We start from the raw sequence: 230,000 nt of genomic DNA on the forward strand, positions 1-230,000 counted from the left end.
GCCGTAATCACTGAAGGCCCAGACTGTTCCTGCCACAACACCCGCCGCGGCCGGACTGGCCAAGCCAATGAAGTAGCGCTTATCAGCCTTGCCGACTTGAGTGTTGAAACGGGCCAGACGTAGTGCAGCACCGGCGACATAGATGAAGGCGACCATCCAGCCGACCTTACCCATGTCACCCAATGCCCAGCCAAACGCCAACAAGGCTGGCGCGACACCAAAGGCAACCATATCGGCGAGCGAGTCGTACTCGGCACCGAAGGCGCTCTGAGTATTGGTCATGCGTGCGACACGACCATCAAGACCGTCGAGTACCATCGCGACGAAAATGGCGATAGCGGCAAAGGCAAAATACTTGCTCGCCCCTGCCTGATCGCCAGCACTCAACGCGCTCTGAGCGCTCATCGAACTGATGATGGAATAGAAGCCAGCAAAAAGGTTCGCTGTAGTGAACAGATTAGGCAACAGATAGATACCACGATGCCGGACCTTACGCCCTTCGGCATCATGCCCTTCTTCAATGTGCTCATCGATCGGTAGCAGGCTTTCGGCGTCAGAGGCCTGGCTTGGCTCTTCGGGACGTTCGCTCATGGACAATACCTTGCAACGGGGTGGAGAGTTTCGACAGATGCTTGCGACGAGGGTTCGTCATCAAACGATGCAGCTTTATACCAGAAGCGGGCAGTCATAACGAAAAAACGCGGCCGAAGCCGCGTTTTCCTACAACAGAAACCAGAGCGCTGAAATCAGTTCTTGGTTTTGTCGACGATCTTGTTCGCTGCAATCCACGGCATCATGGAACGCAGTTTTTCACCGATGATTTCGATGCCGTGATTAGCGTTGTTACGACGCTTGGCAGTCATCGAAGGGTAGCCAGTAGCACCTTCGCTGATGAACATTTTGGCGTATTCGCCGTCCTGAATGCGTTTCAGGGCGTTGCGCATGGCCTGACGCGATTCGGCGTTGATAACTTCCGGACCGGTCACGTATTCGCCGTACTCAGCGTTGTTCGAGATCGAATAGTTCATGTTGGCGATACCGCCTTCGTACATGAGGTCAACGATCAGCTTCAGTTCGTGCAAGCATTCGAAGTAGGCCATTTCTGGCGCGTAGCCAGCTTCAACCAGGGTTTCGAAACCAGCTTTGACCAGTTCAACGGTACCGCCGCACAGTACGGCTTGTTCGCCAAACAGGTCGGTTTCGGTTTCGTCTTTGAAGGTCGTTTCGATGATACCGGTACGGCCACCGCCAACGCCCGAGGCGTAGGACAGGGCAACGTTTTTGGCGTTGCCGGATGCGTCCTGGTAGATCGCGATCAGGTCAGGGATACCAGCGCCTTTGACAAACTCGGAGCGCACGGTGTGACCCGGTGCTTTTGGCGCGATCATGATCACGTCGAGGTCAGCACGTGGCACGACCTGATTGTAGTGGATCGCGAAGCCGTGGGAGAAGGCCAGGGTTGCGCCCTTCTTCAGGTTCGGCTCAACTTCATCGCGGTACAACTGGGACTGGAATTCATCCGGGGTCAGGATCATGACCAGATCAGCAGCAGCCACAGCGGAAGCAACGTCAGTCACCTTCAAGCCATGAGCTTCAGCCTTGGCGACAGTAGCCGAACCCTTGCGCAGACCAACAGTGACATCTACGCCGGAGTCTTTCAGGTTGCACGCTTGAGCGTGGCCTTGGGAACCGTAACCGATGATGGCCACTTTTTTGCCCTGGATGATCGAAAGGTCGCAGTCTTTGTCGTAATAAACTTTCATGAAATTCCCCTGTTATCTTGGCCGTTCAGGCCATTTTCTAAATGAGTTAAATGCTCAGCACTTTGTCGCCACGGGCAATGCCCGTCACGCCACTGCGTACTGTTTCCAGGATCGCCGAAGTGCCGATGGCCTGAATGAAGCTGTCCAGCTTATCGCTCGTTCCGGTCAGTTGCACGGTGTACACGCTACTGGAGACGTCGACGATCTGCCCACGAAAAATATCCGTGGTGCGCTTGATCTCGGCGCGCTGGGCACCGGTAGCCTTGACCTTGACCAGCATCAGCTCGCGTTCGATGTGCGCGCTTTCAGACAGATCGACCAACTTGACCACTTCAATCAATTTGTTGAGGTTTTTGGTGATCTGCTCGATCACCTCATCGTGTCCCACGGTGGTCAGCGTCAGACGCGACAGGGTCGGGTCTTCGGTGGGTGCCACCGTCAGGCTTTCGATGTTGTAGTTGCGTTGTGAAAACAGGCCCACAACACGAGACAACGCACCGGGTTCGTTTTCCAGCAAAAGAGAAATGATGTGCCGCATGATTAAGTCCGCTCCGTCTTGCTCAGCCACATATCGCGCATGGAGCCGTCTTTGATCTGCATCGGGTAAACGTGCTCGCTGGTATCAACCTTGATATCAAGGAACACCAGGCGGTCCTTCATGGCGAAGGCTTCTTCCATCATCGGCTTCAAATCTTTCAACTCAGTGATGCGCATACCGACATGCCCATAGGCTTCAGCCAGTTTTACGAAATCCGGCAAAGACTCCATGTAGGAATGTGAGTGACGAGCGCCGTAGTTCATGTCCTGCCACTGACGCACCATACCCAGCGCGCCGTTGTTCAGGTTGACGATCTTCACCGGCAAGTCGTACTGCAAGCAGGTCGACAGCTCCTGAATATTCATCTGAATACTACCTTCACCCGTCACGCAAGCGACATCCGCATCCGGAAAGTTCAGCTTGACGCCCATGGCCGCCGGGAAACCGAAGCCCATGGTGCCCAGACCGCCGGAGTTGATCCAGCGGTTAGGCTTGTTGAAGCGATAGTATTGCGCCGCGAACATTTGGTGCTGGCCCACGTCGGAGGTCACATAGGCATCGCCACGGGTGACTTCGCTGAGCGTCTCGATCACGGTCTGCGGCTTGATGATGCTGCCGTCACCCTTGCTGTAAGGGAACATGTCGCGATCAGCGCGCCACTCATCAACCTGCTTCCACCAACTGGCGACCGATTCCTTGTCAGGGGTTTCGCCGATTTCCTTGAGGGTGGCGACCATTTCGGTCAACACGCTCTCTACCGGGCCGACGATAGGAACGTCAGCCTTGATCGTTTTGGAAATCGAAGCCGGATCGATATCGATGTGGATGATCTTGGCATTCGGGCAAAATTTCGCCGGGCCGTTGATCACGCGATCATCGAACCGTGCGCCGACCGCAAGGATCACGTCAGCGTGGTGCATGGCCAGGTTGGCGGTATAGCTGCCGTGCATGCCCAGCATGCCGAGAAACTGTCGGTCGTTGCCGGGGTAAGCGCCAAGCCCCATCAAGGTATTGGTAACCGGTACGTTCAACAGCTGCGCCAGTTCGGTCAATGGCGCAGAGCCATGGCCCAGAATGACACCGCCGCCAGCGTAGATGATCGGCCGCTTGGCCGCCAACAGCATTTCCACTGCCTTGCGAATCTGCCCCGAGTGCCCACGGACAGCCGGACTGTACGAGCGCAGCTTGGCTTTTTTCGGAAAGATGTATTCGAACTTCTCAGCCGGGTTGGTCATATCTTTCGGGATATCGACCACCACCGGACCAGGACGACCGGATTGCGCCAGGTAGAACGCTTTCTTCAGCACCTCAGGAATTTCCGCAGCGCTTTTGATCATGAAGCTGTGCTTCACGATCGGCCGGGAGATACCGATCATATCGGTCTCCTGGAACGCGTCGGTGCCGACCATGTTGCTCGGGACCTGGCCAGACAGGATCACCATCGGGATCGAGTCCATGTAGGCGGTCGCGATGCCCGTGATGGCGTTGGTCGCACCTGGGCCTGAAGTCACCAGTACCACACCGGCTTTGCCGGTGGCACGGGCGTAGCCGTCAGCCATGTGGGTTGCTGCTTGCTCATGACGAACCAGGATGTGAGTCACAGCTGGTTCTTTGAACAGCGCGTCGTAAATATGCAGGAGGGCACCGCCTGGGTACCCATAAATATGCTTAACGCCTTCGTCACGCAAAAAGCGGACGACCATTTCAGCGCCAGATAAAAGCTCCACGTTGTTCACCTCAAAAACGCCAGAATACCGCCCACCAAAAAGGGACGGGTCTTAATAGGTTTACTGCTAGCAGAGCATGAGCGACGGTGGTCGCCGACTACGTCAGCACTGACTGAGCAAGTATTGGGAGGTCCCCAAAGTGTTTGCGGGGCGTTCCCACCCAGCGCGAGGTAACGCGTTGCGGGTGTTACAGGTCGACGCGGATGTGCGCCTCATGATCTACCGAGATGGCCTGCTTCTGGCAGTCCCTCTACAGCGAACGTTGGATTGTTGTGATTAGACCTCTTCAAGTCAAGTCATCCGTGCGTTTTCTTCTGACCAACAGCATGAAAAATCACTGAATGACGGCTACCGCGGTGCAGTTATGGTAGGTTGCGAGGTGCACAGTCACTGAAGGAAGCACTATGTACTACAGGATCGTAGCGGCCGTTCTTTTGTTTACATTGAGCGCCGCCAGCCAGGCCGGCCAGATCTACAAATGGGTCGATGCTCAAGGCCAGACTCATTTTGATGCGCAGCCACCCGCAGGTCAGACGACGCAACAGATTGATGTCCAGAAGGCTCCGCCAGCGCCTCCCCCACCCTCCCCGTCGACAGGCAGCGTGCAGGGCGACCAGAAAGCAATTGAAAGCAAAGTCAAAAAGCAGATTGCGGTGCAGGAAGCCAAGCGGGCGAAGTATTGCGAAGACGTAAGGACCAATCTCGTCCAGCTTCAGAACAATCCGCGCCTGCGTGAGGAGGTAAAGGGAGAGGTGAGGCGTTTGACCGAGGAGGAGCGCCAGACCCGAATGGCCGAAAATGAAAAGGCCATCAAGGACAACTGTCAGTAAACGCTCCGAGCGTTAACTGACCTCGGCGATCACTTGGTCGAACCGGGCCAGCAATTGCTGAAGAACACGAGCCTCACGCTGACGGCTCGCGTAGACCATCTCGGCCATGTCCAGAATACCCGACGCATTGGGCAGTGGCAGATCCTGCTCAAGGATGACTTTCATCCGCGGCAAAAAAATCCACTGCAACCACTGCTGGAACTCCAGCGTATCCACGCAAAAAGGCTCGCGACTGGCCAGCGCCTGCGCACTGGGTGGCGACTCACTCCACCAGCCCAGCACACGCAATTCGCGCTCGATCAGCAGCAATTGCTCGGCGACCTGAGGGAAGCGCCCATCCATCAGGAGCCGACCTTGGCTTTCTGGCGTGCCAGCGCTGCGCCTGCCGGATCACCCTGCTTTTCACGCGATTGGGCAATCAAACCCCACAGGCTTGCCTGCAGGCTAGGTCGCCCATTGGCATACGTCAGGCCACGGCGAGCAAGTTGTTCTGCTTGTGCCGCATCCCCTTGCGCCAGACGCACTTGCGCCAGACGATAAAGGACTTGCGGCTCACGAGGTGCGACACGCTGGGCGCGCTCCAGACTCGACGAGGCGCCATTGAGGTCGCCGCTGGACTGTTGCTGCTGAGCGGTAGTGAGCAACGACAGGACCGGGCCATCCAGCTGCTCGTCCGCAGACAAGCCGCCACCACTCGGGATACCGCTCGGTGCAGGCGCCGGCGCATAGTAACTACCGGTGTTGCTCGGAGCCTGATTCATCGGCGCAGAGTTCATTGGCGCCTGATTCATCGGCGCCGGGTTGATGGGCGATGTATCGATCGGGCTGGTGTTGATCGGCGCGGTATTGATCGGCGCTGCATACGTCATCGGCGCTGAGCCACCACCGCTAGGCACCATCACCATTACGCCGGAATCTTGCGGCATGGCTTGCGGTTTCTGCGTCTGAGCGGCGCCGGGCCGATAGGCGCGATTGGCCGAGACCCGCTCACTGTTAGAGACCTTGCTACCGGAATCCTCGACCGGAATTGAGCCACGTTGCACGCTGGCACACCCATTAAGCAAAGCTAAAGCCGTTACCGCAGGAATCCACCACTTATTCACATCACATCCTCTTTGCTTAATTCAACCAGCCCTTGACCCAATCCATCACCGAATCAGGCGAGGCCGGGCTACCACTGCCACAGGCTGGGCCGGGTGCTGGTTCACTGCCGCGAATATACGGCATCTGGACCGCATTCGGGCAGGTCGAATCGGAGCCTTGACCTGTGCTGGAATTGATCCAGGCCTGTACCACGTTCTCCGGCAGCGGCGTATCCAATGAAAGTGGATCGGCCTTGCGCATGAAGCTTGTCCATATCTGCAACGCGCCGGTCGCGCCGGTGAACGGGGTTTTGCCGTTATCGTCCCGGCCCACCCAGACAACCGCCAGCAAATCCTGACTGAAACCGGCGAACCAACTGTCACGCGAATCATTACTGGTGCCGGTTTTGCCCGCCAGGTTCAGTGAGCTTGGCAGTTGGCTATACACCGACTTACCCGTGCCTTCGCGCATGACGCGCTGCATCGCATTCTGTACCAGGTAAATCGAGCCTGGATCAAAGCGCTGCTGAATCTGGAACGGATAGCGCTTGAGCGGTTCGCCCTCGGCGGTCAATACGCTACGAATACCGCGCATCGGCGTATTGAAGCCACCATTGGCAATGGTTTGGTACATGGTTGCTACTTCCATCGGGCTGAGCCCGCCCGCGCCCAGCAACATCGACGGATACGCAGGCCATTCACGGGTCACACCCAACTTGGCCAAGGTCTTGAACACATTCGGCACACCCAGTTCGAGCCCCAGTTTGGCCGTGGACAAGTTGTAGGAATGCGCCAACCCCTGGTACAGGAAAATGTTGCCGTGAGCTTTACGGTCGTAGTTCTGAGGTTTCCATATCTGACCATCTGCACCTTTGACCGAGAACGGTTCGTCAGCCACCCAACTGGTCAGGGTGTACTGGCTTGGACGCTCAAGGGCCGTGAGGTAGATGGCTGGCTTGACCAGCGACCCAATCGGGCGCACGGCATCGATCGCCCGGTTGAACCCGGCATACCCGGCCTGACGGCTACCGACCAACGCCTGGACTTCGCCGGTTTCCGGATTGGTCACGACCATCGCCGCTTCCACATCCTCGGAACCCTTGCGACCCGCCAGCTTCTTGAACGTCTCATTGACCGCAGCTTCTGACTTCATCTGCAGGATCGGATCAAAGCTGGTGAAAATACGCAGGCCTTCTTCGGTCAAATCTTCGTCGCGGTAGTCTTCACGCAACTGCCGTTTGACCAGATCCAGGAAACCGGGGAACGAGCTGTCTGCCAGGCTGCCCACCTTGGACACGCCCAATGGCATCTTCTTGGCCGCAGCAACAACTTCCGGCGTCGCCACGCCTTGCTGCTCCAGAAGATCGAGCACCAGATTGCGGCGCTCCATTGCGCGGTCGGGATAGCGACGCGGATTGTAATAGGACGGGCCTTTGACCATGCCGACCAGCAGCGCTACTTGATGCAGTTTCAGTTCGGACAGCGGCTGACTGAAGAAATACTGGCTGGCAAGGCCGAAGCCGTGGACCGCACGCTGTCCGTCCTGCCCAAGGAAGACCTCATTGAGATACGCCTCGAGAATTTCCTGCTTGCTGTAATGCACCTCCAGCAGCATCGCCATCATGGCTTCGTTCAGCTTCCGGTTGAGGCTGCGTTCGTTGGTCAGGTAGAAGTTCTTGACCAACTGCTGCGTCAGCGTGCTCCCGCCCTGGCGCATCTGCCCGGCAGACGCATTGACCCAGAACGCCCGGGCGATCGACTTGGGCGACACACCAAAGTGGTGATAGAAATCCCGGTCTTCGACGGTGATCAGGGTATCGAGCAAATAAGGCGGCGCTTGATCAAGCTTGATCAGGATGCGGTCTTCAAGGTTCTTCGGGTAAAGCCCACCGATCAATAACGGCTCAAGACGGGCGACCGACAGTTTCGAACCATTAGGCGCCGACAACCCGGCCACATAGTCGCCCGAGAACCGCACGCTGACTTGCTGCGCGGTGTCAGTGCCTTCATAGAACTGAAAACCACGAGTATTGAGATCGACTGTGCTGCCACTCACCGCCGCCGCGCCGGGACCATTGGCGATGCTTTCACGGCGATAACCCAAGGCGTCGAGCTCAGTCAAGAAATCTACCTGAGAAAGCTTTTGTCCGACGAACAGCTCCAACGGACGGGCATAAACCTTGGCCGGAATCGTCCAGCGCTTGCCAGAAAACTTCTCCTGGACCACGGCGTCGAGATAGACCGCAAAGCCGGCCAGCACAACAAGACCGACAAGCCCGAGCTTCAGGGCCCAGCCAAACCAGGTGCGAAGACCGCCAGAAGCGGGTTTTTTTGGGGTGCGGGAAGTGCGGGTACGAGTCATGGCGGCGGATTATACGCACTTTATCGAGGATCCGCAGACGCGCTTCTAGCGGTTTGCAGCGCGGCCATGAGTCGCCATAATGGCGGCCTCGAATTTCAAACCCTTGAAGGATCGCCTGTGAGCCAGTCCCTGATTGCCGCCCTGCAAAACCCGGCCCTCTATCCGCATCCGGTAGAAGGTTTCCAGGTCATTGAGACGCATATCTCGTGGGTGCTGCTCACCGGCCCCTACGCGTACAAAATCAAGAAGCCGGTCAACTTCGGCTTCCTCGATTTCACCACCCTGCCAGCCCGCGAGCACTTTTGTCGCGAAGAGCTGCGCCTGAACCAACGCCTGACTAACGATTTGTACCTGGACGTTCTGCCGATTACCGGCAGCGTTGAAGCGCCGCAATGGGGCGGCGATGGCGAGGTGATTGAATACGCGCTCAAAATGCGCCAGTTCCCGCAAAGCCAGTTGCTCAGCACGCTGCAGGCTAATAGTGAATTGACCACCTCGCACATCGACGAGATGGCCAAACTGATTGCCGAGTTCCACATCAACGCCCCGCACGTTCCGCTGGAGCATGCGCAGGGCACGCCTGAAAGCGTGATGGCGCCGGTCCTGCAAAACTTCGAACAAATCCGCCCTTTGATCAGTGACAAAGCTGACTTGCAGCAGTTGGATGCGTTGCAGGCTTGGGCACAAAGCAGCTTCGAACGACTTAAAGACCTTTTCGCTCAACGCAAGGCTGCAGGCTTCATTCGCGAATGCCATGGTGATATTCACTTGGGCAATGCCACGCTGATCGACGGCAAGGTGGTCATTTTCGACTGCATCGAATTCAACGAGCCCTTCCGGTTTACTGATGTCTATGCCGACATCGCGTTCCTGGCCATGGACTTGGAAGACCGCGGCCTGAAATCCCTGTCACGGCGCTTCATTAGCCAGTACCTGGAGCTGACCGGCGACTATCAGGGCCTGGAGCTGCTGAATTTCTACAAAGCCTATCGTGCGCTGGTTCGGGCCAAGGTTGCGCTGTTCAGCCTGCCGGATCACGCCGATCCTGTGCAACGCGCCAACACCCTGCGTCAATACCGTAACTATGCCAACCTGGCAGAAAGCTACAGCGCCATCCCGTCACGTTTCCTGGTGATTACCCACGGCGTTTCCGCCGTCGGCAAAAGCCACGTGGCGATGCGTCTGGTGGAAGCATTAGGCGCGATTCGCTTGCGCTCTGACGTCGAACGCAAACGTCTTTTCGGCAAACACAGCGAGAATGACGGCCTTTATAGTGCAGACGCCAGCGTCGCCACCTACACCCATCTGCACCAACTGGCCGACAGCGTGTTGCGCTCAGGCTTTCCTGTAGTGATCGACGCAACCTACCTCAAGCGCGAGCAACGCGACGCCGCTGCAAAAGCCGCCGAAGCCTCGGGGGCGCCGTTCCTGATCCTTGATTGCAACGCGCCACACGCGGTGATCGCGGGTTGGCTGGCGCAACGCCAGACGCAAAATGTTGATCCGTCCGACGCTACCATGGAAGTGATCGAAGCTCAGCAAGCCCATCGTGAAGCCTTGGGTGCTGATGAGATTCTGCGTAGCAAACGCGTCGAGACCAATAACAGCGCTGATCTGGACGGTCTGATTGCCCATATCCGTCAACAGTTGCCGGGCCTGTAAGCGATTCTTTAAGCCGTGATGCAGTTAACGCTTCACGGCTTAAAAATAGTGGCACTATACTGGCGCCATAATTCCAACAGGAGATGCCCAATGAGCCAGCCAAAGCTGCTCGACTCCCCGCTCTATGCTCTTCTGCACCACGACGACATCACCGCTTTCAATGAGCAGAAGCCAAAGACAGGCACCACAGATCTTGCCGGTGGTGATTTCCGTGGTCTGGACCTTCGCAGGCTGGACGCCACCGGCGTCGATTTCACGGATGCCTATTTCCGCTCCGCAGACCTGCGCGGCGTAGATCTGCGCCACTGCGCAATGGAAGGTGCCAGCCTTGGCCATGCACAGATCTCCGGGGCTTTTTTCCCGGTAGAACTGACGGCGGATGAGATTCTGATGTCCGTCAACTTCGGCACTCGGTTGCGCTACAAAAGCAAATGATCGCCCTATAATTCGGTCCGCACGTTCTATCGTGCGGACCGGATCGCGCTACACATCTCCCCTGCGCATCTCCGCGACGCCCCCCTTACCCACCTGGCTTGAGTCCCTCTCGAGCAACACCTGCATGGCCGCACTTTAGCCTGCGAAATCAATAGCCCAGCGTTTTTTCAACTGCCCGCTACACTCCTTTCAGATTTGCTGACACAGCAAACCCAGCGCAGTGCTCAACCATCGCAAGGAGGCATGATGAACGATGAGCTGCAACACTTGAAAAACCTCGGGAAAACGTCTGCCCAATGGCTCCATGCAGCGGGTATTCACAACGCTTCCGATTTGCGTCGGCTAGGCGCGGTGAATGCTTACAATGCGGTACGCACTCGAGGTTTTCGGGCATCGAAAGTGCTGCTCTATGCCATTGAAGGAGCATTGCTGGACATGCATTGGAATGACATTCCGATCGAACGCAAACAAGCGCTGAACGAGCAGTTGGATGCGCTTTCGTTGCACCACAGATAGTAAAAGTCCGCCCATTGAAATTAGTTTTTAACCGAACATTGACATGCAAATGATAATCGTTATTATTGCAACATCTGGTCGCGAGACTGGTCGATGATCTGAAAGACCAGTGGTTCGGGCTCTCGGATTGTCTCCTCATCAGGCTAATCACGGTTATTGACCCGGCTTTTTGCCGGGTCTTTTTTTGCCTATAAAAAAGACCCGACACCGAGTTCTTCTAGTGCCCCGGTGCCAGCACCCCTAGCCGGGTCAATACGTCATCAAGCAAACTCGAAGCGCCTAGCCGCACACGATTGACATTGACCCAATGCGGGCCGAAGCGGGCACGCGCCAGATCGAGATACACCCGCGCATCCTCGAACGTACGAATCCCTCCCGCTGCTTTGATTCCGGCCTGCCCACCCACTTCGGCGATCACCTCCAATATGATCCGCCCGGCCTGTGGCGTCGCATTGACGATGACTTTGCCGGAACTGGTCTCAATGAAGTCAGCGCCCGCAGCGATCACGTCCACACAGGCCTTGCGGATAATCTGCGGGTCTTTCAATTCACCGGTTTCCAGAATGACCTTGAGTAGCGCCCGCTCGCCACAGGCCGCTTTACACGCAGCGACCAAGTCCATCGCCACTTGCTGATCGCCGGTAAGCAAGGTGCGATAGGGGTACATCAGGTCGATTTCATCGGCACCGGAGGCCAGGGCCGCCCTGGTTTCGGAAACAGCTGATTGAATGTTAGGACTGCCATATGGAAAGTTGGCGACGGCAGTGACGCGCACAGCGTCCGCGTGCAAGTCATTCAAGGTACGCCGCGCCAGTTGCACAAAGCGCGGATAGACACACACCGCAGCGACCGCCCCCACTGGCGTGAGCGCTCGCTGGCAGAGGGCGATGATGCGCTCTTCAGTGTCATCGGCGTTGAGCGTGGTCAGATCAAGCAATCCGATCATTTGACGAGCCAGCTGCTCATCTTGAGAAATCATTTCTTTCATCCTGTTCTGCCCCTTGTACAACAGCCGAGACAATAAACGAGGCCAACGCTCCAATCTTGATCAAACGTCGAACAGGGACAGGGACTACAGAACTAAGGGAAGAGTCCGAATGAAAACATGCCTATGCATGCCAAGACCGCGTCGCTCAAGGCTTTTTAATCTGATCCCGCCACTGCGCGCAGTAATCCTGCGCAGGCAAAGCAGGGGTGTACCAGACGTAATCGGCAGCACCTGGCGCCACCTGCGCCCCGGTTTGTGCCAGAAGCAGCACAACGGTGCCTTTACTGACGCCCAGATCCAGAAGATGCAGGGGTACACCGATGTCCTTGCGCACATGGTAAGTGCCCGCAAACAGCAGCGCGGGCAGAGGTGCGGCAAGCAGCCTCTGAGCCATGCGCCTGTCTCGCTGTTGCTGGACCGCGAGCATCGCAGGCATGTGCTCTTCCGGCAGCAAACCACAATGAGATTCGCGAATCTGATTCAGCAATTGCTCGCGCACCGCCGGGGCGGTCGACTGTACGCCGGCCAGTGTCGGCACTTGCGTGTAGATCGCCATGATTTCGTCTGCGTCCAGGTTCGCCGCCAGCAACGGATAAGGCTGCCCCAAGGCAAAGCGTACGACCGGCCCGTAGAGCGCCCAGTCCCAACTCTTTTGCCACGCCAGAGTGACGGGCAGATCAGCAGGGGCCTTCGAATTTTTGAAGTCTGCGTGGACCGCATCAACCTTCGCTTGCTGGTCAGGGTTGAGCATCTCCAGCAGCAGGCTGCCTTGCGTACGCCGGTCAGTCAGAGCTTGCAAGAGCCATAGCTGCAAAGCATGGTGATCGGGGTTGTCGTGTTGCTCACCGACAAGGACGCGCGATGCCTGCGCCAAACGGTCAGCCAGTTGCTGCGGTGTCAGTTCCCGACCGCTGTTTAAATCACGAATCATGCCTGGGTCCACACGATCAAGAGGGTTTTGCCAAGCCGGTATATTCCGCAAGGGAGCTGTCGCTTGGCAAGCGTTTAGCGCAGCCAATACCACGACAAACACCACAATCGAGCGCAAACGAAGCATCAAGTCTGCCTTTTATCGGGCGATGATCAGGGGGTGCCCACGCTCAGGATGGCATTGCACCAATACCTCCAGACCGAAGACCGCTTTGAGCGGCTCAGGCTGGAGAACGACGGCAGGACTGCCCAGCGAATGAGCGTGACCACTCTCCAACAACAGTAGACGGTCACAGTAGCGCGCCGCCAGATTCAAGTCGTGCAGGATAACCATCACCGCCGTCCCACGGTCGGCAAATTCGCGGACTGCTTGTAAGGTGGTGTGTTGATGCAGAGGGTCGAGCATTGATGTTGGCTCATCCAGCAATAACGTCTGGCCACTTTCACCCGGCCACAACTGTGCCAGCACCCGTGCCAGATGAACGCGTTGGCGTTCGCCACCCGACAAGGCCATGTAACTGCGCCCCTGTAGGTGTGCCGCATCCGCAGCCATCAAGGCCGCGTGAATGACGTCGGCATCGCGCGCCCTGCCACTGTCATGGGGCAAACGACCCATTGCCACCACCTCTTCCACCCGAAAAGAGAAACTCAACGTCGAGCTTTGCGGCAATACAGCCAAACGCCGTGCCCGCGCCGACCCGTCCCAGTCGGCCAAGGGTTTTTGATCCAGCCAGACCTGACCCTGCGCGGGCTTCAGCTCACCACACAACGCCCCCAGCAAAGTACTTTTACCCGCACCGTTGGGGCCCAGCACGCCCAGCACCTCCCCCGGACGAAGGTCCAGGGTGATGTCCGTCAATACCGTTTTCGTGCCGCGTCGAATGTGCAGGTTTTCGGTGCATAACATCAGGTGCATCCTCGCAGCAACATCAGGTACGTCCACGTACCAGTAGGTACAAAAAGAACGGCGCACCCAAAAACGCGGTCACGATACCAATCGGCAGTTCAGCTGGCGCCAACACCAAACGCGCCAAGAGATCGGCGAACAACAACAGACTGGCCCCCGCCAACGCCGAAGCAGGCAACAGCACTCGATGATCAGGCCCCGTTAACAAGCGCACCAGATGCGGCACGATCAGTCCGATAAAACCAATCATGCCAGCCGCCGCCACCGCAGCACCCACACCCAACGCGGTACAAAAAATAAGTTCACGCTTGAGCTTTTCGACGTCGACCCCCAAATGCCGGGCTTCAGACTCCCCCAGCAACAAGGCATTCAGCGCCTTGGCGCGACGCGGCAGCCAACTGATGATCAGCACGCAGACCAACAGCAAAGGCCACAATCGGACGTAGCTGGCGCCGTTGAGGCTGCCAAGGTTCCAGAATGTCAGTGTGCGCAAGGTGGCGTCATCGGCCAGGTAGGTAAACAGGCCGATGGTCGAGCCGGCCAATGCGGTCAGTGCGACACCCGCCAATAGCATGACCGCGACACTGGTCTGCCCATCACGTCGGCCCAATCGGTAGACCATCGCGGTGACACCCAGTCCGCCGACAAACGCACATAGCGACAACACATAGGGCGCGAACACTTCCGGCAACCCTCCAAAAACCGAACCGCAGACAATCGCAATCGCAGCCCCCAAGGCCGCACCGCTGGAAACACCGACCAGCCCGGGATCGGCCAACGGGTTTCGAAAAAGGCCTTGCATGGCAACGCCGGTCAACGCCAGCACCGCCCCGACGGCCAGTCCCAGAAGCGTGCGCGGTAAACGGATCTGGCCGAGGATCAGCTCTGCCTGCTCCAGGCCTGCGCCTGACACCGGCAAGCCAAGCAGACGCAAACCTGCTCGCAGGGTGTCGGTCAGCGGCAAACTGACAGGGCCCAGTGCCAGGGATAACCAAAACGCAATAAAGCACACCACGCCCAAGCCGATGAACAGCACACGTGGTTGCACTAAAACTTTCATGGCGGTGACAACTCTGCCGTCGGGCCGTTAGCAACCGAAGACATTTGGTTAACGAAAAATCCGGCACAGAGACTGATGAGGCTGGCACGCAGGGGCATAACGAGGTTCCTTTGAGTTTTTACTGCGACCCGTTTTCAAGAGGCAGCATCAAACCACCAGAGCTGCGACACTATCGAGTCTTGGCTGAACTTACTGGCGATCGGAGCCAACCATGAAATATCTCTGCGCCGCAGAGTACCTGACTGAATCCCAAAGTCGCGGCTTTGACCTCAACGGTCTCAAACTGCTGGCGATACGCCGGGAGGGGCACGTCTTCGTTTACCACAATCGATGCCCGCATCGCGGTGTACCGCTGGAGTGGCAACCCGATCAATTTCTCGATGCCAGCGCGAGCCTGATCCAGTGTGCGACCCATGGCGCACTGTTTTTGATTGAAAACGGAGAATGTGTGGCCGGGCCTTGCGCAGGGCAATCGTTAAGCGCGATAGCCTGCCGCGAGGACCCGGACGGGATCTGGGTCAGCCTGCCCTAGGATCTGTTGACGTTTGGTAACGACCGCCACCAAACGTCAACAGACCCTAGCCACGCTCACTGCCCTAAATGCACCTCAAGCCGCCGGTCAATCCAGACCTCTTCAGGGGTCAGTTGCACACCATAGGCCAGCACTTCAACACCTGCCGCAATAGCGTCACGCAGGGCAGCAGCATAAGCCGGATCAACCTCTTCGGCCGGGCGTACCGCGTCGATCCCGGTCAAGTTGACGCAATACAACAGCACCGCACGCCCGCCCTCCCGAGCCAGGCTCGCCAGCTCCCGAAGGTGACGCGCACCGCGCTGGGTCACCGCATCTGGAAAGGCCGCAATCCGCGAGTTGTCAAAACCCAGGGTCACGCTTTTGACCTCGACAAAAGCCGGCCCGCTCGGGTAGTCCAGGCGAAAATCCACCCGACTGTTTTCCTGACCGTAAGCCACTTCGCGCTTGAGTGCGGTATAGCCGTTCAGCTCCGCGATCACGCCAGCGCGCAAAGCCTCCTCCACCAGGTGATTCGCCCGCCCGGTATTGACGCAGGCGAAGCGCCCTTGCGGGGTTTCACTGATCTCCCACGTACCCGGCAACTTGCGTTTGGGATCGTTTGAGCGACTGAACCAGACACGCCCGCCCGGCGCCATGCAGTTGAACATCGAACCGGTGTTGGGGCAGTGAATGGTCAGCTTTTCACCGTTTGCCGTTTCAATGTCGGCGAGAAAACGCTTGTAGCGAATCACTAGACGACCTTGCTCAAGCTCGGGAGAAAAGCGCATCAGCCCTGCCACGTCCGCAAACCACGGGCGATCCGCTCAACCGCTTCCTGCAAACGCGGCAGGCTCTGGGTGTAGGCAAACCGTACGTGATGACCCGCCTGAAAACGGCCGAAGTCCAGCCCTGGGGTGATCGCGACATGCTCGGTTTCAAGAAAGTGCCGACAGAACGCAAACGCATCGCCGCCAAAGGCGCTGATGTCCGCGTAAAGGTAAAAAGCGCCTTCTGGCTCGACGGCGATGCCAAAACCCATTTCGCGCAAGGCCGGTAACAGGAAGTCACGCCGACGCCCGAACTCGGTACGCCGCTCTTCGAGAATCGCCAGGGTCTGCGGCTCGAAACAGGCCAGCGCGGCATACTGGGCCATGCTGGGCGCACTGATGTAGAGGTTTTGTGCGAGTTTTTCCAGGTCCGCCACAGCATCTTCGGGCGCGACCAGCCAGCCCAGACGCCAGCCGGTCATGCCGAAATATTTGGAGAAACTATTGAGAACGAATGCGTCATCATCGACTTCAAGCACACTGGCCGCATCGCAGCCGTAAGTCAGACCGTGGTAGATCTCATCCACCACCAAATGGCCGTTGCGCGCTTTCAATGCTGCTGACAACGCAGCCAGTTCATCGCGCTGGAGCAAGGTGCCGGTCGGGTTGGCTGGCGATGCGACCAGTGCACCGACACTGTCCTGATCCCAGTACTGTGCCACCAGCCCCGGCGTCAGTTGATAACGAACGTCCGGTCCCACCGGCACCAACTGAGCAGCCCCCTCAACCAGCCGGAGGAAATGCCGGTTGCAGGGATAACCTGGATCGGCCAACAGCCAGTGCTTGCCGGGGTCGACCAGCAGACTGCTGGCAAGCAGCAAGGCACCCGAACCACCGGGCGTCACGAGAATTCGGTGTGGATCGACAGTTACCTGGTAGCGTTGGGCGTAGAAGCCGGCAATGGCTTCACGCAACTCTGGCAAGCCACGGGCTGCGGTGTAGCGGGTTTTGCCCGCAGCCAACGCCGCCTGACCGGCTGCAATGATTGGCTCGGCGGTGGTGAAATCCGGCTCGCCGATCTCCAGATGAATGACATCGTGGCCCGCCGCCTGTAGTTCATTCGCCCGCGCCAACAACGCCATGACATGAAAAGGTTCGATGGCGCGACTGCGCGCACTGTAGGGCTGAGCCATGAGTCTTCCTTTATGAGGAGAGTCGAAATATCAATCGCATGATTCTACCCAAGCGCCCGCCCAAGAGTCCGTTTAATGATGCGTTTTACTAATGAACGGTCCCGCATTCAGATAAAAAATAAAACCGAACAGGCGCTCTTGCGGGGGCTAAAATTAGTTTTTCGAACGCTTTTTTATGCACCATGTCCAACCATCAGGGCCTTTAAAGGCGAACGACAACAATACCCTCGACAACAGGGAGTGGCGCGGTCCGATTCGATCTGGTAAGTTCGCCCGCTTGCAGCCGCAGGGCCGGCAGGTGTCGGTGATGGATCATTCCTGCGCAATGGATTAGAAGAGTAAGAGGCGGTCCATTCATGCCCACCCAAGAAAAGCAGCAGAGCAGTCAGCTAATACGCGACTTCGAACCTTACGTAATAAGTAAGGACGAGGAGTATATGGGCGAGCCCATGCGCCAGCACTTCACCAGCATCCTCAAGAAATGGAAGGTGCAGTTGATGCAAGAGGTCGATCGGACCGTGGTCCACATGAAGGACGAAGCGGCCAATTTCCCCGATCCCTCAGATCGCGCCAGCCAGGAAGAAGAGTTCAGCCTGGAACTGCGTGCTCGTGATCGCGAGCGCAAGCTAATCAAAAAAATCGACAAGACGTTGCAACTGATCGAGGACAAAGAATACGGTTGGTGTGAATCCTGCGGCGTAGAGATCGGTATCCGCCGACTCGAAGCCCGCCCTACTGCCGACCTTTGCATCGATTGCAAAACCTTGGCAGAAATCAAGGAAAAACAGGTCGGTAAATGACCTGAAAAAGGGGCGCTCAGGCGCCCCTTCTTGTTTCTGGACCTTTTGAATTCCAGTAACATCACGCTCATGAAATCCCCCTCCTATATCGGGCGCTTTGCGCCAACCCCTAGCGGTTACCTGCATTTTGGTTCCTTGGTCGCGGCCTTGGCCTCGTACCTTGACGCGCGTGCGGCAGGCGGCCAATGGCTGATGCGCATGGAAGACCTCGACCCGCCGCGCGAAGTCGCCGGTGCGCAGTTGGCTATTCTGCAAACTCTCGAGCGCTATGGCTTCGAGTGGGATGGCGAGGTCCTCTATCAAAGCCAGCGCCATGAGGCTTATGCCCAGGTGGTTAATCGCTGGTTGAGCCAGGGCCTGGCTTACGCCTGCACGTGCTCGCGCAAGCAGTTGGAAGACTTCCACGGTGTTTATCCAGGCTTGTGCCGCAATGCAGGGCATGACCCTGACCACGCGGCGGTACGCATCCGCGTGCCGGAGCTGGAGTATCGATTTACCGACCGTGTGCAGGGCGAGTTTGCTCAGCATCTGGGGCGAGACGTCGGCGATTTCGTCATTCGTCGGCGTGATGGCCTCTACGCCTATCAATTGGCGGTAGTGATCGACGACGCCTGGCAAGGGGTCACCGATATCGTGCGGGGTGCCGATCTGCTCGACTCCACGCCCCGCCAGCTCTACCTGCAGGAACTGCTCGGCCTGCCTCAACCCCGCTATCTGCATGTACCGCTGATTACCCAACCCGACGGCAACAAGCTGGGTAAGTCGTATCGCTCACCGCCGTTGCCGAGCGATCAAGCCAACCCGCTCCTGCTGCGAGCCCTGCGTGCGCTGGGCCAACCCGTCAGCAACGAGCTTGAATATGCCAGCCTGAGAGAGTTACTTGATTGGGGAATTCGCCACTGGGACGCGGCACTTATCCCGCGCACCCACAGCCTTGAAGAGGCTCGATTAAGCTGAGCTAGAGCGGCAAGTGCACCCCGGCGTGAGCGGTTAGCAAAACGCCACTTGCAGCTTGGCTGCCATCCAGTACCATCGCCCGTCCGTGACGGCGTGTTCACAGAGAGGCCAGCATGTATATCTATCGATTGGTCCTGCTCCTGGTGGTGGGGATATACCTTTTTTCCCCGGCCATCATGGATTGGTGGATTGACCCGACAGGCGCGTGGTATCGCCCGTATTTACTCTGGCTGATTCTGATCGTCGTGACCTTTATCCTGCAGAGTCAACGTGATGCCGATGAGCTTTAGCCTGACCCAGATGATCCTGATCAGTGCCACCTATTTGCTGGTGCTGTTCGGCGTCGCCTGGGTCAGTGAACGCGGCCTGATTCCGCGCTGGATCATTCGTCACCCCCTGACCTACACCCTGTCGCTTGGGGTGTATGCCAGCGCCTGGGCCTTTTATGGCACGGTCGGTCTGGCCTATCAGTATGGCTACGGCTTTCTTTCCAGCTACCTTGGCGTGTCCGGGGCCTTTCTGCTGGCGCCCGTATTGCTGTACCCGATCCTCAAGATCACCCGCACGTACCAGTTATCATCACTGGCCGACTTGTTTGCCTTTCGCTTTCGCAGCACCTGGGCCGGCGCGCTGACCACCATCTTCATGTTGATCGGCGTCCTGCCGTTACTGGCCTTGCAGATCCAGGCCGTGGCCGACTCCATCGGTATCCTGACCCGCGAACCTGTGCAGAACCGCGTTGCCCTGGCGTTCTGCGCACTGATCACGCTGTTCACTATTTTCTTCGGTTCACGGCACATCGCGACCCGGGAAAAGCATGAAGGGCTGGTGTTCGCCATCGCCTTCGAATCGGTGATCAAGCTGATCGCCGTCGGCGGCATTGGTCTGTATGCGTTGTACGGTGTGTTCGACGGCCCGCAGCAGCTTGAACAGTGGTTGCTGCAAAACCAGGCCGCCCTCGCCGCCCTGCACACACCGTTGCAAGAAGGCCCTTGGCGCACGTTGCTGCTGGTGTTCTTCGCCTCAGCGATTGTCATGCCGCACATGTACCACATGACCTTCACCGAAAACCTCAATCCGCGCTCACTGGTCAGCGCCAGTTGGGGTTTGCCGCTGTTTCTGCTGTTGATGAGCCTGGCCGTGCCGCTGATTCTCTGGGCGGGCCTTAAACTCGGCGCGACCACCAGCCCTGAATATTTCACCTTGGGTATCGGTATTGCCGCCAACAACAGAGCGCTGGCGCTGCTGGCGTATGTCGGTGGGTTATCGGCGGCAAGCGGACTGATCATCGTCACCACCCTGGCGCTGTCCGGGATGGCCCTCAATCACTTGGTGTTGCCGCTGTATCAGCCACCTGCTGAAGGCAACATCTACCGCTGGCTGAAGTGGACCCGTCGAGCACTGATCGTCGCGATCATCATGGCGGGCTACGGGTTTTACCTGTTGCTGGGTGCACAGCAGGACTTGGCGAATCTGGGCATTGTGGCCTTCGTCGCCACGTTGCAGTTTTTACCGGGCGTGCTGTCGGTCCTGTATTGGCCAACGGCCAACCGTCGCGGCTTTATCGCTGGGTTGCTGGCTGGGATCCTCGTGTGGTTGGTCACCATGTTGTTGCCGTTGATCGGCAATTTGCAGGGATTTTACATCCCACTGTTGAACATGATTTACGTGCTCGACGACACCAGCTGGCACATGGCAGCCATCGCCTCCCTGGCGGCCAACGTTCTGATATTCACCCTGATTTCGCTGTTCAGTAATGCCAGCCCGGAAGAAGCCAGCGCTGCTGAAGCGTGCGCCGTCGACAACGTGCGGCGCCCACAACGGCGCGAGCTGCACGCAGCCTCACCCCAGGAGTTCGCCACCCAGCTGGCCAAACCCCTCGGCGCCAAGGCCGCACAAAAAGAAGTCGAACAGGCACTGCGCGATCTTTACCTGCCCTTTGATGAGCGTCGGCCTTATGCCCTGCGCCGCTTACGCGACCGGATCGAGGCCAACCTGTCCGGGCTGATGGGCCCCAGCGTCGCTCAGGACATGGTTGAAACTTTCCTGCCGTATAAGTCCGGCAGCGAAAACTACGTGACCGAAGACATTCACTTTATCGAAAGTCGACTCGAGGACTACCACTCACGGCTGACTGGCCTTGCCGCCGAACTCGATGCCTTGCGCCGCTATCATCGCCAGACCCTGCAAGAGCTGCCAATGGGCGTCTGCTCACTGGCCAAGGATCAAGAGATCCTGATGTGGAACAAGGCCATGGAAGAGTTGACCGGCATCGCGGCCCTGCGTGTGGTGGGATCGCGACTGGAAACCATCGCCAACCCATGGAAAGAGTTGCTGCAGGGCTTTATCGACCTGCCCGACGAACACCTGCACAAACAACGCTTGGGCCTCGACGGCCAGACCCGCTGGCTGAACCTGCACAAAGCCGCGATTGATGAACCGCTCGCCCCCGGGAACAGCGGCCTGGTATTGCTGGTTGAAGATTTGACCGACACCCAGATGCTCGAAGACAAACTGGTCCACTCCGAACGACTGGCCAGCATCGGTCGGCTGGCGGCCGGTGTTGCCCACGAAATCGGCAATCCGATCACCGGTATTGCCTGCCTGGCGCAGAACCTGCGCGAAGAGCGCGAGGACGACAGCGAACTGACCGAAATCAGCAGCCAGATTCTCGAGCAGACCAAACGTGTTTCACGCATCGTACAGTCGCTGATGAGCTTCGCCCACGCTGGCGGTCATCAACATTCCGACGAACCGGTGTGCCTGGCCGAAGTGGCGCAAGATGCCATTGGTCTGCTCGCGCTGAACCGGCGCAACTACGAGGTGCAGTTCTTCAACCTGTGCAACCCCGAACACTGGGTCGATGGCGATCCGCAACGGTTGGCGCAAGTGTTGATCAACCTGCTCACCAATGCCCGGGACGCAACCCCTTCAGGCGGCGCGGTACGGGTTAAAAGCGAAGTATCGGAACACACTGTCGATCTGATCGTAGAAGATGAAGGCAGTGGAATTCCCAAGGCGATCATGGACCGATTGTTCGAACCATTCTTCACCACCAAGGATCCGGGAGAAGGCACCGGACTGGGCCTCGCACTGGTCTATTCCATCGTTGAAGAGCATTATGGACAGATCACCATCGACAGCCCGGCCGACCCCGAGCACCAACGCGGTACCCGTATTCGGGTGACACTACCGCGCCATGTCGAAGCGACGTCCGCTGTGAACTGAGACCGTCGAGAGTATCAAATCAATGCCGCACATTCTGATCGTCGAAGACGAAACAATTATCCGCTCGGCCCTGCGACGCCTACTGGAACGCAACCAGTACCAGGTCAGCGAAGCCGGTTCAGTGCAGGAAGCCCAGGAACGTTTCAACATCCCCTCGTTTGACCTCATCGTCAGTGATCTGCGCCTGCCTGGCGCACCCGGTACCGAGCTGATCAAACTGGGCCAGGGTAAACCTGTCCTGATCATGACCAGCTATGCCAGCCTGCGCTCTGCCGTGGACTCGATGAAAATGGGCGCGGTGGACTACATCGCCAAACCCTTTGACCACGACGAAATGCTCCAGGCCGTCGCGCGTATTCTGCGTGACAGGCAAAGCATCCAAAGCCTGCAGGCCGAGCGCAGCGCCGCGGCTTCAAAACCTGCTGGTGCCGGCGGCTCCGATAAAGGCGCGGTCGATAACAGCAACGGTGAAATCGGCATTATTGGCTCGTGTGCTCCGATGCAGGATCTTTACGTCAAGATCCGCAAAGTCGCGCCGACCGACTCCAACGTGCTGATTCAGGGCGAATCAGGCACCGGCAAAGAGCTGGTGGCCCGCGCCCTGCACAACCTGTCCAAACGCGCCAAGGCACCGATGATTTCGGTGAACTGTGCCGCGATCCCGGAATCGCTGATCGAGTCCGAGCTGTTCGGCCACGAGAAAGGTGCATTCACCGGCGCCAGTGCAGGCCGTGCAGGCCTGGTAGAAGCCGCTGACGGCGGCACCCTGTTCCTCGATGAGATCGGCGAGTTGCCACTTGAGGCCCAGGCACGCCTGCTACGCGTGCTCCAGGAAGGCGAGATTCGTCGCGTCGGCTCGGTGCAATCGCAAAAGGTCGATGTGCGCTTGATTGCCGCCACCCACCGTGACCTCAAGAGCCTGGCCAAGATCGGCCAGTTCCGTGAAGACCTGTATTACCGTCTGCACGTTATCGCCCTGAAATTGCCAGCCCTGCGCGAGCGTGGCGCCGACGTCAATGACATCGCCCATGCGTTTCTCGCCCGCCAAAGCGCGAAAGTCGGGCGCACGGACCTGAAATTCGCCCCGGATGCCGAGCAGGCCATTCGTCACTACACCTGGCCCGGTAACGTTCGCGAGCTTGAAAACGCCGTCGAGCGCGCCGTGATTCTGTGCGAAAGCCCGGAAATCTCTGCGGAGCTGCTGGGCATCGATATCGAGCTGAGCGATCTGGATGATGACGACTTCATGGGCCTGGCGCCGCAGCAGAGCTCATCCAGTTCTACCAGCCACGATCCGACCGAAGACCTGTCACTGGAAGACTACTTCCAGCACTTCGTTCTCGAGCATCAGGACCACATGACCGAAACCGAATTGGCCCGCAAACTCGGGGTCAGCCGTAAATGCCTGTGGGAACGGCGTCAGCGTCTGGGTATCCCGCGTCGCAAAACCGGTGTTGCCAACGAGAGCTGAGGAAAAAGGACCTAAAGGCTCTAGCACGCGGTGCTCCTGCCTTTAAATAACTGTTACCTGCTTCATATCGCGTAACAAGAGCCGGGTCTTATGGTAACGAAGACCCGGCTTTTTTGTGCCTCAAAAAAACCGCCACTCCCCGCCAGCCCCCGATTTCAAAGGGATTTAAAAAGTTGGCACAGGTCCTGCTATATGTCTTGTACAAGAACAATAACAAGCCATGCGACAGACAATAAAAATAAGACGAATCGACTCACGCACAATAAAAACAACACGGCGGAGGCGCAGCTAACTGATTCTTTTGGAGAGGTGTTGTATTTGGGGCTTGCCCCGCAACCAGGCCGAGAACAATAAAAACTACCCTTAGGTAGAGCCTGAACTGGTTGGATCGAACGATCATTGCAACGCAGCGACCAAAGCAATCCGTTTGCTCTTGACTCCCGATTGGGAGGTTTCACAAGCGAAAACCTTGTGGATTGGGCACTTAATAAAAACAAAAAGCCCGACTTAATAATAAAAATAAAGCGCAAACACTTTGGGGGAGCTTCGGCTCCCCCAGTAGCTTCTGTAACACCCCTCGTGATCTCCCGCTAACGGCTCCTGACACAGCCCTCTGTGCGCAGCTTCCTACACCATCCCCCGACTAAATGCTAGAATCCCCGCCCATCATGCGGTCATTCCTGTTTTTTGGCCGAATATCCCTTCAAACAGTGCATCCCATGCTGAAGAAGCTATTCCAGTCATTCCGTTCTCCCGTGCGTCGACCGCAACATATACGCAGCACGCCTGAAGTGCTCACCAGCAGCCAGCATTCGCTGCAACGCGGCCAATTCAGCCGTTATGCCGTCAGTATTGTCGAACGCCTGCAGAACGCCGGTTATCAGGCCTATCTGGTCGGCGGCTGCGTGCGCGACCTGATGCTGCATATAACCCCCAAGGATTTCGACGTCGCCACCAGCGCCACGCCGGAACAAGTGCGCGCCGAGTTCCGTAACGCGCGCGTCATTGGCCGTCGCTTCAAGTTGGTTCACGTCCATTTCGGTCGGGAAATCATCGAAGTCGCCACCTTTCGCGCCAACCATCCGCAAGATGATGAAGAAGAGGACAGCAATCAGTCTTCTCGCAACGAAAGCGGACGCATCCTGCGCGACAACGTTTACGGCACCCTTGAAGAAGACGCCCAACGCCGCGACTTCACCATCAACGCGCTGTATTACGATCCGGTCAGCGAGCGCGTCCTCGACTACGCCAATGGCGTGCACGACATTCGCAATCGCTTGATCCGCCTGATTGGCGATCCACAGCAACGCTATAAAGAAGATCCGGTGCGGATGCTGCGGGCCGTGCGTTTCGCCGCCAAGCTGGATTTCGGCATTGAAAAACACAGCGCCACGCCGATCCAGCAGTTAGCACCCATGCTGCGAGACATTCCTTCCGCGCGCCTGTTCGAAGAAGTGCTGAAGTTGTTCCTGTCCGGCTATGCTGAATCCACCTTCGAAATGCTGGTCGACCTCGAACTGTTCGAGCCGCTGTTCCCGGCCAGCGCCAACGCCCTGGAACTCAACCCTACGTACACCCACACGCTGATCAGCGAAGCATTGGCCAATACCGACCTGCGTATTTCGCAGAACAAACCGGTTACCCCCGCCTTCCTGTTTGCCGCACTGCTCTGGCCTGCCCTGCCGGCCAAAGTGATTCGTTTGCAGGACCGTGGGATGCCACCGATTCCGGCCATGCAGGAAGCCGCCCACGAACTGATCGCCGAACAGTGCCAGCGCATTGCTATTCCCAAGCGTTTCACCATGCCGATCCGCGAGATCTGGGACATGCAGGAACGTTTGCCTCGTCGTTCCGGCAAACGCGCCGATCTGTTGCTCGATAACCCGCGCTTCCGTGCGGGCTACGACTTCTTGCTGCTACGCGAAACCGCCGGTGAAGAGACCGACGGTCTAGGCGACTGGTGGACTGACTATCAGGAAGGTAACGACAGCGAACGACGCAACATGATTCGTGACCTGGGCAACAAGCCTGATGGTACCGGTGCCGCACCGCGCAAACGCCGTCGCAGCAGTGGCAGCAAACGCAAGCGCAATGCCACCGACGGACCGACCACGTCAGGTGACTGATAGAGGGGGCGATTGATCATGGAGCGTGTCTATATTGGCTTGGGCAGCAATCTGGCTGATCCGGCCGAACAACTGCGCAACGCCCTCAAAGCCTTGGCGCAATTGGCGCACTCCAGGCTGGTGGGCGTGTCTTCGTTTTATGCGAGTAATTCGTTGCTGCCCGGTCAGCCACGTTTTACCAATGCGGTCGCCGCACTGGACAGCGAACTTGAACCCTTGGCGTTGCTCGATGCATTGCAGGCCATCGAACTCGATCAAGGCCGCGAACGGCATGAGCGTTGGGGCCCACGTACGCTGGACCTGGATATTCTGATCTACGGCGAACGCCTGATCGATGAGGTGCGCTTAAAGGTGCCGCACTATCACCTGCATGCCCGGCCCTTTGTTCTGTATCCCTTGGCCGAACTTGCGCCTCAACTATTACTGGCCGACGGCCGCCCCCTTGATCAGTTACTGGCAGACTGCCCATTCGTCGGGCTTGAGCGCCTACCCGCAAGCGTATAATCCATACGACCTATCTGGGGATTATGGGTAACAGCTACACAAAAACGGTAACACCTGTAATTGACTTCACGCCCCCTCCTCACGAAGATAGGCGTCCCGCTGTTCCCTACCGGGCACAAGGGCGCAAATCAGGCCACGGATAAACACCGCCAAAGACGGTGTGCCTGTTTTTTCAGATGATCTCACGCGTTGCTCGCAGTAGTTTTCACAGCGCCTGAACGAGGACTTTTTCATGCCAGACATATCCCTGACGACCCTGCAAAGCCTCAAGCAGAAAGGTGAGAAGATCACCATGCTGACCTGCTATGACGCGACGTTTGCTCACGCAGCCAGCCAGGCCGGTGTCGAAGTTCTGCTGGTCGGTGACTCTCTGGGCATGGTGTTGCAGGGCCATGACAGCACTCTACCCGTTACCAATGCCGAGATGGCTTACCACGTTGCCTGCGTCAAGCGCGGCAATCAGGGGGCATTGATTCTCGCTGACCTTCCGTTCATGGCCTACGCCACCCTTGAGCAGACGTTCACCAACAGCGCGCAGTTGATGCAAGCCGGTGCGCACATGATCAAGGTCGAAGGTGCCGCCTGGCTCGCCGAATCGATTCGGTTGCTGGCCGAACGCGGGATCCCGGTCTGCGCGCATATGGGCCTGACACCGCAATCGGTGAACATCCTCGGGGGCTATAAAGTACAGGGCCGTCTGGAGGCCCAGGCCCGTCAGATGCGCGCCGACGCCATTACGCTGGAGCAAGCTGGGGTCGCCATGATCCTGCTCGAATGCGTGCCGAGTGAACTGGCCCAGGAAATCACCCATGCGGTAAAAGTCCCGGTGATCGGAATCGGTGCTGGCAGTGCGACCGACGGTCAAGTACTGGTGCTGCATGACATGCTCGGCCTGTCCATCACCGGCCGCGTGCCCAAGTTCGTGAAAAACTTCATGACTGGCCAGCCGGATATCCAGTCAGCGTTGCAGGCTTATGTCGCTGCGGTTAAAGATGTGAGCTTCCCGGCAACTGAACACGGATTCTCGGCATGAACACAGTAAAAACCGTACGTGAGTTGCGTGCCGCCGTCGCTCGGGCGCGCGGTGAAGGCAAACGGATCGGTCTGGTCCCCACCATGGGCAACCTGCACAGCGGCCACGCGGCATTAGTCGTCAAGGCCGCCCAGCGTGCCGATTTTGTGGTGGCGAGCATCTTCGTCAACCCGCTGCAGTTCGGCCCGACCGAGGATCTGGCGACCTACCCAAGAACGTTGCCCGCCGATCAGGAGAAGCTGCTGCAGGCCGGCTGCCATCTGCTTTTCGCGCCGTCGGTCGAAGAAATGTACCCGCATGGTATGGAAGGCCAGACCCTGGTCAGTGTTCCGCACCTGTCTGACGTGCTGTGCGGCGCCAGTCGCCCCGGTCATTTCGAAGGCGTGGCCACCGTGGTCAGCAAGCTGTTCAACATGGTCCAGCCTGACCTTGCGGTTTTTGGCCAGAAGGACTTCCAGCAACTGGCGGTGATTCGCGCGGTGGTTCGTGACCTGAACATGCCGATCCAGATCATCGGCGAACCGACCGTACGCGCGGCCGATGGCTTGGCGCTGTCGTCGCGCAACAGCTATCTCAGCGACGAACAACGTGTTGCGGCACCGACGCTGTATCGGGTGATCAGTCAGATCGCCGAGGCTATTCATAACGGCGAACGCGATTTCAGTCGCTTGCTCGCCGCCGGTTCGGATCAACTCAAGGCAGTGGGGTTTCGCCCCGACTATCTGGAAATTCGTGACGCGACCACCCTTCGCCCAGCCACACCGGAAGATCACGACCTGGTGATTCTGGCAGCGGCTTATATGGGCTCAACACGCTTGATCGACAATCTGCATCTGACCAAGGAATAAAAATGCACGCAATCATGCTCAAGGCCAAACTGCACCGAGCCCAGGTCACCCACGCCGTACTCGACTACGAAGGCTCTTGCGCCATCGACGGTGAATGGCTGGACCTGTCAGGGATTCGCGAGTACGAGCAAATCCAGATTTACAACGTCGACAATGGCGAACGCTTCACCACCTACGCCATTCGTGGCGAAGAAGGGTCGCGGATGATTTCGGTGAACGGCGCTGCAGCCCATAAGGCGAAGGTCGGTGACCGTGTGATCATCTGCGCCTATGCCCATTACAGCGAAGCGGAACTGCTCAATTTCAAACCGCGCATGCTGTACATGGCCGCGGGCAATGAACTTAGTCACACCAGCAATGCCATACCCGTACAGGTAGCCTGAGCGAGCCCTGGACACGCAACAATACCGACCCACTGGAAAGCCGGCCATTGACGTGTGAAATAGTACCGAACGAAGGCAAAGCAACGCGCAGACAGGCGAGCAGACTGACGTTAGTGTTCAGTTATCCGTCTACGCTCAACGACTGGGCATTGAATTCTTCACACTCACCGTCCGGGCTTTTTTAGTGCCCGAAAGGCAGTTCAAGTACAAGGAAACCCGCAGCGATGGCGTACTACCGCACTCCTCTCGACGTGACGACCCTGCCCGCTTGGCAGGCGCTGAATCAACACCGCGAAGCCATGCAAGACTTCAGCATGCGCGAGGCGTTCAATGCAGATCCGCAACGTTTTACTGAATTCACACTCAGCAGTTGCGGGCTATTTCTCGACTACTCGAAAAACCTGATCACCCACGAAACCCGCGACCTGTTGGTGGGCCTTGCTAACGAAGCAGGCTTGCAGGACGCGATCAAGGCGTTGTTCGCCGGCGAGCTGGTCAACGCATCCGAAGGCCGTCCAGCCCTGCACACGGCGCTGCGCCGCCCGGTAGGCGACAAGCTGTCGGTGAATGGCGTCAACGTGATGCCTGAAGTGCACAAGGTGCTCAATCAGATCACCGAGCTGGTTGGACGTATTCACGACGGCTTATGGCGCGGCTACACCGAAAAGCCCATCACCGACGTGGTCAACATCGGCATCGGTGGCTCCTTCCTCGGCCCAGAACTGGTGTCCGAAGCACTGCTTTCCTACGCGCAGAAAGGCGTGCGCTGCCACTATCTGGCGAATATCGACGGCAGTGAGTTCCATGAGCTGTCGATGAAGATTCGCGCCGAGACCACGCTCTTCATCGTCTCGTCAAAATCGTTCAATACCCTGGAAACCCTGAAGAACGCCCAGGCTGCACGCGCTTGGTACCTGGCGCAAGGCGGTTCCGAAGCCGAGCTGTACCGTCACTTCATCGCTGTTTCCAGCAACAACGCCGCTGCGGTAGCGTTTGGGATCCGCGAAGAAAACATCTTCCCAATGTGGGACTGGGTCGGCGGTCGTTATTCGCTGTGGTCGGCCATCGGTCTGCCGATTGCCTTGGCCATCGGCATGTCCAACTTCAAAGAGCTGCTGTCCGGTGCCTACACCATGGACCAGCACTTCCAGAGCGCCCCGTTCGAACAGAACATGCCCGTGCTGCTGGCCCTGCTCGGGGTCTGGTATGGCAACTTCTGGGGCGCACGAAGCCACGCGATCCTGCCGTACGACCACTACCTGCGCAACATCACCAAGCACTTGCAGCAACTGGACATGGAGTCCAACGGCAAGAGCGTACGCCAGGACGGCTCACCGGTGTCCACCGACACCGGCCCAGTCATCTGGGGCGGCGTAGGTTGCAACGGCCAGCACGCCTATCACCAGTTGCTGCACCAGGGCACCCAGCTGATTCCGGCTGACTTCATCGTACCGATCGTCAGCTTCAACCCGGTGGCCGACCACCACCAATGGCTGTACGCCAACTGCCTGTCGCAAAGCCAGGCGCTGATGCTCGGCAAGACCCGCGCCGAAGCCGAAGCCGAGTTGCGTGACAAAGGCATGGCCGAAGAAGACGTCCAGAAACTCGCGCCGCACAAAGTGATTCCGGGCAACCGCCCGAGCAACACCCTGGTCGTAGAGCGCATCAGCCCACGCCGCCTTGGCGCGCTGGTGGCGATGTACGAGCACAAGGTCTTCGTCCAGAGCGTCATCTGGGGCATCAACGCTTTCGACCAATGGGGCGTGGAGCTGGGCAAGGAACTGGGCAAAGGCGTCTACAACCGCCTGACCGGCAGCATTGAAGAGCCGGCAGACGACGCGTCGACCCAAGGCTTGATCAATTACTTCCGTGGTCGTCACCGCGGCTGATCCATCCTTCGCCGCACCTCAAGACCCGCCCCCTCGCAAGAGGTGGCGGGTTTTTAATGCCCCTCCCCATACTCCACATACCGCGCCATCAGGTTGGGGCGGCGGAAGGTGTCGATCTGATCGATCTGTCCACGTATGTGGTAGAGCGCCCCTTCAAACGTTTCGTCATCCATGTCGATCCACAGTCGCGGATTGCGGCCGACTTCACGGTCGTATTGGGCGGTGACGGGGTCGAGGTGGCGGAATTCTTCGTAGCGCGGCAAGTCGGGCAACGGGCGGCTGGTGTCCATGTAGTTCTGCAAAAAATCCCACAGGGCACAGCACAACTCGCCAGCGCCCGGCGGAACCAGCGCGCCAAAGTTGATGACGATGTCACGATAGCGGTGGGCGATGTACAACACGTTCATCGGCAAGCCCTGACGGTCCGGGGTCGTGGCGATATAGGCATCGAACTCATAGAACGGCGCGGTCAGTTCACCAATGGTGCCGTTCTTTTTGTATTTGCCGTTGTTGTCGTAATCGAACAGCGTGACGAGGCCGGTGCGACGGTTTATTTCCCAGATCGGGCCTCGGGAGGGTTTGACCCAAAGTTTAGGGAAATAGCGGATGACTAATGAGGCGAGTGCCCAGCAAGTAAGTGGGATGCCAAAAAACCAGGAAAAAACATCCTCAAAGAATTCAATCGCTACACCAAGCCATGGATCATTACCCGTAAATATCATAGCTAGCAGTGCAAACAGTCCAGGGAGAAGACCGAGCAAAAAAAACCATTTCCCAAAAAGATGTAAATAGCCCCAGAAGTGTGAGCGCTTCGACCATAAGGCAAACCTGAAGCGCTCATAGTCATGCTGATCATGAAAGTCCACATGCTCGTAGGGTGCTGGAACATACGTCCCTAGTGCTTGCTTCTCTTCTCGTTCTTTGTTCATTTCCTCCTGAAACCGCAGGCTGTTGGGTTTTCGCCGAAGCAGAAAGTCATCGGGCGCGACTTCCTGCGTATTGCCCCAAGGCAGACGCATCTTGGCAAAGCGTCTGAGCCACGAACGCTCTACCGAAGGCGGTTGCTTGGGAATACTGTCGGAGCGATAAGCCGTGACCGCGTAATAAGATGAGCTCATGGTAGTCATTCCTGGCTCGGCACTTTATGCGTGGTTTCATCGGCCCAGAACAGTTGTTTAGCTTCCTCGAAGTTCGCTTTGGCGTAGGTCATGTCCTTGGAATTCAATCAACATACTCCACGTATCGCGCCATCAGGTTGGGGCGCCGGAAGGTGTCGATCTGATCGATCTGGCCACGCATGTGGTAGAGCGCCCCTTCAAACGTTTCGTCATCCATGTCGATCCACAACCGTGGATTGCGGCCGACTTCGCGGTCGTATTGGGCGGTGACGGGGTCGAGGTGACGGAATTCTTCGTAGCGCGGCAAGTCCGGCAGCGGGCGACTGGTGTCCATGTAGTTCTGCAGGAAATCCCACATGGCACAGCACAACTCGCCAGCGCCTGGCGGAACCAGCGCGCCGAAATTGATGACGATGTCGCGATAGCGGTGGGCGATGTACAGCACATTCATCGGCAAGCCCTGACGGTCCGGGGTTGTGGCGATATAGGCGTCGAACTCATAGAACGGCGCGGTCAGTTCACCGATGGTGCCGTTCTTTTTGTACTCGCCGTTATTGTCGTAATCGAACAGGGTGACGAGGCCGGTACGACGGTTTATTTCCCAGATCGGGCCTCGGGAGGGTTTGACCCAGAGGTGGGGGAAGTAGCGGATGACTAGTGAGGCGAGTGCCCAAACAAATAACGGACCACCTATAAACCAGGAATAAAAACCTGAGAGGCTTTCTTTGGCTAAGTCACCCCAAAACTCTCCTAGCGACAACCCTACGCCGCAGAATGTAAACACGGACAACGGCAGACTAAATAGGAAGAACCACTTCCCAAACAAATGTAAATACATCCAAAACCTTGATCGTTTCGACCACAACGAAAACCTGAAATGCTCGTGATCTTCCCGATCATGGAAGTCAACATGTTCATAGGGTGCTGGCACATAAGTACCTAAGGCCAACTGCTCTTTCTTTTCCTGTTGACCTTTCTCTACACGACGCAGATTTTTTGGTGCCGCCTCTCTCAAAAAATCATCCGGTACAATTTCCTGCGTCATGCCCCACGGCAACCGCATCTTGGCAAAGCGCCGAATCCACGAGCGCTCTGCCGACGGCGGTTGTTTGGGAATACGGTCGGAACGATAGGCCGTGGCCGCGTAATAAGACGAGTTCACGGCCGTCATTCGCCGCTCCGCGCTTTATGGGTGGTTTCATCGGCCCAGAACAGTTGTTCAACTTTCTCGAAGCTCGCTTTGGCGTAGGTCATGTCCTTGGAATTCAATCAACATACTCCACGTATCGCGCCATCAGGTTCGGGCGGCGGAAGGTGTCGATCTGATCGATCTGTCCACGTATGTGGTAGAGAGCCCCTTCAAACGTTTCGTCATCCATGTCGATCCACAGTCGCGGATTGCGGCCGACTTCACGGTCGTATTGGGCGGTGACGGGGTCGAGGTGGCGGAACTCTTCGTAGCGTGGTAAGTCGGGCAGTGGGCGGCTGGTGTCCATGTAGTTCTGCAAGAAATCCCACAGGGCACAGCACAACTCGCCAGCGCCTGGCGGAACCAGCGCGCCGAAGTTAATGACGATGTCGCGATAGCGGTGGGCGATGTACAACACGTTCATCGGCAAGCCCTGACGATCCGGGGTTGTGGCGATATAGGCGTCGAACTCATAGAACGGCGCGGTCAGTTCACCGATGGTGCCGTTCTTTTTGTATTCACCGTTATTGTCGTAATCGAACAGCGTGACGAGGCCGGTACGACGGTTGATTTCCCAGATTGGGCCTCGGGAGGGTTTGACCCAGAGGTGAGGGAAGTAGCGGATTACTAGTGAGGCGAGTGCCCAGCAACAGGCGGGAAGCAAAACAAAAAAACATAAGAATGGAAGGAACTCTATTGAGGTGTGCTCCCAGCTTTTCCCCGTATCGATAGTGATTATGCCAACGTAAGCAAATAGGATTAAAGGGATCATAAACCAAGTAAAGAATTTTCCGCCTCCATGTATGTATATCCAGAAGTGCGAACGTCTAGACCACAAAGCAAATCTGAAGTGCTCGTGGTCTTCTCGGTGATGAAAATCCACGTGCTCATAAGGGGCTGGAACGTAAGTGCCCAGTACCCGTTTCTCTTCCCTCTCCTTTAATAAAAGCTCTTGGCGACGAAGGGTGCCTGGTTTTCTTCCGGTCATGAGGTTGTCAGGGGCAACCTCATGCGTCATGCCCCAAGGCAGCCGCATCCTTGCAAAACGTAGGATCCACGAACGTTCTGCCGAAGGTCGTTGGCTGGGAATCTGATCAGAGCGGTAGGCTGTAGGCGCGTAATAAGATGAGTTCATGGCCGTCATTCGCCGCTCCGCGCTTTATGGGTGGTTTCATCGGCCCAGAACAGTTGCTCGACTTTCTCAAAGTTCGGTTTAGCGTGAGCCGGGCCATAGGACGTTGGATCTTTGGGCATTGGTGCAGGGAACACCCAGCTTAAAGTGCCATCGGTCACTATCAGTTGGGCGCGGACCTTCCATACTGCGTGTACCGACACGGAATCGTTCGAGTGCGAGGCTTCGATGCGCGTATTCAGGGGTGTCTCGACGAATATCTCCAAGGCATCGGGCAGCCGCCGGTAGGCATTGGGCTTCGCCTCGGGGAATAGCTGGGTTTCCTCATGGGTCTGCCCATTCAAGCGGTCATGGAGTCTGCGCACTTTCAGCATCGCGCACGAGACCGTGAGGCTGAGGTGGCCAAGCCTGTTCAGCAGGCCGGGCAAGTTGCTCTCGATGCGGATGCGGGTATCCGCTCTGCGTACCTCAACGGGCACCGGATTCCATTCTTGGTGGTAGGCGGGAAGTGTATATTCCGGATTGCGCTCAACGGTGATCCGGATATCGGCGAACAGACTGACCAGGTAGTAGAAGGCTTGATCTGGGTCTTGCAGATGTGAAATTCGGCCATTGTCAGGCCCGAACGGACCCGCGCGGAGCCAGTCTTCGATGGGCGAAGCACTCAGCCAGTAAACCAGCCCTAGGCCAACGCTGATCGCTATCAACGTGATCCAGCCCATTGGGCCCAAGCCAAGGAAGGTGGCGCCACCGACCATCAAGGTGCTGGCGATGCCGGTCAGGCCACCCACAGCCATTAGCAGATGCCCCCACATGGCATCGTCGCCCCATTGATAGGCATGCCAGGCGTCATAGAGGTTGAGGCCGACAAAAATCGATCCTGCGCCGATCTGAGCGAGCAAGCGCCCCGTAAACTCCTTCAAGAAGTGCTTACTCAATGGGCCAAGAACTCGCTCTGCTGAGGTTTCGGAAATAGTGAATAGCGTCTTGCGAGCTGCGGTTAGAACAGATTGGCTACCTACTAGCTTTACAGTTAAAGCTTCCATCGCAATTGTTAGATCAGCTCCAGCGCCTAATAGACCTAATCCAACTCGGACGCCTCCCTTCTCTCTATAGGCCAGTTCTCGACTGTTCCACTCACTCCTCAAATTCCACAACTCCAACATCCCCACCGCCGCCGCAAACGGCGTCGAGTTCAGCGCCCGATACATCCACTCGCTCTGCAATGCATTCCGGTTCTTCACTGCATCCTGTATGGCCGTTCCCTTGGTGCTGACTTGCTCGGCCATATTCAGTTGCCACGCCGCATTGACGCGTTGGTTCACGCCGCTGATCAGTCGCGCCATCCGATGATCGCGGGGCATGGCGATGACGACGGTATTGGCGCGTAGGTCGCCCCCGGTGCGGTAGTGGTCCTGGCCAACGTTCGACAACCCGGAGGGACCTCGATAGTCGAGGTGAGGCCGTCGCAGGCGTTCTGGCATCTCCGGCAGGTCGGTCAGGCCGAATACGTAGTAATTCTTGTTTCTCGCCTCTTGGTGGCGAATGAAATGTGCATCACCAAAGGCCCCTGGCAGCATGCTGCGCAGTTGCGCCAAGGCCCGTTGGCGTTGGCGCATGTTCAGCGCCGGGGCTGCGCGTTCGGTGCCAGGGACCGGGATGTGATGGGTTGCGTGCAGCGCTTGTTCCGCCACATCCACTGAACCTTGCAGGTTTTCGTGGAAGCTGATCAAGGTCGCGGCAACGACTTTCAAGGTGCCGGTCAGGGTGTTGTTGAGGCTACCGCTTTCCAGCAAACCCGCCAGTAAATGGGCGTCGAGCGTATTGAGTTGCTTGGCATCGACGGCGTCGCTGTTGATGGCCCTGAGCAGTTCGTTCGGCCGAAACAGACCATTGCCGCCATTGATGTCTGCGACCGTGGGCTGAACATACGGCGCTTCCATATCTTGCTGTGCCAGGTCAGGCCACAGCATCCGATGCAGCACATGCTTTTCATCGTTAGCAATCCGGCTGATCAGCTGTTGCCCGGCACTGGTCTTGGTTTTGTACAGGCTGATGCCAGTCACCGCGTCCGTGACATCGCCGTTGACCGCAAAGGGGTCCATTTGCGTGGGGGTCATCGCGAGGCTGGCGAACAGCCGACTGACGAAGTGCATGGCGGCGACGTAGTCGAAGCCGTCGAGGCTCAGGTGATCGGCCAAGGTATGTTCGGTTTCCGATTGCTGGAGTGCATCGCTCAGCAGCGCCTGACTCATGTCCAGTTGGCGCCAGAGTTGCGCTCGTTCGCCGGTGGCGGTGAAGCGGTTGATGTCGATCCGGCCCTGCTCCTTGAGCCTCTCCATACGCTGGTGCAGCGGATTTTTCTGTCCACCCACTGTCTCCGGCACGATCAGTTGTTGCACCAGCAGCGCACTGGCGTGGTGGGCGTAATGGCTGGCGCGCTGGGCGCACAGGTTCAGCAGGTGCTGCTGGTCGTGAACACGCGTCTGTAGGTGGCGCAGGCGATAGTGCGGGTCGTGTAGCAGCACGCCGTACAGCTCGCGTTTTCGTGCACTTAACAGCGCGTCGGCCACCGCCGGCTGCGCTTGCCAGAGCTCATCGGCGAGCTGGGTTTCGGGATTGCACACCTGTTCCAGCCAATGGGCCCAGGCGCCAGTTTCCACGGAGGTCGGTCGATAGGCGACTTCGCCCTTTTCACAGCGGACCACATGCTGGCGCGCTGCGCTCAAGGCAATGACCGGGAACTGCCCGCTCAGGTCGCACAGGTAGCGGCCCGGCTGGTCCAGCAGCCATTCGTAACCGGGTTGGCGGGCGCGTTGCGGGGCGACCAGGCTGACCGGAAACGCGTGTTGCTTGAGGTTGAGCAAGGCGACATGAGCCGCGCCGGCCGCTGACTGGTTAGCCTCGTCAAAAGCATCGAATGCGCTGAAGGCTTCAAGCATCGCCGCGCCATCCGGTTTGTCGCGGAAGACACGCTTGACCTTGTCTTGCGAGCTGCGCAAGTCCGGACTTTGGCAGCGTTGTGCGCGCAATCCTGAGTCCTGTTCAAAACGTCGCAAACGCGGCCCGCTGAGCTGCACTTCGCTGAAACAGAGCTGCGGCGACACCTGTTGATCGTTCCAGTTGGACGGCAGCCAGATGTCTTCCAGCGCGTGTCCGGTGGCCAGTCGAGGGCCGGGGTCGATCTCGTCGCCCATCCGGTAACGGTTCAGGTCGATGTCGTGGTAGGTGGTCTGCTCACCGTCAACCCGCACTTCCAGCTCGCGCCACAGCCGGTCGCCGAGGAACACGTAAATGAACCCGGCGCGACACAACACTGGCGTGCCGTGATCGTGGGCACTGTTGGCGCCGGGTAACGCGACGAAGGGCACCACCGACACGATCTGGTTCCACTGCGCGTCGAACTGGCGCAGGGTGATCGCGACCTCGGGCAAGAGCAGGCGAATGGGGCTGCCTTCGACCGTGTCGATTTCCAGCCACAGGCGGTGGGTGTAGTGATTTTTCCAGCTCCAGACGTGCAGGGCGCTGTCAACAAAGTAGGGCTTTTTTAGCGTTTCGGGCTGGTCTTCTGCGGTCAGGGTGTCCAGGCGTTTTCCGGCTTGGTCATAAAACGCCAAACGCTGACTGGGCGGATGGTTGTTGCCGGTGACCTGTACGATCAATTTATTGATTTCGCAGCACGGGCCGCGGCTGAGTTTGCTCTGGGCCATGTCAGGACTCCTGTCCGTTCGCAATGTACTGCTCAAGGGCCAGGCTTTGCTCTGCGCTAAGCACCAAGAGGTGGTTGGAGATGGTGGGAAGCCAGGTGGTGGCGTGAGGGTTGTCCAGTCGTTGCCATCCGCTTTCACTCGACGCATGCCAGTTCAAACGGCTGATCGGGCCGAGCCAGAGGTTGAGGTTTTCATCGGTGCAGGCGGGGAAAAAGCACTCGGCAACGGCCGGACTCCAATAATGCAGCATGCCTTTTCGGGTCTGTTTGAAGCGAATAATCAGCAGATGCCGCAGGTGTTCACGTACCGCTTCGGCGCTGTGTTCACTCTCGATCACCAATCCCGGCCAGTGGGTGGGTGCGTCCTTGATCGCCTGCAGCAGGGCCCCCTCGCCGTCGTCTTTCACCAACAACGGGCTGAACTGCGAATAGATCATCAATTCAGTTGAATCAAACAGGCGCACAAAATCCGGACGACCCATCTGCCGGAAAAGAGCAGGCAGCACATGGTCGGTGTGTTCCAAGAGCATCCAGGTGGTCATGAGCGTGCTCCCGGATTCATAGCTTCGCGGCAACCGCAGTCCTCAAGCGGACAGTCCATGGGTGTACCGCCTTCTGGCATTTGGCACATCTCGACAATGGGCTCACCGCCAAGGAACTGCTGTTGGAACGTGGGGCTGGGTGGCAACACGTCAGCCTCAAGTGCTTGAGTACTCCCCGGCGCCAACGGCATCGCTGGCGTGCCCGGCATTGGCGCGCCGCCCACCAGAATGGGCACGCTGCTGAAAATGCCGGCCGGGTTAAGGACGATATGTTGGCCTCCGGCGCTCAGCGTCAGGCCTAGACCGGCGTGGATAACGATGTCGTCACCGGTGATGTGTACGTGTTGCCCGGCCTCCATCACCAGCGCCTGACCCACGTGCGTATGGCTGTTGCCTGCCACCTGCAGATGATCGCCCGCTAGCAGTTGAACCTTGCGCTCGCCGGTGGTGGTGCGGTGTTCTTCATTTTTGAGTACCGAGGTGCTGTTGCCCTTGATGGTCTCCAGGCGCTGACCGCCAATTTCAGTCCGGCTGTCGTTCTGGATCAGTTGCTCCATGTCGCGCTGGGCGCGCAGGTAGACCCGTTCCGAACCGCTCTTGTCGTCAAAATGGACTTCGTTGAAGCCCGTGCTCGCACTGGAACACCGGCTGCGAAAGACGCTTTTGGTCTTGTTTTCTGGCAGTCCATGCGCAACGGGGTTCAGATTATTGGGCAGGCAGCCGACGATAACCGGCCTGTCGGCATCCCCTTCCAGGTAGGAAACCAGCACCTCCATGCCCACCCGGGGAATGGTCACGGCGCCATACCCGTCGCCCGCCCAGCTGGACGCGACCCGCACCCAGCAACTGGTTCTTTCGTCGTCCTGTTCGCTGCGGTCCCAGTGGAGTTTGACTTTCACCCGACCGAATTTGTCGCAGTAGATTTCTTCATTCACCGGGCCGGTGACCCTGGCGGTCTGGATGCTGTGGATTCGCGGTTTCGGGTGTTCCAGCGCCGGACGGAACTGGACGGCTTCCGGCAGGGCGGTGAAGGTGTTGCGATACCCCTGAACGATGCGCCCCTCTTCGACCGGGCGGCTGTCGGCCAGCTCCTCAAGCACCTGCGGCTGTCTTGCTTCATGCTGCACAAAAATCAGCACCCAATGGGTTTCGGGGGCGTAATCCTGAACCAGGTGCAAGCGCGATCCGCTGCGCAAGAGTGGTGCATCACTCTCACCCTCCGCCAGGCGAAACCCGGTTTGATGGCGCTCAAGCGTACGCCGGGATAACGCGTCACCACGCCGCCTCTCTTCGAAATTCCCGGGGTAGACGTAATCCTCCAGGTAGGGACCGTATTTGGGGACTTCGCCGCTCTCCCATTGCGCCTGTGTTCGCATGGGGTTTTGCAGGCTCTGCAGCGGGATATGGGCCTGTTTGAAGTCATGGTCGCGCAGGGCGACATGATTGGTTTGCGCGGTCAGACGTACGCCGAAGGCCTTGACCGCCGGACCTTCTGCCACCAGGCCGCTCACCGGCTTGAGCGGCAACACCAGCGGGGACTTTTGCGGAAATCGGGTTTCATCGTCGGCAAAAATCAGGCGATGACTGTCAGGCGTATGCTCAAACCGGTAGAAAATCCCCTCTTCCTCGCATAACCGGCTGAGAAAGTGCAGGTCCGACTCGTCGTACTGAACGCAATAGTCACGCGGCGCCATAACCGCCGTGATGCGGTCGAACGATGCATCGGTGCCATTGAGCATGTGGTGCCCTTTCAGCACCTCAAGAATAATCGCCGGCACGGTCATTTGCTGGAACGAACGGCGATGACTGGAATGCTGCAAAAAGGCCAGATAAGGTGCCAGCACCAGATGGTAATGGGTGAATCCCTTGCTTGTTTCGCCTTGGCGGATCGAATAAATATGACCGTGCAGCCCCTGCCCTTGCGCCCCGAAGTTCAGGTAGGCGGCTTTATGCAGCAAGCCGTCCAGCGCGTGGGATGAGCGCCGACTCACCAGTTCGATGTTGATTTCATAGGGTCGACTCAGCGCCTCGGTCCCGTGAAAACTCAGTACCTGCAAGTCAGTTTGCGGCTTCCCGTTGATGTCCAGAGAGAACGTCGGGGTAAGGGCGGTATAAGACATGCGCGGATCTTCGTGTTGAAAGGGGCAGGCAGTTTCGTTGACGATGTGCGTTCACACAGCCAGCCAGCACCTCTAGGCCTTGTAGGACGGTTCTTGTGATGGGGTGGGCTTGTGCTCACGGACTCAGGGCGCTGTCATCTACCAAAATATACCCGCTGGCGTGCGCACACTTGAACCAATCAGCACCAAAGCGCACCCTGATGACTTGGTGCGTTAACAAGAATAAGGATCAACCCCATGTTCGATATCAGCGTTTTCCCTAAAGCCGACGCCGTGCGTAAGGCTGCGCAATTGAGCCAAGCTGACTATCAGCGCATGTATCAGCAATCAGTCGAGCAACCTGACACCTTCTGGGCCGAGCAGGCCGAAGCTTTTCTTGACTGGTCCAAGCCTTGGCAGCAGGTGCACCACGCAAACCTGAAAACGGGCGAGGCAAGCTGGTTCAAGGGCGGCGAATTGAATGTCAGCTACAACTGCATCGATCGCCATCTGAAAGAGCGTGGCGATCAGATCGCTATCATCTGGGAAGGCGACAACCCGGGTGAGTCCGCCGAGATCACCTATAACAAGCTGCATCACAACGTCGCCCGTCTGGCGAATGTGCTCAAAAGTCGCGGCGTAAAGAAAGGTGATCGCGTCTGCATCTATATGCCGATGATCCCCGAGGCCACCTACGCAATGCTGGCCTGCACCCGAATCGGTGCCGTGCATTCGGTGGTGTTCGGCGGGTTCTCGCCGGATGCACTGCGTGATCGCATTCTCGATGCCGACTGCCGCACCGTGATCACTGCCGATGAAGGTGTGCGTGGGGGCAAATATGTCGCGCTCAAGAAAAATGTCGACAAGGCACTGCTGAGCTGCCCGAACGTCAACACCGTGCTCGTGGTAGAGCGCTCTCAGGGCGACGTGGAATGGGTCGAAGGTCGCGACATTTGGTACCACGACGCCATACGTGGCATCAGCGCTGACTGCCCGCCCGAGCCGATGGATGCGGAAGACCCGCTGTTCATCCTCTACACCTCAGGCAGCACCGGCAAGCCCAAAGGCGTGCTGCACACCACGGGCGGTTATCTGCTGCAAGCCGCGATGACCTTCAAGCATGTGTTCGACTACCAGGACCGAGAGATCTTTTGGTGCACCGCCGATGTCGGCTGGGTCACCGGTCACAGCTATATCGTCTATGGCCCGCTGGCCAACGGCGCAACCACGCTGATCTTCGAAGGCGTGCCGAACTACCCGGACGCTTCGCGCTTCTGGCAGGTGATCGACAAGCATCAAGTCAATATCTTCTATACCGCACCCACCGCCCTGCGCGCCCTGATGCGTGAAGGACCAGGGCCGCTGCAAAGCACATCGCGCGAGAGCCTGCGCGTGCTCGGCAGCGTCGGCGAGCCGATCAACCCTGAAGCGTGGGAATGGTATTTCCATCAGGTCGGTAAGGAGCGTTGCCCCATTGTCGATACCTGGTGGCAGACCGAAACCGGCGGCATCATGCTCACCCCTCTGATCAGTGCCAGCCACCTCAAACCGGGCTGCGCGACGCGTCCATTTTTCGGGGTACAGCCGGTATTACTGGACGAGCAAGGCAAGGAAATAACCGGTGCCGGCAGCGGTGTTCTGGCGATCAAGGCCAGTTGGCCGGGACAGATTCGTAGCATATATGGCGATCAGCAGCGTATGGTCGAGACCTATTTCAAACCCTATCCCGGTTACTACTTCACCGGCGACGGCGCTCGCCGCGACGAGGATGGCGACTACTGGATCACCGGCCGCGTGGACGACGTGCTCAACGTTTCTGGACACCGGATCGGTACCGCAGAAGTTGAAAGCGCGCTGGTGCTGCACGACAGCATTGCCGAAGCCGCAGTAGTCGGTTATCCCCACGACGTGAAAGGCATGGGGATTTACGCATTTGTCACGCCCATGAATGGCGTCGTGCCGGATGAGGCGTTGAAAAAAGAACTGCTGGCCCATGTCACCAAGGAAATCGGCAGCTTCGCCAAACCTGAATTGATTCAATGGGCCCCTGCCCTGCCGAAAACCCGTTCAGGCAAGATCATGCGCCGTATTTTGCGCAAGATTGCCTGCAATGAACTGGACAGTCTGGGTGATACGTCGACCCTGGCTGACCCTAGTGTGGTCGAAGGCCTGATCGATAAACGCCTGAACCGTTGAACGCGACGGGCGCAGCCTGCCTGCGCCCGACTCGCCTGTTGAGAGCCCATGGAATTCATTCGTAGCCGTATCGAAACCCAGGTCATGAGCCTGACAGGATTATCGCTGGGCCAATTGGACCTGGAGAACCCTAAAGGTGATCCAGGCCTGTTCGGTCCGGAGGCCATCTGCTGGCAGGTGCACGCCGACTTCAGCAGCATGTTGATCGGCGGCATCAGTGCATTGATGCTGCAAGCCCTGCACCCGCTGGCGCTGGCCGGGGTCTGGGACCATTCGACCTTTCGTCAGGACATGCTTGGCCGCCTCCGCCGGACCGGGCAGTTTATTTCCGGGACAACGTTCGGTTCGACCCGAGACGCGAACTGGCTGATAGACAAGGTGCGCACCATCCACTTGCAAGTAACCGGCACCGCACCCGACGGACGCCCTTATGCCGCCAGTGATCCGGATCTGTTGACGTGGGTGCATGTGGCCGAAGTCAGCAGTTTCCTGGCCGCTCATTTGCGTTATCGCAACCCTGAGTTGTCGGGTCCAGCGCAAGATGCGTACTACGCAGAAGTTGCCACCATCGCCGAACGGCTCGGTGCACGTGATGTACCGCGCTCAAGGCAAGCGATTGACGACTATCTCGAACGGATGCGCCCACAGCTGGTCTGTGACGAACGCAGCCGTGAAGTACTGCGCTTATTACTCAATGCACCTGCACCAAGCCGGTTGGCCAAACCGTTCGGTGCACTGATGATGCAAGCCGGCATCGACCTGTTACCTCTCTGGGCCAGCGGCCTGTTCGAGGCCCATCAGGGTCCACTGCAGCGCGCATTGATCCGCGTCAGCATCAAACGCAGCGCACCCTTGTTACGCTGGGCAGTGCGCAACGGCTCAGTCCAACGCGCCCATCGTCGTATGGGACTGTCCTACTGATCTACCCGTTGTAGCACCCGCAGCCGTCAGGTTGTCGTTGAAACCTGAGCAGCCATGTGTGACAACGTATGTCCTTTTTGTCATAACCACCGCCACAGCGAACAGGGCCAGCTAAATCAGGCCCAACGCAGAACCCAATAATAGTGAGGACCATTGCCATGCAAGACGTCGTTATCGTTGCCGCTACCCGTACCGCTGTTGGTGCGTTCCAGGGTGCCCTGGCAAATATTTCCGCAGTCGACCTTGGCGCTGCCGTCATTCGCCAACTGCTCGCTCAAACCGGGCTGGATGTCGCTGAAGTCGATGAAGTGATCATGGGCCACGTATTGACCGCAGGTGCAGGGCAGAACCCTGCACGTCAAGCCGCGATCAAGGCTGGCCTGCCTTTCGCCGTCCCGGCAATGACCGTGGGCAAGGTCTGTGGCTCGGGTTTGAAGGCCCTGCATTTGGCCACCCAAGCGATTCGTTGCGGCGACGCTGAAGTGATCATCGCGGGCGGCCAGGAAAACATGAGCCTGTCCAATTACGTCGTGCCCGGTGCACGTACCGGTCTGCGCATGGGCAACAGCACACTGGTCGACACGATGATCAGCGATGGTTTGTGGGATGCGTTCAACGACTACCACATGGGCATCACTGCCGAAAATCTGGTGGAAAAGTACGGCATCACCCGCGAAGCACAAGATGCGTTCGCCGCAGCATCGCAACAAAAAGCCGTGGCCGCCATCGAAGCCGGGCGTTTTGTCGACGAAATCACGCCGATTCTGATCCCGCAGCGCAAAGGTGATCCGCTGTCGTTCGCCACAGACGAACAACCGCGCGCAGGGACCACCGCCGAGTCTTTGGGCAAACTCAAGCCAGCGTTCAAAAAAGACGGTTCCGTCACCGCCGGCAACTCATCGTCGCTCAATGACGGCGCTGCCGCCGTGATCCTGATGAGCGCCGCCAAAGCTGAAAAGCTCGGGCTGCCGGTTCTCGCTCGCATCGCCGCCTATGCCAACGCAGGTGTCGACCCGGCAATTATGGGCATCGGCCCGGTAAGCGCCACGCGTCGCTGCCTGGCCAAGGCCGGCTGGTCGCTGGAGCAGCTTGACCTGATCGAAGCCAACGAAGCGTTTGCCGCGCAAGCTCTGTCAGTCGGCAAGGAGCTGGGCTGGGACATGAACAAGGTCAACGTCAACGGCGGCGCCATTGCCCTTGGCCACCCGATTGGTGCATCAGGCTGCCGCATTCTGGTAACCCTGCTGCACGAGATGATCAAACGCGATGCCAAAAAAGGTCTGGCGACCTTGTGCATCGGTGGTGGTCAGGGTGTGGCATTGGCCATTTCACGCTGATTTTGCGGCGCCTGAGCTGACGCCTTCGCTCCCATTAAACTGCTTTTTAATCTTTTAAAAACAATGAGTTACCGCTTGGTCTTGGGTGTATATCCGGCATTTGGGTGTGCTGGAATTACGGTTTCGCTCTTACAGCGAGGAACCTTTTACAAACGCCGGAATGCCGGACCACAAAAAGGTACCCTAAAACGCTTGCCCCGCCATACGGATCCTCGCTTAGGCTCGGATTCCCCTCGCTCCGGCGTTGCTCCGGGGGTCGCCGCAAGGGGCCATCCATGGCCCCGTGCGGCTAACTCGGCGTCCTTGCCTCGTTACCCCCTGCGCAACGCCTGCCCTCGGCCTTCTGGAAACGGGGCCTTGCCGTAATTCGATACTCAATTCACACAAAATCCTAACGGCAGATCAAAATCTCTGTAGGAGTGAACTTGTTCGCGAAGGCGGCTTATCTGACACGCCGCCACCAATCACGACACACAAATCGCAACCCAGTTTGCTGCTCGACAGCGCGGCGTCGAAGACGGGGCGGAATCTCCTACAGTAAATTTGCATACTACTGTAGGAGCCAACTTGTTGGCGAAGGGCTTGACGCCTTATGTCTGGCACACCGCGCTTTCTCTTAACTGTTAAACTGCCGCGCCCATTTCCAACCCAAGGCGCTGTGCATGTCCTCCTTGAATCAGGCGCTAAGCCTCGCCCTCGATAACCGTGAACCACTGCTTGCCGAGTTGCATCAACACGGCACGGATTGCTATCGGCTGTTCCATGGCAGCCAGGAAGGTGCCAGCGGCCTGACTATCGACCGTTACGGCCCGCAATTGCTGGTGCAGAGTTTCCATCACGCGCTGGAACGCGAGGAACTCCTGGCGCTGCACGCAGCCGTCAATGCCCGTCTGGGACTCGATACCCTGCTGGTCTACAACGACCGCTCCCAAGGCAACTCGCGAATAGACCGCAACGACGCCGTGTACAAAGCCGACGACGCTGCACTGGTGGACCTGATCAGTCACGAATGGGGGCTGAACTACCGCGTGCGCGGGCGTCACGCCGGGCAAGACCCGCTGTTGTTTCTCGACTTGCGCAACACCCGTGGCTGGATAAAACAACACAGCGCCGGCAAGACCGTGCTGAACCTGTTTGCGTATACCTGTGGCGTTGGCCTGAGTGCTGCGGCGGGCGGAGCGCGGGAAGTGTGCAATCTGGACTTTGCCGAAGGCAATCTGGCGGTGGGCCGGGAAAACGGCGTCCTCAACCCTCAATTAAAACCCATGAAGTTTGTGCAATCAGATTACTTCCCGGCGATCCGCCAACTGGCTGGCTTGCCCATCGCCCCACGTCGCGGGAATAAATTGCCGGAGTATGTGCGGCTCGAACAACGGCAATATGATCTGGTGTTCCTTGATCCGCCTGCCTGGGCGAAAAGTGCGTTTGGCACTGTCGATTTACTGCGCGACTACCAGAGTCTGCTCAAACCCGCCGTGTTGGCCACCGCCACCGATGGCGTGTTGATCTGTTGCAATAATCTGGCAAAGGTCAGCATGGAGGACTGGCGCGAACAGGTGCTACGCTGCGCCAGCAAGGCCGGGCGCCCGGTACGCGACTGCCAGGTGCTGACACCGGGCAGCGACTTCCCGTCCCAGGATCAGCAACCGCCGCTCAAAACGCTGATACTGCAGCTCTGACGCCCGACGCTGGAAAGGAAATTTCCGACACGCTGAGGCTACTTCTTCGGAACCAGATTCGCGTGCCATACTCCAAGGACCTCCGACAGAGAGACGACGCCTCACATGCCCAAAGGATTGAAACGCGCTATTTGCGCCTTGCTGACCGTCATCGCACTTTATAGCTTGCTGGGGTTCTTGATTCTGCCCGGCATCGCATTGCGGATCGTCAATCAACAACTGGCCACCTACGCCACGGTCCCAGCAACGCTTGGGCGCCTGGAAATAAACCCCTACTCACTGGAAATCACCCTGTGGGGCCTGAACATCGGTACGCCGGGCCAGGAACAGGTCGGTTTCGAGCGGCTATACGCCAACCTGCAGATCGACAGCCTGTGGACCGGCGCTCTGCATCTGACGGCTGTGGAGTTAGACAAACCCAAATCCGAGCTTCTATTCAGCAAGGACGGCACGCTGAACCTGTCGCAGCTGTTTAAGCTGCCGGCCAGCGAGCCTGCCAAGGACGTGCCACCCAGCAAGCCCTTCCCGGTGCGTGTCGACAACATCAAATTGGCTGACGGTTATGTCCACTTCCAGGATCTACGCCCCAGCGAGCCGATCGAGTTTCTTTACGACACGCTGAATCTGGAACTGAAAAACCTCAGCACCCTGCCTAAAGACAATGCTGACATGACCCTTGTTGCAGCGGGCCCTGAAGGCGGGCAAATAGACTGGGTCGGGAAAATCAGCCTGGTGCCCATCACGTCCGAAGGCAAACTCAAAGTCACTGACGGCAAGATGAAAGTCTGGTGGCCCTACGTGCGTGATGCGCTGCCGCTGGAGCTGAAAGACGGTGTACTGAATTTCAGCACTGATTACACACTCAGCCTGGCCAACGCAACCGAACTGCAACTGACCAACACCGCCTTGAGCGTCGCCCCCTTCGCGATCAATGCCCCGGATGGCCGGCCATTGGTACGCCTCGAACGACTGGACGTCACCGAGACGTCGATCGACCTGGCCAAACAGCTCGTGACCGTCGGCAAGATTCGCAGCAATAAACTGGAAACCTGGGCTGCGCGTGAAGCGGATGGTCAGCTTGACTGGCAAAAGCTCTTCGCCAGCCAACCCAAAAAACCGACTCCCGCCACGGCCATCAAGGCACCGGCGACCGCCGCAGGTAACGCTCCCGAAGTAGCCCAACAGCCCATTGCCCCAAGCAAACCCTGGCAGGTGCTGCTGCGCGATGTGCAACTGCGCAATTATCAGATTCACCTGGCTGATCGGGTACCCAAGGAGCCCGTGGCGCTGGAAATAGGCCCGCTGAACCTGGATCTGCAGAATTTCGACAGCCTCAATAAATCGCCTTTCAACCTCAAACTCGATACCGGACTGGGCAAACAAGGGCATATCACGGCCGCAGGTGACGTCAATCTGAGTCCGGTCAGCGCCAAGTTGCAGGTCACCACCAAAGATATCGATCTGCGTGTCGCGCAGTCTTATATCAGCCCGTTTATCCGCCTTGAACTGCGCAGCGGCATGCTTGGCAGCGAACTGACTGTCAATCTGAAGAGCACCGAGCCACTGGCTTTCAGCGTCATTGGCAAAGCGCAGATCGATCAATTGCACACCCTCGACACCCTCAAACAGCGCGATTTTCTCAAGTGGCAACAGGTGGTGCTTGAAGGGCTTGATTATGAGCACGGCAACAGCCTGACGATTGCCAGGGTCAATCTTCAGCAACCGTATGCACGCTTCATAATCAACGATGACCACACCACCAACATTGACGACCTGTTGATTCCACAGCCTGCTGATAGCAGCAAACCAGCGAATAAACCCGTGGCAGGCAAAGCCTCTGCAAGCGGCGAAAAACCGATGGGGATTCGCATCGGTGAAGTCGATATCAACGACGGCTCCGCCAACTTCGCCGACCTCAGTCTTACGCCCAACTTTGCCACAGCCATTCAACAGCTCAACGGCAAAATCGGCACGCTGGACAACCGTCAGCCGAAGCCAGCGACGGTCAATATCAATGGCAAGGTTGATCGCTATGCGCCGGTGACTATCAAAGGCAGCCTCAACCCCTTCGACCCCTTGGCCAGTCTCGACATCGCGACCAGTTTCAAACGCGTAGAACTCACCACATTGACGCCGTACTCCGGGAAATTCGCCGGCTACCGCATTCGCAAAGGGCGCCTGAATCTCGACCTGCATTACATGATCACCAAAGGCCAGCTCAAGGCCGAAAACAAAATGGTGGTCGAACAGCTGGAACTGGGTGAGAAAGTCGACAGCCCCAGTGCGGTCGATCTGCCCATTCGCCTGGCCATTGCCTTGCTGAAGGACTCCGATGGCAAGATATCCATCGAACTGCCAATTTCCGGCGACTTGAACAACCCCCAATTCAGTGTGATGCCCATCATTTGGCAGACGTTGCGTAATTTGGTAGTGCGCGCGGCTGAGGCACCCTTCAAGTTCATCGGCGGGTTGATCAGCGGCGGCGGCGCTCAAGACCTCGGCACCGTAGCGTTCGCCCCCGGCTCGAGTGATTTGAGCGGCGACGCCCAATCCGCCCTGAACAAGCTCTCTTCCGCGCTCAAGGAACGTCCGGCGTTGCGCCTGGAGATCGAAGGGACCAGCGCTGTAAGCAGCGACGGCCCGCTGATTGCGGCACAACGTCTGGAGCGCGAATACCAGAGCAATTACTACAAGATTCTTCAGCGTCGCGGTGACAAAGTTCCGGCTCAAGCCTCCCTGCTGCAAGTGCCGGAAAACGAAAAAGCACCGATGCTCGAAGGTATTTATCGCACGCTCTTGAAGCAACAACCGCCCGCTGAATGGGCAAGTCTGGGCAAGGAAGAACGCGCCGCAAAAATGCGCGCAGACGTGATCAAGTCCTGGAGCACCAATGCCGCATTGCTGCGTCAGCTAGGTCAGGCGCGGGCCGGCAGTATCAAGGATTACCTGGTAGACAAAGGTAAACTGGCTGATGATCGGGTGTACTTCATTGATGCCAACCTCGGTGATGCTGAAGCGGATGGTCGTGTCATCACCCCACTGCATCTGGACAGCGATTAATCTATGCGAAGCGGTTTGAGGCTTCTATTGTTGGCCTGCCTGACGAGTCTGTCAGGACTGGCGCAGGCTGATACGCTGCGTTGCGGCAGTCAATTGGTCAGCGTGGGTGATCGGGCGTTTGAGGTGCAGCAGAAATGCGGCGAACCGATTGCTCAAAATCTTATTGGCTATAAACGCAGCGCCAATAGACGCGAAGAGGTTCAGATTGATGAATGGATCTACGGACCTAATAACGGCATGTATCAATACCTGCGCTTCGAAGGCGGCCGGTTACTGCGCATAGACAGCAAGCGCGGCAATTGACTGCTGTGCCGGGGCCTATCCTTCTCCAATGAGCCTGCGCCCACACTAAAACAGGCCCCGACGCGAACGCCGGGGCCTGTAATGACCACATCCTTAGGGTCTTTCGCATGAACCTTCAACGAGTCAGCTGATACGTTCCATCGCTATCAACCGGTTCCTTATCGACAGTCATCACGAGAGCGTCAGACGTTACTCGGATTTCAGGCCATCGGCCGAAACTGCTTTAACGCCTTTGATTTTCTTGGTGATGTCGACAGCCAGTTTTTTCTGCGCGTCGGTCACAGTAACGGTCGATGACAGGGAAACCACGCCTTTGTTGGTCTCTACCTTGATATCAGTGCCGGGAATCCCTTTTTCGGTGACCAGATCAGACTTAACTTTGGTGGTGATCCAGGTGTCCGAAGTAGCGCCTTCGGCTTTGGTCATTTCGCCCGCAGCAACAACCATCGGTGCTTGAGTGGTTTGTTCAGCGACTGCCGCGTTGGCCATGCTGAACGTCAGTGCAGTGGCAGCAGCAGCGGCAATAGCGAACTTATTCATATTCATACGAGTCACTCCTGTTTTTCTCAAAATCTGCGCCAGTATCACTGGCAGCAGGGTTACAGGGAGTATCGCAAGCGCTATGCCAATCTTTGTCGCTTTATTATGTTCTTATAAAACAGCAGGTTACGAATTATAAAAATAATGGCATTCGTGCAGATTGCACGTTCTCCCCTCTGCCCGACATGCAAGATGCATGTTTTGCTCAGCTGAATTCTTGGCTGAATCCATAAGCCCTTAAATGCGCACATAAAATCACTCTTCTCTTTCACAGGCTGTGTGAAAACGTAGCGAGCGAAGGCAAGACAAGGCAAAAACAGGCGAGGAAGCGGACTGGGCTCGCACTCGAGTCTACGGGTTGTAAATGAGCATTCCGATCGGACTCGCGCACGAGCCTGTTTTTAACGCAGTATTGTGTGCGTAGCGCCGAAGTCGCCCAGCCTGCAGTAGTTTTCACACAGCCTGTTCAGTCGCCTGACATGCCTCGGCAATGGGTACAAGCACGGAGACGCACAAGCCGGATTGCGTCAACTCATCAGAGAACCCCAACCGAATTTCTGCACCCATCCGGTCCGCGATGGCCTTGACGATGGAAAGCCCCAAACCTGATCCCACCTGATCGCTTCCAAGGGTGCGATAAAAAGGGTCGAATACACGGTCTCGTTCCACGATTGCAATGCCCGGCCCTGAATCTTTGATTTGCAGCCTTGCGCGGTGATCTTCGATGTCCACCGATAGATCGACCCTACCGCCTTCCGGTGTATAGCGAATGGCGTTATCGACCAGATTTTTAAGCACGGTGATCAGATCAAGCTCGTGGACCAGAATCCGTACATCCTGATCACCTTCCACTCCAATATCGATATGCCTGGCTTCAGCCAGAGGAAGCAAGTCTTCCAGAACGCAACGATAGAGGCCCTTCACAGACATTAGCGACCTTGGCGGGTCGAGAGCGGCTTGAGCTTTGGCCAATGTCAGGAGTTGATCCAATAGGTTCCGGCTTCGCTCGATCCCGCGACGCAACACCACCAACCGCTCTCGCGCCGATTCGGGCATAGCTGCATCAGCCATTCGTTCTGCTTGCAGCGATAATGCTGTCAGTGGAGACCGAAGCTCATGTGCCGCATCGGCGACAAACCGACGCTGAGTTTCCATCGATTGCGCAACGCGGTTGAGCAATCGATTGATTGCCACTACAAATGGGCGAACCTCAACCGGGAGGTGGCTTTCCTTCAAGGGATGCAGTTCCTGCTCGGCACGCTGGTCGATTTCAGAAGACAACGCGGCAATCGGGCGGAAAATTTTGCGTACCAGGTCTGCGACGACCAAGAGCAGGATGGGAACCAGAATCAGCAACGGCATCACCGTACGCAGAGCACTGTCGCGTGCGATTTCGTCCCGCACACTGGTCTCTTGGGCCAGGGCTATCCGATCTCCGCTGGCCGTTGTTATGACCAGCACCCGGAACCGCTCCCCACTGACCTCAAGCGTATGCAAGCCGTCCGACAGTGTGATCGGGAGAGGCAAAGGTGCATCAGCACTCCTCCCCCGAGCCTTGGCGCCGTCTCCAAGGTATTGGACGATGACGCGGAACTCTGCATCGCTGTCTTTTACGCGACTGTCGTCACCGTCAGGCGCTATTGGGAGGTGTTGCCGGTCATACACGGTCGCAACCTGGCGCAAGACATCATCTTGCAGTTCGTGGGCTTCATCGAACGCGGACACGAAAGAAAATAGGCCCGCCGCAATCGCGACGATCAGAATGGCCATTGAAAGCGAGAACGACAGTCTGAGCTGAATCGACTCGCTCAACCGCTTTTTGAAACCATCCATCCAACCCCCCTGACGTTTTTAATAATGTCGCTCCCCAGTTTGCGACGTAACGCATGGATCAGAAACTCGACGGCGTTGCTTTCGACCTCCTCGCCCCACCCATAAATACGGTCTTCAAGATCGCTGCGAGAGAGAATGGCACCCGGCCGCACCAACAAGGCTTGCAACAAGGCAAACTCACGATTGGAAAGCTGAACAGGGGGATTGTTATTGACGACGGACTCCCTTGTTGCCGGATCAAGCGACAACGTGCCATTGCTGAGCAAGGGAATAGCACTCCCGCCTTTGCGTCGCAGTACAGCACGCATGCGGGCAAGCAACTCTGCCATATCGAATGGCTTGAGGACGTAATCATCGGCGCCCCCGTCCAAGCCTCGCAGCCGATCATCCAGGCTGTCCCGGGCGGTGATAATGAGCAGTGGGACCGGGTTATCGCTGGCACGAATACGGGTCAGCACTTGCAGCCCGTCCTTACCAGGAAGGCCAAGATCGAGCAGTACCACGTCGTAGTGCTGGCAGCCAAGCGTCGCAAGAGCGGCGTGCCCATCCTTTACCCAGTCAGCCGCATAGGATGCATCCTTCAACGCCGCGTGGATCGCTTCCCCGATCATGGAATCGTCTTCGACCAGCAACACCCGCATGCCCACCTCCAAGTCAATGTGCTGTCCTGACCACTCTTTGTTCGATCAGCAAACACATTGATCCCATAGTAGCGGCCACGATCAACATCAACAAATCGCCGAATACACTGTCGATTATGTCCCTTGAAGGGAATCAAACGTCTTCAGCAAATCTGTCATCGTGCTTTTGCACTCGATTTGACTTGGGGTGTTAGACCGCAACGCATCCAGAGAGTGGTCAATGCCTTTGTCCAGCAAGTGCCAATCGTTCGCTGCACGAGGTTTCAAGCCCGCCTCTGCCGAATCCCAAGCGAGCTCCAAGTCCTTGATACGCGTTTTAGCGGTGGGCAGATCGCCCTTGTCCACGAGGGTGACGACGTCTGCCGCAATGCTGCGAAACGCTGACAAATCACCCAACTTTGAGGCTGGTTTAGCCTGGGTTGCAGAGCTGGTCTGAGCCGCCGCTGGCGCAGCACCTGCTGTGGCCGTAGCGCCAGGCTTGGAGCATCCCGTCACAAGGGTCAATAGGGCGATGACCGATACAGCCGCGAGGGGCCGGATAAGCGAATGAAAGTAGCGCATAATTTTTCCTTGGTAAGTGTGTGAATAAGGGGATTATTCCGCGACCTGCAAGCTTCTGCGGTTACCGATGCTGATTTGTGCCACCGCCACAAGAATCACAATCACGGTCAAGAAAAGGGCGCTCGTCCACATGGCCCCCATGCCGAGGCCGCCATAGGTCTTGGCCTGGGTCAGCAGGTCGCCGAGCGAAGCGCCGAAGGGGCGCGTCAGGATGTAGCCAATCCAGAACGTCAACACAGCATTGCCGCCCGTACGCCAGGCAAAATAGCTCAGAGCAATCAAAGCGCCGAATATCACGGCGCCCAACGTAAATCCAAGGCCCAGCGCTTCAGTAGCAAGGTCACCTGCCGCCGTACCCAAGGCGAAGGTGCAGAGAATGGCCGCCCAGTAAAAGAGCTCCCTGCGGAGCGTAACGATCTCGTGGATGGACAGCGATCGCTCCACCTGGTACCAGACCGCAAAAATCACTGCCAACGCCACCGCAAATACCGATGTACTGGCGTAGAGGCTCACGTCTAGGCCATCTGTCAGTAAATCTGTAATCTGCGTACCCACCACGCTGACCAGCACCACCGTGAGCCAATACGTCCACGGCGTATAACGTCGTGTACGCAGCTGCAGAAACAATGCAATGGCCAATAGCGCACCCATGACCCCACGCGTCATACCTTGGCCCCATCCGGCATCAACGGCCAGATAGTCAGCCCCGGTTTCACCGACCGTGGTTGACATGATCTTGATGACCCAGAAAGAAAGCGTTACTTCGGGTACTTTGTTGAGCCAGCTTGATAGGGAAGGCGTAGTCCGGGTATTCATTTGGATGAGTTCCTGCCGCTTCGAATAAGTCGTGAGCGAGTCTGACTGGCCAGACTTAGGCCAACCATAGGCCCCTGATGACTCACCCTCCGCGCAAAAAAAAGCCGCTCTCCGATGAGGGAGAGCGGCTTTTGAGTGAAACAGGTTTTCAACCTGCTTCAGCACCAGGCATAGGGCAGATTACACGCCTGATGCTTTTGCAGCGGCAACGTCTTTGATCGACAGCTTGATACGGCCGCGGTTGTCCACGTCCAGTACCAGAACTTCAACTTCCTGACCTTCTTGCAATACGTCAGTCACTTTCTCGACGCGAGCATCGCTCAACATGGAGATGTGAACCAGACCGTCTTTGCCAGGCAGGATGTTGACGAATGCGCCGAAGTCGACGATGCGCTCAACCTTACCGATGTAGATTTTGCCAATCTCGGCTTCAGCGGTGATACCCAGAACGCGCTGACGTGCTGCTTCAGCCGCTTCCTTGGTTTCGCCAAAGATCTTGATGGTGCCGTCGTCTTCGATGTCGATCGAAGCCTTGGTCTCTTCACAGATCGCACGGATCGTCGCGCCGCCTTTACCGATGACATCACGGATTTTGTCGGTGTCGATTTTCATCGCGATCATGGTCGGAGCGTTTTCCGACAGTTCGGTACGCGATTGACCAATGATCTTGTTCATCTGACCGAGGATGTTCAGGCGCGCTTCCAGGGCTTGGCCCAGAGCGATCTCCATGATTTCTTCGGTGATGCCTTTGATCTTGATGTCCATCTGCAGCGCGGTAACACCTTTGGCGGTACCGGCTACTTTGAAGTCCATGTCGCCCAAGTGATCTTCGTCACCCAGGATGTCGGTCAGGATGGCGAACTTTTCGCCTTCTTTAACCAGACCCATGGCAATACCGGCCACTGGCGCCTTCATCGGCACACCAGCGTCCATCAACGCCAGGGAAGCACCACAGACCGAAGCCATGGAGCTGGAACCGTTGGACTCAGTGATTTCCGATACGACACGGATGGTGTACGGGAACACGTCAGCAGCAGGCAGCATTGCTTGTATGCTGCGACGAGCCAGACGGCCGTGACCGATTTCGCGACGACCAGCACCGCCCATACGACCACACTCGCCCACCGAGAACGGAGGGAAGTTGTAGTGCAGCATGAACGGGTCTTTGCGCTCGCCTTCAAGGGTGTCGAGCAACTGTGCATCACGTGCGGTACCCAGAGTGGCAACAACCAGCGCCTGGGTTTCGCCACGGGTGAACAGTGCCGAACCGTGAGTCTTCGGCAGAACGCCGACTTCGATGTTCAGCGGGCGTACGGTGCGGGTATCACGACCATCGATACGCGGCTTGCCGTTGACGATGTTCTCGCGCACGGTGCGGTATTCGATTTCGCCGAAAGCAGCTTTGACTTCGCTGGAAGTCGGTTGGCCTTCTTCGCCGGAAAGCTTGGCAACGATCTGGTCACGCAATTCACCCAGACGGGCATAACGCTCGTGCTTGACGGTGATGGTGTAAGCCTGAGAAATCGCGTCGCCGAACTCAGCGCGAATCGCGCCCAGCAGTGCGGTGTTTTCTGGTTGTGCTTTCCAGTCCCAAGTCGGCTTGGCAGCTTCGGCAGCCAGTTCTTTGATGGCCTGGATAACAACCTGGAATTCGTCGTGGGCGAACAGTACAGCGCCCAGCATCTGGTCTTCGGTCAGCTCTTTAGCTTCCGATTCAACCATCAATACCGCTTCCGAGGTACCGGCTACAACCATGTCCAGGCTCGAAGCCTTGAGTTGTTCGTAGTTAGGGTTCAGCAGGTAGCCGGTGCTTTCGTGGAAAGCAACGCGCGCAGCGCCGATAGGGCCGTCGAAAGGAATACCTGAGATCGCCAGTGCAGCCGAGGTGCCGATCATGGCAGCGACGTCTGGATCAGTCTTTTTGCTGGTGGAGAGAACGGTGCAGACAACCTGCACTTCGTTCATGAAGCCTTCTGGAAACAACGGACGGATCGGACGGTCGATCAGACGCGAAGTCAGGGTTTCTTTCTCGGAAGGACGGCCTTCACGCTTGAAGAAACCGCCGGGGATTTTACCCGCAGCGTAGGTCTTTTCCTGATAGTGAACGGAAAGGGGGAAAAAGCCTTTTCCGGCGTCAGCGTGCTTGGCGCCGACCACAGTCACTAACACGCTAACGTCGTCGTCAACGGTGACCAATACTGCGCCGGAAGCTTGACGGGCGATACGGCCTGTCTCGAGGGTGACGGTCGATTGACCGAACTGGAATTTCTTGATGACCGGGTTCACGGTTTCCTACCTTCTTTGTGGCTCTTGGGGAACTGGTTTCTTGCGAATTCTTGGGCAGTGACAGGGTTCGGACCCATCGACCGTCCAGATAAAACTTGAGGCTGGAAGCCTGCCACGGCTCATCAGGTAAACCCGATGAGCCGTGACAAACAACCAACCTCTAGCAACGTCGTTATTAGCGACGCAGACCCAGACGACCGATCAGGGCGCTGTAACGGCTAACGTCCTTACCTTTAAGGTAATCCAGCAGCTTGCGACGCTGGTTTACCATACGGATCAGACCACGACGTGAGTGGTGATCTTTACCGTTGGCCTTGAAGTGGCCTTGCAGTTTGTTGATGTTGACGGTCAGCAGTGCAACTTGCACTTCTGGCGAACCAGTATCACCAACAGCTTGCTGGTAGTCGGCTACGATCTGAGCTTTTTCTTCTACGCTGAGTGCCATGTGGGCAATCCTTTATTCGAGAAACCGCTCCAAAGAGACAGCTTCAATGGGCCGAGGACAAATCCTCGTATTTTTAAATGAGATGTGACCGTGCCCATTGACAGCCACCCTCGTCCGGTCATTCTGACCGAATCAATCGACGCGGCGCGATCCGCCCGTCTTCACTCACTTCACCGATACCGATGAAGCGACCTTCATGATCTTGCACACGAACCATGCCGAATTGCGGCGCGTCCGGTGCTCTGACTGGCTGACCATGCAACCAGTAGAACGCACTGTGTTCCGAGAAATGCAACAGCGGCCAATGCAACAAACCACTGTCCGAGGGCATCAGGAAGCGATCAACCGCCTCGTTTCCGCCATCGGCGTGTACTTGCTCCAACTCTTCCAGCGTCACCGTCTGAGCAAGGCTGAAAGGTCCGGCCTGCGTACGACGCAACTCTGCAACGTAAGCACCACACCCAAGCTTTTCACCAATATCCTCCACAAGGGTACGAATATAGGTGCCTTTGGTGCAGTCCACCGCCAGGCGCGCTGTATCGGCTTCGCATTCCAGCAATTCCAGGCGCGTAATAGTAACAGAACGCGGTTCGCGCTCCACCACTTCCCCCGCTCGGGCCAGCTTGTACAACGGCTGGCCATCACGCTTGAGCGCTGAGTACATTGGGGGTATCTGACTGATTTCACCACGAAAAAACGGTAAAACCGCTTCGATATCAGCACGACCAACGGTCACTGGACGGGTTTGTAAAACGTCACCTTCAGCGTCTGCTGTAGTGGTGGTTTTGCCCAATTGCATCTTGGTTTCGTACGCTTTGTCCGAATCAAGCAGGTATTGGGAAAACTTTGTCGCTTCGCCGAAACACAACGGCAATACGCCCGTCGCGAGCGGATCGAGGCTGCCGGTATGCCCGGCCTTTTCTGCATTGAGCAACCAGCGCACTTTCTGCAGGGCAGCGTTGGACGTGAAGCCCAGCGGCTTGTCGAGCAGAATGATCCCGCTGACGTTACGGCGTATACGTTTGACCTGAGCCACCCGCGTTACTCCTTGTTGTTGCTTTCTGGCTTGCTGCTTTCTGCCAGGGAGCTTTCCTGGGTAGCGTCTTCTGCCTGAACATCTTCTGGGTGATGCCCGTCTTCAGCCACGGCACGTTCGATCAATGCCGAAAGATGAGCGCCACGCACGACGCTTTCGTCGTAGTGGAAGTGCAACTGTGGAACGCTGCGCAGTTTCATTTCGCGGGCCAGCTGCATACGCAGAAAACCTGCCGCAGAGTTGAGCACCTTGATGGTCTGCGCAATTTCTTCAGCGCTGTCCTGCCCCATCACGGTCATGAAAATCTTCGCATGCCCGACATCACGGCTGACATCGACAGCAGTGATGGTGACCAGGCCGACGCGAGGGTCTTTGATTTCGCGGCGGATCAGCTGTGCCAGCTCGCGCTGCATCTGATCGCCAATACGTTGGGTACGGCTATATTCTTTTGCCATGTCTACTACCTGTCACTGACCCGGGGCGAAACCCGCACGGTCTGAAAGCGGCAAACGCCCGGCCTGACAAAATGCCGGACCGGGCGTTGCGTTTAGAGTCCATGACGGATCGCGGTGCACTTGCATGCGACGACCCGTCATGACTCTTACAACTCGCGACTTAGAGGCTGCGAGCCACTTGGACTTTCTCGAACACTTCGATCTTGTCACCGGCTTTGACGTCGTTGTAGCTCTTGACGCCGATACCGCATTCCATGCCGGCACGCACTTCGGACATGTCGTCCTTGAAGCGGCGCAGGGACTCGAGTTCGCCTTCGAAAATAACGATGTCTTCGCGCAGTACACGGATCGGACGGTTGCGGTGAACCACACCTTCCAGAACCATACAGCCAGCGATCGCACCAAACTTCGGCGAACGGAATACGTCACGCACTTCAGCGATACCCAGGATGTTCTCCCGAACGTCACTGCCAAGCATGCCGGTAAGGGCTTTCTTGACGTCTTCGATGATGTCGTAGATCACGTTGTAGTAACGCATATCCAGACCTTCCTGCTCGACAATCCTGCGAGCGCCAGCATCGGCACGCACGTTGAAACCGAACAGTACAGCGTTGGAAGCCAGTGCCAGGTTAGCGTCGCTTTCGGTGATACCACCGACACCGCCGCCGACTACGCGCACTTGCACTTCGTCGTTACCCAGGCCGCCAAGGGCGCCCTGCAGAGCTTCCAACGAACCACGAACGTCAGATTTGAGGACGATATTAAGCGTCTTCTTCTCTTCCTGGCCCATGTTCTCGAAGATGTTTTCCAGCTTGCCAGCATGAGCGCGAGCCAGTTTGACTTCGCGGAACTTGCCTTGACGGAACAGAGCGACTTCGCGCGCTTTCTTCTCGTCAGTCAGTACGCTCAGCTCGTCGCCAGCGTTCGGTGTGCCGTCAAGACCCAGGATTTCGACCGGAATCGAAGGCCCTGCTTCTTTAACCGGCTTGCCGTTCTCGTCGAGCATGGCGCGGATACGGCCGAAGTTCGAGCCGACCAATACCATGTCACCTTGACGCAGCGTACCGTCTTGAACCAGAACGGTTGCAACCGGACCACGACCTTTGTCGAGACGCGATTCAACCACGACACCACGACCAGGAGCGGACGGGGTCGCTTTCAGTTCCAGGACTTCGGCTTGCAGCAGAACAGCTTCGAGCAGTTCGTCAACGCCGGTACCCACTTTCGCAGAGACTAGAACGAACGGCGTCTCGCCGCCCCACTCTTCGGAAGTAACACCGTGGACAGACAATTCGCTTCTGATGCGATCGAGATCAGCACCTGGCTTGTCGATTTTGTTCACTGCTACGACCAGCGGAACACCGGCGGCCTTGGCATGTTGAACAGCTTCAACAGTCTGCGGCATAACGCCGTCGTCCGCAGCAACAACCAGAATCACGATGTCGGTCGCCTTGGCACCACGAGCACGCATTGCGGTAAACGCAGCGTGGCCCGGGGTGTCGAGGAAGGTGACCATGCCACGATCAGTTTCAACGTGGTACGCACCGATGTGCTGGGTGATGCCGCCGGCTTCGCCAGCTGCAACCTTGGCACGACGGATGTAGTCGAGCAGCGAGGTTTTACCGTGGTCAACGTGGCCCATTACGGTCACAACCGGTGCACGGGAGAACGTCTCACCTTCGAACTTCAGCGATTCGGCCAGAGAATCTTCCAGGGCGTTGTCGCTGACCAGCTTGACCTTGTGGCCCAACTCTTCGGCGATCAACTGGGCAGTTTCCTGATCCAGTACCTGGTTGATGGTCACCGGAGTGCCCATCTTGAACATGAACTTGATCACTTCAGCCGCTTTGACCGACATCTGCGCCGACAACTCGCCAACGGTGATGGTCTCGCCGATAGCAACGTCGCGAACTACAGGCCCGGTAGGGCTCTGGAAACCGTGAGCATTGCGTTTTTTCAGCTTGGCCTTGCCGCGACCACCACGACGGAAGCTGTCGCTTTCTTCGTCGGTAGTACGAGGTGCAACACGTGGCGCTGGCGCTTTCTCTTTAACAGAAGCGCGGTGCGGAGCGTTCTTGCGATCGCCATCACCACCGCCGCCGCTACGACGGCTGTTGTCATCGCTGCGCGGTTTGTCCGGACGACGCTGTTCGTCTTTCTTGCGTGCATCGGCAGCAGGTGCAGCAGCCACAACCGGTGCATGACGCACAGGTTCGGCAACAGCAACAGCAGCAGGAGCGGCAACAGTTTCAGTGCCGTTCGATTGCGCAGGAGCAGGCTGGCTACGCGCTTGTTCTTCAGCGCGACGCTTGGATTCCTCTTCAGCCTTTTGACGTGCAGCATTTTCTACGGCGCGACGTTCGTCCACTTCGCGCTTGCGCTCGGCTTCGATTTCTTCCGGGCTGCGCTGTACGAAAACTTTCTTCTTGCGCACTTCAACGCTGATGCTTTTGCTGCCAGCAACGCGAAGTGTGCTTGTGGTTTTGCGCTGCAAAGTGATCTTGCGCGGCTCTTCCACTTTGGCCTTGTGACCGCTTTTCAAATGCGTCAACAGGGCTTGTTTCTCTATATCGGTCACAACTTGCTCGGCGGCGGTGTGCGGCAAACCTGCCTCACGCATCTGCTGTAACAGGCGCTCTACCGGTGTGTCGACCACTGTGGCCAGTTCTTTCACCGTGACTTGCGTCATGCACTTCTCTCCTCAGGCCGCGCCTACTTACTCGAACCAATGGGCTCGGGCGGCCATGATCAACTTGCCGGCACGAATATCGTCAATGCCGTCGATGTCGAGCAGGTCGTCAATAGACTGCTCGGCCAGGTCTTCGCGGGTAATTACGCCGCGCACCGCCAGTTCCATCGCCAAATCCTTGTCCATACCCTCAAGCGAGAGTAGGTCTTCGGCCGGATGGGCGTCTGCCAGCTTTTCCTCAGTAGCGATGGCTTTAGTCAACAATCGATCCTTGGCCCGAGCGCGAAGCTCGTTGACGGTATCTTCGTCAAAGCCATCGATGTTGAGCATTTCTTCCAACGGTACGTAGGCAATCTCTTCCAGGCTGGTGAAGCCTTCATCAACCAGTACCTGTGCCAGATCTTCGTCGACTTCCAACTCGTCGATGAAGTTGCGCAGGATGTCACCGGTTTCTGCTTGCTGCTTAGCCTGGATGTCCGATTCGGTCATCACGTTCAGGGTCCAACCAGTCAACTGACTGGCCAGACGCACGTTCTGACCGCCGCGACCAATGGCCTGAGCCAGATTATCTGCGCCAACGGCGATGTCCATTGCATGGGCATCTTCATCGACGATAATTGCCGCCACTTCAGCCGGCGACATTGCATTGATCACGAACTGCGCCGGGTTATCGTCCCACAGCACGATATCCACACGCTCGCCGCCCAACTCGCCGGAAACAGCTTGAACGCGCGAACCACGCATGCCGATGCAAGCACCTTGCGGATCGATTCGTTTGTCCTTGGAGCGAACAGCGATTTTTGCACGCGAACCCGGGTCACGCGCGGCTGCCATCACCTCAATGAGACCTTCAGAGATTTCCGGAACTTCAATCCGGAACAGCTCGATCAGCATCTCTGGCGCAGTACGCGACAGAATCAGCTGAGGACCACGGTTCTCAGTGCGAATTTCTTTTAGCAGCGCACGAACGCGGACACCCACGCGGAAAGTTTCCCGCGAAATAATGTCTTCACGTGCCAGCAACGCTTCAGCATTGTTACCCAGGTCAACGATGACGTTGTCCCGTGTAACCTTTTTAACGGTACCGGAAATGATTTCGCCCAGACGTTCACGATAAGCATCAACGACCTGAGCACGCTCAGCTTCGCGGACTTTTTGAACGATGACTTGCTTGGCAGTCTGTGCCGCGATCCGACCGAATTCGATAGAGTCGATTTTAATTTCGACAACATCACCGGCTACGGCACCAGGTTGTTTTTCCTGGGCCTGATCGACAGCCAATTCGTGTGCTGGATCGTCCAGATCTTCGTCTTCGACCACTGTCCAGCGACGGAAAGTCTCGTAGTTACCGGTCTGGCGATTGATCTCCACACGCAGCTCAACTTCATCTTCGAAACGCTTTTTGGTAGCAGTAGCCAGAGCCAGCTCCAGCGCTTCGAAAATCACACCTGCCGGTACGCCCTTTTCATTGGACACCGACTCAACAACCAGCAGTACTTCTTTGCTCATCGTACGCCTCGCCTTTCGCAAGCCATTGGATCCGCGGGATCCGCGTCTCAGTCAAACTTGGGGATAATGTTGGCTTTGTCGATCAAGTCGATCGGCAACAAGTATTCGTGGTCCTCGACCTGCACCACGATGTCTTGCTCCTCCACCCCGCGGAGAAGGCCCTGAAAGTTGCGACGACCATCGAAGGGCGAGCGCAGCTTTATCTTCACTTGTGCGCCGGCGTGCAAAGCAAACTGCTCAAGCGTGAACAGTGGGCGCTCCATGCCAGGAGAAGAGACTTCAAGGGTGTATTCAACGGCGATCGGATCTTCGACGTCCAGAACACCGCTGATCTGACGGCTGACTATGGCGCAGTCATCCACCAAAACGCCGCCTTCTTTATCGATATAAATACGCAACAGTGAATGGCGACCTTGAGCCGAAAACTCAATACCCCAGCATTCATAGCCAAGGGCCACGACCACCGGGGCCACCAAGGCCTGCAACTGTTCTAGCTTGCTCGACACCTGAACCCCCTCGTGCATGCAATGCAAATAAAAAATGGGCGAAACGCCCATCCCTGAAAACGCCGTTGAATAGCGGCGCTATGACTGTCCAGCTAACAAAAAGCCCCTAAAAAGGGGCTCCGCTAAAACTGGTTGCGGGGGCTGGATTTGAACCAACGACCTTCGGGTTATGAGCCCGACGAGCTACCAGACTGCTCCACCCCGCGACAAAGCTGGGGCGGAAGTATACGGCCGATCCCTTTCAGGGTCAATCGAACCTCCGCCGACAAGAAAGCCCGCAACAGCGGGCTTTCTTGATAATTGGTACCGAGAAGGGGACTCGAACCCCTACACCCTATGGGCACAACCACCTCAAGGTTGCGTGTCTACCAATTCCACCACCTCGGCAATACAACTCTTTAGCGGCTCAACATCAACCGCCCGATCCGGTGTTACTTTTGCTGTGGCGCTTGAGGTACGTCAGCAGGGTTAACCACTGGCTTTTGCGCTTCGAGCACCGGCACATCTTCTGTAACCGGTTTTTTCTGTGGCACTTCCAATACCGCTGGATCTGGCAAACCTACTTGAGTCAGCTGGTGAGCTTTCTCTTTAGCAAAGTAACCTAACCCCAAGCTGGTTATGAAGAAACCAGCGGCGAGTATAGCAGTAAACTTACTAAGAAAGGTAGAGGAACCTTGGCTTCCGAATACAGTATTTGAAGCACCTGCTCCGAAAGACGCACCAGCGTCCGCACCCTTACCCTGTTGCAGCAATACCAGAGCGACAACGCCCAGAGCACCCAACAGATGAAAAACGACTACGACTGTTTCCAGCATTTTTTCAGTTTCCCGCGGCGCGACAAATCGCACCGAACTCATCTGCATTCAGGGAAGCTCCACCAATGAGCCCCCCATCGATATCCGGCATGCCGAACAGTTCAGCCGCATTGGCCGCCTTCACGCTGCCGCCATAAAGAAGCCGCACACCTTGTGCGACCTCAGCATTCTCTGCCGCCAACTGCGCACGAATGGCTGCGTGCACTTCCTGCGCCTGTTGGGGCGATGCAGTCAGCCCGGTGCCAATGGCCCAGACAGGCTCGTAAGCGATGACTGCATTTACAAAAGCACCGACTCCCAGCTCTTCGATGATACTGCCAAGCTGACGCGCTACAACTTCAAACGTCTTGCCCGCCTCGCGCTGCTCCAGGGTCTCCCCTACGCACAACACAGGCGTCAAACCACACGCCTGTGCTGCCGCGAACTTGCGATTAAGGCAATCGTCACGCTCACCCATGATCTGGCGACGCTCAGAGTGCCCTACCAGCACCAGGGTACAGCCAGCATCAGCCAGCTGACTCGGCGCTATTTCACCGGTCAACGCGCCCTGCATCGGCTCTACCGCAGAATTCTGCGCACCTACTGCAATCGACTTGCCGTTGAGGCCGTCAATCACTTGATTGATGTACAAACATGGCGGAAACACCGCTACATCAACACCGCTTGGCAGGGCCTGATTACAAAGGCCCTTGATCAGCTCAGCGACGCTGGCGCGGGTACCGTGCATCTTCCAGTTACCAGCTACCATCAGGCGACGCATGCTGTACCTCGTCGGTCAAAGTGGGCGCAGATGTTACCCAACCGCATCAATACTGGCAAGCCGAAATCAGGCGCAAACTTCACTAACCAGTTTTGCCAGCTCATTGGCGTAACCGTGAACCAATGCTTCATCATCGCCTTCGACCATTACACGAACCAGCGGTTCGGTACCCGACTTGCGCAACAGCACGCGACCACGACCACCCATAGCGATGGTAACGCGCTCGCACGCCTCTTTAACGGCCGGATGCTCAACTGGATCGACACCGCCCGCAAAGCGCACATTGACGAGCACCTGAGGGCACTTGCGTAGCGCTTGACGCGCCAATGCCAGGCTTTCGTCGCGACGACGCAGCGCCAGCAAGACCTGCAGTGCTGCGATGATCGCGTCGCCGGTCGTGGTGTGCTGGAAGCAGACGATATGACCGGAGTTCTCACCGCCGATCTGCCAGTTGCGCTCGAGCAGCTCTGCGATTACATGACGATCGCCAACATTGGCCCGGACGAACGGAATGCTCAAGTCAGCCAATGCCAACTCAAGCCCGAGATTACTCATCAGCGTTCCAACAACACCACCTTGCAGCTTGCCTCGTTCGTGCAAGTCACGCGCAATGATAAATAACAGCTCATCGCCGTCGACGATCGCACCGGTATGATCGACCATCAGCACCCGGTCGCCATCACCGTCGAAAGCGATACCCAGATCAGCTTGTTCTGCCAACACCGCAGCCTGCAAGTTGCCCATATGGGTCGAACCACAGTCGTCGTTGATATTCAGGCCGTTAGGCTGAGCCGACAGCACAGTCACCTGGGCCCCCAGCTCACGAAAAACATTGGGAGCCACTTTGTACGTAGCGCCATGAGCGCAGTCGATGACCAGCTTCAGGCCCGCAAAATCGGTACTGGTCGGAACGCTGCTTTTACAGAATTCGATATAGCGCCCGGCAGCATCATTGATACGCGAAACCTTGCCCAGCTTATCGGACTCAACCACCGTCATCGGCGCATCGAGCAGCTCTTCGATCATCTTTTCTACGTCGTCAGGCAGCTTGGTGCCCTGACCAGAGAAGAATTTGATGCCGTTGTCATGATGGGGATTGTGCGACGCACTGATCACGATACCGGCTTCGGCATGGAAAGTACGCGTCAAATAGGCGATCGCCGGGGTAGGCATCGGACCCAGGAGCATGACATCAGCGCCAGCAGCAGAGAGACCCGCTTCCAGCGCGGACTCAAACATGTAGCCAGAAATGCGCGTGTCTTTACCGACCAGAACCCGGCAAGCACCCAGACGGCGAAAAGCCATCCCGGCCGCCCAGCCAAGCTTGAGCATGAAATCCGGAGTGATCGGAAACTGGCCAACCCGGCCACGTATACCGTCGGTACCGAAATATTTTCTAGTCATAGATGCTCCATCATTCTTATTCAGCCGATTCGACCGCGGCGATCATTCGCACCACATCGACAGTTTCGGCAACATCATGCACACGTAGAATTCGTGCACCCTTGATCATGGCCATGGCCGCCAACGCCAGACCACCAGAAAGCCTCTCGGCGACCGGACGCGCAAGCACCTGGCCAATCATGCTCTTGCGCGAAACACCCACCAACAGGGGCCTGCCGAGCACATGCAAGGCTTGCATATGCTTGAACAGACTCAGGTTGTGCTGAAGGTTTTTAGCGAAGCCAAATCCAGGGTCCAGAATAATCCGCTCGCGAGGTATACCGAACGCCGCGCATTGCTCCATACGCTCGAGCAAAAAAGCACTGACCTCACTCACAATATCCTGATACTGCGGATCATCCTGCATATCGCCCGGCTCGCCGCGCATATGCATCAGACACACCGGCAGCCCCGTCGCTGCGGCTGCGTCCAGGGCACCTTCACGACGCAACGAGCGCACATCATTGATCAAGCCCGCCCCTAGGCGCGCCGTCTCACGAATGACCGCCGGGGTGGAGGTATCGACCGAAATGATGACGTCCAGCTCGCGATTTAGCGCCTCGACAATGGGGCCTATACGCTCAAGCTCTTCGGCAGGTGAAACTGCTCGCGCACCAGGCCGAGTGGATTCGCCACCGACATCGATCAACGTCGCTCCCGCAGCAGCCATCGCTTCGGCGTGACGCAATGCTGCGTCACGCTGGCTGAAACGGCCGCCATCAGAAAAGGAGTCTGGCGTGATATTCAGAATACCCATGACGTGCGTATGGGCCAAATCGAGAACCCGGCTGCCGCAAGGCAACCGGATTGGGTACAGCGCAGAAGTCATGTCAGACCTTAGAGTTCAGCTGCCGGGCCGCCGATAGGGGTTTCTGGACGCGGGTCCAGAGGTGCGGCCGGAGTACCGGAACCACCTTCCCAATCACGCGGTTCGCGAGGAGCGCGACCGGCCATGATGTCATCGATCTGTTCAGCATCGATGGTTTCATATTTCATCAGCGCATCAGCCATAGCATCAAGCTTGTCACGGTTATCCGTCAGGATCTGCTTGGCGCTGCCATAGCACTGATCAATGATGCTACGAACTTCCGAGTCGATAAGCCTTGCCGTTTCGGCAGACACACTAGAGTGCTGACTACCACCGCGACCGAGGTACATTTCACCCTCATCTTCGGCATACATCAACGGACCGAGTTTTTCCGACAGGCCCCACTTGGTCACCATGTTCCGGGCAATTTGACTTGCGCGCATGATGTCATTGGAAGCTCCAGTGGTGACGCCGTCGAAGCCCAGAGTCATCTCTTCAGCGATCCGCCCGCCATACAACGAGCAGATCTGACTGATCAGCGCGCGCTTGGACAAGCTGTAGCGATCTTCTTCTGGCAAGAACATGGTCACACCCAGCGCACGACCACGCGGGATGATCGACACCTTGTAAACCGGATCATGCTCAGGCACTACGCGACCCACGATAGCGTGACCCGCTTCGTGATAAGCCGTGTTCCGCTTCTCTTTCTCGGACATGACCATGGATTTGCGCTCGGCGCCCATCATGATCTTGTCTTTGGCCAGTTCGAACTCTTTCATCTCAACGATACGTTTACCCGTACGCGCAGCGAACAGGGAAGCCTCGTTGACCAGGTTAGCCAGGTCAGCGCCGGAGAAGCCCGGCGTACCACGAGCAATCACACCCGGATTGACGTCTTCACCCATAGGCACTTTGCGCATATGGACTTTCAGGATTTGCTCGCGACCACGAATATCCGGCAGACCGACCACAACCTGTCGGTCGAAACGGCCCGGACGCAGCAGCGCAGGGTCGAGCACATCCGGACGGTTGGTAGCTGCAATGACAATGATGCCGTCATTCACTTCAAAACCATCCATCTCCACCAGCAACTGGTTGAGAGTCTGCTCACGTTCATCGTGACCACCCCCCATACCGGCACCACGGTGGCGACCGACAGCATCGATTTCGTCGATGAAAATGATGCACGGTGCGTGTTTCTTGGCCTGTTCGAACATGTCCCGGACGCGACTTGCACCTACACCCACGAACATTTCGACGAAGTCGGAACCGGAAATGGTGAAGAACGGCACCTTGGCTTCACCCGCGATGGCCTTGGCCAGCAGGGTTTTACCCGTACCAGGCGGGCCAACCATCAGCACACCGCGTGGTATCCGGCCGCCCAGACGCTGGAACTTGCCCGGATCACGGAGAAACTCAACGAGTTCGCCGACTTCTTCTTTGGCTTCGTCGCAACCGGCGACGTCACCCAGCGTGGTCTTGACCTGATCCTCGGACAGCAGCCGCGCTTTGCTCTTGCCAAAGCTCATCGGCCCGCCTTTACCGCCGGCACCACCCTGCATCTGCCGCATGAAGAACATGAAGACAGCGATGATCACCAGGATCGGGAAGCTCGCAACCAGTAGCTGAGTCCAGATGCTCTGCTGCTCAGGCTGCTTACCTTCAATCACTACATGATTGTCGACCAGATCACCGATCAGGCCATTGTCCTGAATCGCTGGACGAATGGTCTTGAAGGAGTCGCCATCGGCACGCTTGCCGGTGATGACATAACCATCGACTGCAACCTTCTCGACCTTGCCATCCTTAACCTGCTGGATGAACTCGGAATAGTTGAGGGTTTGCGGCTCGTTTGGGCTGGAGAAGTTGTTCATCACTGTCACCAGGACAGCGGCGATGATCAACCACAGGATCAAATTCTTTGCCATATCGTTCAATTAGCTACCCTCTGAAGCAAGCTCCACGCAGGAGCGTGCCTCGCATGATATTCACCGGCCTAACTTACTACATTACCTACAGGTGTGGCAGGCGCCGTCTGTAACCCTTTGTGAAACTTTGACTACATAATGTTCGTTTATGCTTCGTTGGCAAGGCTATTTAAAAAAACCTATCGCCCCGCATCAAAGCCGCTCAATGCTTTCAGCACCCTTGATGCCGCGAAACCCTCGACCCAGCAAATACTGCTCGCGGGACCGATCGCGTGAAGCCGCCGGCTTGCGCATCTGGACCTTGTCAAACACCTGGCGAACCGACTTATGGAACGCGTCGAAACCATCGCCCTGGAAAACCTTGACCAGAAAATCACCACCTGGACGCAATACACGACCCGCCAAATCAAGCGACAGCTCGCAAAGAAACATAGCGCGAGGCATGTCAACAGCAGCCAGTCCACTCATATTGGGGGCCATATCGGAAATCACAAGGTCTACTTGTGTATTACCGACAGCCTCGAGGATTTGTGCCAGCACAGCGTCTTCGGTGAAATCGCCCTGAATGAAGGTCACATCAGGGATGCTGTCCATCTCAAGAATGTCGGAGGCGATCAAACGACCCTGACCACCAATCAGACGACTGGTGACCTGCGACCACCCTCCTGGCGCAGCGCCAAGGTCGATAACGGTCATGCCGGGACGGATCAAGCGGTCCTTTTCCTGAATCTCCAGCAGCTTGTAGCTGGCACGCGAACGATACCCGTCTTTTTGCGCCATTTTGACGTAAGGGTCATCGAAGTGTTCTTTCAACCAGTTATGGCTTGTTTTGGAACGGGCCACAGGGCACCTCAAAAATAAACGAGTCGTGATTAACTGGGCGGTGCCGGACTCGCTCGGGTAAACTGGCCGCCGCTTTTTACAAGATCAGACGCAGGGGTCAGATTATGCCGCTCACTCAGGAGCAGAAGAAACAGTACAAATCCATTGGCCATCATCTGAAAGCAGTATTGATCGTGGCTGACAAAGGTTTGACTGAAGGTGTGTTAGCCGAACTTGAACGCGCATTGGGCGATCACGAGCTGATTAAAATCAAGCTCAACATCCTCGAACGCGAAAGCCGCCTGGAGGCCGTTGCAGAGTTGTGCAAGGCCGGCAAAGCGGATTTGGTGCAAGTCATCGGTAAAATGGCGTTGATTTATCGCAAGAACGCCAAGGTAAACAAGCTGTTGTCCAACGTCCACCGTTCACACGTATAACAAAGTGGTCAGGGGTGCGCATCGCGCACCCTGCCATTTCCACCCGGCACAGGCTGAATAACCAGCAGTAGCCCGGACAACGCCAGCATCAGGTAACTCAACAACCGCCAGCGCACCGCATCCGGCAGCCATTGGTGCAGCAAGCAATAGCTCGCTGAAGCCAGCATCGCAATCAACAGCAATTGCCCGCGCACATCAAGCCAAAGACTCGACAGTCGCTCGGCCTGTATCAGCACTGCTGCCTGCAAAACTACGCAGAACGCTGCAAATCCCACCAGCAACGCCCCCGAAAGATTGGCAACCTCATCGATCAGCAACGGCGCAAGCCGTGTTTGCTCAAGCACCGTCAACATCGCCAGGTGCAGCAATACCAAGCCACCTACCCAAAGCGTCTGGGCAACCTGCCAGATAATTGCGCCCGCACGAAACGGGCGACGCTGATTAGATATGGCGGACTTCGACAATCTCGTACTCGATCACGCCACTTGGCGTTCTGACTGTCACCACCTCCCCCTCTTCCTTGGCAATCAAGGCACGAGCGATGGGTGAGCCGACCGAAAGCTTGCCCTGTTTGATATCAGCTTCGTCTTCACCAACGATCTGATACTTCACGCGCTCATCGGTTTCGACGTTAGCGATCTCGACAGTCGTGCCGAAGATCACTTTGCCGGTGTGCACAATCGTCGTGACGTCGATGACCACTGCGTTCTGCAGTCGGCCTTCGATATCACGAACCCGCGCTTCCACCATGCCCTGCTGCTCGCGAGCTGCGTGGTATTCGGCGTTTTCCTTAAGGTCACCCAGCTCACGTGCCGTGCCGATATCCTGGCTGAGCTTGGGGCGAATCACCTTCGTCAGGTGGGTCAGTTCTTCTTCCAGGGCGCGAGCGCCCCGAACGGTCATAGGATATTTAGTCATACCTTCAATCCTGCATGTAGATCCTGCAAGCGCCGCACGGTCTTCTCTGGACCGAACTTCAGTGCTTCACAGATGGCTTCACCCGCAGCGATGGTAGTCGTGCAGTAGATTTTGTGCTGCAAGGCATTACGACGAATGGAGTAGGAGTCAGCGATCGACTGACGGCCTTCCGTTGTGTTGATGATAAGCGTGACTTCGTCATTCTTAATCATGTCGACAACGTGCGGACGACCTTCTGTCACCTTGTTAACCCGGCGCACTTTCAGACCCGCAGCCTCAATCAACTTGGCAGTACCTGCCGTCGCGACGATTTCAAAGCCCAAGTTGATCAGGTCTCGCGCAACACCCGCTACCAGCGGCTTGTCGTCATCACGAACGCTGATGAATGCAGTACCACCGGTCGGGAGCAGCTCGCTGGCACCCATTTGAGCCTTGGCGAAGGCTTCACCGAACGTATCACCAACACCCATGACTTCGCCGGTGGACTTCATTTCTGGGCCGAGAATCGGATCAACACCCGGGAACTTGGCAAACGGGAATACCGCTTCTTTGACGCTGTAGAAGTTTGGAATGATTTCTTTGGTGAACCCTATTTCCTTCAGGGTTTTACCGGCCATGACGCGCGCAGCGATCATTGCCAGGGAAACACCGATGCACTTGGACACGAACGGCACGGTACGCGAAGCACGCGGGTTGACTTCAATAACGTAGATGTCATCGCCTTGCAGCGCCAACTGCACGTTCATCAAGCCAATGACGCCCAGCTCCAGAGCCATTTTCTTGACCTGCTCGCGCATCTCGTCCTGGATATGTGCAGGCAGCGAGTACGGTGGCAGCGAGCATGCGGAGTCACCAGAGTGAACGCCCGCCTGCTCGATGTGCTGCATGATCGCGCCGATTACCACATCAGTGCCGTCACAGACCGCATCGACATCCATCTCGATGGCACAGTTGAGGAAGTGGTCCAGCAGCACCGGGCTGTCGTTGGACACTTTCACCGCATCACGCAAGTAGCGCTTGAGTTCTTCTTCTTCGTAAACGATTTCCATCGCCCGACCGCCCAATACGTAGGACGGACGCACCACCAGCGGGTAACCAATCTTGCCCGCAGCGCGAATGGCTTCGTCTTCGCTGCGCACAGTGGCGTTAGGCGGCTGACGCAAATTCAGGCGCTCGACCATTTGCTGGAAGCGCTCACGGTCTTCGGCACGGTCGATTGAATCAGGGCTGGTACCAATGATCGGCACGCCAGCTTCCTCAAGGGCACGCGCCAGTTTCAGCGGCGTTTGGCCGCCGTACTGAACGATCACGCCTTTAGGCTTCTCGACCCGACAGATTTCCAGCACGTCTTCCAGGGTTACTGGCTCAAAGTACAGGCGATCCGAGGTATCGAAATCGGTGGATACGGTTTCCGGGTTGCAGTTGACCATGATGGTCTCGTACCCGTCTTCGCGCAGGGCCAGTGCCGCATGCACGCAGCAGTAGTCAAACTCGATGCCTTGGCCGATGCGATTCGGACCGCCGCCCAGAATCATGATCTTGTCGCGAGTCGACGGATTGGCCTCGCACTCTTCCTCGTAGGTCGAGTACAGATAAGCGGTATCCGTGGCGAACTCGGCCGCGCAGGTGTCAACGCGCTTGTAGACCGGGAAGATCTCAAGCTTGTGACGATGGCGACGCAGATTTTTCTCGGTGACACCCAGCAGTTTGGCCAGACGCCCATCAGAGAAGCCTTTGCGCTTGAGACGGAACATCAGGTCACGGTCGATGGTCGCCAGACCCAGCGTCTTGATCTTCTCTTCTTCCTTGACCAGATCTTCGATCTGCACCAGGAACCAAGGGTCGATCATGTTCATGCTGAAAATTTCTTCAACCGTCATGCCCGCACGGAAGGCGTCTGCCACGTACCAGATACGCTCAGCGCCCGGCACAGTCAGCTCACGCTTGAGCACGGCCATGCTTTCCGGGTTGCTCAGGTCAAGCTTGGGGTCCAGACCGCAGACACCCACTTCCAGGCCGCGCAGGGCTTTCTGCAGGGATTCCTGGAAGGTACGGCCGATGGCCATGACCTCACCGACCGACTTCATCTGAGTGGTCAGGCGTGCATCGGCCTTGGGGAATTTTTCAAAGGCGAAGCGTGGCAGTTTGGTGACCACGTAATCGATCGAAGGCTCGAACGACGCAGGGGTCTTGCCGCCAGTGATTTCGTTCTGCAGCTCGTCAAGGGTGTAACCGATCGCCAACTTGGCCGCGACCCGTGCAATCGGGAAGCCAGTCGCCTTCGAGGCCAACGCCGAAGAGCGGGAAACACGAGGGTTCATCTCGATCACGACCATACGGCCAGTGTCCGGGCAGATACCGAACTGCACGTTCGAGCCGCCGGTCTCCACGCCGATCTCACGCAGCACCGCCAGCGAGGCGTTACGCATGATCTGGTATTCCTTGTCGGTCAGCGTCTGCGCTGGCGCAACAGTGATCGAGTCGCCAGTGTGGACACCCATCGGGTCAAAGTTTTCAATGGAGCAGACGATGATGCAGTTGTCCTTTTTGTCGCGGACCACCTCCATCTCGTACTCTTTCCAACCGATCAGCGATTCGTCGATCAGCAGCTCTTTGGTCGGCGACAGGTCCAGACCACGGTTGCAGATTTCTTCGAACTCTTCGCGGTTGTAAGCAATACCGCCACCTGTGCCGCCCATGGTGAAGGACGGACGGATGATGCACGGGAAGCCCAGTTTTTCCAGGACGACGTACGCTTCGTCCATGGTGTGGGCGATACCCGAGCGCGGGCAATCCAGGCCAATCGACTTCATTGCCTTGTCGAAGCGCGAGCGGTCTTCAGCCTTGTCGATGGTGTCGGCATTGGCGCCGATCATTTCGACGCCGAACTTTTCCAGAATGCCTTCGCGTTCCAGGTCCAGCGCGCAGTTCAGCGCAGTCTGACCGCCCATGGTCGGCAGCAGTGCGTCCGGGCGTTCCTTCTCGATGATCTTGGCAACAGTCTGCCATTTGATCGGCTCGATGTAGGTCGCATCGGCCATTGACGGGTCGGTCATGATGGTGGCTGGGTTGGAGTTCACCAGGATGACGCGGTAACCCTCCTCGCGCAGGGCTTTGCAGGCCTGGGCGCCGGAGTAGTCGAATTCACAGGCCTGGCCAATCACGATGGGGCCGGCGCCGAGAATCAGGATGCTTTTTATATCTGTACGTTTTGGCATGGGTTGTCACTCAAATCCGTAGGTCAGTCGGCAAGCCGTCTTGAATATTTCTCTGAGGGGGTTGGGCGGACTGCCTGGACAGTTTGTCGTCCGGCCCCTGCTCAACCCCCTGCTCGCTACATTCTCAAGGCAACTGGTCAGCGTCGCTTGGCCATGGCTTCGATAAAGCGATCGAACAGTGGCGCCACATCGGTGGGGCCTGGGCTCGCTTCAGGGTGGCCCTGGAAGCTGAACGCGTTTTTGTCGGTACGTTCAAGGCCCTGCAAGGTGCCGTCGAACAGCGACTTGTGGGTCGCCCGCATATTGCTCGGCAGTGTGGTCTCGTCCACCGCAAAACCGTGGTTTTGACTGGTGATCATCACGACACCGGTGTCCAGATCCTGAACCGGGTGGTTGGCACCGTGGTGGCCGTGACCCATTTTCATGGTCTTGGCGCCCGAAGCAAGTGCCAGCAATTGGTGACCGAGGCAGATACCGAAGATCGGAATCTCGGTTTCCAGCACGTCCTGAATCGCCTTGATCGCGTAGTCGCATGGCTCTGGATCGCCAGGGCCGTTGGACAGGAACACACCGTCCGGTTTGAGCGCCAGCGCCTCGCTGGCAGGCGTTTGCGCCGGGACTACCGTTACACGGCAACCGCGATCTACCAGCATGCGCAGGATGTTCAGCTTGATGCCGTAGTCGTAGGCTACAACATGGTATTTCAGGTCGGCGACGGCAATGTCCAGGTGACTGTCAGTCGCCAGGTTCCAGACACCGGAGCGCCACTCGTAGCGTTCCGTGGCGCTGACGACTTTCGCCAGATCCATGCCCTTGAGGCCAGGGAAGCCGCGCGCAGCAGCAATCGCCGCTTCTTCTGAAATGTTGTCACCGGCCATGATGCAGCCGTTTTGAGCGCCTTTCTCACGCAGAATGCGGGTCAGGCGGCGGGTGTCGATTCCTGCGATTGCAACGACATTGTTGGCTTTCAAGTAGTCCGACAGCGACATCTTGTTGCGCCAGTTGCTCGCTACCAGCGGCAAGTCGCGGATGACCAACCCTGCCGACCACACGCGATTGGACTCGGCGTCTTCTGGCGTAGTACCGGTATTACCGATATGCGGGTAAGTCAGGGTGACGATCTGTTGGGCATAGGAAGGATCGGTAAGGATTTCCTGATAGCCGGTCATTGCGGTGTTAAACACCACCTCACCAACGGTTTGACCGTCGGCTCCAATGGCTTCGCCGCGAAAAATGCTGCCATCAGCAAGGGCGAGTATGGCTGGCTTAGTCAAGAAGACCTCCCGTAAATAAAGCCTGAAAGGGCGTTCGCAGGTTGCAAAAAAGCGGAATGACGTAGAACGTCACCCCGCTTTCTCTTCGAATTATCTGCGCGCTTTTAGTGGACACACTAAAGCTGTAGCTTACAGAAAAAGCCTTTTTTGGTCTACCGCCAATGAGCCTTAAAGACAGGGGAATGCGACAGAATGTCGCCCAGAGGCTCAAAACAGAGTCAAAGCCCAGTCATTATTGAGCTTCAACCCTGCTTAAGCGGTCAACGCAAGTCGAGCACGTCCTGCATATCGTACAAGTCCGGAGCCCGACCCTCGAGCCATAACGCCGCCCGAACAGCACCCTTGGCAAAGGTCATGCGGCTGGAGGCCTTGTGCGTGATTTCAACTCGCTCGCCATCTGCAGCGAACAACACCGTGTGATCGCCCACGATATCGCCAGCGCGAATCGTCGCAAAACCAATGCTTTGACGATCACGTGCGCCAGTCTGCCCCTCACGGCCATAGACCGCCACCTTTTCAAGGTCACGACCCAGCGCCTGAGCAACCACTTCACCCATACGCAACGCAGTGCCCGAAGGTGCATCCACCTTGTGTCGATGGTGGGCTTCGATAATTTCGATATCGACATCATCGCCCAACACGCGAGCGGCGGTATCTAGCAATTTCAGGCAAAGATTGACGCCCACACTGAAGTTGGCAGCAAACACGATCGGGATGTCTTTACCCGCTTGCGCCAGGCGCTGCTTCTCTTCCGCACTGAAGCCCGTGGTACCGATGACCATGGCCTTGCCTGCCTTGCGACAAAAAGCCAGGTTCTTCATCGTCACCGATGGGTGAGTGAAGTCGATCAGTACGTCGAACTCGTCAACCACTTTGGCCAGATCGCCCGACAGCGGCACACCAATACGCCCCAACGCCGCGAGCTCACCCGCATCAGCACCGACCAACGAGCTGTCCGGACGGTCGACTGCGGCGGTCAAACCCGCACCCTGCGTTTGCTGGATCGCCTCGATCAGGGTTTTGCCCATGCGCCCAGCGGCGCCCACTACTGCAATACGTCGCATGCCTTGCTCCTGACTATAAAGCGCTTACAAATCGCCGAAGAAGCGTTTCACACCTTCAAACCAGCCACTGGCCTTGGGCGAGTGCGAACTGTCACCTTCAAGCGAAGCACGGAACTCTTCGAGCAATTCACGCTGACGACGCCCCAGATTAACCGGGGTTTCAACAGCAACGCGGCACATCAAGTCGCCTGCGCCACCACCGCGCACCGGCGCCACGCCCTTGCCACGCAGACGGAATTGCTTACCGGTCTGAGTGCCTTCAGGGATTTTCAGTTTGACCCGACCATCCAGGGTTGGCACTTCCAACTCACCACCGAGCGCAGCGTCAGCAAAGCTGATCGGCACTTCGCAGTACAGGTGCTTGCCATCGCGCTGGAAAATCGCGTGCTCGCGAACGTTGATCACCACATACAGATCACCGGTCGGCCCGCCTTGCGCGCCCGCCTCACCTTCGCCGGAAAGACGAATACGATCACCGGTATCAACGCCAGGCGGTACTTTCACCGACAGGGTCTTGAACTCTTCGACCCGGCCTTCGCCACGGCACGAATCGCACGGATCGGAAATGATCTTGCCTTGGCCATGGCAGCGCGGGCAGGTTTGCTGCACCGAGAAGAAACCTTGCTGCATGCGCACTTGACCAATGCCGCCGCACGTCGGGCAGGTGACAGGCGCCGAGCCTTTCTTCGCACCAGACCCATCGCAGGGCTTGCAATTGACCAGCGTCGGCACACGGATACTGACGGTCGTGCCGCGCACAGCCTCTTCGAGATTCAGCTCCAGGGTGTAACGCAAGTCGCTGCCGCGCTGGGCACCACCGCGAGCACCGCCACGACCGCCACCGAAGAAATCACTGAACACATCGCCGAAAATATCGGAGAAGTTCGAGCCGCCGAAACCTGCACCGCCGCCGCCCATGCTTGGGTCAACGCCGGCATGACCGTACTGATCGTAGGCCGCACGCTTGCTGGCATCGGAAAGCACTTCATAGGCCTCATTGGCCTCTTTGAACATGTCTTCGGACGATTTGTCGTCGGGGTTGCGGTCCGGGTGATGCTTCATCGCAAGTCGGCGATAAGCCTTCTTCAGATCCGCTTCACTGGAGTCACGCTCCACACCCAATATCACGTAATAGTCACGCTTAGCCATAAGTCTTCTGCACTCTTGAGGACGTCCGACAAAACCCTCCTGGGTCTTGCCAAACTCGTTGAGCCCAATACAGGCCCGGACCCAACTCACGTCGATTCAACGATTCCGGTCTTGGTTCTACGGCCAGTTCACTGACCGAAGGCTTTTCACCTTAGAAGCAACAGCAAAACAAGCCAAATGCAGGAGCATGTCGACTTTGCCGCATGGCTCGCGGGCCGAAGCCCCCAAGCTTGAAAATTCGTCTATTCCAGACACGCCAACGCGGGAGCAAGCTCCCGCGCGGCGACATCCTACCAGCCACCGCTTGAATGCAGTCAACCGGCTTGCAAGTGAGCCTGCGCTTACTTGTGCTTGTGGTCTTTTACTTCTTCAAACTCTGCATCAACAACGTCGTCAGCCTTTTGGGCCTCTTCAGCAGGCTTGCCAGCCGCTTCCGGCTTTTCAGCTTCAGCGTACATTTTCTGAGCGATTGGCGCGGAAACCTTGGACAGTTCCTCGACCTTGGCATCGATGACCGCTTTGTCGTCGCCTTTGATGGCCGCTTCCAGAGCCGTCAGCGCAGCTTCAACGGCAGTTTTTTCTTCCGCAGTCACTTTTTCGCCAGCATCGCTGATCATTTTGCGTGTCGAGTGAACCAGTGCATCACCCTGGTTACGGGCAGAGGCCAGCTCTTCGAACTTGCGATCTTCTTCAGCGTTGACTTCAGCATCACGCACCATCTGCTGAATTTCTTCTTCAGACAGACCGGAGTTGGCCTTGATCACGATCGACTGCTTCTTGCCAGTCGCCTTGTCTTGGGCACCTACGTGGAGAATGCCGTTGGCATCGATGTCGAAGGTCACTTCGATTTGTGGCACACCGCGTGGAGCAGGTGGAATCTCGGCCAGGTCGAACTTGCCCAGCGACTTGTTCTGAGTCGCTTGCTTACGCTCGCCTTGCAGCACGTGAATGGTTACAGCGCCCTGGTTGTCATCGGCAGTCGAGAACACTTGCGATTTCTTGGTAGGAATCGTGGTGTTTTTCTCGATCAGCGCAGTCATCACGCCACCCATGGTTTCGATACCCAGGGTCAGCGGACTAACATCAAGCAGCAACACGTCTTTCACGTCGCCAGCCAATACCGCGCCCTGGATAGCAGCACCCATGGCAACAGCTTCGTCCGGGTTCACGTCTTTACGCGCTTCTTTACCGAAGAACTCAGTAACCAGCTTCTGTACCAGCGGCATACGAGTCTGACCGCCGACCAGAATCACGTCGTCGATTTTGCCAACGTCGATACCCGAATCCTTGAGCGCAATGCGGCAAGGTTCGATGGTGCGTTGAACCAGGTCTTCAACCAACGATTCCAGCTTGGCGCGAGAGATCTTCACGTTCAAGTGTTTAGGGCCGGTTGCGTCTGCAGTGATGTACGGCAGGTTGACATCAGTCTGCAGGCTGGAGGACAGCTCGATCTTAGCTTTTTCAGAAGCTTCTTTCAGGCGCTGCATCGCCAGCGGGTCACCCTTAAGGTTCATGCCGCTTTCTTTCTTGAATTCGTCAACGAGGTAGTCGATCAGACGGATATCGAAGTCTTCACCACCCAGGAACGTATCGCCGTTGGTAGCCAGTACTTCGAACTGGTGCTCGCCATCGACCTCAGCGATTTCGATAACCGAAACGTCGAACGTACCGCCGCCCAAGTCGTAGACGATGACGGTGTGATCGCCCTTCGCTTTGTCCATACCGTAAGCCAGAGCGGCTGCGGTTGGTTCGTTAATGATGCGCTTGACGTCCAGACCCGCGATGCGACCGGCATCTTTGGTGGCTTGACGCTGGCTATCGTTGAAATAGGCTGGAACGGTGATCACCGCTTCAGTCACTGTTTCGCCAAGATAGTCTTCAGCGGTCTTCTTCATTTTCTTCAGGATTTCAGCCGAAATCTGAGGAGGAGACATTTTCTGACCGTTGACTTCAACCCATGCATCGCCGTTATCAGCCTTGACGATCTTGTAAGGGACCATCTGGATGTCTTTCTGCACGACTTCTTCATCGAAGCGACGACCGATCAAACGCTTTACCGCATACAGGGTGTTGTGCGGATTGGTCACTGCCTGACGCTTGGCCGATTGGCCAACCAGAATTTCGCCGTCGTTGGCGTACGCGATGATCGAAGGCGTGGTACGAGTACCTTCGGCGTTTTCAATAACTTTTACTTTGCCGTTTTCGAGAATGGAGACGCAGGAGTTGGTGGTCCCCAGGTCGATACCGATGATTCTACCCATGTTAACTTTCTCCGGAAATTTTAAATTTGGATGCCGCAATTGCGTTTACACATTGCGGTAGCACTTAAACGCATGACTTCTAAATGGGGGCCTGATGGCTGATTTCAAGCCTGCTCATCAATCGATGGCCTAACAGGCGAAACAGCCTTGCTAACCACCACCATCGCCGGGCGCAACAGGCGACCGTGGAGCTGATAACCCTTCTGGAACACCTTGAGCACGCTGTTCGGCTCAACCTCGGCGCTCTCTTGCATGGCCATCGCCTGATGGTGCTCGGCGTTGAAGGGTTCGCCGTGCGGATCAATCGCTTCCAACTGATAACGCTTGAGGGTGTCCTGGAACATTTTCAGTGTCAGCTCAATCCCTTCGCGCATCGGGCGGATACTTTCGTCGTCCGGGTTGGACAACTCCAGGCCGCGTTCAAGGCTGTCGATGATCGGCAACAGATCGCCCGCGAATTTTTCCAGAGCGAATTTGTGAGCTTTTTCTACGTCCTGCTCGGCACGGCGGCGGACATTCTGCAGATCCGCAGCAACTCGCAGGGACTGATCCTGCGCGGCAGCCAATTGCTCTTCAAGCACTTGCACACGCGCTATCACGTCATCAACCGAAGCCGCACCAGCGGCCTGATCCTGAGTCTGCGTATCCAGGTTCTGTTCGTCAGCCATAGATTTCTCCTTTCAATAACGTCCGCGAGCTCAACTCGCGCTTCTGTCCCGCTATATGGGGTCTTAATTTTCAGCTTCAAGGGCAGACAGGAGCACAACAGCACCTCGCCCTAACAATAATCGACCTCGCATTTAGCCCAATGCGCACGGGAACAAATCACGCAGCGGACTAAAAAAGGCGATCATTCAACCAAATCGAGCTAAAGCCGGGCATTGTCAGCAGAAAGCAAAACACTGTATAAATAACCAGACAAATTGCTTGGGAGCCGCCTCTATGCTGGTGCACCTGTCCGTACATAACTACGCCATCGTTGAACATCTCGATCTCGAGCTGGACCGAGGCATGAGCGTGATCACTGGCGAAACCGGTGCCGGCAAATCGATCATGCTTGACGCTCTCGGCCTGACGCTAGGTGATCGCGCCGACAGCGGCGTGGTGCGCCCCGGTGCGGACAAGGCCGATATTCTTGCCACGTTCGACCTGTCCGACATCCCTGAAGCCCGTGCCTGGCTCGAAGAGCGTGACCTGGACAATGACGGGCCGTGCATTCTACGCCGGGTCATTACCGCAGAGGGCCGCTCGCGCTCCTATATCAATGGCTCGCCCTGCCCCCAAGGTGACTTGAAAGCGCTTGGCGAGTTTCTGATCGACATCCACAGCCAGCATGAACATCAGTCACTCCTCAAGACGGACACCCATCGCCGCTTGCTTGACGAGTACGCGGGCGCCACCGACCTCGCCCGTCAGGTGCAGCTGGCGGCACAACGCTGGCGCCAGACACGACAAGAGCTGGAGCGGCTCGCCAACTCGGGCGATGAGCAGCGCTCGCGCCATCAGTTGCTCAGCTATCAGCTCGAAGAACTGGAAAGCCTCAGCCTCGGCGAAAACGAACTGGACCAGCTGGAGCAAGAACACAAAACCCTGACCAACGCCGAAAGCCTGCTGAGCATCTGCCGTCAGGTCGTCGAGCAATGCAGCGAGAACGACTCGGGCAATGTCCTGAACGCACTGACGGCCAGTCTCAATCGCTTGTCCGGCGTACACAGTTCACCCACCGCCATGAGCGAAGCCGCCAGCCTGCTGTCCAGCGCGCAGATTCAAGTTGAAGAGGCGGTCGGCGAACTGAATCGTTTTCTGGATCACTTCGATGCCGACCCCGCACGTCTGCAGCAACTTGAAGAGCGCCTCGATGCAATCTACACGCTGGCCCGCAAACACCGGATTCAGCCTACCGAAGTCGCCGCGCTCCAGCAAAAGCTGCTGGATGAAATCGAGACGTTGAATGCCAATGATGAATCCATCGAACGCCTTCAGAACGAATTGTCTTCCTATGCTCGACATTATCAGGACAAAGCTCGCGAGCTGAGTGACCTGCGTCAACGCTCAGCCTCTGGCCTGGCTAGTGCAGTGGAACAGGAAATTCAACGACTGGGCATGCCCGGTGGGCGGTTCAGCATCGAATTGCGGCCCAACACGAGTAAAGAACTGCTGCCCAACGGTCTGGAGCAGGTGGAATTACTGGTGAGCGCTAACCCTGGGCAACCGCTCAAGGCGCTGGCCAAGGTCGCTTCCGGGGGTGAGCTGTCGCGGATCAGCCTAGCGATTCAGGTTATCACTGCGCAAACCTCACGCGTGCCAACGCTGGTGTTCGACGAAGTCGATGTCGGCATTGGCGGACCAACGGCAGAAATTGTCGGTCAGCTGCTGCGACGTTTAGGCGAGCGTGGACAAGTCATGACCGTCACACATTTGCCGCAGGTCGCCGCGCAAGGCCATCAGCATCTGTTCGTACACAAAGTACGTGACAGCGATGTCACTCGCACCGCCGTGTCCAAGCTCAGCAAGACCGAACGCGTCGAGGAGGTAGCACGCATGCTTGGCGGCATTGACCTTACCAAGGAGTCATTGGCCCATGCGAAAAAAATGGTTCTCACGGCCAAAGCCTGATCACCCAATCAAAAACTGTAGAACGGGGGGGACGCCTGGTTCTTGCCCGCGATAGCGGTATACCTGACGGCCGAGCTTGCTGCCGCCCCCTTCACAAAAATCAGACAGCAGAACGCACGAAGGCGACCCTAAGGTCGCCTTCGACATGACTGTCGGAAGGTTTACACCCTCTTCTTGCGCACGTAGAGCACCAAGTTGTGGTCCACCAACTCGTAACCGTGCTTCTCGACAATCGCCTTCTGAAGCTTCTCGATTTCTTCTTCGAAGAACTCGATCACTTCACCGGACTCCACGTTGACCATATGGTCGTGGTGACCGCCGTCGGCCAGCTCGAATACTGCATGACCGCCGTCGAAATTGTGGCGAACCACCAGCCCGGCAGCTTCAAACTGAGTCAGCACACGGTACACCGTGGCCAGGCCCACATCTTCGCTGGCTTCCATAAGTGCTTTGTAAACATCCTCCGCACTCATGTGACGCCGCTCGGCAGAATCGAGCATCTGTAGAATTTTGACCCGTGGCAGGGTCACTTTTAGTCCGACTTTACGTAGTTCGCTATTTTCAACCATGGTCAGCTTTCTCGCGGATGCTGCTTCGCAGCTTCTCTTAATGCGGGTATGATCGGGGTTTACGTTGTCCCAGCCAAGATAGTGGAAGTCGCCCACCGATGCAAAACACCAAGCACCTGCTAACCAGTTTCACCTTTGTGGGACTGCTCGCACTCGCCGGTTGTTCATTCCCCGGGGTTTACAAAATCGACATCCAGCAGGGCAATGTCGTCACGCAGGATATGATAAACCAGTTACGCCCCGGAATGACCCGTCGGCAAGTACGGTTTATCATGGGTAATCCCCTGCTGACCGATACGTTTCATGCCGATCGCTGGGATTACCTGTATAGCCTGCAACCTGGGGGTGGTGAACGCCAACAAGAACGCATGACCATTGTCTTCAATGGCAATGATCAACTCGTCAGCCTTTCCGGTGATTTCAGGCCCGGCGTGAGTCGTGACGAGGCCATTCTCGGCAAGGACAGCGGTACTTCCGTTGCGCCTGCTCAGGGTGAACAGCCCAAAGCCGAAGAGCCTCCTAAACCGGGCTCGTTGCTCCAGCAGATTCAAAATGACGTGGACAAGAGCAAGTCTGCTCCTGTGCCAACCCAGGTACCTCTGGAAACGTCACCGCAATAGGTTGAAAGCAGCAGTCAGCACCCTCAAAAAAGCCCGGCAATCCGGGCTTTTTTGCGTCTCTTGATTCAAGAATAGATCAGCTGATTCCAGAATAGATCAGTGCGAGTCGTTTTTCGTCTTAGCCTGAACAGCCTTGGCTGCACGTAATCTGCGAACCTCTTTTGGATCAGCCAGCAGCGGACGATAAATTTCTATCCGATCACCCGCTATAAGTACTCGGGTTTCGGCATCGCTCAGCACTTTTCCGAAAATGCCTACGGGGCAATGCGCCAGATCCAAGTCAGGAAAATACTGGCCGATCCCGGACACCCACAGCGCATTGCGCACCGTTGAACCCGATGCCACATCGACTTTGAGCAGCACCTGGCGATCTACAGCGGCATACGCCACTTCGATTTCAATCTGCGCCTCAACCATGCAGCTGTTTTGCCCGCTGACAAAAAGCATCGACCAATGTGTTGGCCGCCTGATTGAACAACGGCCCCAATGTTGCGCGCACGATAGGTCCAGCATAATCGAACGACAAGTCCAGGCTGATCTTGCAGGCCTTTTCACCCAACGGTTTGAACACCCAGACACCGTGCAACTGGCTGAACGGCCCTTCTTCCAGATTCATCTCGATCGACTGCCCTGGCACCAGCGTGTTTCGCGTCACGAAATGCTGCCTGAGACCGCCTTTGGCTATTTCGACGCGAGCGCGCATATGATCATCGCCGACATCCAACACCACAGCAGAGGAACACCACGGCAAAAACTCCGAGTAGCGCGCCACATCATTTACCAGGTCATAAAGTGCCTGCGCCGGATAAGGCAACAGGGCAGAACGTTGAATATGCGTAGTCATGTCAGCGTCATTTCCAAAGCTGAGCGGCAAACACAACAAGAATGCCGAACGGCGCCACATAGCGCATCAAAAAGAACGTCAAAGAGAAAAGCACCGGGCTGCGCATTGATAACTCATCACGCACCGCCTCACGGCCCATCACCCAACCTGCAAAAATCACAAAACAGAGCCCACCCAGCGGCAACATGATCCGCGAGGTGAAGAAGTCGATGACCCCAAAGAAACTCAGGCCACCCACCGCACCCCATTGATAGAGGTGAAATACACCCGCATCACTCACGAAAAACTTGGCCTGCTGCCAGATATTGAACGAGAACACCGTCCCCAAACCCACGAACCAGCAGATAAACGCCAGCCAGAATGTCACCCAGCCGCGGCGGATTTTAGTCCGTTCGATCAGATAAGCCACCATCGGTTCAAGCAAAGAAATAGCCGAACTCCAGGCCGCAACCGCCACCAGCACGAAGAAGACTACGCCCATCAACTGGCCGAACGCCACGTTGCCGAAAGCAAATGGCAAGGTCACGAACATCAGGCCCGGACCTTCGCTGGGGTTCAGGCCCGCAGCAAACACAATTGGAAACAACGCCAGCCCCGCCAGCAGCGAAACAAACGTATCGAGCAGCGCCACACCGACGATGGTGCCAGAGATCGAGGAATTTTTCGGCATATAAGCGCCGTAGATCATGATCGACCCCACCCCCACACTCAGCGAGAAAAAGGCATGCCCCATGGCAGGTAGCAAGCCATCGAGCAGCCTGGATGCGTCGAAGTCGAACATGAAGTGCACGCCCTGCATGAAGTGTCCGGTAGTCAGGCTATAGCCCAACAGGATCACCATCAGGATAAAGAGCAGCGGCATCATGATCCGCAGACTGCGCTCCAACCCCGCGACCACTCCCTTGGCAATCACCCCTGCCGAAAGCAGCATGAACACCGTGTGCCATAAGGTCAGCCGCCAGGGGTCAGCGATGACCTTGCCGAAGTAAGCCCCCACTTGATCGGACGCGACACCCTGAAAATCGCCACGCCCCATGCCAATGATGTAATCCAGCGACCAGCCACCCACCACGCTATAGAAAGAAAGGATCAGCAACGCCGTGATCATCCCGGCGAACGCCCCCCAGGACCACAGCGCGGAATGCCCGGCCTCGAGCGCCAACACCTTCAAGGCGTTGGCCGGACTTTGCCTGGCACGCCTGCCAATCAGCGTTTCGGCCAGCATCACCGGCACACCGATCAAGGCTATGCAGGCCAGAAACACCAACACGAAAGCGCCGCCGCCATACACGCCGACCATGTAGGGAAACTTCCATATACTGCCAAGACCTACCGCAGAACCGGTTGCTGCAAGAATAAACACCCAGCGACTCGCCCAGCCGCCGTGGACAGAAACCTTGTCCGTCGACATCGTTAACACGCTCAACCGATCAAAAAAGAGGGCGCATTGTCCGGGATTCAATCAAGGTGCTCAAGCACGCAGCTTCACCGTAGCCGACAGCGCGCTGACTCCCTATAATGCGTCCCCTATGGCTAAGCTCAAGAAACACCCCACAGGGACCATCGCGCAAAATAAAAAGGCGCGTCACGATTACTTCGTCGAACATAAGTTCGAGGCCGGTCTGGTCCTGGCTGGCTGGGAAGTAAAGAGTATGCGTGCTAGCAAGGTGCAGCTGGTTGACAGTTATGTGCTGCTCAAAAATGGCGAGGCGTGGCTGATGGGCTGCCATATCACGCCACTGGCTGCCGCCAGCACACACGTCATCGCTGACCCGACACGTACCCGTAAACTGCTGCTCAACCAGCGCGAGCTCGAAAAGATCAACACCGCGGTTCAGCAAAAAGGCTATGCCTGCGTGGCCCTTGCCATTTACTGGAAGGCGCACTTGATCAAGTGCGAAATCGCGCTGGGCAAAGGCAAGAAGGAATACGACAAGCGCCACACCGAGCGTGAACGCGACTCTGATCGCGAGCTGCAACGTGCAGTTCGTAGCAAGGGCAAGGACGATTAAGCCTGACGCACCGCGTTATCCCATTCGCGAATGAATTCGCTCCCACACAGGCTGTGTGAAAACGTAGCGAGCGAAGGCAAGACAAGGCAAAAACAGGCGAGGAAGTGGACTGGGCTCGCACCCGAGTCTACGTATTGTAAATGAGCATTCCGATCGGACTCGCGCACGAGCCTGTTTTTAACGCAGTATTGTGTGCGTAGCGCCGAAGTCGCCCAGCCTGCAGTAGTTTTCACACAGTCTGCACAGATTGAACTGACCCAAAAAAATCGGACACCCATCCGACTTTGGGGTGCAGTTCAGATCTCATACCCTGTGGGAGCGAATTCATTCGCGAAGGCGTCAGTTCAGACAGCAAAATTGTCCGGACCCACCATTAGATCCCATTACGCCTCTCCGCCCGCGCCGTGCGCTGCACTTGTTGCCGCACCTCTTCCAACACCTCCTGCACATACAGCAGATGGCGGCTGGCAACCTCGCGTGCGTCCTCCGCACGACCTTCGACAATCGCCAGATACAACTCACGGTGCTGACTGATCAGCATGTCGCGGGTCTCTGTGCGCTGTTTGTACATGCCGCCGATATTGGTCACGACATTGCGCTTGAGCAAATCGAACAAGCCACGGATGGTGTGCAACAGCACCGCGTTATGGCTGGCTTCGGCAATGGCCAGATGGAAGTTCGCATCGGCGGCACCCTCCTCGGCCCGGCTTACTTCGCCGACCCGCGAATAACAGTCCTGCAATAAATCGAAGGCCGCCCGCAGTCGCTCACGGTCGACGTCCGTCGCGCGCAAGGCTGCGTAATAGGCGCACGACGCTTCGAGCGTATGGCGAAATTCAAGTAGATCGCGCTGGGCATCTGGGTTGCTTTCCAGCAAATGCAGCAACGGATCGCTGAAGGTCGACCCCAGACTCTCGACCACATAATTACCGCCGCCCTGGCGGCTGACCAACAAGCCTTTTGCCGTGAGCTTCTGAATCGCCTCACGCAAGGATGGGCGCGAGACACCAAACTGCTCTGCCAACGCACGCTCAGCAGGAAGCCGCTCTCCAGACTTCAACGTGCCTTCGAGAATCATCCCTTCCAGTTGCTCGACAATATCGTCAGACAAACGGCGCTGTCGCACCTGATCAAACCCCATAACTCACTCCACCTCTCCGATCATCTGCCGGAAGCGCCTATTCTCGCCGATTGCCACAGCGCCGACACCCTTCAGATTCGGCTGAAAATGCCTCATCAGTGTGATTTCTTTCATAAATCGACGAAAGTATTAGAAGGGCAAATTGACACATCAATAGCTAGCTTTTAACCTAGCGCCCAGACATTGTAAATTGGTATTACCAATTATCCAATGCCGGCATTCAGTGGCCACCATCCACGACGCCGCAAGACCTCTCGTCATAACGAAAGGCTTGAGCTGGTGAGCTGTGCGACTTGTTCGCCAGCATCGATTCGACGATCACGACCTTGCGTGTTGACCGTCGACAACGAGCTGCGATCTTGCGATACGGAACATCGGGCCTGACCAACAATAATTAGGGGCCACCCCATATGCAAACCTGGCAACAGTTCTACACCCCACTCGGCAGCCTTGGCTTTTCCGCTATCGCCGCAGTTATCCCCATCGTGTTTTTCTTCATGGCCTTGGCCGTGTTCCGGCTCAAGGGCCATGTCGCAGGCACCATCACACTGCTGTTATCGGTACTGATAGCGATCTTCGCCTTCAAAATGCCTGCCGATATGGCAGTCGCAGCCGCCATCTACGGATTTGCCTATGGCGTCTGGCCGATTGCCTGGATCATCATCGCTGCGGTATTCCTCTACAAACTGACGGTTAAAAGTGGTCAGTTCGAGATCATCCGCAGCTCGGTCCTGACCATCACCGACGACCAACGCCTGCAAGTGTTGCTGATCGCCTTCTGCTTTGGCGCCTTCCTTGAAGGTGCGGCAGGTTTTGGTGCGCCAGTGGCGATTACTGCCGCGTTGTTGGTAGGGCTGGGCTTCAACCCGATCTATGCCGCTGGGTTGTGCCTGATTGCCAACACCGCTCCGGTTGCTTTCGGCGCGCTGGGTATTCCGATCATCGTGGCGGGCCAGGTGTCGGGGATCGACGCGTTCAAGATCGGCGCCATGGCTGGCCGTCAACTGCCGCTGCTGTCGCTGTTCGTGCCATTCTGGCTGGTGTTCATGATGGACGGCATGCGCGGCGTCAAGGAAACCTGGCCAGCCGCTCTGGTCGCGGGCCTTACCTTCGCCACCAGTCAGTTCCTCACTTCAAACTTCATCGGCCCGGAACTGCCTGACATCACCTCAGCATTAATCAGCCTGATTTCCCTGACACTGTTCCTCAAAGTCTGGCAGCCAAAACGCAGCGCGGGCGCACAAATGGCCGGTGCCACGCCAAACGGCACAGTCGTCGCCAGCGCGGGCGGCTTCGGTCAGCCTCGTACCTCGGTGAAATCTGAGTACACCCTGGGGCAGATTTTCAAAGCTTGGTCTCCCTTCCTGATCCTGACCCTCATCGTTACCGTCTGGACGCTTAAGCCGTTCAAGGCGTTGTTCGCCGCCGGTGGTGCGATGCAGGCCTGGACCATGAACGTTGCGATCCCGCACCTGGACCAACTGGTATTCAAGGTTGCGCCAATCGTCGCCGCCCCGACCGCGATGCCAGCCGTGTTCAAACTTGACCTGATCGCTGCATCCGGCTCAGCGATTCTTATCTCCGCACTGCTGTCGATGCTGGTGTTGCGAATCGGCGTCAAAACCGGTCTGACCACTTTCAAAGAGACCTTGTTTGAACTGCGCTGGGCCGTCGTGTCGATTGGCATGGTGCTGGCGTTCGCCTTCGTGATGAACTTCTCCGGCATGTCCACCACCCTGGCATTGGTACTGGCATCCACGGGCGCTGCGTTTCCGTTCTTCTCGCCGTTCCTTGGCTGGCTGGGCGTGTTCCTGACAGGCTCCGATACCTCATCCAACGCGCTGTTCGGCTCATTGCAAGCAACGACCGCGAACCAGGTTGGCGTCAGCAATGTATTGATGGTGGCCGCGAACTCAACTGGCGGCGTGACCGGCAAGATGATTTCACCGCAGTCGATTGCCGTTGCCTGCGCCGCCACCGGCCTGGTGGGTAAAGAATCCGACCTGTTCCGCTTCACCCTCAAACACAGTCTGTTCTTTGCCACCATCGTCGGCTGCATCACTCTGGCCCAGGCCTATTGGTTCACCGGCATGCTGGTTCACTAACAGCATCCATACCCGCAACGACCTGGCGCCGGGCTAATCCCCGGCGTCAACCATTCACAACCGGGTCTGCAAAGCGGCTGAAAGTTTCAGCGATGCATCTTTCAACCGCTTTGCTGGACGGATAACCGGGACCACCCGGAGAAACGCCTGATGAGCGAGCTCTATTACAACGCCGTGCCAAATGCGACCCGTGTCGCACCGCCCCGCGCCGAACCACGGCAATACCCTGACGCAAAACCCGAGCGGGTCTATTTGTTCGGTACCTGCGTGGTCGACCTGTTTTTCCCCGAGGCCGGCATGGATGCGATTCACCTGCTCGAGCGCGAAGGCATTCGGGTCGAATTCCCCCAAGGGCAAAGCTGCTGCGGGCAACCGGCCTATACCTCGGGCTACACCGATCAGGCGCGTGAAGTGGCTCGGGCGCAACTGGCCTTGTTCGCCGGAGATTACCCCGTCGTCGTACCTTCCGGCTCTTGCGCCGGCATGCTGCGCGAACACTACCCCGACCTGTTCAAGGACGAGCCGGAAACGTTAAAGCAGGTTCACGCCCTCGCCGCCCGCACCTATGAACTGGCAGAGTTTCTGCTGTTCGTGTGCAAGGTCCAGCTACAAGACAGTGGCGCCCCGATCAAGGTGGCGCTGCACACCTCCTGTTCGGCACGACGGGAAATGAACACCCACTTGCACGTACGGGAGCTGTTGTCCCAAATGAGCAACGTCGAGCGGGTAGACCACAGCCACGAAAGCGAATGCTGCGGCTTTGGCGGGACGTTCAGTGTGCGCATGCCGGATATTTCCGGGGCCATGGTGGCGGACAAGACACGCGCATTAAAAGAGTCCGGCGCGCATCAAGTAGTGACCGCCGACTGCGGCTGCTTGATGAACATCAACGGTTCGCTGGAGAAACAACGGGAATCGCTACGCGGCCAACACCTGGCAAGTTTCCTGTGGCAACGCACCGGAGGTGAGCAATGAGCACGCAAACCCTGATCCCCACCGTTGAGGTACACGAAGATTTCCGCGCCCGAGCCCACAAAGCCTTGGGCGACAGCCAACTGCGCAACAACTTCCGCACCGCCATGGACTCGCTGATGACCAAGCGCGCAGCCGCGTTCAGCGATGCTGACGAGCGTGAACGCCTTCGCACCCTAGGCAATGCGATTCGTGCCCGTGCTTTATCCAAGCTGCCCGACTTGCTTGAGCAGCTTGAAACCAACCTGACCCGCAATGGCGTGAAGGTGCATTGGGCGGAAACGGTAGAAGAAGCCAATGCCATCGTCCTCTCGATCGTCGAGGCCCACGAAGCCCGGCAAGTGATCAAGGGCAAGTCGATGGTCAGCGAAGAAATGGAGATGAACGATTTCCTCGCGGCCCGTGGCGTTGAATGCCTGGAAGCAGACATGGGCGAATACATCGTCCAGCTCGACCATGAGAAGCCGTCGCACATCATCATGCCGGCGATTCACAAAAATGCCGGTCAGGTGGGCACCTTGTTCCACGAGAAGCTGGGCGTGGAGTACACCAAAGACGTCGACCAACTGATCCAGATCGGTCGCAGAGTGCTGCGCCAAAAATTCTTCGAAGCAGACATCGGTGTCTCCGGCGTCAACTTCGCCGTGGCTGAAACCGGCACCCTGTTACTGGTCGAAAACGAAGGCAACGGCCGCATGTGCACGACGGTTCCGCCGGTGCATATTGCCGTGACAGGTATCGAAAAAGTCGTCGAAAACCTGCGCGATACCATCCCCCTGTTGTCGCTGCTGACGCGTTCGGCGCTGGGTATACCGATCACCACCTACGTCAACATGATCTCCGGCCCGCGCAAGGCCGATGAACTGGATGGCCCGCAAGAAGTGCATCTGGTGTTGCTTGATAACGGTCGCAGCCAAGCGTTCGCCGACAGCGAACTGCGTCAGACACTGAACTGCATCCGCTGCGGCGCTTGTATGAACCACTGCCCGGTCTATACCCGCATCGGCGGCCATGCTTATGGCGAGGTGTATCCGGGTCCTATCGGCAAAATCATCACCCCGCACATGGTCGGTCTGAACAAAGTCCCCGACCACCCTAGCGCGTCGTCGTTGTGCGGCGCCTGCGGTGAAGTCTGCCCGGTGAAGATTCCGATCCCGGCCCTGTTGCGTCGCCTGCGCGAAGAAAACGTCAAATCGCCGGATGCGCCGAATAAAGTCATGCGCGGCCAAGGCAGTAAATACTCACGCACGGAACGCTTTGTCTGGAATGCCTGGTCCCGGCTTAACAGCTCGCCAGCGCTGTACCGTGTGTTCGGCTTTTTCGCGACCCGCCTGCGCAACTTGATGCCTGGCAACATCGGCCCATGGACGCAGAATCACAGCGCACCGAAACCGGCCGCCCGCTCCCTGCATGAGCTGGCCCGTGAACATCTGGCCAAGCGGTCGACAGAGAAGCAGTCGATAGAGACGCAACCGGGAGCCAAGCGATGAGCGCCAAACAAAACATCCTCAACAAGCTGCGCCACAGCCTGACCGGTGCCACGCCGATTGCCGACAACTTCGACGAAGACTTGGTGACCACCCCCTGGAGTTACGCCCCCGAACAACGGCTCGCGCAACTGCGCAAACTGATGGAAGCCGTGCACACCGAAATCCATCTCAGCACCGAACAGGGCTGGCCAGCACTGCTCGCACAACTGGTGCACGACCGCCAATTGCCCAGCCTGTTGATCGCGCCGAGCACACCCCATGGCCGACGCGTCAGCGAACATTGGACCGTGCACCCAGAACTGCCCCCCCTCAAGGCTTATGATCGTCCGATAGAAGCGTGGAAAACCGAGCTGTTCGACGATACCCCCGCCAGCTTCACCACCACCCTGGGCGCCATTGCCGCCACGGGCAGCCTGATTCTGTGGCCGACCCGGGAAGAGCCGCGCCTGATGAGTCTGGTGCCGCCCGTGCATTTCGCCCTGCTCAAGGCCAGTGAAATTTACGACAACCTTTATCAGGTCCAGCAACAACAGAACTGGGCGGCCAGCATGCCGACCAACGCACTGCTGGTGTCCGGCCCATCAAAAACCGCTGACATTGAACAGATCCTGGCCTACGGCGCTCACGGCCCGAAAGATCTGGTGGTACTGATTCTGGAGGATGCATGAGTCTGCCCGCTGTATTTCTGCGCGAAGCCGAGCGCCTGATCCCCAAGAACAGACGCTTCGACGACCCGCTTTCGACCTTGGCTTTTGGCACTGACGCCAGCTTCTATCGGCTAATCCCGAAACTGGTAATCCGCGTCGAATCCGAAGATGAAGTGGTGGCGCTGCTTAAGCTGGCTCAAGCTGAACACGTACCCGTGACGTTTCGTGCCGCGGGCACCAGTTTGTCCGGCCAAGCCATCAGCGATTCAGTGCTGATCGTGCTCGGCGACAATTGGAACGGCCGTGAGATCCGGGGTCAGGGCATGCAGATCCGCCTGCAACCGGGCGTCATTGGCGCTCAAGCCAACGCCTGGCTGGCACCGTTCGGGCGCAAGATCGGCCCGGACCCGGCATCGATCAATGCCTGCAAGATCGGCGGTATCGTCGCCAATAATGCCAGCGGCATGTGCTGCGGCACCGCGCAGAACACCTATCACACCCTCGCCGGGATTCGTCTGGTATTGGCCGACGGCAGCCGCCTGGACACTGAGGACTCCGCCAGCGTCGCCGCGTTTCGCGACAGCCACGCCGACCTGCTGGAGCAACTGGCCCGACTTGGCCGCGAGACACGTGCCAACAGCACGCTGGCCGCAAAGATTCGCCACAAATACCGCCTGAAAAACACCACCGGCCTCTCGCTCAATGCCCTGGTGGATTTCGATGAGCCACTGGATATTCTCAGCCACTTGCTAGTCGGCTCCGAAGGCACCCTCGGCTTTATCAGCGCGGTCACTTACGACACCGTCATCGACCATCCGTACAAAGCATCGGCGCTGATCGTGTTTCCCGATGTGGAAACCTGCTGCACCGCCGTCACCGTGCTGAAAAGCCAACCGGTGGCCGCTGTCGAACTGCTGGATCGACGCAGTATGCGTTCGGTGCAGAACAAACCCGGCATGCCAGCCTTCGTTCGTGAACTGTCGGAAAATGCCTGCGCGCTGCTGATCGAATCCCGCGCGGCCTCCCAGGCATTACTGCATGAGCAGCTCACGCAGATCATGGCCTCGCTGACACCCTTCCCGGTGGAAAAGCAGGTCGACTTTACCGAAGACCCGGTGGAAAACGCCCGTCTCTGGGCGATTCGCAAAGACACCTTCCCAGCCGTCGGCGCCGTGCGTAAAACCGGTACCACGGTGATCATCGAGGACGTTACGTTCCCGGTCGAACAACTGGCGATTGGCGTGCGTCGACTGATCGCGCTGTTCGACAAACATCACTACGACGAAGCGATCCTGTTCGGCCACGCGCTGGAAGGTAATCTGCACTTTGTGTTCACCCAGGGCTTCGACAGCCCTTCAGAAGTGGCTCGTTACCAAGCGTTTATGGACGACGTCACGCAACTGGTTGCCGTGGAGTTCGGTGGGTCGTTAAAAGCCGAACACGGCACCGGACGCAACATGGCGCCCTTCGTCGAGCTGGAATGGGGCAGCGATGCCTACCAACTGATGTGGCAACTCAAAAGGCTGCTTGATCCCAACGGCATCCTCAACCCGGACGTGGTGCTCAGCACCGATCCGCAGATCCATTTGAAGCACCTCAAGCCGCTGCCCGCCGCCGACGAGATCGTCGACAAATGCATCGAGTGCGGTTTTTGCGAACCGGTCTGTCCATCCAAAGGGCTGACGCTGAGCCCACGGCAACGCATCGTGATCTGGCGCGATATCCAGGCAAAAAAACGCTCGGGCATCGACACCACAGAGATGGAGCGCGACTACCACTACCAAGGCATCGACACCTGTGCAGCGACAGGGCTGTGCGCGCAACGCTGTCCGGTCGGGATCAATACCGGCGAACTGGTCAAGAAGCTGCGCAGCCGCGAAGCGACCCACGGCAAAACTGCGGATTGGCTGGCTCATAATTTCAAGACCGCGCTGCAAGGTGCGCGCTTCACCCTGCACGTGGCCAACGGTGCCCGGATGCTGTTGGGCGCGCCACGCCTGGCAAAAATCTCCGCCGCACTGAGCAAAGCATCGGCAGGTCGCGTGCCACAGTGGACCGCCGCCATGCCGCAGCCGGAGCGGGCCATTCGTTTCAGCCCACCGATCAACGATCAGCGCCCGCGCGTGGTGTACTTGGCCGCGTGCGTGTCACGCGTCATGGGCCCCGCTGCGAGCGACCGCGAACAGATGTCGCTGCTGGACAAAACCCGAGGGCTGTTGGAGAAGGCTGGGTATCAGGTGATCTTCCCCGACAATCAGGACAGCCTGTGCTGCGGGCAACCCTTTGCCTCAAAAGGCTACAACGAGCAGGCTGAGCACAAACGCGAGGAGCTGCTCGCGGCCTTGATCAAGGCCAGTCGTGGCGGTCTCGACCCCATCTACTGCGACACCAGCCCCTGCACGCTGCGCCTGGTACAAGACCTGAAAGATACGCGCCTGGACCTGTACGACCCGGTGCGCTTCATCCGCACTCATCTGTTGGACAAGCTGCACTTCACACCCCAACAGGAAGCCATCGCGGTACACGTCACCTGCAGCACCCAGCACTTGGGCGAAAGTCAGGCGCTAATCGAACTGGCGCGCCTGTGCAGCCAGAATGTGGTGATACCCGAAGGCATTCATTGCTGCGGTTTTGCCGGCGACAAAGGCTTCACCACACCGGAACTGAACGCGCATTCATTGCGCACCTTGAAAGACGCCGTGCAGTACTGCAACGAAGGCATTTCCACCAGCCGAACCTGTGAGATCGGCCTGTCGCAACACGGCGGTATTGATTACCACGGATTGGTTTATCTGGTGGATCGAGTCACTCAAGCCAAGTCTGCGTAAACCCACCCTGACCGGGCCCACACGCCGCGTCAGGGCGCCAGACGTCGCCAGAGGGGCTTTTTTTGACGAGGCTCAAGAAAAAATAGAACCCCTGCCTTACGCCAGAGTCAATCTCTTTAAGCCCTTAAAAATGAACCGGGCTTACCACAGACCTCGGGCGCCCGGCCTCATCGACCGTCCATACCGAGTCCACAGGCTAAGGAGATACACATGAAGCGTATTGCACTCACTGGATTGTTCCTCACCGCCGCACTGTTGGCTTCCCCGGTATTTGCCGCTGATGATCTGTGCGACGCCAATCTGCAGCAGATCAAAGATGATCTGGCCACGGGCGCTGCCGACATGGGCGAAGACACCATGATGAATCTCAAGGAAACGCAAAAGGAAGCCATGGCCGCAAAAGCTGCGGGCGACACTAAAAAATGCATCGAATTGACAACCAAAGCACTCGAAGAGGCCGATAAGACCGAATCCGGTGGTCAGTAAACGCATTGCCAAGGCCAGCCTCAGGGCTGGCCTGTTTCACCTTGGCATCAGACAGAAAGTCGACGGCCTCTCTGCAATCAGGTAGACTGGGCGCTTGACTGCTAGAGCAGTTGTAATTGGGGCCGATTAGGATTCGACGCCGGTCGCGAAACTCTAGGGGCATGCCGAGTTGGTAACAGAACTCGTAAATCCACTGTTGCAACTTCTTATAGTTGCCAATGACGAAACCTACGGGGAATACGCTCTCGCTGCGTAAGCAGCCTTAGCCCTTCCCTCCTGGTCGCTTCGGCGCCAGCAATCACTAGGGGATGTCTGTAAACCCGAAGTGATTGTCATATAGAACAGAATCGCCGTGCAGTATGTTGTGGACGAATCGGCTAAAAATTACACAGCTCGCCCAATGCACCCTGCCCGTCGGGCCGCTGAGGGTTAACTTAATAGACACGGCTAAGCATGTAGTCCCGAAAGTAGAGTACTGGCGGACGGGGGTTCAAATCCCCCCGGCTCCACCACTTCAACATCTAAAGACGTCCACGGACGTCTTTTTTTGTGCCTGAAATCCAGTGAATACAGGGATTTCAGCGCTTATGGGGGCTTTGCAGGGTTTCTGAGTTCCAGGCGCTTTGGTATCCCAGGTGGTATCCCGGACTGTCAAATGCTATTTTCAGGATACCAAAACGGTGCTGGAGGTAGCCCCCATGCCTACTAACGCAACCCGCCTCTCCGATCGCCAGCTCAAGGCAGTCAAGGCAACTGGTAAAGACTTCGTCCTCAGCGACGGCGATGGCTTACAGCTTCGAGTACGCGCGAGCGGCTCAATGATGTGGAATTTCAATTACCGCGAGCCGTTGACCAGAAGCCGTATCAACATGGCACTTGGTCCATACCCCGATCTCTCGCTAGCCAACGCCCGGAAGAAAGCCGCAGAGGCGCGTGAGTTGCTCGCTTTGGGCACTGATCCCAAAACCCAGCGTGATGAGGTAAGGCAAGCCAAACTTGCTGAGACTGAACACACTTTCGAGAAGGTGGCCACTGCCTGGTTCGAGCTGAAGAAAGACTCCGTAACCAAAGCCTACGCCGAAGACATTTGGAGATCGCTGACGCTCCATGTTTTCCCAAGCATGAAAGCAACGCCGCTCTCTCAAATCACTGCTCCGATGGTTATCAAGATCCTTCGCCCAATCGAGGCCAAAGGGAGCCTCGAAACCGTGAAACGATTGAGCCAACGACTCAACGAGATCATGACCTACGGGGTCAACTGCGGGCTGATATTTGCGAACCCCCTCAATGGAATTCGGGCGGTGTTCAAGAAACCCAAGAAAGAGAACATGGCTGCGCTACCACCTGAGGAGCTTCCCGAGCTCATGATGGAAATCGCGAACGCCAGCATCAAGCGCACGACCCGCTGCCTGATCGAATGGCAGTTGCACACGATGACCCGCCCTGCCGAAGCAGCCACAACACGATGGGCAGATATCGACTTCGACAAGCGCATTTGGACCATTCCGCCAGAGCGCATGAAAAAGCGTCGGCCGCACACAATCCCCCTTACCGATCAGGCACTTTCGTTACTGGAGACGCTCAAGCAACTCAGCGGTAACAGAGAGTACGTGTTCCCCTCAGATAGAAACCCCCGCACCCATGCCAATAGCCAGACCGCCAACATGGCGTTGAAGCGCATGGGCTTTCAGGACCGCCTAGTCAGCCACGGCTTGCGCTCGATGGCGAGCACCATCCTGAATGAGCATGGCTGGGATCCGGAGCTGATCGAGGTCGCGCTGGCGCATGTCGACAAGGACGAAGTTCGTAGCGCCTACAACCGGACGGATTACATCGAACGCCGGCGTCCGATGATGGCTTGGTGGAGTGAACATATCCAGAAGGCGGCCACCGGCAGCCTGTCAGCATCTGCCATCAATCAAACCAGGGACCACAACGTCGTGCCGATACGTGGGCGCTCACCGGACGCCGCCGGTAACCGAGAATAACTCCCCAGATGGAGTGATGGTTGATTTGGCGACAGCGGCGACACCGGCGACAACCCGCGTAATACCTGGCCTGCAGCATGGCGACAGAGATGGCGACTGTCGCCGTTGCAAGCCTTGCTCTTGGGGCCTTTTCGACTAAGTCCATGCGGGCGGGAAGGCTCCGCATTCCCACTCGCATGGGCTCTGCGCAATTGCATCTCACTTGACCACCTAATTGCATTGCCACTGACCAGTCGTTTGCAGTTGATGGGTGTCAACGGGTGCCACTCAGCGCGAGTGTGTCAGCCAAGCACTGAAAGGACTGCAACCGACCGATTCTGTTGAAAAAGTCGGTTCTGCAAGACTGCCCGAATACTAACCGCTGAAAACGCCTTTTTTGCGCGCTGCTACGCGAAATGTGCACCCGGAATCCACTGCTCAAAGTAAAGACTTCAATCTCAAGCGCGTACGTTTCTGTCGTGGAAGACACGGCCGACTTTTTCAACAGAATCGACCCAAGGCGGTCGCTCGCGAAAGACGGCTATCGGCTGAAGCGGCCAGTCAGGTGGTTCCGATACAGAATCACCATACACTACGGTTTCTTTTATGCTCCTGGGCTGATTGACCTTGAGACTTTGACTGACAGTATATTGTAGCTATTGCCCCCATCACATCGTGATGCTCATCAGGCCGAACATCGCTTCCAACTCCAACCCCCACTTGCAACTAGGCTAGTGCGCTGAGAGTGCCCTATATATAGCCCTGTCATATTTCTCGCATCTGTAATTTTAAGCTGTAAAGAGCCGAAGTATGCATGCTGGTCGCTTTTGTCGTACCACTCCCCCGTGATATATGTGCTCTTTATAGTGGCAAAGATGCAGTATGTTCTACCTTTGGCGTCAAACTCCGCATAAAGATATCTCCCGAACTGCTTGACGCTGGTATAGCTGTGTCTATCGGCAACATTTTTGAAGCTTGGGCTTTCTGGCGCCTCCCAAGTTTGCTCCCATTTGCCTGAGATTATGGGAGGACGCTCCCGAAAAAAACCTCTAACTGGAAGCCAGTGAAGATACTTTACGAAGTAATGCGAAAGTCTGAAATCAAGAAGTGTTTTAACAATCAGAACCGCACACGGAGTGGCGACTCCAGTTGCAATAACGTTGAGATCGATTTCCATTTTATGACTCTAGCCCCAGCAGTTCGCCGGATATTTTTGTCGATATCTCGGACAGGTCATTTACTAGCTTTCTGGCAATCTTATTCTTCATGAGCGACCTTGCATGTTTTAACAGATCCGCCCTCACCTCCTCGCTAAGGGTGAAGTCCATGTGGGAAAGCTCAATTATTTTCATAATAACCGAAGAGTACTCATAGCTTTTCCCAGGAATGAGCGATTTGATCTCACCAAGAGTGTCAACCCCATCAATCTCACAGAGGGCATAAGTAATGATTATTTTCTCTAAGTTGTCTGATGAGCCTGAGCGCTTCTCTCGGAGACGACCTGTCTGCCTAGAGTTTATTAAGTCGGAAGCCATCATTGAGACAGCAAAATTAGGGAAGGCTGCAACGAGGAAGTTAAGGAAGGCATCTATTCTTTCTGTCGTTTTTCTTCTGTGCTCTTGCGGGAGCTCTTGATATTTAGAGTGCTCAACTAGCTTTTCGAGTACTAGCGGGCGCAGCTTCTCTTGAAATTTCCTAGTGTTTAGTGCGATAGTTTTCTGATAGAAGTCGAGTGCATTAGAGAAATGCTGGTCAGCTATCGAGCGATCAGTCACGTGCTCCGCTGCTCGAAATACACGAGCATAGAGCGAAAGCGAAGACTGAAATAGTGTTGCTCCATGTAGGTCATCCCAGCTCGCGTGGGACTCGCCGTTCTGAGGGCATTCTCTTAAAGGGCTAGCACTATCCATTCTTTCATCAATTTCATGCTCCTTAGGCGGCTCATGATTAAGAGCCTTATCAATAGACTCCTCTTTCAACTCATCGAGGATATCTGATTGAGCCGCTTCCTGAAGCTCTTCAGCTGCCGTCTTTAGATTGGTAATTTTTTCCGACTCAACACATATCGCCCAAGCATCACTGGTGAGCATATGACAAAATTCAAGAAGATCAGTATCCTCTTTAGAAATGGCAGACATGTATTCAATTACTTTATTGAAGCGCAAGAAATTTATTGACATGTGTAGTTCAGGATACGATGGCTTCTTATTGCTAAGGTATCTCGCATACACATAATCAAAGAAGCATGCCTGACTAAATCGGTACTTCTCGTCAGAAAGCTCTATCACGCCACTGGCTAAGACGGGGTTTAAGTAGGCCGTAATGGGGAAGTCCTGGGCAATATCTCTATTAAACTTAACTATTATTGCGTCCACCTCAGAAACCTTGAGGGCAAACATTTTTTTCTTGGCCATTTCATCAGCAATACTGCCGAGGAGCCGCAGCAAGTCCTTGTATTGAGGCGCTCGCTCTCTTGTAATGCAATGCTTGTGCATTATGACTTCAATGAAGTTTTCAACAAGATCCGCCTCATGCAAGTAAGTCGAAAAGTGACCTTGTTTTCTTTCATATATAGAAAGAAGCATGGAATACACAAAAATATTATTTGGCATCCCTGCATTATCTACGGCTTTCAGAATCTCTTTTGCGACAGAATTTTGCTTGGTAGAACTAGACAACCACTTCCCAACCAAGCCTTTGAGATGGCTGCGCTTCATTCCGCCAATATTGACTTCCACAAATTTCCTGCAAACCTTCGTGCGCAGCTTTGTTGCAAGTTCTTGTGCTGTAGCGTGCTTGCACGATATGATAAATCTTGGTTGTTTGTGCTCGGCAAGGAATGAAATCAGCTCATCAATACAGCGTTGAGAAAGCCCATCCACTCCATCGAAAATCAGAAGTGCATTCTCTGTTATGACTTTATTTCCCAGCGTATCAATATATAGCTTAGAGCTCGGTAGAGATTCGTATATCTCAGTCAGAGTCGCTTTGATGCGATGCTTTGATGGGAGCTGCTTACCCTTGCAATCAAAATAAAAAGCAATTTCATCTAGTTGCGTTCGCGCTTGACTCTTGAGTTTGTCCATGAGCAAACTTTTTAATAAGGTACTCTTCCCAGAATTCTCGCCGCCCACCAGGAGGAAGTTATCTCGCGATCTCGCCAACTCTTCAAAGCCAATATATTTTTCCTCGCCGTCCTCTTCGATCTCATAACCCTCGACCTTAATGGCAGGGCAAATAAATATATCGGAAAGGCGCTTTCGCTCAGCTTCAGCCACACCGGTGTTGCACATCAAGTCAAAGTCGAAGCGATCTAAAGCCTTTCCACAGTCCTCAGCAAATGCCTCCCTATTGAATCCTCCTGTGGGGGTCGCCTCATAATCCATCTGCCCCTTCGGGCATCTATCTAACCATGGCGAAAACTTCTTGTCACCTTCGTCGTATTTGCGAAATGAGATTCTGCCCGACTTCAGATTATCAGTATGGGTTGCACTTACTATTGAATACCCACTTTTTTCTTTTCCTGACAGGTCAAATCTACCAGCCTGCATTTTCATTACGAAGTCCTCAGAGAACGAAGACTCTCGCAAAACATTAAACTCATGCATATGGCCATAAAACACAGTGGAAATTTTATTGCTTGTTATTTTTGCAGAAAGCAGCCTTCGCTCCTCGGGATGAAGCCATTCCAGGGGATGATGCATGATAATTATTTTTTCTTTGAATTCACGAATACTCTTTAGGGCGGCGTCTATCTGGTGCTCACCAATGAAAAGATTCTCTCGGTCTTGCTCGCCAATTGCAGACCAGCCTGTATTCAGGCAGGCGATGCCAACATTGCCATGTTTGTAGCTTTGATAGAGCTCATTTATTTCAACGATATTCTGGGAGCCCTTGTAGAACTGCCTTATGAAATTCAACCAGTTAGTGCAGGGGTGCCGCTGATTAGAAAGCAGTTCCTCTTGGAGCTCTTTTATTTCATCAGAATTATAATCTTTACGCAGACTGCTTATAGCCTTCTTATTCGAGAAGCTGAATTCGCTCCGGCCTGTATCGTGATTGCCTGCAACCAAGAATATATCTTCATTTTTTAATTTGAGGGCATCTCGAATAGGCTCAATAAGCTCCGTCCTGCACAACTCAAACTCTTCTTGCTTCCCCGCGTAGGTTAGGTCTCCGGAAACTATTAGTGCATCTGCATTTTCGATAGACCCCATGTCCTCCAAAAAAACATCTTTCAATCGCTCTAGAAACTGTCGAGACTGCCCTTTTAGTGGAGTGGTGCTAGCGTGAATATCTGAAACGTGCAGTATTTTTTTCATATTCCGTCATGATTTGATGGTGGCCAGATGCCTACATTATCCATTTTACTTTGAGTCAGTGCCAGAGGTGCCTATACGCTTAGGCACAACCCATTTCTTTATTTGGGGCAGAATCCTTTCGCAGATTTCACTGGGAGCCTTTGGCATGAGTAAATCGGGGCGCAGCTTGAGGTCAGACGCTTGCTTTGGCGTTGCTGCTGGTGCCAAGGTCGAGCGCGCCAAGCAGGGCTGAGGGCCTCAACCAGTATCGAATCGAGAGCAAGTCCAGTTGGATGAGCCCAGAGGTAGAAGACCTGAGCTTATTGGTCGGCCATCAGGATCAGGTGCCCAGTTGCTGGAGAACAGAACCCTACTGGCTAGAAGCGAGTTCTGTCCAATCGCCGCATACTGTATTGGCGACCAATTGCTTTGCTCCCAAGCCCACCCGGAATTCGTGCATAGCTTTGCATATGCACTGCTTGAATTGCGGCAGCCCCTGCTGAGGCAGTGGACAGCTGACTGTTCGGCCACCAGAGGCACTCCGTGGCTGAGTGAGTGATTCGTTTCGTTGCTCATAACCGCTTAGAGAAAATGAAATGCCCCGATTTTTTCTGAAGCGATAGCCCTCAATATCTAGGGTTTTCTGACTGCTTTTGGCCGTTCTCTGCCGGTCGTCACTACGGCGGGTGCTGGTCAAGTCGAATGCAAACGGTTGATCAGCACGAATGCAATTGACTGGTCAGTGACAATGCAAATGGTCAAGTCCATGCAATTACGCAGGCTCGCATTAAAAACCGACGAACGACTACCCGACTATGGAAAACCACCGGCCGCCAAGGTCTTCCAGCGCTACTGATTGGCGCAAGAGTCGCCCCCAAAATACTATTGACCGCGAGCAGAACGAGCGCTAAATCAGAACTGTACCAGCGCTGTCCTCGACAGCACCCAGGTAGCCAGAACCTTTGAGGCTACGCCACATCGTGGTGGTTCTCCCCAAGTGCGATTAGCGTCCGGCGGCTCGCACGATCACAGCGATGTGATGGATGCCTACTTCTCAACTTTGCCCACTGCGGCAACTCAGGCCTTCTCCTGGCTGCTCTGCAGCAACTTATCCGCTTGGTCATTTCATGCGCCAACCTGTTGCCCGTCTCTTTGACCCCTAAAGAGACGGGCGCATATCACACTGCTGCAGCCCTGCTCGCACGGGCCTTTGCGGCTTTCCCCCTCGTGACAATCGGCGTGACAAACACCGAATGCTCACTCATCACAGCGATGCCGATGATGGTGCCGCAGCCCAAGGAATGGACTGCCCCTGACTGACAGTCAGGCATGCCCCGGTCATCGCATCACTGCCTTCACCCAACTCAGGATCTCGCGGCATTGGTCTCGTCAGCCAGTGCAGCCTCCACCCGCCCACTTCTTCGGAAGTGCTCAGGAGGCCAGATCATGAGATGCCCAAGCTCCCGGTAGTAAGGAGCCGTCAGTCCCGCGTAAGTGGACAAACCTCGCAGGCCGCAGGGGCCTTGATCCCTGATAACACTCAACAACCGTGGCGGGATGAGAGAGGACGAAGTCGATAATCTCGGGAGAATTGCGATGCAACTGTGCGAAGCGTTCGAGCCACCAAAACCATTGCTGGAATACCAGCAGGCGCCACTGCCCTACCCGGTCGAAGCACTCGGGGAACTGTTGGGCCCTGCGGTCGAACGACTGGCCGAGGTGATCGGCGTGCCTTGCGCCATGGCGGCGCAATCGGTGCTGGCCACTGCAGCCCTGGTGAGCCAGGGTCATGCCAACGTCCAACTCGACGGCCGAACCTATCCGCTGTCCCTCTACCTACTGACGGTGGCGTCCTCGGGTGATCGCAAAAGCGCGGTGGACCACCTGGCACTGAAGGCCGCGCGCGACTGGGAACGACAGCAGTGGACTCTGTATGCGGAAAAGCTCAAAGCCTATCGCGCCGCTACCAGCATCATGGCCAAACCCAAAACCTCAACGGAGCGTGCAGAGGCGAAAGGCGGTGAGCTGTCCGAGCCCGTACCGCCGAGACTGATCATTGCCGAGCCCACCATTGAGGCCCTGGTCAAAAGTCTGTGCAATGGCTTGCCCAGCATGGGCTTGTTCAATGATGAAGGTGGCCAGTTCTTGGGCAGCAGCACCATGAGCAAAGAGAATCTGCTCAAGGCGATCACCACCTTGTCGACACTGTGGGATGGCAGCCCGATCGACCGGGCGCGCTCCATGACAGGGGAAAGTCTGCGGGCCTATGACCGCCGCCTCAGCCTGCATCTGATGCTGCAGCCCTACCTAGCCAACCAGCTGTTCAAAGACCCGGTGATCAATGGCCAAGGCATCCTCGGCCGATGCCTGATCAGTTGGCCCGAGCGCCTGGCCGGCCAGCGACTTTACAAGGCGATCGACCTAACCCGAGATGCCAAAGTCCAGCGCTACCAACAGCGGATCACCGCCCTGCTGCAAAAGCCCTGGTCGCTTCACAAGGATGGCTCACTCAATCCTGTCACGCTGGAGCTGACTCCCCGCGCCCGTCGTACCTGGATCGATATTCACGACACCATCGAGTGCCAGTCTGGCGAGTTCGGCGAGCTGGCCGGCGTCCAGCCTGTCGCGGGCAAGGCCGCGGCGAATGTACTGCGCATCGCGGGCGTGCTGGCCATGGTTGAAGAGGCCAGTGTGTTGGACGAAGCACACATCCAGCGCGCCTCCACGTTGATGGATTACTACCTGGCCGAGATTCAGCGCCTGACCGAACAGGAGCCGGTCAATAGCCGACGCGAAGAAGCGGATCGGCTGCTGCGCTGGTTGGTGCAGAAAGGCTGGACCCACTTCACCGTCCGCGACGTCAATCGCAACGGTCCTCGTTTTGCCCGCAAGAGCGCTGACCATACCGCCTCTTTATTGGTCGCGCTGATCACTCATCGCTGGCTGAGCAGCCGCGACGGAAAAACCTTCGAGGTCCGCCATGTTTCGCCTCAATGACGCGGTGCGTCGCTACCAGGCGCAACAACAACCACAACCCGAATCGCGGCGTGTCGCCGCTGCTGTCGCCACCCTGTCGCCACGCGCCAGGCCAGAAGCGACGCGGGTTGTCGCCGCTGTCGCCACACCACCACTGGAGCCTACCCACCTAGCCCGGCTGATCGAGCAACTGCGTGAGGAAGGGGCACTGTTGCAACACCACGAGAACGCCCTCCTGATCCGCCCGACACACTGGCAGCAGGTGGACAGGCTCAGCCCCCACTGGAAAGCCCTGCTGCTCTTTCTGCAAACAAGCGAAAACGGTGAAAATAATGGCTCTGGTCGGTCGGCGTGATGGTCGCAACTTTGGCTACGGCCGCCAGCTGAGCTATGCCGGCCCACAAGCGCTAAAGGATCTATTTGCCGGCGGCCACTTCGCCACGGTCAAAGCGCATAGCGATCGCTGGCAAGCGTTCGTGCGTTGGTGTCGATCAGAGGATGGCCCCGGTTACAACGATGCGCGTCAGATCGATCGACGGACGCTGCAAGACTACGTCGCGTATCTGCGCCAGCAGATCCAGCAAGGTGAACTCTGCATCGCTACCGCGCAGAACCGCCTGAGCAGCGTCAACCGCACCCTCGCTGCGCTGCGCGGTGATCAGGACGTGAGGATCGCAAGTCCGAGCCAGGCGTTGGGACAGCAGCGCTCGGGCGTACGCACCCGCGCACCGGATGGCCAAGACCGTCAACAGGTGCAGCGAGTGCTTGAGGCGCTGGGCGAACAACAACACCAACGGGTGGCCGCGATTGTTCTGTTGACCCGGGCAACCGGCATGCGCCTGCGCGAAGCAATCCTGGCTGACCTGCCACGCTTGCACCGCGAAGCCGAACACTTAGGTCGCATCAACATCCAGGACGGTACCAAAGGCGGCCGCTCAGGGGCTTCAGCGCCGCGGTGGGTTGTGGCCAATGAAGCTGTGAAAGCGGCCCTGCAGTTGGCTCGTCGTGCGTCGCCGCCCCGCAGTCGTAACTTGCTGGCCCGAGACGAAAGCTACGCCGTGTTCCTGCAACAGACCGTGCTCCCCGCCCGCGAAACGCTACATGAACACGGGCTGAAGGGTTTTCATGAACTACGCGCGGCCTACGCCTGTGAGCGTTACGAGCTGCTCACTGGCCACGCGGCACCAGTCAACGGTGGCCACTGCTATCGCATTGACCGCGACCTTGATCAGCAGGCGCGCCAACAGATCAGCCTTGAACTCGGACATAACCGGATCGATGTAGTGTCGGCCTACCTTGGAGGGCGAGCGTGACCAAGTCCTTCGATATGGCGCTGTTCCTGAGCGGCGTACTGACTGGCTCGAAGGCCACCCAGCAACGACACCTACGGCAAGCCCGAATCATGCAAGCGGCCATTCAACAGCGATGGCAGCGAGACAATCCCTGGACCTGGCAGCGCAAGCATGTGCGGTGGTTTCTCACTCAGCACCTGAAAGACCATTCCGGCGCCACCCGGTATTACTATCGACTCACCGCTCTGCTGATCTGGAAGCGATTAGGGAACGGCCGGCAATTGCTGATGGATCGCTCGAGTCGTGGATAAACCGCCCTCCAGGCACACTTGTCCGCCGTCATTTATCTCAGCGCGGATATCCTCTTGCTGATGAACCTGCTCGAAGCACACGCGGCAACGGCAAAAAGCGGCCAAAAGAAGCCATTGCGAGTCGCCTGTTTATGTTTGTGGTGAGAGTCTTGAACTAGAAAGAGGCCTATGGAAATGTATCCGCTGAAAGTCCGAACCAATGCTGCGCCTGACGCCAGAGCCCTTAGTGCCATCCTATGAGGCTATTCGACTTCCGTAATGTCATAATCTCATTGTTCGGCGTTGTCCGAGTACGAAAGGGTTTCATTGTATTTAACTGGTAGGTTGGAAGAACATGGACATCACATACAAATTGCCACATCCGGTGAGGATCACCTGCTCTAAATATACTGAGATGCTCACGCAGGCGAGGGACCAGGTGTACGACGAGGTCTTCGCCGGGTTGGATATTGAAACTTGTTCGATAGACTACTTGACACAGACAATGATGAGGCTCCGGCCTGATATATTTTCTTTGTATCGATCCGAAAACTTAACTGATCATATGGCGGGAATCGCCCTAAGTACAACGCTTTACTCTTACAAATTCAGGCGTCAGGATGGCAACATCTTGACGACATCAAATTTTCTCGACGAAATATTGGAACAGACAGAGATTGGCGATGACGTTCCAGTAGATTACCTCCGCCCTCCGTTTAAAACTTGTTACATCGAGTTTACAGAGAGTCGAAACTCTTCACTCAAGGTATATAACGAAACTACACACGAGCACATACTAGAAGGTGTTTATATAACTGAAACTCAGATTAATCCGGGCTCAGTAGAGATGAAGCGTTATAACGACAGCCCAATGGTGGATGTGAACAAGCCGTTGAGGATTCTGGATTTGATGTTTACCGGCTCCCCACTAGGTAAAGCACATGTGGAAGATGACGCACTGCGAGTGCAAGGATTTTACATACAGGATGGGCTGCGAACAATAAAGCAGGAGCTCAGTCGAGTCGAGGAAAAGTACGGCCATGATGATGACTTTACAGGCGACATGAGATATTTATCTGAAACATTAAATCACATGGCCAAGGTTCTGTTGTTCATTAATTGCAAGCAATACCGCGACACTGCTTTCAATGAACGAAAGGAACTTAGAAAAAAAATAACCTCATTGAAAGGCCTAGGAAAAATTCGCAAGTTTGAAGATAAGCTTCGGAAGACATATGACAGAGTTGTAATTAGTCCAGTGGATAATGTGATCTATGAAGCTGATGCGGGATTTGATCACGCAAGAAATGTAAAAGAAAAACGTACACATTGGAGGAAGGGGCATTTTCGAATGCAGCCCTATGGACCTGGAGCTAGCAAGAGAAAGATTTTATTTATAGAGCCGACAGTCGTTGGCGGAGTCTTTGCGAAGAAAAAAAACTATGACGTGAAAGAGAAAACTGCGTCGCCTTGAGGTTCGTAGACGCTTCAGTGACCGTAAACAGAGAGCAATCGGGAGATGACTACCCACTGTTTGATAAGCACCATTGAACAGCGATTTCTGGCCGATTGCTGCCGTTGTTCAATGGCTGCAAAGGGTCGCTTTCTGCCTCTCGCAACGGGCAGAAATCGGCCAAAAGGGGCCACTCGAGAACATAAAGCCGCCTCATTTCTGGTTACTGGCAGTCAGGGGCGTGATGGGCGGAGCCGGATTGTGTGAACGCCCCAAGCGCCGAGCTAGCCGAGACAGGCCTGACACATCCCGCTCGACCTCTCGTAACCTCTGCCTATCTACCGGATCAAGAGATCTGTCAGCAGGTGCAGATGCTCCTCATCATCCCACGACACTGCTATCGAACCTGAGCGCGACAGTTCAATCTGAACTGGCGTTGAGTCGTACGTGTAGACGATTTTGATCTTGTCGATCGGTGCCGCGCGGCCACCCGTGATCTCCAACAACTTCGTCATCGCGTTCCCCGTCGATGCAATATCGACTCGGTAGCTGCTTTCGATATCGAAGGTCACCGCTCCCGAAACGATCCGCTTGGCCATGACTCTCGTGAAGCGCTTATCGGACTTGAGCTGCTGATAGACCGAAGAAATGTCCGGCTTCACGATCTCCAGCGCGAAATTCGTCCGGGTTGCCGCTCGGATGAGCTCCACGAAGGGCTTCAAATCCTTCGGCGGCGAACCCATGCAGACCGAATAGCGATCCGGCCCAAGCGTTTCGAACACCATGTCGAAGCTGATGAACGTCGAGTAACTCGATTCGACGGTTTCGCCCAGAGGGTTCGTGAACGACTGGGTGATATCCCGCTGCTCGTGGTACCGAAAGGTGGCCTTGCCATCCAGGATCTCAATAACCTCGACACCGACCCGGTTCTGGTCGTTGAACGGCTGCTGTCGAAGCCCATGCACAAGGGTCTGAAAGTCAACGCGAGCAGTCAGAACCCAGAGTTTCAGCCGCTTTGACTTCATGCCATCAAACTCCTTTCGATCTCATCCAAGGTCTTCTGCGCCGCCTCCTCCAAGCGGACTTTGAGCTTCTGCTCAAACACCGGCTCGGCACGCACCAGGTTCTTGGCGTATTTCCCGTTGTTGTAGTTGTAGACACCCTTGACGATGTAGGAGAAATCGCAGTACTTGGCCTGGTTACCAAACTGAGCTTCAAAGAGGACGACCTCAGATCCAAAGAGCTTCTCACGAGCTTTCCATCGGATCTTCCACAGATAGAACCCGTGGCCTTCAAGCTCAAGCAGCTGCTTCGACTCCAAGACACCCTTACCCTTCAGGGACGCCTTGTCGATGCGGATGATCTTGTGAACACTGGCTTCTGGCTGCGGCCTAGCCAGTTCGGCTTCAGGGTCGCCATCCTCCCCCTCCTCGCCCTCATCTTCTGATTCAACCTCAATCGAATCCTCAATCACCAGCGCATCATCACTGAGATCCAGGTCATCATCTTCTCGATCTTTAGGGTTGAACGTGGAGACGTCGACCACATCGACCACCTCCATGTCCTTGAGATTGCGGATCAAGTTGCGAAGGAAGTTCGTCCTGATGCCCGCATCAGGGATCGCCTCCAGAGAGATGGTTCGGGTACCGACGTCCTGTTCGGTCAGGATCTCGATCTGGGAATACAGCTGATCGGTGATGTCCTTGAACTTGTCGTTCATGGGGCCAGTGATCTTCCACCCCTTGCCCTGCTTCTCAAGGATCACCTCCGCCGTCTTCTCAACCACCTGGCGGAACTCAGCCTGACTCAGATCGAGCTTCTGGTATTTGACGGTGAGCTTGAGCTGATCACCGTGGACGGCCACCTCAGCCTGCTCGTGCTGGTCATCCACCAGCCATTCCTTGACGGAGGTGAGAGCGTCGGTCAGCTGGTCTTTAGTAACCGCTGTCGTAACGACCACGTTGGTGGTTTTCTCACGACTGTCCCGGCCACCCACCAGGAGCGACAGATTCCGATAGTCGTAGTAGTCATGGAACAGGGCACTGAATCGATTGGCCAAGAATTTTTTGTCCGATTCATTGGAGATCACGATCCCTCTGGAGAGGAAGACCTTCCTGAGCTCAGCGCTCGTCAGGCTTCGCTGCGTGAGCGCATCGTAGATCGCTTTGTCGGATGCAAAGTACAAACTACCCATTCTCATGTCAGTCTCGCTCCCATCCGATCGCTTCGGGCTTATAGTTCGGAATCGCGTGATTCACGATTTCCAGTTCGATCGCCTGCAGTTTCCGCTTGCGGTTTTCGTCTTCGCCCCACTCGGTCACATAGCTGTTGATGGCAGCATTGAAATTGCTGAGGATGCTGCTGTGATGGTGGCGATTGGCAACCCTGATTCGGATTTTCAAGTCCTTGTTGGCGTTGAGGATCTGGAACCTGGACAGCGCGTCAAAGAGGTACCTGAACTCGATCTCGGTGCTGCCATCGCGGCGATAATAGATCAGATAGCCTTCGCTATACGTTTCAGTCACGTCTTTGGCTTTCTCGCAGTACGACATCACCTCTTTGTGATGAATGATCATATACGGCGAGGCGATCAGCTCTGCGGTTGCCGCACGATCCCAGTACTCACCACTGGCCTTGTGCAAGACGAGGTCAGGGTAATAGAAGGTGTAATTTTCCTTCGGGAATTTCCCTTCTGCTCTGAGGGTGTTTACATCGAGCTGCAGCGTCTTCAGGTAATTGATCAATGAAGGTTCGACGATATGAACCTGCTGAGAATCTTTGATGTGCAGATTCTCACCTTTGTAATCCTTGAAGTGATCGTAGAAATTCTTGTCGTACTCGTCATCGTGGTTATAGACGAACAGCATCCCACGAATTTCATACTTCTCACGCTTGGCCAAATGGTAGCGAGTCTGCCATTCCGGCGAAGCACGGGCACAGTCGATGGTTTTGCCCAGGGACTTCAAGGCCTTCTTGATCGAGTCCAGAGTGATGGAGCCAACCGCATAGCTTTTCAAATCGGTATGAAGGTAGATGGCTTTGTTCAGGTAAGGGTCTGCGTACTTGAACACCACGTCAGTCGGGTGCGTGTGCTCAGACTTCTTCAAGGGCGCGTGTGTTTCCTTCTTCACACAGGCGAAGTTGAGGTTGGCAGGCCCCTCTTTCTTCCAGCGGAAGAAGTTGAAGATGTCGCTGGAAACGAGCTCCGCAAGCCTCGCAATTTTTTCGGTTTCGCCGCCTGACATGGTCGTTCCTGTCACGAAATGAATGCGCAGGAACGGTACCGGCAAGGAGATATTGGCCCTAGCCGTGGGGGTGCGTCCTGCTGTGAATATGGCCTCATGCCAGCACAAAGTACCGTAAAACATCGTGCCCGGCCACCAGCTCATGGGAGATTACCCGCGCGTCACGTGTTGCAGTGGAGCGGAGCCCTGGAAGGGGCATCCAACCCAAGTAGAACGCAAACCTTTGAACCCAGTGAAATCAAGGTTGCGGATCTGGGATTCCATTCGCTCAGCAGGCCAAGCGCCCATTTTACTTTGACAAAATGGACACGAATGAAAAGCTATAAGGACCTGATTTAAATAGCTTTTACACTATCCATCTTGCCCCAAAAATGGGGTGTGAACATACCGAACATGCCCGATGCCAGCACCATCGAGCACATCGAAGTGCTGTGCAGCCCGGCGGCCATGCTCTACGGCCGCAGCGACCCCAGCGGCATCTTCAACAAGCCGCCACAGGCGCAGCGGCGCATAGTGCTCAGCAGCCAGATCAGCAACCAGGGGCTGCGCCGCGGCACCCTGGATGCCAACGGCACGCTGGATGAGCAGGCAGCCTTTACTTAGCACCTTAACCAGATCACCGAAGGCAGCTTCCGCGATCACGTTGTTAGCGAGCGCTACAACGTCGAGTTGGTGCTGCGCTGGCAGCTCAAAAACGCCACCGTGATCAACCTGGAAGGGACTACCTGTAAACCGCCACCCGCTCCAACGCGGCCTCACCCGCTATGCCGACCAGCAGGGACGACTGTCCGCTCCTGGCCGATTTCTGCCTGTCGCAACCGGCAGCTATGGGTAGTTCACTGCCAATCATGGTTACGAAACGTGCTGGTCAGATCGAATGCAAACGGGTGGTCAACTGGAGTGCAGTATTCCAATTGGTATTCCAACCAAAAATCAAATTAGATATTAATGTTATAAATCAACAACTTACTAAACGGATTCAACTTACCCCGGCCCACCAAACGAAGCACTGAAAGGCCCGCCCAGCGCGGGTCTTTCTGCATCTGGCATTTGAGTGTTGCTGGTGCTGACCATCAGGCCTGACAAGAAGGTCGTCAGCCGAGAACTGACCCAATGACGAGGGCTGTATTCGACAGGCCAGTTCCCATCGAAACCACCGCCACCACTACACCAGCACAATGCGTTTCAGCTTGGCATTCAGTGCGGCGAACCCCGCTTCGGTGCTGGCTTTGTGGTTGGTGATGAGCAGGTCGATGCGTTCTGGTGGGCAGAAGGCGACGCGGCTCCCGACACCTATCTTGCTGTAGTCGGCCAGGATGAACACGCGTTCGGCATGGTCGACCATGGCACGCGCCACTTCGGCTTCACGGTGGTCGTAGTTGCTGGCGCCGCGCTGGGCGTCGATGCCAACCGGCGACAATAGTGCGAGGTCGGCCCGATAGCGGCCAATTTCCGCCACCGTGGTGCTGCCGACCGTTGCCGGAGCACGGTCGCCGAGCGAGCCACCCAATACGATCACCTCGTTTTGCTGGCCGCCCAATGCGACAGGTTTACGCAGTTGCAGCGCCACGTCGAACGAGTTGGTGATCACGGTGAGTCCGCCCAGCTTGGCCAACTCTTCGGCGAGGATAACCGTGGTGGTGCCCGCATCGACAAACACAGTCTGCCCGTGCGACAGCAGGCTGACCGCAGCGCGCGCGAGGTCGCGCTTGAACTTGACGTTGCTGTTCGCTCGCTCGGCGATGGGCGCTTCGTCCTCGACGCGGATGGCGCCGCCGTGTATCCGCTTCAACTCCCCCAGTGCTTCCAGAGCGACCAGATCGCGCCGCACGGTCTCGCGTGAAACATTCAGCTCCGTGACGATGCTGTCGGTGGTGACGCGCTGCAAGGTCGATAGCAGTGCGCGGATCCGCTGGTAACGCTCTTCTTGCCACATACCTGGTGTCCCGCTGTTTGAGTCGCTGTCCGAGCACGCATTGTGGAGGGGCGTCGGTCGCTGTCAAGTTTGGCGCGGCCCAATGATCATTGGGCTGACGCGGTCTGGGCGTCATATTTGTGTAATTTTGTGGTGTTATTGTTTTTTTGTGTATTTGGAGCTAGCCTCGTGGCCGGACGTGTTCTTCACCTCGTCCTTATTTCAAAACACGCTTTCGCCAACGCCTCGGTTGTAACCTCTCGTCTAGAAGTAGGAGCTATGCCATGCAGCGTCGCCAGTTTCTGAACACCCTTGTCGCCGTTTCCGTCGTAAGTCCGTTGTTGTCATCCCGCATCGCGCAAGCCGCCACGCCCCCTGCCACGCCGAGCGAGCTGGACCCGGCGCGCTGGTCACCGCTCAACGTCAATCGCCTGCAGGCAGTGATCGACCAACACGGCGTCAAGAGCGCGTCCTACCGCCCAGAACAGCGCCCGTACGCGGTGTTCGACTGGGACAACACCTGCATCATGAACGACTGTGAAGAAGCGCTACTGGTCTACCAGATCAATCATCTGCAGTACAAGCTGACACCCGATGAGTTCGCCGCCGTGTTGCGCCAGGACGTGCCGAACGGCGCGTTCATGAAGGACTACGCCACAGTGGACGGCAAACCGGTCAAGATGGAAGACATCGCCAGCGACGTGGAAGCTGACTACCGCTGGCTGCACGCTAACTACAAGGGACTTGCCGGCGACAAGAGCCTGGAGGAGATCCAGGCAAGCGAGCAGTACAAGGATTTTCTCGCCAAGCTCTACTTCATGTACGACGCGATCTGCGACAGCTACCCGGTGGATATCGGCTACAAGTGGATTCTGTACTTCTACAAGAACATGACCACGGCCGAGTTGCAGGCGATGGCCGAGGCCTCCAATAACTACGCCATCGGCGACGCGCTGCGCAAGGTCAAGTACGAGAGTTCACGTACCTTGCCGGGCAAGGCAGGGGTGGTGGCGGACACCCACTTCCATGGCATCCGCATCCATGAGGAGATCCGCGGCCTGATGCACTCGCTGCGCGCCAACGGCATTGACGTGTATATCAGCACCGCCTCGATCGACGACGTGGTGCGCGTGTTCGCCGGCCATCCCAATTACGGCTACGGCGTGCCGCCTGAGAACGTGATCGGCCTGCGCTTGGAGATGGAGGACGGCAAGTACACCAGTCGCTATCTGCCGGGTTGGCACTTCAACTACGGGCCGGGCAAGACCGTCGGCATCAATAACGTGCTGGTTAAACAAAAGGGCTACGGCCCAGTGCTGGTGGCCGGCGACAGCGACGGTGATGCCTGGATGCTGCGCGACTTCAACGACACGGCGGTGGGGGTGATCGTCAACCGCATGAAGAAGGGGGAGATCGGCGCCGACAGCCAGCAGGCCGCCGACCAGCTGGGCAAGCCGAACGCCCGCTTTATCTTGCAGGGGCGCGATGAGCAGACCGGCCTGATGATTCCGGACGAAAAATCGCTCAAGTACGGCAAAAGCGAGCGCAAGCTGCTGGCTTGATGGCAATGGCTCGCGGGTGGTCGACGGCCATCCGCGAGCTGCGCTGCAGCGACAGGACTAGGGGCTTACGGTTTAGCCACCCCAAGCACAGATGTGGACGGAGCCCATTGGGGCGCTGTCGTGGCGGCGCTCGCAGAATCCGTCATGCGATAGGCAAGCACTTCTCCCTCTACGATGATGGCGACTTCATCACCCGGCCGTGGACACAGATGGCCTGGTAAACGCGCGGTCAGCACGGTAGACAAGGCCGCATCACCGGTGAGGCTCAGACGTACGCAGGCGTCGTGGCCGTAATAGTCCACCTTCAATACCCGCCCTCTGGCCTTGGCTACACCGATGCCTGCTCCGTCATGAACGGGGACAAGCCTTATCTGCTCTGGCCGCAGCAACACTTGTACCGCCCCATCGGGCATCCCGGCCATCAGCCGCAACTGCCCCAAGGCACAGACCACATTGACGCCATCGGCGACGCCCGGCAACAGCACGGCATCGCCAACGAAGCGGGCAAGCTCAGGGCTCACCGGCATGCGGTACAACTGCTCAGGGCTCGCCACTTGTACCAGTTGGCCATCCCATAACACGGCCACCTGATGCCCCATCGACAACGCCTCGGACTGATCATGAGTGACGAGCAAAGCGGTGGCGCAACATAAGGCCACGGTCGTCCCAATAACCGTTGAAAGCCCTGCAAAACCCCACCGGCCAGTTCATGCTTTTCCAGCAGGCGTCCCTATAAGCATTCCCCTAGGAAAACACCGACCTACATGCACCTGAAGCGTTTGCTTTGCGCGACCTGCTTGCCGTGGGAATCCACCAGGCTGGCCCTGCCGGACAGGCCTTCGCTCGACGTGCTTATCTGGTAATTCTCACCCGCCTGAAAGTTGCTGTAGTCAAGCTCGCCAAGGCAGCTGTGCTCGAGCGCGCTGCCATTCGCCCCGTCAACCATCGTCATCTGCAGATGATGAGCGCCAGGCTTGACCTCGAAATAGCGACCATCACTGACCCGCTGGCCATCGATCCGATCCGCCAGCACATCGGTGTTCGATTGTTGTTGCAGACTGATCCAGGCTTCGCTCGGATCGGACTTGGGGATCGGACCCGCACACGCGGACAACAGGCAGACCAGACCAAGACTCGGAATCAGTAACAGGGGTTTAAGCGTCATTAAAGAAAACCTCGCAAGTGAAAGCAGATGTGGTCAGCAGGCGTGAGAGCATCCCACTGGCTGAGGTTCAGAGTGGCGAGATGTCCGGGGGCAGACAAATGAATCCAGGTGAAAGAATTTTCACGGGATCGGTAAAAAATTCTTCATGTCCATGAAGGCAGATTGTTAGTTTGCAAAGGCAGGACTGCCGAGGATTACAACTTAACTCGACTCATTGACGATTCCGCGCATGGCCAGGTACGCCGGGGAGACATTCAGCCGATGCAAAATTGTTCTGCCTTAGTGCCTTATTTTCGTTTCTGCGACATCCTTTTCACGAATTTCTCACAGCGTTTGGCGCAAATTGAGCTAGCCAAAGGATTGGCCCCATCGACACAGAGCCCGCCCACTTGCGGGCTTTTTGTTGTCCGTCACAAATACTCCGCCAGCATCAGGCGCGTGACTTGTCGAGCCACTCCAACGAAGTGCGCCAGATGCAGATACCCAAAAAATAGGCTGACATCGCGAGCCATAGCCCCATGACCCAACGGTCGGTGTAGGGGTGGTTGACGATCAACGATAGGCTGCACAGCAGCCAAACGGACGTGACTGCAATATTGATCGGCATGAATCGACGGACGCGAAAGGGGTGAAGAAACTTCATCCGGGTCAGCGTCAAGAGTGCCAACCCGATAATCGTGGTCAGCGTTAGCCAAGGCGTTGGGGAGATGATGTAAAGGCACAGGGCAACGACGTTCCACGCGGCGGGAAAGCCCTGAAAGTAGTTGTCCTTGCTCTTCATACTCACGTTACAGAAGCAAAAGAGTGACGAGACCAGAATGACCACTGCGCTCATCAGCAGCGTGTAGTCCGGCAGCGGGACATAGCGATAGATAAACAGGGCCGGGATAAACACATACGTCAGGTAGTCGATGACCAGATCCAGGACGGACCCGTCGAAACTCGGCAGCACGGATTGAACATTGACCTTGCGTGCCAGCGCACCGTCCAGTCCATCCACAATCAGGGCGACGCCCAGCCATAGCAGGCAGGCTTTGGGCTGATCCTCAAACAGTGCGATGATCGCCAGAAAGGCAATAACCACACCGGTAGCAGTAAAACCATGGGCGCCCCATGCTTTTAGCCTGGCGATGCGTTGAATCGATATCACGGGGAACGTTCTCCAGGAAGTGAAGCAGACCGGTTACCACCCTCTATGGGGTTACCGGCAAACCTAGCTAGGTTGCAACTATCGACCGGGTATACGCGGATAAGGTTCACCACCAAAAAATCTTTGGGTCTGCCGCTCACTCTCGGCAAGTGGGTGTTTTCACCCCGTCCCGAAATTAAAACAGGAGCCCCTGCGTTATAATCGCTCCGCTCAGGTCGAATTGATCAGAGTTTATATTGCACCTCGGCGACCCGCGCAAATCGACAGTGCCCGCCGAGCCCTCATGCTCAAGGAGATATCCATGAAGCGTTTTGTATTTGCTGGATTGTTCCTTACCGCTGCAATGTTGGCGTCCCCGGCGTTTGCGAGTGACGAAAGCAGCCTGTGCCAGATGAACCTGCAAAAAGTCAGAGACGCTCTGGTGAGCCATCCTGAAATGAATGAGCAAGTGAAGGGCGATGTCGAGACCACTGCCCATCGAGCCGAAGCCGCCCTCGCCAGGGGCAACAATGACGGTGCGAAAGAGTGCATTTCTCTCACTGAGCAGGCGATGCAAAAAATCCAGAGTAATTAAAGGCGAACGATAAGTCGTGGCGGAGGCTAACCATAGGGTTGGCTTTGTGATCAGCATCTGCATCAGTGCAGATCGCAGACTTGTCGGTTTACTGGCTTCAAACCGATGTAAAAGGGGGATATGTGCATGCAACGTGTCGCTTAAAATCGATCACTTACGGGTAACCGCTGTCATGGCAGAGCCTTCACCTTTTTACTCGCCAACACCCATTTCAGTATCAATCAGCACCACCGCTAGCGATGCAGCAAGCATGGCAAAATCTTTCGCCCCGCGACTTTTCGGCGCGTAATACCTGATGGGCCGACCCGCAGCAAAGGCTTCCGCCAGACGGATGTCGGTGCGTACGCCAGCCAGCACACGGTGCGGCCCAAACTGACGCGTCATATCGCCGGTCACTGCGCGGTGCTGACGGATGTGCTCGGCGGCCATAGTGGGCAAAAAGCCCAGAAGTTTCAGTTTCCGGTTCGGCCCCGACATCAGTTTGAACAGCACACGCACGAGTTGACGTACGCCTTCGAAGGACAGGGGATGCGGCACATAGGGCACGAGCACTCGGTCGGCCGCCATCAGGCCATTGATAAGCAGTGTGTCCAACGAGGGCGGGGTATCTATGATGATAATGTCAAAGTTATCGCTCACGCCTTCCATGGCGAGCGCAACGCTAAGCCGGTCGTCGTTGCGTGCGCCACTGCCATGATCGAAAAGAGTATCGGCCGGCGCAAGCCAGAGATTTTCGAGCACAGTCGGCTGAATGGCTTGGCTTAGACTCGCATTCGGGTCGGTGAAAATTCGATGCACGTTTCTATCGGATGGCTTGATCCCCAATCCGAAAGCACAATGCCCTTGGGAGTCCAGATCGATGAGCAGGACACGCCGTCCGAGCGCAGCAAACTCGGAGGCGAGATTGACCGCCACCGTGGTCTTGCCGGCACCGCCCTTACGGTTAGCAATAGCGAGAGTAACTGCCTTGCGCACGCGCATCAAAACAGCTCGATCGCTGGCAGGCCCTGATCGCTGATGGCCTTGCCGCCAACTACAGAGTGATGGGTGACGTCTTGGCTCGCCATCACGTAGTGATTGCGATGATTGGCCAGCCTGTCTTTAAAGGTGACCTCGATCATGCCATCCCAGGTTGGGTCGATCAGCTTGCTCGTCAGCCCCTGCAGGTGTTCGTTCATTTCGAGCAGTGCGCTTTGCACTTGCTCCAGTCTTTGTCGCATCACGTCCTGGAATTGGATGTGCCCTAGCACCTGCGACAACCTCTCTACCATCTCATGATGTCCAGATTCCACGCCGTGCATAACCCCCATAAGCAACTGACTACTACTGCTGAACTCCTGTTGCATGGAGGCCAGGTCGTCGATAAGCTGGCGTAGGTCGCTGGTAGAGCGCTGGTGTTCTGGAGACGAATCGGCCATTTCCACTGCAACTTTTTCAGCCGCAGCGTTAATCTTGATTGCGATGTGGGCGGCAATGGCAGCGGTCTCATCGGACATTTTCCGCACTTCTGTAGCCACCACGGCGAAACCCCGTCCGGACTCGCCAGCGTGTGCTGCCTCGATCGCTGCGTTCAACGCCAAGAGATTGGTATGTTTGGCAATGGTGGCGATCACCCCCACCAACGGCTTTAGCGCGACGATCTCGACCGCCAGACTTTGACTGCGGTCGAAGTTATCCTGAAGCTCATTCACCCGACTTTGCAACTGCGCCTCAAGCACGGCGATGATCTCGGCCTGCCGCTCAGTCGCATTGCTCAAGGCTATGCCGCTGTTGATGGACTGGTTGATGCGCTCCATCTGCTGGCTGGACTGAGCATGCATAGCGCCGACCTGCCCAATCACTGCCATTACCCCTTGCTCGACGTCTTCCTGCACCCCACTAATCTGCTGACACATGTTGTCAACATAGGGCGTGGCGTCCTTTACATCGCTTTGCACCACGTGCAAAACCTCATCATTTCGCGGGACGATGATCTCGGCATTCTTAAGGCTGGGGCGACCCAACGCCCTTCTTGCGACAACGGTGATGAGTTGGGACAGCATAATGACGAACAGCAGCACCACGGCGATCAACGACCGGTAGGGACTGACTTCCGGCCCGGTGATAAAAGGCAAGATCAGCCAGAATAAGCCGGAACTCAGAAATGGGATCAGCAACATGGCAACAACCACCTGTCTATATCGCTTTTTTTCGCGTTGTACTTTTCTTTATCGGTAAATGTCTTAAGACAGAACATCATGGTTTTCTCTGTTAGCAGGGATTTACGTGCCAATTTGCACTCAGCAAACAGGCTTAACTGCCCGGCAGCACTTGCTTGATAACCTTGACGAGGTCGGGACCAGAGACGGGTTTCACCAGCCAACCAGTGGCGCCCAATTTTTTGCCTTCATCGCGCTTGGCTGCATTGCTTTCCGTGGTGAGCGTCAAAATCGGCGTGAAGCGAAAACCTGGAAGAACCCTGACGTTCTTGATCAGTTCCATCCCGCCCATGTTGGGCATGTTGATGTCAGTGATGATTAGGTCGGGCTTCACTCCCCCCTTCAGCTTATTGAGTGCCTGCACACCATCGCCAGCGGTTTCCACCTTGAAGCCGTTCATCTCAAGGGTGGCTTTGACACTCATCAGCATGGTGACCGAGTCGTCGACGAGAAATATGATTTTTGCCATGAGGGTTCTCCTTTAATCTAATTTCAAAACAGTTTCGAGCCACGCACGCAGACTCGTGTCGTTCGGCCAGACGGCGATGCGGCTTTTGGCAGCAATCAGTACTTGCAGGTTGGCGGGATGCAGATGAGTGCAGAGGCCAAGATCCACCTTGGCGGCGGCGGCCTTTTTCAGCAGCCATTCGAGCAAACCTTCCGCTTCATCGACACTTGCTATGTCACGGAACAGGGCCAGGTTTTTTTTGTATTCAATGGGCACTAAACGATCTCCTTTACATTGAGCACCATGAGCACTGAGCCGTCCCCCATGAGGGCCGACCCCGAATAGGCGGTTAGGCCTGAAAGCATGCCGCTCAAGGGTTTCTGAATAACGTCTACGGTTTCGTGAAAGTCATCCACTATCAGCCCCACCACCTCGCCGCCAACTCTAGCCACCAGCACGGCCATTTCATCGTAGGCATTGGCTTGGGGTGCCGCGGGAAGCCCGAGTAAAACGTTGAGGGCTTTCAGCGGAACGATGCTCCCTCGCAACACAACGGTCTTGCTGTGTTTGATGGTGCGGATGGCACTGCAGGGTATGCGCACGGTTTCCACTACATGGTCCATGGGCACGCCAAAAATCTGCTTGTCGGATTCGACGATAATGACCTGGGTCACTGCCATGGAAAGCGGCAGCGATATGCGAATGCGGGTACCCCTACCCACTTCACTTTCCAGCTGGATGGTGCCGTTGACCTTCTCCACGGCGGTGCGCACCACGTCCATGCCCACCCCTCGACCGGAGAGATCGGACACGACGTCGGCAGTGGAAAAGCCTGCGGCAAAAACCAGGTTGACCGCATCCCGGTCGCTGATGTGTTCTAGAGTGGCTTCGTCGATGACACCCTTTTCATAAGCTTTTCGCTTGATGACAGCGGGAGCGATACCTTTGCCGTCGTCGATGATTTCGATCAGCACCTGATCGCCTTCCTGCAGGGCGCGAATCGTGAGCTTGCCCGAAGCAGGCTTACCCGCTGCTCGCCGCTCAGCTGGAGTTTCAAAACCGTGATCGAGACTGTTCCGGACAATGTGGATGAGTGGATCAGAAAGAGACTCGATGATGTTCTTGTCTGCTTCCGTGTCCTCGCCTTCGAGCACCAGTTGTACTTCTTTGCCGAGTTTGCGCGAAAGGTCACGCACCAGACGTGGAAAGCGCTGAAACACGAAAGAGACCGGCATCATGCGTACCTGCATGATGGCATCCTGCATCTCCTCGGCAATACGGTTGATTACCGCGTACTGCGCTTTGATCTCTCGAGCAAGTTCGCGCACGCCGTACTGCTCTTCCGCCCGCAAGGCAAGGTAGGGCAACGCATTCTTGGACACCACCATTTCGCCGATCAGGTTCATCAAGTGGTCGATCTTGGCCTGGTCAACCTTGAGGCTCGTGGGACTGGCGATGGTGTCTTCGGGACGGCGACCGAATTTCCCCCCTTCGTCCATCGTTTCGAGGCGGCCTACGGATGAGGGCGCAACGGACGCAGCAGTATTGGCAACGGCCACATCGCCAGGCGAGCCTTTGGCTGGCGGCTGCAAAACATCGCAAGCGTCCAGCCATGCCAGCAACGAGGCACTGCTGCCCGTGACCAAGGCTTGCTGCACAGCGGTTTCGATCTCGCGTTGTGCAGTCGAATCACCGATGGCCTTGCAGCAATTTACCAACACCCCCGCAGCAGCCTTGAGACGTCCCGGTAGCCAGGCAGGATGATCGTCGAGCATCAGAATCTGACGCTGGGCGCCGAAGATGGCTTGAAGTGCAGTCGCATCATTTTCAGGCTGCAACTTTAGGGAAGGCGTCGACTGTAGAGACTTGTTAACACACGCATCCGTCGGCGCGGGGACGGTGACCACTGACAATGCCATCGCGGCGGCCCAATCCGGGGGCGTCAAGGTCCGCAGCGACTCGATGAGACTGTGCAGGGTCGAGTGATTTTTCGGCGCGCTGTTTAACAGAACAAGTAGCCAGCGTAAGGCCGACGAACACCATAAGTCCGGGTTACGCAGGTCCAGCATGATTTCTGCTGCCTGCTTGAGCGCCGTGAGATCGCGTGTCTCCAGATGACGCTGTGCGTCGACGACGAAATCCTCATAGTCCTGCACGCTGCTGGAGTCGCCTTGGGGAATGACAACAAACCACGGCTCCACCGCAGTGATGCACACTTGATCAGGAACGTAGCGGTAGTGCTCGGCCAACTCCTCGCGGGGGGCTGTAGTCAGTAACTGGAACTCCAGCACACAGCGGTAGGCATCGAGTTCGTCCAGCTGCGGCCAAGGTTCGCGGGGCACAATCCGGCCCCACAAGATATCGGGCGTCTGACGGGCAGAGAAAAAAGGATCATCGCCCTGAAAAAAACATTCTTCTACAGGTGTGTAAGCGACCCAGTGTATGGAGTCACCGCCCATCGCACGCTGATAGGCATCCAAGCGAACGGCTTCCGGGATCTCAGCAAGCGGCAACTGAGCCTGCACCATGGACGAAGAAACACCAGCAGTCGGTTGGCTATCCTTCGCGGGGCCCGCAGTATCGGCCACTGAATGGCGCGCGATCAGCGCGCGCAAGGCCTCGGCCAAACGTGCTGAATCGACGGCGCGAGATGCATCGATGCAGTTGGTCGACTCTATCTCATCGCACAGGAGCCCGACGAAATCCATGGCATCCAGCAGTTGGTCTGCGCACGCTTGTGAATAGGCGACCTCGCCATTTCTCACGGCATCCATCAGGTCTTCGCCGGCATGGAGCACGCGGGTCATTTCGGGAAAATCAAACAGGCCGCTGTTACCCTTCAACGTATGCACAAAACGAAACAGCTCGATCATCAGATCAGCGTTACTCGGCTCGTGCTCCAACTGCATCAGCTTTTCGCCGATGCTTTGCAGAAAATCGCGTGCTTCAGCAAGAAATTGTTCGAGCAAGGGGTTCATAAGCACACCTCACCGAGCAGCAACCGGACATACGTCAAGAGCTGCACGGGCTTGACGGGCTTGACGAGGTAGCTATTAGCCCCCGCCCGATAGGCTGTTGATTGATCATGGGCTGCCGTTTCGGTGGACACCATAATGGCCGGCGCCTGGGGGATATCTTCCCCACGCAACTGACGCAGGAAACCGTAGCCATCAAGCTTCGGCATATTGATATCCACCACGTAAAGATCGAAGGGCTCTGGCAACGCTTTTTCAAGCGCCTCAATGCCGTTCATAGCCTCTTCGACGACATAACCTGCGGACTCAAGGATATTCCGGTGATACATACGTACCGTGGCGGCGTCATCAATAATCAGGATGCGTTTCATCGTGCCTCCAGGGATTTTTGATAAACAATGGCTTCAGGGAATTTGCGCACCTGGTACAGCGAGGAGATACGGCTCATGGATTCCGAATGACCCAGGCAGATGTAGCCCCCGGAATTGAGGGCGTCATAGAAAGTTTCGGCCGCTGCCTTGCGCGACACATCATCGAAATAGATCAGCAAGTTGCGGCAGAAGATCACATCGAAATTGCGGTATGGCCTTGTATCGGCGAGTACCGCGAGATTCACCCGGGTGAAATCCACTGCCTGCCTCAGGTCTTCGCATATCTGGTACTCGTCACCCACTCGGGTGAAATATTTCGCCAGCCACGGCGCAGGCACATGCTGTACAGAACGAGCGGAGTAGCGCCCGACAGACGCCTTATGCAGGATGCCGGTGTCGATGTCGGAAGAAATGATCTCTACATCCCACTTTCTGATGCCTGCCCAGCGCTCCAGCAGGTACATCGCAACGGTGTAAGGCTCTTCGCCCGAGGACGAAGGGATGCACCAGATACGGATAGGACTGTGATCGGTCTTGCGCTTTATGACATCCGGCAGAATGGAGTCGACCAGGCACTTAAACTGGTATTCCTCGCGCAAGAAATAGGTTTCATTGACCGTCATCAGATTGGTGAGATGCTGCAATTCTTCGCCCGAAGCCTGGAAACGCAACATGCTGAAATAGCCACGAAAGTTGTCGTTATCGGTGGCCTGAATGCGCTCCACCAATCTTTTGTCCACAAAGTAACGCTTGCTCGAGTCGAAGCTGATACCCGTCTTGCGGTAAAAAAACTCCCGGAATTTCTGGAAGTCGTCGTCATTGATGGCGATTCTTGTCATGGCCGTATCAGTCTTCATGGATACGGCTCAACGCCAGGTCAGCAACGAACTGGATGTAGGGCTCATCGGCGAATCGGGCCTTGAACCGCACGAGGGGCTCCAGCGCTGCATCGGTGCCGACCTCGCTGAGCAAATCCAGCGCCGCGCCGCAGACATTGACGTGCGGCTCTGTTTCAATCACTTCGATTAGCCAGGATTCGACGTCCGGGTGGCGCAACGATTCGAGGATATTAACGGCGAAGATACGCACGTCCGGGTCGCTGTCGGCCAGGAGTCCGCGAATGATCGGCGCGACTTCGTCGGGCAATTGCTTCATCGCCTCTATACCCTCGTTGCGCAAGGCCGCATCCTCACTGCGCAGGCAATCGACCAGCCCCGCGACAGCCGTTGAATCGCCGAGACGGGTTAGCGTGGTAAGGATCACTTCCCGCACGGACAAATCCCCCTCCCGCTGTAGGCGATTGACCAGCGCGGCAGCGACGTCCTGAAAGTTGACAAGATCTCGAGCGGCCCAGCGGCGGGCCGCAGGATCATCACTTTCCAGGCTGGCCAGTAGATCCGGGCACTCCCGCGCCTGTTTACGACCTTCCTGTATGACAAATTCGGTATTGTTCTTTTTGATGAAGGCCATATCACTTTCCTTTTATCGCCCAGCCCAGACATTGAGCTGGGCGGCAATTCTCTCCGCCGCCAATACCAGGCTGGCGCCGCGCTTTTCGATCAATTCCTTGGGCATGCCGAACACCACACAGGACTCTTCCGATTCAGCGATGGTGCGTCCGCCGCGCTGTTTGATTTCGGTGAAGGCGTCAGCTCCGTCGTGGCCCATGCCGGTGAGCATCACTCCGGTCACCAGTGTCGGGTCACAGTGTTCCAGAACAGAGCGGCCAAGCAGCTCGACTGAGGGATGCCAAAGGTGCTGCGAGCTTTCCGGTTTTGGCAGCACGATGAGCTTTCCGGCTCGCTGGGTCACCACCATGTCAGCCCCACCCTTGGCGATATAAACAGTCCCTGGCTCGACTGGCATCGGTGACGAGGCCTCGACGACTCGTAATGCACAAATCCTACTCAGCCGATCGGCAAAAGACTTGGTAAACGCTGCCGGCATGTGTTGCGCCACCAGCACTGGCCAGGGAAAGTCACCGGACAATTGCGGCAGGATCGCCTCCAGGGTCCTTGGACCACCGGTGGAAACACCGACAACGACCAGGCCTTCTTCTTCGATGCTGCGGCGGCCAACCACTGGACGTACGGCGATTTTTTCACGGTCGTCGCGCATGCGCTGGGCCAGCCCTTTTACCGGGGGCGTTTTACCCTTGATGCGCGCGCGAGCAGCGGCGCGCACCTTGCCCACCAGTTCGTCGGTGATCTTGTCAATCGTCAGCGAGATGGTACCGTCCGGCTTGACGATATAATCCACAGCCCCGAGATTTAGAGCCTCGAAGGTGGCCAAGGCCCCCTTCTCGGTCAGCGACGAGACCATGACCACTGCCACTGGACGCTCGGCCATGATGAGCGAGAGAGCCGTAAGACCGTCCATCTCTGGCATGTTGATGTCCAGCGTGACCACATCAGGCTGAAAAGCGCGATTTTTCTCTACTGCTTCGCGGCCGTTTCTCGCCTGGCATATTTCGAAATCGCCAGCTGACGCAAATATCTGCGTCAACTGGCGCCGCATCAGCGCCGAATCATCGACGATCAGGAGCTTGATCACGTCTTCAATCACCCACTGTGGCGAGGGTTGCAAGCTCTTCGTCAGCTACCAGATACGCGGGTTCAAGCAACTGCACCATGCGTTTTTGCTTCTCCATATTGGCCATGCGCGACAGCAACCGCCCCTGCCCACCAGAGAGATTCGGTGATGGCTCGATAACCGCCTTGGGTATTTTTAGCACCTCGGCCACCTGATCGACGATGAAGCCGGTGCGCACGTCGGCAATCAGAAACACCATGATGCGCTGGTTGTCGGAACGCTCCACCCGCGGCAGCCCTAGGCGCAGGCGCAGGTCGATCACCGGCAGCACGCTGCCTCGCAGATTGATAACACCTTCGACGAACGCGGGGGCTCTGGGCACATGGATGAGCTCATCCGGCACACGCACGATCTCCTGAACACTGTTGATCGGTACGCCGAACTCCTCCTTATCCAGGCGAAACACCACCACCTGTTCGTCATCGTCATTATCGTCATCCAGTTCCTCACCGGCGTCTCGCTCGCTGTCGTTCACGGTACTCAATGCATCCTTAATGGCGGAATCGTCGAACAAATTGCGCACAGTGATAATGGACACCAGACGCTTACCCTCATCGAGTCGGCAGATTTCGGAAATATCGGCGAAGTCTCCTCCTCTGGCGAGCAGGGCAGGCACAGCATCCACATAAGCCTTGGCAACCCGGAGCACTTCGCTCACCCCGTCCACCGCCACGCCGACAGAGGTGCCACCCAGAGCCAGCACGACAATGCGGTTTTTTTCGCCCAAGGGCTGATCCGGCAAGCCGAACATGCGGCGCAGGCTGACCAGCGGCAACAGGCGGCTGCGCAGGGTCATGATGCCGATGACGTGCGACGCCGAGTGCGGCACATGAATGATCGTCTCCGGTATCTGGACGATCTCCTGCACGTCCTCGATGGCGATGGCGTATTCCTGTTCGGCGACGTTAAAGCTCACCAGTTGCAGTTCATCGCTCTCAGCCTCTTCCTCTTCGTGCGCTGTACTGGCCGACAATAGGTTTGCCATGCCCGAGCTTTTGGCCAACTGGGCGATTTGCGAGAACTCGCGCGCAATGAGCTTCTCGAAATCCAGCACCATAATCATCGCGTGACCGCCCACACCCTTAATGAGTCCGGAAAGCAGATCGGTGTCTACGGTGCTGCGAAGGGCGCCCACATCCTCGATCTGGCTAGGCTCCACCCCCACTACGCTGGCGACCCGGTCCACCACAAAACCGAGCGGCTGCCCCACATCCACCACCACCGCGCGGGAGGCGTCGTCATGCTCCTGCTCGGGGAAGCCGAACATGCGGCGCAGGGAGATGATAGGCAGCACCTTGCCCCGCAAATTCGCCAGACCATCAAGCGAGGCCGGCGCCAGGGGCACCCGAACGACCTCGGGCAGGCGGATAATTTCCTGTACCGGGGCCATGTCTACGGCAAAGACTTCGCCGCCAGCAATGAAGGTGACAAACTGTCGAGTATCAGAGATTAGTTCTTCGAGACCATCGTCTACAGAGCGCGCCTCGCCTGCCCGAATGTCAAGTGCGTAAGTCGTCATAATGGCGCCCCTTATGCTGCACTTTGCAGTTCGTCAGCAAGAGAGGATATTTCCTCGATGGCGGAGGCCAATTCCTCTGCACCCCTGGATTGCTGCGTAGCGGCACTGGCTGCCTCTGTAGCGGCTTTTTCAGCTTGCTGCGAGGCTGTGGAAATCTGCTCGATCCCTTGCTTCGCTTGACCGATAGCCGTGGCAATTTCCATGGATGCGGCAAGAATTTCTCGCGTCCCGTGATCGACCACAAGGATGTCGGATTCGATCTGGTTAAGGTTCGCGGTCGACACCTTGGCCTGTTCCACCTCGCTGATGGCAGATTTGACGATATCCTCGAGATCGGTACTAACGGCCGCTATCTGATCCTGCACCGCTTTGACCAGGTCCTTGATACGGTCAGCGTTTTCCGCCGAGTCACGCGCCAGGTTGCGGATGTCAGTGGACACCACGACAAATCCCTTACCGAACTCGCCGGCACGCGCCGCTTCAATGGAGCCGTTCACCGCCAGCATGTTGGTCTGAATGGAAACCGTGGTGATGGCTTCGACTATCTTATTGATGCGCCGCGACACCTGCTCCAGATCCTTCACCTGCTTGATGCTGTCCTGCGTTCCCATGACCGAAGCGGTAATACCGCTGATCAACTGATCCACCGAAGTCTTGTTGATGGCGAGTGTTGCCAATACGTCCCTCACCTTCTCTCCGCCGTCCGTGGCACGCTGCTGAGCCACCTCCACGCCTCTTTCGATCTGGTTGACAGCTGCTGCGGACTGTTCACACGCTGCCGCAGACGTTTGCGCGCCCTTACGAATTTGTTCGATAGCGGACATGATCTGGGCGCTGGCGCTGTTGATTTCCTGCACGGCTGAGGAGAGCTCCTCAGCAGAGGACGCCACCTCCTCGGCACTCTTGGCCACATCGGTGGAGTTCCTCAGGTCCTCGGCAAGTTCTGACATGGCTTGCGTCGCCTGCTCGGACTCAGCCAGAGCCTGGGACTGCTGCTCGACGGTCTTGGCTGTCTCCTCGGCAGCGGCAGATTGTTCAACCGCAGCCGCGGCGATTTCTTCCGCCCCCTTGAGCGCCTGCTGGGCGGCGGTGTCGGACTGCTTGGCGCCCGTGGCAATTTCAGTGATGCCGCGCACCACTTCGATCACGTCCGTGCGAATCTGTTCAAGCTGCAGGGTGATGACCTTGCCTTTCTCGACCTCACCTTCTATGGCCTCGGCCGAGGTATTGATACCGTCGGCGATGGCCTTGACGTCATGCTGAATTTGGCCAACCAGGTCCTGAATCTGCTTGGCGCTTCTCTCGGAGGTTTCAGCCAAGGTCCGCACCTCGTCAGCCACCACAGCAAAGCCCTTGCCATGCTTGCCTGCGCGGGCGGCCTCAATGGCCGCGTTCAGCGCCAGAAGGTTGGTCTGGTCGGCAATACGCGCCACAGCCTTGACAATATCGCCGATGTTCGCAGCCTGTTTTTCCAGTTCTACCACCATTGCCACTGAGGCTATCTGGCGTTGCCCTGCAACCGCGACGTTGGTGATAAGACTGGCAACGTCCGCTGAGGTTTTGGCGACTAACGCCTGAGAGAGCTCCGCCTTGGCCTGGCTGATGTCCGCATTCTGCAATTGGAGAGCGATGGCGCCGATGATCTGCGTGAAGGCAACCATTGATTCCTGCGCCGCGCCAGAGGCCACTTCAGCGCCGGAGGCGATCTGGTCTGCCGCGCCTTTCAGTTGCTCGGCTGCGGAGGCCGCCTCGTTGATGCCGGAAGACAATTGCCCGGTGGCCGCGGCGATACGCTCAGCCGCCTGCTGCTGCTTACCGAGTGTCCGCGCCCTCTTGCGCTGGGCCTCTGCGTCGCGAGCGACGGCCGATGAAGACTTGCCATCGAGCACAGTAGCGAACGGAGCAGCCGCAGTTTTCTTTACCGATTTAACGAGTGGCATAATTGTGTCCTTAAAGGTTATTTTTGTCAGGAGGGAGGCTGCGAGTGTGGCGCCTGATAATTGAGCGTATCTTTATATTAAAAGCATCAGCATTCAAACTGATACATACAGTGGTCACAGCCATCCAAACGAAGCACTTAAAACTGACCATATACTTAACTTGAGTTGGCGTGCACAGACAACCCAATGCAGGTCGACTGACATAACATTTAAGTAGTCAAGAAATCACAGCCAAGCGGATACGACGGCAGAGTGACGCTCAAAAAACATACCCTTACTCAGAATAAGGGCTTTCCCGTTTTCTGCTTACACATACAGCACTTGAGCCGTTCGCTTTCAGGCCGAACTGTATTCATTAATTGCATTTTGCAGAGGGATACTTTTCTAGACGGCGCTTGCCGCCCTTGCTCCGGAGCAAACATTGCCCGTTGAAAACGGTGGTTTGACCTCGCATGAGACCGCGCCCCTCTCAATAGCCGTCGATAGCCTGAAGCACAACCTAATCGTTCATATTTTAAAATCTTCAAGAGAGGCTGGAGGTTGTGATGCCGTATGAGGGGGGCCCATTACATCTTGGATGTGATTCCCAAGGATTCCCGAAACGAATCCTTAATATCCATATGCCTCTTCAGTCGAAGTGAAACTATAACACTACTCCAATAGAGGCAAAATGCCTTTATTGGAATTTATCGTGTTTAAAAAGGCACGCCTTCGCACGATTTTTATTTTTCAACGTTCATTATTACTTAGGCAGAGATAATCCGCAGATAACACATTGGCCATCTTGGACATTCACGCCGCGTTGCTACCATCATTCATACTCTGAATTGCCCCACCAGTCCTTGCAATTGAGCACCCAGATTACTCAGCTCACGGGCTGTCTGCGCGCCTTCTACGGCATCGCTTGCGACACTGTCCACACCGACAGCTATTTGGTGAACGCTACGATTGATCTCCTCGGCAACCGCTGTTTGCTCCTCAGCAGCACTGGCGATTTGGGCGTTCATCGAGTTAATGCTTGCAATCAACTGGGCCATAGCATCCAACGATGCACCCGCAAGATTGGAGTGTTCCTGGGTATCCTCGCCCATCTGACTGGCAAGCTGCATGGCCCCAACGGCTTTGCCGGTAGCCGTTTGCAACCGATCAATCATGACCTGGATTTCACCTGTGCTGTGCTGGGTTCTGCTGGCCAAGGCTCGTACTTCGTCAGCCACCACCGCGAAGCCGCGCCCAGCCTCACCTGCTCTTGCCGCTTCAATAGCCGCGTTGAGCGCCAACAAGTTAGTCTGATCGGCAATCGAACGGATCACTTCCAAAACACTCACAATGCCCTGCACATCCTGGCGTAATGAGTCCATGGTGTTGCTGGTCCCCCGAACCTCGGTCACCAACAGGTGGATTTGAGCGATACTTTTGTCCACCACTTGCTTGGCAGTCTGTCCCTCTTTATCGGTTTCATTCGCGGCCTCGGCCGCTTGCTGGGCATTGTGCGCAACTTCATGGGCGGCAGCGGACATTTGATTGATTGCGGTGGCGACCTGGTCTGTTTCATGACGCTGCACCCCCGTCGCCTGCTCGGAGCGATGGGCCTGGCTGGCCACGGCAGTGACGAGCGAAGACAGTTTGCCGGTGGTGCCTGCGACCTGTTGTACCATTACATGAATTTTTGCAACAAACAGGTTAAATGAGCTGGCCAGTTCACCCAACTCATCCTGGCTCGTCACCCGTAAACGCTGAGTCAAATCGCCTTCACCAGACGCCATATCGTCAAGATTGCTTTTGATGAGTAATAAGGGTTTGAGTAAGGCACCGCTCATCATGACGGCCAGCACGGCAATGAGCACGAGCAATCCAGCAGCAGAGCCAATCATCACCATCAAAAGACGATTAACGCCGGCATCAAAACTGGCACGCGCCGCCTTTACTTGCGCCTCGACATCATCAAGATTGACTGAAGTGCCGATGATCAGGTCCCACTTTGGAAGAGAGAGGGAATAACCGACCTTGGGCACCAGTACATTTCCGTCGGTCAAGAGAAAGCTATAGTGGACATAGTGACTGTTGTCTCGTCCTGCGCTCACTAATTCACGAAGTGCATACACCCCATTGGGGTCTTTAAAATCATAGAAGCTTTGACCAATTTTTTCGCTACTGTTGCCTTGGAAAATACGTACAGCGTGACTGTCATAACCCCAGAAGTAACCGCTTTTACCATAGGTCAACCGTTTTAGCAGCGCGACGGCCTGGTCCCGCGCCGTCATGTCACCGTTGTCCGATCCCTCATACGTTGGCGCGATGGCGTTCATCGCCAACTCTACATATTGTTTGATTTCGACGCGGTGATCCTCAATCAGACGCTCGCGCGTCTGGGTTTCTTGTTGATCCGCCAGCCGCTGCAACGCCTCCACGGCGATAGCACAAACGATAAAAGCCAGCAAAAAAATGGGCACCAGCGTTAACAGCAACAGTTTGCTTCTAAACCGAACATGAGTGAGCATAAAGGGTCCCGACTAGCGATTGATAATTGCGTGCATGAATGATGGTTTTTAAATCGAGTATTTAGAGATCCTGCGGTTCCATATGGCTGTTATGGATAGCAAGAATAGCGGGCCAGTTTTTATAGAAGTGCTCAGCAATTTCCGGATCAAAATGCTTGCCTGCATTGTCCCGAATGTAAGCCGCCGCATCCTCCACGGGCCACGCTTTCTTATAAGGACGTGATGACGCCAAGGCATCAAAGACATCTGCTACCGCCACAATACGTCCGGCTTCGGGAATAGCGCTGCCCATCAGCCCGTTAGGGTAGCCACTGCCGTCCCATTTCTCATGATGGCTTAACGCAATAACCCGCGCGAGGCAAAGCAACTCTGAATCGCCATGCTCCAGAATTTCCGCACCAATCGCCGCGTGGGTTTTCATTACCTCCCACTCCTCAGGCTCAAATTTACCAGGCTTGAGTAGAATGGCATCCGGAATACCAATCTTGCCGACATCGTGCATCGGGCTGGCGTGCAAAAGCAGTTCACAATCACTTTCATTCCACCCCAAACTCTTGGCTAACAGTGCCGAATACAGACTCATTCGGACAATGTGCAGTCCCGTTTCGTTGTCGCGGTATTCCGCCGCTCGACCAAGGCAATGAACAACCTGTATACGTGCCTGGTACAGAGCATCAGTACGGTGCTGGACCATGCGCTCCAACGTTGCTTTTTGAGCGTGCACTAATCGATGAGCCAAATGGGCATCAAGCAAATTACGTACACGCATGAGCAGTTCAATACGCATAAAGGGCTTTACAACAAAATCGCGCGCACCTGCAGCGAGCGCTTTAAGCAGATATTCTTGGCCACACTGAGCCGTCAGCATAATGATGGGGGGCAACAAGGGATCATCAAGCGCTTTAAGCTGCTCCATCACTTGATAGCCATCGAGATGTGGCATATTTATATCGAGCAAAATCAGGTCAGGTTGTAGCTCCCGATAGCGGTCAAGCACCCGACGCGAATCCTGTATCAAGACAGGGTTCGAATACCCCTCACTGACCAGCATCTTGTGCAACAGTTTGAGGTTGCTAGGTTCATCGTCAACTACAAAAATACAAAATTGGTTACAAGGCTGCATGCTCATGTCTGAGCCTCCTTACTGTCAGCCAAACACTCTTCTACCGCGCTCATAAGCAGGCCGAAGTCAATGGGTTTGGTGAGGCATTTAGCGAAGCCGGCGGAAAGGGCCCTTTCGATATCATGCGGCATGGCATTGGCGGTCAGCGCGATGATCGGAACGTTCTCAAAGCGCGCGTCGAGTACGTCCAGCACTTTATAGCCGTCTATACTCTGCATGTTCAGGTCTAGCAGTATCACATCAGGCCGATAGCCTAACGCTAACTCAATACCTAACTGTGGTGTAACAGCGGTTACCAGGTGAATGGGGCTGCGCTTTCCAAACAGGCCTGTTATCAGCTTTACATTGACCGGATCATCATCAATGTACAGCGCACAATCCTGACGTTGCGGTTCGATGCTGTCGTGTGCGGCATTGCCGAAATCGTGATTCGTCTCGAGCCCCACGGTGGGTTGAGCGGGCAACTCAACCCAGAAGGTCGTCCCTCTGTTCCGACCTCGCTGACAACACCTACCGTCCCCTGCATTAACTCTATCAAACGACGAGAAATAGTGAGCCCGATGCCGGTGCCCTCAATGTCACTGTGTTCTGCATCCAATCGGTTGAAGGGCTGAAAAAGTTCCGGGACACGCTTGGGCGAGATACCGGAACCTGTATCGGTAATGGTAATTTTCAGTCGGATGCCGCCAACCGGTTGTATACCAACATGGATATTACCCCCCTCACGATTATATTTGATGGCGTTTGAAAGCAGGTTAAGAAAAACCTGTTTCAACCGGACTCGATCGGCGTATACGGCGATCGTTGCAGGCACATTGAAGTGCGCAGTAATATGCCGTGCGTCCGCCAGGACCTGGGTAAGACTCCAACACTCCTTAAGCAGGCAGGCCAGCGCGACAGGTTCAAATGAAATACCCGTATTCCCTGATTCAATTTTTGCCAAATCAAGCACTTCGCTAATAAGTCCCAGGAGGTGCTTACCCCCTTTTAGAATTTCCTGGACACTGTCCTTCTGATCGGCATTCAAGTCGCCGTCGCATTCAAGCATTTGCGCAAAGCCAAGGACGGCATTCATTGGCGTGCGTAACTCGTGACTCATGCTCGACAGGAAATCAGATTTAGCCTGGTTCGCTTGATCGGCCGCTTTCTTTGCATCGGCGAGTTCATTGCGAAACAGGGCTAAGCGTTGCTCGGCAATTTTGCGCGCTGTAATGTCCTGTACTTGATAGACAAAATGGACGTACTGCCCATCGCCGTTATGCACCACCGAAATGTTGAGCAATACCCAGACAATGCGGCCACCCTTGGCGTAGTAACGTTTTTCATGCTGCCAGCTTGAAATTTCGCCGCTGAGGAATCTTTTTAGAAGCGCTTGATCAACCGCATAGTCATTCGAATGAGTTAATGTTTTAAGATCTGTAGCGAGTAGCTCATCTTCGCTAAAGCCGAGCATTGAGCACAAGGCACTGTTGACCAACAACCAAGCACCTGACAACGAGATCAACGCCATGCCAATGCCTGAGGCCTCAAACGCTCCACGAAAGCGAACTTCACTTTCAGCTAGCGCAATTTCAGCCATTTTGCGCACCTGAATATCTTGCACCACGCCCACCAGGTGAAAAGCACCGTCGGTTTCATCACTGACGACAGCCCCTTTTTCTTGCAACCAATGCACCGTGTTATCTGGCCATACGACACGAAACTCAGCTTCATAAGGTGTGCGGTTTTCAAGGCTGACGTTAATGATGTGGGCCAGTGTTTGGCGATCATCAGCATGCACAGCGGCAAGAAAGTCTTCGTAGTCCTTCTTTGGTATCCCTGGCTGATAGCCAAAAAGCTGCAAGGTACGCCCTGAACAGGAGACATCACCGTTCGCCACATTCAAGTCCCACGTACCAATACTGGTCACGTTCTGAATCAGGCGAAGCCTTTCATGGCTTAAGCGCAATGCGTCTGTGCTGCATTTCAGTGCGGTAATGTCCGTGCGAACAGACATATATTGAGCGGGTTTCCCTGCGCTATCTAAAAAAGGAACAATCGTCGCCTCAACCCAATAGAAATCACCATTTTTTGCCTTATTACACAGCTCGCCACGCCATACTTTTCCAGAACTGATGGTTTGCCATAGATCTTGATAATAGGTTGGAGTGTGGATATTCGACTTGACAAGCCTGTGGTTTTCTCCCAACAGCTCTTTGCGACTGTAACCACTGATCCCACAGAAGCGATCATTCACATGCACGATGTTGCCGGCGCCATCAGTGACGCTAATGATGGCGTGCTGATCAATCGCTGAGCGCAACGCTTTAAGCCGGGCGCGCGCTCGAAGCGCATCCTCACGTAGTTGAACAAACCCACGTCGTACAGAACGATAATCCAACGCTTGCGACGTGAGGGTCGCCACCAATGATTCCAGGCCAACGGGCTCGATGAGAAAGCAAACACAACTCGACAGCTGCACGGCTTCAACATCAGCACTCCCCGTTAGAAAGATGACCGGTAACAAGGTATTTTCAGACCGTTGCCGCGCGATGACCAAGAGTTCCCGAGCTGATAAGGAGGGCAAATGGGCACTCGCCACAAAAACATCCGGATTGAAATAATTAACGGCGTCCAACGCTACCAAGGGGTCTTGGGTAGAAAAAACATCGATACCGGCATCTCTTAGGGCTTCTGCCTTATCGATTAAATTTTTCTGATTATCATCCAGCAGTATTGCGCGTAATGATTGAGCGCCCAATCGAGCATGAGCTGCATGAAAAAGTGAAGCGACACGATCAACGTCTAGCGGGTGCTGAAAAAAATGACTGACCCCTACTCGCAGCCACTCGACCTGGTCGAGGACGTTGTCCGCTAAGTCGGAGAGCACAATCCACTCGGCCGCCTCACACGCGCACCCACTTAACGCCCCGCGCTCTTTGGATGAAAGTGTGCGAAGCCAGGACTGCTCTGTCAGCAGCACGTCATACCTGGATAATAAGGAGGGGAGTGATTTTATACTGTCAAAAACACTGACATCGACACCGCATACACCCAAACGAGTTGTAAGTACGGCGACCTCGGTGGAAAACTCACCGAGCATGATCAATCGTAAAAACTTGCTACCAACGTCCATTTGTCGAACCGCACGAGGAGGAGTGGCATGACGGATTACGTAACACATGTCCTCTGTTAAATGTCAGGCCATTAGAATGGCTCATTGCCATTATGTCCATCGCTAAAAGTATCTCTATCGTCACATGCATGGACTAACATCTATTTATTGTCGCAAAAAATAAAATACAATCTTACTTATCATAAGCTACTGAAAAATATGAAATTAATAATAAATACAGATGAAAATACATTCACGCAACAAGCCTTTTTATTGGATTTTATTTTTTGTCCATGAGACCTTGGTCTAATACAGCCAAGCCATAAGGTCAACGCCAACCGATGATGCTCTGTCATCAACTCAATAGCTGTGTTGCACTCAGCTCCTGCAACCGCCCTATTTCGCCAGCAAGCGATGCAATGTTTAATTGGTCATACCACTTTTAAAATGGCTAAGTATGAATACTGTGATGAGCCGTCTGGATAATTAAACGTGAGTGCCCACCGACAAACAGGTATCAGAGCAGTTGCATCGCCTGGATGCCGGATGACCACTGGTCGTATACCCACAGCAACTTGAAACACACCGCCTAGCCTCAATATTTAAAGCCTGTGTAGTCACGAGGAGTCGACTGATGATTACGCTCACGCTCAATGGCAAGGAGCAGCAGCTTGATGTGCCGGATGAGATGCCGTTGCTTTGGGTTTTACGCGATGTGGCCCATCTGACCGGCACCAAATTCGGCTGCGGTATCGCGCAGTGCGGGGCCTGCACGGTGCATGTCAATGGCGCGCCATTACGCTCGTGTATTACGCCAATCAACGCGGTGGCAGGTAAATCGATTACCACCATTGAGGGCTTGTCTGCTGACAATTCGCACCCCGTACAACGGGCGTGGGCCGAGCTAGATGTGGTGCAGTGCGGGTACTGCCAGTCTGGGCAGATCATGTCGGCGGCGGCCTTATTGAGCAAAATCCCCTCTCCCACTGATGCCGATATAGACCACGCGTTGTCGGGCAACATCTGCCGCTGCGGCACCTACCTGCGAATTCGTGCAGCCGTGAAGCGCGCCGCTGAACTGGGCTGATCGCAGGTGCCGTATTCAAACCCCGACGTGCACGGATCGCGTGGTATTCAGTTCGCATAATATGGAGAACCGAGATGGGTAACCTGACCGACACTTCAAGACGTGGCTTTCTTAAGACCAGTGCCGTAGTCGGTGCCGGGCTGGTGGTTGCATTCATCGTCCCTGGCGGCAAGCGTTTTGCCTTTGCCGGCGATGCGCCTGTCGCGACCACCTTTGTACCGAACGCCTTCCTGCGCATAGGCAGTGATGACAGCGTGACGGTCCTGCTCTCACACTCGGAGATGGGCCAAGGTGTGTGGACCGGGCTGGCGATGCTGATCGCCGAGGAGCTGGACGCCGACTGGTCGAAAATCCGCGTGGAACATGCGCCCGCCGCCCCCGCGTATGGCAGCTTCGTATTTGGCGGCCTGCAAGGGACCGGTGGTTCGACCAGCACCTGGTCCGAATTCGATCGCTATCGGCAGGCAGGCGCCACCGCTCGCCTGTTACTGGTTCAGGCCGCAGCCAAGCGCTATGGCGTGCCCGTATCCGAGATCAAGACCGAGAACGGCGCGGTGCTCGTCGGTGGGCAACGCGTGAGTTACGGCGATCTGGTGGTGGACGCGAACAAGCTTCCAGCACCCGCCCCCGCAACACTGAAGCTCAAGGAGGCCAAGGACTGGAAGGTCATTGGCAAACCGACCAACCGCCTCGACACGCCCGAGAAAATCAGCGGTCGTGCGAAATTCGGCATGGACGTGCAGTTCGATGGCCTGATGACGGCGGTGGTCGCCCGCTCGCCGGGGTTTGGCGGTACGCCGCGTTCGGTGGACGCGAAGGCAACACTAGCGATTCCCGGCGTGCAGAAGGTGGTGCAGGTGCCCAGCGGTATCGCCGTGATCGCGGACCACTTCTGGGCCGCCAAGCTCGGGCGCGATGCGTTACAGATCGAGTGGGATCGCGGCCAATACGCAGGGCTGGACAGCGATAAGTTGTACACAGAATTCAGCGACCTGGCCAAAGGCCCCGGCACTACCGCAGCGCAAGCCGGCAATACGCAGACCGCCCTGAACACGGCGCTGAAAACCATCGAGGCTGACTACAGCGTGCCTTATCTGGCGCACGCACCGATGGAACCGCTCAACTGCACGGTCAAGCTCAGCGATAATAAGTGCGAAATCTGGACCGGTACGCAGTTCCAGACCATCGACCAAAAGGTCAGTGCGCAAATCACTGGCCTGAAACCCGAACAGATCGACATCCATACGATGTTTCTGGGGGGTGGTTTTGGCCGACGCGCCACGCCCACGTCGGACTTTGTGTCTGAAGCTGTTTATGTCGCCAAGGCGGCAGGCATGCCGGTGAAAACGGTATGGACCCGTGAGGACGACGTGCATGGCGGCTACTACCGTTCGGCGTTTCTCCATCGGGCACGTATTGGCCTGGGTGAAGACGGCATGCCCGTGGCTTGGGAGCAGATCATCGTCGGTCAGTCGCTGGCGGCCGGCACGCCGCTCGAAGCCATGTTGGTGCATGAGGGTATTGATCGCACCTCGGTCGAAGGCGCCGCCGATTCGCCGTACCTGACATCAATACCCAATTACCACGTCAGCCTGCACTCGCCCAGCACCGGCATCCCGGTGCTCTGGTGGCGCTCGGTCGGTCATAGCCATACCGCGTTCGTCATGGAGTCACTGGTCGATGAGTTGGCCAGCGCGGCGGGTAAAGACCCTCTGGAATATCGTCGCCTGTTGCTCAAGGATCATCCTCGGCATCTGGCGGCCTTGAATCTGGCAGCCGAAAAAGCTCAATGGGGTACGCCGCTGCCTGAGGGGCATGCCCGAGGCATAGCGGTGCACGAATCCTTTGGCAGCTTTACCGCGCAGGTTGCGCAAGTCTCGGTGGACGGCAACCAAATCCGCGTGCATCGAATGGTGTGTGCGGTGGACTGCGGGACAGCGGTCAACCCTCTCGGCATCGAAGCGCAAGTTCAGTCGGGCGTTGCCTTCGGCCTGAGTGCCGCCCTGTTCGGCAAGCTCACATTCAAGGATGGCAGCGTGCAGCAATCGAATTTTCACGACTACCGCGTACTGCGTTTGAATGAGATGCCGGTGGTGGAAGCGCATATCGTGCCCAGCACCGAGAAGATGGGCGGCATTGGCGAAACGTCTGTGCCCCCCGTGGCACCCGCCGTTGCCAATGCAGTGTTTGCACTCACCGGCCAGCGTCTGCGCACGTTGCCCCTGCAACTGGCAGACGTTTGAGCCAGGAGGTTTGTGATGAAAACCGCACGCTCACGTCTTTCAACCCTATTGCTGCTTGGCCTGTGCGGCTACGCCTCAAGCCTGATCGCAGACGATCAGCAGGCGGCCATCGCGGCCTTCGCCACTGTGCAGAAAGTGTTCCAGCATCCTCGCTGCCAGAACTGCCATATCCCCGGTGATTCACCCTTGCAGTTCAACGCCGGTTTGCCCCACGCAATGAATGTGGTTCGCGGCGAGGACGGCAAAGGCGCTGCGGGCTTACCGTGCGCGACCTGCCATGCCGAGGCGAATCCACCCACCAGCTTCGGCCCCCATGCACCACCGGGCGCACCGCATTGGGCGCTGCCACCGGCGGCCCATAAAATGGCCTGGATCGGGTTGCCCGCCGACCAACTGTGCACATTGATCAAGGACAGATCCAGCAACGGCGCTCGGGATTTCGCAGCACTGATCAAACACGTGGACAGTGACCAATTGGTGCTGTGGGGCTGGAACCCTGGCGGCAATCGCGAGCCGGTTTCGGTACCGCATGATGAGTTCATGACGCAGTTCAAACGTTGGGCCGAGGCCGGTGGGCCCTGTCCTGTGGGCAGTTAATGTCGCCGGTCGATGACGCTGGGAGATTGAACATGCCGACTGCAAACAAACACACGTACACCGATAGGCAGAAGAAAAAAGCCGCTCACACTGATGTTTCCTTATGAGCCGGTCGAGAACGAGCACCGGAAAAACCGACGTAGTGCTTTTGCCCACCCATAAAAAACTCGCGACCCACGAAACAGTGGTTCATCAGGTATTGGCCGAAAAAATCGCACACTTGCTGGGCGCGAGGTTTACCGGGGTTTACGACAGCGCTGTGCACAAAGGGTCGGGGCTCTATTACATTCCCTCGGACACATTGATAGGCCGGGCGCAAAACAGCGCGTTGGGCATTCGCTCCGTCAATGATTTTTTTGGCGGCATGATCGACCAACCCTTCATGGCGACCAAAGCGATTTCCCATCCGCTGCTGGACAACGCCACGGCACAGCCGGTCGGTTGGTCCGACCAATTTTGCCAACGGGCTGAGGATGCGGTGCTTGAAGGTTTCACCGTGTTCAACCCGGCCGACGCGCAACGGGCTGGCCGCCTGTTGCTGGTTCTGGGGCCCGTCAGGATAAAACCGGTGTTGGCCACGGCAGGTCGTGGGCAAAAAGTGGTGACCCACGAAGCGCAACTGGCTGAGGTCATCGCTGAGCAGGACCTTCAGGAGATGGCGACGTGGGGCCTGGTGCTGGAAGAGAACCTGCAGGACGTTGTCACCTACAGCGTGGGCCAGGTTCAGGTTGCCGGGATGACCGCCAGCTATTACGGCACGCAGAGCCTCACCGAAGATAATCGGGGCGAGACCGTTTATGGCGGCTCCGAGTTGTGGGTGGTAGTGGGCGATTACCCAGAATTGCTCAAGCTCGGCCTGGAAGAGCCCATCAGGCGCTCAGTGACCCAGGCCATGCGCTATGAACAGGCCGCCATCGCCTGTTTCCCTGAATTTCTCGCCTCAAGGCGCAATTACGACATTGCCCACGGCCAAAACGCACGAGGCCACGGGTGTTCAGGCGTGCTGGAACAATCCTGGCGCATCGGCGGCGCCAGCGCGGCAGAGATTGAAGCCCTGTTGGCGTTTGCCGCAGACCCCGCATTACGTCGCATTCGTTGTGCCACTCACGAAGTCTATGGCGAAACCACGCTGCCAACCGACGCCAATGTTCTGTACGAAGGCGACGATTCCGACGTAGGTTTCATTACCAAATACACCAAGGTCCAACCTTATGAGCGTTAGCAGTGAAAGCATTGAGATTTCGGTCGATAACCAGTCGATCTCCGGCACGCTGCTGACACCCAGCGCCAAGCTGCCTGGCATTCTTTTTGTGCATGGCTGGGGCGGTAGTCAGCAACGGGATTTGGCGCGAGCAAAAAACATCACCGGCCTTGGTTGCGTGTGCCTCACCTTTGATTTACGCGGCCATGAGCGCACCCACGACCAGCGCGCCCGCACGTCGCGCGAACATAACCTGCAAGACCTATTGTCCGCTTACGACCGACTGGTCAGTCATCCGGCTGTAGACAGCACTGCGATTGCGGTGATCGGCAGTAGCTATGGCGGTTATCTGGCAACCATTCTCAGCGGGATGCGCCCGGTAAAATGGATGGCGTTGCGAGTACCGGCTCTCTATTGGGATGCTGATTGGAGCATGCCGAAGCAGGAGTTGGATCGGGACAAACTCGCCCACTACCGACGCTCGGCCGTCACTGCTGCGGATAACCGCGCACTGGCCGCCTGCAAGGCGTTCAAAGGCGACGTGTTGCTGATCGAATCCGAACAGGACGATTACGTACCGCATGCCACATTGATGAGTTACCGCACCGCTTTCGAAACGGCACACTCGCTGACCTATCGCATCGTCGACGGTGCCGACCACGCGCTGACCAACGACAGCAGCCAGCGCGCCTACAGTTCGATGCTGACTAACTGGATCAGCGAAATGGTCATCGGGGCTCGTCTTGAGGACTACCCGCATCACTCGGCGACGTATTCGTGACCTGCGGTCGCGGCGTATCTAATACACCGCGTCAGGCACACAGTGTCAAATTTTCGAAAAACTGTATGAGATTGCCCCCATTTTCGACGCCGCTCTGTCGCGCTGCAAACTGGGTAGGCGGGGGTAACCATTTCATTAGGATTTTGATCTGCCTTTGGGATTTTGTGTGCATTGACTGCCAAATTACGGCCAGGCCCCTTTTCCAGAAGGCCGAGCGCAGGCGTTGCGCAGGGGGTGACGAGGCAAGGATGCCGAGTAAGCCGCACGGGGCCAGGGATGGCCCCTTGCGGCGCCCCCCGGAGCAACGCCGGAGCGAGGGAAGTCCGAGCCTAAGCGAGGATCCGTATGGAGGGGCAAGCGTTTTGGGTTACCTTTTAGGCGTTTGTAAAAGGTGACACGCTGTAAGAGCGGAACCGTAATTCCAGCACACGCCAATGCCGGATATACACCCAAGACACAGCGCCAACACATTGTTTTTAAAAGATTAAAAATAAGTTTGATGGGAGATGCCGCCCTGTCTTCGAAGGCCATGCGACGCGGAGTGTCTGACCGACCAGGGTGTGTGGTCTTCGTAAACGAAACTGCGCGTCCCGGTCTCTCCTACGGCCTGGCGGGTCGAGGGTGTGCCAGGTGGACCACGTTGTATGGTCTTCGCAGACAAGTCAGCTCCTACGGCCTGGCGGCCAGAAGCTGGGTCAGTGTTGTATTGGTACTGACTTGCCTGCGAAGAGGCCCGTCGTGTAACGAAGAGTGTCATGACTTGCGGAATATTTGAACCTGATCCAACGCTTTCGCAGCGGGACGCGTAGTTGCAAGCCTGCTCCCACGGGAATTCAGAGTGAACCAAACACCCTGTTTGCTGCGCGACAGCGCGGCGTCGAAGACGGGGCAGGATCTCCTACACCGGCTGTGGCAAGACAACGCAAAAACAGGCGCCGAAGCGCCTGTGGATTACACCTCACACCTGCCCATCAATTCTCTAAAGCGCGCACCCGTTCCATGCGGGCTTGCTCTTGCGCTGCGTCGGAGGATTGCACGGTGAAGTCGAAATCGATTTCGGCGAAGCGGCCTTCGACGCCGTAGGCACGGGCTGCAGCCTGATCTTCACTGAAGCGAATGTCGGCGATCAATTCGTCACGTGTGGCGTAGGCAAAGTCGTCGTGCAGGTATTGCTCACCCGACAGGTTGATCTGGGTGGTCAGGTGGCGATGGCCAGGGGCCGAGATGAAGAAGTGGATATGCGCCGGACGCTGACCGTGGCGACCCAGTTGATTGAGCAGCTGTTGCGTTGGGCCGTCCGGTGGGCAGCCGTAACCCGACGGCACGATGCTGCGAAAACGATAGTTGCCTTGGGCATCGGTCTCGATACGGCGACGCAGGTTGAACTCGGATTGCGCAGGGTCGAAGTACGAATACGTACCACCGGTATTGGCGTGCCAGACATCGACGATAGCGTTGGCAACGGGCTTGCCGTCCAGATCCTTGACCTGGCCTTTCATGAACAACACCGTCCCGGCGTCAGTGCCATCGTCCAAACGCGCTTCGGTTTTGCTCAGTGGCGCACCGGCAACATACAACGGGCCTTCGATGGTACGCGGCGTGCCGCCGGACTTGCCGGCTTCTTCGTCTTCGGCGTCCATCACCAGGTCAAGGTAGTGTTCCAGACCGAGACCGGCAACCAGCAAGCCTGCTTCCTGGCGAGCACCGAGCTCATTGAGGTAGTTGACCGCTTTCCAGAATTCTTCCGGGGTCACACTCAGTTCTTCGATGATGTTTACCGTGTCTTTCAGAATGCGGTGCACCAGCGTCTTGACCCGCGGGTTGCCAGCATCGTTGAGCTGACCGCTGGCCTCCTTGAGGAATTGCTGGACGCTTTCGGTTTGGGAGATTTTGACAGTCATTGTTAGATCCTCATCTTTTATATTTATAGGGGCGCACGCAGGCACAGACGCTAATTACCGGTCGTCTTCGCGAACGGATGATGGGTGACGGCACAAGGCGTTCACTTCGATGGCCATGTACGGATACAACGGTAATTGCATCAGCAGGTCGTGCAGTTCCTGAACGCTGTCGACATCGAACACGCTGTAGTTGGCGTACAACCCGGCGATGCGCCAGATGTGTCGCCACTTGCCGGATTCCTGCAGACGCTGAGAGAGCGCTTTCTCTTCAGCTTTGAGCCGGACGACTTTTTCCGGGGCCTCGTCGAGCGGGATATTCACGGTCATTTTTACGTGGAACAACATGCTGATAGCCTCCTCAGGCAACGCTGATGGCAATGGACGTTTTGTCACGACGGAAGAACGCCAAACGGTCTTCATCCAGGCTCAAACCCAGGCCCGGCGTGCGTGGAACGTGCAGTTGGAAATCGCGGTAGACCAAGGGTTCGGTCAGAACATCTTCGGTCAGTAACAGTGGCCCGAACAACTCGGTGTCCCAGGTCAGTTTGGCAAGGGTCAAAAACGCGTGAGCGGAAGCCAGCGTGCCGATACCCCCCTCAAGCATGGTGCCGCCATACAGGCCGATGCCCGCCGCTTCGGCAATCGCAGCCGTCCGTAACACAGCACGTGGGCCGCCGTTTTTGGCGATCTTCAGGGCGAATACCGAGGCCGCACCTTCGCGGGCCAGATTAAAGGCATCTTCAACGCATTCGATGGATTCGTCGGCCATGATCGGCGTCGGGCTGCGCGCATTCAAACGGGCCATACCGGCGCGGTTATTACGCGAAATCGGTTGTTCGATCAGGTCGATGCCGTTATCACCCAGCACCTGGCAAGCGCGGATGGCAACCGCTTCATCCCACGCCTGATTGACGTCGACCCGCACACTGGCGCGGTCGCCCAAGGCATGTTTGATGGCGATGACGTGAGCCAGATCCTTGTGCACTTCTCCGGCACCGATCTTCAATTTGAAGATCCGGTGGCGACGGATATCGAGCATTTTTTCGGCTTCGGCAATGTCACGCGCCGTGTCGCCGCTGGCCAGGGTCCAGGCCACTTGCAGCGCATCGCGGACCCGGCCGCCGAGCAGTTCGCTGACGGGCAGACCCAAGCGCTTACCTTGCGCATCGAGCAGTGCGCTTTCGATCCCGGACTTGGCAAAGGTGTTGCCCTTGGCCGCGCGATCAAGGCGCAGCATGGCCGCGTTGATATTGCCCGCCTCCTGGCCGACCAGCAGGGGCGCCAAGTGGGTGTCGATGTTGGTTTTGATGCTTTCCGGACTTTCGTTGCCGTAGCTCAGGCCACCAATGGTGGTGGACTCGCCGATGCCCTCGATACCGTCAGAACAACGTACGCGAATCACCACAAGCGTCTGACTCTGCATCGTGTGCATGGCCAGCTTGTGCGGGCGAATGGTCGGCAGGTCGACGATAATCGTCTCCAGCGACGTGATCACGGTAGTAGTCATTTCAATACCCATTAGGTTCTTTTGTTTTCAACCTCGATATTGAACCGACCTTTTTAACCTTTCCAATATAGAATTAGTCTTGTTCGATACTTTAAAGGTATGCAGAGTCAATCCCTAGGCCCTGCTCAAGGAGCCCCTATGGAACTTCGTCATCTGCGTTACTTTCAGGTGCTCGCCGAGACACTGAACTTCACCCGCGCCGCAGAGCGGCTGCACATCGCTCAGCCACCGTTGAGCCGGCAGATTCAACAACTCGAAGACGAACTCGGGGTTGTACTGTTGGAGCGCGGTCGCCCGTTACGCCTGACCGAGGCCGGGCGCTATTTTTACGAGCATTCCCATACCCTGCTCAATCAACTAGGCACGGTCTGCGACAATACCCGACGCATTGGCGCTGGCCAGAAGACGTGGATGGGCATCGGCTTCGCACCTTCAACCCTGTATGGCGTGCTGCCAGAGTTGATCCGTCGCTTGCGCAGCGATGAGCAGCTTGATCTGGAACTGGGGCTGTCGGAAATGACCACCCTGCAGCAAGTCCAGGCGTTGAAGGCGGGACGCATCGACATCGGTTTTGGCCGTATTCGCATCGAGGACCCGGCGATCCATCAGCGCATCCTCACCGAAGACCGCCTTGTCGCAGCCCTCCCCGCCAACCATCCGCTGCTCGCTGGCCCCGCCACACTCGCGCAACTGGCACGCGAGCCTTTCGTGCTGTACCCCGGCAACCCGCGACCCAGTTATGCCGACCACATTCTGGCGCTATTCGCCGCCCACGGCCTGAGCGTCAACGTCGTGCAATGGACCAACGAAATGCAAACGGCAATTGGTTTGGTAGGCGCCGGCATCGGCATCACCCTGGTGCCCGCGTCGGTGCAATTACTGCACCGGGTGGATATTGGCTACACCACCTTGCTCGAATCAAACGCCACTTCACCCATCATCCTCAGCCGACGCATAGGTGATGTCACGCCCAGCCTGACTCATTGCTTGAGTTTGATTGATGAGCTGTTGATGGCGTGAAATCCATGGTTTGTTGTGCCTGTGCAAGCGTCCCGCTGCGAAGGGCTCAGCGCGATCTCAGGTAATCGGCGCGGGGTTGAACAAGGTGATGTCGTTGTGCAGCCGAAGCGCTTCGGCGCAGGTTTTTTTCTTGCCGCTGGCAACGTCCAGGTAAAAGTGAAACAACTCCCAACCCAGGTCTTCGATGCTCGCGCGCCCCGTGGCGATACGCCCGGCATCAATGTCGATCAGGTCTGGCCAGCGCTGGGCCAGTTCAGTACGAGTCGACACTTTCACCACCGGCGCCATGGCCAAACCATAGGGCGTGCCGCGCCCCGTGGTGAACACATGCAGGTTCATCCCCGCCGCCAATTGCAACGTACCGCAGACAAAATCGCTGGCCGGTGTCGCACAAAAAATCAGCCCTTTGCGCTTGAACCGTTCGCCAGGGCCAAGCACGCCGTTGATTGCGCTGCTGCCGGATTTGACGATGGAGCCCAGGGATTTCTCGACAATATTCGACAACCCGCCCTTCTTGTTGCCCGGTGTGGTATTGGCGCTACGATCTGCCTCGCCCTTGGCCAGGTAGCGGTCGTACCAGTCCATTTCACGGACCAGCTCTTGCGCCACTTCTTTGCTTTCGGCGCGGGAGGTCAGCAGGTAAATGGCGTCACGCACCTCGGTGACTTCGGAGAACATCACCGTCGCCCCGGCCCGCAACAACAGATCCGACGCGTAACCCAGCGCCGGGTTAGCGGTGATGCCCGAGAAGGCGTCACTGCCGCCGCACTGCATGCCCAGAATCAGCTCGGACGCCGGCACGGTTTCGCGACGACGCTGGTCGAGCTTTTTCAAGCGCACTTCAGCCATCGCCATGATTTCCTCAATCATTTCGACGAAGCCGTGACTGGAATCCTGAAGGCGATACAGCCAGGGGTCTTCAAGGTCCACCGAGCTGTCGTTTTCGTGCATCACCTGCCCCGGCTGCAATTTCTCGCAGCCCAGACTGATCACCAGCGCCTCGCCTCCCAGGTTCGGGTTGCGCGCCAGATTGCGCACGGTGCGAATCGGGATGTAAGCATCAGTCGCCGTGATCGCCACGCCGCAGCCGTAGCTATGGGTCAGCGCCACCACGTCATCGACGTTCGGGTACTTGGGCAGCAACTCGTCGCGAATACGCTTGACCGCATGATCGAGCACCCCCGTCACGCACTGCACGGTGGTGGTGATGCCGAGGATATTGCGCGTGCCAACCGTACCGTCGGCGTTGCGATAGCCCTCAAAGGTAAAGCCTTCGAGCGGCGCCTGTTTTTCCGGCACGTCAGTGGACAACGGCAAGCTGTCCAGCGGTGGTGCGGTAGGCATGCGCAGTTGATCTTCCCTGACCCAGCTACCGCGCGGAATCGCTTGCAAGGCATAACCGATGGTTTGCCCGTAACGAATGACAGGCCCCCCTTCGGCGATGTCCATCAGCGTGACTTTGTGGCTTTGTGGCACGAAGTCCAGGGTGACCAGGCCATCCGGGAACTCCGTGCCCGCAGGGACACCTTGGTCATTGACCACCACCACAACGTTATCCAGTTCGTGCAACCGGATGTAGCGCGGCGAGTCGGAATGTTCAATCAACTGCATGACGCTCGCTCCTCAAGATTTTGCGTGAGAAAGACTGCCTGGCTGCCCATCAAGCGGGAGACCTTTGGTGGGCGGTTCTTTCAATTCGACGCGTTTGATTTCACCCACGATCCCCACATAGCTGATCACCGCTACCAGCGCGTTGGCGCCGACGAACACCAAGGCCCATTTAAACGAGCCGGTGGAGCTGATGATGTAGCCAATCACAATCGGGGTGGTGATCGACGCGATGTTGCCGAACATGTTGAACAAGCCACCGCTCAAACCGGCGATCTGTTTCGGCGAGGTGTCGGACACCACCGCCCAGCCCAACGCGCCCACGCCTTTGCCGAAGAAGGCCAGGGCCATTAAGCCGACCACCATCCATTCGATATCAACGTAGTTACAGGCCACGATAGTGGTCGACAGCAGCAGACCACCGATGATCGGCGCCTTGCGGGCGAACGTCAGGGAATGGCCTTTGCGCAATAAGTAGTCGGAAAGGATTCCGCCCAGCACCCCACCGATAAAGCCGCAGATGGCGGGCAGCGAAGCAACGAAGCCCGCCTTGAGGATGGTCATGCCGCGTTCCTGGACCAGGTACACCGGGAACCAGGTCAGGAAGAAGTAAGTAATGCCGTTGATGCAGTATTGGCCCAGGTAAACGCCCAGCATCATGCGGTTGGTCAACAGCTGACGCATGTAATCCCACTTGGGGCCGCCGCTGGCGCCTTTGCCTTTGTCCTGGTCCATGTCGACCATGCCGCCGTTGTTGGCGATATGGTTGAACTCGGCTTCGTTGATCTTCGGGTGAGTGCGCGGGCTGTGGATAACTTTCAGCCAGATCAGCGAGAACACCACGCCGACGCAGCCCATGACCAGGAACACGTGCTGCCAGCCGTAGGTGTACACGATCCAGCCCATCAGCGGCGCGAACAGCACGGTGGCGAAGTACTGCGCAGAGTTGAAGACGGCCGACGCGGTGCCGCGTTCAGCGGTCGGAAACCAGGCGGCCACAATGCGGGCGTTACCGGGGAAGGATGGCGCTTCAGCCAGACCTACCAGGAAGCGCAGCATGAACAGCGCAACGATTGCCGTGGAAACACCGAACTCACCGACGTAGCCTTGCAGCACGGTGAACAGTGACCAGGTGAAGATGCTCATGGCGTAGACTTTTTTCGAGCCGAAACGGTCGAGCAACCAGCCACCGGGAATCTGACCGGCCACGTAGGCCCAGCCAAACGCAGAGAATATATAGCCGAGGGTAACCGCGTCGATGCCGAGGTCTTTTTGCAGGCTGGAGCCTGCAATCGCGATGGTGGCACGGTCGGCATAGTTGATCGTGGTCACCAGAAACAGCATGAGCAGAATCAAATAGCGGACGTGGGTCGGCTTAGACTGTTGCATGTACATGTACTCCCACTAATTATTTTTTTGTGCGGGTAAAACATTTTTTGCGTATTGCTTGTGTAGGAGCTGCCGAAGGCTGCGATCGCCCCGGGGTCGCGTCCGACGGAAACGGTCGCTGACATGGCAATATCTGAAGGCCCTTCGGGCCTTATCGCAGCCTGCGGCAGCTCCTACAATTCATCGCAATTTACGAGCCGATGTAGCTGGTTTTCACAACGGTGTAGAACTCTTGCGCGTAGCGGCCTTGCTCACGCGAACCGTAGGACGAACCTTTGCGACCACCGAACGGCACGTGGTAATCAACACCCGCCGTTGGCAGGTTAACCATCACCATCCCGGCCTGCGAATGACGTTTGAAGTGGTTGGCGTACTTCAGCGACGTTGTCGCGATGCCTGCCGACAGACCGAACTCAGTGTCGTTGGCCATGGCCAGTGCCGCTTCGTAATCCGCAACGCGAACAATGTTGGCAACCGGACCAAAAACTTCTTCCTTGCTGATGCGCATCTCAGCGGTGCTATCGGCGAACAGGGTCGGTGCCAGGAAATAACCTTCGGTATCGCAGGTGACCAGTTGACCACCCGTCACCAGGCGTGCGCCTTCATCCTGCGCGATGGCGACGTAGCTCAGGTCTTGATCGAGCTGAGCCTTGGACACGACCGGGCCGATGTCGATACCGGACTTCAACGCGTGACCGACCTTGATCGAACGCATGCGCTCGGCCATGGCTTCAACAAATTTATCGTGGATACCTGCAGTGACGATAAAGCGACTCGATGCCGTGCAACGCTGGCCGGTGGAGTAGAACGCGCTCTGCACCGACAGCTCGACCGCTTGCTTGAGATCAGCATCGTCGAGAATGACCTGCGGGTTCTTGCCACCCATTTCCAGCTGCACTTTGGCTTGACGCGCAATGCAATCGACCGCGATCTGACGGCCGACGCCGACCGAACCGGTGAAGCTGATGCCATCGACCTTGCGGCTTTTGACGATCACATCACCGACGACACGGCCACTGCCCATCACCAGGTTGAACACGCCTGCGGGGAAGCCGGCGCGGGAAATGATTTCAGCCAGTGCCCAGGCGCAACCCGGTACCAGGTCCGCAGGCTTGATCACGACACAGTTGCCGTAGGCCAGCGCCGGAGCGATTTTCCAGGCCGGAATTGCAATCGGGAAGTTCCACGGGGTGATCAAACCGACTACACCCAGTGCTTCACGGGTCACTTCGACGTTGACGCCCGGACGCACTGACGGGATGTAGTCGCCAGAGATGCGCAGGCATTCACCGGCAAAAAATTTGAAGATGTTGCCGGCGCGGGTCACTTCGCCAATTGCTTCAGGCAAGGTCTTGCCTTCTTCACGGGCAAGCAAGGTACCGAGCTCTTCGCGACGGGCGAGGATTTCGCTGCCAACCTTGTCCAGCGAGTCGCTACGCGCCTGAATACCGGACGTCGACCAGGCCGGGAATGCGGCGCGGGCTGCGTCGATGGCGGCATTAACCTGCGCCACGTCGGCCTGAGCGTATTCACCGATCACATCCGACAGATCGGACGGGTTGATGTTGGAAGAGTACGTCGCACCTGCAACCCACTCACCGCCAATGTAGTTATCGAAACGCTTTGAATCGGACACGGACATTCTCCTGAAAAAGGCAAAAAACCGCTGACGGATCAGCGGCCTTGATTCATGCGGTCTTTTACTGAGCGCCCTGCTTGTCCATCAGCGCTGCGAGCATTTCAAACTCTTCAGGCGTCAGGTCGGTCAGTGGGGTCCGTACCGGACCGGCGTCATAACCGGCGATTTTCGCGCCCGCTTTAACGATGCTCACCGCGTAACCCGATTTACGGTTACGGATGTCCAGGTAAGGCAGGAAGAAATCATCAATCAGCTTGCCAACGGTGGCGTGATCGTCACGGGCAATGGCGTGGTAGAAGTCCATCGCCATTTTCGGCAGGAAGTTGAACACCGCCGAGGAGTAGACCGGCACGCCCAGCGCCTTGTAGGCCGCGGCGTAGACTTCGGCGGTGGGCAAGCCACCCAGGTAGCTGAAACGGTCACCCAGGCGACGGCGGATCGACACCATCAACTCGATATCGCCCAGACCGTCTTTGTAACCAATCAGGTTCGGGCAGGTCTCAGCCAGACGTTCCAGCAGCGGCGCGGTCAGGCGGCAGACGTTACGGTTGTAAACGATCACGCCAATTTTCACCGATTTGCACACGGCTTCAACGTGGGCGGCAACACCGTCCTGGCTGGCTTCAGTCAAGTAGTGCGGCAGCAGCAGCAAGCCTTTGGCGCCCAGGCGCTCAGCTTCTTGAGCGTATTCGATGGCTTGACGGGTAGAACCACCGACACCGGCCAGGATTGGAACACTGGTCGCGCAGGTGTCTACGGCGGTCTTGATCACTTCGGAATATTCGCTGGCCGCCAGGGAGAAGAACTCACCGGTGCCGCCAGCGGCGAACAAGGCAGTGGCGCCATACGGGGCCAACCACTCAAGACGCTTGATATAGCCCGCGCGATGGAAATCGCCCTGAGCATTGAAATCGGTCACCGGGAATGACAGCAAACCGGAAGAGAGGATGGACTTCAGTTCTTGTGGATTCATTATGCGAACACCCTGGATAGCCAAATGTGGAAGAAAGCACATCAGTCTTAACCGATGTCGTACGTCATCGTACAACCGAAAATAAGATCACTCAAGAGGGATGTTCAGGAATTTGATTAGCGGGCGCGAAGGCCGATCAGCGGTCAGGGAAACTGCATCGACTCAAATGTAGGAGCTGCCGAAGGCTGCGATCACCCCGGGGTCGCGTCCGACGGGACCGGTTGCGACGGTTGATCGTGTGAAGGCCGTTCCGGCCTTATCGCAGCCTTCGGCAGCTCCTACATTGGAATTGTGACTTGCCTGCTAAGCTTGCTGCGACTCCGCCAGTTCATGGGCATGACGCAGGCGTTCGCGACTGTTAGTCAGGTGCAAGCGCATGGCGGCGCGGGCGGCGTCGGAGTCCTGGCGGGCGATGGCCTCGAAGATTTCTTCGTGCTCGCGGCTCAAACGGTTCATGTAGTGCTGCTGATCATCATGAGCCAGACGCGCCGAATTGAGCCGGGTCCGCGGAATGATGCTGGTGCCCAGGTGGGTCATGATGTCGACGAAGTAGCGGTTGCCGGTGGACAAGGCTATTTGCAAGTGGAACTGAAAGTCTGAAGCCACTGCATCGCCAGCCTGGGACGCGCTCTCAATCAGAGCATCCAGTGCTGAGCGCATCGCCGCGAGTTGCTCCGGGGTGCGACGCTGCGCTGCCAATCCGGCGGATTCAACCTCAAGGCTGATGCGTAACTCAAGAATCGCCAACACATCACGCAAGGTGACGATGGTCGCCGGATCAATTCGAAAGCCGCTCGGGCTCGGTGTGTCCAGCACGAAAGTGCCGATGCCATGCCGGGTTTCCACCAGACCGGATGCCTGCAAACGCGAGATCGCCTCGCGCACCACCGTTCGGCTCACGCCCTGCTCTTGCATGATCGCCGACTCGGTCGGCAACTTGTCTCCGCGCTTAAGTTGACCGCCACGAATCCGCTCGGAAAGTTCAGTGACCAGTTCCTGGGCAAGGCTGCGGTGCTTTCTGCGAACGCGAGGCGCAGGGCTCTGATTATCCATGTCGAACATATGTCTCAAGGCGACGAAAAAAACATGATAGCTCAACCGGGTTGTACGATAACACTCGTAACAACCCAGGAGGCTTCAGGCTATGGGTTTCAGGCAACCACTTCAGGATGAGGTTGCTCGCGCAATTGCCCATCGTCAATGCGCAGATACCGTCGATGGAAGCGTTTGAGGGTACTGCTGTGGCCGATACTGAGCAAGGTCACGCCTGGTAACTCGTCGATCAGCGCCTGGTACAGCGCCGCCTCATCTTCCTCGTCCATGGCTGAAGTGGCTTCATCCAGGTACAGCCAGCTAGGTGCATAGAGCAACGCGCGGGCGAAGGCCACACGCTGTTGTTCGCCTGGGGACAACATGCGTTGCCAGTGATCACTTTCATCCAGACGGGGTACCAGGTGCATCAGGCGACAGGTTTCAAGCACCTGAGCAAAGCGCTCGGCTGGGTACGTTTCGGGTGGCTGTGGATAACTTAACGCTTCGCACAGTGTGCCAATCGGCAAATAAGGACGTTGCGGCAAAAACAGATAACGCTCGGCGGGCAACTTTACGTTGCCCTGCCCATCGGTCCACAATCCACCCAACGCTCGCAGCAAGGTACTTTTGCCGCTGCCGGAACGACCGCTGAGCATGACCCGATCACCCCGAACGATGTTCAGGCTGGCGCCTGCCAACAGCTCACGGCCATCAGCCAGTTTCAGCGCCAGATTGTCGAAACGCAGGCCATCACCGTCCCGGTTCAGATTAATGGTTGAGGCATGCGCTTCATTGTCTGCCATGCCCTGCCGGAAGCTCAGCAATCGATCACACGTGGCGCGCCAGGAGGCAAGCGTGGTGTACGCATCAATGAACCAGCTGAAGTTCTCTTGCACGTTGCCGAATGCAGAGTTGATCTGCATCAGACCGCCCAGTTCGATAGCGCCGGAGAAATAACGCGGTGACGCCACGACGAACGCAAATACGGTGGCAATCTGCGAGTAGCCTGCCGTAAAGAAGGTCAGCCGTTTGGAGACCTTCATGATGTTCCAGTAGTTACTCCAGATCATGCCGAAGCGCGTACTCAACCGCTGATTTTCATTGGGTTCGCCATTGGAGAAGGCGATGCTTTCGGCATTTTCACGAACCCGCACCAGTGCAAAACGCAAATCGGCTTCGTAACGTTCTTGTTGGTTGCTCAGTTTGATCAGACGCTGCCCTATTTTGTGGGTCAGCCAACTGCCCACTACCGCATACAGAAGCGCGGCCCAAAACATGTAGCCGGGAATCGTGATGCCAAAGAACTCGATACTGCCCGACACGCCCCACAAGATGATCGAGAAAGACACCAGACTGACCACGGTCCGGATCAAACCCAGCGCCAGACTGAGGGTGCTGGAAGTGAAACTGTTGAGGTCTTCGGATAACCGTTGGTCAGGGTTATCGGTGTAGCCGTGTTGTTCCAACTGGTAGTAGTTTTTGTGGCTGAGCCATTTGGTAAAGTGCTGCTCGGTCAGCCAACGCCGCCAGCGGATGGTCAGCATTTGCGTCAGGTAGAGACGGTACACCGCACCGAGAATCGCCACCGTGGCGATCCCACAGAAATACAGAATCAGGTGGGTAAACGCCGCCAGGTCTTTCTCTTGCAGCGCGTTATAAAAATCTTTGTACCAACTGTTGATCATCACCGAGATCGCCACGCTGAACAGCGAAAGCGCGATCACGGAGACCAGCAGTAGCCAGGCCATGCCCTTTTCTTCACTGCGCCAGTACGGCGTTATCAGCTTCCAGACGCGGCGGAAAAACTCTCCTCGTACGGCGTCATTGACCGCAGAATACTCGGCGTTGCGATTCATTTTTCAAGCTCTATTGGGAAAGAGAACACGCGTGGGGCCGATCATAGATGATCGGCATGGTTCTTCGCGGCGTCCTGAAACATTCGTTCAGCAGTCGTTCAGCGCCGTACCGGTCGCTTCTGCAATTTACGCTGCAAGGTCCGGCGATGCATGCCCAGCGCCCGCGCTGTCGCCGAAATATTGCCTTCATGCTCAGTCAGTACGCGCTGGATATGCTCCCACTGCAGGCGATCCACCGACATCGGATTTTCCGGCACCAGCGTATCCAGATCCGCGTGCTCGGACAGCAAGGCCGCCAGCACATCATCGGCATCGGCCGGTTTGCACAGGTAGTTACAGGCGCCGCGCTTGATCGCTTCGACGGCGGTGGCGATGCTCGAATAGCCGGTGAGAATCACCACGCGCATTTCCGGATCGATTTCCAGCAGCTTGGGCAGCAGAACCAAACCGGAGTCGCCATTCATTTTCAGGTCCAGCGCGGCATATTCAGGCACGTCATTCAGGGCCAGGGCCAGCCCTTCTTCTGCAGAACCTGCGATGCTGACGCGGAAGCCCCGGCGGCTCATGGCCCGCGCCATCACGCGGGTGAAGGTGGCGTCATCGTCTACCAGCAATAAATGCGGCAGTTCTTCGCCTTCCACTTGGATCTCGTCACTCATGCTTGTCTCCTCGGGCGCCAAGGGGCAGGCGGAGCTCGGTGAGCGTCCCGCCTTCCTCATGACTGTAGAGTTTTACCGAGCCACCTGCGCGGGTCACGCTGGCCTTGCTCAAAAAGAGGCCCAGGCCAAAGCCTTTGCCTTTGGTGGTAAAGAACGGTTTGCCAATTTGTTCGGCGATAGCCGGCGGCACACCGGCACCGTGGTCACGAATACTGATGCAGATTTCTTCGGTATCCCAGTCCAGATGCACTTCCAGCCCTTCCGGGCAGGCATCGGCAGCGTTGTTCAGCAGATTGAGCAATGCCTGGGTCAGGTCCGGCGGCGGCGCCAGCCGTGGCACCGCACCCTGCCCCAGACGCTGGAAGCGATAGCTGGCTTCGGGGCGCATCAGGTGCCAGCGGTTAAGGGCTTCGTCCAGCCAACCGGTCACCTCCCGTTCATCCACTGCCAATCGCCGATTGGCTTCAGACGCGCGCACCAACTGTTGCAGGGTTAGCTTGCACTGCTGAACCTGCTCTTGCAGCACGCCGAGGTCCTCCTGCAACAGCGGGTCGCTATGGTCCTGGCGCATTTCCTTGATCAGTACACTCATGGTTGACAAGGGTGTACCCAATTCGTGGGCCGCGCCAGCCGCCTGGGTCGCGACCGCCAACAATTGTTGATCACGCAGGCCTTCCTCACGACGTTCTGAACGCAGTTGCTCCTGGCGCCTCAGCTCTTCGGCCATCCTTGCGGCAAAAAACGTTATGACCGCAGCCGCCAGGGCAAAGCTCAGCCACATGCCGTAGATCTGCATGTTCTCGCGGGCGATGGGAAAGGTGCCCATCGGATAGAACTGCACCAGCAACAGCGTGTAGCTGACCAGCGCCAAGCCCGAGAGCATCAGCGAGTACAGCCACGGCAAGGTCACCGCAGCAATGGTCAGCGGCACCAGGTAATAGGAAACAAACGGATTGGTCGAACCGCCGGAGAAATACAGCAGCACGCTGTGGATCAGCATGTCGAATGCCAGCTGCACGGCGTATTCCAGCTCGGTGACCGGCCACGACGTGCGCAGACGAATGGCCGTCATCATGCACAGCCCCATGGAGAACCCGAGGGTGATCGCCAATGGCAGCCACGGCAGCGGCAACAAGTCGAACAAATAGGCGATGCCCACCGAACCCGCTTGCGCGGCCAGTACCAACGTACGGATAACGGTCAGGCGCCACAGGTTCTGGCGTGTAGCTGAAAGCAGTTGAACGGGGGCGAGCATGAGCTCTCCTGATGAGCGCTGCAGGCGGATCGCAGCGAGTATAACCAAGCAAAGGTGAAAACAGCGAAAACTGTGTCAAAGCGCTACATATGCAGGGAAGGCCTCCGGCCTTTATTCGCAGGCAAGCCTGCTCCACACAGGCTGCACAGGGGTACTTGATCTTCTGTGGGAGCAGGCTTGCAACTACGCGTCCCGCTGCGAATCGGTTTCGAGGTGGTCGGAACCGGAATGGGCCCTCAACAGTCTGATGGTTTTCCGCCTGACGGTTCGTTAACAAGGAGTTTTTATGTTCAGCCTTCGCCCCACTGCCGCCTTCTTCGCCCTTGGCGCTGCCACGCTTGCCAGTCTGCCTGCGTTGGCTGAGGAGGTTCATTACAACCAGGTTTCCGTACGCGCCGAGGTCAGCCAGGAAGTCCAGCGCGACTTGATGATGGTGACGCTTTATAGCGAAGCGCAGGACCAAGACCCGGCCAAACTGGCTGCGCAGATCACTGAGACCATGAACAAGGCCATCGGCCAGGCGCGCCAGGTCAAGGACATCACCCTCCGTCAGGGCAGCCGCAACAGCTACCCGATCTACGATGACAAGGGTCAGAAGATCACCGGATGGCGCGAACGCTCCGAATTGCGCCTGGAAAGTGCTGACTTTGCCGCCCTGTCCAAGCTGACCGGTGAACTGCTGGAAGAGTTGAAAATGGGCGGCATGGACTTCTCCATCGCCCCACCCACGCGCAAAGCCAGCGAAGACGCCCTGCTTAAGGACGCCGTTGCAGCCTTCAAAAACCGCGCACAACTGGTGACCGATGCCCTGGGTGGCAAAAGTTACAAGCTGGTCAACCTGAACCTCAATACGTCGGGTTATCCACAGCCATACCCGCGTGCGCCAGTCATGATGATGAAAGCCGCCCGCGCCGACGCAGCACCCGCGCTGGAAGTCGAAGCCGGGACTAGCCAGGTCAGTGTCAACGCTGATGGCGTGATCGAAGTATTGATGCAGTGATTCAACGCTGACACTCATCAGCGTCACAAAAGCTCTGCCTTCCATTGGCGGGGCTTTTTGCGCCGGAAAAGTCCTACCGCCCGCCGCGCCCGCCGCCGACAGCCCTGAATCTGAAATCCCGCCATAGTCGCCGCTTTCGGTAAATACGAAGGACTGCGCGTGACGTCGACTACTGCAAAAAGACCTCCATTTGCTTTTCCTGATGCTTTCCTCTGGCAGCAACGCGTCGGTTTTTCGAACCCTGATCACAACCACTCCAGCGCTGAGCAGGTCGGGAGCCAGCCATGACCGATTTCATGACCCCACGCGGCCACATGGCCATCCTGGTCGCCCAATCCAAAAGCGCCACGCCCTTCGGCGAAGTCGGCGTTTGCCCACTGATGCAAACAACCCTTCACCTGCTGCCGGTACGTTACGGCCTGGTTGAAGACGGTCTCGATCCGAGCGCTGATCTGGCGATGCCTTATAAACTGCAAACCCGCCCCTTGGGTCTGCGCATGCTGCGTGACGGTTATCTGTACGTGATCGACAGCGCCACTGGCATGCTGAGTGAATACAGCATCAAAGACGGCTCGCTGGAGTACTGGCTGTTCACCGGCAAGGCGTTCAAAGCGCATCGCCCGCCCCTGGGCGATCCCCCCGAAATGATCTTCTCCCGGCGCAGCGTGCTGCATGTCGCCTACTCGGAGGTGCAGTGGACCGTCGCCAAGTGTCGGCAAGTGCTCGATAGCGCCACCGAGCGCGAACACTTTATGCAGCGCATCGACCTGACGCCGGTCAACAGCGAACACATCGTCGCGCCACTGCTGCATGAGCGGCACGCGAAGAAATGGCTGGCCGAGGTGGCGCGGGATCATGACGCCCCTCATCAAGGCCTTACCCCTGAAGAAAACATCCCGTACCTGTGGGAGCACCCACCGCTGTTTCGTCAGACCTTGATCGAGGAACTGACCAGCCAGGTCAGCGATGATCACAAAAGCGACTTCCTGTTTCTCGTCGTACGCGACGATATCGGCGTAATGCGCGACCTGGCGAACTATCAGGACAAGGTGGTGGGCTGGATCGATGACTGGGCCCGCAGCGGTCGGGAGGAAGGCCACACCGAGCGTGATTACTTGCTGGGCTGCTACATCGAATCGCTGAGCCAGATCAGTGCCGCCAACCTCAGCGAGATGGCCAAGAGCACCGATGACCCTGCGCTCAAGGCGTTATTGCTTGATCTTGAAAAGCTGCCCGAACCTCAGCGCGGGGAAACGCGGCAGGCGTTGCTGGAGGTGCTGAACCTTGATCCGGTTGCCCATCCGCTGCCAGACGCTTCCGATTCGGATCTGCCAGCCGACCTCAAGGCCCAGCTAAAAAACATCCAGGCCAGACCTGCGCGAACTTATGGCTACATGGTCAACGAACTGAAAAAAACCGTCGAGCTGTATTACCTCAAGCAAAAACTCGCCACCGCCGATCCTGAGTTTATCGCCACCCACTGGCAAACCCTGGTCAAGCTGCACCGGGAACAGGATAAACGGCTAAGAGACCTGCTGTACGGCGCCCGCTGGGGCCAGCGCGGAATCAACGACCTGATCGACCGTCCGCGCATGGACGTTTTTCTCAAGGAACAACGCCCCAAGCTCGCGCATTGGAACGCCCTGCTTGATCGCATCACCTACGACCGACTGGAGATGCTGACCCACAACCGCTTCCACCGCGCCGCCTGGTATTACGACACCCACGATCTGGAGCAGATCGATCACGCCTTGCTCACCCAATACGACTGCTTGAAAGACCTGTGCCGCAGTGACACCGCCAACGACAAGATCCTCGTCTGGCTGAATAACAATGCGCAGCAGAGCCGCGCACTGTTTTTTACCTTGCCGCTGAGCGTGCAGACCGAACTGGCCGCACAATTCGCCTTGCTCACCAACGCCGGCTGGCTGCTGATCAAAGACGCGCCGGAGTGGACAGAGAAGCTGAAAACGCTGTTTGCCGGCCATCTGCCGGACATCGAGACCCTGCCCAACCCCACCCAAGTCAATGCCACCGCCGCCTGGGGCACCCTCGCCCCCGCCGTGCAATGGGGCGTGCAACAAGGGCTGCACGATTTCATGCAGGCCTTGGACAAAGGCCAGATGCCGGACATCGAGGCACTGTTTCGCTACCTGCCCAAAACCTTCGGGGTTTCGTTGCTCGACGCGGCACGGCGCGAGAAGGTCAGTTTTCAAATAGCCGATGCCGATGACCTGAAAGCCTTGGGTGAGACGGTCAAGGAGGTGCAGGCGAAACGTAGATACCTGCGTTCCCTGAACAACAATGCCCGTCGCTATCGTGCGGAAAAAGATCACTGGCTGGCTCAAGAGTTGGAAAACCAGCGGCCTGAGACTCAACAGAAACTTAACGTTCTGGAAGAGCGACTGGCCCGAATGCTGAGCCCGATTCGTGAACTGCCAGAGGGCGCGGTGCATCTGCAAACAGCGACGGCCGGCACGCCGGGGTTGGCGTTGGTGTTTCCTCCCGAGCAGCAGGCGCAGGTACGCTCGTTGCTGGATAACTACCGGCAAGGAGTGAGGGCTGCGCCTACAGCGGGGTTGTTGGGGGATGGGGCTGGGCTGTTGGTGTTTGCGGCGCAGTTGGTGAATTTTGTGCAGGTGATGAAAGAGACGTTTGCACAGTCGGATAAAAAAACATCCTGGACACCTTTTATAAGCAGCGTTTCGGCAACTTTCGCAGCTGGTTTTGGCGCTGCACAGGGAATAGCCGATACCGCACTCGGTGCTCACGCATCCCAACTGGGCAAAAACCTAAAAGCGGCTGAGCTGAAAGGCGTACATGTGCAGATGGGGAAACTGCATATTGGTCTGGGCCTCGTTGGCTACTTTGCGGGCGCAGTTTCCGCCCTGATCAACCTGAATGTTTCACACCATAACTGGCTCGACGCCACTCGCGAGGGTAATGCGGGGGCTCAGGCAGGGGCAGCTCTGAGCATGACAGGGAACAGCGCCTCTTTTCTGAATAATGCTTACGGTTTGCGACAAAGCGGTATGGCATTGAAAGACGTTCTGACCGTTATTGGGCAACCCCAAGCTCGCGCAACCGCTTGGGCGGTGGCGGGACCTCGTTTGGCAACGGTATTTTTCCGTTTCAACGTAGCCGGTATCCTGATTACTGCGCTGGAGCTGTCGGGCACCTGGTTTTACAACCGCTATAACCTCAGTCGCCATGATCGATGGCTGCAAACTACTCCCTGGAGTCAGGATCCAGATCGACGTTTGTCGCTGCCATTAAGCGAGTACCAAAAAAGTCTGCACGTTCAGGTCAAGTCCCCAAAAATCGTAGTATGGCCCGAGCAACCCGATAGTCAGGGCACCCTGTCCGCGACGCGAATACTGCTGCACCTGCCCACCACCTCCAGCGCCGATTTGATGAAACCTTTTGGCAACAGCAAAGCCAAAACCGCGCTCAGGATAGGCGGCTATGAAGTCCGCACTCACACCACGCGAGTCAACCCCGTTGAACGCTGGACTGTTGCGACTGACGCATTGATCCAAAAACTGCAGATCAAACAAGCGACACCCCTGGTTCTGGAGTTTGAGGCACCCACTCGCGAGTATCGCCCCACCGCCACCGAGCGCGACGAGTTGGTGGTGACCGTTGAACTCGGAGACTTTAGCCCCGAGGATGGCGTTTACTTACTCAACGTTTATCAATTCCGCGTACCTCTCAACGGCCAAGGCGGTGAGATCGCTGATAAGAACCTTGAACCTCAAGGGGAGAAATGCACTTTTTACCTGATTGATCCCCTCCACCTGCCACAGGAGGACGACTGATATGGCTAAACAGCCCCCTGACGCGCCGCCACCAATCAGTCGTGAACCGTATGCAGGGATGATCGAAAACTTCCCCAGCGGCCAAGTTATTTATCTGGCCCCCGTTCCTTTGCCCACTGACAGGCCAGCTCAGGATTACGGCAATGCCGTGGGTGAAGTAAATGAGAGCCATATGGATTTTGGGCTCGGGTTGCCTACAGTTTTTGGTTGGCAAGTAGCAGTAGGAGGACCACTTGCTTGTTTTTTCCTATATGCCTTTTTTGCTCCATTAATTATTATTTTTATGGGAATGACACTTGGTAAGGGCTTTGCAGACTCAATAGACTTCGCGCTGGACTTTCTTCCTTCCGGCTTGCAAATAGGTGCTTGGGGCGGCGGCGCTGTCCTTCTGATGTTCCTAACAATCACCTTCAACCACCTCGCAAAATACGAAACCCTCGTCCCCACCCGCTTCAACCGCCAACGCCGCGAAGTCTGTTTCGTCCCGGCCGGCCAGACCGAACCGATCTTCGTCCCCTGGGAATCCCTCTCCGCGTGGGTCGTCCAGGCCCGAGGTGTTACTCAATATGGCCTGAACATCCAGTACGCCATGGGCCTCGGCTTTTACCACCCGCCTCACGATCAGCAATACACCCTGGAATTTCACTGCGCCGGTTTTGAGTTGGCCATCTGCAACTGGGAAGCCATTCGCGCGTACATGGAATACGAAGTCCACACCCTCAAGGAAATCCAGGACCCGCTCGACCTGCAAGGCCCCGACGATCCGCCACACGAAGGGCTGCACACCTTCTACAACGCCCGTGAGCGCATGCGCCGTCGGCGTAAAGCAGGGGAAGTGGGCTGGGGTTATCCGTTCTGGTGGTACCTGTACCACGTCATGACCCTCTGGACGTTGCCCAATCACCTCACCGAATGGGAAATCCGCCGCATCAAAAACATGGGCCGCGCCGCCGTGCCCGAGGCGATGCAGGCATGGTCCGCCCCGCTGCCGGAAGCTGAGTGGGTCAAGCCCAGCGAGAAGTTGCAACGCATGAGCAAAATGGTCAAAGATCTGCGCCAGCAAGAGCCGCAAGTCTCGTTGATTCAACACTTCGTTGAAGTACAGATCGCTGAAGCGAAACGAGAGTTTCAAGGAGAGGAAGGCGATGACGCCCTGATTGATCCCCTCCTCCTGCCACAGGAGGACGACTGATATGGCTAAAGCCTCCGTTGACGCGCCTCCACCAATCAGTCGTGAACCGTATGCCGGGATGATCGAAAACTTCCCCAGCGGCCAGGTTATTTATCTGGCCCCCGCTCCTCTACCCACCGACAGCCTGGCTCAGGACTACGGGAATGCAGTGGGCGGAGTGAATGAAGTTCATATGGACTTCGGGCTAGGAATGCCTACTGTATTTGGTTGGCAGATAACTCTAGGAGGGCCATTTACTTGCTTTTGTTTGTCTGCTTTTTTCATGCCTATTATTTTTGCATTTACGGGCTTGGTGATTGGCGGAACGTTTGAAGAAGCAATGATATTTTTAATAGAGCCATTCCCTATACTCCTCAAGATAGGTGCTTGGGGCGGAGGCGCTGTTCTTCTGATGTTCCTTATAATCACCTTCAACCACCTCGCCAAATACGAAACCCTGGTCCCCACCCGCTTCAACCGCCAGCGCCGTGAAGTCTGTTTCGTCCCGGCCGGTCAAACCGAACCGATCTTTGTCCCCTGGGAATCCCTCTCCGCGTGGGTCGTCCAGGCGCGAGGTGTTACTCAATACGGCCTGAACATCCAATACGCCATGGGCCTCGGCTTTTACCACCCGCCTCACGATCAGCAATACACCCTGGAGTTTCACTGCGCCGGTTTTGAGTTGGCCATCTGCAACTGGGAAGCCATTCGCGCGTACATGGAGTACGAAGTCCACACCCTCAAGGAAATCCAGGACCCGCTCGACCTGCAAGGCCCCGACGATCCGCCGCATGAAGGGCTGCACACGTTCTACAACGCCCGCGAACGCATGCGCCGTCGGCGTAAAGCAGGGGAAGTGGGCTGGGGTTATCCGTTCTGGTGGTACCTGTACCACGTCATGAGCCTATGGACCCTGCCCAACCACCTCACCGAATGGGAAATTCGCCGCATCAAAAGCATGGGCCGCGCCGCCGTGCCCGAGGCGATGCAGGCATGGTCCGCTCCGCTGCCAGAAGCTGAATGGGCAGAACCCAGCGAGAAGCTGCAACGCATGAGCAAAATGGTCATGGACCTGCGCCAGCAAGAGCCGCAGGTCTCGTTGATTCAGCACTTCGTTGAAGTGCAGATCGCTGAAGCGAAACGAGAGAATCAAGAAAAGGACAGCGATGACGCCCTGATTGATCCCCTCCACCTGCCACAGGAAGACGACTGATATGGCTAAACCGCGCCTTAACTCGCCTCCACCAATCAGTCGTGAACCGTATGCCGGGATGATCGAAAACTTCCCCAGCGGTCAGGTTATTTATCTGGCCCCCGCTCCTTTGCCCACCGACAGGCCGGCTCAGGACTATGGCAATGCTGTAGGTGAGGTGAACGACGCCTACATGGGTTTTGGATTGGGTTTACCGGCAGTGTTCAGTTGGCAAATGATGATTGGCGGTCCATTCAATTGTTTCTTTATGACTGCATTTCTGATGCCTTTGTTGGTTGGGATAATAGTTATTGGCCTTGGCGGAGATTTGAAAGAGGCCACCCAATTCACATTGGGCATGATGCCTACTGCATTTCAAATTGGAGCTTGGGGCGGAGGCGCTGTTCTTCTGATGTTCCTTATAATCACCTTCAACCACCTCGCCAAATACGAAACCCTCGTCCCCACCCGCTTCAACCGCCAACGCCGTGAAGTTTGCTTCGTTCCAGCAGGTCAAACCGAACCGATCTTCGTCCCCTGGGAATCACTCTCCGCGTGGGTCGTCCAGGCCCGAGGCGTTACTCAATACGGCCTGAACATCCAATACGCCATGGGCCTCGGTTTTTACCACCCGCCTCACGATCAGCAATACACCCTGGAATTTCACTGCGCCGGTTTTGAGTTGGCCATCTGCAATTGGGAGGCGATTCGCGCGTACATGGAATACGAAGTTCACACCCTCAAGGAAATTCAGGACCCGCTCGACCTGCAAGGCCCCGACGATCCTCCGCATGAAGGGGTGCACACGTTCTACAACGCCCGCGAACGCATGCGCCGTCGGCGCAAGGCTGGCGAAGTGGGCTGGGGTTATCCGTTCTGGTGGTACCTGTACCACGTCATGAGCCTATGGACCCTGCCCAACCACCTCACCGAATGGGAAATTCGCCGCATCAAAAGCATGGGCCGCGCCGCCGTGCCCGAGGCCATGCAGGCATGGTCAGCTCCGCTACCGGAAGCTGAATGGGCCAAGCCCAGCGAGAAATTGCGGCGCATGAGCCGAATGGTCATGGACCTGCGCCAAAAGGAGCCGCCGGTCTCGTTGATTCAGCACTTCGTTGAAGTGCAGATCGCTGAAGCGAAACGCGTATGACGCTCCGCGATTCTCGCCCCGAGGATGGCTTTTATCTACTCAGCGTTTATCGTGTCTATCCACATCGCCGGATCATTCTGGACGACGCGTTTGCATCACTTTCTCGAGGCCACTATGGACAAGACCGCCTTCAAACCCCTGCTCCTCGCCGTCGCGCTACTGGCCTGCACGCCTGTCGTCCAAGCCGCCAGCACCCTGGTGTACTGCTCGGAAGCCAGCCCTGCGGGTTTCGATCCGAGCCAATACACCAGTGGCACTGATTTCGATGCGTCGGCTGAAACCGTGTTCAATCGGCTGACGCAATTCGAGCGCGGCAGTACTGAAGTCGAGCCGGGGCTGGCCACCCGCTGGGAGGTGTCCAGCGATGGCCTGAGTTATACCTTCCACCTACGCGAGAACGTTAAATTCCACACAACCGATTACTTCACACCCACTCGGGACTTCAACGCCGACGACGTGTTGTTCACCTTTGATCGCTTGCTCGACCCGAATCATCCGTTTCGCAAGGCTTACCCATCGGAGTCGCCGTACTTCAACGACATGGGCCTGAACACCACGATCAAGAGCGTCGACAAGATTGACCAGTACACCGTGCGCTTCAGCCTGAACAACGTCGACGCGGCCTTTATTCAGAACCTGGCCATGAGCTTCGCCTCAATCCAGTCCGCCGAATACGCCGCGCAATTGCTCAAGGAAGAACGGGCTGCCGACATCAACCAAAAACCCATCGGCACTGGGCCTTTCGTGTTCAAGCGTTATCAAAAAGACTCGCAAATCCGCTACAGCGCCAACCCGACGTATTGGAAGCCGGAGGACGTGAAGCTCGACAATCTGATTTTTTCGATCAATAGCGATGCCGCGGTACGCCTGCAAAAACTCAAGACCGGAGAATGCCAGGTCAGCGGTTACCCGCGCCCGCAAGACATCGAACTGATGGAAAAAGACCCAAACATCAAGGTGCTCAGCCAGCCCGGTTTCAACCTCGGTTTTCTGGCTTATAACGTCACTCACAAACCGCTGGATCAGCTCAAGGTGCGCCAGGCGCTGGACATGGCCATCGATAAGCCGGCAATCATCAAGGCGGTTTACCAAAGCGCCGGACAACTCGCGCAAAACGCCATGCCACCCAACCAGTGGAGTTACGACCCTACGATCAAGGACGCGCCCTACGATCCGACCAAGGCCAGGCAATTGCTCAAGGAAGCGGGGATCGCGCCCGGCACCGAAATCAACCTGTGGGCCATGACCGTGCAGCGGGCGTCGAACCCAAATGCGCGCATGTCAGCGCAGATGATCCAGGCCGATTGGGCAAAGATAGGGATCAAGGCCAACATCGTCAGCTACGAATGGGGTGAGTACATCAAGCGCGCCAAAAACGGCGAGCACGACGTGATGATTTATGGCTGGACCGGCGACAACGGTGACCCTGACAACTGGCTCGGCGTGCTCTATAGCTGCGCGGCGGTCAATGGCAGCAACTTCGCCAAGTGGTGCGATCCGGCCTACGACAAGCTGGTGCAGCAGGCCAAATTGACCCCTGATCGCGCCGAGCGGATCAGGCTTTATCAGCAGGCCCAGCACATTCTCAAGGAGCAAGTGCCGATTACTCCGATTGCCAACTCCAAGGTATTTCAGCCGCTGCGCAAAGAAGTACAAGGCTTCAAGTTAAGCCCGTTTGGCCTGACGCCGTTCTACGGTGTCAGCCTAAAAAAATAGCCATCAGTAACACTCTCGCGCTAACCGGGTGCATTTCACCCGCCCGGTTGCCCTTCCATCGTGCAGCGAACATCTTTGAAAACGACCACGCAAACGATCAAATAGGCACGAACGTACATGAATGCGACATTCTTGTACGCTCGTACCACTGTTTGACGCTTCCTTGACGCCACCGTCTTGCTTTGGGTACGGCCCCTGCATAAGTATCAGCAGGGGCGACTCACGAGGTCGCGCCCTCTATCTAAAAAAATGACAACAACTGAGGCCACCATGCTCAAAAACGCGGTCATTCCGTTTTTACTCAGCGCAGGTTTGATCGCCAGCGCTCCCTTCGCCCAAGCAGCTACCAATCTGGTGTTTTGCTCCGAAGGCAGCCCTGCCGGCTTCGACCCTGGCCAGTACACCACCGGCACCGACTTCGACGCCTCAGCCGAGACCATGTTCAACCGCCTGAGCCAGTTCGAACGCGGGGGCACCGCAGTGGTTCCTGGCTTGGCGACCAGCTGGGACATCTCCCCTGACGTCTTGACCTACACCTTCCACCTGCGTGAAGGCGTAAAGTTCCACACCACGCCATACTTCAAGCCAACGCGTGACTTCAATGCCGATGACGTGCTGTTCACGTTCAATCGCATGCTCAACAAAGACGATCCGTTCCGTAAAGCCTACCCAACCGAGTTCCCGTACTTCACCGACATGGGCATGGATACCAACATCGCCAAGGTCGAGAAAATTGACGACCACACCGTCAAGTTCACGCTCAACACGGTCGATGCCGCGTTCATTCAGGACATGGCCATGAGCTTCGCGTCCATTCAGTCTGCTGAATACGCCGCGCAGTTACTCAAGGAAGGCAAGGCTCAGGACATCAACCAGAAGCCGATTGGCACGGGTCCGTTCGTGTTCAAGAGCTACCAGAAAGACTCGAACATCCGTTACACCGGCAACAAGGATTACTGGAAGCCTGAAGACGTCAAAGTCGACAACCTGATCTTCGCCATCACCACCGACCCGTCGGTGCGTATGCAGAAGCTCAAAAAAGGCGAGTGCCAGATCACCCTGTTCCCGCGCCCAGCCGATCTTAAAGTGCTCGAAGCGGACAAAGAGTTGAAAATGCCTCACCAGGCGGGTTTCAACCTTGGCTACATCGCCTACAACGTCATGGACAAGATCAAGGGCAGTGACGAGCCGAACCCGATGGCCCAGCTGAAAGTCCGTCAAGCGCTGGACATGGCGGTGAACAAACAGCAGATCATCGATTCGGTTTACCAGGGCGCAGGTCAATTGGCCGTCAACGCCATGCCGCCAACCCAATGGTCGTATGACACCACCATCAAGGATGCGGGCTACAACCCTGAGAAAGCCAAAGCACTGCTCAAGGAAGCCGGTATCAAGGAAGGCACCGAAATTACCCTGTGGGCGATGCCGGTTCAGCGTCCGTACAACCCCAACGCCAAGTTGATGGCCGAGATGCTCCAGTCCGACTGGTCCAAGATCGGCATCAAAGCCAAGATCGTCACGTATGAATGGGGCGAGTACATCAAGCGCGCCAAAGCGGGTGAAAACGGCGCGATGCTGATTGGCTGGAGCGGCGATAACGGTGACCCGGACAACTGGCTGGGTACGCTGTTCGGTTGCGACGCCATGAATGGCAATAACTTCTCGAAATGGTGTGATAAACCGTACGACGCCATCATCAAGCAAGCCAAGTCAACACCGGATCAGGCCAAGCGCATTGAACTGTACAAACAGGCGCAACACCTCCTCAAAGACGCAGTGCCGATGACCCCTATCGCGCACTCCACCGTCTACCAACCTATGCGCAGCAACGTGCAGGACTTCAAGATCAGCCCGTTTGGTCTGAACTCCTTTTACGGTGTGAGCGTTAGCAAGTAAGGGTGTTGTCACTGCGCTGTTACACACGGCGCAGTGACATCCACTTCCGGGACTTATAGAAACTCACGTCAGTTGGGTAACTGCCTAATCAGCAGTTACCCACACTATCTAGGTATGTTTCCTACAAGCTCTGAAGCACTCAGGACTATTTACTGGACAGCCTGACGAACCTATCTTCGAGGCTTACGGTTTTGCTATTGGCGAACATAACTGAGTGATCGAGAACACGTCTGGATCACGGATGTTCCGTCGTCGCTTGTTCGATAGTTACGCTGGGGCGAGATCTTCGCTCCCGGCAAAGCCATTCCGGCGATTTGATGTCTTGCATGCACAAAGACATTTAACCGCCCAGTAACCGTGTTCCATCAAAGCCAGATCACCCATAAGACTGGCCCTTATAAAAGTAGTAAAGGGAGCTTCAAATTGTGAGAAAGACCAGTACAGCTCTATTAGCCGTGTCCATTACCACCTTGGGCGCCATGGCTCACGCAGAAAACGCCAGCCAGGCGTTCATCCCTACCACGCTGAGTACCAGCAACGCTCAAGACGACGCCAAAGGCTTTATCGAAGACCAGCGTCTGAGTGGTTCCACCCGAAACTTCTACGCACTTGAACGCAGCACGCGCGCCGACCTCTTCAGCTATCAGAAAGACGGCCAAAAAGTCCCTACCAACCGGCGTGATACCTGGACCCAAGGCACGATCCTCAACTACACCTCGGGGTTCACCCAAGGCACGGTCGGAATCGGCACTGAAGTCGCCGTTTACAACGAAGTCGCGCTTGAGGCAGGCCACGCCCGTATCGCGGGAGGCGGAAGCCGTACCCTTACCAACAGCAACGGTGACGCCGTCGACCAGTGGAGCAAAATGGGCCTGGGCAACGTCAAGGCGCGTATTTCCAACAGTGTTTTGACCGTCGGCCGCCAGTCCGTGAATACGCCGGTCATCGCCTACATCGGCAACCGTGCCCTGCCATCGAGCTTCAACGGCTTCAGCCTGCTCAGTGAAGAGTTCAACAACCTGTCGTTTCAGGCGGGCAGCTTCGACCGCGTATCGCCGCGTACCGAAGAGAGCATGACAAAGTTCAGCTCCTCGTACGCCACCACCTCCGCCACCGCGGACCGTTTGAGCATGGCCGGCGTCGACTACAAACCGTCCAAAGCGCTGACTGCCAGCTTCTATGCATCGGACCTGGAAGACTTCTGGAAGCAGTACTACGTCGGCATCACTCACGATCTGGGTGACACCTCGATCGTGGGCCTGACCACCGGGCTCAACTATTACAAAACCAAAAATTCAGGCCAAAGCAAGCTTGGGGCGATCGACAACGACACCTACAGCCTATCGTTCACCGCCACTCACCTGGCGCACAGCCTGACCCTGGCGTACCAGAAAGTACAAGGTGACGAGTTTTTCGACTACGCCGCCGAAACCAACGCCATCTTCCTGGCCAACTCCTTGCTCTCGGACTTCAACGGACCGAACGAGAAGTCGATCCAGATTGGTTATGTCCTGAACATGGCCGAGTACGGCGTACCAGGTCTGAAATTCAACGTCTACGAGGCTCGAGGCTTCGGCATCGACGGGACCCACTACACCGGCACCGCCTACGACGTGAAAAAAATGGATGGCGAAAAACACCAGGAATACGGGATCGGCACCAGCTACACCCTGCAGGATGGTCCGCTCAAAGCCAGCACCTTTCGCGCGACCTATACCACCCACCGCGCATCGTCGAACCAGGTTGATGGCAGCCTGAACGAATTGCGGCTCGTGACCACGATTCCATTCAACATTCTTTAAATCGCCGATAGGGCCTTGTGCGGCTGAAGCCCGGAGCAATCCGTAATCAGCCGCACAGGTCTTCACCGTTTATATGTTTACGGAGGGTCTATATGAAATTGCTTTCTCTACGAACCTCAATTGCGCTGGCGCTGCTCAGCGTCGCCGTCAGCGTTTCATCCAAACCCCTGGTGGTCTGCACCGAGGCCAGCCCTGAAGGTTTCGATATTGTGCAGTACTCGACTGCCGTCACGGCCGACGCCTCGGCAGAAACTATTCTCGACCGTCTGGTAGCGTTCAAACCCGGCACCAGCGATACCACACCGGGCCTGGCCGAAAGCTGGGACATCAGCCCGGACGGCCTCAGTTACACCTTCCATTTGCGCCATGGGGTGAAGTTCCAGACCACCGATTATTTCAAGCCGACGCGCGCGATGAACGCAGACGACGTGCTGTGGAGCTTCCAGCGCCAATTGGACCCGAAGCACCCATGGCATGCTAAATCGATCATCGGCTTCCCCTATTTCGAGAGCATGGGCTTCAACGAGCTGCTCAAGCGCGTCGAGAAACTCGACGATTACACCGTCAAGTTCACCCTGTCCCGTCCTGAATCCCCGTTCCTGCGCGACTTGGCGATGCCCTTCACGTCGATCTATTCCGCCGAATACGGCGATCAGTTGCTCAAGTCCGGTAAAACCGGCGAACTGAACAGCAAACCTATCGGCACCGGCCCGTTTATCCTGGTTCGCTACGTCAAAGACGCGCAGGTCCGCTTTAAAGCCAACCCTGATTATTGGAAGGGGACCGTGCCCAGCGAAGCGCTGATTTTCGCCATCACCCTGGACAACAATACCCGCCTGCAAAGACTCAAGGCCAACGAGTGCCAGATCGCGCTTTATCCAAAACCTGACGACATTGCCAGCATCAAGGCTGATCCCAATCTCAAGATTGACGAGATGGAAGCCATGATGACCAGCTACATTGCTATCAACACGTCGCACAAATACTTGAGCGATGTGCGTGTTCGTGAAGCGATCAATATGGCCTTCGACAAAAAAGCCTATATCCGGGCGTTGTTTGGTGAAGGCAAGGCCACTGAAGGGGTAAACCCCTATCCACCCACGCTTCTCGGCTACGCTACAGACGTCCAGAACCCGCCTCGTGACCTGGTCAAGGCCCGCGCACTCTTGAAAGAGGCCGGTGTCCCAGAGGGGCAAGTATTCACCCTGTTCAGCCGTAACGGTGGGGCCGTCACCAACCCTAATCCGCTGGTCAGCGCACAGATGCTGCAATCGGATCTGGCGCAGGTGGGCATCAAGGTGGATATTCGGGTTCTGGAATGGGGCGAGATGCTTAAGCGCGCTAAAAACGGCGAACATGACATGGTGTTCGCAGGCTGGGCAGGTGACAACGGTGATCCGGATAATTTCCTGACCCCAAACCTGAGTTGCGACGCAGCAAAAAATGGTGAAAATTACGCCCGCTGGTGCAACAAGGCGTTCGAAGAGGCCATTTCCAAGGCGCGCGAGAAGACCGACCCCATAGAACGGGCCGCACTCTACGAGCAAGCCCAGCACATCTTCCACCAGGAACAACCGTGGATAAGCTTGGCCCACCCCAAACTTTTCACGGCCATGCGCAAGAATGTCGAGGGCTATCACATTAGCCCGCTGACCAATAACAACTTCGCCACCACTCAAGTGAAGTAGATAAAAACACCGGTGCCACTCGTAACCCGAGTTTCACCGGGACACGCCTAACCGGCTGATGAGGTACACCAGAAGATGTTTAGTTTTATTGCCCGCCGCGTGGGGTTGTTGATCCCCACCTTCTTCGGCATCACCCTGCTGACCTTTGCCTTGATTCGCTTGATTCCGGGCGATCCGGTTGAAGTGATGATGGGGGAACGCCGGGTCGATCCGGTAATGCACGCCCAGGCCATGGAACGTCTTGGTCTGAACAAGCCCCTTTATGCGCAGTACCTCGATTACGTCGGCAAGCTCGCCCACGGCGATCTCGGCGAATCGTTGCGTACGCGCGAAAGCGTCTGGACGGAGTTCACCGCGCTGTTCCCTGCCACGCTGGAACTGGCGTCTACAGCGCTGATCTTCGCTGGCATCCTCGGCCTGCTGGCCGGCGTGATCGCGGCACTCAAGCGAGGGTCCCTGTTCGACCATGGGGTCATGGGCATCTCCCTCGCGGGGTATTCGATGCCGATCTTCTGGTGGGGCCTGATCCTGATCATGTTCTTCTCGGTGACGCTCGGCTGGACCCCCGTGTCCGGGCGCATCGACCTGCTGTACGACATCCCGCCGAGAACCGGCTTCATGCTGATCGATACGTTGCTCAGTGATGAGGCAGGCTCGTTCCTCGATGCCCTGCATCACCTGATCTTGCCGGCCATCGTGCTGGGCACCATTCCATTGGCGGTAATCGCCCGAATGACCCGTTCTTCGATGCTCGAAGTGCTCCGTGAAGACTACGTGCGTACTGCCCGAGCCAAAGGCTTGTCGCCAGCACGCGTGGTGTTCATCCACGGCCTGCGTAACGCATTGATCCCGGTATTGACTGTGTTCGGCCTGCAAGTCGGCACGCTGCTGGCGGGTGCGGTACTGACCGAAACGATTTTCTCCTGGCCCGGTATCGGCAAGTGGCTGATCGAAGCCATTGGCGCCCGGGACTATCCCGTGGTGCAAAACGGCATCCTGTTAATCGCCTGCCTGGTGATTCTGGTCAACTTCGTGGTGGACATCCTCTACGGCTTTGCCAACCCACGCATCCGTCACCAGCGCTGAGATCATCCTAATGAGCACACCTACTTCCGTGGTAGCAGTCGATCAAAGCCTGCTCTACCCCTCGCCGTACAAAGAATTCTGGCAAGCATTTGCGCAGAACAAAGGCGCCGTTGCCGGCCTGATGTTCATGACCTTGATCGTGTTCTGTGCCCTCTTTGCCCCGTGGGTCGCACCCCATGATCCCACTGAGCAATACCGAGACTTCCTGCTGACCCCGCCGGTCTGGCTTGCAGGCGGCCAATGGCAATTCCTGCTTGGCACCGACGAATTGGGCCGCGACCTGCTGTCGCGGTTGATCACAGGTTCGCGCCTGTCGCTGCTGATCGGCTTGTCCTCAGTGGTCATATCGTTGATCCCGGGGGTTCTGATGGGCCTGCTTGCCGGGTTCTTCCCGCGCATTCTCGGCCCGTCGATCATGCGCCTGATGGACGTCATGCTGGCCCTGCCATCGCTGCTGCTGGCTGTTGCCATTGTCGCCATTCTTGGCCCTGGCCTGATCAACACCATCATCGCAATTGCCGTCGTGTCCCTGCCTTCGTACGTGCGTCTGACCCGTGCTGCCGTCATGGGCGAACTGAACCGCGATTACGTCACTGCGGCCCGTCTGGCCGGTGCCAATCTGCCGCGTTTGATGTTCATCACCGTGCTGCCCAACTGCATGGCGCCGCTGATCGTACAAGCGACATTGAGCTTTTCCTCGGCGATTCTCGATGCCGCAGCCCTGGGTTTCCTCGGTTTGGGCGTGCAACCGCCAACCCCTGAGTGGGGCACGATGCTGGCCTCGGCGCGTGACTACATCGAACGTGCCTGGTGGGTCGTAAGCCTCCCCGGTCTGACCATTTTGCTCAGCGTGCTGGCAATCAACCTGATGGGCGACGGGCTGCGCGATGCGCTGGACCCGAAACTCAAGAATGCCGCCTGAGGAGATTCGCATGTCACTTTTAGAAATCAAGAATCTCAACGTACGCTTCGGCGACGCCAAGGCTATACCGGTTGTCGACGGTCTGGACCTCAACGTGGAAAAAGGCGAAGTACTGGCCATTGTCGGCGAATCAGGTTCCGGTAAATCGGTCACCATGATGGCGCTGATGGGCTTGATCGATCCGCCTGGCGTTGTCTCAGCCGACTCTCTGAGCTTCGATGGCCAGGAGTTGCTCAAGCTCAGTGCCCGTCAGCGTCGGCGCATCATTGGCAAAGACATGGCGATGGTCTTCCAGGACCCGATGACCGCACTTAACCCCAGCTATACCGTGGGTTTCCAGATCGAGGAAGTGTTGCGTCAGCACTTGAAACTGTCTGGTAAAGCCGCACGCCAACGCGCACTGGAATTGCTTGAGAAAGTAGAAATCCCCGGCGCCGCCAGTCGTTTGCATGCCTACCCGCACCAACTGTCCGGCGGCATGAGCCAACGCGTGGCCATTGCCATGGCGATTGCTGGCGAACCGAAACTGCTGATCGCCGATGAACCGACCACCGCGCTGGACGTGACCATTCAGGCACAGATCATGGACCTGCTGCTGAGCCTGCAAAAAGAGCAGGACATGGCACTGGTGCTGATCACCCACGACTTGGCCGTGGTCGCCGAAACGGCCCAGCGCGTGTGCGTGATGTACGCGGGGCAAGCCGTTGAAATAGGTCAGGTGCCGGGGCTGTTCGACGTCCCCGCTCACCCTTACAGCGAAGCCTTGCTGGCCGCGATCCCCGAACACAGCATGGGCGCCGAGCGTCTGGCGACCTTGCCGGGCATGGTGCCAGGGCGTTATGACCGACCTCTGGGCTGCCTGCTATCACCGCGCTGCCCATACGTGCAAGACAACTGTCGGACACAGCGTCCAGGCCTGGACTCTAAAGCCCATAGCCTTGCCCGCTGTTTCTACCCACTGAATCAGGAGCTGGTGTTATGAGCGTCGTTCTTACCGCCCGCGACCTTACCCGTCACTACGAAGTATCCCTTGGCCTGTTCAAGGGTCATGCCTTGGTTCGGGCCCTTAACGGTGTGTCCTTCGAGCTTGAAGCTGGCAAGACCCTGGCGGTGGTCGGTGAATCGGGCTGTGGCAAGTCCACCCTGGCGCGCGCCCTGACGCTGATCGAAGAGCCCTCCTCCGGCTCGCTGAAAATTGCCGGGCAAGAAGTTACCGGTGCCAGCAAAGCCGAACGCAAACAGATGCGACGCGACGTGCAGATGGTGTTCCAGAGCCCTTATGCATCGCTTAATCCACGGCAGAAAGTCGGTGACCAGTTGGGTGAGCCGTTGCTGATCAACACCAACCTCTCACGTGCCGAGCGCCGTGAAAAGGTCCAGGCAATGATGCAGCAGGTCGGCCTGCGTCCGGAGCATTACCACCGTTACCCCCACATGTTCTCTGGCGGCCAGCGCCAACGGATCGCCCTGGCGCGCGCCATGATGCTACAGCCCAAAGTGTTGGTGGCCGATGAACCCACCTCCGCGCTGGACGTATCGATTCAGGCACAGGTTCTCAATCTGTTCATGGATTTGCAGAAAGAGTTCAACACCGCGTATGTGTTCATATCCCACAACTTGTCGGTGGTGCGTCACGTCGCCGACACGGTGCTGGTGATGTACCTCGGGCGTCCGGCGGAGATGGGGCCCAAGGACGAAATCTACAACCGGCCACTGCACCCTTACACCCAGGCGCTACTGTCGGCGACCCCGACCATTCACCCGGATCCGCTGAAGCCGAAGATCAAAATCGTCGGTGAACTGCCCAACCCGCTCAACCCGCCAAGCGGCTGCGCCTTCCACAAGCGCTGCCCCTACGCGACCGAACGCTGCACCACCGAAGAACCGGCCCTGCGCCTGCTGGACAACCGCCAGGTTGCCTGCCATCACGCAGAGCAGTTTCTGGTGTGATCTGATGGCGGTGTGCCAAACACACCGCTGTTCGCAGGCAAGCCTGCTCCCACAGATGTTGTGTCTCATGCAGCATTGGCTGCGACCGAAATCCTATGGGAGCTGGCTTGCCTGCGAATCTTTGAGTCAATACACATCCCGCCGATACCGGCCCTGTTCGACCAAGCGCTCGACCTCTTGTGCCCCCAGCACGTCGACCAGCACATCTTCGACACCCATCGCCATGCCTTGCAGGCTGCCGCAGATATAAATCACCGCGCCTTCAGCCAACCACTTGCGCAACTCGTTCGCGGATTCACGCAACCGATCCTGCACATAGATTTTCTCGACCTGATCGCGCGAGAACGCCAGGTCCAGTCGTGCCAGATCGCCCGTTCCCAGCCAGCCTCGCAGCGCTTCCCGGCAAAAAAAATCATGAGCGATGTTGCGCTCGCCGAACAATAACCAGTTGCGCTGCTGCCCTTGGGCGATACGCGCTTTAAGCAAACTGCGCAGGCCCGCCAGCCCCGTGCCATTGCCCAGCAGGATCATCGGCACCGGCTCGCGTGGCAGGTGAAAACTGCTGTTACGGCGCAGGCGCAGGCTGATGGACGCGCCGAGCGAGGCCTGTTCAGTCAGCCAGCCTGAACCCAGCCCAAGGCTGCCGTCTGCATGCACTTCCTGACGGACGATGAGTTGCAGGCTGCCGTCCGCCGGAATCGACGCGATTGAATATTCGCGCACGACAGCACTGTCAGGCGGCAGCACTTCCACCAGATCGCCTGCGTCCCATGCCTGCGCGCCGGGAGGGGTCAAACTCAGCAGAAACACTTTCGCCCCTCCACTCCCGGGGTTCAGCAACTCACGCTGGCTCAATGTCCAACGGCTGAACACCGGCGCCTGCCAAGCCGTCGACGGCGCGCTGCCTGTCAATTCCCCGAGTTGCCGTTGCCACTGCTGCAGCGCGACGCTATCAGCACTGTCGACCTCAATCGGCGCGAACAGCGTAGTGCCGCCGCGCTCGGCCAACCAGCCATGCAGGCGTTTGGCGAAACCGCAGAAGTGTTGATACTGGCGGTCGCCCAGCGCCAGCACGGCATAGTTCAGGTTACTCAGCGACAACGGCTGACCGAGCAACATGCGCTCGAAGCCTCGGGCACTGTCCGGAGCCTCCCCGTCACCGAAGGTACTGACGACAAACAAGGCGTTGTGGCTTTGGTGCAAATCCTGCGCTGTGACGTCCGCCAGGCGTTGCACGCGCACCGGCAACCCGGCCGCCTGCAACTGCCCGGCGGTCTGCCACGCCAGCTGTTCAGCAAAACCGCTTTGGCTGGCGAAGCAGATCAACCACGAGGGGGCATCGCTGACCGTACCGGCATCACTCGCCAACCCGACGCTCGCAGCGTTGATCTGGCGTTTTTTGCGCCGTCGGTCCAGGTACAGCAACCACCCTGTGATGAAGAACAGCGGCATCATCAGCGCTGCGACCGACATCACGACCCGCCCGACGATGCCGAAATAGCTGCCCACATGCAGTGCGTAATTGCTGATCAACACCTGTGCGCTGAAGCTTTTTTCGGCATAGCGGGAAACGGCGCCGACCTTGCCAGTAGCAGGGTCGAGGGTGATCTGGTTCAGCGCCCGCGGATGCGGCGAGTCGTTGAGCAGGTAATAAACCGTCGCGGGCTGACCCGCAAACGGTGGCAGGCGCAAGTTCCAGCTACTCAGTTCCGGGCCTGCGATGTTTTGAATGCTGCGCCACACCGCAACGTAATCCACCGTCGGCAACGGACCGTCTGGTACCGGCTGCCCACGACCTGAGCGACCGCCACCCCCCTTGCGCTGCTCGCCAGAGGCCGTGCCGCCCAACAGCTTAGTCACGCCGTTGCTGTACCAATCGTAGGACCACATCAGGCCAGTCAGCGCTGACACCAGATAAAACACCAGGCACCACGTGCCAAAAACCGAGTGCAAATCCCATTTGAAACCACGGCCTTTTTTCGCCCAGTCCAGGGTCAACCACGTGCGCCAGTTCAAGGCCTGACGCGGCCAGCGCATATAAAGGCCCGACAGGCAGAAAAAAATCAGAATCAAGGTGCAGGCACCGGTGATCTGCTTACCCAACTCGCCCAACACCAGCGTACGGTGCAGTTGCAGGATCAGATCGAAAAAATCCTGCCCGAAGACATCTCCCTGCAATTGGCCGGTGTAGGGATCGAAGTAATTCAGTTCGCCACGACGCTCTCCCGGTGTCGGCGTGAACGCCACGCGGGCCGCCTTGTCACTGTCGGCATCGACCCACAGCGAAGCGACCACCTTGCCGGTCTGGGCTTCGAGCTTGCTCACCAGTTCAATCGGTGGCAAAACCCCTGAAGGGCGTTGTTCAACACGCAACACCTCCGGGTTGAACACATCCAATAGCTCGTCCTGAAACGAACTGATCGCCCCCGTAATGCCCATCAAGGCCAGGATCAGACCGGCGCTGATGCCAAAGAACCAGTGCACCTGAAACAGGGTTTTCTTCAACACCTTGGCTTTCCTCCCTCACCCGCTGCGGCGCATTATGCGCCCAAACAGTAGGAATTCTCATTTGCACAGGCAAAAGCCCCGATCACGTGAATGAACGGGGCTTTGAATAACCATTGCTTAGAAGTGGAAATTGACACCCATCAACGCAGTACGACCTGCGGCAACGTGCGCGTAGTGCGTCTGGAACACCTGATCGAAATAACGCTTGTCGGTCAGGTTTTGCATGGTTACGGTTTTTTTCTGGTTCGAGATCTGCGTTGTTGGCCGCGAGTTCCAGGCCACCGTTGCCGCTGGTTTCACCGGCCGGAGGAAATTTGAATTTCCTCCGGGTGAGTGGCGAGGCCTTGTTGCAGGCTGAGCATCCAACGCTGCGGGCGTTGGCCCGCGATTATTACCAGCGCGCCGCAGCACTAGGAGATGAGTCCGACACTCTCGAACATAACGTTTAACTCAACGCGCGCCCCCTTCGTATCGTCTCACTGGCAAGTCCCTGTCAATATCCATGCTTAGCTCTACCATGCCTTACGAAGGGTATGCAGATAGGTACCGAGTACATTCGCCTGGATCGCAAATCGCTCGGCACGTTGACTCACCACTTCGGCGCTGTTGGGGAGGTTGCTATCCACGAACTTAGACAGCGCCACTCCAATTTTAGTGATTTCCTGGACATAACGCGCTTTATGTTCATAGACCCCCTCTGCCGTTGTGAGTTGCTGGATTCGCGTGGACGACGTCTCGATCCGATCCTCCAGATCAAACACCTTGTTACGCCGCTCTTTCAACCGCTCCTGAATCACGCTCCGGGCTTGAATCAAGTGGGTGTAGTTTACGGCGTCGTTGGCCAACCCCAAGATATTGATCACACCCTTAATGCCCGCCTCAATTGAGCCAAGCACCGGGTTTTTCGGATCAATTTTTGTCAGTTCCTCAAGGCTTTCAACCAAGGGTTTCAATTTATCGAAAAACGTGAGTTTCTCTATCTCATTGATCGCAGGCTTTAGCAGCTCTGCATTAGCTTCAAGTGCAGCGATCGCCTCTCTTTCGACCGTGAGCAGTGCTTGACTGGCTTCGACCGACTGCTTTAACTCAAGCAGTCGGTATTTATTGTCGCTCAGCCTAGCGGCATTGAGGTTTGTTATACGATCATCCAGATCGCTCGCGTACTGTTTAACGGTCGAAACGCTCTGATCCATCAGCCCGGATACTTCTTTGGAGTATTCCTCAATCGCAGCCTTGACCTCCTCGGTCGATGCTTGCTTATTGAGCTTCTCAAGGGCCTTGAAGAGGACGTCCATGTCCTCATTCTCTAACGCGATGGGCACCCCCGTGAGTACATTCAGCGTGTATTCATCGGTCAGGCTGATTTCTTTGCGCAAGCCTAGAAGTTCGTCTTTCAAAACAGGAAGATAAATATTACCCAGCGCAATGACATGATGATCAATTTCGGCCCTGCTGGAGCGGATGATGTCCAGGTCGGGTTGAGGAAGCTGATAAGGTGTATCTAACAGGTGAACAGTCATAAAATTCTCTATTGAATAGGGGGTTCGACAGGGTGTAGCAATGGCAGCCATAGACGGCTTAGGACAATAATATTTAACGTTCAGCCGTTACATTATTAAAGGCGGTCAGTAAGTCCTGCGCCTGTTTCCGTATACTGATCCAGCTTGAAATGATGCTCTCGAGACGGGTAACGAAAATCACCAGGTAGGTGGCGTCGGTAATACCTTCCAACTTCCGATAAGAGGAATCGATATACCCTTGAATCAACCCCCACATGCTCTCAAGATTGGACGCGCTACCTGAAGCACCATCGATTCGAATTTTCAAATCCTGAAGGCTGGTTTCGAAGCCGATAAGGGAGCTTAGTAAGGTGTTGCGGGCGGAAATCTGCTGTTCCAGCACTTGCTTTTGAGTTATTAACTGGTCTATCTCTGCGGCCGTTGCCGCCGCCTTGGGCCCATAAATCGAAGCACTGATTGCAAGACCGACCGGCCCCCACCAAATCCCCAACCATTTATAGTCAGAGTAAGTCTCGTAGGTGGCCAGTTTTTCGGCAATGAGCAGGTTGATGATGTTGACCTCTGCCGCAAGCCTGGCTATTTCTTTGTCATTGCCGTTACTGGCACACAACGCAATCTTTAAACCCACCGCCGGGGCGATACGATCCTTCAACGTGTCTTTAAAATCGGAAATTTTTACATTCACGTCGGTGGTCGTTTTACTGTGGTGCTGGAGGGCGGTTCTTAAATCACTGACCAGTGCCAGCAAGGTCGGGATTTTTTTCTTGTCACCCTCGCCCAAGCGCACTTCAGGAAGCTTGTCGATCTCTTCGGGCGTCAGATCGCCGACCTTCCCGACGGTAGACTGGTAACCTTCAAGACCTTTGATAAAGGTCGTGATTGCACCGCCGCTACTTTCCAGGTCTTCCGAAAAAACGACCAGACTGGTACCAACGGTTTTCATGTCGGTTTCAATAGCCGACCAGGCTCCCGCGTGCTTTTTAATGTTCTGGTAGAGGGCTTGCATATCACTCGGTTCAAGACCGGGGATATCAATTTTTTCATAGCCCAATAACTGCTGCACCTGAGCTAGCTCGATGGGAAGTTCAAGACCCGTCTCGACGTATCTTTTTATCCGCCGAACATCTTCGTTAGTGACCAATAACCCGGGGGACCGAATAACGTCTGGATGACTGCCGGAAGCAGCCATCATAAAACGCTCGCTGACCGCGCCTACTTCTTCAGCGGACACTTCCGTTGCACTTGAATTGAGCATAATCGAATCCTTGATTATTGGGGGATGACGCTTTTAAGCGCTCATTTAAAAAGTAGCAGAGCACTCACCCAATAGACAGTTAAGGAAATCGACACACCCTGTAGGAATACAACGCCATGCACTGACTACTTTCTCACCTGTATAAAAAAAGACCCGTGATCGCTCATGGGCCTTTCAGGTGAAACGAACAGCAATTACACGTAATAAGACTTCAGTGGCGGAAAGCCATTGAACTCAATTGCGCTGTAACTCGTGGTGTAGGCGCCGGTGGACAGCCAGTACAGGCGGTCGCCGATGGCCAGGTTCAGTGGCAGGCCATACTTATAGTTCTCGTACATGATGTCGGCGCTGTCGCAGGTCGGGCCCGCGATGACCACTTCTTCCATCTCGCCGTTCTTCTCGGTCCAGATCGGAAACTTGATGGCTTCGTCCATGGTTTCGATCAGGCCGGAGAATTTGCCCACATCCGTATAAACCCATCGCTCGACGGCCGTGCGCGACTTACGCGCCACCAGCACCACTTCGCTCACCAGAATGCCAGCGTTGGCGATCAGCGAACGGCCTGGCTCCAGAATAATTTCCGGCAAGTCGTCGCCGAAATCTTCCTTGAGGAAACGGATGATTTCTTCAGCGTAGGTTTCCAGGCTGTTGGTACGAGTGATGTAGTTGGCCGGGAAGCCGCCACCCATGTTGATCAGCTTGAGAGTGATGCCGTCTTCTTCTTTCAGACGCTCGAAGATCACTTTGACCTTGGCGATGGCCGCGTCCCACACACTGATATCACGCTGCTGCGAACCTACGTGGAACGAGATGCCGTAAGGCACCAGGCCCAGTTCACGCGCGAGGATCAGCAGGTCCATGGCCATGTCGGTCTGGCAACCGAATTTGCGCGACAGCGGCCAATCAGCAGTGGTCGAGCCTTCGGTGAGAATGCGCACATAGACTTTCGAACCCGGCGCGGCCTTGGCGATGTTGCGCAGGTCGGCTTCAGAGTCGGTGGCGTACAGACGCACGCCCTTCTCGTAGAAGTAGCGAATGTCTTTGGATTTCTTGATGGTGTTGCCGTAGCTGATAAGGTCCGGGCCAACGCCCTGGCTCATGACCTTGTCCAGCTCGTAGATCGAGGCGATGTCGAAGTTCGAGCCCTTATCCTTAAGCAGATTGATGACTTCCACCGCCGGGTTGGCTTTGACGGCGTAGTAGATCTTGGCGAAATCAAAGCCAGCGCGCAGGTCATCGTAGGCCTTGCTGATCATCTGGGTGTCGATGACCACGAACGGGGTTTCTTGCTTGTCAGCGAACGCCTTCATTTTGTTGAAGGTATCGCGCGCGAAATAGTCTTCGACCTGGATCGTCATGCTGGGAACTCCTACTGGCAAACTAAATTAATCAATGGGTGCAAATGAACGTCCTCCGTGTGTATCCCCACTTTGGTTCGCCTACTTCCCAAGGCATGTCCGCCGAAAGCAAAAAAGGTCAACCGGGCCCTGCGGGCTTCTGGGTGACCTTGCTGTCTCGTCGTCAGTACTTGAGCCGGATGGATCGTTTCCAGCATGGACGTTCGGCGCGAACTTTAGGACTTGAGAGGCTTGAGATCAACAAAAAATGTCGCGTTTTTACACACGTCCGTCGCCAAGCAAGGATCACTGACGTATGTAACGGACCGATGTGACAGCCAGATGTTCCCCGAGCAGAGATTTTCAGGGAGACCGAATCGCTTCTTCGCGAATGAATTCGCGATATAGATGCCTCAGACTGCCGCAGCCCGAACTCAGGTACTCCGCAACCGATTCCCGGGTGACTTCCCCGAGAAATACCCGCTCGGCATCCATCACCGATTCACGCCCATCATCCAGGAGCTCTCAAAACGGGATGCAATCCGTTATGAACCCTGCAACGCGTAAAAACCGTCACAGTTCCTTCGCGAATGAGTTCGCTCACAGGAAAAACGATTTACTCGACCAGCAGCGTTGCTTAATCGCTAAACCTGACATTTCTGACAGTAGACGGGCTGAATACTGACGCGCTAAATCAACGCTCTAAACTGAAAAATATCAAGGTATCGATCATGAACACGAGGCGTGATGATGATGTGAGTTCGACTTCAACCAATAGTGGATATTCAAACGTTAACGTCCGAGTCATTGGGCAGGGTACAGCCGAAGATCATCGGATACGACAAGCCAGGTCCCGCAGGCACAGCGAATATCAACCCACCGGTATTTACGTGACGAAAGGCGAACGCCTGGAAATTAGTGCTTATGGTTCACCCATGAACGTTGTTGCGGTCATCGGCGTTCCAGAAATCGAAACGCCGACCTATTACGCTTTGCCTTCTGAATTCAACATTATTGAGGCAACCAATACAGGTTTGTTGAGCTTCATCAATCAAAATAAGGTTGGACATATAGATCTCCTTATCAGCTCTGTGAACGCCAGGGTTCCCACTTTCGAGTTGGGCGTGACCAGCAATGACGACTGGGCCCGACAAATGATTGAATACAGTAACGCGCCTATCGTGCAACTCACTGGCCAGCGCGCAATCATTGTAGTTCGTTACCTGAGCGCTAAAAACCACCTGAGTAACCCTGAAAAACTGATGGCCTACTATGATCAGTTCATCCAATATCAAGACGTTTTGTCAGGCATTTGCCAACATGGCACAGCAGACTACGCAATCGACCCCAACAAACTATTCTACGTGGAGGCCGACCGTCTTTTTATGTTCGCCGCTGATGGTCACATGGGGTTCACAGGCCCAACCGCGCTGAGCGCATTGTTATCGAGCGATACCGCTAACGGTTGGGGCCCTTGGCATGAAAGTGGTCATCAACGACAACTTACCCCAATGACCTGGACTTCAGGCTCAGGAATGACCGAGGTGACGGTCAACCTCTACTCCATGGCAGTACAAGAAGCTTTTGATGGGCGCGCCAGTCGCATAGATGAATATTACCCTGTGATGAAGGAGTACCTTAAAAATAACCATAGAGCGTTTAACGATATACCTGTTGTATTTCACAAGCTGGTCATACTGTGGCAATTGCGCTTGACCTTCGGTAGTTCTTTTTATCCTCAGCTGCATCAACGATATCGAATGCTGCAAGACAAACCGACTGAGAACGAAGATAAAATTCAGCGTTTTATGGTTGAGACTTCCCTCCTGAGCCAATTTGATTTAACTGTTTTTTTTGACAGATGGGGGCTCTACCCCAACCACCAGACCCTGATGGACCTTGAGCACCTGCCTCCGCTCGCTCAACCCATCTGGGAAACGGACGCGACACACTCATTTCCTATTCCAATGCCCTATCCTGAGTACATCCCCGAACGGGCCTATCTATTATCCAGCGTGCGGATGGGGGAACTTGAAGAAATCCTGAATTTCATCGTTCGTAAAGAATGGTACTTGCCTTATCGATACGAGGTGTCGGTTAACGGCAAAGTTGTAGCGTCTATAGACAACGGCGTTTGTGATAACTGTACGGCGTACATTCAAGCACCCGAGGTTTTCGTATTAGTACCCGGCCCCTTGGCGGTACATGACAGAGTGGAGATCTTTGTCATTTTGGAAGGCGAGAGATATTTAGCGGCGGCAGGGAGCCGGTCTCATGAATGGCTGGTTTCAAGTCTTAACGCCCTGTTCACCGATGAGCGCCAGATCGAGATCACCCCCTCAGTGACACAAACCCAACTCAGCAATCTATTTAGCGAGCTGGAGCGATACGCCATCAATCAGAGCCTCATTCAGCGCTTTCACCGCGCCCAGTTGTTATTCCTGAACAAAACCCTCGGTCGCGTTTCAATCACCTCGAACGGCATCGACGTGCATCTGCCCAACCTGCGGTTCAAAGACTATACCTATACACTTGGAAATGAGGTCGATGCGTTTTCAACACTCGCCTTCGGAGTACCGACATCCTCAACGTTAGTGGATAACGTGTGGAGCTTACGTATTTCAGTCGACAACACTACCAAAGCATTGGTTCGAGTTACCTTAAATTCAGGCCATGTTTATACCCTGTTTTCGGGCACGTTGACGGAGGATGTAATTGGTCGCCCAATCCGGGAGCTGTTCACCGATGACTCCATGACGGCGTTAAAGCCGAATGTCGGGCAGGTAACTATTGATGCATTGCGCCCTACAGTGGACGGCGATCTGAATATCTCACCCACCAACAGAGCAACCTTCCGGGAACAACTCTACATCGCCCAACACCTGTTGCTATCCATGACCATCGGCAACGTTACCGAGAGCGTCGATATGTTAAGCGTCTCCTTCCCCAATGATAACTTCAAGCACTATCGATACTATTTCTACAAGAATGATACTTACTGCTCGGAGGTTAACGAAGGCGCTGCTTTTTACTCCAGTGTGTCAAATCGCCTCTGGAGGACTTCTGTGAAGATAGATGATCAGGATACCTGCAAGGTCTTAGTGGTTCACAAGGGACTGCAATACGTGCTTTATCAAAACGACTACCCGAAAAAATTCAGTGGCGGCCAAGTCAAGGCGCAACGACAGGCCATCACTCAATGCGCAGTGGAAGACTTCGCAAAACCGTGCGGTTGCCATGAGCAATAAGCGTTGCCAACGGGGATAGAATCGTTGGCAACTGTGTAGTTTCAGCTGGAATCCGCAGAAGCTGCCGCCAGGCTACGAGCCTGGCGGTGGCGGCTCAGGAAGCAACTTGCTCCGCTGGCGACACAATGCTGGTCTTGCCACCCCGCGAACGGCCCGAACTCAGGTACTCGGCAATCGATTCCTGGGTCACCACCACATAACGACGGTCGAGTTCGTCCATCAATTCCAGCGCTTCGGCCACCGGGGTTTCCGTGCTAACGGATGGCGCGTTGTCGGCAGCATCTTCGGCACGCACCAGCAGCAGGCGTTTGAGGGTGCTGTCCTGACCCACGAAGTTGCTGACAAAGTCGTCTGCTGGATGCGCGAGCAAGGTGTCCGGGTGATCGAACTGAATCAATTTGCCCGCGCGGAAGATAGTGATTTTGTCGCCGAGCTTGATCGATGAGTCCTACACAACTAATGACACACTCAATAAAACACAAACTACATGCATATTGATTTCGCAACCCGGTACGACCACTTCGACGAGTTCCAACGTGAACGGTTAATATTATGAGGAAAGTATTGTAGGAAGATTTGAATAATCTCTGTAGGACAAGTCCTGATAATTCTTACTAGAACAAACGCTACCTAGAGGGTAATTGACGACGTGCTTCGCAAATATTAAAAGCGTAAGTAGATTGAGCTTGCTTTCAGATGCATTGCCGTCTAGCTTCAAACAAGCCTAATGTGGGCTGAAGTAAAAACGGAAGGTATGCATATGAACGAAAATAAGGAAAGCACGCTTGAAGACATGGACCTCATCGAGGAAAACGCAAGCACTTCACCGACGTACACCTCGGTGATACTTACCGACTATGAAGCTGTGGCGGGGAAAACAGCGCCGGAATTTTAAACGTAGCAGCGGCCCGACGTAAGTCGGGTCAGCTTAAATCGTGCGGTGACTTATGAGCCATCAAAAAATCAAGCCTGGCGTCTGGGTAATGGACGACTTGGGATTACTATTTTTTCATAATGGGAACGGATTTTTGAAGCTGAATAAAGCTTGGTATCTGTCCTCATTCTCGGATCTGGATATAGCGATAGAGATTTTAACGAAATTTCCAGATTTCTTTGATCCGGCTACAGGTACAGAGGGGCCTGACAGTTATGAGCAGAGCAAAATCAAATTTATCTCTGGACCACAACCATAGCAGCGATGTCGAATCGTTGAGCGTCAAACTGGCATTGGTTGCACTACCTTACGGTGAAGGGCCACAAAAAATCATGCCATTGGGACTGCAAAATATTTCTGCTTATCTGAAGAAGCACAGTTCCGATGTTGATGTCACAATATTCGACTACTCCGAATCACATGTGTCGGATATAGACAGGTTAGTTGACCTCATAGACTGGGAACCAACGATGGTTGGGTTTTCGGTTTACAGCAGTAACGTGGTAGCCGCAAAACTATGGGCTAACACTGTTCTAGAACGTCTACCCGATGCTTTCATTTTCTGTGGTGGACCGCACATTAGCTTGGCTGCTGAGTCATTTTTGAGGTATGCAGCTGAAACTTACCGTGTTGCCCTAGTGGGGGAGGGGGAATACTCAACTCTATTGCTGGTTCAGGAGTTTACGAAAAAACAAAACCCCCCGATCGAATTATATACAAAGCAGTCAAAGCAAAGTCAGGCGCACAAATTAAATCTCGAAACGGTTCCAAATGCCGTTTGGATAGATACGCAGGGAGCATGTCTCACGAGTTATAAATGTAAAAACCAGCTTCCCGCCTGCGAATGGGAGAATCCACTGCTTGATTACACTACTAGCGATATTCAGTCCCTTCATTATACTGACAGACGGGATGGTATACGTAGAAAAGCAATAGCATTCACTAGCAGCAGGGGTTGTCCACTAGCCTGTTCCTTCTGCGCAATTGTAGCAGCCGACAAAGAAGGGCCAAAATGGCGTGCTGCCGAAGCCAGTACATTACTGGTATGGCTTGAGCAAGCCGCCCGCACCTACAGCTTCGAACATGTGTACATGATGGATGCGAATTTTTTTGTTCGCAAGGATCGGGTATTGGAATTTTCCAGTGGCTTATATAGCCTGTTTAAAGGAAAAGTTACCTGGAGTAGTTCTTCAACTGTTGGCTATCTCCTGAAAATTCAGGATGCACTGCCGACCTTGGTCGTTCAGGGCCTAAGGCTTGTAGAGTTGGGTATAGAGTCAGGCTCACAGAGTCAACTGGACTACATGAACAAAAAGGTGACTGTTGAGAAAAATATTTCTGCCGTTCGGGCACTTCATGACAATGGTATCGCGCTAGGCCTAGATTTTATAATGTTTTACCACGACCAGAACCCAAGGGAAATACTGGAAAACCTTTTGTTTATACTCCGCTCCGGCCTTACAGAGCACGAGTCTCTAGATCACTATTTCAATATAATGATGTTGTACCCCGGCACTCCCGTGAGAGAGGTATTGGAATTAAGGTTAGGATACCCACTGTCTCTGGAGGAATTACCAGATTCACGGCAATTTATACAAAACCATGAGGTTTCGTTAATCTATAATTCTTTCATCGATGGCTTTGCCAAGAAACACCTAACTCGACTAGAAGCTGCGATTTCAAGAAACATCATGAAGGTCCGGGAAGGCACCGACGCATACACTCGAGCGTACTATTCACTTCTCAATATGTATCTACTCCACTTGCCGTTCAAGGTACTGTGGTCACTTTCGCGCAATCCTCGATCCGTTGATCAGGATTTAGTCGCCATTGATTATATTTATCTCATTGCTCTGAGTTTGGATGAAGAAGCGGAGCCAACGTCAATGGAGTCCAAGCATAGCGAGGTTACCACGGGCTCCGGAGGACGAAGAGGTGAACTAATAGCCAAAATTCGCTGAGGTAGCTAATGAACAATGACATCCGGATAGGCACTAGCGGCGGTCAGGCCGATCTTAAACGACTCGTAGAAAAACTAGAGAGCAACAATCAGGGATGGGAGGCGTCAGTCACGCATTTCAGTGTAGGGCTTCGCTTTTTTGAACCTTTCGACGTTGAGTTGGGAGAGTGTGCCTTGGCGAATGGAATATCCTTGGCAGTCCATCCTGTTGATATTAATCTTTCGGCTGAATTAGACAGAGAGGAGCTATGTGTTTGGAAACAAAACCTGAGAGGCTTCCCCTTTATCTATTTGGAGGAAGATCTTGGGTTATGGCGATATCAGAGGGTGTTTTTAGGAGCACATCAGACAGATCCAGGCTTTTCTGAAGTATCACTGTATCAGGCGGCGAGCAATGCCGCCTTTGTTCAAGAAATGGTTGGCATTCCAGTAGTCATAGAGAATCCACCTGTCTACAGTGGTGAGATAGGTATGGGGTTCTGGGAATACTACAAGCGAATTTGTGATTTATCAGGCTGTCAAATGGCTTTTGACGTAGGTCATTATCTAGGGTACTGCAGGGTTCATAACCTTTCCCATCCGATGCCAGATATAAAAAGCGATATCTGGAAGCACATTAAGACGGTTCATCTATCCGGGATGAAATCTTGGCGATGGAATGGTGTAGCTGTTTGGTTGGATCAGCATGCTGACAAATATAATGATGAGATGTTGCACATCGCTCAAGCCTGCATTACCAACGAGAAAGTATTACATAATGTACTTCTAGAAATGGAAGGCGCTGACAATGACGTTCGTCACCAAAATTTCCTGCTAATAAAGGCGATTTTATAGAGGCTTTGCTGATGCAAGAAATGTATGAGCGGTTCGGAAGCTTTTACTCATTTGATAATCTTCTGCGTGAAAGTCCGGAGAGTGGCCTTCCGGATATAAACTTTCGATTTGATTCGACACGCCGATTTATTGATATCGTCAGGTTCATAAATCGGCGCTGGCCTTTCTCGATCCCTTTTATATCCAGCGTTTACGGAGTGTCGTTCTGGCGGCCACTATTCGACAATTTCCCTTCTGATGCGGGCAACTGCCCCACGCTTTACGAGGCCTCAGTGACAAGGGCCGCAGCGGTCATACAAGAGCTTGATGCTGATTTTCTATCAGAGATAATCCACTATGAGGATTTTAGGAACGGATCTGGCGTTTTCTACTACTCGCCAGATGCAACCAGTACGGATGTATCGGTCCTGATCCCTTATGACCTCAGTTCTTTTTATTTATCGCTCATGTTTTACGGTCGAGCGTCGGCGCCTTCGTTCCTGTATCAGCAACTTGATATCGAACCTGGGTGCACCTATAGAGCAAAAAAGAGATGAATGCATGTCATCGAGTAGGGCGTGCTGATGCCCTTTACTTTGCAATCGCCATCACTGTAACCATCGTCGAGCTCGCGATCATTGCCACGACGCCGAATTTGGGAACACTGGCCCTCGAATATGCGCTTATCGCCCAGCTTGCCATATCAATCCTGGTAGAGTTTGGAACGGCGTACATTCTGGTTGTCAGGCTTGGGATTATTCGCGCGACACACGTTGGCTTTACCCTCAAAGCGATGAGTTGCTGTCTCTTTTTTTCTGGGGTGGTCGTCGCAGGTCGCTCTTTTTTTTACGGCTGGTCATTCATTCTCGCCTCGTTTTTACTCGACGCCATGGGAACCGGCCTACTGAAAGCTGCATTCAGGCCTGCCTACAGTGCAATGCATTATTCAGGTGTGGGCAAGCCCGCTGATTATATGAACAGCCTGAGAGGGTTTGGCGCAATCCGATTAGGTCTTCCCTGCGCGCTATTGTTTCTGGTCGGGGTCGCCAATTTTTTCGCGGCAAGTATGGAAGTAATCTATGCAATGTTCTTTATTGTAATTGGATGTCGGTGCGTCCAGGTCTTGCTCACTCGAAGTGATCTTCGAGAGGTGAGATTTGCCCCGACTGGAATTTCAAATACAGTAAAGCACCGCTCTGCTTCTATATTTGCGGCCCTCAAAAAGGCGCCTGTATTATGGGCATGTTATACCGTGGGCACAGTATTTGAATCAGTCATACTTATGTACGGAATCGGGTTGATCTACAAGTACAAAGGAATTTCACTCCTACCCGACGCCGTCACTTGGATGGGCGCTTCGGCAGTATCACTTTGCATCTATTTGATTTCCTATGCTGGCGCGGGTTGCGTCGTACGTTACTGGTCTTTCTTGAAGAGAAGTAAGGTGTTTTTAACAGCCTGCTCATGCCTGACTGGTGCTGTAGTCTACCTGCTTCTGCTAAATCCGGATGAGATCGGATACCTTGCAGGTTTACTCGGTTTTTGTTTCTCTGCATCTGTATCGGCAATACTTCTGGTCAGGTATGCATCTACTCAATTTTTGCTTCTGTTCAGTGAGCAGGACAGTGCCAAGATATTCCTTTGGGCAGAGCTGGCCGCAAACGTGGCGCTGATCGTAATTGTGGGTACGGCTACTGCCTTGGTTGGTCCTGAAAGCATATTGCGAATTTTCGGTATTCTTTTTGGCTTTTCTACTGCGGTTGTGATCATGTTTTGTATAAAAAAACCCTATGAGTGCTCGGAGTTTCCCTAACAAACTAACTTACCAATCGAAATGGCCAATGCGCCCATGCGGCACATCGGCCAATCACATCAAACCGAAGTAGCCTGCTCCACCAAATCCGCTGGCGACACAATGCTGGTCTTGCCACCCCGCGAACGGCCCGAACTCAGGTACTCGGCAATCGATTCCTGGGTGACTTCCCCGAGGAATACCCGCTCGGCGTCCATCACCGGCAACCATGATCGATTGAACTCGTACATGCGCGACAACAGGATGCGCAAATGCTCGTCGAACGCGGCAGTGGCGTTGAATCCAAGCAGGTAGTGCGCGCAGGTGCCTTGCTGACGGTGCAGGTCACGGCGACGGACATAGCCCAGGCCTTTGTTGTCGGCGTCGGTCACCACCACGTAACGACGGTCGAGTTCGTCCATCAATTCCAGCGCTTCAGCCACCGGGGTTTCCGGGCTGACGGATGGCGCGTTGTCGGCAGCATCTTCGGCGCGAACCAGCAGCAGGCGTTTGAGGGTGCTGTCCTGACCCACGAAGTTGCTGACGAAGTCGTCCGCCGGGTGTGCAAGCAAGGTGTCGGGATGATCGACCTGGATCAGTTTGCCGGCCCGGAAGATGGCAATTTTGTCGCCCAGCTTGATGGCTTCGTCGATGTCGTGGCTGACCATGATCACGGTCTTGTTTAGCGCCCGTTGCATCTCGAAGAACTCGTTCTGGATCATCTCGCGGTTGATCGGGTCGACCGCGCCGAAGGGTTCGTCCATCAGCAACAACGGGGCATCGGCCGCCAGCGCACGAATCACGCCGATCCGCTGTTGCTGACCACCGGACAACTCACGTGGGTAGCGGCTCAGGTACTGCTTGGGCTCAAGCTTGATCATGCTCATCAACTCGCGGGCGCGGTCGTGGCACTTCTGTTTGTCCCAGCCCAGCAAACGCGGAACGATGGTGATGTTTTCTTCGATGGTCATGTTCGGGAACAGACCAATCTGCTGAATCACGTAGCCGATATTGCGGCGCAGGGTCACTGCATCCAGGTCGGCGGTGTCTTCACCGTTGATCAGTACTTTGCCGGAGGTCGGCATGATCAGCCGGTTGATCATTTTCAGTGTGGTGCTCTTGCCACACCCCGAAGGCCCGAGGAATACACAGATCTCGCCTTCGTTGACGGTCAGGCTCACAGAATCCACGGCGATGACGTCTTTACCGTTGGTGTGAAACGTCTTGGTCAGGTTCTGAAGTTCGATCATTTGCTTTGGATTCATCATTTCAATAGACCTTTTGGAGTCAGCGTGCGTTGCAGCCATTGCAGAAGCAGGTCGGCGAAGATGGCCAGAAGACTGACCAGTACGGCGCCAACGATCAGCATCGACATATCGCTGCGGCTGATTGAAGCGAGAATAAGTACACCCAGACCACCGGCACCGATGGTCGCGGCGATGGTCATGACACCAATATTCATCACCACGGCAGTGCGCACCCCGGCGAGAATCACGGGCACGGCGATGGGCAACTCGACCATGCGCAGACGCTGAGCGAAGGTCATGCCGATGCCTTTGGCCGCTTCGCGAATGCCAGGGTCGACCCCGGTCAATGCCAGGTAGGTGTTACGCATGATCGGCAGTAGCGAGTACAGAAACACGGCGGTGATCGCCGGCATCGGCCCCAGGCCCTGACCGAACTTCGAATAGAACGGCAGCAACAAGCCGAACAAGGCAATCGACGGCACGGTGAGCAGCACTGTAGCGCTGGCTTGCAGCGGACCGGCCAGTACCGGGAAGCGCGTCATTAATACGCCCAAAGGAACGCCAACCACGATGGCCAGGGTCACCGCGATCCCGACCAGGGTGATGTGCTGCCAGGTCAGGTGCAGGACCAGCGGCCAGTCCAGGTGGGAGAAGGTGCTGAAGATATTCATGGCTTCTCCTTATTGTCTTGGGAGACAGGGTGCGGTGGGTGCTCGCGCAGGAAGTCCGCGGCAACGATGGAGGGGCTGTCGTGATCGACATCGACCCGCGCATTGAGCGTGCGCATGGTGGTGTCATCCAGCAGTTCGGCCAGCGGCTTGAGCAGCGCGGCGAGGTCCGGATGAGCATCGAGGTATTCCTGGCGAATCACCGGTGCAGCGGTGTAGTCCGGGAAGTAGTGCTTGTCGTCTTCGAGCAGCTTGAGCTGAAACGCGTTCAGGCGCCCGTCCGTGGTGTAGACCAACCCGGCGAAAACCTGACCGTTACGCAGCGCGGTGTAGACCAGCCCGGCATCCATCTGGCGGATGCTCTCGCGGTTCAGGTTCATGTCGTATTGCTTGACCATACCGAGCAAACCGTCGGAACGGTTGGCGAACTCGGTATCCAGCGCAACGATGTGTTTGTCTTTCACCTCGTCTTTCAGGACGCGGCTCAGGTCGCTGATGGTGTTGATCTGCGGGTACTGGTCAGCGACTTTTTTCGGCAACGCCAGCGCGTAGGTGTTGCTGAATTTCGAGGGCGAGAGCCAAACCAGCCCCTTCTTCGCATCCAGCGTCTTGACCCGCTCAAAGGTCTGCGCGCTGTCGAGCTTTTCGTCGACATGGTTGTAACTCACCAAGGACACCCCGGTGTACTCCCAGATCAAATCCAGTTGCCCGCTTTCTTGCGCGCTACGTGCCAGAGTGCTACCCAGGCCGCCGGTCACTTTGACGTCGTAGCCGTTGGTGCGCAAATACTGCGCGGTGAGTTCCGCCAGGATTGTTTGCTCGGTGAACACTCGGGCGCCGACGCGAATTACCGGTTTTTCAGCCGCCTGGGCAAATCCCGAGAGCAGCAAGGCAAAGCCTATAAATAAGCATGATTTTTTCATTGGAATTCCTTTCAATCAGCGGGTCAGACCGCGTTCCAGCCAGAGTCGGCTCGCCAGGGTCACCACGCCATCAAGCAGCAGTGCGAGCAAGGCAGTACACGCTGCGCCAAGCAACAGTTGCGGCTGATTGTTCAAGGCAATGCCGGGGAAAATCAGGCTGCCCAGGCTGTTGGCGCCGATCAGAAAGGCCAACGGGGCCGTGCCCACATTGATCGCCAGCGCCACCCGCACACCGCCGATGATGATCGGCACGGCATTCGGCAATTCGACACGCAGCAGCACCTGGGTGGGTGTCATGCCGATGCCGACGGCGGCTTCCTTGAGTGAACCCTGAACGTTTTTCAGGCCTTCGTAGGTGTTGCGCACGATGGGCAACAATGAGGCGAGGAACAGGGCGAAGATGGCCGGTCCGCTGCCAATCCCGAGAATCCCAAGGGCAATGGCCAGCACGGCGAGCGGTGGGACGGTGTTACCAATATTGAAGATCTGCATGAAGCGTTCGGCGCGGCCGACCATGCTCGGTCGGCTGAGGGCAATGCCAGCAGGGATTCCGACTACCAGGGCTGCCAACATTGAAACAACAACCAGAATCAAATGAGCTTGCAGATAAAACAACAGATCGTCTTGGTACTGTTCGATGGTACTGATGCCGATCCAATGGACCAGCAGGGCCAGAAGTGCAATGACAACCGCACCTCCCAATAGCCCCTTGCCATAGCGATTAGCCACAGGCGGACTCCTTATTTCAGTCGGCAAACGCGTTGCAAGGCCGGCCAATATTGGCAGCACACAAACGTTCGCGAAGAGCAGCGGGTGGGTCGCCGGTAAGGGTTTAACCTCGGCGAAAACACAAGCCATAAGCGCAGCTTCGTCAAGCTAACCAGCTGATTTTTCAGCCCCTGACGTTGGCTGTTACAGGGGAGTGGACGTCTCCACGACCTGAAAGGTTCCCATGAAAGACACTATTTCGCCACCCGTGATCGACTGAACGGTTCGGTTATTGCATCCAGTTGGGCTATAATCGGCGCCCTTTTTTGAATCACCTGCCAGGCGATTTCCCATGACCAACCAGGCCGCCGAAGTCGCGAAACGCCGCACTTTCGCCATCATTTCCCACCCGGATGCGGGCAAGACCACCATCACCGAAAAGCTGCTGTTGATGGGTAAGGCCATTTCTATCGCCGGCACGGTGAAGTCACGTAAATCCGACCGCCATGCGACATCCGACTGGATGGAGATGGAGAAACAGCGCGGGATTTCCATCACCACGTCGGTCATGCAGTTTCCGTATCGCGACCACATGATCAACTTGCTCGACACCCCGGGCCACGAAGACTTCTCCGAAGACACCTACCGCACCCTGACGGCAGTGGATTCGGCATTGATGGTGCTCGATGGTGGTAAAGGCGTCGAACCACGGACCATCGCGTTGATGGATGTCTGCCGTTTGCGCGACACCCCTATCATCAGCTTTATCAACAAACTCGACCGTGACATCCGTGACCCGATCGAACTGCTTGATGAAATCGAAGCCGTCCTCAAGATCAAAGCCGCACCGATCACCTGGCCCATTGGTTGCTACCGCGACTTCAAGGGCGTGTACCACCTGGCCGACGACTACATCATTGTCTACACCGCCGGTCACGGCCATGAGCGTACCGACGTCAAGATCATCGAAAAGCTTGATTCGGATGAAGCCCGCGCCCACTTGGGTGATGAGTACAAACGCTTCGTCGATCAGCTGGAGCTGGTGCAAGGCGCCTGCCACGAGTTCAACCAGCAAGAATTCCTCGACGGCCAGTTGACCCCGGTGTTCTTCGGCACTGCGCTGGGTAACTTCGGTGTCGATCACGTGCTGGACGCTGTTGTGAACTGGGCACCCAAGCCACTGGCCCGGGTCGCCAACGAACGCACCGTGGAACCAAACGAAGAAAAATTCAGCGGTTTCGTGTTCAAGATTCAAGCGAACATGGACCCCAAGCACCGTGACCGTATTGCTTTCATGCGTATCTGTTCGGGCCGCTATGACAAAGGCATGAAGATGCGCCACGTGCGTCTGGGCAAAGAAGTGCGAATCGGCGACGCGCTGACGTTCTTCTCCTCCGAGCGCGAACAACTGGAAGAAGCCTTCGCCGGCGACATCATCGGCCTGCATAACCACGGCACGATCCAGATTGGCGACACCTTCACCGAAGGTGAGAACCTGGGCTTCACCGGTATCCCGCACTTCGCCCCGGAACTGTTCCGCCGCGTACGCCTGAAAGACCCGCTCAAGTCCAAGCAATTGCGTCAGGGCTTGCAGCAACTGGCCGAAGAAGGCGCGACGCAGGTGTTCTTCCCGACGCGCAGCAACGACATCATCCTCGGCGCCGTCGGTGTGCTGCAATTCGATGTGGTCGCCAGCCGCTTGAAAGAGGAATACAAGGTCGAGTGCGCTTACGAGCCAATTACCGTGTGGTCAGCCCGCTGGATTGAATGCAGCGACAAGAAAAAGCTCGAGGACTTCCAGATCAAGGCCGTAGAAAACCTTGCAATCGATGGCGGCGGTCACCTGACCTACCTGGCACCGACCCGGGTCAACCTGGCCCTGATGGAAGAGCGCTGGCCCGATGTGAAATTCCGCGCAACGCGTGAGCATCACTGATAGCGAGTAAAGCGGAACGCGTAGTTGCAAGCCTGCTCCCACACAGGATTTTTTGGACAGACACCGATGTGTGACTGATACAAAAATTCTGTGGGAGCAGGCTTGCCTGCGAATAGCTTCACACGGTCTACCTGACAGACTCAGATCATTTCATTGCGAATCCAATCAATCACCGATGTACGCTTCGGCACCCAGCCCAGCAGTTCACGAGCATGTTTGCCGCGTACCCGGCTATTGGAACCTAAACCATAGTTGGCCATTTCATAGCCCCACTCGGCTTCAGCGTCTTTGAGCGGCCAGTCCTGCGCTTTGCCCAGACCCAATACCTGCGCGATAGCGTTGCTCATGTCGACAAACGCCGCTTCGCCACTCTCCACGAAGTAGAACGTACCGGCCGGATTTTTCTCCAGCGCCAATGCGTAAAGCTCCACTACGTCTTCAATGTGCACGTTGGACCAAATATTCTGGCCCGTTCCCACGTGACGGACGATGCCGCTTTTTTGTGCTTGTTTCAGCAACCGTGGCAATTGCACGCTGTCGCGTTTCACACCCAGGCTGTGACCATAGATCAGGGTGTTGCAGATCACTGCGGAGCGCACGCCCTGTTTTGCCGCACCCAATACCAGGTTGTCGATGGCTACACGGCCAGCCTTGTCGGCAGTCGGCTCAGGCAATTGATCTTCGACATAAATCACGTCGCTGGATTTACCGCCAGACGCATCACCGACGATGCTCGAACCACTGGTATGCAAGAAGGGTTTGTTCGAGCCTTTGAGACCGGTGATCAACGCTTCGACGGCACCACGGTGGTCGCTGCTGGCGGCATTGATCACGCCATCGGCCTTGCTCGCTTGTTCGGTCAGCAGTGCGCTGTCGTCCAGCGTGCCAATGACCGGCGTAATACCCAGCGCGGTCATCTCTTCAGCCTGTTCGGCGCTGCGCACCAGACCGGTAACGTGATGGCCTTTTTTGACCAGCCCGGTGGCGATGGAGCCGCCAATAAAACCTGCGGAGCCGGTGATGAAGATGTTCATGGGATAACTCCTCAATGGGTTAAACAATCTATACCCAGTATTGAGAAGTTATTACCCATGAAAAAGATCCGCCGAGCCAAATGACTGTTGCGCTGAAATCACGAATGACCGGCGTCCAACGGTCACTGTTGCAGCTGTCCCGCACGCCCCAACCAGCCCGGCGCGGCTTTTTGCAGCCACTCATTGGCGACCGGATTGTGCCTGATGCGGCTGTCGAAAAAAGCCTGGCTGATCGCCTGAATGGCGGCGACTTGTTTAGGGTCCGGAGCAGGCTCTGCACCGACAGGGCTGTAAGCGGAGCCTGCAGATCGCGCGCTTTTGCCCTTGGCATGACTTTTCCCGCCAGGGGTGTGCTCGTCGCCTGGCGGCTTGCTTGTCGCCTTTTTATCAGGCGGAATAGGGACCAAATCAGAGCCGGACAAGGTCTTGTAAGTAGACCGCGCCAGCTTCAGGCGATAACTGCCAGCAACCGTCACCGACTCGCCGAGTAATTCCCTCTGTTGGTTAGAGCTGACCCAATTAAAGGGGTCGTCATCGTCCGGGCTGGTGATCGTCAGTACTGGCGACGTTATGCGAGCGAACACCTCAGGCCTGGCCCCGACTTCAACATAAGGACTGAGCAGCAGCAAGGCTTTAGGCTGAATATCAACGCCAGATGCGACGCCCGCGTCTCCCGCGCCAGCCACCGCAACGGCCGTCTGCGCACCTAAGTCAAAACCGGCCACGACCACTTGGCTCCAGTCGATAGAAGCGAGTTGCACATCGCCTTTCGCTGCCCGTGCCCGTACTTCGGTCAGCACTTTTTGCAGGGTTGCCAGACGGTCGTGCAAGGCTGCGCCGGAGTAGCGATCAGCCGCCAGCTCACGAAACACGCCCGCTTGGGCCTGACTCGTGGCATAGAGTGCCGGGCCGTAATATTGCCCCTGAATCGACAACACCGCGTACCCGGCCTGCGCCCAGGCATTACGCCATTCTTCACCGGCCGTGGCCGACTCGCCGAGGCCCGGCAGGTAAATGATCAGCGGTAACCGCTCATGGGTGTCGGGTGCCACCCAGGCAACATCGACCGATTGCCGCCCGAGCTGCCAGGTCTCATCCCAGTTGGAAATGCCGTTGTGGGCAGGTTGATAGGCCGTGGCCAGATCCTGGTTAACCCATTCGGCGAATTTGATGTGCGGGTCCGCTGGGTCGCTGGCGCAGCCAGCTATCAGACCCAGGGTGCCGATCAGCACACTTACAGCAAGCCAGTGTCTCGGTTGAAAATTCATGCGCCCCACACAGTTCATCCCTATCAGTTGGCTCGGCTATAACAAGCAAGCCTAACCGCACCGGCCTCATGCCACGAGTGGGACACGGTAAATAATGGGTAAATACCTGCCCTACGCGGCGTAATTCGCCAGCTTCTTTTGGATGAAATCGAGAAAACATTGAATGCGCAGCGCCAACTGCGAGTTTCGGTAGTACACCGCATGGATCGGTTGCCGATAACCACTGTTGGCTTCCGGCAGGATCACCTGCAGTCGCCCGAGGCGGATGTCTTCGTGGGTCATGAAGTGAGAAAGGCAAACAATGCCCTCCCCGGCCAACGCCAACTGGCGCAAGGTCTCGCCACTGGAGGCGGACACCGCAGGCTGGATCTGCAATCGATCACCCTCTGCGTGGCGCAACGGCCAATGGTTCAGGCTTTCTGTCTGGGTAAAGCCGAGCAAGGCGTGGCTCGCCAGTGCTTCCACCGTGGTCGGTATGCCGTGCTGTTCTAGATAGGCGGGGCTGGCGAGAATATTCAGCGGGCTGCTGCCCAACGAACGCGCATGCAGCGTCGAATCGGCAAGGATACCGATGCGAATCGCCACATCCGTGCTTTGTTCAAGCAAGTCGATGATCAGGTCGTTGCTGTTCAGTTCAAGCTGAATGTCCGGGTACAGCGCGCGGAACTCGGCGACGTAAGGCACCACCGCGTGCAGCATGAACGGCGACGCGGCATTGATCCGCAAACGGCCGGAGGGCACGTGCTGGCGCAGGGACAAGCGCTCTTCAAGTTCATCCATCTGCGCCAGAATCTGCTTGGCTTTTTCGAGGAAAAACTTACCCTCTTCCGTCAGGTCCATGCGCCGCGTGGTGCGATTGATCAGGGTGGTTCCCAGCTTCGCCTCAAGCCGCGACAACGTCCTGCTGATCGCCGAAGGGGTTTGCCCCACGTGTTCGGCAGCGGCAGAAATCGAGCCGCTTTCAATCACCGAAACGAATACCTGCAGCTCATCTGATCTGGCTTTCACTGTTGTCTCCCGCTCAAAACTGGCTAAATATTAGCCTTGTTTTGTGCAAAAGAAAGACTGTTTCATTCGCGGCACAGATCCCCTGTAGCAACCGGGACGCGCCGTATTGTTGGAGAGCGCTTGGCGGTGTCAGATTTACCGCCTCGCCAACAGGCTGGCTCTCTATAAAATCTTTAAGTTATTGTTTTTAAATGATTATTTTCTGTCAGAGCAGATCAACTGTGGGAGCAGGCTTGCCTGCGAAGAGGCCCGTCGTGTAAAAGAGATCGTCATGACTTGCGGAATATTTGAGCCTGATCCAACGCGTTCGCAGCGGGACGCGTAGTTGCAGGCCTGCTCTCACGGGAGTTCAGAGTGAACCAAACACCCAGTTTGCTGCGCGACAGCGCGGCGTCGGAAACGGAAACGGGGCGGCATCTCCTACAGAATCAGACGCTGAATACGTTTGCCAAATGCTGCTCATAGCGCTTCACATCAGCCTCTATGGCCGGGACTTTCATCACGTCGACAGAGAGGAACGTCGGCAGCGCTGTCAGGCCCAAAAACGCGTTGGCTTTATGAAACGGGAAGTACACCGCGTCCACGCCTTTCCCTTCGAAGAAATCGCTCGGGTCATCGAATGCTTGCTGCGGGGCGTTCCAGGTTGCGGAAATCATGTACTGCTTGCCCTGCAACAACCCACCGCTGCCGTATTTCTGCGACGCATCGGAACGGGTACGCCCGTCGCTGGCGTACAGGCTGCCATGACCTTCGGTAAACACTTCATCGACGTACTTCTTCACGGTCCACGGCGCCCCCATCCACCAGCCCGGCATCTGGTAAATGATCACGTCGGCCCAGATAAATTTGGCCACCTCTTCAGCCACGTCATAACCGGCGTCGATTTGGGTTTCTTTGATATCAAAACCGGAGTGATCAAGGAACGCCAATGCCGCGTTGTGCAAGGTGGCGTTATACAAACCTTCGGAGTGAGCGAATTTTTTGCCGCCGTTCAATAACAGAATTTTTTTCATGAAAGGTCTCATCAGTATTCAATCGCAAACCGCAGTGCAGACGCGGCCGATTGAGGAGGTTAAAAATTGACTGACGGCAGGGTACCGACGAGACAGCGAATGAATAAGCCGCAGGCGGGCAAATTACATTTGATAAAAACGCACGAATAGCGCTCAGATTGTTGCTGCAGGGTTTTGAGGCCTTGAGTCCAGCAGGCTGTGTGAAAACGTAGCGAGCGAAGGCAAGACAAGGAAAAAACAGGCGAGGAAGCGGAGTTTACGTGTTGTAAATGAGCATTCCGAGCCTGTTTTTAACGCAGTATTGCCGAGCGCAGTAGTTTTCACACAGCCTGCCAAGCTCAGCGCTTCTGGATAGCTCAGTGTCGAGTACAGACAATTGCCCCTGACATAACCGCCCTATGGTGTCGGAGCGCGGACTGCACCGTCTGACAACCGCGCCCCCACCCTTGGAGTTGTCATGTCTACGCCGATTACCGTCCTTCGCGATACCCACCCATTGCCCCTGCTCGACGCCTGCAAATGGGAAAAACTCGAAGGTGACCCGCACACCGTCAACCTCAACGCCTACACCTCCGAGGACGGCAGCAAGATCATGGGCACCTGGATCTGCACTCCAGGCAAGTGGCGGGTGGACTATGTGAAGTGGGAGTACTGCCATTTCCAGGAAGGCTACTGCATCATCACCCCTGACGGCATGGCACCTATCCATCTGCGCGCTGGCGATATTTTCGTGGTCGAGCCCGGTATGAAAGGTACGTGGGAAGTGGTCGAAACCGTGCGCAAGTATTTCGTTTTTGCTTGAGCTGCTCTTTATCGATCAGTGCTGCTCGGCGGAGGCGGTCATGGCGAAAGCATCGGCCATGACCCGCCGCCCCGAAGCGTTATAGGCATTCAGACGTTGACGAGTGCGGGAATGACCTCCGGACGCGTTCGAAGACGGTTGAACCAGAGGTAAACGACCGGTGTGGTGTACAACGTCAACAGTTGCGAGACCGCCAGGCCGCCGACGATGGCGATACCCAGTGGCTGACGTAATTCAGAACCGGCGCCATGACCGAACGCCAACGGCACTGCACCCAGCAATGCGGCCAGCGAGGTCATCAGGATCGGCCTCAGGCGTAGCAGACAACCCTCACGTACCGCCTCGCGAGGCGACAAGCCCTGGGCTTCTGCCGCCAGCGTAAAGTCGACGATCATGATCGCGTTCTTCTTGACGATGCCAATCAGCAAAATGATGCCAATCATCCCGAGCACCGACAGGTCTTGTCCGCAAATAATCAACGCCAACAGAGCCCCGAAGCCCGCCGAAGGCAACGTCGAGATAATCGTCAATGGATGGATCGCGCTTTCATACAGGACGCCCAGCACGATATAGACGGTCAGGATCGCCGCAAGAATCAGCCATGGCTGGGATTTGAGCGAGTCCTGAAATGCCTGAGCGGTCCCCTGAAAACTACCCACAACGCTGTCAGGCAGCGCCACCGCCAGCGATGTTTGCTGAATCGCGGTAACAGCCTCGCTCAAGGCGTGCCCCGGTGCCAGGTCGAACGACAGCGTGATCGCCGGGAACACACCTTGATGGTTGATGACGATCGGCATCAGTTCGTTCTTGATGTCGGACAGCAGGTTCAACGGCACCAACGTGCCAGAACTCGAATGTACGTAGAGATGACCCAGTGTCGCAATGGACAACTGCCAGCGCGGATCGAGTTCCAGGATGACCTGATTCTGGTCCAGTTGCGTGAACATCGTCGCCACCTGACGCTGGCCGAAGGCGTCATACAACACGTCGTCGATGGCCTGTACCGAGACGCCCATCCGTGCCGCCGTTGCCCGGTCTATCACCAGGGTTGCCTGTGTCGCTGCGCGCTGTTGATCGGAGGTGACATGTTGCAACTGCGGCAAGCCCTTGAGTTTGTCCAGAAGCACCCCGCTCCAATGATCCAGCTCGACACTGTCCGGGTCCTGAAGGGTGTACTGATACTGGGTCTTACTGGCCCGCCCGCCGATTTGTATGTCCTGGTTGGCCTGCATGAACAGCTTGATGCCGGGGACTTTGTCGAGCTGCGGCTGTAACCGGGCGATCACCTGCTGGGCCGACGTGGTGCGATCGCTGAAGGGTTTGAGGTTGATCATCACCTTGCCCTGGCTGATCGTCGGGTTGGGTCCGATCCAGAAATAGACCTTGGCCACGGCCGGGTCCTGGCCGACGATATTTGCGAGGAGAGCGACCTGCTCACGCATCGCCTTGGGCGAAATATCCGGTGCAGCTTCAGCCACGCCCTGGATCAAGCCATTGTCCTGTTGCGGGAAAAAGCCCTTGGGAATGTAGACATACAATGCCGCCGTCGCCACGAACGTCGCCATCGCGACCGCCAGGGTCAGGCGTTGATGGTCGAGCACCCAGTCAAGGCTGCGACGATATCCATTCAGGATGCCGGTAAATGCATTTTCACAGGCCTGCGAGAAGCGCCCTGGACGGGATTCCTCCTCGTGCTTGAGCAACCAGGCGCAGAGCATTGGGGTGATCGTCAGCGAGACAATGCACGACATTAAAATGGCCACACTGACGGTCACCGCAAACTCACGCATGAGCCGCCCGACGATGCCGCCCATCAGCAGAATGGGCAAGAACACGGCAATCAGCGACACCGTCATCGAGACAATGGTGAACGCCACTTCGCGTAGCCCATCCACCGCGGCCTGCATTCGCGACTTGCCCATCTCCAGGTGACGGACGATGTTTTCCATGACCACGATGGCATCGTCGACCACAAACCCCACGGCAATCGCCAGGCCCATGATCGACAGGTTATCGAGGCTGTAGCCAAGCAGGTACATCACTGCGAAAGTCGCCACCAACGACAGCGGAATCGTCAGGCTCGGGATCAGTGTTGCAGTCGCTTTGCGCAGAAAAACGAAAATGACCACGACAACCAGTGCAATAGACAGCAGCAGGGTGAACTGAACGTCATTGACCGACGCTTCGATGGTCTGCGTGCGGTCGCCCACCACTTGAACCTGAACATCGCGAGGCAGTGAAGCGGTCAGCGCCGGCAGCCGTGACTTGATCGTCTTAATCGTCGACAGAACGTTGAAACCGGGCTGTTTATGGATGTCGACAACGATGGTCGGTTGTCCACCGATGGCCGCTGCCTGCTGGGTGTCTTCGGCACCATCGATTACCTTGCCCAAGTCGCCCAGCTTGATGGGCACACCGTTTTTGTAGGCCACGACCTGATCACGATAGCCCTTGGGATCAAGCAATTGGTCAGTGGCGCCAAGGGTGATCGAACGGTACTGGCCATCGAGGCTGCCTTTAGGCTGATCGAGGGTACTCAGGCCAATCACACTGCGCACGTCTTCCAGTGTCAAACCGCGAGCGGCCAACGCGTCCGGGTCGATCTGGATACGCACGGCGGGTTTTTGCTCACCATGAAAATCCACCATACCGACCCCAGGCATCTGCGACAGTTGCTGGGCCAGGTAGTTATCAGCGTAACGGTCCAGCTCGGGCAAGGTGCGGGTCGGCGAGGTCAGCGCCAACGACAACACCGTGAACTCCGCAGGGTTGACCTTGTTGAACGTCGGCGTGCTGGTCATGGTTTTCGGCAACGTGGCACTGGCGGTATTGATCGCCGACTGCACGTCCTGGGCAGCGCCATCAATATCGCGGGACAGGTCGAATTGCAGCACGACCTGGGTTTTGCCCGCCGCGCTGGTGGAGGTCATCGACGTGACCTGCGGTACCGCCGAGAACGCTCTCTCTAGCGGCGTCGCCACCGACGTCGCCATGGTTTCGGCACTGGCCCCGGACAATTTCGCAGTGACCTGAATGGTCGGAAAATCCACGGTCGGCAGCGGTGCCACGGGCAACTGGAAGTACGCGAAGCTACCCAGCAACATCACCCCCAACGCCAGCAGGCTCAGGCCTACGCGACGCGGGATCAAGCTCGACAAGGCGTTCATCGAGGAACCTCTATAACGGCAGGCGACTGCGATTGAGCAAGCGTTTGAGCGGCGTTCGCTTCGGGCTTGATCGCCATGACACGAATACCCGGTGCGATCCGCGACTGCCCCTGCACGACGACGGTTTCACCGAGCGCCAGACCTTGGCGAATCCATTGTTGATCGGCCACTACCGACGCGGCGTCGACCTGACGCGGCTCTACCCGTTGATCCGCATTGACGACGTACACGAACGAACCTTTCTGACCTTGCTGAACCGCGGTGGCCGGCACCACCGTGGCACCGCGCTGGGTGTGCAAGAGCAGCCGCGCGCTGACCAATTGGCCAGGCCACAACTGGTTTTGCGCATTGTCGAACTCAGCCTTGAGCTGGATCTGCCCACTGGCAGCCGACACCTGACTGTCGATGAAACTGAGATGACCGGTCGCGATCTGTTTTTTACCGTCACGCGTTACAGCCACCACTTGCAGTGCCTGTCGGCCGTTCTCTTCGAGTATTTCGGGCAGGTCGTCCTGGGAGACGGAAAAGGCCACCGAAATCGGGTTCATCTGGGTAATAGTGACCAGCCCAGTAGCCTCTGCGCCATGCGCAATTGAGCCAACGTCCAGCAAGCGTTGGCCGGTGCGCCCGGTCAGCGGCGCCATGACCTGGGTAAAGCTCAGCTGCAGCCGGGCGTTATCGAGCGCCGCCTGATCCGCCTGAACGGTGGCCTGCTGGGCCGCCAGTTGAGCGCGGAAGGTGTCCACATCCTGCGTAGGTCCCGCCTTGGCCTGCGCCAACTTGATGGCCCGATCCAGATTGACACGCAGGTTCGCCAGTTGCGCCTGATCCTTGGCCACCAGGGCCACTGCCTGCGCTACCTGAGCCTGATAGACCCGGGGGTCGATCTGCGCCAGTTGACTGCCCTCGGTGACCATCTGCCCCTCGGCAAACAGCACCTTCTGCAACTCACCATCGACCCGCACGCGCACGTTGACGCTGTTGAGTGGTTGCACATTACCGATTGCGTCGAGCCAGATCGGCAGGTCCTGTTGCTGAGCCTGCTGCATGAGTACAGGGACGGCGGAATCCTGTTGGCCAACCGGCGCCGCCTGAGTCCGCCCCGCCCACGCGTAACGAGCCAGTAAAGCCACGACGATCATCACGACGATCATCACGATGACCAGCCCCGGAAAAAGCCAACGTCGAGGCAAAGCAGATGGCATGAGGTTCATGGATGGGTGGCCTTAAAGGTGGATGAAGAAGACGCTGAAGGGTTCGAGTCAGCAGCAATGGTCGCGGGTGTGAAGTCACCCCCCAACGCCCGAAACAAGCCGACCGCAGCCTGCAAATGCTGCAAGCGGACCTGCAACAGGCTGTCTTCGGCCTGGTATTGGGTGCGCTCGACAATGAGCAGGGTCTGGAAGTCGGTGGAGCCCAGCCGATAACGGACTTGCGCTAGCCTGGCGGCTTCACGCGCGGAAGTGACTGCAGCCTGATTCAGCGTGTAGGTTTGATCGAGCTGATGCGCGGCGCTGAGCTGCGTCTCCACATCTTGCAGGGCCTCAATCACTGACTCCCGGTAACTGGCGGTCAACTCCTGAGCATGGGCCCGGTCGACATTCAATTGACCTGTGAGCTGCCCGCCCGCGAACACCGGCTGGGCCAGTGTGCCGATGGCACTCCAGATGCCGCCGCCCGCGAGGGTGTCGATCCCGCCCATCAGGTCCAGCGAAATATTGGGAAGAAATGCCGCCCGTGCGACACCGACATCGAAGTTGGCCGACTTCAATCGAGCCTCTGCCGCTTGCACGTCCGGGCGTTGCCGCAACAGGCCGATGGGCAATCCGGCATCCGGGTGCGGAACCGCGAGGTCCTGGAGGCCGGTTTGATCAATCTTGAAACCTTGCGGTGGGACGCCCACCAACACGGCCAACTGATACAGCGCCTGATCGCGCTGCTGACGCAATGGCGGCATGGCAGCCTGAAACGTCTGCAAGGCATTGCGCTGTTGCTCGACCTCAAGGTTGGAAACCGCGCCTTGACTGGCCTGGACCTCGACCAGCTCAAGCACCTGCTGCGCATTGTCGGCAATCGACTGGGCAAGGCGCAGTCGATCATTCAGCGACAGCACCTGAAAATACGTGGTAGCAATGGTCGCGCCCAAGGTCATGCGCAGCGTCTGGGCATCGAACACACTCGCATTCGCCAGGGCAGTGGAGGAATCAGCCGCCGCCCGCGCTTTGCCCCAGAAATCAACCTCGTAGGTGGCCTCGGCAAACACGCTGCGTTTTGCGGTGGTCCCGTAATTGTCCTGGCGCTGAACGTTACCGCCGAGGGACAGCAGCGGGTACTGCGCAGCCCCCGCTACCTGTGCAAGGCCCCGCGCTTCATCGATCCGGCTCATGGCGGCCTTGAGCGTATAGTTTTCGCTCAGCCCCTTGGCGATCAGTCCGTCGAGTTCCTGGCTGTGAAACTCTTTCCACCACGGCCCACCTGACGCGGGCGCCTCAGCGGCACCTTGCGCACCCGTCCACGCAGAGGCGAGCGGCACGTCGGGCTGATTGTAGGAAGGCACCAGAGAACACCCCCCAAGCATCAGCCATCCCGTGAACACCAGGGACCGGACTGCCCGTCCTGATCTGATCGTGCGCCCTGGAGATAAACGCTGCGTGAGCGCCGACGGTATTGTTGCGGCTGGCATGTGCTGATTGTCCCCGTTAACCCTTGTGGCATGACCCACGAATGGCACGAAGATAGCGAACGACGACTGTCAGAGCGGTCCTCTGTACTTAAACAATTGTTTAGGTAGCCGTACCGCAACGATGGGGCGCCCATCTGCACGACATAACCTTGGACGGGCAGGATGCCGAACCCGGTTGTCGGATCGATTTTATGGAGGGTGATTTGAGGGGTCGACATCATTCGAAGCGAGGGTGAATGGGTCTTGCGCTGCCAATTCCCGCGACCCGCTCGTTGATAGGCTCAACGAGCGGGCCGGAGGCAATCAGGCTTGCCGCGTTACTCGGCCTTGCAGTACGACTCAACAATTGCCGAGAAATCCTTGCCGCCTTCGCCGCGCAGGCTCATCGCCTGATACAGCTGTTGCGCCATGGCACCGAGAATCACCGGCTGATGGGCGACTCGTGCTGCTTCGGTCGCCAATCCCAGGTCCTTGAGCATCAGTTCCGCACCGAAGCCACCGGTATAACCGCGTGACGCTGGCGCGGTTTCGACGATGCCCGGCCACGGGTTGTAGACCTCGGAACTCCAGCAACGCCCGGTGGAGCTGTTGATGATGTTGGCCAGAACGCCGGTATCGATCCCCAGCGAGTTGCCCAGAGCCATGGCTTCGGCCACGCCGATCATGGAAATCCCCAGCAGCATGTTGTTGCAGATCTTGGCGATCTGACCGGTGCCGATGTCGCCGCAGTGGACAATATTCTTGCCCATCTGCGCCAATACCGGTTTCAGCACTTCGAAGTGTTCTGCGCTGGCGCCGACCATAAAGGTCAGGGTGCCAGCTTGCGCACCGCCCGTGCCACCGGAAACAGGTGCATCACCCAACACCACGCCTTGCTTGGCCGCAGCCGCTGCCACATCGCGGATGGTCTGTGGATCGATGGTGCTGCAATCCACTGCGGGCACGCCTCGGGCGATGCCGGCCAGTACGCCATCTTCATTCAGGTACACGCTGCGCACATGTGCGGCAGCCGGCAGCATGGTGATGACCAGCTCGCTGCCCTGCGCCGCGTCCTTGGGCGAAGTGCTGATGTGACCGCCCAGCGCCGCGAGTTCGGCCAATACGGTCTGGTTTAGGTCGAACAAACTCAGCTGATGACCGGCCTTGATCAAGTTGCGGGCCATGGGAGCGCCCATGTTGCCGAGGCCGATAAATGCGATTTTCATAGTCGTTCTCCTGTCAGGTGACTTAGCGCAGATGGATGGTGGTGTTCACGCCATCGTTCACGCTGTCATCGTCGAACCAACGGCTGGTGACGGTTTTGGTCTGGGTGTAGAACTGCACCACTTGTTTGCCGTACGGGCCCAGATCACCGAGTTTCGAACCACGCGAGCCAGTGAAGCTAAAGAATGGCACAGGCACAGGAATCGGGATGTTAATACCCACCTGGCCGACATCGATCTCACTCTGGAACTTGCGCGCCGCCGCCCCGCTTTGGGTGAACAAGCCCGTGCCGTTGCCGTACGGGTTAGCGTTGACCATAGCAATCGCTTGATCGAGGGTGTCGACTTCCAGCACCACCAGTACGGGGCCGAAGATTTCCTGGGTGTAGATCTGCATCTCAGTGGTCACACCCGAGAACAAGGTCGGGCCGATGAAATTGCCGTCTTCGAAGCCTGGCACCGAGACGTTGCGCCCATCCAGCTCCAGCTTGGCGCCTTCGCGAACACCGCTTTCGATCAGACCCAGCACACGTTCCTTGGCCCGTTTTGAAATCACCGGACCGACGTCGGTGCCCGCTTCGCTACCGGCGTTGACCTTGAGTTTCTGTGCCAGCGCCTTGAGGTCTGGCAACCATTGTTTTGCCGCGCCCACCAACACCACCACAGAAGTCGCCATGCAGCGCTGACCTGCAGCACCGAACCCAGCGCCAACCAGTGCGTTCAGGGTCTGCTCACGATTGGCATCGGGCAGAACCACCGCGTGGTTTTTCGCGCCCATCATCGATTGCACACGTTTGCCGTGCTCGCCGGCAAGTTTGTAGACGTGAGTGCCCACTGCGGTCGAACCGACGAAGGACACGGCCTTGATGTCTTTGTGGGTACAGATCCCGTCCACTACTTGCTTGCCGCCGTGGACCACGTTAAGCACACCGGCTGGCACGCCCGCCTCGACGGCCAGCTCCACCAACAGCATGGTCGACAGCGGGTCTTGCTCGGACGGTTTGAGGACGAAGGTGTTACCGCAGGCGATGGCCATCGGGAACATCCACAGCGGAATCATTGCCGGAAAGTTGAAAGGCGTGATCCCGGCGCAGACGCCGATCGGTTGGCGCAGCGTGTAGGTATCTACGCCACCTGCGACGTTTTCAGAGAATTCGCCCATCTGCAACGTACCGATGGAGCACGCGTGTTCGACCACTTCCAGACCACGGAAGATGTCGCCTTCCGCATCGGCAATGGTCTTGCCTTGTTCTGCACTCAACACCACAGCGATGCGTTTCGAGTGTTCGCGGATCAATGCCTGGAGCTTGAGCATGATGCGCATCCGCGCACCGATGGGGGTGAGGCGCCAGGTTTTGAAGGCTTGCTCGGCGGCCGCAACCGCAGCATTCAATTCAGACTCGGTGGCGAAGGGGACTTGCGCCAGCACTTCCTGAGTCGCCGGGTTAACGATGTCGTGCCATTCGTTGGTCTGCGAATCGACCCACTCACCACCGATCAGCAGTTTGACGCGAGCCACGGCGGTGCCGTTTTTATTGATGGAAGGATTGAGCGAAGCGTTCATTGGAGTTCTCCTGGATTCGAGCGGCCCGATGCGGGCGGCAAAAAAAGTCAAAGCAAACGGCGGCTATAAAGCTTTGTGCCGTGCCGGGTCAGGCTTCATCAAGGCGGTGCAAAACAGCGCTATCACGCCCATGCCTATCAGATAAACGATGACGTAATGAGGGCTACCATCAGCGTAGGCCAACAACTTGGTGGCGATCATTGGCGCGAAACCACCCCCCAGGACGCCAGCCAGTTGCACCGACACCGAGATGCCGCTGTAACGAATTTCTGCCGGGAATTGCCGGGCGAACAACAGCGATTCAGGCGCATACAGAATCGGAAACACCACGCCGACCGCCAGCACCATGGCCCACCAGACCAACAGTGGCTCACGGGTTTCGAGCATGGCGAAGAACGGGTAGACGAATGCACAGAGCAGCAACAACCCTACGAAGTACAAGCGACGTTGCCCGACCTTGTCGGACAAGTGCCCGCACAGTGGCATGGTAATCAGTGAAAGGGCCGCGCCCGCCGTAATGGCGCTGAGCACATCGCCACGCGGGATCTGCAATTGATTGGCCGCGTACGCCAGGGCAAAGGTCACCGACATATAGAACCAGGCGTTTTCTGCCGTGCGGGCGCCGATGATGGTCAAGGTTTCGCGCGGGTGATTGCGCAACACCTGAAACAGCGGGATCTTGACCGCGATGTTCTGTTTTTTCATTTTTTCGAAGTCCGGTGACTCCGGGACTTTCAGACGAATCACCCAGCCGACGCCGAGCAGCACGATGCTGGCGATAAACGGCAGGCGCCAGCCCCAACTGAGCATGTCCGCTTCCGGCAACTTGGCAACCAGGCCCATGGCCAGCGACGCCAACACGAGGCCGGCGCCAACACCGGTTTGCGGCAAGCTGCCATAAAAGCCTTTCTTGCCTTCGGGCGCATGTTCGACGGCCATCAACACCGCCCCGCCCCACTCGCCGCCAACCGCCATGCCTTGCAGGAAGCGCATGAGCACCAGAATCAACGCGGCCCAGTAGCCGATCTGATCGTAGGTGGGAATCAGGCCGATAATGATGGTCGGTATCCCCATCATCAACAGCGTCAGCAACAGCATCGACTTACGCCCGATACGGTCACCGAAGTGGCCGAAGATCACCCCACCCAATGGCCGGCCGAGAAAACCAACGGCATAGGTAGCGAAGGCTGCCAACACACCGGTGATCGGGTCCAGGGCGGGAAAGAAAATCTTGTTGAAGATGAGCGCGGCAGCAGTGCCGTAGAGGAAAAAGTCGTACCACTCGATGGTCGTGCCAGCCATGCTCGCCATACCGGCAAGCCGATAGGGTTTGGTCTTTTTCGCAGAGCTGGCACCGAGTGCGCCAGCAGCCGCTGTTGTAGCGTTCTTCATAAACTCCTCCGCTTATTATTTTTGTGCAGGGTGTTATGGCATGTGGGTGTTGCCTGGGATGTGGCTAGCGACCTTGCTGGTTCGGCTCCTGAGCCGCTGATCAAGAAGTTGGTCATGGGCGTGTTTTGGAGTATAGATGTGCAAACTTCTAATAAGAACCCTCATAAAAGCCGGACCAATATGCAAAAAAACATCACCTCCTTGAGCCTGCTTAATTGGGACGACCTGAAGTTTTTCCTTGAGGTCGCCCGCACCCGCAAAGCCAGCACCGCAGCCAAGCGCCTGGCAGTGGACTATACGACAGTGTCCCGGCGGATCAATTCGCTGGAGGGCTCGCTGGGCACGTTGCTGTTCGAGAAGTCGCGCAACAATGGTTTTATCCTGACGCCCGAAGGCCAGCGCTTGCTGGGTTATGCCGAGTCGATTGAAAGCACGCTGCACCTGGCCTGCGAACAGGTATCTGGATCAGGCGTCGCCTTGTCCGGCCATGTGCGCATGGGCTGCACCGAAGGGTTTGGCAGTTTTTTCATCACGCCGCAGTTGACTCACTTTCTCGACACGTACCCGGCTATTTCGGTGGATATCCTGCCGCTGCCGCACTTCATCAGCCTGTCCAAGCGCGAAGCCGACATCGTCATCGCCCTGGAGCGCCCCGAACATGGGCCGTATGTCTGCTGCAAGCTGTGCGACTACAGCCTGCGCCTGTATGCCACCCAGGAATACCTCGACCGCCACCCGCCGATTCAACGCAGTACGGATCTGGCCAACCATCAGTTCATCAGCTATGTCGACGACCTGGCCTTCAGCTCAGAGCTGCTGTATCTAAGCAACCTGCTCCCCGGCGCCCACGCGCATCTGCGCAGCACCAGCGTCATTGCCCAGTACGTGGCAGCGCTGCAAGGTCGGTCATTGGCCATCCTGCCGTGCTTCCTGGCAGCACAAGACCCGCGCTTGCTGCCGGTGCTGGAGAGCGAAGTGAAGATCACAAGACAATTTTGGATGTACTGCAGAGAGGACTTGAGGAAGCTCAAGCGGATTACCTTGTTGTGGGATTACATCCGGGCCGTGACCGAGCAGAATCACGGGCTATTGCTGGGGACGACTCAGGAAATGCTGTTTGCCGATTGACCAGTCAGAAACGGCCCTCCTGTAGATACTCTGTTACCGATCAAGATTTTGCGACGTGTTTCTCACTAAAAAGCTTGTGACTACGCGTCCCGCCGCGATCGACTGCGCAGCGGTCGTGAAAATGGTTGATTTCACTTGCCCCTCGTGCGGGCTGTGTGAAAACCCTCGCCAAAAAATGAACTGCGCGCTCTCACGTGAATTCTGAAAAAGATCGTCTGGTATGCAGACCTAGAATTCACGTAGGGGCGCTATTTTTTGTACGTTTTTTAGCCAGTCACTCGGTCTTCGAGGTTTTCACACAGCCTGCGTGGGAGCGAATTCATTCGCGAATACGTTGGGTCAGGCGCCAATGATGTCCGGTGTGCAGGCCCCTTCGCGAATAAATTCGCTCCCACACAGGGGTCTTTGCAGGCCCAAAAGATAGTTTAGAAATATCTGAACTATCGATTTGAGCTTTCCTATTCTTTGATGTCATTAAGCCTGTCTAAGATCGCCATCAGAGCGAGCACTCCCCGTGCCTCGCCGGGACTGGATGCGCAGAGATCCAGCCCAAAGAAGATTGCCTTTTCAGCTACTGCCCATCGTTGCCGACTAGGCTTTAGCCATTGTCGTTCTATGCCATTGCCTGGAAAATCTTTGAGGTCTTCGATGAAACTGGAAATTTTTCGTACGCTCTGGGGCTATACCTCGAGCAAAACCCAGGCACTGGAAGAACTGCTGAAGGCCGGCTTCGACGGTATGGAGGCCCGCCTGCCTCTGGACGCCAGTGAACGTGAGGAGTTTGCCGCCTTTCTACGGGCCAACCGGCTCGGTTATATCAGCACTGTGTTCACCGCCTACGACGTCTTGCCTGAACAGGCCGCGCCGGTTGCCGAACATCTGGCCGATCTGGACAAGAAGCTCGCCTGGGCCGCCGAACTATCACCGCGTTTCGTCAATGTGCTTGCCGGCAATGACCGCTGGCAGTTACCGCAGCAGGTCGACTTCTTCGGCCAGGCGCTGGAACTGGCGCGCAAGCACGGTCAGGTGTGCAGCTTCGAAACCCATCGTTCACGCTCGCTGTTCAACCCGTGGGTCACCCTCGAACTGATCCGCCAACTGCCTGACTTGCGGTTCACCAGCGACATCAGCCACTGGATCGTCACGTGCGAGCGTCTGCTCAACGATCCCGAGGATGACCTCAGTGCTTTCGTCGAGCGGGTCCATCACATTCAGGCCCGGGTTGGCTACGACCAAGGCCCACAAGTCCCGCACCCGGCCGCGCCGGAATACGCCAAGGAGCTGGCTTTCCATCAGCAGCACTGGGAAGCGATCTGGCGTTCGCAACACGCCCGTGGCTATCAAGTCAGCACCCTGACCCCTGAGTTCGGTGCCGATGGCTATCTGCATCACCTCCCTTTCACCAATGTGCCTGTGGCCGATTTGTGGTCGTTGAATGTGTGGATGGGCCAGACCGAGCGCGAGCACTTTCAGCGTTTCACTCAATCGACTTGTCTTTGAAGGAGCGTTTTCGTCATGCCTGATCTATCCCAAACCACAGCGCCCTCTGTCGCTGCCAACTTCAACAGCATTCCCGTGGTGGACATTGCCGGCCTGTTCAGCGCCGACCTGGCCCAGCGTCAGGCAGTCGCCGCGCAGCTGGGTACCGCCGCCCGCGAAGTCGGCTTTTTGTACATCAAGAATCACGGCATCGAAGCGCATCTGATCAAAGGCCTGTATCAGGCGGCGAAGGATTTTTTCGACCAGCCCTTCGATACCAAGATGCAGCATTACATCGGCACCTCGAAGACCCACAAAGGTTTTGTGCCCGAGGGCGAAGAGGTTTACGCCAAAGGTAAGCCCGACCATAAGGAAGCCTTCGACGTCGGTTTCGAAGTGCCCGCCGATGACCCGCTGGTGCTGGCCAACACGCCACTGCTGGGGCCCAACGAATGGCCGCTGCTGCCGGGTTTCAAAGAATCGGTGCAAGCCTATTACGCGGCGATCTTCGCCCTTGGCCGCAGACTGTTCGGCGGCTTCGCCCTGGCGTTGGGTCTGGAAGAGAACTATTTCGATCCAATGGTCACCCATCCTCCGTCCAAACTGCGGCTGATCCACTACCCTTTTGATGGCACCGCGCAGGACGCGCCCGGCATTGGTGCACATACCGATTACGAGTGCTTCACGATATTGCTTGCCGACAAACCGGGCCTGGAAGTCATGAACGACCAAGGCCAGTGGATCGACGCACCGCCCATCAAGGATGCCTTCGTGGTCAATATCGGCGACATGCTGGAGGTCATGACCGCAGGTACGTTTGTTGCTACGGCCCATCGGGTCAGGACAGTGAGAGAGGAGCGCTATTCCTTCCCGCTGTTCTACGCCTGCGACTTCCACACCCAGATCAAGCCGTTGCCCAGCTTCGCCCAGGCCGGCAAGGACTACGAGGAAATCGCCATTGGTGAACACATGTTCGGCCAAGCCCTGCAGACCTATCAGTACCTGCGCAAACGGGTGGAAAACGGTGAGATCACGCTGCCGGAAAAAGCCCGAAAACCGTCGAGCTTCGGCCACCTGAAAAATAAAGCACCAGAACAGCCTTGATAGGCAACACCTCTAGAGCAGCAGCCCCATGAACGATCAATGCCGTACTTTTACTACCTCGGAGTCATCGACGATGCGTAAAAACAACAACACCGCTGCTCGCTTGACCGTACTTGCTGTCGCCGTACTGGGCGCGACCCTGACACAGGCCGCCACCACCGTGACGCCGGGGCAATTCAAAGTCGGGATGGAGATCACCTACCCACCGTTCGAGTCCTATGACAAGGACAAGAATGTGGTTGGCTCCGACCCTGAGCTGTCCAAACTGCTGGCCAAGCACATGGACCTCAAGACCGAGTTTCTCGACACCAAATTTCCGAGCCTGATCCTCGGCCTCAATGCCGGGCACTACGACGCGATTATTTCCGGGATGTACATCACCCCCGAACGCCAGGTTCAGGCGCAAACCATCGCCTACGCCAAAACCGGCGCGGCGGTCATGGTGCTCAAGGACAGCCCGCTCAAACCGAAAGTCCCGGAAGACCTTTGCGGTTTGAAAATCGGACTGGAAAAAGGCACCACCTGGGTTCCGCAGTTCAACAAGCTGTCCGCTGAGTACTGCGTGCCGAACAAGAAGGGCGCCATTGCCGTGAGTGAGTTCCCGTCAGCGCCGGAAGTGACCCAGGCGCTGCTGTCCGGCAACGTTCAGGCCCAGGTCGAAATCGACGGTGCCGCCGGCATGATCGCCGAACGCACCAATGGCCGCGTGGTGGTCAGCACCGAGCATTCGATCTATCAGCAAACGCTGGGCATCTTCGTCAAGAAAGGGAATGAAGAGCTGTATCAGGCGCTGCTTAAAGCCTTCGATGAGACCAAGAAAAGCGGCGAATACGCGGCGCTGTTGAAAAAATACAATCTCGAAGAACCGAGCAACTGATTCTTCCCAGCGTTTGACCTGCTGGCTTCCTTTGAGGCCGGCAGCGTGAGGTGTACATGCAATTTGACTGGTCTTACTTTTTTTCTCTGTTCTCGGTATCGGACTTCTGGGAGTCCTGCGTTACGGTGATCGAACTCAGCGCCCTGAGCTGGTTCATTGGCATGCTGCTGGGCTTCCTGCTGGCGTCCGCCAAGCTCTCGACAGCCCGCTGGCTGAGCGTTCCGGCGTCGATTTATATTTGGTTCTTTCGCAGCGTCCCGCTGTTGGTGTTGGTGGTGTTCGTCTACAACCTGCCGCAGCTGTTTCCTGTCACCCGCGAGGTGTTGTCCAACCCCTTCTATTCCGGGCTGTTCGCCTTGGTGGTGACCGAGGCGGCGTACATGGCGGAGATCCATCGCGGCGGCCTGATTTCGGTGGCCAAGGGACAAAAAGAAGCCGGCCGTGCACTGGGCGTGGGCGTGATTGGCATGGAACGCCTGATCGTGATTCCCCAGGCGTTTCGTATTTCCCTGCCAACGCTGATCAACGAATACATCACCGTGGTCAAACTGACCTCGCTGATCTCGGTCATCTCGCTGACCGAGTTGCTGACTGTCGGCCAACGTCTGTATGCGCAGAATTTCCTGGTGATGGAAACCCTGTCGGCGGTAGCGGTGTATTACGTGCTGATCGTCAGCGTGTTCGGCTGGTTGTTGCAACGCCTGGAGCAGCACCTGGAACTGAACAACCGTAAACCACAGACCCTCGACGAACCCAGCCTGATGCGCCTGCGGGCAAGTCTGACGCCACCCTTGAGCGAAGCCCGGCGCCAGATCGGGGCCGCCGCCGCACCAGCGCTGAAGCTGTTGAACATCCACAAAAGCTATGGCCAGCATGAAGTGCTCAAGGGCATAGATCTGGAGGTGAACACCGGTCAGGTGATCTCCATCATCGGACCGTCCGGCTCTGGCAAAACCTCGCTGATCCGCACCATCAACGGCCTGGAAAGCATTGATCAGGGCGAAATCATTTTGTTTGGCGAGCGCTTTATCGTCGCAGGCGATAAACCCAATAACCCGCAGATCCGCCGGGGGGTGCAGCGCATCGGCATGGTCTTTCAGAGCTTCAATCTGTTCCCGCACCGCACTATCGTCGACAACGTCACCTTGGCACCGCGCTACCACGGCAGTAACCGGCAGTTGAGTGAACATCGTGCGTATGCGCTACTCGACAAAGTCGGCCTGCTGGCCCATGCCCACAAATACCCGCACCAACTGTCCGGTGGTCAGCAACAGCGCGTCGCCATCGCCCGCGCCCTGGCGATGGACCCGCAGATCATGCTCTTCGATGAACCCACCTCCGCCCTCGACCCGGAACTGGTGGGCGACGTGCTTAACGTCATTCGCGACCTGGCCAAAGAAGGCATGACCATGCTCATCGTCACCCACGAAATGGACTTCGCCATGTCGATTTCCGATCGGGTGATTTTTATGGAGAATGGGCTTATTCAAGTCGATGCCGCGCCGCACGCGATCCGCGCGCAGGACGCGGGTGAGCGAGTCAGGCAGTTTATGGGGTTACCTGCGCTATAACCCCAGCATCAAACCGCTCAGCCGCTTGACCTTGCGCCTTAGCGCTTCGTCGAAAATGCCCTGGCGCGGCTCGATCAGGCTGAACCAATGCTTGGCGCGGGTGATGCCGGTGTAGATCAGCTCCTTGGTCAACACCGGATTCAAAGCCTCAGGCAGGATCAACGCGGTGTGGGCGAATTCCGAGCCCTGGGATTTGTGCACGGTCATCGCGTACACGGTTTCGACATCGTTGAGCCGGCTTGGCAGCACGAACCGCACGCCGCCACTGCCGTCATTGCGCGGGAACGCGACGCGCAACACGGGGTATCCAGCCTCCTCTGTGCTGCGTTCAGGCAAGCGCAGGGCGATGCCGATGTCGCCGTTCATCAAGCCCAGCCCATAGTCATTGCGCGTCATCAGCACCGGACGACCTTCATACCAGTGTTGATCGCTTTCGATCAGGTCAGCGTTGAACAGCGCCTGAGTGATCCGTTGATTCAGCCCCTCAACACCCCACGGGCCTTTTCGCACGGCGCACAGCAACTGGAACGAATCGAACGCCTCCAGTACCGAACGCGCCCACCGTGTCCAGCATGGATCTTCAAGCGCGACCCCTTCGGTTGGGCGCTGATCGGCCAGCACGCCCAGATAATGCCGATAACCTTGTGGCCCTTCGGCGCCCTGCCCCAACCCCTCTAGCAGCAAGCGCTCCAGCGAGCGGTCCTGTTCACCCTTGAGCGCCAGCGCGAACACATCCTTGTGGCTACGCGCAGCAAGCAATGCCCGCGCGTCTTCGACCTGTTGTTGATTGACCAACCGGGCCAGTTGACCGATGCCACTGCCCTGCACGAAACGCCGGGAATGGCGCAGCATCACCACCTGTTGCGCCAACGGGAACTGCGTGGCGTCACCTGGTTGCAATCCGCTTTTGTCCAAATCTTCGCCGCTGACTGCTTGCAGCCAGGCTTGGGTGTGCGGGCTATAGCGGCCCGCCTCGGCGTCGCGACACAAATCACCCAGCACCGCCCCGGCTTCCACCGAGGCCAACTGATCTTTGTCGCCGAGCAAAATCAGGCGCGCATGGGCCGGCAATGCCTCCAGCAGATTGGCCATCATTTCCAGGTCGATCATGGAGGCTTCATCGACCACCAACACGTCCAGAGGCAGCGGATTACCCGCATGGTGGCGGAAATGACGAGTGCCCAGTCGGCTGCCCAGCAGACGGTGCACGGTGCTCACGTCGCTGGGGATTTTTTGCCGCACGTCTTCAGCCACTTCAAGCGACAGCACTTGGTGACTGATGGACTCGGTCAACCGCGCCGCTGCTTTACCCGTGGGCGCCGCCAGACGGATGCGCAAGGGCTGGCCACTCTCCACGGCAGGCGCCTGCAACAACGCCAACAGCCGCACCACAGTAGTGGTTTTACCGGTGCCAGGGCCGCCCGTGATGATGCTGAAGGCGCCACGGGTCGCCAGCGCGCACGCCAGCTTTTGCCAGTCGATCAGCGCGTCCGGGGCCGGATTGGCTTTGCCGAACAACGCATCAAGGCGTTGCGCCAGATCAGTGGGGGCGGCGTCCGGTTGCGCCAGACGCTGACGCAATGCGGCGGCGATACGTCTTTCGTAGCGCCAGTAACGGCGCAAATACAGACGCCGGCCGGACAGCACCAACGGCTTGTGCGCCGCAGCCTCACTGTCATCATCGGCCTGCGCCACCAATGCACTGTCGGCCAACGCCTGACACCAGGCGCCACCGTCCAGCGCCACCAGCAATTGCGAAGGCAATAGCATCGGACCTGACTGCACGTCACCTTCAGGTGGCAGAGACAGAGCGAAATCAGGTTCCTTCAATGTTTCATACAGGTCCAGGCAGACATGCCCATGACCCAATTGATGGCTGGTCAACGCCGCCGCCAGCAGCACCAGCGAATCCGCCTGCGGGTCCAGCTCACTGAGGAACGCGACAAAGGCCCGATCCAGCGCCCGCAGCCAGCCACGTTCGACCCAGCGTTCGAGCAATAGCAGCAGGTCGTCGACACGACTCAGCGGTGTCAGCTCGGCCAGGCTTTGGGCGTCCAGCGGTGTGGGCAACAATTCAGCGAATGAGCGGCTCATGCGGGCTCTCCTGACAGCACATCTTCCTGGGGCAATGACTTGCCTTGAAACAGTAGATCCAGACGCTCAATCAGCTCACGCGGCGGACGGGTGAAGTAAGCGCCCTGACTCGGCGCACGGGTGCCGCGCAGGAACAGGTACAACGCGCCGCCCATGTGCTGGTCATAATCGTAGTCAGCCAGACGCGCCTTGAGCTGACGGTGCAGGGCCAACAGGTACAACACGTATTGCAGGTCGTAACGGTTATCCAGAATCGAGGCGGTCATCGCTTGCTCGGTATAAGCCTCTTCATCAACGCCCAGCCAGTTGGACTTGTAGTCGGCCACGTAATAACGGCCCTGATGCTCGAACGTCAGGTCGATAAACCCTTTGAACATGCCGTTGAGCGAGGCCGCTTCCGCTGGCGCTCGCGGCGCGCCGTCATGGGTGTAACGCCGAACCAGCGCATCCATCCGCGCCACGTCGACTTTGTGACAGGCGAACCAGAACTCCATTTCGACCTGATACTGACCCACCTGCCCCAACGAAACCGGCTGATCATCCGCCGCCAGATGCAACGGCACATTGAGCAGGTGCGTCATCCAGTCAGTGAGCGTCGGAATCCAGCCTTGCCAGCCACGCCGATTGCAGCGACTGCCGATGGCTTTTTCCAGCTTGACCGGGTCCGCTGCCGCTGCGGCAAAACCTTCACGCCCGGCCCATTCCAGCAAGCCGTGCAGAAAGGTCCCCGGATTAGGACCGCGCGGGAACCGATGGATGTCGCCACCACTGACCAGCACTGCGCGGGGTGCCTCGGGGTCGAGTCGTTCATCGTCGAACAGTTTTTGCGCCTGCGGGCTGTCCGGGGATTCGTCGCTGCCTGCGGTAAGAGTGTCACCAATACGCAGGGCGCTGTACGAGGCAATCCACCAATTTTCGGCGGCGCGGCGTTTCGGCAGGCGTGGTTTAAGCAAGACAGCTTCATTGCGTGGCGGGCTGAACAAGGCAGTCGTCGGTTCGGGCATGGCGTCGACGCTGATGGCCGTGCAGTCGGCTTTCAGGTGTTGCAGCCATTGGCTCAGCCCCGCGGATTCGCTCAGCGGCGCCCCGCCACCCAGCAAATAACCCAGCGCGGAGCGGTGCAGTATCGAGCTGTTGGCGTTGCCGCGTTTGAGGTCCGCCACGCCCAACCAGCAGATGGACTCTGCCCGTGTCAGGGCGACGTAGAGCAGGCGCAAATCTTCTGCGAGACGCTCGTTATCCGATTGCTCGATCAAGGCTGCCGTGGGCTTGAGACTGATCTGCGCCCTTCCGTCCGCATCATGAAAATGCAACGGCAAGCGGCTGCCATCCACCGGTTTAGAGGAGCAGATGAATGGCAGGAACACCAACGGATATTGCAGGCCTTTGGACTTGTGGATAGTCACCACTTTGACCAATTGCTCGTCGCTTTCCAGGCGCAGGATCTGTTCTTCACCCGCCTGACCGGACAACGCCAAATGCTCGCCTAGATGGCGAATCAGCGCTTGTTCACCGTCCAGTTCGGCAGCGGCTTGTTGCAGCAGTTCAGACAAGTGCAGCAAGTTGGTCAGCACGCGCTCGCCATCGTTGCGGCTGATCAGCGCCTGCGGCAATTTAAAGTCGTGCAGCAAGCGCCGCAGCATCGGGAGTACGCCTTGGCTGCGCCAGATCGCACGATAGCTGCGGAACTGCATGACACGGGCTTCCCACGCCAGTTCGTCCAGATTCAGACATTCAAGCTCGGCCAGTGACAGGTTCAGGGTGATGCAGGCCAAGGCGGCGCGCAGGGTGCGTTCGGAGTCCGGTTCGGCGCAGGCTTTGAGCCAGCTCAGGACGTCATGGGCTTCCTGGGCGGCGAACACCGAATCCTTGTCCGACAGATAGACACTGCGCACACCACGGGCCGACAGCTCACCGCGCACGGCCTGCGCTTCTTTACCGTCCCGCACCAGGATCGCGATATCGGCGGGCAGTAAACCACGCAGCGCTGTACCCGGTAGAACGAACCCGGTGTGACCTTGCTGGCCTTCATTGAGCAGGCGCACGATTTCGCTGGCGCAACTGGCGGCCATCTGTTGTCGATAGGTCACACCGGAGACTGGCTGATCGCTTTCCAGTTGCCAGATATTCAGCGCTGCGGGCGCTTGGCCATTGACCTGAAACAGCGCTTTGCGCCCTTGGGATTTGGCAGCTCCGAACGGCACCTGATTGTCAGCGCCATCACGAAACAGAAAGGCGCCGCGCCCTTGCTCACGCTGCTCGGCACGCTCGAATACATGATTGACGGCCTCGACCATGGCGTGGCTGGAACGGAAGTTTTTATCCAGGGTGTGCCAACGCCCAGCGGTGGCGGAACGCGCGCGCAGGTAGGTGTAAATGTCGGCGCCACGGAACGCGTAGATCGCCTGCTTGGGGTCGCCGATCAGGAACAGACCGGTCTCGTTACTGTTCTCTTCGAGGCGATAGATGCTCTCGAAAATGCGGTACTGCACCGGGTCGGTGTCCTGAAATTCATCGATCAGCGCCACGGGGAACTGTTCACGAATCAAGGTCGCCAGACGCTCGCCCCCGGCGCTGCCCAATGCAGCGTCGAGCCTGAGCAGCATGTCGTCGAACCCCATCTCCGCTCGCCGACGCTTCTCTTCCTCGAAGCGTGCACCCACCCATTGCGCGGCGTGTTCAAGCACGGCGGCATCGGGCGTGGGTAAGGTGTCGAGACTGGCCTTGAGTTCGAGCATCGCTTCGAGTGCCGGGTGCGACGGTGCTTCGCCCTTCCACGCTTCGGCAAAACCATCGGGCGTAAGGCGGGTAAAGCCGGTGCCCAGATCGAGGTCCTCCTGATCCTCGTCCGTCGCCCACGTGGTGAGCTTCTCGAACCAGGGCTTGAAATAGCGCGCCTGCATCTTGCGGCCATCGACGGTCTTGAGTGTGACCGCATCATTGCAGATCACCTGCAGCTCGGCAGCCCAGTCGACCCAGGGGGCTTTCAGGGCCTGCAACGCTTCGCGACGTTGCTGCACCGTCGCCGCGATCAGCTCGGCAGGGTCTTGAGTGGTGTTGCTTCTGTCGCTGTCGCCACCCTTGCCAAACAGGGAACGAACCCTCGGCAGCAATGCCGCCGGGCTGCCCCAATGAGCGCGCACCCACTGCAGCGCATCACCGCTCATGGGGTAACAAAACCGCCGCCAGTAATCACGCAGCACTTCACTGAGCAATTCGCTGTGATCGGTTTCCAGGGTCTGGGTGAACAGGCTGCCACTGTCGAAGGCGTGCTCGCGCAGCATGCGCTGACACCAACTGTGGATAGTCGATACCGCAGCCTCATCCATCCATTGGGCTGCAATATCCAGGCGACTGGCGCAGGCAGGCCATTGCTCGGAGCTGTACTGATCGCGTAACTCAGCGATCAGATCATCAGGGGCCGCCATCTCATCACGAAAGAACCGTGCAGCCTCCGCCAAGCGGGTGCGAATACGGTCGCGCAGTTCTTTGGTGGCGGCATCGGTGAAGGTCACCACCAGAATTTGCGGCGGCAGTAACTCGCGACCGAAACCCGATTCACCGCCATGGCCAAGGACCAGGCGCAGGTACAACGCAGAAATGGTGAAGGTCTTGCCGGTGCCGGCACTGGCCTCGATCAACTGGCTACCGTGAAGGGGGAAGCGCAGGGCCAGGGATGCAGTCGGTTGTTGGGTCGGCTGTTCTGTTTGATTGAGGTTCATGCGCTGGCCTCCGCAGTGGACAGGGATTGCCAGGAGGCTTCGTACAACGGTCGATACAGGGCGTCACACCAACCCACAAATTCTTCGCTGTCGATCAACGCAGCAAAGTCCGGGAACTGACGGGCCAGCGCCGTGCTTTCGCGACGCTCACCATTGGTGGTCTGACCATCACCTTCATACGCCTTGCAGGCAGCAGCCTCGGCCCTGCCTTCGTCACTCTGGCCGAGCCAGGCGAACGCGGTTTTTACGGCCACGGGCAGTGGTCGCTGCATGCCGGTTTGCCAGGCCATCAACAGATGATTAAGCGCTGTCGTTGCGGCGTCTTTTTCCAGCGGGTCCAGCAACAGGGTTTCATCGCTGGCCACCAAGGCGGTGCTCAGCGGTAGACCACAGGCGCAGGCCACCAGATGAATCACCCAAGGCCGCGTCAATCGATGCCACTTGCGGGTTTTCTCCGAGCCAATGGCGTTCGGAATTGCGGTCACGGCCAATAATCCACCGCTGCTGTTTTTGTGCAAACCGCTGAGCCAGCCGTCCAAACTCACATTCTGGTAAGCAAAACTGACAGGCAATGCACTGTTCAGGGGTTCGGGCCACTGGCGCAGCAGGTCTTGATAGCGCTGGAGCAGATCAGGCAATGGCTCGATCAGCTCCTCTTGCAGGCTCGCGCCAAAACCGGCCATGGGCAGCAACCCACTGCCTTGCAGCCGTCGGGCCTGGGACAGCAAGGCGTCGTCGATCTGCTTAGGCCGAGCCAATGCCGCTTCAAGCAGGCTTTCGCTCAGACTGTAGCGCTCAAGGGCATCAAGCACGAAGGGCTCTTCATCCGCGAGGGGCGCTTCGGCCACTTCGAAGTAAATCTTCAAGCGCTGGCTGAAGAAGTGCCGGACGGGATTGCGCAGAAAGTCTTGTAGTTGCGCCAGGTTGAGCGGCTCCTCCTGCTGATGCTCGGACAGTGCCGGCGCTTCTGCCACCGGAATGTTCGACTCGTGCAGCATCTGCCATTCGCGAGCGAAGCTGAAGAAACCGCTGCCGTCATGGAAATACTTGGCACTGAAGGGCTGCAGGGGGTGTTCGAGGGTCAGCTTGTGTAACAGCTGTTCGCCGGGATTACGTTTCTCCGTGTCTTCTGGCTCTAGCGCACCGGCTGGCTTCCAACCGCTGGCGAGATGATCGCGAAGCTGACCAATCAGCACCGACGCCGGACGCTCGCTGTTGTCGCGGATGCTGCGCCCAACCCAACTGATGTACAGCTGATCACGGGCGGAGAGCAACGCTTCAAGCAGTAAGTAACGGTCATCTTCACGCCGGGAACGGTCGCCAGGACGGTAGTCGCTGCCCATCAAGTCGAAGTCCAGCGGGGGCTGTGCCCGTGGGTAATCGCCATCGTTCATGCCCAGCAAGCAGACCAGTTTGAAGGGGATTGCACGCATGGGCATCAGCGTGCAGAAGTTAACCGAGCCCGCCAGAAAGCGCTGTGACAAACGCCCTTGGTCAAGGCCGGCCAACCAGGCTTCGCGCACGACGGTCAGGGGAAGCTCGTCGAGCAAGCCAACCGCTTCACAGGTTTCCAGCCAGGTTTCACGCAACTGTTCGAGTTGGCCGAGCAGGTAGTCATCATGCTCACTGTCGGCCGCGAAGAACACGTGCACCAGGGCTTGCAGGCGCGCGCCCCACACGTGAGGCGTCGCTGGGAGTGAGAGTTCACTGTGGGCGACCTGGAGGGCATCAATAAGGGAGACCAGTGGGCCAATCAGCGCGGCATCAAGCCCACCAATCTCATCGTACGGTTCAATGCCGTCATAGGACGCGCCCGCCCCGACGGCGTAGCCTAGCAGCATACGACGCAGGCCGAAATGCCAGCTGTTCTGCTCCAGCTCATCAGGTAAACCGAGGCCCGCGCGCTGCTTGGCGTTCAAGCCCCAACGAACACCAGCACCTTCAATCCAGCGATGCAGCGTGGCGAGGTCACGCTCTTCGATGCCAAAGCGTGCGCGCAGTGCCGGGACATCCAGCAGGTCAAGGATTTCACTGACCGGGAATCGACTGTCCGGGATTTTCAGCAGATGTTCGACTGCAATCAGCAGCGGTTCACGGCCGCGCTGGCCTTGGTCGGCCAGGGTGAACGGAATGAAACGCCGATCATCCCGCTCGATCTGGCCGAACACGGCACGGATGTGCGGGGCGTAACTATCGATGTCGGGGACCATGACGATCACATCGCGCGGACGCAGATCCGGGTCAGCGCTGAAGCGGACGAGTAGTTGATCGTGAAGGATTTCCACTTCCCGCTGCGCGCTGTGCGCTACATGAAAACGGATCGAACGGTCTTTGCCTGGATCAACTGCTGGCCACAGATCGCGGGTTTCGTTGAGCGGACGCAGCTCAAGAATGTCGTCCTGAAGCTGGCTGAGTATCGTGCGAGGTTCGCTCTCGCTGAACAGATCGATACGCCCATCTCTGAACGCTGCCCTGTAGCTGTTGGGCTCGTCATAACTGTCCAACAAATTGATGTAATCACGGCCTTGTTTGCCCCACGCGGCGAGCAGCGGATGTGCATGCTGGTGCAGCGCTTCGGGGTCCAGCACAACCGGCATCCCGGCTTTACGCGCTTGACGCGTGTATTGATGCCGCAACAGGTCTTTATCGGCGACGATGTCCGCCCAATGGTGCCGACATGGGTTGTGCACGCAGAGCAGCACCTGACTGAATTTCGCCAGACCCGCCAATGCTTCGAGCGCTTGTGCTGGCAGCGAAGAGATGCCAAACACAATGACCCGCGAAGGCAGGCCTTCAGGTGCTTCAGTCAGGCTATTAATACGCTCGATAAAACGCTGGTGAACGCCTGCGCGGCTTTGCGCCATGTCTTCGACACCGACGTCCAACAGCAGCGCACGCCATAACTCTGCCTGCCAGCAATTGGCCGGCGTCAGCGCTTTGCTTTCGCCTCGGCCGTTGCGCAATTGATGACGACCAGCAGCCCAGTCTTCAAGCCAGTCAGCCCGATACACCTGGTATTGGTCAAACAGGTCCGCGAGTCGTTCAGACAGCTGGTAACGCTTGCGCAGATCGGTGTCGTTAGTGAGGAAGCGTTGCAGGGGCTCGAAATGCGGCTGGTCAATCAACGCAGGAAGCAGGCGCATCAAACGCCAGGTGAGAGGGGCCTTGTCCAACAGCGAAGTGGCTGGAATTTCATCACGGCCCAACACCACTCGATACAGCTGCCACATGAAACTGCCGGGGAGCTGCACATCCACTGCGGCAGAAATTCCGCATCCACCCTGATCGTCGTCCTGAGGATCTTCAGCCAAAGCGAGTTTCAACCATTGAGCGATGCCGTTGCTCTGCACCAATGCAATCTCATTCTCCAAGGGTGCCAGCGGATAACGCCGCATCCAGGAAACGACAAGGCTGCGTAACTCATCCAGTCGGTTGCCATGAACCACCATGAATCCAGCACTGAGCGTTGGTGTAACCGGCATAGCTGCTTCCTTGACTGATACCGTCATCGAGTTTCGCGCAGACGGCTCATGAATTGAATGAACACTAATGGCAGAACCTTAAGGGCAAGCGATCAGGATTGCCACCTGAACGGACTTTTTCTTGCGCACAAACAAAACCCCTGTCTGCGTAAGCAAACAGGGGTTCTGGAATTTAATCTTGACGATGACCTACTCTCACATGGGGAAACCCCACACTACCATCGGCGATGCATCGTTTCACTGCTGAGTTCGGGATGGGATCAGGTGGTACCAATGCTCTATGGTCGTCAAGAAATTCGGCTGCCGGCTCGTGGTGCTTGCGCGCAACGGGCCAACTAATGGGGATGTGATAGATTTGTGTGTTGGCTGCAAACTTTCGACTGTATCGTCTTCACACACATCAATCTGCTTTTCTCTCAGCAGATTGCTTGGGTGTTATATGGTCAAGCCTCACGGGCAATTAGTATTGGTTAGCTCAACGCCTCACAGCGCTTACACACCCAACCTATCAACGTCGTAGTCTTCGACGGCCCTTCAGGGGACTCAAGGTCCCAGTGAGATCTCATCTTGAGGCTAGTTTCCCGCTTAGATGCTTTCAGCGGTTATCTATTCCGAACGTAGCTACCCGGCAATGCCACTGGCGTGACAACCGGAACACCAGAGGTTCGTCCACTCCGGTCCTCTCGTACTAGGAGCAGCCCCTCTCAAATCTCAAACGTCCACGGCAGATAGGGACCGAACTGTCTCACGACGTTCTAAACCCAGCTCGCGTACCACTTTAAATGGCGAACAGCCATACCCTTGGGACCGGCTTCAGCCCCAGGATGTGATGAGCCGACATCGAGGTGCCAAACACCGCCGTCGATATGAACTCTTGGGCGGTATCAGCCTGTTATCCCCGGAGTACCTTTTATCCGTTGAGCGATGGCCCTTCCATACAGAACCACCGGATCACTAAGACCTACTTTCGTACCTGCTCGACGTGTCTGTCTCGCAGTCAAGCGCGCTTTTGCCTTTATACTCTACGACCGATTTCCGACCGGTCTGAGCGCACCTTCGTACTCCTCCGTTACTCTTTAGGAGGAGACCGCCCCAGTCAAACTACCCACCATACACTGTCCTCGATCCGGATAACGGACCTGAGTTAGAACCTCAAAGTTGCCAGGGTGGTATTTCAAGGTTGGCTCCACGCGAACTGGCGTCCACGCTTCAAAGCCTCCCACCTATCCTACACAAGCAAATTCAAAGTCCAGTGCAAAGCTATAGTAAAGGTTCACGGGGTCTTTCCGTCTAGCCGCGGATACACTGCATCTTCACAGCGATTTCAATTTCACTGAGTCTCGGGTGGAGACAGCGCCGCCATCGTTACGCCATTCGTGCAGGTCGGAACTTACCCGACAAGGAATTTCGCTACCTTAGGACCGTTATA

The 230,000-nt window shown here is 56.7% G+C and carries 178 protein-coding genes, 2 tRNA genes, 2 rRNA genes, 1 other RNA gene and 3 pseudogenes (2 of these 186 running past the window's edge); 74 read left to right on the forward strand and 112 right to left on the reverse strand.

What is annotated here, in order from left to right:
* From pssA to AC1ME2_RS08930, 4 genes are all read right to left on the reverse strand, one after another.
* Positions 1 to 591, reverse strand: the 5' portion of a protein-coding gene (gene pssA / locus AC1ME2_RS08915; protein WP_480440514.1) for a CDP-diacylglycerol--serine O-phosphatidyltransferase. Its footprint begins 267 nt before the window's first position; only the first 591 of its 858 coding nucleotides appear in the window; it begins with the start codon at positions 589 to 591; its stop codon lies off the left edge, out of view.
* A gap of 155 nt (positions 592 to 746) precedes the next feature.
* Positions 747 to 1,763, reverse strand: coding sequence for a ketol-acid reductoisomerase (gene ilvC, locus AC1ME2_RS08920; RefSeq protein ID WP_480440516.1), 1,017 nt, complete (start codon positions 1,761 to 1,763; stop codon positions 747 to 749).
* Between the two features lie 46 nt (positions 1,764 to 1,809).
* Complete coding sequence (gene ilvN / locus AC1ME2_RS08925; protein WP_219063789.1) at positions 1,810 to 2,301, reverse strand: acetolactate synthase small subunit; 492 nt, start codon at positions 2,299 to 2,301, stop codon at positions 1,810 to 1,812.
* 2 nt (positions 2,302 to 2,303) lie between these two features.
* A complete protein-coding gene (locus AC1ME2_RS08930; protein ID WP_480440518.1) occupies positions 2,304 to 4,028 on the reverse strand; it encodes an acetolactate synthase 3 large subunit in 1,725 nt (574 codons plus the stop codon).
* A gap of 404 nt (positions 4,029 to 4,432) precedes the next feature.
* On the opposite strand from AC1ME2_RS08930, the gene AC1ME2_RS08935 reads away from it, so the two are divergent.
* A complete protein-coding gene (locus tag AC1ME2_RS08935) occupies positions 4,433 to 4,858 on the forward strand; it encodes a DUF4124 domain-containing protein (RefSeq protein WP_480440520.1) in 426 nt (141 codons plus the stop codon).
* Between the two features lie 12 nt (positions 4,859 to 4,870).
* Here the strand turns inward: AC1ME2_RS08935 and AC1ME2_RS08940 are convergent, their stop codons facing one another.
* Genes AC1ME2_RS08940 through mrcB form a run of 3 tightly spaced genes read right to left on the reverse strand, consistent with a single transcriptional unit; the run spans position 4,871 to position 8,302 of the window.
* Entirely contained in the window at positions 4,871 to 5,200 is a 330-nt protein-coding gene (locus AC1ME2_RS08940) for a YqcC family protein (protein ID WP_480440521.1), read from the reverse strand.
* Positions 5,200 to 5,961: a tetratricopeptide repeat protein gene (locus AC1ME2_RS08945; RefSeq protein WP_480440523.1), complete on the reverse strand. Its 762-nt coding sequence runs from the start codon at positions 5,959 to 5,961 to the stop codon at positions 5,200 to 5,202. Before AC1ME2_RS08945 ends, AC1ME2_RS08940 begins: the two co-directional genes overlap by 1 nt.
* A 16-nt stretch (positions 5,962 to 5,977) precedes the next feature.
* On the reverse strand, positions 5,978 to 8,302 hold the full coding sequence (mrcB, locus tag AC1ME2_RS08950; RefSeq protein WP_480440525.1) for a penicillin-binding protein 1B: 2,325 nt from the start codon (positions 8,300 to 8,302) through the stop codon (positions 5,978 to 5,980).
* A gap of 117 nt (positions 8,303 to 8,419) precedes the next feature.
* Between mrcB and AC1ME2_RS08955 the strand changes: the two genes are divergently transcribed.
* The 3 genes from AC1ME2_RS08955 (at position 8,420) to AC1ME2_RS08965 (ending at position 10,915) form a co-directional block, all read left to right on the forward strand.
* Positions 8,420 to 9,964: a bifunctional aminoglycoside phosphotransferase/ATP-binding protein gene (locus AC1ME2_RS08955; protein WP_480440527.1), complete on the forward strand. Its 1,545-nt coding sequence runs from the start codon at positions 8,420 to 8,422 to the stop codon at positions 9,962 to 9,964.
* 90 nt (positions 9,965 to 10,054) lie between these two features.
* Positions 10,055 to 10,399, forward strand: coding sequence for a pentapeptide repeat-containing protein (locus AC1ME2_RS08960; protein WP_480440528.1), 345 nt, complete (start codon positions 10,055 to 10,057; stop codon positions 10,397 to 10,399).
* Between the two features lie 246 nt (positions 10,400 to 10,645).
* The gene (locus AC1ME2_RS08965) at positions 10,646 to 10,915 is read left to right on the forward strand and encodes a TfoX/Sxy family protein (RefSeq protein WP_480440529.1); all 270 of its coding nucleotides are present in this window, start codon (positions 10,646 to 10,648) and stop codon (positions 10,913 to 10,915) included.
* 217 nt (positions 10,916 to 11,132) lie between these two features.
* On the opposite strand, the gene deoC is transcribed toward AC1ME2_RS08965, so the two are convergent.
* From deoC to AC1ME2_RS08985, 4 genes are all read right to left on the reverse strand, one after another.
* Complete coding sequence (gene deoC / locus AC1ME2_RS08970; protein WP_480440531.1) at positions 11,133 to 11,903, reverse strand: deoxyribose-phosphate aldolase; 771 nt, start codon at positions 11,901 to 11,903, stop codon at positions 11,133 to 11,135.
* 145 nt (positions 11,904 to 12,048) lie between these two features.
* Positions 12,049 to 12,960 (reverse strand): ChaN family lipoprotein, encoded by a 912-nt coding sequence (locus tag AC1ME2_RS08975; RefSeq protein ID WP_480440532.1) that lies wholly within the window; start codon positions 12,958 to 12,960, stop codon positions 12,049 to 12,051.
* Positions 12,961 to 12,972: 12 nt separating this feature from the next.
* A complete protein-coding gene (locus tag AC1ME2_RS08980) occupies positions 12,973 to 13,740 on the reverse strand; it encodes a heme ABC transporter ATP-binding protein (protein WP_480440533.1) in 768 nt (255 codons plus the stop codon).
* 22 nt (positions 13,741 to 13,762) lie between these two features.
* On the reverse strand, positions 13,763 to 14,800 hold the full coding sequence (locus AC1ME2_RS08985; RefSeq protein ID WP_480440535.1) for a FecCD family ABC transporter permease: 1,038 nt from the start codon (positions 14,798 to 14,800) through the stop codon (positions 13,763 to 13,765).
* A gap of 211 nt (positions 14,801 to 15,011) precedes the next feature.
* Between AC1ME2_RS08985 and AC1ME2_RS08990 the strand changes: the two genes are divergently transcribed.
* Positions 15,012 to 15,332 (forward strand): Rieske (2Fe-2S) protein, encoded by a 321-nt coding sequence (locus AC1ME2_RS08990; protein WP_480440537.1) that lies wholly within the window; start codon positions 15,012 to 15,014, stop codon positions 15,330 to 15,332.
* A gap of 56 nt (positions 15,333 to 15,388) precedes the next feature.
* Here AC1ME2_RS08990 and sfsA read toward each other — a convergent pair whose 3' ends face one another.
* Positions 15,389 to 16,102, reverse strand: coding sequence for a DNA/RNA nuclease SfsA (sfsA, locus tag AC1ME2_RS08995; protein ID WP_480440538.1), 714 nt, complete (start codon positions 16,100 to 16,102; stop codon positions 15,389 to 15,391).
* On the reverse strand, positions 16,102 to 17,274 hold the full coding sequence (locus tag AC1ME2_RS09000) for a pyridoxal phosphate-dependent aminotransferase (RefSeq protein WP_480440540.1): 1,173 nt from the start codon (positions 17,272 to 17,274) through the stop codon (positions 16,102 to 16,104). Before AC1ME2_RS09000 ends, sfsA begins: the two co-directional genes overlap by 1 nt.
* Positions 17,275 to 17,630: 356 nt before the next feature.
* Between AC1ME2_RS09000 and dksA the strand changes: the two genes are divergently transcribed.
* The 11 genes from dksA (at position 17,631) to pgi (ending at position 30,513) form a co-directional block, all read left to right on the forward strand.
* Positions 17,631 to 18,074, forward strand: a complete 444-nt coding sequence (dksA, locus tag AC1ME2_RS09005) for an RNA polymerase-binding protein DksA (protein ID WP_480440541.1) — start codon at positions 17,631 to 17,633, stop codon at positions 18,072 to 18,074.
* A gap of 69 nt (positions 18,075 to 18,143) precedes the next feature.
* The gene (gene gluQRS, locus AC1ME2_RS09010) at positions 18,144 to 19,031 is read left to right on the forward strand and encodes a tRNA glutamyl-Q(34) synthetase GluQRS (protein ID WP_480440544.1); all 888 of its coding nucleotides are present in this window, start codon (positions 18,144 to 18,146) and stop codon (positions 19,029 to 19,031) included.
* 113 nt (positions 19,032 to 19,144) lie between these two features.
* The gene (locus AC1ME2_RS09015; RefSeq protein ID WP_010796831.1) at positions 19,145 to 19,321 is read left to right on the forward strand and encodes a hypothetical protein; all 177 of its coding nucleotides are present in this window, start codon (positions 19,145 to 19,147) and stop codon (positions 19,319 to 19,321) included.
* Positions 19,305 to 22,259, forward strand: a complete 2,955-nt coding sequence (locus AC1ME2_RS09020) for a sensor histidine kinase (RefSeq protein WP_480440546.1) — start codon at positions 19,305 to 19,307, stop codon at positions 22,257 to 22,259. The genes AC1ME2_RS09015 and AC1ME2_RS09020 overlap by 17 nt, the downstream gene beginning before the upstream one ends.
* 22 nt (positions 22,260 to 22,281) lie before the next feature.
* A complete protein-coding gene (locus AC1ME2_RS09025) occupies positions 22,282 to 23,730 on the forward strand; it encodes a sigma-54-dependent transcriptional regulator (protein ID WP_480440547.1) in 1,449 nt (482 codons plus the stop codon).
* A 719-nt stretch (positions 23,731 to 24,449) separates the two neighbouring features.
* The gene (locus tag AC1ME2_RS09030) at positions 24,450 to 25,856 is read left to right on the forward strand and encodes a polynucleotide adenylyltransferase PcnB (RefSeq protein ID WP_480440549.1); all 1,407 of its coding nucleotides are present in this window, start codon (positions 24,450 to 24,452) and stop codon (positions 25,854 to 25,856) included.
* 18 nt (positions 25,857 to 25,874) lie between these two features.
* Positions 25,875 to 26,360 carry a 2-amino-4-hydroxy-6-hydroxymethyldihydropteridine diphosphokinase gene (folK, locus tag AC1ME2_RS09035; RefSeq protein ID WP_480440551.1) on the forward strand — a complete coding sequence of 162 codons (486 nt, stop codon included), beginning with the start codon at positions 25,875 to 25,877 and terminating at the stop codon, positions 26,358 to 26,360.
* 232 nt (positions 26,361 to 26,592) lie between these two features.
* Entirely contained in the window at positions 26,593 to 27,393 is an 801-nt protein-coding gene (gene panB, locus AC1ME2_RS09040; RefSeq protein WP_480440552.1) for a 3-methyl-2-oxobutanoate hydroxymethyltransferase, read from the forward strand.
* Entirely contained in the window at positions 27,390 to 28,241 is an 852-nt protein-coding gene (gene panC, locus AC1ME2_RS09045) for a pantoate--beta-alanine ligase (RefSeq protein ID WP_480440554.1), read from the forward strand. The genes panB and panC overlap by 4 nt, the downstream gene beginning before the upstream one ends.
* A 2-nt stretch (positions 28,242 to 28,243) precedes the next feature.
* The gene (gene panD, locus AC1ME2_RS09050; RefSeq protein WP_480440555.1) at positions 28,244 to 28,624 is read left to right on the forward strand and encodes an aspartate 1-decarboxylase; all 381 of its coding nucleotides are present in this window, start codon (positions 28,244 to 28,246) and stop codon (positions 28,622 to 28,624) included.
* A gap of 224 nt (positions 28,625 to 28,848) precedes the next feature.
* Positions 28,849 to 30,513, forward strand: a complete 1,665-nt coding sequence (pgi, locus tag AC1ME2_RS09055) for a glucose-6-phosphate isomerase (protein ID WP_480440557.1) — start codon at positions 28,849 to 28,851, stop codon at positions 30,511 to 30,513.
* A gap of 53 nt (positions 30,514 to 30,566) precedes the next feature.
* On the opposite strand, the gene AC1ME2_RS09060 is transcribed toward pgi, so the two are convergent.
* The 6 genes from AC1ME2_RS09060 to AC1ME2_RS09085 form a co-directional block, all read right to left on the reverse strand.
* Entirely contained in the window at positions 30,567 to 31,640 is a 1,074-nt protein-coding gene (locus AC1ME2_RS09060; protein WP_480440559.1) for a hypothetical protein, read from the reverse strand.
* A 94-nt stretch (positions 31,641 to 31,734) separates the two neighbouring features.
* Positions 31,735 to 32,802, reverse strand: coding sequence for a hypothetical protein (locus tag AC1ME2_RS09065; protein WP_480440560.1), 1,068 nt, complete (start codon positions 32,800 to 32,802; stop codon positions 31,735 to 31,737).
* A 94-nt stretch (positions 32,803 to 32,896) separates the two neighbouring features.
* Positions 32,897 to 33,484, reverse strand: a complete 588-nt coding sequence (locus AC1ME2_RS09070) for a hypothetical protein (protein ID WP_480440562.1) — start codon at positions 33,482 to 33,484, stop codon at positions 32,897 to 32,899.
* A 476-nt stretch (positions 33,485 to 33,960) separates the two neighbouring features.
* Complete coding sequence (locus tag AC1ME2_RS09075; RefSeq protein WP_480440563.1) at positions 33,961 to 37,662, reverse strand: hypothetical protein; 3,702 nt, start codon at positions 37,660 to 37,662, stop codon at positions 33,961 to 33,963.
* 1 nt (position 37,663) lies between these two features.
* Positions 37,664 to 38,203, reverse strand: a complete 540-nt coding sequence (locus AC1ME2_RS09080; RefSeq protein ID WP_480440565.1) for a DUF4123 domain-containing protein — start codon at positions 38,201 to 38,203, stop codon at positions 37,664 to 37,666.
* Complete coding sequence (locus AC1ME2_RS09085; RefSeq protein WP_480440566.1) at positions 38,200 to 40,323, reverse strand: type VI secretion system Vgr family protein; 2,124 nt, start codon at positions 40,321 to 40,323, stop codon at positions 38,200 to 38,202. The genes AC1ME2_RS09080 and AC1ME2_RS09085 overlap by 4 nt, the downstream gene beginning before the upstream one ends.
* 237 nt (positions 40,324 to 40,560) lie before the next feature.
* Here AC1ME2_RS09085 and acs point away from each other — a divergent pair, with 237 nt between their 5' ends.
* The 6 genes from acs to AC1ME2_RS09115 all read left to right on the forward strand — a co-directional run bounded on the left by acs (position 40,561) and on the right by AC1ME2_RS09115 (position 49,798).
* Positions 40,561 to 42,498, forward strand: coding sequence for an acetate--CoA ligase (gene acs, locus AC1ME2_RS09090; protein ID WP_480440567.1), 1,938 nt, complete (start codon positions 40,561 to 40,563; stop codon positions 42,496 to 42,498).
* 48 nt (positions 42,499 to 42,546) lie between these two features.
* The gene (locus AC1ME2_RS09095; RefSeq protein WP_480440569.1) at positions 42,547 to 43,419 is read left to right on the forward strand and encodes an oxygenase MpaB family protein; all 873 of its coding nucleotides are present in this window, start codon (positions 42,547 to 42,549) and stop codon (positions 43,417 to 43,419) included.
* A 158-nt stretch (positions 43,420 to 43,577) separates the two neighbouring features.
* Positions 43,578 to 44,756: an acetyl-CoA C-acetyltransferase gene (locus AC1ME2_RS09100; RefSeq protein WP_480440571.1), complete on the forward strand. Its 1,179-nt coding sequence runs from the start codon at positions 43,578 to 43,580 to the stop codon at positions 44,754 to 44,756.
* 662 nt (positions 44,757 to 45,418) lie between these two features.
* Complete coding sequence (locus tag AC1ME2_RS09105) at positions 45,419 to 46,435, forward strand: class I SAM-dependent rRNA methyltransferase (RefSeq protein ID WP_480440573.1); 1,017 nt, start codon at positions 45,419 to 45,421, stop codon at positions 46,433 to 46,435.
* 105 nt (positions 46,436 to 46,540) lie between these two features.
* A complete protein-coding gene (locus AC1ME2_RS09110) occupies positions 46,541 to 49,495 on the forward strand; it encodes a DUF748 domain-containing protein (RefSeq protein WP_480440575.1) in 2,955 nt (984 codons plus the stop codon).
* A gap of 3 nt (positions 49,496 to 49,498) precedes the next feature.
* Positions 49,499 to 49,798 (forward strand): DUF2845 domain-containing protein, encoded by a 300-nt coding sequence (locus AC1ME2_RS09115; RefSeq protein WP_480440576.1) that lies wholly within the window; start codon positions 49,499 to 49,501, stop codon positions 49,796 to 49,798.
* A 189-nt stretch (positions 49,799 to 49,987) separates the two neighbouring features.
* Here AC1ME2_RS09115 and AC1ME2_RS09120 read toward each other — a convergent pair whose 3' ends face one another.
* From AC1ME2_RS09120 to rlmE, 20 genes are all read right to left on the reverse strand, one after another.
* Positions 49,988 to 50,338 carry a BON domain-containing protein gene (locus AC1ME2_RS09120; RefSeq protein WP_480442059.1) on the reverse strand — a complete coding sequence of 117 codons (351 nt, stop codon included), beginning with the start codon at positions 50,336 to 50,338 and terminating at the stop codon, positions 49,988 to 49,990.
* A 453-nt stretch (positions 50,339 to 50,791) separates the two neighbouring features.
* Positions 50,792 to 52,171 (reverse strand): sensor histidine kinase, encoded by a 1,380-nt coding sequence (locus tag AC1ME2_RS09125; protein WP_480440577.1) that lies wholly within the window; start codon positions 52,169 to 52,171, stop codon positions 50,792 to 50,794.
* Positions 52,147 to 52,812, reverse strand: coding sequence for a response regulator (locus tag AC1ME2_RS09130; RefSeq protein ID WP_480440578.1), 666 nt, complete (start codon positions 52,810 to 52,812; stop codon positions 52,147 to 52,149). Before AC1ME2_RS09130 ends, AC1ME2_RS09125 begins: the two co-directional genes overlap by 25 nt.
* Before the next feature lie 114 nt (positions 52,813 to 52,926).
* On the reverse strand, positions 52,927 to 53,373 hold the full coding sequence (locus AC1ME2_RS09135) for a hypothetical protein (protein ID WP_480440579.1): 447 nt from the start codon (positions 53,371 to 53,373) through the stop codon (positions 52,927 to 52,929).
* A 33-nt stretch (positions 53,374 to 53,406) separates the two neighbouring features.
* Positions 53,407 to 54,189 (reverse strand): COG4705 family protein, encoded by a 783-nt coding sequence (locus tag AC1ME2_RS09140; RefSeq protein WP_480440580.1) that lies wholly within the window; start codon positions 54,187 to 54,189, stop codon positions 53,407 to 53,409.
* A 180-nt stretch (positions 54,190 to 54,369) separates the two neighbouring features.
* Positions 54,370 to 56,475 (reverse strand): polyribonucleotide nucleotidyltransferase, encoded by a 2,106-nt coding sequence (gene pnp, locus AC1ME2_RS09145; protein ID WP_480440582.1) that lies wholly within the window; start codon positions 56,473 to 56,475, stop codon positions 54,370 to 54,372.
* 175 nt (positions 56,476 to 56,650) lie between these two features.
* The gene (gene rpsO, locus AC1ME2_RS09150) at positions 56,651 to 56,920 is read right to left on the reverse strand and encodes a 30S ribosomal protein S15 (RefSeq protein WP_480440584.1); all 270 of its coding nucleotides are present in this window, start codon (positions 56,918 to 56,920) and stop codon (positions 56,651 to 56,653) included.
* A gap of 118 nt (positions 56,921 to 57,038) precedes the next feature.
* Positions 57,039 to 57,956: a tRNA pseudouridine(55) synthase TruB gene (truB, locus tag AC1ME2_RS09155; protein WP_480440585.1), complete on the reverse strand. Its 918-nt coding sequence runs from the start codon at positions 57,954 to 57,956 to the stop codon at positions 57,039 to 57,041.
* Positions 57,957 to 57,961: 5 nt separating this feature from the next.
* Complete coding sequence (gene rbfA / locus AC1ME2_RS09160) at positions 57,962 to 58,411, reverse strand: 30S ribosome-binding factor RbfA (RefSeq protein ID WP_480440587.1); 450 nt, start codon at positions 58,409 to 58,411, stop codon at positions 57,962 to 57,964.
* 160 nt (positions 58,412 to 58,571) lie between these two features.
* On the reverse strand, positions 58,572 to 61,100 hold the full coding sequence (gene infB, locus AC1ME2_RS09165; RefSeq protein WP_480440588.1) for a translation initiation factor IF-2: 2,529 nt from the start codon (positions 61,098 to 61,100) through the stop codon (positions 58,572 to 58,574).
* Positions 61,101 to 61,127: 27 nt separating this feature from the next.
* The gene (gene nusA, locus AC1ME2_RS09170; protein ID WP_480440589.1) at positions 61,128 to 62,609 is read right to left on the reverse strand and encodes a transcription termination factor NusA; all 1,482 of its coding nucleotides are present in this window, start codon (positions 62,607 to 62,609) and stop codon (positions 61,128 to 61,130) included.
* Positions 62,610 to 62,656: 47 nt separating this feature from the next.
* Positions 62,657 to 63,115, reverse strand: coding sequence for a ribosome maturation factor RimP (gene rimP, locus AC1ME2_RS09175; protein ID WP_480440590.1), 459 nt, complete (start codon positions 63,113 to 63,115; stop codon positions 62,657 to 62,659).
* A gap of 129 nt (positions 63,116 to 63,244) precedes the next feature.
* Positions 63,245 to 63,321, reverse strand: a tRNA-Met gene (locus AC1ME2_RS09180).
* Positions 63,322 to 63,416: 95 nt separating this feature from the next.
* Positions 63,417 to 63,502 (reverse strand) — tRNA-Leu (locus AC1ME2_RS09185).
* Positions 63,503 to 63,546: 44 nt separating this feature from the next.
* Complete coding sequence (gene secG, locus AC1ME2_RS09190; protein ID WP_480442061.1) at positions 63,547 to 63,930, reverse strand: preprotein translocase subunit SecG; 384 nt, start codon at positions 63,928 to 63,930, stop codon at positions 63,547 to 63,549.
* A gap of 4 nt (positions 63,931 to 63,934) precedes the next feature.
* On the reverse strand, positions 63,935 to 64,690 hold the full coding sequence (gene tpiA / locus AC1ME2_RS09195) for a triose-phosphate isomerase (RefSeq protein WP_480440592.1): 756 nt from the start codon (positions 64,688 to 64,690) through the stop codon (positions 63,935 to 63,937).
* Positions 64,691 to 64,756: 66 nt separating this feature from the next.
* Entirely contained in the window at positions 64,757 to 66,094 is a 1,338-nt protein-coding gene (glmM, locus tag AC1ME2_RS09200) for a phosphoglucosamine mutase (RefSeq protein WP_480440594.1), read from the reverse strand.
* A 16-nt stretch (positions 66,095 to 66,110) separates the two neighbouring features.
* Positions 66,111 to 66,962, reverse strand: coding sequence for a dihydropteroate synthase (gene folP, locus AC1ME2_RS09205; protein ID WP_480440595.1), 852 nt, complete (start codon positions 66,960 to 66,962; stop codon positions 66,111 to 66,113).
* Positions 66,963 to 66,970: 8 nt separating this feature from the next.
* The gene (gene ftsH / locus AC1ME2_RS09210; protein WP_480440596.1) at positions 66,971 to 68,869 is read right to left on the reverse strand and encodes an ATP-dependent zinc metalloprotease FtsH; all 1,899 of its coding nucleotides are present in this window, start codon (positions 68,867 to 68,869) and stop codon (positions 66,971 to 66,973) included.
* A gap of 192 nt (positions 68,870 to 69,061) precedes the next feature.
* A complete protein-coding gene (gene rlmE, locus AC1ME2_RS09215) occupies positions 69,062 to 69,712 on the reverse strand; it encodes a 23S rRNA (uridine(2552)-2'-O)-methyltransferase RlmE (protein WP_480440597.1) in 651 nt (216 codons plus the stop codon).
* Between the two features lie 104 nt (positions 69,713 to 69,816).
* On the opposite strand from rlmE, the gene AC1ME2_RS09220 reads away from it, so the two are divergent.
* Positions 69,817 to 70,128, forward strand: a complete 312-nt coding sequence (locus AC1ME2_RS09220) for a YhbY family RNA-binding protein (RefSeq protein WP_480440598.1) — start codon at positions 69,817 to 69,819, stop codon at positions 70,126 to 70,128.
* An 8-nt stretch (positions 70,129 to 70,136) separates the two neighbouring features.
* On the opposite strand, the gene AC1ME2_RS09225 is transcribed toward AC1ME2_RS09220, so the two are convergent.
* The 8 genes from AC1ME2_RS09225 to grpE all read right to left on the reverse strand — a co-directional run bounded on the left by AC1ME2_RS09225 (position 70,137) and on the right by grpE (position 80,680).
* Positions 70,137 to 70,541 (reverse strand): MFS transporter, encoded by a 405-nt coding sequence (locus tag AC1ME2_RS09225; RefSeq protein WP_480442063.1) that lies wholly within the window; start codon positions 70,539 to 70,541, stop codon positions 70,137 to 70,139.
* Positions 70,542 to 70,569: 28 nt separating this feature from the next.
* A complete protein-coding gene (greA, locus tag AC1ME2_RS09230) occupies positions 70,570 to 71,046 on the reverse strand; it encodes a transcription elongation factor GreA (RefSeq protein WP_480440599.1) in 477 nt (158 codons plus the stop codon).
* Positions 71,043 to 74,264: a carbamoyl-phosphate synthase large subunit gene (gene carB, locus AC1ME2_RS09235; RefSeq protein ID WP_480440600.1), complete on the reverse strand. Its 3,222-nt coding sequence runs from the start codon at positions 74,262 to 74,264 to the stop codon at positions 71,043 to 71,045. The genes greA and carB overlap by 4 nt, the downstream gene beginning before the upstream one ends.
* 137 nt (positions 74,265 to 74,401) lie before the next feature.
* Positions 74,402 to 75,538: a glutamine-hydrolyzing carbamoyl-phosphate synthase small subunit gene (carA, locus tag AC1ME2_RS09240; RefSeq protein WP_480440601.1), complete on the reverse strand. Its 1,137-nt coding sequence runs from the start codon at positions 75,536 to 75,538 to the stop codon at positions 74,402 to 74,404.
* 260 nt (positions 75,539 to 75,798) lie between these two features.
* Positions 75,799 to 76,602, reverse strand: a complete 804-nt coding sequence (gene dapB / locus AC1ME2_RS09245; protein ID WP_480440603.1) for a 4-hydroxy-tetrahydrodipicolinate reductase — start codon at positions 76,600 to 76,602, stop codon at positions 75,799 to 75,801.
* Positions 76,603 to 76,626: 24 nt separating this feature from the next.
* On the reverse strand, positions 76,627 to 77,751 hold the full coding sequence (gene dnaJ / locus AC1ME2_RS09250; RefSeq protein ID WP_480440605.1) for a molecular chaperone DnaJ: 1,125 nt from the start codon (positions 77,749 to 77,751) through the stop codon (positions 76,627 to 76,629).
* 341 nt (positions 77,752 to 78,092) lie between these two features.
* Positions 78,093 to 80,012 (reverse strand): molecular chaperone DnaK, encoded by a 1,920-nt coding sequence (gene dnaK, locus AC1ME2_RS09255; RefSeq protein WP_480440606.1) that lies wholly within the window; start codon positions 80,010 to 80,012, stop codon positions 78,093 to 78,095.
* A gap of 104 nt (positions 80,013 to 80,116) precedes the next feature.
* Positions 80,117 to 80,680 (reverse strand): nucleotide exchange factor GrpE, encoded by a 564-nt coding sequence (gene grpE / locus AC1ME2_RS09260; protein ID WP_480440608.1) that lies wholly within the window; start codon positions 80,678 to 80,680, stop codon positions 80,117 to 80,119.
* Positions 80,681 to 80,954: 274 nt separating this feature from the next.
* Here grpE and recN point away from each other — a divergent pair, with 274 nt between their 5' ends.
* Entirely contained in the window at positions 80,955 to 82,628 is a 1,674-nt protein-coding gene (gene recN, locus AC1ME2_RS09265; RefSeq protein ID WP_480440609.1) for a DNA repair protein RecN, read from the forward strand.
* Positions 82,629 to 82,789: 161 nt separating this feature from the next.
* Here recN and fur read toward each other — a convergent pair whose 3' ends face one another.
* Positions 82,790 to 83,197, reverse strand: a complete 408-nt coding sequence (fur, locus tag AC1ME2_RS09270) for a ferric iron uptake transcriptional regulator (RefSeq protein WP_480440611.1) — start codon at positions 83,195 to 83,197, stop codon at positions 82,790 to 82,792.
* 98 nt (positions 83,198 to 83,295) lie between these two features.
* On the opposite strand from fur, the gene AC1ME2_RS09275 reads away from it, so the two are divergent.
* Positions 83,296 to 83,817 carry an outer membrane protein assembly factor BamE gene (locus AC1ME2_RS09275; RefSeq protein ID WP_480440612.1) on the forward strand — a complete coding sequence of 174 codons (522 nt, stop codon included), beginning with the start codon at positions 83,296 to 83,298 and terminating at the stop codon, positions 83,815 to 83,817.
* A 96-nt stretch (positions 83,818 to 83,913) separates the two neighbouring features.
* Here AC1ME2_RS09275 and AC1ME2_RS09280 read toward each other — a convergent pair whose 3' ends face one another.
* From AC1ME2_RS09280 to AC1ME2_RS09290, 3 genes are read right to left on the reverse strand one after another with little or no spacing between them, the layout of a single operon-like run.
* The gene (locus AC1ME2_RS09280; RefSeq protein ID WP_480440613.1) at positions 83,914 to 84,234 is read right to left on the reverse strand and encodes an RnfH family protein; all 321 of its coding nucleotides are present in this window, start codon (positions 84,232 to 84,234) and stop codon (positions 83,914 to 83,916) included.
* A complete protein-coding gene (locus AC1ME2_RS09285; protein ID WP_480440614.1) occupies positions 84,227 to 84,661 on the reverse strand; it encodes a type II toxin-antitoxin system RatA family toxin in 435 nt (144 codons plus the stop codon). The genes AC1ME2_RS09280 and AC1ME2_RS09285 overlap by 8 nt, the downstream gene beginning before the upstream one ends.
* 7 nt (positions 84,662 to 84,668) lie before the next feature.
* Positions 84,669 to 86,072 carry a sodium-dependent transporter gene (locus AC1ME2_RS09290; protein ID WP_480440615.1) on the reverse strand — a complete coding sequence of 468 codons (1,404 nt, stop codon included), beginning with the start codon at positions 86,070 to 86,072 and terminating at the stop codon, positions 84,669 to 84,671.
* 118 nt (positions 86,073 to 86,190) lie between these two features.
* Between AC1ME2_RS09290 and smpB the strand changes: the two genes are divergently transcribed.
* The gene (gene smpB / locus AC1ME2_RS09295; protein ID WP_480440617.1) at positions 86,191 to 86,673 is read left to right on the forward strand and encodes an SsrA-binding protein SmpB; all 483 of its coding nucleotides are present in this window, start codon (positions 86,191 to 86,193) and stop codon (positions 86,671 to 86,673) included.
* 373 nt (positions 86,674 to 87,046) lie between these two features.
* Here smpB and AC1ME2_RS09300 read toward each other — a convergent pair whose 3' ends face one another.
* On the reverse strand, positions 87,047 to 87,814 hold the full coding sequence (locus AC1ME2_RS09300) for a GntR family transcriptional regulator (protein WP_480440619.1): 768 nt from the start codon (positions 87,812 to 87,814) through the stop codon (positions 87,047 to 87,049).
* A 410-nt stretch (positions 87,815 to 88,224) separates the two neighbouring features.
* Here AC1ME2_RS09300 and AC1ME2_RS09305 point away from each other — a divergent pair, with 410 nt between their 5' ends.
* The 8 genes from AC1ME2_RS09305 (at position 88,225) to AC1ME2_RS09340 (ending at position 98,330) form a co-directional block, all read left to right on the forward strand.
* On the forward strand, positions 88,225 to 89,919 hold the full coding sequence (locus AC1ME2_RS09305; RefSeq protein WP_480440620.1) for a lactate permease LctP family transporter: 1,695 nt from the start codon (positions 88,225 to 88,227) through the stop codon (positions 89,917 to 89,919).
* A gap of 150 nt (positions 89,920 to 90,069) precedes the next feature.
* Positions 90,070 to 90,894, forward strand: a complete 825-nt coding sequence (locus AC1ME2_RS09310; protein WP_480440622.1) for a (Fe-S)-binding protein — start codon at positions 90,070 to 90,072, stop codon at positions 90,892 to 90,894.
* Entirely contained in the window at positions 90,891 to 92,381 is a 1,491-nt protein-coding gene (locus AC1ME2_RS09315; protein ID WP_480440623.1) for a LutB/LldF family L-lactate oxidation iron-sulfur protein, read from the forward strand. Before AC1ME2_RS09310 ends, AC1ME2_RS09315 begins: the two co-directional genes overlap by 4 nt.
* Complete coding sequence (locus AC1ME2_RS09320; RefSeq protein WP_480440625.1) at positions 92,378 to 93,049, forward strand: LutC/YkgG family protein; 672 nt, start codon at positions 92,378 to 92,380, stop codon at positions 93,047 to 93,049. The genes AC1ME2_RS09315 and AC1ME2_RS09320 overlap by 4 nt, the downstream gene beginning before the upstream one ends.
* Positions 93,046 to 95,856 carry an FAD-binding and (Fe-S)-binding domain-containing protein gene (locus AC1ME2_RS09325; RefSeq protein WP_480440626.1) on the forward strand — a complete coding sequence of 937 codons (2,811 nt, stop codon included), beginning with the start codon at positions 93,046 to 93,048 and terminating at the stop codon, positions 95,854 to 95,856. Before AC1ME2_RS09320 ends, AC1ME2_RS09325 begins: the two co-directional genes overlap by 4 nt.
* 210 nt (positions 95,857 to 96,066) lie before the next feature.
* Positions 96,067 to 96,342: a hypothetical protein gene (locus tag AC1ME2_RS09330; RefSeq protein ID WP_480440628.1), complete on the forward strand. Its 276-nt coding sequence runs from the start codon at positions 96,067 to 96,069 to the stop codon at positions 96,340 to 96,342.
* A gap of 118 nt (positions 96,343 to 96,460) precedes the next feature.
* Positions 96,461 to 96,854: a transfer-messenger RNA gene (gene ssrA, locus AC1ME2_RS09335) on the forward strand.
* 186 nt (positions 96,855 to 97,040) lie between these two features.
* The gene (locus AC1ME2_RS09340) at positions 97,041 to 98,330 is read left to right on the forward strand and encodes an integrase domain-containing protein (protein WP_480440629.1); all 1,290 of its coding nucleotides are present in this window, start codon (positions 97,041 to 97,043) and stop codon (positions 98,328 to 98,330) included.
* Between the two features lie 664 nt (positions 98,331 to 98,994).
* Here AC1ME2_RS09340 and AC1ME2_RS09345 read toward each other — a convergent pair.
* Both AC1ME2_RS09345 and AC1ME2_RS09350 read right to left on the reverse strand, forming a co-directional pair.
* The gene (locus tag AC1ME2_RS09345; protein ID WP_480440631.1) at positions 98,995 to 99,486 is read right to left on the reverse strand and encodes a hypothetical protein; all 492 of its coding nucleotides are present in this window, start codon (positions 99,484 to 99,486) and stop codon (positions 98,995 to 98,997) included.
* Position 99,487: 1 nt separating this feature from the next.
* Positions 99,488 to 102,631, reverse strand: coding sequence for a metallophosphoesterase (locus AC1ME2_RS09350; protein WP_480440633.1), 3,144 nt, complete (start codon positions 102,629 to 102,631; stop codon positions 99,488 to 99,490).
* A 1,575-nt stretch (positions 102,632 to 104,206) separates the two neighbouring features.
* On the opposite strand from AC1ME2_RS09350, the gene AC1ME2_RS09355 reads away from it, so the two are divergent.
* The 5 genes from AC1ME2_RS09355 (at position 104,207) to AC1ME2_RS09375 (ending at position 108,642) form a co-directional block, all read left to right on the forward strand.
* A complete protein-coding gene (locus AC1ME2_RS09355; protein ID WP_480440635.1) occupies positions 104,207 to 105,607 on the forward strand; it encodes a YfjI family protein in 1,401 nt (466 codons plus the stop codon).
* Positions 105,591 to 105,941: a hypothetical protein gene (locus AC1ME2_RS09360; RefSeq protein ID WP_480440636.1), complete on the forward strand. Its 351-nt coding sequence runs from the start codon at positions 105,591 to 105,593 to the stop codon at positions 105,939 to 105,941. Before AC1ME2_RS09355 ends, AC1ME2_RS09360 begins: the two co-directional genes overlap by 17 nt.
* Positions 105,919 to 106,899: an integrase domain-containing protein gene (locus AC1ME2_RS09365; protein ID WP_480440638.1), complete on the forward strand. Its 981-nt coding sequence runs from the start codon at positions 105,919 to 105,921 to the stop codon at positions 106,897 to 106,899. The genes AC1ME2_RS09360 and AC1ME2_RS09365 overlap by 23 nt, the downstream gene beginning before the upstream one ends.
* On the forward strand, positions 106,896 to 107,189 hold the full coding sequence (locus AC1ME2_RS09370; protein ID WP_480440639.1) for a hypothetical protein: 294 nt from the start codon (positions 106,896 to 106,898) through the stop codon (positions 107,187 to 107,189). Before AC1ME2_RS09365 ends, AC1ME2_RS09370 begins: the two co-directional genes overlap by 4 nt.
* A gap of 334 nt (positions 107,190 to 107,523) precedes the next feature.
* Complete coding sequence (locus tag AC1ME2_RS09375; protein WP_480440641.1) at positions 107,524 to 108,642, forward strand: AcrVA2 family anti-CRISPR protein; 1,119 nt, start codon at positions 107,524 to 107,526, stop codon at positions 108,640 to 108,642.
* A gap of 317 nt (positions 108,643 to 108,959) precedes the next feature.
* Here the strand turns inward: AC1ME2_RS09375 and AC1ME2_RS09380 are convergent, their stop codons facing one another.
* Genes AC1ME2_RS09380 through AC1ME2_RS09390 form a run of 3 tightly spaced genes read right to left on the reverse strand, consistent with a single transcriptional unit; the run spans position 108,960 to position 112,010 of the window.
* Positions 108,960 to 109,646 carry a hypothetical protein gene (locus AC1ME2_RS09380; RefSeq protein WP_458737129.1) on the reverse strand — a complete coding sequence of 229 codons (687 nt, stop codon included), beginning with the start codon at positions 109,644 to 109,646 and terminating at the stop codon, positions 108,960 to 108,962.
* The gene (locus AC1ME2_RS09385; protein WP_480440643.1) at positions 109,643 to 110,821 is read right to left on the reverse strand and encodes a hypothetical protein; all 1,179 of its coding nucleotides are present in this window, start codon (positions 110,819 to 110,821) and stop codon (positions 109,643 to 109,645) included. Before AC1ME2_RS09385 ends, AC1ME2_RS09380 begins: the two co-directional genes overlap by 4 nt.
* Position 110,822: 1 nt before the next feature.
* Positions 110,823 to 112,010, reverse strand: coding sequence for a PD-(D/E)XK nuclease domain-containing protein (locus AC1ME2_RS09390; RefSeq protein WP_458737131.1), 1,188 nt, complete (start codon positions 112,008 to 112,010; stop codon positions 110,823 to 110,825).
* Positions 112,011 to 112,253: 243 nt separating this feature from the next.
* On the opposite strand from AC1ME2_RS09390, the pseudogene AC1ME2_RS09395 reads away from it, so the two are divergent.
* Positions 112,254 to 112,653: pseudogene (locus AC1ME2_RS09395) on the forward strand (TonB-dependent siderophore receptor); the annotation flags it as partial.
* A gap of 378 nt (positions 112,654 to 113,031) precedes the next feature.
* Here AC1ME2_RS09395 and AC1ME2_RS09400 read toward each other — a convergent pair.
* Entirely contained in the window at positions 113,032 to 113,802 is a 771-nt protein-coding gene (locus AC1ME2_RS09400) for a DeoR/GlpR family DNA-binding transcription regulator (protein ID WP_480440644.1), read from the reverse strand.
* Positions 113,803 to 114,065: 263 nt separating this feature from the next.
* On the opposite strand from AC1ME2_RS09400, the gene AC1ME2_RS09405 reads away from it, so the two are divergent.
* Positions 114,066 to 115,343, forward strand: coding sequence for a haloacid dehalogenase-like hydrolase (locus tag AC1ME2_RS09405; RefSeq protein ID WP_480440646.1), 1,278 nt, complete (start codon positions 114,066 to 114,068; stop codon positions 115,341 to 115,343).
* Between the two features lie 65 nt (positions 115,344 to 115,408).
* On the opposite strand, the gene AC1ME2_RS09410 is transcribed toward AC1ME2_RS09405, so the two are convergent.
* The 3 genes from AC1ME2_RS09410 to pcsA all read right to left on the reverse strand — a co-directional run bounded on the left by AC1ME2_RS09410 (position 115,409) and on the right by pcsA (position 117,658).
* Positions 115,409 to 115,942, reverse strand: a complete 534-nt coding sequence (locus AC1ME2_RS09410; RefSeq protein WP_480440647.1) for a TOBE domain-containing protein — start codon at positions 115,940 to 115,942, stop codon at positions 115,409 to 115,411.
* A gap of 161 nt (positions 115,943 to 116,103) precedes the next feature.
* Complete coding sequence (locus AC1ME2_RS09415) at positions 116,104 to 116,508, reverse strand: PA0061/PA0062 family lipoprotein (protein ID WP_480440649.1); 405 nt, start codon at positions 116,506 to 116,508, stop codon at positions 116,104 to 116,106.
* Between the two features lie 430 nt (positions 116,509 to 116,938).
* Positions 116,939 to 117,658, reverse strand: a complete 720-nt coding sequence (gene pcsA, locus AC1ME2_RS09420; protein WP_480440650.1) for a phosphatidylcholine synthase — start codon at positions 117,656 to 117,658, stop codon at positions 116,939 to 116,941.
* 301 nt (positions 117,659 to 117,959) lie between these two features.
* Between pcsA and AC1ME2_RS09425 the strand changes: the two genes are divergently transcribed.
* Positions 117,960 to 118,232 (forward strand): hypothetical protein, encoded by a 273-nt coding sequence (locus tag AC1ME2_RS09425; protein ID WP_480440652.1) that lies wholly within the window; start codon positions 117,960 to 117,962, stop codon positions 118,230 to 118,232.
* Between the two features lie 192 nt (positions 118,233 to 118,424).
* Here the strand turns inward: AC1ME2_RS09425 and AC1ME2_RS09430 are convergent, their stop codons facing one another.
* The 15 genes from AC1ME2_RS09430 to AC1ME2_RS09500 form a co-directional block, all read right to left on the reverse strand.
* Positions 118,425 to 119,213: a ParA family protein gene (locus tag AC1ME2_RS09430; protein WP_480440653.1), complete on the reverse strand. Its 789-nt coding sequence runs from the start codon at positions 119,211 to 119,213 to the stop codon at positions 118,425 to 118,427.
* Complete coding sequence (locus tag AC1ME2_RS09435) at positions 119,213 to 120,391, reverse strand: methyl-accepting chemotaxis protein (protein ID WP_480440655.1); 1,179 nt, start codon at positions 120,389 to 120,391, stop codon at positions 119,213 to 119,215. Before AC1ME2_RS09435 ends, AC1ME2_RS09430 begins: the two co-directional genes overlap by 1 nt.
* 133 nt (positions 120,392 to 120,524) lie before the next feature.
* Positions 120,525 to 120,899, reverse strand: a complete 375-nt coding sequence (locus tag AC1ME2_RS09440; RefSeq protein ID WP_480440657.1) for a response regulator — start codon at positions 120,897 to 120,899, stop codon at positions 120,525 to 120,527.
* 12 nt (positions 120,900 to 120,911) lie between these two features.
* Positions 120,912 to 121,154, reverse strand: coding sequence for a hypothetical protein (locus AC1ME2_RS09445; protein ID WP_480440659.1), 243 nt, complete (start codon positions 121,152 to 121,154; stop codon positions 120,912 to 120,914).
* The gene (locus tag AC1ME2_RS09450) at positions 121,154 to 123,856 is read right to left on the reverse strand and encodes a chemotaxis protein CheA (protein ID WP_480440660.1); all 2,703 of its coding nucleotides are present in this window, start codon (positions 123,854 to 123,856) and stop codon (positions 121,154 to 121,156) included. The genes AC1ME2_RS09445 and AC1ME2_RS09450 overlap by 1 nt, the downstream gene beginning before the upstream one ends.
* A complete protein-coding gene (locus tag AC1ME2_RS09455) occupies positions 123,853 to 124,224 on the reverse strand; it encodes a response regulator (RefSeq protein ID WP_480440661.1) in 372 nt (123 codons plus the stop codon). Before AC1ME2_RS09455 ends, AC1ME2_RS09450 begins: the two co-directional genes overlap by 4 nt.
* Positions 124,221 to 125,081, reverse strand: coding sequence for a CheR family methyltransferase (locus AC1ME2_RS09460; protein WP_480440663.1), 861 nt, complete (start codon positions 125,079 to 125,081; stop codon positions 124,221 to 124,223). Before AC1ME2_RS09460 ends, AC1ME2_RS09455 begins: the two co-directional genes overlap by 4 nt.
* The gene (locus AC1ME2_RS09465; RefSeq protein WP_480440664.1) at positions 125,071 to 125,694 is read right to left on the reverse strand and encodes a HEAT repeat domain-containing protein; all 624 of its coding nucleotides are present in this window, start codon (positions 125,692 to 125,694) and stop codon (positions 125,071 to 125,073) included. Before AC1ME2_RS09465 ends, AC1ME2_RS09460 begins: the two co-directional genes overlap by 11 nt.
* A gap of 12 nt (positions 125,695 to 125,706) precedes the next feature.
* A complete protein-coding gene (locus tag AC1ME2_RS09470) occupies positions 125,707 to 126,810 on the reverse strand; it encodes a protein-glutamate methylesterase/protein-glutamine glutaminase (protein WP_480440665.1) in 1,104 nt (367 codons plus the stop codon).
* Positions 126,782 to 128,335, reverse strand: a complete 1,554-nt coding sequence (locus AC1ME2_RS09475) for a chemotaxis protein CheW (RefSeq protein ID WP_480440666.1) — start codon at positions 128,333 to 128,335, stop codon at positions 126,782 to 126,784. The genes AC1ME2_RS09470 and AC1ME2_RS09475 overlap by 29 nt, the downstream gene beginning before the upstream one ends.
* 11 nt (positions 128,336 to 128,346) lie before the next feature.
* Positions 128,347 to 130,275, reverse strand: a complete 1,929-nt coding sequence (locus AC1ME2_RS09480; protein WP_480440668.1) for a methyl-accepting chemotaxis protein — start codon at positions 130,273 to 130,275, stop codon at positions 128,347 to 128,349.
* Positions 130,276 to 131,090: 815 nt separating this feature from the next.
* Complete coding sequence (locus AC1ME2_RS09485; RefSeq protein ID WP_480440669.1) at positions 131,091 to 132,776, reverse strand: methyl-accepting chemotaxis protein; 1,686 nt, start codon at positions 132,774 to 132,776, stop codon at positions 131,091 to 131,093.
* A gap of 61 nt (positions 132,777 to 132,837) precedes the next feature.
* Entirely contained in the window at positions 132,838 to 133,905 is a 1,068-nt protein-coding gene (locus AC1ME2_RS09490; protein WP_480440671.1) for an HD-GYP domain-containing protein, read from the reverse strand.
* Positions 133,902 to 134,345: a response regulator gene (locus AC1ME2_RS09495; protein WP_480440672.1), complete on the reverse strand. Its 444-nt coding sequence runs from the start codon at positions 134,343 to 134,345 to the stop codon at positions 133,902 to 133,904. Before AC1ME2_RS09495 ends, AC1ME2_RS09490 begins: the two co-directional genes overlap by 4 nt.
* Positions 134,240 to 137,014 (reverse strand): PAS domain S-box protein, encoded by a 2,775-nt coding sequence (locus AC1ME2_RS09500; protein WP_480440673.1) that lies wholly within the window; start codon positions 137,012 to 137,014, stop codon positions 134,240 to 134,242. The genes AC1ME2_RS09495 and AC1ME2_RS09500 overlap by 106 nt, the downstream gene beginning before the upstream one ends.
* 613 nt (positions 137,015 to 137,627) lie before the next feature.
* Here AC1ME2_RS09500 and AC1ME2_RS09505 point away from each other — a divergent pair.
* The 5 genes from AC1ME2_RS09505 to AC1ME2_RS09525 all read left to right on the forward strand — a co-directional run bounded on the left by AC1ME2_RS09505 (position 137,628) and on the right by AC1ME2_RS09525 (position 142,902).
* On the forward strand, positions 137,628 to 138,080 hold the full coding sequence (locus tag AC1ME2_RS09505; protein ID WP_480440675.1) for a (2Fe-2S)-binding protein: 453 nt from the start codon (positions 137,628 to 137,630) through the stop codon (positions 138,078 to 138,080).
* A 74-nt stretch (positions 138,081 to 138,154) separates the two neighbouring features.
* Positions 138,155 to 140,323: a xanthine dehydrogenase family protein molybdopterin-binding subunit gene (locus tag AC1ME2_RS09510; protein WP_480440677.1), complete on the forward strand. Its 2,169-nt coding sequence runs from the start codon at positions 138,155 to 138,157 to the stop codon at positions 140,321 to 140,323.
* Between the two features lie 15 nt (positions 140,324 to 140,338).
* Positions 140,339 to 140,920 (forward strand): hypothetical protein, encoded by a 582-nt coding sequence (locus AC1ME2_RS09515; RefSeq protein ID WP_480440679.1) that lies wholly within the window; start codon positions 140,339 to 140,341, stop codon positions 140,918 to 140,920.
* 103 nt (positions 140,921 to 141,023) lie between these two features.
* Complete coding sequence (locus AC1ME2_RS09520) at positions 141,024 to 142,142, forward strand: DUF3182 family protein (protein ID WP_480440680.1); 1,119 nt, start codon at positions 141,024 to 141,026, stop codon at positions 142,140 to 142,142.
* On the forward strand, positions 142,132 to 142,902 hold the full coding sequence (locus tag AC1ME2_RS09525; RefSeq protein ID WP_480440681.1) for an alpha/beta hydrolase family protein: 771 nt from the start codon (positions 142,132 to 142,134) through the stop codon (positions 142,900 to 142,902). The genes AC1ME2_RS09520 and AC1ME2_RS09525 overlap by 11 nt, the downstream gene beginning before the upstream one ends.
* 971 nt (positions 142,903 to 143,873) lie before the next feature.
* Here AC1ME2_RS09525 and catA read toward each other — a convergent pair.
* The 3 genes from catA to AC1ME2_RS09540 are packed head-to-tail and all read right to left on the reverse strand — an operon-like array spanning position 143,874 to position 146,310.
* Positions 143,874 to 144,803, reverse strand: coding sequence for a catechol 1,2-dioxygenase (gene catA, locus AC1ME2_RS09530; protein WP_480440683.1), 930 nt, complete (start codon positions 144,801 to 144,803; stop codon positions 143,874 to 143,876).
* Positions 144,804 to 144,857: 54 nt separating this feature from the next.
* Entirely contained in the window at positions 144,858 to 145,148 is a 291-nt protein-coding gene (gene catC, locus AC1ME2_RS09535) for a muconolactone Delta-isomerase (RefSeq protein ID WP_480440684.1), read from the reverse strand.
* Positions 145,149 to 145,161: 13 nt separating this feature from the next.
* Positions 145,162 to 146,310, reverse strand: a complete 1,149-nt coding sequence (locus AC1ME2_RS09540) for a muconate cycloisomerase family protein (protein ID WP_480440686.1) — start codon at positions 146,308 to 146,310, stop codon at positions 145,162 to 145,164.
* Between the two features lie 138 nt (positions 146,311 to 146,448).
* On the opposite strand from AC1ME2_RS09540, the gene AC1ME2_RS09545 reads away from it, so the two are divergent.
* A complete protein-coding gene (locus tag AC1ME2_RS09545) occupies positions 146,449 to 147,330 on the forward strand; it encodes a LysR family transcriptional regulator (RefSeq protein ID WP_480440687.1) in 882 nt (293 codons plus the stop codon).
* A gap of 57 nt (positions 147,331 to 147,387) precedes the next feature.
* Here the strand turns inward: AC1ME2_RS09545 and garD are convergent, their stop codons facing one another.
* From garD to AC1ME2_RS09585, 8 genes are all read right to left on the reverse strand, one after another.
* Positions 147,388 to 148,941, reverse strand: coding sequence for a galactarate dehydratase (gene garD, locus AC1ME2_RS09550; protein WP_480440688.1), 1,554 nt, complete (start codon positions 148,939 to 148,941; stop codon positions 147,388 to 147,390).
* Positions 148,942 to 148,953: 12 nt separating this feature from the next.
* Positions 148,954 to 150,327, reverse strand: coding sequence for an MFS transporter (locus AC1ME2_RS09555; RefSeq protein ID WP_480440690.1), 1,374 nt, complete (start codon positions 150,325 to 150,327; stop codon positions 148,954 to 148,956).
* A gap of 190 nt (positions 150,328 to 150,517) precedes the next feature.
* Complete coding sequence (locus tag AC1ME2_RS09560) at positions 150,518 to 151,963, reverse strand: aldehyde dehydrogenase family protein (RefSeq protein WP_480440691.1); 1,446 nt, start codon at positions 151,961 to 151,963, stop codon at positions 150,518 to 150,520.
* 64 nt (positions 151,964 to 152,027) lie between these two features.
* Positions 152,028 to 152,939, reverse strand: a complete 912-nt coding sequence (gene kdgD, locus AC1ME2_RS09565) for a 5-dehydro-4-deoxyglucarate dehydratase (RefSeq protein ID WP_480440692.1) — start codon at positions 152,937 to 152,939, stop codon at positions 152,028 to 152,030.
* A 303-nt stretch (positions 152,940 to 153,242) separates the two neighbouring features.
* A complete protein-coding gene (locus AC1ME2_RS09570) occupies positions 153,243 to 153,992 on the reverse strand; it encodes a FadR/GntR family transcriptional regulator (protein ID WP_480440693.1) in 750 nt (249 codons plus the stop codon).
* 98 nt (positions 153,993 to 154,090) lie between these two features.
* Entirely contained in the window at positions 154,091 to 155,827 is a 1,737-nt protein-coding gene (locus AC1ME2_RS09575; RefSeq protein WP_480440695.1) for an ABC transporter ATP-binding protein/permease, read from the reverse strand.
* Positions 155,828 to 155,925: 98 nt separating this feature from the next.
* Entirely contained in the window at positions 155,926 to 156,486 is a 561-nt protein-coding gene (locus AC1ME2_RS09580) for a response regulator transcription factor (RefSeq protein WP_480440697.1), read from the reverse strand.
* Positions 156,479 to 157,741 carry an ATP-binding protein gene (locus AC1ME2_RS09585; protein WP_480440699.1) on the reverse strand — a complete coding sequence of 421 codons (1,263 nt, stop codon included), beginning with the start codon at positions 157,739 to 157,741 and terminating at the stop codon, positions 156,479 to 156,481. The genes AC1ME2_RS09580 and AC1ME2_RS09585 overlap by 8 nt, the downstream gene beginning before the upstream one ends.
* A 286-nt stretch (positions 157,742 to 158,027) precedes the next feature.
* Between AC1ME2_RS09585 and AC1ME2_RS09590 the strand changes: the two genes are divergently transcribed.
* The 13 genes from AC1ME2_RS09590 (at position 158,028) to AC1ME2_RS09650 (ending at position 177,132) form a co-directional block, all read left to right on the forward strand.
* The gene (locus tag AC1ME2_RS09590; protein WP_480440700.1) at positions 158,028 to 158,741 is read left to right on the forward strand and encodes an SIMPL domain-containing protein; all 714 of its coding nucleotides are present in this window, start codon (positions 158,028 to 158,030) and stop codon (positions 158,739 to 158,741) included.
* Positions 158,742 to 159,025: 284 nt separating this feature from the next.
* Positions 159,026 to 162,559, forward strand: a complete 3,534-nt coding sequence (locus AC1ME2_RS09595; RefSeq protein ID WP_480440702.1) for a toxin VasX — start codon at positions 159,026 to 159,028, stop codon at positions 162,557 to 162,559.
* 391 nt (positions 162,560 to 162,950) lie between these two features.
* A complete protein-coding gene (locus tag AC1ME2_RS09600; protein WP_480440704.1) occupies positions 162,951 to 163,751 on the forward strand; it encodes a hypothetical protein in 801 nt (266 codons plus the stop codon).
* 391 nt (positions 163,752 to 164,142) lie between these two features.
* Positions 164,143 to 164,943 (forward strand): hypothetical protein, encoded by an 801-nt coding sequence (locus tag AC1ME2_RS09605; RefSeq protein ID WP_480440706.1) that lies wholly within the window; start codon positions 164,143 to 164,145, stop codon positions 164,941 to 164,943.
* 1 nt (position 164,944) lies between these two features.
* Positions 164,945 to 166,072: a hypothetical protein gene (locus AC1ME2_RS09610; protein ID WP_480440707.1), complete on the forward strand. Its 1,128-nt coding sequence runs from the start codon at positions 164,945 to 164,947 to the stop codon at positions 166,070 to 166,072.
* Positions 166,073 to 166,186: 114 nt separating this feature from the next.
* Positions 166,187 to 167,788, forward strand: a complete 1,602-nt coding sequence (locus tag AC1ME2_RS09615) for an ABC transporter substrate-binding protein (protein WP_480442065.1) — start codon at positions 166,187 to 166,189, stop codon at positions 167,786 to 167,788.
* A 270-nt stretch (positions 167,789 to 168,058) separates the two neighbouring features.
* On the forward strand, positions 168,059 to 169,684 hold the full coding sequence (locus AC1ME2_RS09620; RefSeq protein WP_480440708.1) for an ABC transporter substrate-binding protein: 1,626 nt from the start codon (positions 168,059 to 168,061) through the stop codon (positions 169,682 to 169,684).
* 425 nt (positions 169,685 to 170,109) lie between these two features.
* Positions 170,110 to 171,486 (forward strand): OprD family porin, encoded by a 1,377-nt coding sequence (locus tag AC1ME2_RS09625; protein WP_480440710.1) that lies wholly within the window; start codon positions 170,110 to 170,112, stop codon positions 171,484 to 171,486.
* A 92-nt stretch (positions 171,487 to 171,578) separates the two neighbouring features.
* Positions 171,579 to 173,174: an ABC transporter substrate-binding protein gene (locus AC1ME2_RS09630; RefSeq protein WP_480440711.1), complete on the forward strand. Its 1,596-nt coding sequence runs from the start codon at positions 171,579 to 171,581 to the stop codon at positions 173,172 to 173,174.
* A 75-nt stretch (positions 173,175 to 173,249) separates the two neighbouring features.
* Entirely contained in the window at positions 173,250 to 174,260 is a 1,011-nt protein-coding gene (locus tag AC1ME2_RS09635; RefSeq protein WP_480440713.1) for an ABC transporter permease subunit, read from the forward strand.
* Between the two features lie 10 nt (positions 174,261 to 174,270).
* Positions 174,271 to 175,182: an ABC transporter permease subunit gene (locus tag AC1ME2_RS09640; protein ID WP_480440715.1), complete on the forward strand. Its 912-nt coding sequence runs from the start codon at positions 174,271 to 174,273 to the stop codon at positions 175,180 to 175,182.
* Between the two features lie 10 nt (positions 175,183 to 175,192).
* A complete protein-coding gene (locus AC1ME2_RS09645; protein ID WP_480440717.1) occupies positions 175,193 to 176,164 on the forward strand; it encodes an ABC transporter ATP-binding protein in 972 nt (323 codons plus the stop codon).
* Positions 176,161 to 177,132: a peptide ABC transporter ATP-binding protein gene (locus AC1ME2_RS09650; RefSeq protein WP_480440718.1), complete on the forward strand. Its 972-nt coding sequence runs from the start codon at positions 176,161 to 176,163 to the stop codon at positions 177,130 to 177,132. The genes AC1ME2_RS09645 and AC1ME2_RS09650 overlap by 4 nt, the downstream gene beginning before the upstream one ends.
* A 126-nt stretch (positions 177,133 to 177,258) precedes the next feature.
* Here the strand turns inward: AC1ME2_RS09650 and AC1ME2_RS09655 are convergent, their stop codons facing one another.
* Together AC1ME2_RS09655 and AC1ME2_RS09660 are read right to left on the reverse strand one after the other, a co-directional pair.
* The gene (locus AC1ME2_RS09655; protein ID WP_480440719.1) at positions 177,259 to 179,640 is read right to left on the reverse strand and encodes a PepSY domain-containing protein; all 2,382 of its coding nucleotides are present in this window, start codon (positions 179,638 to 179,640) and stop codon (positions 177,259 to 177,261) included.
* Positions 179,641 to 179,757: 117 nt separating this feature from the next.
* Positions 179,758 to 179,871: pseudogene (locus AC1ME2_RS09660) on the reverse strand (hypothetical protein); the annotation flags it as partial.
* Between the two features lie 83 nt (positions 179,872 to 179,954).
* Between AC1ME2_RS09660 and AC1ME2_RS09665 the strand changes: the two are divergent.
* On the forward strand, positions 179,955 to 180,089 hold the full coding sequence (locus AC1ME2_RS09665) for a hypothetical protein (protein ID WP_480440720.1): 135 nt from the start codon (positions 179,955 to 179,957) through the stop codon (positions 180,087 to 180,089).
* Positions 180,090 to 180,152: 63 nt separating this feature from the next.
* Here the strand turns inward: AC1ME2_RS09665 and AC1ME2_RS09670 are convergent, their stop codons facing one another.
* The 3 genes from AC1ME2_RS09670 to AC1ME2_RS09680 form a co-directional block, all read right to left on the reverse strand.
* A complete protein-coding gene (locus AC1ME2_RS09670) occupies positions 180,153 to 181,160 on the reverse strand; it encodes an alpha-xenorhabdolysin family binary toxin subunit B (RefSeq protein ID WP_480440722.1) in 1,008 nt (335 codons plus the stop codon).
* 73 nt (positions 181,161 to 181,233) lie between these two features.
* A complete protein-coding gene (locus AC1ME2_RS09675; RefSeq protein WP_480440723.1) occupies positions 181,234 to 182,415 on the reverse strand; it encodes an alpha-xenorhabdolysin family binary toxin subunit A in 1,182 nt (393 codons plus the stop codon).
* Positions 182,416 to 182,609: 194 nt separating this feature from the next.
* On the reverse strand, positions 182,610 to 183,773 hold the full coding sequence (locus AC1ME2_RS09680; RefSeq protein WP_480440724.1) for a type III PLP-dependent enzyme: 1,164 nt from the start codon (positions 183,771 to 183,773) through the stop codon (positions 182,610 to 182,612).
* A gap of 710 nt (positions 183,774 to 184,483) precedes the next feature.
* Between AC1ME2_RS09680 and AC1ME2_RS09685 the strand changes: the two genes are divergently transcribed.
* Complete coding sequence (locus AC1ME2_RS09685) at positions 184,484 to 187,000, forward strand: M60 family metallopeptidase (RefSeq protein ID WP_480440726.1); 2,517 nt, start codon at positions 184,484 to 184,486, stop codon at positions 186,998 to 187,000.
* Between the two features lie 94 nt (positions 187,001 to 187,094).
* Here AC1ME2_RS09685 and AC1ME2_RS09690 read toward each other — a convergent pair.
* Positions 187,095 to 187,448: pseudogene (locus AC1ME2_RS09690) on the reverse strand (hypothetical protein); the annotation flags it as partial.
* 312 nt (positions 187,449 to 187,760) lie between these two features.
* On the opposite strand from AC1ME2_RS09690, the gene AC1ME2_RS09695 reads away from it, so the two are divergent.
* From AC1ME2_RS09695 to AC1ME2_RS09710, 4 genes are all read left to right on the forward strand, one after another.
* Positions 187,761 to 187,895 (forward strand): hypothetical protein, encoded by a 135-nt coding sequence (locus tag AC1ME2_RS09695; RefSeq protein WP_480440727.1) that lies wholly within the window; start codon positions 187,761 to 187,763, stop codon positions 187,893 to 187,895.
* Between the two features lie 254 nt (positions 187,896 to 188,149).
* Positions 188,150 to 189,895, forward strand: coding sequence for a B12-binding domain-containing radical SAM protein (locus tag AC1ME2_RS09700; protein WP_480440729.1), 1,746 nt, complete (start codon positions 188,150 to 188,152; stop codon positions 189,893 to 189,895).
* Between the two features lie 8 nt (positions 189,896 to 189,903).
* Positions 189,904 to 190,728, forward strand: coding sequence for a multinuclear nonheme iron-dependent oxidase (locus AC1ME2_RS09705; RefSeq protein WP_480440730.1), 825 nt, complete (start codon positions 189,904 to 189,906; stop codon positions 190,726 to 190,728).
* A gap of 532 nt (positions 190,729 to 191,260) precedes the next feature.
* Positions 191,261 to 192,520, forward strand: coding sequence for a hypothetical protein (locus AC1ME2_RS09710; protein ID WP_480440731.1), 1,260 nt, complete (start codon positions 191,261 to 191,263; stop codon positions 192,518 to 192,520).
* 59 nt (positions 192,521 to 192,579) lie between these two features.
* On the opposite strand, the gene AC1ME2_RS09715 is transcribed toward AC1ME2_RS09710, so the two are convergent.
* The 4 genes from AC1ME2_RS09715 to AC1ME2_RS09730 are packed head-to-tail and all read right to left on the reverse strand — an operon-like array spanning position 192,580 to position 196,066.
* On the reverse strand, positions 192,580 to 193,749 hold the full coding sequence (locus AC1ME2_RS09715) for an osmoprotectant ABC transporter ATP-binding protein OsmV (protein ID WP_480442066.1): 1,170 nt from the start codon (positions 193,747 to 193,749) through the stop codon (positions 192,580 to 192,582).
* A gap of 14 nt (positions 193,750 to 193,763) precedes the next feature.
* Positions 193,764 to 194,417 (reverse strand): ABC transporter permease, encoded by a 654-nt coding sequence (locus AC1ME2_RS09720; RefSeq protein WP_480440732.1) that lies wholly within the window; start codon positions 194,415 to 194,417, stop codon positions 193,764 to 193,766.
* On the reverse strand, positions 194,414 to 195,337 hold the full coding sequence (locus AC1ME2_RS09725) for a glycine betaine ABC transporter substrate-binding protein (protein ID WP_480440734.1): 924 nt from the start codon (positions 195,335 to 195,337) through the stop codon (positions 194,414 to 194,416). The genes AC1ME2_RS09720 and AC1ME2_RS09725 overlap by 4 nt, the downstream gene beginning before the upstream one ends.
* Positions 195,338 to 195,352: 15 nt before the next feature.
* Positions 195,353 to 196,066 carry an ABC transporter permease gene (locus AC1ME2_RS09730; RefSeq protein WP_480440736.1) on the reverse strand — a complete coding sequence of 238 codons (714 nt, stop codon included), beginning with the start codon at positions 196,064 to 196,066 and terminating at the stop codon, positions 195,353 to 195,355.
* A 331-nt stretch (positions 196,067 to 196,397) separates the two neighbouring features.
* Between AC1ME2_RS09730 and AC1ME2_RS09735 the strand changes: the two genes are divergently transcribed.
* Positions 196,398 to 197,981, forward strand: a complete 1,584-nt coding sequence (locus tag AC1ME2_RS09735) for a peptide chain release factor 3 (protein WP_480440738.1) — start codon at positions 196,398 to 196,400, stop codon at positions 197,979 to 197,981.
* A 140-nt stretch (positions 197,982 to 198,121) separates the two neighbouring features.
* On the opposite strand, the gene AC1ME2_RS09740 is transcribed toward AC1ME2_RS09735, so the two are convergent.
* The 4 genes from AC1ME2_RS09740 to mdaB all read right to left on the reverse strand — a co-directional run bounded on the left by AC1ME2_RS09740 (position 198,122) and on the right by mdaB (position 202,304).
* Entirely contained in the window at positions 198,122 to 199,015 is an 894-nt protein-coding gene (locus tag AC1ME2_RS09740) for an NAD-dependent epimerase/dehydratase family protein (protein WP_480440739.1), read from the reverse strand.
* 122 nt (positions 199,016 to 199,137) lie between these two features.
* A complete protein-coding gene (locus AC1ME2_RS09745; protein ID WP_480440741.1) occupies positions 199,138 to 200,283 on the reverse strand; it encodes an alpha/beta hydrolase in 1,146 nt (381 codons plus the stop codon).
* 111 nt (positions 200,284 to 200,394) lie between these two features.
* The gene (locus tag AC1ME2_RS09750) at positions 200,395 to 201,291 is read right to left on the reverse strand and encodes a LysR substrate-binding domain-containing protein (RefSeq protein ID WP_480440742.1); all 897 of its coding nucleotides are present in this window, start codon (positions 201,289 to 201,291) and stop codon (positions 200,395 to 200,397) included.
* 428 nt (positions 201,292 to 201,719) lie between these two features.
* The gene (mdaB, locus tag AC1ME2_RS09755; RefSeq protein ID WP_480440743.1) at positions 201,720 to 202,304 is read right to left on the reverse strand and encodes an NADPH:quinone oxidoreductase MdaB; all 585 of its coding nucleotides are present in this window, start codon (positions 202,302 to 202,304) and stop codon (positions 201,720 to 201,722) included.
* A gap of 457 nt (positions 202,305 to 202,761) precedes the next feature.
* Between mdaB and AC1ME2_RS09760 the strand changes: the two genes are divergently transcribed.
* On the forward strand, positions 202,762 to 203,106 hold the full coding sequence (locus AC1ME2_RS09760; RefSeq protein ID WP_480440745.1) for a cupin domain-containing protein: 345 nt from the start codon (positions 202,762 to 202,764) through the stop codon (positions 203,104 to 203,106).
* Positions 203,107 to 203,195: 89 nt separating this feature from the next.
* Here AC1ME2_RS09760 and AC1ME2_RS09765 read toward each other — a convergent pair whose 3' ends face one another.
* The 6 genes from AC1ME2_RS09765 to AC1ME2_RS09790 form a co-directional block, all read right to left on the reverse strand.
* Complete coding sequence (locus AC1ME2_RS09765; protein WP_480440746.1) at positions 203,196 to 206,273, reverse strand: efflux RND transporter permease subunit; 3,078 nt, start codon at positions 206,271 to 206,273, stop codon at positions 203,196 to 203,198.
* Entirely contained in the window at positions 206,270 to 207,487 is a 1,218-nt protein-coding gene (locus AC1ME2_RS09770) for an efflux RND transporter periplasmic adaptor subunit (RefSeq protein ID WP_480440748.1), read from the reverse strand. The genes AC1ME2_RS09765 and AC1ME2_RS09770 overlap by 4 nt, the downstream gene beginning before the upstream one ends.
* Positions 207,484 to 208,956, reverse strand: coding sequence for an efflux transporter outer membrane subunit (locus AC1ME2_RS09775; protein ID WP_480440749.1), 1,473 nt, complete (start codon positions 208,954 to 208,956; stop codon positions 207,484 to 207,486). The genes AC1ME2_RS09770 and AC1ME2_RS09775 overlap by 4 nt, the downstream gene beginning before the upstream one ends.
* Before the next feature lie 317 nt (positions 208,957 to 209,273).
* Positions 209,274 to 210,161: a 3-hydroxyisobutyrate dehydrogenase gene (gene mmsB / locus AC1ME2_RS09780; RefSeq protein ID WP_480440751.1), complete on the reverse strand. Its 888-nt coding sequence runs from the start codon at positions 210,159 to 210,161 to the stop codon at positions 209,274 to 209,276.
* Between the two features lie 22 nt (positions 210,162 to 210,183).
* Positions 210,184 to 211,722, reverse strand: a complete 1,539-nt coding sequence (locus AC1ME2_RS09785; RefSeq protein ID WP_480440752.1) for a CoA-acylating methylmalonate-semialdehyde dehydrogenase — start codon at positions 211,720 to 211,722, stop codon at positions 210,184 to 210,186.
* A gap of 63 nt (positions 211,723 to 211,785) precedes the next feature.
* Positions 211,786 to 213,114, reverse strand: a complete 1,329-nt coding sequence (locus AC1ME2_RS09790; protein ID WP_480440753.1) for an MFS transporter — start codon at positions 213,112 to 213,114, stop codon at positions 211,786 to 211,788.
* Between the two features lie 180 nt (positions 213,115 to 213,294).
* Between AC1ME2_RS09790 and AC1ME2_RS09795 the strand changes: the two genes are divergently transcribed.
* The 5 genes from AC1ME2_RS09795 to AC1ME2_RS09815 all read left to right on the forward strand — a co-directional run bounded on the left by AC1ME2_RS09795 (position 213,295) and on the right by AC1ME2_RS09815 (position 219,273).
* Complete coding sequence (locus tag AC1ME2_RS09795) at positions 213,295 to 214,242, forward strand: LysR family transcriptional regulator (RefSeq protein ID WP_480442068.1); 948 nt, start codon at positions 213,295 to 213,297, stop codon at positions 214,240 to 214,242.
* Between the two features lie 648 nt (positions 214,243 to 214,890).
* Positions 214,891 to 215,742: a sugar phosphate isomerase/epimerase family protein gene (locus AC1ME2_RS09800; RefSeq protein ID WP_480440754.1), complete on the forward strand. Its 852-nt coding sequence runs from the start codon at positions 214,891 to 214,893 to the stop codon at positions 215,740 to 215,742.
* A 15-nt stretch (positions 215,743 to 215,757) separates the two neighbouring features.
* Positions 215,758 to 216,825 (forward strand): isopenicillin N synthase family dioxygenase, encoded by a 1,068-nt coding sequence (locus AC1ME2_RS09805; protein ID WP_480440755.1) that lies wholly within the window; start codon positions 215,758 to 215,760, stop codon positions 216,823 to 216,825.
* 73 nt (positions 216,826 to 216,898) lie between these two features.
* On the forward strand, positions 216,899 to 217,702 hold the full coding sequence (locus AC1ME2_RS09810) for an ABC transporter substrate-binding protein (RefSeq protein ID WP_480440757.1): 804 nt from the start codon (positions 216,899 to 216,901) through the stop codon (positions 217,700 to 217,702).
* Positions 217,703 to 217,758: 56 nt separating this feature from the next.
* On the forward strand, positions 217,759 to 219,273 hold the full coding sequence (locus tag AC1ME2_RS09815) for an amino acid ABC transporter permease/ATP-binding protein (protein WP_480440759.1): 1,515 nt from the start codon (positions 217,759 to 217,761) through the stop codon (positions 219,271 to 219,273).
* Here the strand turns inward: AC1ME2_RS09815 and recD are convergent.
* From recD to AC1ME2_RS09840, 5 genes are all read right to left on the reverse strand, one after another.
* The gene (gene recD, locus AC1ME2_RS09820; protein WP_480440761.1) at positions 219,268 to 221,367 is read right to left on the reverse strand and encodes an exodeoxyribonuclease V subunit alpha; all 2,100 of its coding nucleotides are present in this window, start codon (positions 221,365 to 221,367) and stop codon (positions 219,268 to 219,270) included. The two genes, AC1ME2_RS09815 and recD, sit on opposite strands and share 6 nt — an antisense overlap.
* Positions 221,364 to 225,089 carry an exodeoxyribonuclease V subunit beta gene (recB, locus tag AC1ME2_RS09825; RefSeq protein WP_480440763.1) on the reverse strand — a complete coding sequence of 1,242 codons (3,726 nt, stop codon included), beginning with the start codon at positions 225,087 to 225,089 and terminating at the stop codon, positions 221,364 to 221,366. Before recB ends, recD begins: the two co-directional genes overlap by 4 nt.
* A complete protein-coding gene (gene recC, locus AC1ME2_RS09830; protein WP_480440765.1) occupies positions 225,086 to 228,571 on the reverse strand; it encodes an exodeoxyribonuclease V subunit gamma in 3,486 nt (1,161 codons plus the stop codon). Before recC ends, recB begins: the two co-directional genes overlap by 4 nt.
* A 176-nt stretch (positions 228,572 to 228,747) precedes the next feature.
* Positions 228,748 to 228,863 (reverse strand): 5S ribosomal RNA (gene rrf, locus AC1ME2_RS09835).
* A gap of 147 nt (positions 228,864 to 229,010) precedes the next feature.
* A 23S ribosomal RNA gene (locus AC1ME2_RS09840) occupies positions 229,011 to 230,000 on the reverse strand (it continues 1,901 nt past the right edge of the window).

The sequence above is a fragment of the Pseudomonas sp. ASL9 genome (assembly GCF_056680335.1).

What these genes read in the sequence shown, in the direction of transcription:
- AC1ME2_RS09440 (WP_480440657.1), bottom strand. Translation starts at nt 120,899, where the DNA reads ATGGCAAAAATCATATTTCTCGTCGACGACTCGGTCACCATGCTGATG.
- AC1ME2_RS09645 (WP_480440717.1), top strand. Translation starts at nt 175,193, where the DNA reads ATGTCACTTTTAGAAATCAAGAATCTCAACGTACGCTTCGGCGACGCC.
- AC1ME2_RS09525 (WP_480440681.1), top strand. Translation starts at nt 142,132, where the DNA reads ATGAGCGTTAGCAGTGAAAGCATTGAGATTTCGGTCGATAACCAGTCG.
- folK (WP_480440551.1), top strand. Translation starts at nt 25,875, where the DNA reads ATGGAGCGTGTCTATATTGGCTTGGGCAGCAATCTGGCTGATCCGGCC.
- AC1ME2_RS09280 (WP_480440613.1), bottom strand. Translation starts at nt 84,234, where the DNA reads ATGGTTGAGGCGCAGATTGAAATCGAAGTGGCGTATGCCGCTGTAGAT.
- AC1ME2_RS08940 (WP_480440521.1), bottom strand. Translation starts at nt 5,200, where the DNA reads ATGGATGGGCGCTTCCCTCAGGTCGCCGAGCAATTGCTGCTGATCGAG.
- AC1ME2_RS09330 (WP_480440628.1), top strand. Translation starts at nt 96,067, where the DNA reads ATGAAGCGTATTGCACTCACTGGATTGTTCCTCACCGCCGCACTGTTG.
- dksA (WP_480440541.1), top strand. Translation starts at nt 17,631, where the DNA reads ATGCCCACCCAAGAAAAGCAGCAGAGCAGTCAGCTAATACGCGACTTC.
- AC1ME2_RS09465 (WP_480440664.1), bottom strand. Translation starts at nt 125,694, where the DNA reads ATGGCCTTCATCAAAAAGAACAATACCGAATTTGTCATACAGGAAGGT.
- AC1ME2_RS09600 (WP_480440704.1), top strand. Translation starts at nt 162,951, where the DNA reads ATGTTCCTAACAATCACCTTCAACCACCTCGCAAAATACGAAACCCTC.
- AC1ME2_RS09435 (WP_480440655.1), bottom strand. Translation starts at nt 120,391, where the DNA reads ATGTTGCTGATCCCATTTCTGAGTTCCGGCTTATTCTGGCTGATCTTG.
- AC1ME2_RS08985 (WP_480440535.1), bottom strand. Translation starts at nt 14,800, where the DNA reads ATGAAAGTTTTAGTGCAACCACGTGTGCTGTTCATCGGCTTGGGCGTG.
- panB (WP_480440552.1), top strand. Translation starts at nt 26,593, where the DNA reads ATGCCAGACATATCCCTGACGACCCTGCAAAGCCTCAAGCAGAAAGGT.
- AC1ME2_RS09425 (WP_480440652.1), top strand. Translation starts at nt 117,960, where the DNA reads ATGAAGCGTTTTGTATTTGCTGGATTGTTCCTTACCGCTGCAATGTTG.
- AC1ME2_RS09590 (WP_480440700.1), top strand. Translation starts at nt 158,028, where the DNA reads ATGTTCAGCCTTCGCCCCACTGCCGCCTTCTTCGCCCTTGGCGCTGCC.
- AC1ME2_RS09520 (WP_480440680.1), top strand. Translation starts at nt 141,024, where the DNA reads ATGAGCCGGTCGAGAACGAGCACCGGAAAAACCGACGTAGTGCTTTTG.
- AC1ME2_RS09310 (WP_480440622.1), top strand. Translation starts at nt 90,070, where the DNA reads ATGAGCGAGCTCTATTACAACGCCGTGCCAAATGCGACCCGTGTCGCA.
- AC1ME2_RS09670 (WP_480440722.1), bottom strand. Translation starts at nt 181,160, where the DNA reads ATGACTGTTCACCTGTTAGATACACCTTATCAGCTTCCTCAACCCGAC.
- gluQRS (WP_480440544.1), top strand. Translation starts at nt 18,144, where the DNA reads ATGAAATCCCCCTCCTATATCGGGCGCTTTGCGCCAACCCCTAGCGGT.
- AC1ME2_RS09410 (WP_480440647.1), bottom strand. Translation starts at nt 115,942, where the DNA reads ATGGGGCATCAGGTGGCCGTGTTATGGGATGGCCAACTGGTACAAGTG.
- AC1ME2_RS09430 (WP_480440653.1), bottom strand. Translation starts at nt 119,213, where the DNA reads ATGCGCGTGCGCAAGGCAGTTACTCTCGCTATTGCTAACCGTAAGGGC.
- AC1ME2_RS09515 (WP_480440679.1), top strand. Translation starts at nt 140,339, where the DNA reads ATGAAAACCGCACGCTCACGTCTTTCAACCCTATTGCTGCTTGGCCTG.
- AC1ME2_RS09125 (WP_480440577.1), bottom strand. Translation starts at nt 52,171, where the DNA reads ATGGATGGTTTCAAAAAGCGGTTGAGCGAGTCGATTCAGCTCAGACTG.
- AC1ME2_RS09320 (WP_480440625.1), top strand. Translation starts at nt 92,378, where the DNA reads ATGAGCGCCAAACAAAACATCCTCAACAAGCTGCGCCACAGCCTGACC.
- AC1ME2_RS09060 (WP_480440559.1), bottom strand. Translation starts at nt 31,640, where the DNA reads ATGACTACCATGAGCTCATCTTATTACGCGGTCACGGCTTATCGCTCC.
- AC1ME2_RS09770 (WP_480440748.1), bottom strand. Translation starts at nt 207,487, where the DNA reads ATGAACCTCATGCCATCTGCTTTGCCTCGACGTTGGCTTTTTCCGGGG.
- AC1ME2_RS08990 (WP_480440537.1), top strand. Translation starts at nt 15,012, where the DNA reads ATGAAATATCTCTGCGCCGCAGAGTACCTGACTGAATCCCAAAGTCGC.
- AC1ME2_RS08960 (WP_480440528.1), top strand. Translation starts at nt 10,055, where the DNA reads ATGAGCCAGCCAAAGCTGCTCGACTCCCCGCTCTATGCTCTTCTGCAC.
- AC1ME2_RS09675 (WP_480440723.1), bottom strand. Translation starts at nt 182,415, where the DNA reads ATGCTCAATTCAAGTGCAACGGAAGTGTCCGCTGAAGAAGTAGGCGCG.
- AC1ME2_RS09355 (WP_480440635.1), top strand. Translation starts at nt 104,207, where the DNA reads ATGCAACTGTGCGAAGCGTTCGAGCCACCAAAACCATTGCTGGAATAC.
- AC1ME2_RS09345 (WP_480440631.1), bottom strand. Translation starts at nt 99,486, where the DNA reads ATGGAAATCGATCTCAACGTTATTGCAACTGGAGTCGCCACTCCGTGT.
- AC1ME2_RS09140 (WP_480440580.1), bottom strand. Translation starts at nt 54,189, where the DNA reads ATGAATACCCGGACTACGCCTTCCCTATCAAGCTGGCTCAACAAAGTA.
- AC1ME2_RS09275 (WP_480440612.1), top strand. Translation starts at nt 83,296, where the DNA reads ATGCAAAACACCAAGCACCTGCTAACCAGTTTCACCTTTGTGGGACTG.
- AC1ME2_RS09105 (WP_480440573.1), top strand. Translation starts at nt 45,419, where the DNA reads ATGTCCTCCTTGAATCAGGCGCTAAGCCTCGCCCTCGATAACCGTGAA.
- AC1ME2_RS09485 (WP_480440669.1), bottom strand. Translation starts at nt 132,776, where the DNA reads ATGCTCACTCATGTTCGGTTTAGAAGCAAACTGTTGCTGTTAACGCTG.
- ilvN (WP_219063789.1), bottom strand. Translation starts at nt 2,301, where the DNA reads ATGCGGCACATCATTTCTCTTTTGCTGGAAAACGAACCCGGTGCGTTG.
- AC1ME2_RS09135 (WP_480440579.1), bottom strand. Translation starts at nt 53,373, where the DNA reads ATGCGCTACTTTCATTCGCTTATCCGGCCCCTCGCGGCTGTATCGGTC.
- panD (WP_480440555.1), top strand. Translation starts at nt 28,244, where the DNA reads ATGCACGCAATCATGCTCAAGGCCAAACTGCACCGAGCCCAGGTCACC.
- AC1ME2_RS09615 (WP_480442065.1), top strand. Translation starts at nt 166,187, where the DNA reads ATGGACAAGACCGCCTTCAAACCCCTGCTCCTCGCCGTCGCGCTACTG.
- mmsB (WP_480440751.1), bottom strand. Translation starts at nt 210,161, where the DNA reads ATGAAAATCGCATTTATCGGCCTCGGCAACATGGGCGCTCCCATGGCC.
- AC1ME2_RS09340 (WP_480440629.1), top strand. Translation starts at nt 97,041, where the DNA reads ATGCCTACTAACGCAACCCGCCTCTCCGATCGCCAGCTCAAGGCAGTC.
- AC1ME2_RS09570 (WP_480440693.1), bottom strand. Translation starts at nt 153,992, where the DNA reads ATGGATAATCAGAGCCCTGCGCCTCGCGTTCGCAGAAAGCACCGCAGC.
- AC1ME2_RS09815 (WP_480440759.1), top strand. Translation starts at nt 217,759, where the DNA reads ATGCAATTTGACTGGTCTTACTTTTTTTCTCTGTTCTCGGTATCGGAC.
- infB (WP_480440588.1), bottom strand. Translation starts at nt 61,100, where the DNA reads ATGACGCAAGTCACGGTGAAAGAACTGGCCACAGTGGTCGACACACCG.
- AC1ME2_RS09810 (WP_480440757.1), top strand. Translation starts at nt 216,899, where the DNA reads ATGCGTAAAAACAACAACACCGCTGCTCGCTTGACCGTACTTGCTGTC.
- AC1ME2_RS09120 (WP_480442059.1), bottom strand. Translation starts at nt 50,338, where the DNA reads ATGAATAAGTTCGCTATTGCCGCTGCTGCTGCCACTGCACTGACGTTC.
- AC1ME2_RS09285 (WP_480440614.1), bottom strand. Translation starts at nt 84,661, where the DNA reads ATGACTACGCATATTCAACGTTCTGCCCTGTTGCCTTATCCGGCGCAG.
- panC (WP_480440554.1), top strand. Translation starts at nt 27,390, where the DNA reads ATGAACACAGTAAAAACCGTACGTGAGTTGCGTGCCGCCGTCGCTCGG.
- recB (WP_480440763.1), bottom strand. Translation starts at nt 225,089, where the DNA reads ATGAACCTCAATCAAACAGAACAGCCGACCCAACAACCGACTGCATCC.
- deoC (WP_480440531.1), bottom strand. Translation starts at nt 11,903, where the DNA reads ATGAAAGAAATGATTTCTCAAGATGAGCAGCTGGCTCGTCAAATGATC.
- AC1ME2_RS09390 (WP_458737131.1), bottom strand. Translation starts at nt 112,010, where the DNA reads ATGAGCTGGTGGCCGGGCACGATGTTTTACGGTACTTTGTGCTGGCAT.
- dapB (WP_480440603.1), bottom strand. Translation starts at nt 76,602, where the DNA reads ATGCGACGTATTGCAGTAGTGGGCGCCGCTGGGCGCATGGGCAAAACC.
- secG (WP_480442061.1), bottom strand. Translation starts at nt 63,930, where the DNA reads ATGCTGGAAACAGTCGTAGTCGTTTTTCATCTGTTGGGTGCTCTGGGC.
- AC1ME2_RS08935 (WP_480440520.1), top strand. Translation starts at nt 4,433, where the DNA reads ATGTACTACAGGATCGTAGCGGCCGTTCTTTTGTTTACATTGAGCGCC.
- AC1ME2_RS09640 (WP_480440715.1), top strand. Translation starts at nt 174,271, where the DNA reads ATGAGCACACCTACTTCCGTGGTAGCAGTCGATCAAAGCCTGCTCTAC.
- AC1ME2_RS09705 (WP_480440730.1), top strand. Translation starts at nt 189,904, where the DNA reads ATGAACAATGACATCCGGATAGGCACTAGCGGCGGTCAGGCCGATCTT.
- garD (WP_480440688.1), bottom strand. Translation starts at nt 148,941, where the DNA reads ATGCAGTTGATTGAACATTCCGACTCGCCGCGCTACATCCGGTTGCAC.
- AC1ME2_RS09650 (WP_480440718.1), top strand. Translation starts at nt 176,161, where the DNA reads ATGAGCGTCGTTCTTACCGCCCGCGACCTTACCCGTCACTACGAAGTA.
- AC1ME2_RS09095 (WP_480440569.1), top strand. Translation starts at nt 42,547, where the DNA reads ATGGAATTCATTCGTAGCCGTATCGAAACCCAGGTCATGAGCCTGACA.
- AC1ME2_RS08965 (WP_480440529.1), top strand. Translation starts at nt 10,646, where the DNA reads ATGAACGATGAGCTGCAACACTTGAAAAACCTCGGGAAAACGTCTGCC.
- AC1ME2_RS09375 (WP_480440641.1), top strand. Translation starts at nt 107,524, where the DNA reads ATGGACATCACATACAAATTGCCACATCCGGTGAGGATCACCTGCTCT.
- AC1ME2_RS09610 (WP_480440707.1), top strand. Translation starts at nt 164,945, where the DNA reads ATGGCTAAACCGCGCCTTAACTCGCCTCCACCAATCAGTCGTGAACCG.
- AC1ME2_RS09760 (WP_480440745.1), top strand. Translation starts at nt 202,762, where the DNA reads ATGTCTACGCCGATTACCGTCCTTCGCGATACCCACCCATTGCCCCTG.
- dnaJ (WP_480440605.1), bottom strand. Translation starts at nt 77,751, where the DNA reads ATGGCTAAGCGTGACTATTACGTGATATTGGGTGTGGAGCGTGACTCC.
- AC1ME2_RS09585 (WP_480440699.1), bottom strand. Translation starts at nt 157,741, where the DNA reads ATGCTCGCCCCCGTTCAACTGCTTTCAGCTACACGCCAGAACCTGTGG.
- AC1ME2_RS09510 (WP_480440677.1), top strand. Translation starts at nt 138,155, where the DNA reads ATGGGTAACCTGACCGACACTTCAAGACGTGGCTTTCTTAAGACCAGT.
- AC1ME2_RS09360 (WP_480440636.1), top strand. Translation starts at nt 105,591, where the DNA reads ATGTTTCGCCTCAATGACGCGGTGCGTCGCTACCAGGCGCAACAACAA.
- AC1ME2_RS09695 (WP_480440727.1), top strand. Translation starts at nt 187,761, where the DNA reads ATGAACGAAAATAAGGAAAGCACGCTTGAAGACATGGACCTCATCGAG.
- AC1ME2_RS09475 (WP_480440666.1), bottom strand. Translation starts at nt 128,335, where the DNA reads ATGACGACTTACGCACTTGACATTCGGGCAGGCGAGGCGCGCTCTGTA.
- ftsH (WP_480440596.1), bottom strand. Translation starts at nt 68,869, where the DNA reads ATGGCAAAGAATTTGATCCTGTGGTTGATCATCGCCGCTGTCCTGGTG.
- AC1ME2_RS09725 (WP_480440734.1), bottom strand. Translation starts at nt 195,337, where the DNA reads ATGAAAAAATCATGCTTATTTATAGGCTTTGCCTTGCTGCTCTCGGGA.
- AC1ME2_RS09605 (WP_480440706.1), top strand. Translation starts at nt 164,143, where the DNA reads ATGTTCCTTATAATCACCTTCAACCACCTCGCCAAATACGAAACCCTG.
- AC1ME2_RS09710 (WP_480440731.1), top strand. Translation starts at nt 191,261, where the DNA reads ATGAATGCATGTCATCGAGTAGGGCGTGCTGATGCCCTTTACTTTGCA.
- smpB (WP_480440617.1), top strand. Translation starts at nt 86,191, where the DNA reads ATGGCTAAGCTCAAGAAACACCCCACAGGGACCATCGCGCAAAATAAA.
- AC1ME2_RS09405 (WP_480440646.1), top strand. Translation starts at nt 114,066, where the DNA reads ATGCAGCGTCGCCAGTTTCTGAACACCCTTGTCGCCGTTTCCGTCGTA.
- AC1ME2_RS09115 (WP_480440576.1), top strand. Translation starts at nt 49,499, where the DNA reads ATGCGAAGCGGTTTGAGGCTTCTATTGTTGGCCTGCCTGACGAGTCTG.
- catC (WP_480440684.1), bottom strand. Translation starts at nt 145,148, where the DNA reads ATGTTGTTCCACGTAAAAATGACCGTGAATATCCCGCTCGACGAGGCC.
- grpE (WP_480440608.1), bottom strand. Translation starts at nt 80,680, where the DNA reads ATGGCTGACGAACAGAACCTGGATACGCAGACTCAGGATCAGGCCGCT.
- AC1ME2_RS09325 (WP_480440626.1), top strand. Translation starts at nt 93,046, where the DNA reads ATGAGTCTGCCCGCTGTATTTCTGCGCGAAGCCGAGCGCCTGATCCCC.
- rbfA (WP_480440587.1), bottom strand. Translation starts at nt 58,411, where the DNA reads ATGGCAAAAGAATATAGCCGTACCCAACGTATTGGCGATCAGATGCAG.
- AC1ME2_RS09545 (WP_480440687.1), top strand. Translation starts at nt 146,449, where the DNA reads ATGGAACTTCGTCATCTGCGTTACTTTCAGGTGCTCGCCGAGACACTG.
- recC (WP_480440765.1), bottom strand. Translation starts at nt 228,571, where the DNA reads ATGCCGGTTACACCAACGCTCAGTGCTGGATTCATGGTGGTTCATGGC.
- recN (WP_480440609.1), top strand. Translation starts at nt 80,955, where the DNA reads ATGCTGGTGCACCTGTCCGTACATAACTACGCCATCGTTGAACATCTC.
- AC1ME2_RS09500 (WP_480440673.1), bottom strand. Translation starts at nt 137,014, where the DNA reads ATGGACGTTGGTAGCAAGTTTTTACGATTGATCATGCTCGGTGAGTTT.
- pgi (WP_480440557.1), top strand. Translation starts at nt 28,849, where the DNA reads ATGGCGTACTACCGCACTCCTCTCGACGTGACGACCCTGCCCGCTTGG.
- AC1ME2_RS09740 (WP_480440739.1), bottom strand. Translation starts at nt 199,015, where the DNA reads ATGAACATCTTCATCACCGGCTCCGCAGGTTTTATTGGCGGCTCCATC.
- AC1ME2_RS09680 (WP_480440724.1), bottom strand. Translation starts at nt 183,773, where the DNA reads ATGACGATCCAGGTCGAAGACTATTTCGCGCGCGATACCTTCAACAAA.
- AC1ME2_RS09700 (WP_480440729.1), top strand. Translation starts at nt 188,150, where the DNA reads ATGAGCAGAGCAAAATCAAATTTATCTCTGGACCACAACCATAGCAGC.
- AC1ME2_RS09490 (WP_480440671.1), bottom strand. Translation starts at nt 133,905, where the DNA reads ATGAGCATGCAGCCTTGTAACCAATTTTGTATTTTTGTAGTTGACGAT.
- AC1ME2_RS09065 (WP_480440560.1), bottom strand. Translation starts at nt 32,802, where the DNA reads ATGACGGCCGTGAACTCGTCTTATTACGCGGCCACGGCCTATCGTTCC.
- AC1ME2_RS09020 (WP_480440546.1), top strand. Translation starts at nt 19,305, where the DNA reads ATGCCGATGAGCTTTAGCCTGACCCAGATGATCCTGATCAGTGCCACC.
- AC1ME2_RS09775 (WP_480440749.1), bottom strand. Translation starts at nt 208,956, where the DNA reads ATGCCAGCCGCAACAATACCGTCGGCGCTCACGCAGCGTTTATCTCCA.
- greA (WP_480440599.1), bottom strand. Translation starts at nt 71,046, where the DNA reads ATGACTAAATATCCTATGACCGTTCGGGGCGCTCGCGCCCTGGAAGAA.
- nusA (WP_480440589.1), bottom strand. Translation starts at nt 62,609, where the DNA reads ATGAGCAAAGAAGTACTGCTGGTTGTTGAGTCGGTGTCCAATGAAAAG.
- AC1ME2_RS09785 (WP_480440752.1), bottom strand. Translation starts at nt 211,722, where the DNA reads ATGAACGCTTCGCTCAATCCTTCCATCAATAAAAACGGCACCGCCGTG.
- ilvC (WP_480440516.1), bottom strand. Translation starts at nt 1,763, where the DNA reads ATGAAAGTTTATTACGACAAAGACTGCGACCTTTCGATCATCCAGGGC.
- carB (WP_480440600.1), bottom strand. Translation starts at nt 74,264, where the DNA reads ATGCCAAAACGTACAGATATAAAAAGCATCCTGATTCTCGGCGCCGGC.
- AC1ME2_RS09380 (WP_458737129.1), bottom strand. Translation starts at nt 109,646, where the DNA reads ATGAAGTCAAAGCGGCTGAAACTCTGGGTTCTGACTGCTCGCGTTGAC.
- catA (WP_480440683.1), bottom strand. Translation starts at nt 144,803, where the DNA reads ATGACTGTCAAAATCTCCCAAACCGAAAGCGTCCAGCAATTCCTCAAG.
- AC1ME2_RS09290 (WP_480440615.1), bottom strand. Translation starts at nt 86,072, where the DNA reads ATGTCGACGGACAAGGTTTCTGTCCACGGCGGCTGGGCGAGTCGCTGG.
- AC1ME2_RS09480 (WP_480440668.1), bottom strand. Translation starts at nt 130,275, where the DNA reads ATGCCACTCGTTAAATCGGTAAAGAAAACTGCGGCTGCTCCGTTCGCT.
- AC1ME2_RS09085 (WP_480440566.1), bottom strand. Translation starts at nt 40,323, where the DNA reads ATGTCTTATACCGCCCTTACCCCGACGTTCTCTCTGGACATCAACGGG.
- AC1ME2_RS09030 (WP_480440549.1), top strand. Translation starts at nt 24,450, where the DNA reads ATGCTGAAGAAGCTATTCCAGTCATTCCGTTCTCCCGTGCGTCGACCG.
- kdgD (WP_480440692.1), bottom strand. Translation starts at nt 152,939, where the DNA reads ATGAATCCACAAGAACTGAAGTCCATCCTCTCTTCCGGTTTGCTGTCA.
- AC1ME2_RS08975 (WP_480440532.1), bottom strand. Translation starts at nt 12,960, where the DNA reads ATGCTTCGTTTGCGCTCGATTGTGGTGTTTGTCGTGGTATTGGCTGCG.
- AC1ME2_RS09415 (WP_480440649.1), bottom strand. Translation starts at nt 116,508, where the DNA reads ATGACGCTTAAACCCCTGTTACTGATTCCGAGTCTTGGTCTGGTCTGC.
- acs (WP_480440567.1), top strand. Translation starts at nt 40,561, where the DNA reads ATGTTCGATATCAGCGTTTTCCCTAAAGCCGACGCCGTGCGTAAGGCT.
- AC1ME2_RS09630 (WP_480440711.1), top strand. Translation starts at nt 171,579, where the DNA reads ATGAAATTGCTTTCTCTACGAACCTCAATTGCGCTGGCGCTGCTCAGC.
- AC1ME2_RS09130 (WP_480440578.1), bottom strand. Translation starts at nt 52,812, where the DNA reads ATGCGGGTGTTGCTGGTCGAAGACGATTCCATGATCGGGGAAGCGATC.
- AC1ME2_RS09745 (WP_480440741.1), bottom strand. Translation starts at nt 200,283, where the DNA reads ATGAATTTTCAACCGAGACACTGGCTTGCTGTAAGTGTGCTGATCGGC.
- dnaK (WP_480440606.1), bottom strand. Translation starts at nt 80,012, where the DNA reads ATGGGTAGAATCATCGGTATCGACCTGGGGACCACCAACTCCTGCGTC.
- AC1ME2_RS09795 (WP_480442068.1), top strand. Translation starts at nt 213,295, where the DNA reads ATGCAAAAAAACATCACCTCCTTGAGCCTGCTTAATTGGGACGACCTG.
- mrcB (WP_480440525.1), bottom strand. Translation starts at nt 8,302, where the DNA reads ATGACTCGTACCCGCACTTCCCGCACCCCAAAAAAACCCGCTTCTGGC.
- recD (WP_480440761.1), bottom strand. Translation starts at nt 221,367, where the DNA reads ATGAGCCGCTCATTCGCTGAATTGTTGCCCACACCGCTGGACGCCCAA.
- AC1ME2_RS09075 (WP_480440563.1), bottom strand. Translation starts at nt 37,662, where the DNA reads ATGGCCCAGAGCAAACTCAGCCGCGGCCCGTGCTGCGAAATCAATAAA.
- AC1ME2_RS09805 (WP_480440755.1), top strand. Translation starts at nt 215,758, where the DNA reads ATGCCTGATCTATCCCAAACCACAGCGCCCTCTGTCGCTGCCAACTTC.
- folP (WP_480440595.1), bottom strand. Translation starts at nt 66,962, where the DNA reads ATGACTTCTGCGCTGTACCCAATCCGGTTGCCTTGCGGCAGCCGGGTT.
- AC1ME2_RS09620 (WP_480440708.1), top strand. Translation starts at nt 168,059, where the DNA reads ATGCTCAAAAACGCGGTCATTCCGTTTTTACTCAGCGCAGGTTTGATC.
- tpiA (WP_480440592.1), bottom strand. Translation starts at nt 64,690, where the DNA reads ATGCGTCGCCTGATGGTAGCTGGTAACTGGAAGATGCACGGTACCCGC.
- AC1ME2_RS09080 (WP_480440565.1), bottom strand. Translation starts at nt 38,203, where the DNA reads ATGACCACCTGGATGCTCTTGGAACACACCGACCATGTGCTGCCTGCT.
- AC1ME2_RS08980 (WP_480440533.1), bottom strand. Translation starts at nt 13,740, where the DNA reads ATGTTATGCACCGAAAACCTGCACATTCGACGCGGCACGAAAACGGTA.
- AC1ME2_RS09220 (WP_480440598.1), top strand. Translation starts at nt 69,817, where the DNA reads ATGCCGCTCACTCAGGAGCAGAAGAAACAGTACAAATCCATTGGCCAT.
- AC1ME2_RS09790 (WP_480440753.1), bottom strand. Translation starts at nt 213,114, where the DNA reads ATGAAGAACGCTACAACAGCGGCTGCTGGCGCACTCGGTGCCAGCTCT.
- fur (WP_480440611.1), bottom strand. Translation starts at nt 83,197, where the DNA reads ATGGTTGAAAATAGCGAACTACGTAAAGTCGGACTAAAAGTGACCCTG.
- AC1ME2_RS09460 (WP_480440663.1), bottom strand. Translation starts at nt 125,081, where the DNA reads ATGAAGACTGATACGGCCATGACAAGAATCGCCATCAATGACGACGAC.
- sfsA (WP_480440538.1), bottom strand. Translation starts at nt 16,102, where the DNA reads ATGCGCTTTTCTCCCGAGCTTGAGCAAGGTCGTCTAGTGATTCGCTAC.
- AC1ME2_RS09385 (WP_480440643.1), bottom strand. Translation starts at nt 110,821, where the DNA reads ATGAGAATGGGTAGTTTGTACTTTGCATCCGACAAAGCGATCTACGAT.
- AC1ME2_RS09720 (WP_480440732.1), bottom strand. Translation starts at nt 194,417, where the DNA reads ATGAATATCTTCAGCACCTTCTCCCACCTGGACTGGCCGCTGGTCCTG.
- AC1ME2_RS09400 (WP_480440644.1), bottom strand. Translation starts at nt 113,802, where the DNA reads ATGTGGCAAGAAGAGCGTTACCAGCGGATCCGCGCACTGCTATCGACC.
- AC1ME2_RS09685 (WP_480440726.1), top strand. Translation starts at nt 184,484, where the DNA reads ATGAACACGAGGCGTGATGATGATGTGAGTTCGACTTCAACCAATAGT.
- AC1ME2_RS09735 (WP_480440738.1), top strand. Translation starts at nt 196,398, where the DNA reads ATGACCAACCAGGCCGCCGAAGTCGCGAAACGCCGCACTTTCGCCATC.
- AC1ME2_RS09025 (WP_480440547.1), top strand. Translation starts at nt 22,282, where the DNA reads ATGCCGCACATTCTGATCGTCGAAGACGAAACAATTATCCGCTCGGCC.
- AC1ME2_RS09100 (WP_480440571.1), top strand. Translation starts at nt 43,578, where the DNA reads ATGCAAGACGTCGTTATCGTTGCCGCTACCCGTACCGCTGTTGGTGCG.
- glmM (WP_480440594.1), bottom strand. Translation starts at nt 66,094, where the DNA reads ATGACTAGAAAATATTTCGGTACCGACGGTATACGTGGCCGGGTTGGC.
- AC1ME2_RS09595 (WP_480440702.1), top strand. Translation starts at nt 159,026, where the DNA reads ATGACCGATTTCATGACCCCACGCGGCCACATGGCCATCCTGGTCGCC.
- AC1ME2_RS09555 (WP_480440690.1), bottom strand. Translation starts at nt 150,327, where the DNA reads ATGCAACAGTCTAAGCCGACCCACGTCCGCTATTTGATTCTGCTCATG.
- AC1ME2_RS09000 (WP_480440540.1), bottom strand. Translation starts at nt 17,274, where the DNA reads ATGGCTCAGCCCTACAGTGCGCGCAGTCGCGCCATCGAACCTTTTCAT.
- AC1ME2_RS09455 (WP_480440661.1), bottom strand. Translation starts at nt 124,224, where the DNA reads ATGAAACGCATCCTGATTATTGATGACGCCGCCACGGTACGTATGTAT.
- AC1ME2_RS09715 (WP_480442066.1), bottom strand. Translation starts at nt 193,749, where the DNA reads ATGATCGAACTTCAGAACCTGACCAAGACGTTTCACACCAACGGTAAA.
- AC1ME2_RS09505 (WP_480440675.1), top strand. Translation starts at nt 137,628, where the DNA reads ATGATTACGCTCACGCTCAATGGCAAGGAGCAGCAGCTTGATGTGCCG.
- AC1ME2_RS09450 (WP_480440660.1), bottom strand. Translation starts at nt 123,856, where the DNA reads ATGAACCCCTTGCTCGAACAATTTCTTGCTGAAGCACGCGATTTTCTG.
- AC1ME2_RS09365 (WP_480440638.1), top strand. Translation starts at nt 105,919, where the DNA reads ATGGCTCTGGTCGGTCGGCGTGATGGTCGCAACTTTGGCTACGGCCGC.
- AC1ME2_RS09300 (WP_480440619.1), bottom strand. Translation starts at nt 87,814, where the DNA reads ATGGGGTTTGATCAGGTGCGACAGCGCCGTTTGTCTGACGATATTGTC.
- AC1ME2_RS09350 (WP_480440633.1), bottom strand. Translation starts at nt 102,631, where the DNA reads ATGAAAAAAATACTGCACGTTTCAGATATTCACGCTAGCACCACTCCA.
- AC1ME2_RS09015 (WP_010796831.1), top strand. Translation starts at nt 19,145, where the DNA reads ATGTATATCTATCGATTGGTCCTGCTCCTGGTGGTGGGGATATACCTT.
- AC1ME2_RS09315 (WP_480440623.1), top strand. Translation starts at nt 90,891, where the DNA reads ATGAGCACGCAAACCCTGATCCCCACCGTTGAGGTACACGAAGATTTC.
- AC1ME2_RS09765 (WP_480440746.1), bottom strand. Translation starts at nt 206,273, where the DNA reads ATGAACGCCTTGTCGAGCTTGATCCCGCGTCGCGTAGGCCTGAGCCTG.
- AC1ME2_RS09575 (WP_480440695.1), bottom strand. Translation starts at nt 155,827, where the DNA reads ATGAATCGCAACGCCGAGTATTCTGCGGTCAATGACGCCGTACGAGGA.
- mdaB (WP_480440743.1), bottom strand. Translation starts at nt 202,304, where the DNA reads ATGAAAAAAATTCTGTTATTGAACGGCGGCAAAAAATTCGCTCACTCC.
- AC1ME2_RS09110 (WP_480440575.1), top strand. Translation starts at nt 46,541, where the DNA reads ATGCCCAAAGGATTGAAACGCGCTATTTGCGCCTTGCTGACCGTCATC.
- AC1ME2_RS09540 (WP_480440686.1), bottom strand. Translation starts at nt 146,310, where the DNA reads ATGACTACTACCGTGATCACGTCGCTGGAGACGATTATCGTCGACCTG.
- AC1ME2_RS09305 (WP_480440620.1), top strand. Translation starts at nt 88,225, where the DNA reads ATGCAAACCTGGCAACAGTTCTACACCCCACTCGGCAGCCTTGGCTTT.
- AC1ME2_RS09635 (WP_480440713.1), top strand. Translation starts at nt 173,250, where the DNA reads ATGTTTAGTTTTATTGCCCGCCGCGTGGGGTTGTTGATCCCCACCTTC.
- AC1ME2_RS09800 (WP_480440754.1), top strand. Translation starts at nt 214,891, where the DNA reads ATGAAACTGGAAATTTTTCGTACGCTCTGGGGCTATACCTCGAGCAAA.
- AC1ME2_RS09580 (WP_480440697.1), bottom strand. Translation starts at nt 156,486, where the DNA reads ATGAGTGACGAGATCCAAGTGGAAGGCGAAGAACTGCCGCATTTATTG.
- rpsO (WP_480440584.1), bottom strand. Translation starts at nt 56,920, where the DNA reads ATGGCACTCAGCGTAGAAGAAAAAGCTCAGATCGTAGCCGACTACCAG.